This is a genomic window from Allobosea sp. GW823-FHT02B03 (assembly GCF_058797755.1).
Genome location: NZ_JBXAJY010000006.1, coordinates 1 through 226,144, shown reverse-complemented (window position 1 = coordinate 226,144; position 226,144 = coordinate 1). Strand labels below are relative to the sequence as shown.

The window sequence follows — 226,144 nt, the reverse complement described above, 5'->3', positions numbered from 1 at the left end:
CTGGTGCCTTGCGGCAGCGGGACACGGCGAAACGGCTTCACGCTGGGGTTCGTCATGGTCGGGCTTGTCCCGACCATCCACGTCTTTCGGGGAACGACTGGCCGCGGCCTTCATCGCGGAGAGCACGCCATCAGCGTCGCAAGACGTGGATGCTCGGCACAAGGCCGAGCATGACGCTGGGAGGCTTTGGAACCTCGACCCTGCCTTCTCCCGGATGGGAGAAGGTGGCGCGGAGCGCCGGACGAGGGCCTGCCCTTGCCGCGGAGGGCCGCGGCGGATCCGTCGCGTCCAGAAGATCAGCGAAGCTTCGATGAAACGCTGGTACAGAGCCGGAAGGGCCGCATCACTATGGCGCACCATCTGGGCTGGAACGAGCCGCGCGACGAGGTGAGGTGAATGCGCCCTAAAAATACTTCGGATTCCGCTTGGTACGGTCAATCACCTCAGCTGCGGCAGCGGGCTCTATTGAGATACGCTTATTTTAAAGCCTTTAGCATGTCCGATAAGGCGCTATTATAATCTGTCCTAAAATCAGCATACTTTCTATTGGTAAGGAATGATGGTACTTCGCAGTCTTCAATTAGTGCAGGAAGTATAAATTTTTTCCTTTGAGTAACTTCTTGCCAGAATTTTGACACCCACTCAACCTCCACCCATTTTGAGATAGTTGCATTTGGCGATAGAAAAACTATAATGAAGTCCGCTTCATCCAGCGCCAGCTGCAACGAAACCGGGATCGAATCACCGATTTCAATCTCGTTCTCGTCAAGCCAGGGGCTGTGCCCTAAGCGCTTAAGATCATCATGAACCTGTCTTACAAGCGGCTTGTCTAATGAGCTGTGCGCAAGATAAATTTTCTTTCCTGAATTTGTTTTCATGAATCGACCTTCAAACATCCTATCGGATAGAATTCCATCTATATAATTCAATTCTGCACAAAAACTATACATATCGTCATAATCGATATTCATATCCCTTTTTATTCCATTTATTCTCCCAAACAGTCTTGATCTAATTGCCTCTCGGCGGCTAAGCAAATCTCTCACCGTTGGGTACTTGAAATATCTTCTCTGTATCAAATAGCATTCGTTTGATATAAAATAATCCCCAAAATAAACATATCCGCTTTTCAATTCGTCGTCGTCATAATAACCTATCCTACCTTTATGACGCCCAGCTGATATATATACCGGGCCGTACTCTCCATTATTCACAAAATCGATGGAAATTTCGTCAATTAGAACGTCGTTTTCGCTTTTCTCGAATTTTCGCATGGCGCTGATCGCTAAATTAACTCCGCCCTAAATTGTGCGCATTAAAACGATCCAAGGCACTCCTATCAAGGCGCGCAATCGACGAGCTAGCCGGCTACCTCCGCCCGCGTCTCTCTCCCGCCCCCTTAGGCCGCGACTCCGGCACCGGGCCCATCTCGTCGAGCCCGGGCTTGCGCGGACGCGCCACGCGCGCGAGCGGCTTGGCTTCACCCCCGCCCCAGTTGTGCGGCCCCATATCCGCATCCGTCGGCTTGCGGGCGCGGGTCGGGAGATTGGCCGAGGCGCCATAGCTGCGCTCGCCCTGGTATTTGCCGGCGCTGCCCTCGACATCGCTCTGGCGGGCGAGCGGGTCGTCGGCGATGGCGAGCTCGGTCGCCTGGAGGCGCTTGATCTCGTCGCGCAGGCGCGCGGCGGTCTCGAATTCGAGGTCGGCGGCGGCCTCGCGCATGCGCTTTTCGAGATCGGCGATCGCGGCTTTCAGGTTGTGGCCGGCCACCGGCGCCTCGACCAGCCCGCGATCGACGGTGACATGGTCGCGCTCATAGACCGAGCCCAGAATGTCGCCGATGTTCTTCTTCACCGTCTGCGGCGTGATGCCGTGCTCTTCATTGTAGGCGAGCTGCTTCTCGCGGCGGCGATTGGTCTCGGCCATCGCCCGCTCCATCGAGCCGGTGATGTGGTCGGCATAGAGCACGACCTTGCCGTCGACGTTTCGGGCGGCGCGGCCGATGGTCTGGATCAGCGAGGTCTCCGAGCGCAGGAAGCCTTCCTTATCGGCGTCGAGAATGGCGACGAAGCCGCATTCGGGAATGTCGAGGCCCTCGCGCAGCAGGTTGATGCCGACGAGCACGTCGAACGTGCCGAGGCGCAGATCACGCAGGATCTCGATGCGCTCGATCGTGTCGATGTCGGAGTGCATGTAGCGCACGCGCACGCCGTTCTCGTGCAGGTATTCGGTGAGGTCCTCGGCCATGCGCTTGGTCAGCACGGTGACGAGGGTGCGGTAGCCCTTTTCGGTGACCTCCTTGACCTCGTCGAGCAGGTCGGCGACCTGGTGCTTGGCGGGCCTGATCTCGACCGGCGGATCGATCAGCCCGGTCGGGCGGATGACCTGCTCGGTGAAGACGCCGCCGGTCTGCTCCATCTCCCATGAGCCGGGCGTCGCCGAGACATGCACCGAGGCGGGGCGCATCGCGTCCCATTCCTCGAAGCGCAGCGGCCGGTTGTCCATGCAGGAGGGCAGGCGGAAGCCGTATTCGGCGAGCGTCGCCTTGCGGCGGAAGTCGCCCTTGTACATCGCGCCGATCTGCGGGACCGTGACATGGCTTTCGTCGGTGAAGACGAGGGCGTTGTCGGGCAGGTACTCGAACAGGGTCGGCGGCGGCTCACCCGGCTTGCGGCCGGTGAGATAGCGCGAATAGTTCTCGATGCCGTTGCAGGAACCGGTGGCCTCGATCATCTCGATGTCGAAGGTGCAACGCTGGTCGAGCCGCTGCGCCTCGAGATAGCGCCCCATGCGGTTGAGCTCGTCGAGGCGGCCCTTGAGCTCCTCCTTGATCGACTTCACCGCCTGGTTCAGCGTCGGCCGCGGCGTGGTGTAGTGCGAATTGCCGTAGACCTTGATGAATTCGAGCTCGCCGGTCTTCTGCCCGGTGAGCGGATCGAATTCCGAGATGCTCTCGATCTCGTCGCCGAACAGGCCGATACGCCAGGCGCGGTCCTCATAGTGGGCCGGGTAGAGCTCCACGGTGTCGCCCCGCACGCGAAAAGTGCCGCGCGCAAAATCATGCTGGACGCGCTTGTACTGCAGCGCCACGAGGTCGGCGATCAGTTGACGCTGCTCGATGCGCTCGCCGAGCTTCAGCGAGAAGGTCATCGCCGTATAGGTCTCGACCGAGCCGATACCGTAGATGCAGGAGACCGAGGCGACGATGATCACGTCGTCGCGTTCGAGCAGCGAGCGCGTCGCGGAATGGCGCATCCGGTCGATCTGCTCGTTGATCGAGGATTCCTTCTCGATATAGGTGTCCGAGCGCGGCACATAGGCCTCGGGCTGGTAGTAGTCGTAATAGGAGACGAAGTACTCGACCGCGTTGTCGGGGAAGAAGCTCTTGAACTCGCCGTAGAGCTGGGCCGCCAGCGTCTTGTTCGGCGCGAGGATCAGCGCCGGGCGCTGCGTCTCCTCGATCACCTTGGCCATGGTGAAGGTCTTTCCGGAGCCGGTAACGCCGAGCAGCACCTGGTCGCGCTCCTGCCGGCTGATACCGTCGACGAGATCGGCGATCGCGGTCGGCTGGTCGCCCGACGGAGAGAAATCGCTCTTCATCTGAAAACGCACGCCGCCTTCCGATTTCTCGGGGCGCTCCGGCCGGTGCGGCGTCCAGGGCTTGCCTGGTTCGATGAACGGGCTGCCGGTCTCCAGCAGTGTCTGCAGCGACTGCGCCGTCAGCGAGGCCGCGGTCTCGCCATCCGAGCCGGCGAAGGCGGCGTCGGCCTTCTTGGAGAGCTTGCGCTTCTTGGTCTCGCCGGCATCGCCCGGCCGCGCCTCGTAGCCGGCCTGCGGCGTGTCCTTGAAGCCGGAGGCGCCGCCCGGCACCGCCGTGCCGCGGTTGATCGCCGGGTTGAGCAGATCGGCGAGATAGCCCTCCAGCGGCTTCAGATCAGGCTTGGTCGCCTTGGAATTCGGCGTGCGGGCGCTCGCCGGCTTTTTGGCGGGCTTGGCCTTGGCGGCGGGGCGTTCCGCCTCGGGCGAGACGGTGTCGGAGCTGGCATCGGGGCGCTTTGGCATGGCCGCAATATGGGCGCAGATCGCCGCCGATGCGAGAGGGCAGGGACGCGCTCCCTCTCGATTGATGACAGGAGTTGACAGGAGACGATCTACTCGCATTAGTTGTAATAATAGGTGATGCAATCAATGGGAGCGGCCATGCCGGGGGGCGGGGCTGGGACCGATGTGGCGGCCGTCGACGCCTTCATCGCGAAATGGCGTGTCTCGGAGGGCGCGGAGCGCGCCGCCTACGCGCAGTTCCTGACCGAGTTCTGCCGATTGATCGGCGCCGAGACGCCGCTTCCGCCGACCAGCGATGCCGAGGCGGTGACCTATCGCTTCGAATATCCGGTGGCGTTCCACGATGACGCCGGTACGGCCGGCACCGGCCGCATCGACCTCTACAAGAAGTCCTGCTTCGTGCTCGAAGCCAAGCAGAGCCGCCTGAAGGGCCAGCGCAAGGAGATCCTGCTGGCCGGGGACGGGGCGGACGAGCCTTCGGTCGCGCCGCGCGGTCGCCGCGGCGCCGACCGCTCGCTCGACGTCATGATGTTGCACGCCAAGCGCCAGGCCGAGCATTATGCCCGGGCTCTGCCGGCCTCGCATGGCTGGCCGCCCTTCGTCATCCTCTGCGATGTCGGGCACTGCTTCGAGTTCTATGCCGACTTTTCCGGCCAGGGGAAGAACTACGCCCAGTTCCCCGACCGGCACCGTTTCCGCGTCTATCTCGACGATCTCCGCGACCCGGCGATCCGGGCCCGGATCGCAGGGATCTGGTCCGATCCCGCATCGCTCGACCCCGCCCGCCATGCGGCGCTCGCGACGCGCCAGATCGCACTGCGGCTTGCCGCCGTCTCGAAGGCGCTGGAGCGTCGCTACGATGCCGAGGATGTCGCGCTCTTCCTGATGCGCTGCCTTTTCACCATGTTCGCCGAGGATGTTCGCCTGATCCCGGCCGACAGCTTCAAGCAGCTGCTGCGGGAGTGTCTGGATTCGCCGCGGAGCTTCAAGCCGCTGGTCGAGGACCTCTGGCGGGCGATGGATGGCGGCGGCTATTCCTCCGCCATCCGCGCCGACCTCAAGCATTTCAACGGCCGGATGTTCGCCGAGCCGCAGGTCTTCGCGCTCGGCCGGGACGGCATCGCTGAATTGCTTGCGGCGGCCGAGCACGACTGGAGCCTGGTCGAGCCGGCGATCTTCGGCGCCTTGCTCGAACAGGCGCTGGAGCCGGCCGAGCGGGCAAGGCTCGGCGCGCATTACACGCCGCGTGCCTATGTCGAGCGTCTGGTCGTCGAGACCGTGATCGCGCCGCTGCGCGACGACTGGCGAGCCGTGCTCGGCGCGGCCCAGCAGGCGCGCGATGGCGGCAGCGCGCGGGCGGCGCTGGCGCTGGTCGAGGCCTTTCACACGCGGCTCTGCAAGACGCGCGTGCTCGACCCCGCCTGCGGCACCGGCAATTTCCTGCATGTCGCGCAGGATCTGATGAAGCGGCTCGAGGGCGAGGTACTCGAGACCGCCGCCGAGCTCGGCGCCGTCGAGCATCTCGGCGGCTTCGCCGAACGCGGCGTCGGGCCGGGGCAGTTCTTCGGCATCGACGCCAATCGCCGGGCGGTGGCGATCGCCGATCTGATGCTCTGGATCGGCTATCTGCAATGGCATCTGCGGACCCGGGCCTACGCGCCGCGCGAGCCGATCCTGCGGAAGCTGGCGCAGATCGCGCCGGGCGATGCGCTGCTGACCTGGGACGACTGGCCGGTGCCTTCCGTGGAAGCCGGTCGCGAGGTCGCCCCGGCCAATCCGCGTCCGCCACCCTGGCCGGAGGCGGAGTTCATCGTCGGCAACCCGCCTTTCATCGGCGGCAAGGACCTGCGCGGCCGGCTCGGTGACGGCTATGTCGCGGCGCTGCGGCTCGCCTGGCCCCAGATGAACGAGAGCGCCGACCTCGTCATGTACTGGTGGGACCGCGCCGCAGCGCTGCTCACAGAGCCGGGCACGGTCCTCCGACGCTTCGGCTTCGTCACCACCAATTCGATCACGCAGCTCTTCCAGCGCCGCACCGTCGAGCGGCATCTGGATACGCAAAACCCGGTTTCGTTGCTGCTGGCGGTCGCCGACCATCCCTGGACCAAGGCCGGCAAGGACGCCGCCGCGGTGCGCATCGCCATGACGGTGGCCGCTGCCGGCCCACATGAGGGGCGCCTGCTCGAAGTCATCTCGGAAACGGGCCTCGACAGCGATCAGCCGCAGATCGGCTTTGCGGAGCGAACGGGCCGGATCAATGCCGACCTCACCATCGGCGCCGACGCTTCGCGTGCCCAGCCATTGCGCGGCAATGAGGCGATGTGCTCGCCCGGCGTCAAGTTGCACGGGGCGGGCTTCATCGTCTCGCCGGCAGAGGCGGCGGGGCTCGGCCTCGGCCGGCGTCCCGGGCTCGAAGCCCATATCCGATCTTATCGGAACGGGCGCGATCTCGCCGCCCGCCCGCGCGGCGCCCTCGTCATCGACCTGTTCGGGCTCGACGCCGGAGAGGTCCGCGAGCGCTTCCCGGAGGTCTACCAGCACATCAAGCTGACGGTGAAGGAGGTGAAGGACGCGACCGGTAGGCTGATCGGGCGCGACGCCAACAACCGGCAGTCCTATCGCGATCTCTGGTGGGTTTTTGGCGAGCCGCGTCGCGAATTACGACCGGCGCTCGCGGGCCTGCAGCGCTACATCGCTACGGTGGAAACGGCCAAGCATCGCGTCTTCCAGTTTCTCGACCAGTCGATCTTGCCGGACAACATGGTGATCGCTGTCGCGCTCTCGGACGCCTTCCATCTCGGCGTGCTGTCCTCACGCATCCATCAGCTCTGGGCGTTGCGCGCCGGTGGCTGGCTCGGCATCGGCAATGATCCCCGCTATTCCAAATCGCGGTGCTTCGATCCTTTTCCCTTCCCCGAGGCCACGGAGAGTCAGAAAGAGGCGATCCGCGAGCCGGCCGAGGCGCTCGACGCCTTGCGCAAGCAGGTGCTCGCGGCGCATCCCGGGTTGACGCTGACCGGGCTCTACAATGTCCATGAGAAGATCCGGGCGGGCCTGCCGCTGACGCCCGGCGACGAGGATGTCCGTGATCGCGGCCTCGTCCTGATCCTCGGCGAGCATCACGACGCCATCGATGCCGCGGTGGCCGCGGCCTATGGCTGGCCGGTCGATGCCGGTGTGGAGGAGGTGCTTTCCCGTCTGATCGCCCTCAACCGCGAGCGGCGCGGCGAGGAGGCGCGCGGCGCGGTGCGCTGGCTCCGGCCGGACTATCAGCGCCCGCGCTTCGGGGAGGGCGGGGGCATGGGCGAGCAGGTCGAGGCCGCAGAACTCCTGTCGCTTCCTTCGGCCGCGGCCGGCAGGCCGGTCTTCCCCACCCAGCCGGTCGAACGGGTTGCCGCCGTGCTCGCCATCCTGGCCAAGGGCGGTGCGCCGCTCGATGCCGAGGCGATCGCCTTGCAGTTCCGGCAGGGGCTCAAGGTCCGCCCGGCCATTCGCGCCGTCCTCGTTTCGCTGGCGCGGGTCGGCGAAGTCTCGACGGCCGATGGCGGCAGGCGCTTCGGCCGCCGGTTCGCCGCGCTCGGCTGAGGACTGTCGCGCAAGCGTCACGTGGCTGTCGCGCGGCTGCAAACTCCGGGCGCGAAGCGGGGCCTTCCGCCCTTCCCAAACCCGGAGTCCTCCATGCGTCTGCGCCTCGCTGCCGCCCTGCTTCTCTCGTCCACCATGCTCGCCGGCGCGCAGGATGCGCAAAAGGAGTTCCCGGCCAAGCTGGTCGGTCACGCCTTGCTGCCGGCCAACACCATCATCCCGGCTCCGGCCGATGCGCCGGCCGATCTCAAGGTCTCCGGCAAGTTCATCACGCCCGGCAAGCGCGTCGAGCAGGTCGGCACGGTGATGGGCACCTCGGTCGGGCGCCCGACCGGGCTTTCGACCCCCTTCGCCGGCCAGCCCGTGCAGGGCTTCTCCGGCATCCGCTCGCTGGGCAATGGCGAGTTCCTGGTGCTGACCGACAACGGCTTCGGCGCCAAGGCGAACTCGCCGGACGCGATGCTGTTCTTCCACCGCCTCAAGGCCGATTTCGAGGGCGGCAAGATCGAGCGGCTGGCGACCACCTTCCTGCACGATTCCGACAAGAAGGTGCCGTTCCGCATCGCCAATGAGGGCACCGAGAAGCGCTACCTGACCGGCGCCGATTTCGACCCGGAATCGATCCAGCCGATCGGCGGCAAGATCTGGATCGCCGAGGAGTTCGGTCCCTACCTCATCCGTGTAGACGCCAACGGCAAGGTCGAGGCGGTGTTCGAGACCCTGGTCGACGGCAAGCCGGCCCGCTCGCCCGACCATTATGCCGTGACCACGCCGGGCGCGCCCAACCTGCCGGTCGAGTTCAATGTCCGCCGCTCCAAGGGCTATGAGGGCATGGCGCAGTCGCCGGACGGCCGCTTCCTTTACCCGCTGCTCGAAGGCCCGCTCTGGAATGCCGAGACCAAGGGCAATGAGGAGGTCGACGGCAAGGAAGTGCTGCGCATCCTCGAATTCGACGTCCAGAACGAGAAGTGGACCGGCCGCTCCTGGTTCTTCCCGCTCGCGCAGAAGGGCCTCGCCATCGGCGACTTCAACATGATCGACGCCACCACGGCGCTGATCATCGAGCGCGATAATGGCGAAGGCACCGCCGACAAGGCCTGCGCTGTCGGCCAGAAGGGTCCGGACTGCTTCCACGACCTCGCCAAGCACAAGCGCATCATCAAGATCGAGATGAACGACGCCAATGTCGGCAAACTGGTGCGCCGCATCGGCCATGTCGACCTGATGAAGATCGCCGATCCCGACAAGAAGGCGAAGCAGGGCGCGATCGACGGCGTGCTGCCCTTCCCCTTCTTCACCATCGAGAACGTCGACGTCGTCGATCTCGCCAACGGCATCATCGTCGTCGGCAACGACAACAACCTGCCGTTCTCTTCGTCGCGCGACCCGAAGAAGGCCGACGACAACGAGTTGGTGCTGCTTCAGGTCAAGGAGCTGCTCGCCGCCAAATGAGGCGCTGAGCGAACTTTAGCGTCGTCGCCGGGCTGCTCAGCCGATCAGCCCGGCCATGGCGACCACGACCGGCCCCATCAGGGGCAGCAGCACGTTCGAGATCGCATAGGTCACGGTGTAGCCGATCACCGGGATCGAATTGCCGGCAAGCGAGACCAGGGCGCTGATCGAGGGCGTGCTGCAATGCTGGCCGGCGATCGCGCCGAGCAGGATCGGCCCCTCGATCTTGAGCAGATAGCGGCCGATATAGAGCGAAGCCAGCGCCGGCAGGGCCGAGACCAGGACCGAAAGCACCGGCAGGACGAGGCCGTACTGCTTGAGCAGCGCGAAGGCATCCGGCCCGACCGAAAGCCCAACCGCGGCGATGAAGGTCGCCAGCCCGAAATCCTTCATGAAGGCCGCGGCCTCGGACGGGATCGCGCCGCCCTGCGGCCGGTGCATGTGTAGCCAGCCGAAGACCAGGCCGGAGACCAGCGCCCCGCCGCCCGTGCCGAGTGTGAGGTTGAGCGCCCCGATCTTCAGGCTGAGCTCGCCGAGCAGCAGGCCGGCGACGATGCCGAGGCCAAGCATGACGAAATCGGTCGCCGCGTTCGGTGAGAGCAGATGGCCGAGTTCCGGGCCGGCGCGGGTGATCGCGTCATCCGTGCCGTAGAGGGTCAGGATGTCGCCCTGCTCCAGGATGGTGCCGGGCAAGGCGGGAATGCTCTGGCCGAGCCGGCGTATCCGGGAGATGAAGACGCCGCGCCGCTGCTCGGCACTGGCGAGCCGGCGCAGGTCGCGGATCCTGCGGCCGCGGACCTCGCGCCGGGTCAGCACCACCTCGCGCTCGACCAGTGGGACATTGGCGCCGACCGGCAGCGGTACCTCGGCGCCGAGCCGCTCACTGATCGCGATGACGGCACGCCGGCGGCCGATCACCAGCACGATGTCGTCGGCCTCGAGCATCGTTTCGGTTGTCGCCTTCTCGAAATTGCCGCCGCGCCCGACCAGCGTGACGGTCACGGCGCCGCTGACGCTGTTCTCGAAGGCGCCGACGCTGCTGCCGCCGATCGCGCCGGCGCGGAAGCCGCGCGAGACGATCTGCGGTACGCCGTTCTCCTTGGCCGTGTCGTCCTCGGCCCCGAGCTCGCGGGCGAGCGCTGCCGAGGCCTCGCGGACGTCGATGCCGAGCAGGAGCGGGCCGATCTGCGTGGTGAAGACGACGATTGCGACGAGGCCGAATAGATAGGTGATGCTGTAGGCGGTCGCCATGTTGCCTTGCAGGCGGGTGATCTCGGCTGCGGGCAAGGCGAGGCGCGTCATCGCCTCGGAGGCGGTGCCGAGCACCGCGGATTCGGTGGCCGAGCCGGCAAAGAGCCCGGACGCCGTGCCGGCATCGAGCCCGAACAGGATGATCGCCGCGGCGAGCAGCAGCAGCACCGTGATGACCTCGACGAAGGACAGGATGCCGTAGCGCCAGCCGCCGCGGATGTTGTTGAAGAATTGCGGTCCCGCGGTGAAGCCGAGTGCGTAGATGAACAGCGCGAAGGCGACGTTCTTCAGGTCCGGGCTGATGGTGACGCCGAGCTGGCCGATCGCCAATGCCACGAACAGCGTGCCGCAGACACCGCCGACCGCGACCGAGCCGATCCTGATCCTGCCGATCAGATGGCCGAGCGCCAGAGAAACGAACAGGGCGACAACCGGTTGCGCGATGAACGACACGATGAAGCCCCGCCATGCTGCCAGCAGCGAGGCTGACTATCGGCGGCGTTCCGCGCGCAGGCAAGATGGCCGGGAGAACAATGATCGCAGGCCGGGGGCCGGCGGTGTCGTCCCTCGCAGCCGCTCAGCAGACCGCGGCGCGCAGCGCCGGCGCCAGCAGCAGCTCCGAGGCGGAGCCGGTCTGGATCCAGCTCTTGGCCGAGGCGTCGTCCTCGCGCGGGTCGATCCGCAGGACGATCTGCTCGAGGTCGCCGAGGCGGCAGAGCTGCTCGCGCGCGATCTCGGTGGTCATCGGCCCTTCCGGCTGCGAACTGTCCTCGTTGCTGGCGACGATCGGCGCGGCGCCCGGCAGGCCGATCGTGACCGTGCGCAGCCGCGTCGCGATCGGGGCATTGCCGGAGAGCAGCCGCATCCGCAGGCCGACCTCGCCGGGCTGGCTGCCCTCGCGGACGGCGAGCTCGAGCCGGATCTCGCGGCCGCGATGCTGGCCGAAGCCGATATTGCCGAGGATCGCCGGGGCGATGCGGCGGTCGGCCGGGGCGGGCGCGGCCTCCGAGCGCTGTTCGGAGAAGATCGCGGCTGCCGGCGAAAGCTGCGTCGCGATCGTCGTTGCACGCATCTCCTCGGGCCGCAGATAGCGCATCGTGTCGGCCGGGGTCGACACGGTCAGCTTCAGGAAGGAGCGGTCGAGCCCCATCGCGTCGAGATGGCGGGCGATCTTGGCGTCGATCTCGCCCGTCGCCTGCTCCTGCTTGACGGTGCGGGTTTCCTTGCGCTCGTTGACCAGCTCGCGCCGCTCGACCATGCGGTCGCCCTCGCGCCGGCGCACGATCTGGTAGTCGCGCACCGTCGTCGTCTCGGTCTCCAGGATGGTCTGCTGGTGCACGCCGATGCGTGATTGCGGCGGGATGATGCGCCTGACGCCGCCGGCGAGCACGAAGGTGCAGGCCGAGGAGCAGAGCGGGCTGCGCTCGTCGATGGTGCCGAGATTGGGGTCGCGCTGGGTCAGCACGGTGCGCGCCACCGCGATGTCGAGCCCCTGCTGGCGGATCAACTCGCCCATCGCGATCGCGACCTCGACCGTGCCACCGGTCGAATAGATCAGGATCGGCAGCTTGCGCCCGCCAAGCCCGGCAAGGGCGCGGCGCAGCTCCTCCAGCGTGTCGTTGGTGATCGCGCCCTGGGCCGAGAGCCACTCCCGGCAATGCGGCTCGCATCCGGGCTCGGCGCTGCGCACCGTGGCGATCCGCATCGGCTCCGGAGTCGGCGCAGGCTTGTCCTGCGCCGCTGCCGGCAAGGCGAGCAGCGAGAGGGCGAGCGCCAGGCGGGAGGCGATGCGCGACACGATACCGGGAAACTCCATGAAGAGGGCGCGCAAGGGAACCTCAGGCGCGCCGATTTGACAACCGTTTCCGGCGCCCGAGCGTTCGCGGCGCCGTTGCGGCTTCGGCGACAGGGCCGATGCTTCACACCGCCGGTTGGGCGGCTTTGAGGCGTTCTCGCGACCGACTAATGGCCTGCGCTCAGGCCGTTATCTTGTCGATCTCCGCCAGTTCCTCGGCGCTCAGGGCCCATTCCGCCGCCTTCACATTGGCGGCGACCTGCTCCGGCCGGGTCGCGCCGGCGATGACGCTCGAGACGACGGGCTGTGCTGCGAGCCAGGAGAAGGCGAGCTCGACCAGCGTCTTGCCGCGGGCTTCGGCGAAGGCGGTGAGCTTCTCGATCCGCGTCCAGTTGGCGTCGCTGAAGATCTCGCCGGCGCGCTGCGGCAGTTTGGTCAGCCTCGCGCCCTCGGGCATCGGCGCATTGCGCTTGTACTTGCCGGTCAGCGCGCCGTTGGCGAGCGGGAAATAGGGCAGGAGCCCCATGCCGTAATGCCGGGCGGCCGGGATCAGCTCGCGCTCGGCGCCGCGCACCAGCAGGCTGTACTCGTCCTGGCAGGAGGCGAAGCCGGCGACGTTGAGGTCGCGCGCCGCCCAGGCCGCGTCGGCCATCTGCCAGGGCGCGAAATTGGAGCAGCCGATATAGCGGACCTTGCCCTGGCGGGTCAGGTCCTCGAGGGCGCGCAGCGTCTCGTCGATCGGCGTCAGCGGGTCGAAGCGGTGGATCTGGTAGAGGTCGAGCCAGTCGGTCCTGAGCCGGCGCAGCGAGTCCTCGACGGCGTTCATGATATAGGCGCGCGAGCCGCCCTTCTTGATGCCCTCATCGTCCATGTTCATGCCGAACTTGCTCGCCAGCACGATCTGCTTGCGGCGCGCGCCCAAGACCTCGCCGAGAGCCGTCTCGGAGCCGCCGCGCTCGCCATAGATGTCGGCGGTGTCGAACAGGGTGATGCCGTGCTCTATCGCGGCGTCGACGACCTTGCGGGTCGCGTCCAGGTCGATCCGGCCGCCGAAATTATTGCAGCCGAGGCCGACGAGCGAGACGCGCAGGCCCGAGCGGCCGAGATTGCGGGTGAGCATGGTTTTCTCCTCCTCCGAGAGCCGCACACAGGACCAGAGCCGCGGCGGGCCGGCAAGCGCGCTCTTCGCGACCCGCGGGCTGCGCCGGGCGCAGGGCGGCCGCGTTCACCATGCTCGCGGGGCGGATGGCGCACGACGCGGCGACGATTGACCGAACGCAAAGCAGCGGCAGAATGATCGGGTAGAGTTGCTCCAGGAACCCATGAAACAGCCGGAGAACCCATGGCCCCGATGATCAAGAGCGTCTTCACCGCTTACACGGAAGAAGGCGAGGGCGAGCGCGACTCGGCGCTCGGCTATGCCCTTTCGCTCGCGCAGCAGGCCGGCGCGCATCTGACCGTGCAGGCCGCCGCGATGCGCTACAACATCCCGGGCACGCTGATCGGCGATTTCGGTGTCGCCTTCGTCGCGACCGAGAACCGCCGCATCACCTCGCTGGCGAAGCGCTTCGGCGAGCTGGCGCGGACGAGCGCCGCGCTCGCCGGCGTCAATGCCACGGTCGAGACGCCGGAGCTGATCTATGCCGAGCTCGGCGGCTGGCTGGTCAGCCAAGCCCGCGTGCACGATCTCAGCGTGCTCGATCTCGAGAAGGACGCCGCCCAGCGCGATCGCGGCCTGATCGAGGCCGCCCTGTTCGACTCGGGCCGGCCGGTGATCATCGTGCCGCCGGGCGTCGAGACCTTTGCCGCCAAGCGCATCCTGATCGCCTGGGACGGCAGCGCGACCGCCGCCCGCGCCGTGGCCGAGGTGCGGCCCTTCCTGGCGGGCGCCGAGGTCGAGATCCTCTCCGTCACCGGCGAGAAGGACCTGTCGAAATTCGTCGCAGGCGCCGAGCTCGCGCCGCATTTGTCGCGGCATGGCGCCGCGGTCAGCGTGCGCAATGTCGCCCTCTCGACCGGTCAGGACGTGGCGGAGGCGATCCGGATGGCGGCGGCCGAATTCGGCGCCGACCTCGTCGTCTGCGGCGCCTACAAGCATTCGCGCCTGCGCGAATGGATTCTCGGCGGCGTCACCCAATCGCTGCTGAAGGCGAGCCCGCGGCCGCTGCTGATGAGCCGCTGACCCGGCAGGGCGGGTGGCCGCTCAGCCGGCTCTCGCCCAGCCGATTCGATCGAGGATCTCGCGCGCCAGCTCCTGCGGCGCGCGGCCATCGGTCTCGACGACGAGGACGTCCGCAATGTCCTCGTCGACCAGACGCTTCGCCTGTTTCAGGCTGCGCTCGATCTGGGCGTCGCGGCCTGCTCCGGCTTCGCGCCGGTCGAGGCGCTGCCGCAGGCTGTCGTCGCCGGCACGCAGCCGCACCACCGTGATCCGCGCATCCGGTATCGCGGCGAGGATCCAGCGTTTGTCGAAAGCGACGTGGATCATCACGCCCGACATGATCAGTCTGCTGTGGCCGAGCGCGCGATAGGTCGTCCAGAGCGCGGCGAGGTTGAGCTGGCTGACATCGCGGGCGCCCGGTGCCAGGGCCGATAGGGCGGCGGCGTCGGGCTTGGGAAAGACCCGGTCGAGTTCGTCGCTCTCGATCGCGGCATGAGCGACCCCGGCCTCGGCGAGCAGGCCGCCCAGCTCCCAGCACAAGGTCGACTTGCCGACCCCGGCCGGGCCGGTGATCAGCAGGATCTCGACGCGGGATACGGACATGGCTGCACCGGTCATAGTGCGCCGGCCGGAGCCTGCTCCTGCTGTGCCAGCTGGCGCGCGGCATCGGCCGACAGCAATGGCGAGGCGCTCTGGCCTTCCCGGATGCCGGAGGCGAGCAGCGCGGCATCGCCCGCCGAGCCCGCGATGCCGTCCGCGCTGACCGCCACGCCGAGCCCTTGCCCCAGGCCCGCGAGCGCCCGCACCATGCTGGCTGCCTCCGCGTCCTGCATGTTGGAGATCAGGCGGCGATCGATCTTGACCTTGTCGAAGCCGAATTCCCGGATGTGGTAGAGGTTCGAGTAGCCCGTCCCGAAATTGTCGAGCGCGACACGCACGCCCGCCTGCCGCAGGGCGCCGAGGGCTGTCTTCGCGGCATGCAGATCATGCACGATCGCGCTTTCCGAGATGTCGACCTCCAGCCGCGACGGCGGCAGACCCGCCGTGCGGATGGTCGCAAGGACGCCGTCGCTCAGCGCGCGGTTCTTGAGCTGGGCCGGCAGGATGTCGACCGACAGGACGATCTCGTCGGGCCATTCGCGCGCCGCCTGGCAGGCGATGGCGAGGACACGCCCGGCCAGCTGGTGGATCAGCCCGGTCTCTTCGGCGACGGGCAGGAAGCGTTCAGGCGGAAAGCGCTCGCTCCCCTCGACGACCCAGCTCGGCACCGCTTCGAACCCGGTCACCCTACCGCTGGCGAGATCGATCGACGGGCGGAAGCGTGGGCGGATCTGATCCTGCTGCAGCGCCTCGCGCAGTTCGCGTTCGATCTGCTGACGCTGGCGGACCAGGCGGTCCATGTCTTCCTCGAAGAAGCGGAAGGCGGAGCGGCGCTCGGCCTTGGCCCGATACAGGGCGAGATCGGCCTTGCGCAGCACCTCGGGCGCCGTCTGCGCGTCATCGGGCAGGAAAGCGATGCCGATGCCGGTCGCGACGCGGTGCTCGACCCTGCCGATCACGATCGGCTCGGCCAGGCTGTCGATGACGCGCATCGCGATGTTGGCGCTGGCCTCCAGCCCCATCAGGTGCTGGGCCAGCAGCACGAACTCGTCGCCACCGAGACGCGCCACCAGGTCTCCCTCCCGGACGGAACGCAGCAGGCGCTCCGCCACGATCAGCAGCACCTCGTCCCCGGTGCCGTGGCCGTAGGTGTCGTTGATCTGCTTGAAGCCGTTGAGGTCGAGCAGGTAGACCGCGTGTACCTGCCCTTGCGCCGGCGGCGAGGCGGCTGCCATCGCCAGGGCCTCCTCGAACTGACGACGGTTGGCGAGGCCGGTGAGCGGATCCTGATAGGCGAGCTCGCGGGCCCGGCCTTCGGCCGCGATGCGCCGGGCCATTTCACGCTTCTGCTCGATATAGCGGCGCGCCGCGAAGATCAGCAGGCCGACGGCCAGCACCGCGCCGATGAGCAGCGCCTCGTCGAGCTCGATCGCCTTCTGCGCCGCCGGTACGCTGCCTTGCGTCACGAAGATGTCGACCGCGTAGGCGACGTAGGTGACGACGAGCACCACGGCCAGGACCATGCTGAGATCCTGGAGGCTGGTACGGTGCTTAGCGATGACGTTCCAGACTCTCGACAAGCAAGCCTCCCGACCCCGCGAGACGACGCTCACCTCGCTCCGGTCGGCCGCCTAGTACCCTTGCCGGATGCTCGTTACCAGCAATCCGGAGATGATCGCGGCAATTCGCTAGGAGAGCAACTCTGTCTCGGCCGGCCCCGTGCCGGTGGCGCTCCGGTGCGACCGGCTCGGGTGGAGGCCGGAGCGGCAGATAAAAAAACGGCCCGGGCGATTGCCCGGGCCGTGCATGGATTGAGTTAGGCCAGAGCCTCTCAGGCCACTTCGGCCTTCTGCTTCTGCGAGCGCTTGCGCTCGTTCGGGTCGAGGATCGACTTGCGCAGGCGGATCGACTTCGGCGTGACCTCGACGAGCTCGTCATCGTCGATCCAGGCCAGCGAGCGCTCCAGCGTCATCCGGATCGGCGGCGTCAGGCGCACCGCCTCGTCCTTCGAGGTCGTGCGGATGTTGGTGAGCTTCTTGCCCTTGAGCACGTTCACTTCGAGATCGTTCTCGCGGGTGTGCTCGCCGACGATCATGCCCTGGTAGACCTTCCAGCCGGGCTCGATCATCATCGGGCCGCGATCCTCGAGGTTCCACAGCGCGTAGGCAACGGCCTCGCCGGTCTCCATCGCGATCAGCACGCCGTTGCGGCGCCCGCCGATCTCGCCCTTATAGGGCAGATAATCGTGGAACAGCCGGTTCATGATCGCGGTGCCGCGGGTGTCGGTCAGCAGCTCGCCCTGATAGCCGATCAGGCCGCGGGTCGGAGCGTGGAAGACGAGGCGCAGGCGATTGCCGCCGGAGGGGCGCATCTCCAGCATGTCGGCCTTACGCTCGGACATCTTCTGCACGACGACGCCGGAATGCTCCTCGTCGACGTCGATCACGACCTCTTCGATCGGCTCGAGCAGCTGGCCGCTCTCGTCGCGCTTCAGCACGACGCGCGGGCGCGAGACGCCGAGCTCGAAGCCCTCGCGGCGCATGGTCTCGATCAGGATCGCGAGCTGGAGTTCGCCGCGGCCGGAGACGATGTAGCTGTCCTTGTCGGTCGCTTCCTCGACCTTCAGCGCAACATTGCCCTCGGCCTCCTTCAGCAGGCGGTCGCGGATGACGCGCGTCGTGACCTTGTCGCCCTCGGTGCCGGCGAGCGGGGAATCGTTGACCATGAAGGTCATCGACACGGTCGGCGGGTCGATCGGCTGGGCGGCGATCGGGGTCTCGACCGACGGGTCGCAGAAGGTGTCGGCGACCGAGCCCTTGACCAGACCCGCGATCGAAACGATGTCGCCGGCGATGGCCTCCTCGATCGGCTGGCGCTCGAGCCCGCGGAAAGCGAGGATCTTCGAGATGCGCCCGGTCTCGACGACCGTGCCGTCGCCGGAGAGCACCTTGATGGTCTGGTTCGGCTTGGCCGTGCCCGAGGTAACGCGGCCGGTGATGATGCGGCCGAGATAGGGGTTGGCCTCGAGCAGCGTGCCGATCATCCGGAACGGGCCTTCCTCGACGGTCGGCTCCGGGACGTGGCTGAGGATGAGGTCGTACATCGGGGCGAGGCCCTGATCCTGCGGGCCGGCGGGGTCATGCGCCATCCAGCCCTGCTTGCCCGAGCCGTAGAGGATCGGGAAGTCGAGCTGCTCGTCATTGGCGTCGAGCGCCGCGAACAGGTCGAAGACCTCGTTGATGACTTCCTGGACGCGGGCGTCGGGCTTGTCGACCTTGTTGATCGCGACGATGGGCTTCAGGCCGAGCTTCAGCGCCTTCGAGACCACGAACTTGGTCTGCGGCATCGGGCCTTCCGCGGCGTCGACCAGCACGATGGCCGAGTCGACCATGTTCAGGATGCGCTCGACCTCGCCGCCGAAATCGGCGTGGCCGGGGGTGTCGACGATGTTGATGCGGGTATCCTTCCAGACGACCGAGGTCGCCTTGGCCAGGATCGTGATGCCGCGTTCCTTCTCCAGGTCGTTGGAGTCCATCACGCGCTCGACGATGCGCTGGTTCTCGCGATAGGTGCCGGACTGCTGGAGCAGCTTGTCGACGAGCGTGGTCTTGCCGTGGTCGACGTGGGCGATGATGGCGATGTTGCGCATGGACATGCGGAAAGCGGCCTCGGTTGACGACCGCGAGCCGGCGGGGACATCCCGGCCGGCGCAGCCTGAGCGTGAATGGACAATGAGGTTAGTTGCGCTGCACATAAACGCTGGAGGGCGTTAGGGCAACCTGCAAGGCTGCTTCAGCTGCGCGCGACCCGTCGCGAGAGCCAATAGGAATAGCCGGTGCTGCCGGCGAAGAGCAGCGCGAGCCCGCCGAGACAGGCGCTCGCCAGCACGAGCGGCGGCGCCCCGGCGAGTGCGAGCGCGACGAGGCCGACGCCGAGCCCGACGGAGGCCCGGCCGTAGAAGCGCTGCGTCTTTTCCCAGACAGTCCGGTGGGCGAGGGTCCAGGGCGTGCGGACACCGAGCAGCAGCATCGGCCGCGCCTTGCCCGCGACATTGCCGGTGGCGATCAGGAAGAGCCCGAGCAGCGCGCTCGTCAGGCGCGGCACGTCGGGGGCAAGACCGAGCGCGTTGCCGACCAGCAGGGCATGGCAGGCGGCGAGCACCAGGATCAGCGCCTGCCAGGTGGTCACATAGGCCTTGCCCGAGCGGGCGAGATTGGCGGCGCGGGGCTCCAGTCTCGGCAGGAAGGCAAAGAGCATGGTCGCCGCCAGGGCAATGCCGGGCATGAGCAGGAAGGCGATCCAGGCGTCGGCGAACCCGTCCGGGCGGCCGTTCAGGTCGAAATGCACCGCGATGCGCGCATCCGCCGGCATCTGGCCGAGTGCGAAGGCCGAGGCGGCGAGCATGACCCCGATCAGGCCGAGACTTGCGAGGAGCGGATGGCGGATCATGGCTTATCCTTCTGGAGCCTAGACGGAAGGGGCCGGGATTCCAGGACGAGCCCGAAATGGTCGAGGAACAGGCACATCGCTTCTTCGAGGACGGAGAGGTTCAGATGGTAGGTGACGGTGGTGCCGCTTTTTTCGCTCTGGATCAGGTCGGCCTCGCGCAGCACCGCGAAATGGCCGGACAGGGTCGGCTTGGCGAGGTCGAAGCGGGCTGCGATCTCGCCGGCCGTCAGATCCTTCTCCCGCAGCAGGCGCAGAATCTCGCGCCGTGTCGGGTCGGAAAGGGCTTTGAATACCAGGCTCATGTTTGTTATTTAGGAAAATACCGAAATAAGCGCAAGCGCTTTTCGGCACCTGTCCGGGAATGTCGGTCCTCCTGCCGAGGGCGCGCCGCCTATTTCCGGCAGGCGAAGGGCATGAAGGTGCTCGACAGGCCGGCATTCATCCCGGCCATCACCATGATGTTGGCGAGGTTGAGCTCTTCGGTGCTGCGGGGGCAGACATCCGGCGGCGTCTGGCAGCCGGAGGCCATGAAGGCGTCGTGCCGGGCGAGGAACTCCGGGCCGAGCCCCTTGGTGCCGAAGCGGCGGGTCGCCTCCTCATAGGCCGTGCGATAGCGCTCGCATTTCACCGCCGGCCAGTTCTCGCCGCCGCGCGGCTGCGGCTGCGGCTGCGCCAGCGCGGCGGGGCCGGCGAGCAAGAGGTCGAGGGCAAGGGCGGCTGCAAGGGCGGCTGCAAGCAGTATGACGAGGCGCGCGAGCGGCTTGGATCCGGGCATGTTTTTTGTTTCCGTGCTGGTGCCGGCTCAGCTGGCCGGGCCTTGCTCGCTCAGGGCGAACCTTCGCTCGACGATGGCGCGGCCGAGTTGATCCATGGCGAGGCGATAGGCGCTGACGCCGCCGGAATCGATGTCGCCCCGCGAATAGCTCGCCACCACTTCGGCGAGAACGGCGTCGGCCCGCCGCTCCAGTCCGGCGAGCGCCGTCTCGTCGGGCGCGGCGCGGACCGCGCCGAGCAGCTCGACCATTTGTCCGAGCCCCGCCATCGCCCGCTTGCGCCGGGATGCGCTTTCGATGCCGAGCAGGCCGGCGGCGCCGGAGCCGAGCAGCGAGAGCGCCATGACGCCGAGATAGAACCAGTCGCCATAGAGCTCGAAGAAGGTCTCCTGCTCGCCATCGATGAAGGCGGCGGCACCGCTATGGACCGCGAGCGGCGCGTCCTTGTCGGTCGCAGGCGTCTCCAGCCCCTGGATCGCCGGCAGTTCGGTGGCGAGCGCGACGCGCAGCGACAGGACCGCGCTGACCAGATCGGCGACGCGGCTGTCGTCGAGCGACTGCGCCGCCATCAGCCGCGAGGTGATCGAGATCGTCGGCAGGTTCTCGGCCGGCAAGGGCGGGTCGCCGCCGAGCGCGCCGCGCACGATCTCGCCGGCTTCGACCGCCCGGTTGCGGGCTGCGAGCGCGTCGGCTTCGCGGATCGGGATGATGCCGGGCTCGTCGCCGAAGGCGGCGCGCAGGCGCTGGGCGGCGTCATTGGCGGTGCGGGCGCTGATCGCGCCGACGGCGAAGAAAGCGTCGATCCGCCCCTCGCGGGCGGCGGCGATCACCATGTCGCGCGTCAGCCCGACGATCTCGACCTCCTCGGGCTGGACGCCATATTGCGACAGCACCAGCTTCAACAGGTCGATATTCTCGGCGGGATTGCGGATCACGCCGATGCGCTTGCCGCGCAGCCCGGAGACGCGGTCGATCGGCAAGGTCTTCGCCGTGATGAAGAACGGAAAGGAGCGGCGCGTGATCAGGGCGGTGTCGGCTTTGGCCGGCAGTGCGATATCGGGCCGGACGATGGCAAGGTCGACCTCGCCGGCATCGATCTTCCGGGCACTCTCGGCCGACCCTTCGGTCAGGATGAGGCGCAGGCGGATCGGCTTCTTCTCGCGGCTGAGGCCCTGGACGAAGGCGGCGGCCATGCGCGCATCGTCGGAGCCGAGCGGTCCTACGGCGAGCTTCAGCGTCTTCGGCTGGCTCCAGAGATAGACCCCGAGCGCGACGAGACCGGCCGTCAGCAGCAGGCCCGCCAGAACCGAAAATCCGCGCCGCCCCATGCCTCGCCCGCTCTCGCCCCGTTCGCCGATCGCTCTCGGCAGTCATCATGTCACAAGTGCGGCGGCGAGGGAGCAGCGACGAGGGTGGCCGAGAGTTCGCGAGCAGAGGTCGCAAGAAATGGGCGGCGGCCGCAGCGGCAAGGGTGGGGGTGCGTGCGCGTTTATGCTACAGCGCGACGATGACGCGCGCCGAAGCCAGCTTCCCGATCAAGATCTGCGGCCTCTCCACCCCGGAGACGCTCGAAGCGGCGCTTGCCGCCGGCGCCGACATGATCGGCCTCGTCTTTCACCCGAAGAGCCCGCGCTTCGTCATGCCGGACCTGGCCTCTCGGCTTGCGGCGCAAGCACGCGGCAAGGCCGAGATCGTGGCACTGACGGTCGATATCGAGCCTGCCAAGGCGGCCGAGCTCGCGCAGCTCCTGCAACCCGACTGGCTGCAGCTCCATGGCAGCGAGACGCCCGACGCCGTCAGGGCGATCAAGGCTGCGACCGGACTGCCGGCTTTGAAGGCGCTGGGTATCGCGGCCGCTGCCGATCTTCAGCGCATCGAGCCCTATGCCGGCAGCGCCGACATGATCCTGCTCGATGCCAAGCCGCCCAAGGACGCCGCCTATCCCGGCGGCCATGGCCGGCCCTTCGACTGGGCGCTGCTTGCCGGCCTCGACCCGGCTTTCGGCTTCATGCTATCGGGCGGGCTCGATCCGGCGAATGTCGCAGAGGCGATCCGCATCGCGAGGCCGGCCGGCGTCGACGTCTCCTCCGGGGTCGAGAGCGCGCCGGGCGTCAAGGATGTCGACCGGATCGCGGAATTCGTGAAGGCCGCCCGCGCGGCGGCCCAAGCACTGAACGACGACAGGCTGAACGACGACATGTTGAAGAAGGCAGGCAAGGCATGAACGCGCCGCACGCACCGAACAGCTTCCGCAACGGCCCGGACGAGAACGGCCGGTTCGGCCAGTTCGGCGGCCGCTTCGTCGCCGAGACGCTGATGCCGCTGATCCTCGAGCTGGAGGCGGCCTACACCGCCGCCAAGGCCGATCCGGCCTATCACGCCGAGATGACGAACGGCCTGAAGCACTATGTCGGCCGGCCCTCGCCGCTCTATCTCGCCGAGCGCCTCACCGAGCATTTCGGCGGCGCCAAGATCTACCTGAAGCGCGAGGAGCTGAACCACACCGGCTCCCACAAGGTGAACAACGTGCTCGGCCAGATCCTGCTGGCGCGGCGCATGGGCAAGAAGCGCATCATCGCCGAGACCGGCGCCGGGCAGCACGGCGTCGCGACGGCGACGCTCTGCGCCCGCTACGGCCTCGAATGCATCGTCTATATGGGCGCGGTCGACGTCGCCCGGCAGGCGCCGAACGTCTTCCGCATGCAGATGCTGGGCGCCACCGTCGTGCCGGTCGAGTCCGGCACCAAGACGCTGAAGGACGCGATGAACGAGGCGCTGCGCGACTGGGTGACCAATGTCGCGTCGACCTTCTACTGCATCGGCACCGTCGCCGGCCCGCACCCCTATCCGGCCATGGTGCGCGACTTCCAGTCGATCATCGGCAAGGAGACGCGCGAGCAGATGCTGGAACTGGAGGGCCGCCTGCCGGATTCGCTGATCGCCTGCATCGGCGGCGGCTCGAATGCGATGGGCCTGTTCCACCCCTTCCTCGACGACAAGAGCGTCGAGATCTACGGCGTCGAGGCGGCCGGCCACGGCATCCCGTCCGGCCTGCATGCGGCCTCGCTCACCGGCGGGCGCCCCGGCGTGCTGCACGGCAACCGCACCTACCTGCTGATGAACGAGGACGGGCAGATCAACGACGCCCATTCGATCTCGGCCGGGCTCGACTATCCCGGCATCGGCCCGGAGCATTCCTGGCTGCACGAGACCGGCCGCGCCACCTATCTCTCGGCGACGGACGAGGAGGCGCTCGAGGCCTTCCAGCTGATCTCCAAGCTCGAGGGTATCATCCCGGCGCTGGAATCGGCGCATGCGCTGGCGCGCGTCGCCGAGCTCGCCCCGAGGAAGCCGAAGGACCATCTGATGGTCGTCAACCTCTCCGGCCGTGGCGACAAGGATATCCCGCAGGTGGCGGAGATTCTGGCGGCGCGGTGAGCTGAGCATTTTCGAGCGAAGTGGACACCGGTTCGCGTGAAGAAAATGCGATAAAACAAAGAGCTAGAGCATTTCGCGATTCGGAGAAGCGCGGAAATGCCTTGCATCGTCCTGATGCTGCCCCATTAGGTTGCGCATGGTCTGGGCGCAGAAGCGGTGCCGCTTCTGCGGACCATGCCAGCGAAGGACGATCATGTCGAAGACCAAGAAGGCCCTGCTCATCGCCGCGCTCGCGGCGCTTTCCGCCCCCGTTCAGGCCCAGACTGCCGGCCCGCTGGCTCCGGCCGAAGGCATCGTCATCCGCACCGAGGGCGAAGTCAGGGTGAAGCCGGATCTCGCGACGATCCAGGCCGGGATCGTCAGCGAGGGCAAGACCGCTGCCGAGGCGCTGGCGAAGAACACCCCCGCGCTGGCGAAGCTCGTCGAGGCCGTGAAGGCGGCCGGCATCGCCGCGGGCGACGTCAGGACCTCGCAGGTGGCGCTGGTGCCGCGCATGACGCAGCCCTCCGCCTCCTCCTCGCCGCAGCCGCGCGCGCCGAAGATCGACGGCTACGAGGCCCGCACCGGGCTGACCGTCATCGTGCGCGACATCGCCAAGGCCGGGCCGCTGATCGACGCGCTCGCCACAGCCGGCGCCAACGAGATGTCGGGGATCATGTTCGGCCTCGCCAACGAGGACACCGCCAAGGACGCGGCGCGCCAGAAGGCGGCCGAGGCGGCGCGGGCCCGTGCCTCGCTCTATGCCGACAAGCTTGGCGTCAAGGTCGGCGAGCTTGTCTCGATCGTCGAGGCCGAGGCCGAGCCGCCCGCCCGCCCGATGGGCGATGTCCGGGCCTATCGCATGGCGGCCGCCGGGGCGCCGATGGCGGTCGAGCCCGGCGAGATCACGGTCAGCGCGGCGCTGCGCACGGTCTGGCGCATCGAGAAGTAGCCGAGCGGAGGCGCGCCGGCGCTCCTGCCATGCGATGAGACGGTGGCCGCGCTACGCAACCCGTACCGCGGCCATCCTTGCTTCGTGCCAGGCATGCCGCCATGACGGGTCATGAGCAATTCTGCCCGGCTGATTGAAAGGACGAGCCCGTGAGTGTCCGTATCGTTCGGCTGGGAACGGCGCGCGAAGCCGGCGAAGGCACGCGCATCGGCACGGTTCGGCGCGTGCCGCGCGGCGTGCCGAAGGAACGCTATGCCAGCGAGAACTGGTTCGATGTCTGGTTCCCGGTGCTGTCGCCGACGCCGGAGCTGATGGCGCAGGCCAAGGCGGCCGAGACGGAGAAGGACTGGGCCGGCTTCACCCGCGCCTTCAAGGCCGAGATGGCCGAGCCGGCGCCGCGCCATGCGCTCGACCTGCTGGCGACCCTGTCGCATGACAGCGACTTTTCGGTCGGCTGCTATTGCGAGGTCGAGGCGCATTGCCACCGCTCGGTGCTGCGGGCCCTGCTGGCGGAGCGCGGCGCCAAGTTCGCCTGACGCCGGCCGGCGTGAGGAGCGACGCCAAGCGCTCGGCCGGGATCGCGTCGCCCCTGCAGGGCGGGGCTGAGCCCGCGCCCTCTCGCCAGCCGGGCCCGGCCATGCTAACCGCAGCGCCATGACACAGACCGGCCAGACCCGTATCGAGAACCGCTTTGCCGCCTGCGCCACGGAAGGCCGGGCCGCGCTCGTGACGTTCGTCACGGCCGGCGATCCGGATTTCGACACGGCGAGCGCGATCCTGCATGCCCTTCCGGCAGCGGGCGCCGACATCATCGAGCTCGGTGTGCCCTTCACCGACCCGATGGCGGACGGCATTCCGGTCCAGCTCGCCGGCCAGCGCGCTCTCAAGGGCGGGCAGACCCTGAAGAAGACGCTCGCCATGGTCGAGGGCTTCCGCAAGGCCGGCCACGACACGCCGATCGTGCTGATGGGCTACTACAATCCGATCTGGGCCTATGGCGTCGAGCGCTTCCTCACCGATGCGCGCGCCGCCGGCGTCGACGGGCTGATCGTCGTCGACCTGCCGCCGGAAGAAGATGCCGAGCTCTGCCTGCCGGCGCTGGCCGCCGGCCTCAGCTTCATCCGCCTGGCAACGCCGACCACCGATGACAAGCGCCTGCCGCGCGTGCTGCAGAACACCTCGGGCTTCGTCTATTACGTCTCGATGACCGGCGTTACCGGCGGCACCATCGCCAATTACGACGCGGTCGGCGAGGCGGTGGCGCGGATCAAGCAGCACACCGCCCTGCCGGTTGCGGTCGGCTTCGGCGTCAAGACCGCGGCCGATGCGGCGGCGATCGCACGCGGTGCCGATGGCGTCGTCGTCGGCTCGTCGCTGGTCGAGCGCGTCCGCCTCTCGCTCGATGGCGAGGGCAAGGCCACGGAAAAGACGGTTTCGGCTGTCACCTCGCTGGTCGCCGAGCTCGCTGCCGGCGTCCGTTCGGTCGCAAAAGCTGCGGCCTGAGCCGCTAGCTGCTCCCGCTGAATTCGAGGATGGTCCAATGAACTGGATTTCCGAAGTCGTTCGCCCGCGTATCAAGACGCTGTTCAAGCGCGAGAGCCCGGAGAATCTCTGGATCAAGTGCCCCGATTCCGGGCAGATGGTCTTCCACAAGGATGTCGAGGCCAATGGCTTCGTCATTCCCGGCTCGGACCATCATCTCCGCGTCAAGGCACCGGACCGCCTGCGCCTGACCTTCGACGAGGGCAAATGGCTCGACGTGGCGCTGCCTGAGGCTGCCGTCGACCCGCTGAAGTTCCGGGACGAGAAGCGCTATGTCGACCGGCTGAAGGATGCCCGCGCCAAGACCGGCGCTGCGGACGCCTTCAAGGTCGGCTATGGCCGGGTCCAGGGCCTGCCGATGACCGTCGCGGTACAGGACTTCCACTTCATGGGCGGCTCGCTCGGCATGGCGGCGGGCGAGGCTTTCATCAAGGGCGCCGAGACCGCGCTCGAGAAGAAGACCCCCTATGTCGTCTTCGCCGCCTCGGGCGGCGCGCGCATGCAGGAGGGCATCCTCTCGCTGATGCAGCTGCCGCGCACCACGGTCGCGATCCGGCGTCTGCAGAAGGCCGGCCTGCCCTATTTCGTCGTCCTGACCAATCCGACCACCGGCGGCGTCACCGCCTCCTATGCGATGCTCGGTGACATCCACATCGCCGAGCCCGGCGCGCTGATCGGCTTCGCCGGCCCGCGCGTCATCGAGCAGACCATCCGCGAGAAGCTGCCGGAGGGTTTCCAGCGCTCGGAATATCTTAGGGATCACGGCATGGTCGACATGGTCGTCCACCGCCACGACATCCCGGCGACGCTGGCAAGGCTCGCCCGCTTCCTGACCAAGCAGCCGGCCCCGGGAGCGAATGCGACCGCGGAAGCCGAGCCGCTTCACGAGGCCAACTGAACTTTCCCACGACGCATCGGGGATCGCCGGCAGCCGCTCAGCACCGGCGCGATGCTTTCGCCGGCCGGGGGGCCGGAGCCGCATGAGCACATCCGACCTGCTGCTGGCGCGCTTCCTGGCGCTGCATCCCAAGCTGATCGACCTCTCGCTCGGCCGCATATTGCGCCTGCTCGAGCGCCTCGGCGATCCGCAGAAGCGCCTGCCGCCGGTGATCCATGTCGCCGGCACCAATGGCAAGGGCTCGACCATCGCCTTCATGCGGGCGATCCTCGAGGCCGCTGGCCTCAGCGTCCACGTCTATACCTCGCCGCATCTGGTGCGCTTCCATGAGCGGATCCGGCTCGGCCGGCCGGGCGGCGGGCGCTTCGTCGACGAGGACGTGCTGGTCGAGGCATTGGAGCGCTGCGAGCGCGCCAATGCCGGCGATTCCATCACCTTCTTCGAAATCACCACCTCGGCGGCGCTGCTGCTGTTTTCCGAGCACAAGGCCGATGTCGTGTTGCTCGAGGTCGGGCTCGGCGGGCGCTACGACACCACAAATGTCATCGACCATCCGGCCTGCACGGTGGTCACCCCGGTCTCGCTCGACCATTCCGAATATCTCGGCGACACCGTGACCAAGATCGCCGGCGAGAAGGCCGGCATCTTCAAGCGCGGCGCACCCGCCGTGATCGCGCCGCAGGAGCCGGAGCCGACCGCCGTGCTCGAAGCCGCCGCCGAGCGTGCCGGCGCTGCGAAGATCCTGATCGGAGCGCAAGACTTCAACGTCCATGAGGATGGCGGAAGGCTGGTCTACGAGGATGGCGATGGCCTGCTCGATCTGCCGCTGCCGCGTCTCGCCGGGCGCCACCAGCACATCAATGCCGGCACCGCGATCGCGGCGCTGCGCGCCGCCGGCTATGGCGGCCTGCCGGCGGCGGCCTTCGAGCGCGGCATGACCGAGGCCGAATGGCCGGCACGGCTGCAGCGGCTGGCGCGCGGCCACCTTGCCGAGTTGGTGCCCGCCGGCGCCGAGCTCTGGCTCGATGGCGGCCATAATCCCGATGGCGGGCGCGTGCTCGCCCAGGCCATGGCCGATCTCGAGGAGAAGAACCCGGCGCCGCTGGTGATGATCACCGGGCTGCTCTCGACCAAGGACGGCCGCGCCACGCTCGGCCATTTCAAGGGCCTGGCGCATGCGCTCTTCGCCGTGCCGATGCAGAACCAGCTCGCGGCCCGCCCGGCCGAGGAGGTGGCGGAGCTCGCCCGCGCCGCTGGGCTCAGGGCGGAAGCCACGGGCTCCGTCGAGCAGGCGCTGCGCGAGATCGCCGCGCGCCATTGGCCCGTGCCGCCGCGTATTCTGATCTGCGGCTCGCTCTATCTCGCCGGCGAGGTGCTCCAGGCCAACGGCACCCCGCCGGTTTGAGGTCGGCCCGAGCCTCTCTATTGTCCGAACCCGCCTGTCGCCGCGCCGAGGAGAACCATGCCAGTTGCCGGATTGACCACCCTCGGCATCGTCCTCCTGTGCGGCATGCTCGGCGGCTGCGTGACCTCCGGCGATGCGCCTAGCCAGGCCACCGACGGCATCGACCGCGTCCGCGCCGGCGAGCCGACCTTCCTGCAGCAGACCTACATGACCATGGACAAGCGCTGCCGGCAGGTGAAGCGGCCGACCGCCGTGCTGACCCGCGACCCCGAGCACGGCAAGGTCAGGATGGCGACGCGCAAGGCCGAAGCGGTCTACGGCCCCGGTCCCTATGCCCATTGCGATGGGCGGGTCGGCAACTCGCTCGCCTTCGAATACACCTCGCGGCCGGATTATCGCGGGCGCGATAGCTTCGAGGTCAAGGTACGCTACGCCGATGGCGAGGTCCGCGACGGCCGCTTCGAGATCGAGGTCCGCTGAACCCAGAGCCTCGGACCGAAAAGTGGAATCCACTTTTCGGACGAATCCGATGCTCCAACAGGGAATGAGATCGCCAGAGCGTATCCGATAGGATGCCCGGCGATCGAAGGGAGCTGAGTCTATGGAGAGAGCTTTCGGACAGGGCGGCCAGCGGGTTTCCGTGATCGGCCAGGGTAGCTGGAACATCGAGCTCTCCGAGCGCAAGGCGGCGGTCGCGGCGCTGCGGCGTGGGATCGACCTCGGCCTGACCCATATCGATACCGCCGAGATGTATGGCGACGGCCGTTCCGAGGAGATCGTCGGCGAGGCGATCTCGGGCCGGCGCGACGCGGTATTCCTGGTTTCCAAGGTCCTGCCGCACAATGCCTCGCGTGCCGGCACGCGCGCCGCCTGCGAGCGCTCGCTGCAGCGGCTTGGCACCGACCGGCTCGACTGCTACCTGCTGCACTGGCGCGGCTCCTACCCGCTGGAAGAGACCTTCGCCGCCTTCGAGGCGTTGCGGGAAGAGGGCAAGATCCGCTCCTGGGGCGTCAGCAATTTCGACGTCGACGACCTCGACGAGGCGCTGGAGCTGGTCGGGCCGGGCAGGATCGCCTGCAATCAGGTGCTCTACCATCTGCGCGAGCGCGCGATCGAGCATGCCGTCATCCCCTGGTGCGAGAAGAACGGCGTCGCGGTCACCGCCTATAGCCCGTTCGGGCAGGACGATTTTCCCGAGCCCGGCTCGGCGCAGGGGCGGGTGCTGGCGCAGATCGCGGCGAAGCATGGCGCGAGCCCGCGCCAGGTCGCGCTCGTCTTCCTGACCCGGCGCCATCAGGTGTTCGCGATCCCGAAGGCGGCGAGGGCTGCTCATGCCGAGGACAATGCCGGGGCGCTGGCGCTGCGCCTCGACGAAGCCGATATCGCCGCTATCGACGCCGCTTTCCCGCTCGGGCGCAGGCCGCGCTCGCTGCCGATGCTGTAGCAACCCCTTGGATAATCGCGCTGTCGTCCCGGGCGACCGGAGGGAGACCCGGGACCCATGCCGGAACCCTTATCGGCAAGGCTCAGGAATGGATCCCGGCTCTCCGCTGCGCTCCGGCCGGGATGACCCGCGTCAATTGAACTACGCCACCAGCGTCTTGGGCAGCATGCAGTGGATGCCCTTGTTGCCGTTGACCGTCTGGGTGACGCGCAGATCGGCGGCGAGGCTGCACAGCATATAGGCCTCCTCGCGGGTGAGCTTCGTTCGCTCGGTGATGAGCCCGATCATCTCGCGCAGCGCGTTCTTGGCGCAGATGTCGAGATCGGGATCGATCCCCATGGTGATGTGGTGGGTCCGGGTCTCGGCGCGCGGCATGGCGAAGGAGAGGTCCTCGCGCAGGTGGAATTCGAAGGTGCCCTCCAGCGCCGTCTCGATCGCGGTGATGCAGACCTCGCCGTCGCCCTGCGCGCCATGGCCATCGCCGCAGGAGAACAGCGCGCCCTCGACGAAGACGGGCAGATAGAGCGTCGCGCCGGCGACGAGCTCCTTGTTGTCGATATTGCCGCCGAAGGCGCGCGGGATCAGCGAGCTCACCCGCCCCCAATGCGCCGGCGGCGCGGTGCCCATCACCCCGAAGAAGGGCGCGAGCGGCAGTTCCATGCCCCAGGGCAGGTTCGCGATGTTCCGCTCGCGGTCGAGATGGATGTAGCGCAGGGCGTGGCAGTCGAATTCCTCCGGCAGCGTGCCGCCGAGCGGGCGGATCATCGTGTAGCCGAAATCGGTGCGCGGCTTCACGCTCCGGATCTGGACCTCGAGCACCTGTCCGGGCCTGGCGCCTTTCACCGCGATCGGGCCGGTAAGGATGTGGCCGGGCACCATGCGCTCGGCCTTCTCGTGGATCTCGTGGATCTCCGGCGGGATCGTCTGATTGCCGTCCGGTAGATGGGCAGGCCCGCCGGTCACCGTGCGGATGGTGACGCGGTCGCCGCTCTCGATCTCCAGCACCGGCTTCAGCTGCGCGTCGAAATAGCCCCAATGGCAGGTGGCGAGGCTGGAATCGAGCTGGTGATGGGTCATGGCATGGCCTCGTTGGGCGGTACGCGCGATCGTCAGGCTGGGGGCGCGAGTCCGGCTTCGGCCCGGCTGCGGGCATTGCGGCGGATCGTATACAGCGTCGCGCCGATGACGATGGCCGAGCCGATGAAGGTCGAGAGCGACGGGATCTCGGCGAAGAAGACGAAGCCGGTGAAGCTCGCCAGCAGCAACCTGCTGAAATCGAGCGGCGCGAGCGCAGCCGCCTCGCCGACCTGGTAGGCCTTGGTGATCAGCCACTGTCCGGCGGTGCCGAACAGGCTGAGCAGCACGAGCGCGAGCCATTGTTCGGCTGTGGGCCAGACCCAGTAGGCCCAGGCCGGCCAGGCGAGAACGACGATCAGCACGAGGCCCTGATAGATCAGGATCGTCTCGGTGCGCTCCGACGTGCCGAGCATGCGCACGCTGACGGTGATGCAGGCGCCGAACACCGCGCCGCCGACCGACATCAGCGCCCAGAAATTCAACCCCTCGGTCGAGGGGTTCAGCATGATCAGGATGCCGACAAAGCCGATGACCGTCGCGGCCCAGCGCCGGCCGTCGACCTTCTCCTTGAGCACCAGCACCGCCGCGATGGTGACGAACAGGACCTGGCTGAAGCTGATCGAGGTCGCCTGCGCCAGCGGGATGTGGATCAGCGCACTGAAGCCGCAGAGCATCGAGGCCAGCGTCACCACCCCGCGGAAGATCTGCAGGCCGGGATGGCGGGTGCGCAGCATCGAGGGCAGCGCTCGGCCGACGACGAGCACGATGACGAGGCTCATGATCAGCTGGCGGATCATGAGCGTCTCGACCAGCGGGATCGAGCTGCCGAGATGCTTGAACAGCCCGACCATCACCGCATAGACCAGCAGCGCCGACAGCATGTAGACCGAGCCGCGCAGGTTCGGGCTGGCGCCGCGCCACCACAGGCCGGCGCGCGAGCGCCGCCTGGCGAGCCAGCTGCCGCCAGCGGGGGCGATGGCGGGGGCAAGCAGAACTTCGGGGAGCGCGGCACTGCCGCCCGGACAGTGGTCCTCGTCGGATGCCGAGGGGGCGGGCTCGCCGATCCCAGCGCTCTCGCTGCCGCGGGCCTCCTGATCCGAAAGACGGTCGTCGCTCATGGCAGCCCGGAGCCGGGCTCAGCGCCAGCGGCCTATTATTGGTCTCGTTCGAGAACTCTCGCCGATTTGCCGGTTTCGGAGCAGAGGGCCTGCGCACATGGCAGGGTTGTTCTGGCGTCCGGCCGCCCCGCCTTCAGGGCAGGGGCGTCATTCGACTGGGCGGCTGCCTGCGCCGCCATTGTGGCGTATAGCAGCGCGGATCGCGCATTCGGGCGGCGATCGGACAAGGTGACGCGGGACGATGCGGGATCTGCTGGCCGACATGGCGAACGGCGTGCGCGAATTGTCGCCGCGGCGCTTTCCCTGGCGGCGCTTCCTGCTCGCGCTTTCGCTCGGCATCCTCGGCGGCTGGCTGTTCGCCTATCTGCGCCTGCCCTTGCCCTGGATGCTCGGCTCGATGGTGTTCTGCACCGCCGCCGCGATCTCGCGTGCGCCGGTCGCGGCCCCGCCGGTGATCCGCCCGCCCATGTCGGCGGTGATCGGCGTCATGCTCGGCTCCGGCTTTCGGCCCGACCTGATCGCGCAATTGCCGAACTGGCTGCCGACGCTCGCCGGGCTCGTGCTCTTCATGGCCGCCTGCGCCTTCTTCTGCGTCGGCTATTTTCGCCGCGTCGCCGGTTATGACCCGGTTACCGCCTTCTTCGCCGGCATGCCCGGCGGTCTCGTCGAGATGGTGATCACCGGCGAGGAGAAGGGCGGCGATGCGCGCACCATCGCACTGATCCACTCCGCCCGCATCCTGCTCGTGGTGATGACGCTGCCCTTCATCGTGCAATGGCTCGAGGGCGTCTCGCTCGGCATCAACCGCACTTCCGGCCCCTCGATGATGCAGACCTCGGCACTCGGCTGGTTCTGGCTGGTCGCCTGCGGCGTGCTCGGCGTCATGCTCGCCCATGCCTTGCGCCTGCCGGCCAAGCAGCTGCTCGGGCCGATGCTGGTCTCCGCCGCGGTGCATGTCGCCGGCCTCAGCGACTCCGTCCCGCCCTTCGAGATCGTCAACCTCGCCCAGCTGATCCTCGGCGTCACCATCGGCTGCCGCTTCGTCGGGACGCCGCCGCAGGCGATCCTGCGCATCCTGGTGATCTCGGCCGGGTCGACGCTGATCCTGCTCGCGCTGACGCTGGCCTTCGCCTTCGCGGTGGCGCAGGTCTCGCGCTACCAGCCGGTGCCCTTGATCTTGGCCTATTCGCCGGGCGGGCTCGCCGAGATGAGCCTGATCGCGCTCGCTCTGCACACCGAGGTCGCCTTCGTCGCCGCCCACCACATCATCCGGGTCTTTCTGGTGATGATCGGCGCCGGGCCCCTCTTCGGTGTGCTCGGCGGCAAGCCCAAAAGCGCGGGCAAGCCGAAATAGTCAGCGCCCGACCGCGGCCGCGAGGCCGCGCGCCAGGGCCGAGGCCAGCGCCGCCCGCTGGCGTGCCATGAAGGCAGCACCGTCGAGCCGCAGGTTCGCGCCGGCCCGCGCCGCCGTGACCAGCTCGATCAGCGCCGCGGCGAAGGCGCGCGGTTCGTCCGCAACCCGGAAGTTCGCGGGTATTTCGGTGAAGCCGCGGCAGGAGAGCGGCGTCGCCGCGGCGGGGGCGCCGAGCTGCATCGCCTCGATCGTCTTCAGTTGCACGCCGGTGCCGGCCCGGCTCGCCAGGGCCAGGGCCCGGCAGGAGAGCAGGAATTCGCGCGCATCCGGCACACGCCCGACCAGCTTCACCTGCTCCGGCGCGGGCGGCATGTCGGGCGGCAGGCGCCCTGCGACCGCGATCTCGAAATCGGCCGGCAGAAGCGGGCAGACCTCGCGCAGGAACCAGTCGAGCCCGGTGAAGTTCGGCACCCAGGTCCAGGTGCCGATCAGGCCGACATCATGGGCCGCCGCGACCGGCTGGATGCTCGAGGGCTCGATCTCTGCGCCCGAAACCAGCGGCAGCACCGCCGATTTTCCGGCCAGCTCCGGGCCGAGCGCGGCGCGATCCTCCTCGGCCAGCGTCCAGACGAAGCGGGCCTCCTGCCAGAGCCGGCGCTCGACCTTTTCGAGCAGATGCGCCTCGCGCGCGAACAGCGCCCGCATCAGCGGGCTGCGGGCGTGGTCGGCATTCTGCTGTGCCGAGACATGCTCGATATTGTGCTCGACGAGCACGCAGGGGCCGAGCCCGGTCAGCTCCGGAAAGGCTCCCGGCAGCATCACGGAATTGAGCACGATGGCGTCGAACGGGCCGCGCGCCTTGACCGCCTCGACGAAGCGTCCGCGCCCCGCCAGCCTGAGCTTGGCGCAGGCGACCGGCAGCGAGGCGGCGATCGCGCTGCCCAGCCATTGCAGCTTGCGCCCCTTCGAGACGACGGCGTTCTCGACATCGACCGCATCGATCACCACGGCGCCGTCAGGATCGGCCGGCACTTCGCCCGGCCGCACGAAGCCGAAGGCGGTGACCTCATGGCCGGCGGCGCGCAGCGCATCGAGAATGGCGGCATTGGCGATCTCGAAGCCGGTATCGGGCCGTGCGACGGGGATCAGCGTGGTGAGGAAGGCAAGGCGCACGGGTTTCCGCATCCTGGGGTCGTGGCCGAGAAGAGGGGCAGGCCGGCGGCCGGGTCAAGTCCGCCAGAGCCGGATCCGATCAGATTGAATCAATCTGATCGGTGAATCCGTCTCTCACTTTGCTCCAGCCGGTAACCTCAACGGCATGTGATCGACGAGGCGAGGCTGATCGGTGCCGCGCATACGGAACCTTAAAGCGAATCGGCTGCGATGCCCTGACGACAATGGAAGTCCCGGGAGCCGTTCGTCGGTTCTTGCCGGGGCGAGGAAGATCGCATGATGCAGCAGGCACTGGCGGAGCGGCCGGGTTTAGGCCCGCCCGAAACCTTCGAGATCGTGGCGCAGTCGGCGCCCGAGATCCTGGCCCATGTCGAGACCGTGGTCTGCGTTCCGACGTTTCGGCGGCCCGACATGCTGGAGCGCACCTTGCGCTCGCTGGCGGCGCAGCGCGGCGCCGGCCCGTTCGCAGTGATCGTCGTCGAGAACGAGGGCGGAGAGCGCGCCGGCGCCGAGCGGGCCTGTGAGCTGTTCGCCGAGGGGCTGTTCGAGGGGCTGGTCATCGTCGAGCCGCGCCAGGGCAACTGCAAGGCCTACAACGCCGCCTGGCGCTGCGCGCTGACGCGGCTGCCGGCGCTGCGCCATATCGCCGGCATCGACGACGACGAAGAGGCCGAGCCCGGCTGGCTCGCCGCCTTCCTGCAGGCCGCAGCGAGTGCGCCGGCGGAACTTTTCGGAGGGTCGGTGACGCCGCGCTTCGAGGATCCGACCCGCGCCTGGCTGGGGGCCCACCCGGTCTTCCGCTCGCACTACACCGCATCGGGGCCGGTCCCGATGCTCTATTCGAGCGCCAACTACCTGATCCGGCGCGAGGTGCTCGACACCCTCGGCTTCCCCTATCTCGACGAGAGCTTCGACTTTACCGGCGGCGGCGACAGCGACTTCTTCAGGAGGGCGATGGCTGCCGGCTTCCGCTTCTGGTGGGTGCAGGAGGCGGCGCAGCGCGAGACCATGCCGGCACGGCGCACCGAAGCCGACTGGATCAGGGCGCGTGGCTATCGCAACGGCGCGATCTCGGCGCGGATCGAGCGGCGCAGCCAGCCCGGCAGGGCGGGGCGCGTGCGGGTGCTCGCCAAGAGCCTGATGCTGCTCGCCGCCTCGCCGCTGCGCGGGCTGATGCTCGGGCTCGACACCCGCTCGCTGACCATCGGCCTCTATCACGCCCAGGTCGCGCTCGGCCGGCTCGGCACCGAATTCGGCGTCCAGGACGAGCAGTACCGCGTGCCTGACAAGAACTGAGGGCTGTCGACCGGCCGCTCCTCAGGCCTGATTGACGACGAAGCCGCGGATCTTGCCGGCCTGGGCCCCGAGCGCCTCTGCCGCACGCTCGATGTCGCCGCGGCCGACCTCGCCCTCGCGCAGCACCAGCACGATGTCGTCGACGGCCTCGGCGAAGTGCAGGGTCAGCTCGTCGCTGCCGAGAGCGGCCCCGTCGACGATGATCGGCCCGAAGCGCCGCGCGGCGCCGAAGAACTCCCGGCTGATCTTCGCCCCGGTGATCGCGGTGGTCGGGCCGCGGCGCGGCAGGAAGAACAGGCCTGTCCCTTCATCCTGCAGGGCGGCGCGCACCACGCCGGCGGTGCCCGAGACGATGTCGGCGAGGCCCGTCTGCGCATCCCTCGCAAAGGTCGTGGTCAGATTGGCGGCGCCGACTCCGGCATCGACCAGGATCGCCGCCTTGCCGGTGAGCGCCGCATCGAGGGCGAGATTCAGCGCCAGCGTCGAGGCGCCGGCGCCGGGGCGCATGCCGACGATCAGGATGCGGCGGCCGTCATTGCCGCCGGCGGAAGCCTGAAGGGCTTCGCGTACCTGGCCTACAGCCCGCGCGAAGCTCGCCTGCGGCTTGTCGAGCACGTCGACGAGCGGACCCTTGCCCTGGAACACCGAGCGGGTCTCGTTCGGCTCGCGTCGCCAACGCCGATGACGCACGGCCGGCAGGGTCGCGAGCAACGGGGCGGCCGTCGTCGCCAGCACTTCGGGCAGGCGCTTGCCGCCCGGCAGCGACGTCAGGCGGCGCCAGCCGGCCTTGGCGGGGCTCGCGGCGGCCTGACTATCCTTGGCGGGCGTATCCTTGGCGGGCGCATCGCCGGTCGGCTCGGGATCGACCGGCCTCACGACGGGCACCTGGGCAGCGGGCACTTGGGTAGCACGCATCTGCGCAGCAGCCGTCCGGGCGGCCGGAGTGGCGGCTGCCGGTGTCGCGGCCTGCGGCCGGTCGCCTTGCGCTGGCGGCTCGGCTTGTGCTGGGGCGGGCGCAGGGGCCGCGCCTGACTGTGCCGGCCGTATCGTGCCGAGGAAGGCGAGCGCCAAGGCCAGCAGTGCGCCGACGCCCGAACCGCCGATACCGCCAAGCAGGGCGATGGTCCGGCGCGACATGCCGGATTTCTGCAGCGGCGGCATGGCCTGCGAGATGATGCGGGCATTGGTGGTGTCGATGCCCGAAAGCTCGCCGGTCTCGCGGGCACGCTTCAGGAAGCCCTCATAGATGACGCGCGAGGATTCGACCTCGCGCTCGAGCTCGCGCAGTTCGACGCCGGCGCGCCCGGCGGCGAACTGGCCGGATTTCAGCTCGTCGACGCGGGCCGCGGTCTGGCGCTCGGCGGCAAGCGCGCGATCGTACTCGCTCCTGGCGGCGCGGGCGATCCGTCCGAGCTCCTCGGCGATCTGGCGGCGGGCGTCGCGCACCTGCGACTGCGCCGCGAACAGCGAGGGGTGCCTGGCGCCGAGCGAGGCGGTGAGGTCGGCCTCGCGACTCAGCGCCGCGCCGAGCTGGGCCCGCAGCGCCGTCATCGTGTTCGAGGCGAGCGCCTCGGGAATGGCGCCGGCCTCGAGCGACGAGGCGCGGGTCCGCGCGATCTCGTCGTACTTCGCCTTGGCCTCTGTCACCCGGGTCCGTGCCGCGACGAGCTGGGCGTTGCTGAGCGCGAGCTGCTCCTCGCTGATCGACCGGCCGCCGGCGGCGACGAGGTTGTTGGCTTCCTTGAAGCGCTCGGCCTTGTTCTCGGCATCGCGCAGCCGCGAGCGCAACTCCTCGAGACGGCCGGTCAGCGACTCGGTTGCGCGCTTGGCGGCCGCGTCGCGCACCGCCGCCTGGTTTTCGAGATAGGCGTTGGCGAGGGCATTGGCGAGGCGGGCGGCCTTTTCGGGGTCACGCGAGGTCACCGAGATGTCGATCACGAAGGTGCGCTCGCCGCGTCGCACGGAGACCCGGCGGTCGAGCTCGGCAAGCGCGTAGAGCATGCCGTCGCGCTTGCTGGGCGCGCCGCCGAACAGGCGCGAGAGCAGGCCGGGGCTGGCTGAGCCGCCGAATTCCGGATCGCTGTCGAGATGCTCGCTCTCGACGACGCGCGCCTTGATGCTGTCGGAGGCGATGATCCGCGCCTGGCTTTCGAGATAGGCGGTGATCGAGGTCGGGTCGCTGCCGACCATGGTCGGCGAGACCTCGTTCTGGAGCACGCGCAGATCGCGCGGATCGATGAAAAGCTGGGCGGTCGAGACGTATTTCGGCGTGATCAGCAGGCTCGCCAGCGAGGCCAGCACGAGGCCCGCCAGCCCGCAGAGCAGGATCAGGCCCTTGCGGCGCCAGAGCGTGCCGAGCACCCAGAGCGGATTGGCGAGCACCGAAAGCGACGGCCGACCGGCATCGGCCGGAGCCGCGCTCGCCGCCTGAGGCGGCGGCGTCGCGGCCCGGTCGCTGTCGCCCGGTGCGTTCTCGGTGGTGAACATTGCGCTCTGCTTCACTCGCTCTGCATCGTCCTCTACGTCCCGTCCGGCCTGGCCGGGACGTCTCGTCATTCGGTCAGGCCCGGCCGCTTCGGTAGCGTTCGAGCACCTGCATCATCGGTTTGGGGCGGTAGTCCTCGTCGAGCGGCAAGGGCCTCGCCTTGGCCGAATCCTTGCGCGGGAAGGTCTCGTGCACCCAGCTGTAGCGGTCGGTCAGCCCCCAGGTGACGATCGCCTTGGGCTGCCCGCCCGCCACCACCGCCTCGAGATAGGTCGCGACCAGCTTGGCGGCGGCCCGGTCGCGCACGCCGGTATCGGGCGGCAGCTTCCAGTCGATCACGTCGAGCTCGGTGACCTCGACCCCGACGCCGAGCTTGCCGAGATCGGCGACGAAGCCCTGCACGCCCGCGCTGTCGATCGCATTCTCGGCATAGAGATGCGCCTGCATGCCGACGCCGTGGATCGGGATGCCCTTGTCCTGGAGGCGGCGCACGGTATCGAGCGCGATCCTGCGGCGGGCCACTATGCCCGCTCCCGCTTCCTCGAAATTGAAGTCGTTGAGCACCAGGCGCGCCTTCGGATCGACCCGCGCTGCCGTGCGGAAGGCGATCTCGATATGGCCGGGTCCGAGCAGGCGTTGCCAGATCGTGTCGCGATAGGGCTCGCCGGGCTTGGGATCGAAAGCGATCACCTCGTTGACCACGTCCCAGGTCGCGATCCTGCCCTTGTAGCGATCGACCACGACCTCGATATGCCGCGTCAGCTCGCGCTCCGCCTCGGCCCGGCTCGACATCTCCTTGGCCCAGGGCGGCAGCGCCATGCCCCAGAGCAGCGCGTGGCCGCGCAGCGCCTTGCCGTTCTTCAGCGCGAAATCGACCAGCTCGTCCGCCCCGGAAAAGTCGAAGCGGGCGCGGTCATGGCGCAGCGCTTCCCATTTCAGGTCGTTCATCGGCACGATCACGTCGCAATACCGCTTCAGCGCCTCGCGGTAGCGCGCATCGGCGCGAAAGGTCTCGATCTGTGCCGCCGAGCCATAGGGGATCGGCGCCCGGCCTGGGGCCGCGGCGGCGCCGTCGCCGGCGAGGGCAGCCGCGGCGAAGCCGGCAGCCCCGCCCAGCGCATCCCTGCGCGAAATGGCTTTCATGTCGCGATCCCCGGCAGTTGCGTTTCGCGGCCGGACATGGCCCCGTTTCGTTTAGGGTCGCTCAACGCGTATGCGCTAGACACGAGGCGATCTCCGCCCTGCCTGAGGCACGGAACGGGCCAGCCGATCTGTCGAAACGGACTTCATGTCGCCCGACCGCGCCTCCATCGCCGCCTACCTCACCATCCTGAGCGGCTCCGCCGGCCGGCTCGTCATCTCCCTTGTCTACTTCCTCATCGTTGCGAATACGTTGACCCTGGGCGAGTTCGGCATTTTCGCCACCGCCTCGGCGACGGGCGTCATTCTCTCGCGCCTGCTCGCCTTCGGCTTCGTCTCGCCGGTCTACCGCGTCGCCACCGTCAAGCCGCGCCTGCTCGGCGCCTATCTCGCCGGCTTCGCCGGGCTCGGCCTCGCTTCGCTGCCGCTGATCCTGCTCGCCGGCTGGGTGGCCTACGCGCTGCTCTTCGCCGGCAAGGTCGCGCTCCTGCCCTTTGCGCTGATCATCCTCGCCGAGGTGCTGGGCTGGCGCCTGGTCGAGCTCGTCGCGATCATCAACAACGGCATGCGCCGCTTTCGCGAGGCGGCCCTTCTCGTCATCATCGGCTCGGCCTTGCGGACCCTCGCGGCGCTGTTGTTCTACGCCCAGGGACAGACGACGCTGACCGTCTGGGCCTTCGCCTATCTCGGCGCGACCCTGCTCTCGGCGCTGCTCGCCTTCCTCGTCTTCATGCCGAAAGTGCGCCTTGCCTTCGTGCCGGCGCTCTATCCGCGCCGCATGGCCGATGCGATCTCGGCCGGCGCCGCCGATATCCTGTTCTATCTGCAGGCCGAGCTCGACAAGCTCCTGATGCTGGCCTTCGCCGGGGACCGCGTCGCCGGGCTCTACGCCATCGCGATGCGCGTCATCGACCTCACCGCCATGCCGGTGCGCAGCTTCAACCAGATGCTGGTGCAGAAGATCATGCAGGATCGCGGCCTGCGCGGTGGCGCCGGGCGCCAGGTCCTGGTCGAACTTTCCATCGCGGCGGTCTCGATCGCCGGGCTCGTCGCGATCATCCTGCTGCTGGCGTTGTTCCCGCGGGCGCTCGGCAAGAATGTCGCCCTCGCCTCCTATCTCTTCCTGCCGATGCTGTTGGTGCCGGCCTTCCGCAATCTCGTCGAGTATCAGGCCGAGCTGCTCTATGCCCGCGAGCGCACCGGCTCGCGCGTGCTGCTGCTCTGCGGGATCGCGGCGCTCAAGGCGGCGCTGATCTCCTGGGTGATGACGCAGCACGGCGCCGATGGCAGCTGGCCGCTCTGGCTCAACGGCGTCTTCGGGGCGCTCTATCTGCTTTCGACGGCCTTCACCTATCGGCTGCTGGGCAAGGCAGGCTGACCGGAACCGTACCGCGCTACTGCGCCTCGAACAGGGCCCAGAGCCGGTCGAGCGGGACCTGGGTGAAGGACTGCACGCCGACCGCGATCTGGCCCGGCCCGAGCACCTCCTCGAAGGAGCGCAGGCCGGCAAGTCCGGTCACGTCCTCGTCGAACCAGTAGACCTTGCAGAGTTCATGTGCATCGGCCCAGTGCCCGGCATCGGCGAGGCTGCGCAGACGTTCGACGAAATAGCCGTAGAACATGTACTCCGAGAACTGCCGGTTGGCGGCGATGGCCGAGACCCAGTCGCGCCCGGCGATCTGCTCGATCCGGGCGATCATCGCGACGACATTGTCGCGGCGCCAGCTCACCAGATTGTTGATGTAGTCGGCGCTCGGGAAGGCCGGTTCCGGCAGGCCGAGCAGCCGGCTCGCAACCTCGCACCAGCCACGATGGCGCTCCATCTCCTGGGTGATGCCGCCGGGCTTGCGATAGAGCCGCACCCCGTCTGCCCTGGACAGGCTGGCGACGTCGAAGGGCCGCAGGAAGATCATGTCGGAATCGGCGAAGAGCATGATCTCCTCGCTGGCCTTCAGCGGCAAGGCGAGCTTGCGCAGTTGCTGGGCATGCCAGCCGCGCAGCGGCGGGATGCCGCGCAGGAGCGCGCCGGGGCCGGTCCAGACCCGCCGGCGCCCGAGGCTGAGCGGGTCGGGCCAGGAAGAGAGCCAGCGCGGCAGCAGCGCCGATTCCGGGATCACCTGTCGGCGCGGCCCGGCCAGGGGCGCGAACAGCTCGAGGTCGCGGTCCTCGACCAGCAGGTAATGCATGGCGTGACCGCTGACGAAGCGGTCGATGCTGGCGCAGAGCAGGCGGCAACGTTCGAAATCGCCGGAATAGCTCGGGGTCGCGATCGCGACGCTGAGGCTGCTCACGTCGGGTTGCGTCCCGCGAGACGTTGCCGCAGCACGCGCATCAGGAAGACCGGATTGCCGACGACATAGCGCCGCCACAGCCGGGCGGGCTCGAGCCAGAGCCGGTAGAGCCACTCCATCCGCAGGCGACGGATCCACAGTGGGGCCCGCGCGACCTCGCCGGCCAGGAAATCGAAGAAGGCGCCGATCCCGGCGGCGACGCTGCAATGGCGCGCATTCAGCTTCTCGGCGATCCAGCGCTCCTGGCGCGGGTTACCGAAGGCGACGAGCAGGAGATCGGGGCGCTCGCGCTCGAGGCGGGCCAGCAGCGCCGGCTCCTCCTCCGGCGAGAAATAGCCGTGCCCGAGGACCTCGAAATCGTGCCGGGGATGCTCGGCCTGCAGCCGCGCGGCTGCGCGTTCGGCGACGCCCGGCTTGCCGCCCAGCAGCATCACCCGCAGCGGCGTGCGCCGGGCCGCCAGCAGAGCCGGCGTGAAATCGGTGCCGTTGAGATTGGCCGGGAAATGGCTGCCGTGGAGCAGCTGCGAGGCGACGTCGACGCCGATCCCGTCGGGCAGAACGAGGAAGCCGCCGAGAGCGGCGCGCAGGGCCGGATCGTTAGCCGCGACATTGGCGAGATGGGCATTGCAATAGGCCAGCCGCAGATGACGCTTCTGGTCGAAGGCGCGCTCGATCAGCGCCAGGGCCTGATCGCGCGTCAGGGCCGCGACGGCCACGCCGACAATGTCTCGCCGCGGCGCCTCGATGGCGGGCATGCGCCCGACCAGGGGCTGCGCATAGGGAGCGGAGAAGGCGTTCATCGCGGTTTCGGCTCGGGCAAGCATGCGTCGCCATGGTGACGGCAGCGCCGCATGTCTTGGGGCATTTGCAAGGTCGGTCAAGGCGAACCCGTTCCCAAAGTAAATCGAATCTTCAATCGACCGGGGACCTGCCCCGTTCCGGTTCGGGGCTGGGGTGTTCAAAAATGACACGCCGCTCCCCGGCTTCCTGATCGGTCATGCCGGATTCGTGCCGTAACGGCAGGTTTTCGGGGCCTCTTTGACGTCAGGAGGTCGGCATCGCGCTTGCCACCCTTGCCGGCAGAGCAGCGCTGGTCGGGAGACTTGTCCCGATCCGGGCCGCTCGGGAGCGAGCTGCCGGATGATGACTGTCAACGACCTGAACTATGCCGCCACGTCTGCCGCGGATGAACGCGCCAACTCACTGCGCCACTGGATCGGCCTGATCACGGCGGTCGTCGACCTCGTCATGGTGGTCGGGATCGTCGTCGGCACCTCCTTCGCCTATCACCTCTATGCCTATGGCGATTTCGGCAACGACAAGATCACGCTCAAGCTCGCCTCTATGATCGCCGCGATCTTCGTCTTCATCAACGCGCTGCGCGGCCGCTACCAGCTCGCCAATTACCTCTCGACCAAGGGCCAGATCGCTTCGGCCTTCACCGTCTGGAACATGGCGATGGTCGCCTTCATCGCCTTCGTCTTCCTCGCCAAGATCGTCGACCAGTATTCGCGCGCTGTGGTGATCGCGACCTATTTCGCCGGCATCCCCCTCGTCGCCCTCGCCCGCTCGGCGATCGTGCGGGCGGTGTCGATGGCGAGCAAGACCGGCCGGATCACCTCGGAAAGGGTGTTCCTGATCGGCCGCGAGAGCGAGGTGATGTCCTTCGTCTCGCGCCATCAGCCCTGGAATATCGGCTTCTCCATCGTCGACGTCGCCTTCCTGCGCAGCAACGATGCACGCCGCATCAACGATCCCGCGGCGGCTCTGGCGGCCGACCTCGCCACCGCCTCGGCACGGGCGCGCGACCTCAAGCCGGATGCGGTCTTCATCGCGCTGCCCTGGTCCGATCAGGAGACGATCGATGCCTGCGTCGACGCCTTCATGAACCTGCCGGTCGCCATCCACATGACGCCCGAGCGCATCATGGACCGCTTCGAGAACCCGCACATCGTGCGCGTCGGCTCGCTCGCCTCGCTGCGCCTGACGCGGCCGGCGCTGACCTTCGCCCAGGTCACGTTCAAGCGCATCTTCGATATCTGCGCCGCCAGCGCCATCCTGGTCGCGAGCCTGCCGCTGCTGCTCCTGATCGCGCTGGCCGTCAGGCTCGATTCGAAGGGGCCGGTGCTGTTCCTGCAGCGGCGCTTCGGCTTCAACCAGGAGCCGTTCCGGATCTTCAAGTTCCGGACGATGACCACCACCGACGACGGCGCCGTGATCCGCCAGGCGACGCGCGGCGATCCGCGCATCACCCGGGTCGGCCGCTTCCTGCGCCGCTACAATCTCGACGAGCTGCCGCAGCTGATCAACGTCATCGCCGGGCAGATGTCGCTGGTCGGCCCGCGCCCGCACGCGCTCGCCCATGACCGCGAATACCAGCGCAAGATCGCGCTCTATGCCCGCCGCCACAACGTCAAGCCGGGCATCACCGGCTGGGCGCAGGTCAACGGCCTGCGCGGCGAGACCGACACGGACGAGAAGATGGCGCGCCGCATCGCCTACGATCATTGGTACATCGACAACTGGTCGTTCTGGCTCGACCTCGGCATCCTCCTGCGCACGCTGTTCAGCCCGGCTGCCTTCCGCAATGCCGGCTGAGCCGCCGGCATTGCGCGACTGCAACCCTCTCCCCTTGAAAACAGGCCTTCGCGCCCGCCGGCTTTGCGTTAGATTGCCCCGGCTTCATCAGGGAGGGGCGTTGTTTTCATGAATCAAATCGATTTGAACGGCCGGGTTGCCATCGTCACCGGCGGCGCGCAGGGCATTGGCCGCGCCGTCGCCGAGCGTTTCGCCAAGAGCGGCGCCAAGGTCGCGATCTGGGATCTGGACGGCAAGCTCGCCAAGGAGGCGGCAGCCGCGATCGGTGGTGAAGCCAGCGGGCTCGGCATCGACGTCACCGACGCTGCGGCGGTGAACGAGGCCGCCGCCGAGCTCGAGAAGCGGCTCGGCAGCGTCGACATCCTCGTCACCAGCGCCGGCATCGCCGGTCCCAACCGCAAGACCTGGGAATACCCGCTCGACGAATGGGCCAAGGTGATGCGGCTCAATGTCGATGGCACGCTGCATTGCTGCCAGGCCGTGGTCCCCGGCATGATCAAGCGCAATTACGGCCGGCTGGTGCTGGTCGCCTCGATCGCCGGCAAGGAAGGCAATCCGACTGCCTCCGCCTATTCCGCCTCGAAGGCAGCGGTGATCGCACTGACCAAGTCGCTCGGCAAGGAGCTGGCGACGCAGGACATCGCGGTGAACTGCATCACCCCCGCCGCGGCCAAGACCCGCATCTTCGACCAGATCACCCAGGAGCATATCGACTACATGCTCTCGAAGATCCCGCGCGGTCGCTTCCTCCAGGTTGACGAGGTCGCCGCCATGGTCGCCTTCCTCGCTTCGGCCGAGAACAGCTTCACCACCGGCGGCGTCTTCGACCTCTCCGGTGGCCGCGCCACCTACTGAGTTGGGTCTCGGCCGCACCTCCTTCCGCAGTGCAAACGGCGCTGGCCACCCGGCCGGCGCCCCTCTTAGTATGGCCCCATGACCGCGACCCTTCCTTCCGCCGCCGTGCTCGGCGCACGCGCCTTCGCGGCGCTCGCCGGCCTCAACCGCTTCACCGACGAGCCGGGCAAGCTGACCCGGCTCTATCTGTCGCCGGCGCATCGTCAGGCGGCGGAGTGGACCAAGGGCGCGATGGAGGTCGCGGGCCTCACCGCCTTCATCGACGCCGCCGGCTCGGTGCAGGGCCGGCGCGAAGGCGCGACGCCCGGCCTGCCGGCGGTGCTGATCGGCTCGCATATCGACACGGTCAAGGATGGCGGCCGCTTCGATGGCAATCTCGGCGTCGTCGCCGGCATCCTGGCGGCACAGGCCCTGCGCGATGCCGGCATCGTCTTGCCCTTCGCGCTGGAGGTCGTCGCCTTCGGCGATGAGGAGACCGTGCGGTTCCCGACCGATCTTTCGACCTCGCACGCCCTGATCGGCGAGTACCGGCCGGACTGGCTCGAAGGCACCGACGCCGACGGCGTCAAGCTGCGCGATGCCCTCGTAAAGTTCGGCGGCGACCCGGCCGGCATTGCCGGCCTCGCCCGCAAGCCGAGTTCGCTCAAAGCCTATCTCGAGGTCCATATCGAGCAGGGGCCGGTGCTGGAGGCGTCCGGCGAGGCGGTCGGCATCGTCACCGCCATCGCCGCGCAGAAGCGCGCCCGCGTCCGGGTCACCGGCGAGGCCGGCCATGCCGGCACCGTGCCGATGGCGCTGCGCAAGGATGCGCTCGCCGCCGCCGCCGAGATGGCGCTGGCGCTGGAGGAGATCGCCCGCGGCCATGACCAGGCGCTCGGCACCGTCGGCGTCTTCCGGCCTAACCCCGGCGCGACCAATGTCGTGCCCGGTGCTGTCGATTTCACCATCGATTTCCGCGCTCCGGCCAACCAGACCGTTGCGAGCATGGACGCCGCCATTCAGACGCGTTTCGGCGAGATTGCCGCGCGCCGCGGCGTTCGCCTCGAGATCACGCCTTATTCCCAGTCGAAAGCCGTGCCGATGGACGAGGGCCTGCAGGAGGCTTTTGCCACCGGCATCGCCCGGACCGGCTCGAACCTCTCGGCGCGGCGCCTGCCTTCCGGCGCCGGCCATGATGCGATGGCGATCGCGGCCTTCTGCCCGGCGGCGATGCTGTTCGTGCGCTGCGAGAAGGGCATCAGCCATTCGCCGCTGGAGAACATGACCGAGCTCGACGCCGGCATCGCCATCCGCGTCCTGCTCGAGACGCTGTTGGAACTGGCCCGCCGCGAGGGCTGAAGCGTCAGCCCGGCGCGGCCGTGGAAACGGGCTGCGCGGGACGACGCTCGCGCCGCGCCGGCCGCTGCGCGGGCTTGCGCCAGAGATGCAGCAGCGCCAGGCAAAGGCCGACGAGCGCAACCCAATGGCCGGGGCGCAGCGCCGTCCAGTCCTGGTAGACGATGATGTCGGCATTGGCCTGGAAGATCAGCCAGGCCGAGGCGCCGGTCGCGAAGGCGTACCAGGCGGTCTCGGCGAGCGCGGTCGCGAGACCCGTCCCGAGCGCGGTCAGGGCGAGCGAGGCGAAGCTCAGCGGAATGCCCAGGCGATTCAGGCCGCGATAGGCCATCAGCAGTGCGAAGAGCCCGGCGAGCAGCACCGGTTGGGTCACGTCGATCTTCGACTGCAAGGCGAAATGGAACAGACCGAGCATGGCGATCGGATAGACCAGGCTGTGCAACTGCTGCCAGCGCACCGAGCCGAGCCGGCGGATCATGCCGTCGGTCGAGGTCGACCCGAGCGCGACGAGGCCGATCAGCGCCGTGATGCCGACGATAAGATAGAAGCGCTTGACGATCTCGGAGGCGATCAGCCCCCAGTCGAAGCCGAGATCGATGCAGTAGAGCATCAGATGCCCGAGCGCGTAGGCGAGGGCCGAGAGGCCGAGCATGCGGCGGATGCCGATCAGCCGGTTCCAGTCGAGGATGCGCCGCAGCGGCGTCACCGCGAGGGTGATGACGAGGATGCGCAGGCTCCAGGTGCCGGTATCGTGCACTGCCTGCGTCCAGGGCTTCGAGCCGAGCTGATGGGCGAAGGCCTGATAGGCGAGGTAAGCAGCCGGCATCAGCAGCAGCGCGAAGCAGCCGGCGCGGAGCGCGTCGAAACGCCCCTTGCGGTCGGTCCACGGCCAGTAGCTTGCGTCCACCAAAGCCATCCTCGCTCCCTTCGTCCCGGTCGCCACCCCGGATACGCCAGATTCGCCTTGGGCGTCATGCACCTTGGCGCACAAGCACGTGAGCCGGCGTGAGGACGGGCAGCCCGTGGCGCGCGGATTCGGCTTCCCTAACGCCGTGCTTTGCGATTCGATCCGGGCGCAAGGCTGCGGCGGCGAATCGCCGGTGCCGGATCGGAGGAGCTCGATGTCGCGCAGTCCCATAGTGGTTTTCGATGTCGGCAACGTCCTGCTGCGCTGGGATCCGTTCCATCTCTACCGCGACCTGATACCGGACGACGCCAGGCGCGACTGGTTCCTGCAGAATGTCTGCACCGCCGCCTGGAACATCGAGCAGGATCGCGGCCGGTCCTGGACGGATGCCGTCGCCCTCCTCGTCGCCGAGCATCCGGAATGGGAGCGCGAGATCAGGGCCTTCGACGAGCGCTGGCACGAGACCGTGCCGGGCGTGATCGACGACAGCGTCGCGGTGCTCGAAGAACTCAAGAGCAAGGGCGAGCAGGTCTACGCGATCACCAATTTCTCGCGCGAGAAATGGGCGGAATGCCTGGTCCGCTTCCCCTTCCTGCGCAGCTTCGATGGCGCGATCGTCTCCGCCCATGAACGGCTGCTCAAGCCCGATCCCGCGATCTACCGCGTGCTGACCGAGCGCTACGGGCTCGACGCTTCGGACTGCATCTTCATCGACGACAGCGAGAAGAACGTGCTGGGCGCCCGTTCGGTCGGCATGCGGGCGGTGCATTTCCGCGAGCCGATCGATCTTCGGGGCGAATTGCGCGCGCTCGGCGCTGCGCTCTGAGACATAGGCAGCTTATGCCGCGCAGGACCGGCTCCTGCGCGGCGCGAACGCTCAGCCTCGGATCGGCCGGCTACCAGTAGTAGCGCGGGCCCCAATAGCGCCGATAAGGCCGATAGCCATAGGGCCGGTAATAGGGATAGGGCCGGTAGTAGCGCGGGCCGTAATAATAGCGTGGCCCGTAGAAGCGCGGTCCGTAATACGGCCGACGCCAATAGCGCCGCCGCGGCCCATAGTAATAGTACTGGGCGTAGTCGGCATCGGCCTTGTCGAGGGCCTTCGTGTCGACTTCGGGCGCGCCTTCAGGGCGGCGGCGATCGGCCGGAGGTGTCCCCCGCGGCTGTGCCGCCAGGGCTGCCGAGGCGAATCCGCCTGCCGAGGCGAGGCTCGCCGCTGCCAGGCCGCCGATCAGGCTCGCGAGGAAAGAACGTCTGTCCACGATGCTGTCCTCCCTTTCCAAAGGGCCGGAATCAACGTCGTGGGGCGGTGATGGTTCCAGGCCGCGCTGGTGCGCGACCCGAAAGCTCAGCTGTCCATCTTCAGGGCGGCGATGAAGGCTTCCTGCGGAATTTCGACCTTGCCGAACTGCCGCATCTTCTTCTTGCCTTCCTTCTGCTTGTCGAGGAGCTTGCGCTTGCGCGAGGCGTCGCCGCCATAGCACTTCGCGGTCACGTCCTTGCGCAGCGCCCGGATCGTCTCGCGGGCGATGATCTTGCCCCCGATCGCGGCCTGGACCGGAATCTGGAACATGTGCGGCGGGATCAGCTCCTTGAGCTTCTCGCACATGGCGCGGCCGCGGGCTTCGGCGCGGGTGCGGTGCACCAGCATCGAGAGCGCGTCGACCGGCTCGGCATTGACGAGGATCGACATGCGCACGAGGTCGCCCTCGCGGTAATCGGTGATGGCGTAGTCGAAGGAGGCGTAGCCCTTCGAGATCGACTTCAGCCGGTCGTAGAAATCGAACACCACCTCGTTCAGCGGCAGGTCGTAGACCACCTTGGCGCGGGTGCCGACATAGCCGAGGTCGATCTGCAGGCCACGCCGATCCTGGCAGAGCTTCAGCACCGAGCCGAGATATTCGTCCGGGGTGAAGATCGTCGCCCGGATCCAGGGCTCCTCGATCGCCTCGATCTTCATCACGTCCGGCATGTCGGCCGGGTTGTGCAGCTCGATCGTCGTGCCGTCGCGCAGCTTGAGATGGTAGACGACCGAAGGCGCGGTCGAGATCAGGTTGAGGTTGAACTCGCGCTCGAGCCGCTCCTGGATGATCTCCAGGTGCAGGAGCCCAAGGAAGCCGCAGCGGAAGCCGAAGCCGAGCGCCGCCGAGGTCTCCATCTCATAGGAGAACGAGGCATCGTTGAGGCGCAGCTTCGCCATGGCGCCGCGCAGCACTTCGAAATCGGCGGCGTCGACCGGGAAGATGCCGCAGAACACCACCGGCTGCACCGGCTTGAAGCCCGGCAGCGGCTCGGCGATCGGCTTCTTGTCGTCGGTGATGGTGTCGCCGACCGCGGTGTCGGCGACTTCCTTGATCGAGGCGGTGAAGAAGCCGACCTCGCCGGGGCCGAGCTCCTTGACCTCGGTCATCTTCGGCTTGAACACGCCGACGCGGTCGACGCCATAGGAGGCGTTCGCCCGCATCATGCGGATCGTCATGTTCTTCTTGAGCACGCCGTCGATGATGCGCACCAGCACGACGACGCCGAGATAGGCATCGTACCAGCTGTCGACCAGCATCGCCTTGAGCGGCGCTTCGAGGTCGCCCTTCGGCGCCGGAAGCTTCTGGACGATGGCTTCGAGCACGCCCTCGATGTTGAGGCCGGTCTTGGCCGAGATCGGCACCGCCTCGGAAGCGTCGAGGCCGATCACGTCCTCGATCTGCTGCTTGATCCGCTCGGGCTCGGCCGCCGGCAGGTCGATCTTGTTGAGGACGGTGACGATCTCATGATTGGCGTCGAGCGCCTGATAGACGTTCGCCAGCGTCTGCGCCTCGACGCCCTGCGAGGCGTCGACGACGAGGAGCGAGCCCTCGCAGGCCGCCAGCGAACGCGAGACCTCATAGGCGAAGTCGACGTGGCCGGGCGTGTCCATCAGGTTCAGGATGTAGTCTTTACCGTCCTTGGCCCGGTAATCGAGCCGCACGGTCTGCGCCTTGATGGTGATGCCGCGCTCCTTCTCGATATCCATCGTATCGAGAATCTGCTCGCTCATATCGCGTGCAGCGACCGTGCCGGTCTGCTGAATCAGCCGGTCGGCAAGGGTCGACTTGCCGTGGTCGATATGGGCCACGATCGAGAAGTTGCGGATGTTGTCGAAGCTGCGGGTGCTCATCGGCCGCAGATAGCAGCGTAAGCCCTTGGCGCCAAGGGTTTGCGCAAGGGATTGCAGCGGCCACGCCATGATGACCTTGCAGGCAAGGCTAGGGCCGGTCCCGCCGGCGCCGCGCACGTTGCCGCCTCGCCGGCAAAGGCGCTTTGCAATGGCGCTTGTCCATTATAGTGGAATAAATCTTGCTTGGTGGATTTCGTGCCGTTCGGGCATGGCTGCCGGAGGAAACGATGTCGGAAGAACGCGGAATTGCGATCGAGAGGCTGGACGGTGCGGGGACCGAAGCGGCGGTGCCGGCGCTGATCGAGATCCTGCGGGATGCGGTCGCCAATGGCGCCTCGGTCGGCTTCATGGATTTCAACACATCGACTGATTTCGAGCGCTTCTGGCAGGGCATCGCCGAGCAGGTCCGGGCCGGCGATGTCGTGCTCTTCGCCGCGCGGGGCCCCGAGGGCATCGTCGGCACGGCGCAACTGCATCCGGTCGGCAAGCCGAACCAGCCGCACCGGGCCGAGATCGCCAAGGTGCTGGTGCATTCGCGGGCCCGCCGCCGCGGCATCGGCGAGGCACTGATGCGCGCGGCCGAGGCGGCGGCGCTCGCCATCGGCCGCGATCTTCTGGTGCTCGATACCGACGAGGCCGGTGCGGCGCGGCGCCTCTACAACCGGCTGGGCTGGACCGAGATCGGCACCATTCCGCGTTACGCCCTGATGCCGGACGGCCGGGATTGCGGCTCGACCTTCTTCTACAAGTCGCTGGGCTGATCGAGCTCGGCGGTCCGCGACAGCGCTCCGACGACACGGCGCAAGCCGGCCAGAAAGGCGTCGCGCTCGGCCTCGGAGAAACCGGCGAGCGCCCGCGCATTGACGGATCTGGCCGCGGCGAGAGCCGGCTCCTCCAGCGAACGGGCCCGCGCCGTGAGCTGGATGCGGCGGGCCCGGGCGTCGGACTGGTCGGGTCGGCGCTCGATCAGCCCGTCGCGCTCCATCCGTGCCAGCGTCGCCGCCATCGTCGCCTGCTCGACATCGAGCCGCGCGACCAGATCCTTCTGGGTCAGGCCGTCCTGCCGCCAGAGCTCGAGCAGCGTCATGAACTGGGCCGGGGCGAGGCCGAGCGGGCGCACCGCCTCGGCGAGTTCACGTGCGAACAGCCGGGCGACATGATTGGCGAGGTAGCCGGCGGATCTGGTCTTGAAGGAGGTCATCGGGCGGCCATTGCAGGCTCAGAATGGAATTGAACAGCATGCTATGCAATGATATATAGCATGCTGTTCATTGGAGTGACGGCGATGGCACAGACGCTTTCCCCCGCCCATGCAGACAGCTCCTCAATCGGCACTGCCGACCTTTCGGCCCTGGTATTGGCGACATTGTTCGCGGGAACGGCCGTCTACATCCTGGTCGCCGAGCAGCCGGCGCGGCTCATGCTCGACGATGCGCCGCTGCTGCGGCACTGGCAGGAGAGCTATCCGCGCGCGGCGCGGATGCAGGCGAGCCTTGCGGTGCTGGCGGCGGTCGCGGGAGGCTTGGCCTTCTGGCGGCGCCGCGACCCGCTCTGGCTGATTGGCGCGGCGCTTATGCTCGCCAACCTGCCCTTCACGCTGATCGTGATCGCGCCCGTCAACGAGGCGCTGCTGGCGTCCTCGCTCGATCAGGCGGGCGTGGTGAGCCGGGGCCTGATCGAGCGCTGGGGGGCGCTGCATGCCTGGCGCGCCGGCTTTGCGGTGCTGGCGCTGGCGGCTTTCGCCGGCGCCCTAGTGCGTGCGCGCTGAGGCCGTGGCCTACTCGGCCTTGCGGAAATAGGGCTCGACCTCGCCCTTGAGCTTGACCGTCATCGGGTTGCCGTGGCGGTCCTTGGCGTTGCCGGCGGTGAGGCGCACCCAGCCCTCGCTGATGCAGTATTCCTCGACATTGTTCTTCTCGACGCCCTTGAAGCGCACGCCGATGTCGCGCGCGAGCAGCTCCTCGTTGTAGTAGGGGCTGTTCGGGTTGGAGGAGAGCCGGTCGGGCAGGGTGTCGGTCATCGTGTCGGGCCTTCGTCTGGGTCTTTGCAAGATCGTCCGGCACCGTTCTTGTGCCTGGTCCCGCCTCCCATACCCTCAGATCGCGCGCTCAACAAATCCGCGTGGCGGCGCACCCGCTCGCCGTCACGATGCCGGAAGATGCGGCTTGATGATCGTCAGCATGCGTTCCGCCGAGGTGTTGGGCGGAAAGAAGCCGAGATAGCGCCCATCGCGATCCATCAGATAGACATAGGCGCTGTGGTCGACGGTGTAGCCGCCATCGGTCGCGACCTTCTCGTAGAAGACCTTGTAGGCATCCGCCGCCTGCCGGATCTCCCCGGCACTGCCGGTCAGCCCGACCAGCCGCGGATGGAAGAGCTCGACATAGCCGGCGAGGTGCTCTGCCGTGTCGCGCTCGGGATCGAGCGTGATGAACACCGGCTGGATCGCCTCGCCCTGGCGGCCGAGCAGGGTGATCGCCCGCGAGATCTCCTGCAGATCGGTCGGGCAGATGTCGGGGCAATAGCTGAAGCCGAAATAGACCAGCGCCAGCTTGCCGCGAAAATCGGCGTCGCTTCGTCGCGCGCCGGTGTGGTCGGTGAGCGAGAACGCGCCACCGACCGGCTCGCGATTCCACATCAGCACGTCCATCAGCTCGGCCGCCGAGCGGCGCTGGGCGCCTGCCTCCGCCCTCAGCGTACCGGCCCAGATCACGGCCGACAGGAAGGCGAAGGCGGCCAGCATGGCCGCCAGAAAAGCCAGCCGCACCAGTTGCCGCTGCGCCGGAAAGGCCGTGCCTGCCATCTGGTCAGGCTCCGAAGGTCAGCCGGCTGCCGGTCGTCGGCACGATGACGTTCTCCGGCATTTGCGCCTGCGCCTCGAGGGCGAAGTTGAGGCCGCTGCAATGCATGGGGATGACGACATCCGGCTGCAATTTGCGGATCTCGGCCACGACCTGCTGGAGATAGTCCTTCGGCGCCGGGCCGAGATGGAAGCCGCCGACGACGGCATGGACCTTCTCGACGCCGGAGACCTCCTGAGCCTGGCGCACCGAATTGACGATGCCGACATGGCCGCAGGAACTGATCACCACCAGCCCCTTGCCCTTGATGTTGAAGCAGGTCGCGTGCTCGTGGACATGCTCGTCGGGGATCGGCTTGCCCGCGAGCTCGGCGGCGATGTAATGGCCGGCATCGCAGCCGAGGCCGTCCTTGATGCCGCGCTCGACGAAGGTGTTGGGCAGGATGCGCTCGATCGAACGGCGCTTGATCTGTCCGGTGGTGAAGGCGTGGCCGGCGACGACGGTCGGCGTCTCGCAGAGCACGGTCGCGACCTTCTGTGCCGCCAGCTCGCGCCGGTCGAGCTGGCCGAAATCGGTGAACTGCCCCTGCGTTCCCGTCGGGCTGACGCGATGGCAGAAATTATCCTCGCCGCCGGCATAGAGCTTGAGATCGGGGGCGAGGGCACTGCGATACTTCGTGAGAAAGCCGTTGAGGCCGCCATAATGGTCGTGATGGCCATGGCTGACGATCAGGGCGTCGACCTTGCTGGGATCGACCTTGAGGATGCCGATATTGTTGAGCAGGGCATCCGGGCTGTAGCCGAAATCGAGCAGGATGGTGCGCGCCTCGGCCTCGCGCTGCGATTCCAGGAAGAGCGAGAGCCCCCACTGATTGTGCAGGACCTGCCGGTAATCGGCGCCGCGCCCGGAGCCGGGCGGCTGGTGCAGCACGCCCTGCACGGTCGCAGGCTTGAGGAACTGGTCATGAGCGGAATCGATCAGCACCCGCATGACGAGCTTGTCGACGGTCGGCACCTCGATCGGGGCGGCGCTGGCGATCTCGACGCAGGCGAAGCCGCCGACGGCACTCGCCGCCAGCGCGGCTGTGCCTTTCAGGAAGCCTCGGCGGCCAATGCCCTGCACAATCTCGTCCTGCGCCATCGCAAAAATCCCCCGGCAACGCGACCATCTGGTCGCGCGCCGAGGATAGCCGAGGCGCCGGAGCGGTATTTTCCTTAGTTTCCTGCGCTTCCAGCAGGAATTGTCACGGCGCCGCAGGCCCGCGAAAGGACATCATCGCGCCGTGGACCAGCTCCAGCGGAGTGTCCACGGCGCGGTGGTTCAGAATGCCGCTGCTGGTCCGTAAGGCAAAAAGAGAGAATACAAAACAAAATAAAACCAATACCTTAGGCCGATTCTGGTTTTCCAAAAAACGAGCCTGTGAAAACCAATAAAATGGACTGAGGGCAGTTGGTGCACCAAAAAAGGAGACCGCAGTCTCACGGGCATTCTTTGCGTGCTGGCTAGCTCATTCTGAGCGCTAAAGCGTTCGTCAACTCAGCCATTGCGTGCCAGCTTCTCGATATCCGATCGCTGCCAAACTGAGGAGATTCCTCGCTTGGAGTCAGGCTCGATTACGGGCCTGAAGCCAGCCACTTTAAGTCTCGCAATTGCATGACGCGAACTTGAGCGCAGAGATCGAGCGACCTCTCGGCCGAGCGCATATCGCCTTCTAAAGGCAGCGACGGATGCCGTCGAAATCCTACCTCGACTCCAAGCTGATCCTGCAGGAGAAGTCGAGATCAACCCCCGCCCGGTAAGCGCGGTAACCATGCGCGGGTTCACGCCAAGGCGGCGTGCAGCAGCATGAACATCAATTGTCCCGCAATTGCCGCCGAAAAACACCGAGCTGAACGAAAAATCCAATACGTTCTGCGGGGCGCCGCGATCGGTGTTTCGATAGATTGGAATGTCCCCGCTGACAATCTTGGCCATTGTGCCGCAAGCCTGCGGTGAATGCCTGGAGAATAGTTTGGCCAGGGGCACAGCGTTCTGTGTCCGCTGTACGGACTTCTGGTCGAGCGCTTTTATGAATTCCTTGAGGTCATGTTCCGACAGAACGACACACGAAGATTTCTCGCCAAAAGGCGGAATTACCTTCTGTTGTACGAGAAATTTCAGTACCGCTGCGGGCATCCGCAAACGCTTGGATGCCGACCTCAAATTATAGAAGGGGCCGAATTGATCGAGCAGGCGCGTCACCGAAAGTCGGCTCAAAGTCCAATACCGACGTCCGTGCGAGACCCTGCACTCTCCGTCGAGGATGTTTCGAGCGACCAGATGTCTGACCATGCGTCGTGTAAGTCCGAGCGCACGAGCAGCTTCATCCAACCGGATGTATCCCGCCTCCACGTTGATCCGCGGGTAGATGAAGGACCATGTTTTAACGAAGGGGCTCTCGGCTGACATCATCACGTACGCGCGTATTTGTTCGAGCACGGTCTCTGCGCCGTCGGTCGGTACCGCGGAGCGCAGACGGTGAAAAAGGCTGCCAAAAGCTGCGGAGGCAGATGCTTGCTCGGGCTTCTCAGCGCGCCTGCGGCTCAACCATTGGTGCAGCCCGTGCGGCCAATCAAAGAATGCCTCTGCTCCCTCCAAGATAGCGATCGCGCTTCCGAGAATATGGGGCTTCGACATGTAGAACCCCCGCCACGAGGGGTTACTGGATCCCCATGATGAGAAAAATTTGAGGAACGAGAGTCCTGTCTCCAAATTGGTCGCAGGCAGGATCCCCTTGTTGAGCCGCTGACCGTCTCGAAGCTGCTTCAGAACGTTCGCGACTTCGATGAGAAGGAATGGCGGGTCCGCGGTAGGAATGTCGAACAATGCGCCGCATTGGCAGCGCACGATCCCTGGACGCTGCCAATCCGCCAAACTCCCGCAGGCTGCACAGCGTTCTGTCAAAAAGCACTGATGAAGGGGGCAGCAGATGTACCCGAACAAGTCCCACAAATCTTGGTAGTCGCGGCCGTCGTTCAGGCACAGGCAGCAGAAACGCGACTTCGACACGGCCATAAATCGTCTGGGCACCTCGCTGGGTCCGATTCGAAATGTCCCGGGTCGCGTGCAACCGCTCCAAAGAGCGATCTGCTCAAAAAGCAAAGGATCGCAGCCACACATCCGTGCCAAGTGTGAAAAATCACACGGCTCCGTCGCGCAGGAACTGGGAATTGCGGCGGAGCGCAGAAGGCCGCGAATGTTCGGATAGCAGTTGATCTCTGCCAGCCGCAGCAAGCCTGCCAACAGCGGCTCAGTCTGCTTCGGAGGCAACCGGATTACGAATCTGGCCATCACGCCGCTTTCGTCAATGCTCCCATCGCCTTGTGCCGGCGCTCTTTCCGGGTCCCGCTCCTGCCGCTTCCCGAAGGGCGTTCGAGCAGCCGGGTGTGGTCCGGGAGCGGAGGCGGCATACGGGCATCCCAATGCCGGACAAAGGGATCACCGGCGATGGAGGGGTTGAACTCCGCATTGATGAAGGCTTCCGCGAGAGCCTGGCTGAGAACTTGGTAACTTATAGAGCTGAGCTGCTTGTACGCAGCGATTTTGGTTGCCGAGATGAGAAGCTTTTTCAGGTAACCAATCACACCACGTGTGACAAAATAAAATCGTTGAGCCGTTTCCACTTGGCTAATGTCGATGGCGTTGTCCAACGGAATCGGAAGTTCATCTGCATAAGCTCTTAAAACTGCCATGAATGAAAGAGCTTCCTCCGAGCCTCGGCAAGGCTCATTAGGATCAGCCCATTGGTATGGAGAGAGTCGTATTTCGTTGTTCCAGCGACGCGAAAACTGTTCATCGTCAAACAAGAACTTCGTTCGGCCCAGGCCAAAAAGGCAGATGCTCACATGGGCTTGCTCATGGAGATCTTTCAACAGCTCGGCAATGTCGTGCCTTCTAACGACGCCGTCGCGGTCGACAGCGCGTTGCGCTTCATCAATGAGGATTACGCGAGAGCCGCAATGTCGGAGATAGGTGGCTGCGCGGTCGGTGAGTTCGTCCCCCTTTCCGCGCTTAGCACGCGGGTCGCCCAGAGCGCCGAGCAGAAGACGTGCTACCGAGTTGGCAGTCGGCTGCTTGGGAAGCGAGATGGAGATAGCCGGAATTTCATCGCAGACGCCGTGCAGACCATTGCCAAGCTCCACCCGGCGGGCATCGGCGCTGCGGGGGTGTTGGCTCGCCAGATACTTGCGCAGCGTTGTTTTTCCAACGCCGCTAGGCCCGGTTATCAGGAAATTTGGCGGCTCTAATAGCTGCCTGGCAAACTCAAGCTCAAATTCTATCCGATCGACAACCTCAACAAAAGAAGGGTGTAAAATAAACAGCCCATCAAGCTGACCAATCTGCGGAATGTGCCTCTTGGTCGTCATGCCGGCGCCTCGCTAATGGGGCAAACGCGCAGTATCCAGCCGCGGAATAACGACTGGTTTCGGCTCGCGCTCGACGGCTCGCTCCGGCGGTGCCAGTGCAATGGGGTTCGCGTTGCGGGAAGAAGGCTCAGCTTCCAGCCTTGCCGAGTTATGAGTGCCAATTCCGCAGGCGCGAGCCACAAGTGAATTGATCCCTATGCCGAGATCTTCGCGCTTCCATCCCGCAAGGTCATTTTCGAAACTGAGCCTAGCTTGCAGATACGTCTCCCTGGAGATTTTCGTGCCATACAACTCCCTCTCCCTCTTCTGGATGAGAGTGTGAAAGTGCAAATTAAGCCCATACGTGGTTGCAGGATCTAGCGAAAAACATTTGATCCACAATCGCCTATCAACATCCAAAACATAAATTATCGAAAGATCGGACGGGTTCACCTTAATTTTCACGGGTAATTTGGCGCCTTTCCGGAGTCGGAGGTCCTGAAGCTGTTCGCTAAAATAGAACAGGTTCCTGTATCTGACTCCGCGATGGTCGAGATTCCCATCTCGGAGGATTCCGAACACTGCCTCGAGGTCCATGCCAGCTCGCGGATAGGTCGGAGCGATGATCTTTGTTCCTTCATCCCAGCGCTCGTTGGGAGAGATGGGCGACAGAGATCCCGGTATTGGGCGGCTATGTCGTTCGGCCACCCAGCGATGAACGATGTACAGTAATCGTTCAAACGAGATCAGGCCGTTTTTCTTTGGATCGTAATCCGATATCTGCCGACCAAGTGGCGGCGCATACCCAGGGGTGTCGTTCAGAAGGGTTCGATTCAAGGTACTGAAGGCACTCTCGACGTCGGGTTTCGTATAAGGCTCTCGAGGGCGGCAAAACGTCCACCCGATATCGAGATCGCCATAGATCCCTTCAATCGTTCGCGAATGTGCACTGAGAGAATTATCGAATGTTGTGAAGCGTGGAATTCCCGCCAATTGCAGTGGAGGATCAATATCAGGGTATGATTCCAGCATATAGGCTTTGGGCAAGCAGCAATGTCTCAGCACTGCTGAAAAAACTACATCCCCTGGTGGTTCAAAGCCGAGATAGAAACCCAGTATACCTCCGCTATAAATGTCTACCATCCACGAAAACCACGGCTTGCCCAGCGGGATGCCTCTTGATTCAAGATAGCAATATACGTCGAAACGAGTCTCATCATACTGCGTTTCAGAGAGACAAGCCTGCGGTCTCGAATGGCCGAACGGTCTGCGCATCTCGAGTTTCGCGTGCGTTATCCCTTTCTTCGCAGCGAGCACACGGAATTGATCAAATTGAAGTATAGCTTTACAAACGGTTGTTTTCGATGGGATTTTCAACCGTGATTCCAATAGTGGGTGGGCAACTCGTAATTGCTGAATCTTTTCTAAAAGACGAGTTTGGACCTTGATGGAGTTAAAGGTGGGCGAGCGAGCAGTGCCATGACGATGGCTCGCCTCTTCGAGCCGCTCTTCGATTGCCTCGTTCATTGCTCGTTTCACCAGCGGGTGCAGCTGGTTGCGATTTCCCCTGGAGGGATAGTCCGGTATGAGCTCGGGGAGTCCCCCGGCATCGTAGCGCTTTTTCATCTTATAGTATTGCGATACGCTTACACTCTTAGGTTTCCCGAAAAACTTGTTTCCCATTTCAACGCCAAGCTCATCCACGATGCGTGCGAGGTCTGATTTGCTCAGCGTCTTGCGAGAGGTGCGAATTGTGCTAGCTCCGTATGTAACAGAAGCTTTCGCAACACCATCAATGATCGCACGCCAGAAATAAATGTAGCTTTGCGTTTTAGCATCCTGCTGTGAAGGCGGCAGTCTTTTGTGGGCCGGAGCCGGTCTTGGCTGTCCCGAGCTATCCTGTTCGACATCAAATTCCAGCGAACCGTTTGCCAGACGGGTTTCCAATTGAAAGAGATCGAAACACTCGACGATAGGCTGGGGGCCGGCGCCGATCAGACAAGCTTGCCAGTGGCGCCGTCCACCGATCTCGATAGCGCTCAGCAGCCGGTAACGCTTGCCTTCGATGAGAATCCTGGCCCCTTGATCAAAGGAGTACTTCTGCATGGAACATCTCCTTTCGCAAGATGTCTGTTTTGGGGCGGTATCCTCGTGAAAAGGCGGAGCTCTCGTCTATGATTTCTGAAATGTCGACGGCGGCAAACCCGTGCCGAACCAGCCCGAGCAGAGACGAAAACCCTAGCTCTGGGAATTGATGTCTGAGATCGGCGATTGTGACCTTCCCAAAGCGGCTCAAGAAAGCACAGAGCTCAATCCTCCGCTCTTGAGGCGGCAGTGGCGCCATGCGATGACCAAAAACGACCGCGACGTTGTGTCGATTGGTTGTGTTTCTTATTGCCAGGTTGGTTACAACTTCAAAGTCGAAGCCAGCTCGGTTCAGAGCGTTCGCAATGTGCGGCCATCGTTCAACATTTTCCTGACTGGCTGCGTCCGCCTCATCCTTGACCTCTTGCACAACTCTGCGCTGCGAGCGCATCACGAATAAATCGGGAGTGTAAGTCCGCGAACGACCCGATTGCTCGTATTGGATTGAGAAGGGGTGCGCCACGATCTGCGTGATTTCTGGGTCAATTTCACAAAAGAGGGCGTGGTCCATTTCCAATGAGGAGTCGAGCCGAAGGGTGTGCTGCGCCTTCCAGCTATAGAAGCGACAACGACGCCCGCGACTCCAAGTGCGCTGGGACGGCAGGATTTTGAACGCCTCAACAGTCGGGAGAATATTCTCCATTGCTGGGTGGCGCTTGCGAATAGCTCCCGGTGAAACAGGCTGATCCTGATCGCGTCGCCAATATCGACGAATTGCAATCGGTTCCCTGCAGCGCCGAGTTGGTAGCGGCAAGCTGAGTTGCTGCTTGAACCAGTTTTCAAGGTCTGCAACGGCATCGAATTCAGCGCGCATGAATTCACCTGCCTCCCGGTAGGAAGAAGTGAGGAACGGCGTCACGAATTAGGCTACTTGCAGATAGAGGACGAAACGCGTTGCTTATCCAACTGATAAGCGCGCCAGCGAAGTCGTGCAGCGGGAAAGCGTCAGTATCCTTTTATGGTGGACTGATTCGCCTATTCGATCAACTTTGCTCCCACAACCGTTCGATATCCGAGGTGTCGTTCGATCCCTCGTTTTGAGAAATCCGCTTTAGGCATTGACGTTGTAGTGCTCGCCACATGACAGAGGTAAGCGCCCGCCACGGATCCGCTCGAGCCAGACGCTTATCGAATGCCGCGCGGGCATCAAGATTGCGAAGAGTTGCCCTATGCGCACGCCTCCATCCCATATGTTGCAGAAGCCGCCGAGCCGATCGGCGGCAGGCGATCCCGCCCATAAGCCTGGGCGATTGAACTACGCTACTAATATAAAAATCTTTCACCTCGGTGAGTCAACCCCCGTTGCGATTTCCGAGCTCAGCCTCGCTCCGCTACCGCCCAGCGTACCCATTGAAGGCTTTCAATGCCGTGCAGCCCGCGAGGTTTCGGGGATCACTCAAGCGCAGCTGTGGCGCGAGGCGAATGTCTCACGTAAGACCATAAATGATTTCGAAAATGGGTTTCTTATACCAAAGCCCGCGCTGATTGGCCGATTGCGGCAAGCGCTTGAGCGGGCAGGGGTCTCGTTTGTGGCGGGCCCCAGCTTTGTCGGCGTCGTATGCTATTTGAAGCTCTCGGAGCCTGCCCTCGCCAAGGCAGTTTCCGAGAGGTAATTTTATAGCTTGGATATAATTAGAGGTGGTGGTAGGCTGCCCGTATTGTCTCGTAGGCGTTGTGGGGTGCGTCTCATGTGGTTCCGGAGCTCTCGGCCCATTGCCGCGCTAAGCAAGTTCAGGCGGCCTGCAAACCTTGTTTGGCAGCAGGCAAATCGGATGCCTCTCTGGTGCCGGTTACTTTTCAAGGAAATGACCGGGTGGCGCCGATGCTCCAGAGAGCGCGTCGCACCGTTGAAAGCTGCGGGTCCCGTAGGGCCTAGACGCTACTTCCAACCAGAAAATGTCTCCGCGCTTCCGCCTGGCTTCGATCGCTCAAGGCGTCGGTCGTTGCCTGCGAGCCGATTTCGGAGACCCCCCAGCCAGCTGTGACGGCAACTCGCATAGCCGTGCTCCTAGAGGGCATTTCCGGCTGAAGGCGTCGTAAGTCGTGTTGGAGGCGGCCATCATGAGCGAGATACAAGCCGTTTGCTTCGATGGATTTGGCGTCCTCGTTGAAATGCCCGTCTCGGACTATCGCGCGATCGGTCGCGCTCGGAACGGTGAGAAAGCCAAACAAGGCGATGGGGTGTTACCTGTCCGAACTGAAACGCGCCCGGGAATTGACTTGGTCTGGGCGGCGCTCCGACGCCTCGGAATCAGTATCGGAATTCATGTAAATGCGCCGATCCGATACGAGTCGGCTCTATTATCCTGCGTGCCCGGGATTCCGGATGCATACTTCTCGCGTGAAAATTTCGACAAATCTCGAGCGGGAAATTTGGCCGATGTCATTTGCTCGAAAATGGGTTGCCGCGTTGATCAAGCTCTATTGATCGCTAGAGAATGGGACGCTGGGGCACGCATCGCCTGCACGTTTTTTCCGGTGATTGTTGTTCGTGATTTCCTCGACGCTCTGTCCTCACGAGATGTGAAGGCGGGGAGACGCGAACTGCCGACGGCGGTCTTGAATCTTATCGAGCAGCTAAAGGCGGTGAACGAAGGTCCGTTTCACTTTGCCGTCGATCTAGAAGAACGGGGGGCGATCGGCTCGCAATCGCGACGACCTTCGATACCCATTCGCGGAGGCGATAGGCGCGGTGTGGTCGTCGCTCCGCGACTCTCGCGGCCTGAGCCAATGAAGAAAATAGGCGGCCGGCGAACCAAGATGGCGCGGGGCAAAGACTAAGAAGGGCTAGATGACGGTGTCGGTTCGGCGACGCGGGCGACTGGCTATGTGTGGTGCGGCAGACAAGTCGCGGCACATCTTTTCATGATGCAGAGGCCCCGCGCTCCGCCATCGATTGGAGGTGGAAGCTGCGAGGCAGCCGTTTCTTGAGCGAGGCACAAATGTCAGGTCCGAGTCTCGATGAGCGGGCTCGTGTGAGCGCGCCCGGACTGCGAACATTTCTGAATATCGCGGATCGCTGGCATCTGTCGCAGCGCGTGCAACGGGAGCTTTTACAGTGTGCCCCGGGTGACTTTGATAATTGGACGAATGCCGCTCGATCGAATGGTCCGCTCATTCTCGAAACTGCGGTGTTGATGCGGATTTCCGCTCTGCTCGGCGTATTCGCCAAGCTGCAGCAGATACTTACATCCGTCGATCAAGAACGGCACTGGCTGACCGACGGTCACAATGGATCACCTTTTGATGGGAGAGCGCCAATTGATCTCCTATGTGGCACGCTTGACGATCAGATTGCTGTCCGCCGCTATGTCGAGAGTTTGAGGCCCGGCGTGATGCCGCCGAACGAAATCGACCGGTACCCTGCCCCCTGCACGCTGGTCTGGCATGACGCGCGCCCTCAGATTCGGGCGGTATGTTTCGACGGATTCGGAACCCTCGTTGAAATACGTGATAAGCGGCGACCGTTCAGGGCACTTCTGTCGGGGGCGCCGTCATCCGGTGCGACCAAGGCACTGACCACTCCAACCACCCTGCGGGACATTGCTGGCAATCTCGCCAATTCCACCGCCGGGACTAGGTTGAGTGAGCTCGAAGCCGATCTGGCGGCAGAATGCGCTTCGACGCAGCTGCGAGCCGGAGTGGACAAGGCTTGGGAGGCCTTGCGTCGGCTCGGACTGAAGATCGGTGTCTGCTCAAACCTGGCCGCGCCCTACAAGCACGCACTGCTCGGCTGCCTGCCTCGCGTTCCGGATGCGCTCGTTCTGTCCTTCGAGATTGGGCTGATGAAGCCGCAGCCAGAGATCTATCGACTGGTTTGCGCGCGACTCGATCTGAAGCCGGAGCAGATCCTATTCGTCGGCGATAGCCTCGAAGCTGATATCCTCGGTCCGCAACGAGCCGGGCTATGCGCGATCCATATCAGTGAATTCGAGGCCGCATTATTCGCTCAGCAGACGGCAACAGCCGCCCCGGCGCCCGTGGCAGAGCTGTTCGAGTGGATCGGCGAACTGGGTCGGAGCGCCCTTGTTCCCCTCATCCACACGCCGGAGCAGGCGCTTGATGCGGGACTGGTGCACCTCAACTTTCACATGGGACTGAATTACACGCGGGCACAGCTGCTGCAGACCCTGCGCACTCCCTGCGCGGTCATGACAGGTGACGATCCAGCTCTGAAGCTGCTGCTCAGCGCCTTTATCGACGACACCGATGAAGCGCTTCTAATCAGAATTGCTGAGGGATTAGAAGTTTCCTGGGGCGAGCTATCACAGGCAGCGCAAATCGGCCTGCCCGCCGGAGCCCTCAAGGTCGATTGGATCAAAGCGCGAGCTCTTCAGTCTCAAGCGCAGAGCCGCTGACGCGTCCCCCTCATCGCTATCAATCACCATAGAACCGAAGGGAGAAGGACATCATGCGCCTGCTCGTCATTTCCGACGTGCATCTCGAGTTCGGACCATTCGCGTTTCCGGAGCCGATGCCGGATTTCGATGTCGCGGTATTGGCGGGAGATATGCACCGGCCGATCGTCGCCGCGCTTGAGTGGTTGGTGGGCCAGCGCGAGGCAGGGCCGCTCCGAGGCCGAGAGATCGTCTACGTCGCAGGCAATCACGAGTTCTACAAGAGCGAGATGAAAGGCAATCTAGCCGCAGCAATCCAGCCGGCTGCGGATGCCGGCATTCATTTGTTGCATCGCCGAACGGTGATCATCCAGCACGTCCGCTTTATCGGCTGCACGCTTTGGACGGACTATCGCCTTCTCCAGCACCCCAAGGCGTCGATGGTCTATGCCGGGCAGGAATTGAACGACCACCGCCTCATCCGATTCCGGGAGGACAGCGGACATGTCAGCCGGTTCATGCCATGGCATGCGGCGGCCGAGCACCGGCTCGGCCTTGCCTTCATCCGCCGTGAGCTTGGCAAGCCGCATGGGGGGCCGACTGTCGTGGTGACCCACCATGCGCCGCACCCGCACTCTATCCAGCCGAGGCACCTTGGAAGCCCGCTTTCGCCGGCCTTCGTCTCGGATCTCAGCGGGGTGATCGAGGAATACCAGCCCGAGCTCTGGATTCACGGTCATGATCACGGATCGCACGACTACAAGGTTGGGCGCACGCGCATCCTGGCCAATCAGGCCGGCTATCCAAATCTCCATGGAGATCGAGAAAATCCGGGCTTCGATCCGCACTGTGTCGTCGAGGTCTGACAGCACAAGCAGCATGGCAGAAGCGGCGCAGAATGCTTATTTCGAATATTCCGAAAATATCGATTGACTCGGCCAAAGGCGTGCCGCATGCTCGTTTTCATGATGATCACGTCCGACGCAGCTGCCAAGCTCGAAGCACTGGGCAACCCGACCCGGCTCTCACTCTATCGCCTGCTGGTGAGGGCGGGCCATGCCGGCCTGTCCGTGGGGCAGTGCCAGCAGCGTCTCGAGATTGCGGCTTCGACGCTCTCGCATCACCTCAAGACCCTGATCATCGTCGGCCTTGTCAGCCAGGAGCGCGACGGCACGACGCTCATTTGCCGGGCCAACTTCGACCGCATGAACGAGCTGGTTCAGTTCCTCGTCGCTGAGTGCTGCGCCGATGCCGGATGCGCCTCAACGCAAAGTGCAGCGTGATTTTTTTGGACTGAATATTTCGGTATTTCCGGTTTTATGGGAGGAAGCGAAATGACAATCAAGACGATCGCCATCATCGGCGCCGGACCGGTCGGCCTCGCCGCAGCAGCTCAAGCTCTCGAACGTGGCCTTTCTCCGATCGTCCTCGAGCGGGGACCTGCTGCAGGACACGCCATCCGGCAATGGGCGCATGTTCCGATGTTCTCGCCCTGGGCGTTCAACATCGATGGTGCAGCGGAGCGTCTTCTCGCGAAGGTTGGCTGGACACGGCCTGACGCGGATCGCTATCCGACCGGCGGCGAACTCGTCTCCCGCTACGTCGCTCCGCTCGCAGAAATGACCGCTCTCCGCGAGCTGGTCCGATACGACGCCGAGGTGATCTCAGTGTCGCGGGTCGGCTTCGACAAGGTGAAGAGCGCCGGGCGCGAGGCCGCGCAATTTCTGCTGCGGTATCGGGACGGCGAAACGGTTTCGAAGCTCACGGCCGACGCCGTTATCGATACGTCCGGCACCTGGTTCTCGCCGAACCCGGCTGGCTCAGGTGGCGTGCCGGCTATCGGCGAGAGCGAGGCTGCAAAGCGCATCAGCTACGGCATGCCCGACGTTCTTGGCGAAGCCAGGCCACGCTATGCTGGCAAGCGCATAGCCGTGCTCGGTGGCGGTCACTCGGCGATCGGCACGTTGATCGCGCTCGCTGAACTGCAGGCGGCCTCGCCCTCAACCGAGATCACCTGGCTCTATCGGGGGGCCGTGTTGTCGAAGGCCTTTGGCGGTGGCGCAGCAGACCAGCTCTCGGCGCGCGGCGAACTCGGCCTGCAGATCGCCGATCTCGTCGAGCAGGGCCGCATCCGTGCTTTCACCGGCTTCCGGCTGGACCGGATCGAAGCCGGCGAAGCGGAAATGCGCCTCGTTTCGGACGACGAGCGCAACCCGACGGTCATGGCGGACGAGCTTGTCGTCGCAACTGGCTTCCGCCCGGATTTGAGCCTCCTACGTGAATTGCGCGTCGAACTCGACCCCGCCTTGGAGTGCACACCGACCCTGGGGCCGCTGATCGATCCCAACATCCACTCTTGCGGCACCGTTCGTCCGCATGGAGCGGTAGAGCTCGCTCATCCCGAGCCAGGTTTCTATATCGCCGGCATGAAGGCCTATGGCCGCGCGCCGACCTTCCTTCTCGCGACGGGACATGAGCAGGTTCGCTCGATTGTGGCCGAGGTTGCCGGCGATCACGTGGCAGCACGTCGCGTCGAACTGGTTCTGCCAGAGACCGGTGTGTGCAGCTCCACACCTGGCGGCCCGAGCCAGGCTAAGACCAGTTGCTGCGGTGGTCTTGCTCCGGTCGAGGTCGATGCCTGTTGCGCCGACGACGCAAAGGCGAAGGCGGCCGGTAAAGCAGGCTGTGGTTGCGGCACCGCTCAACGTGAAACCCGCGAAACGGTTGAGGTCTGATGTCGAGCCTGTCCATGCCTCTATCCGCGCCCTCCGGCGGGCGCGGATCTGCGCTGATCGTCGCCCTCGGCGTCACCCAGGTCGTCGGCTATGGCTGTCTCTATTATGCGTTCGCCGTGCTCGCGCCAGGCATCACTGCGAGCCTCGGCTGGGCGCCGGAATGGACTTATGGGGGGTTTGCGATCGGCTTGCTGATCGGCGGCCTGGTCGCTCCCCTCGCGGGACGTCTCATCGACCAGTACGGCACTCGCGTGGTGATGACGATCGGCTCTTCGCTGGCTGGCCTCTCGCTGCTGGCTTTGGCCGAAGCACGCGGCCCGGTGAGCTATATCGGCGCGATGATCGCGCTCGAGGTCGTCTCGGCGTTGGTGCTTTATGACGCTGCGTTCACCGCGCTGACGCAGGCACATGGCCCGGGAGCGAGGCGAGCCATCAGTCAGCTCACTCTGATCGGGGGATTCGCATCCACCCTGTTCTGGCCGCTGACCACGGCATTGTTGAACACCTTCGACTGGCGCGAGATCTATCGGATCTATGCGGTCTTGCAATTCGCGCTGTGCATTCCGCTGCACTGGCTGCTGCTTCCCGGGCCGGTGAGATCTGGCCCTAAGGACGCAAAGGCCACCGACAGCTTTGCTCCTGCAGCCGCCGGCTATCTGGAGGGCGAAGCTCGCCGCAATGCCTTTGTGCTGCTGGCGTTGGCCTTCTCGTTGCAAGGCTTCGTTGTCTCGGCGATGTCGGTGCACATGCTGACCATGCTGCAAGGCCTGGGGCTGAGCGCAGCTGTTGCCGTCGGCATTGGGGCGATGGTCGGGCCCTCGCAGGTCGCGGGGCGCTTGGCCGAAATGCTCTTTGGAACCTCGCTCGATCCCGTCACCACAGCCTGGACCTCGGCCGCGCTCATGCCGATCGGCTTCGCCTTGCTGATGGTCGGCGGTGTGACCGCGACGCTCGCTGGGCTCTTCGCGATCTCCTATGGCATCAGCATGGGCCTGAGCTCAATCGTGCGCGGCACAGTGCCCTTGAAGCTCTTCGGGCCAGCTGGCTACGGGGCGATGCTGGGCAAGCTCTCGGCGCCGGGGCTTATCGTAAAGGCGGCCGCACCGCTTCTGTTCGCGGTGCTGATCGAGCGAGCCGGGTTGATGACGAGCACGATGCTGCTTGTTGTACTCTCGGCATTGGCGGCGATCGCCCTCTTCCTGCTGGCACGCAAAGTCCGCTGAGCCAGCAATCTTGAAGTGCTTACAGGAGAATTCTCATGCCATTGCGTGAGCTGCCCGATCCATTCACCTTTCCGGCGCTCAAGCCGGAGTACGTCCAAGCCGAGCCGGCCGAGAATCTGCCTAACCTACTTGGCCATCCGCCACGGATCCTCCTGCTCTACGGCTCCTTGCGCGAGCGTTCGTTCTCGCGCCTCGCCGTCGAGGAAGCGGCACGCCTACTGACCTTGTTCGGAGCCGAGACGCGCATATTCGATCCGTCTGCTCTGCCCCTGCCTGATCAGGTCAAGGGCGACGACCATCCTGCTGTGCGCGAATTGCGGGAGCATTCTCTTTGGTCTGAGGGGCAGGTCTGGTGCAGCCCGGAACGCCATGGCCAGATCACGGGCGTCATGAAGGCGCAGATCGACCATCTGCCGCTCGAGATGGGCGGGATGCGTCCGACCCAGGGGCGGACGCTCGCGGTCATGCAGGTATCTGGCGGCTCGCAGTCCTTCAACGCAGTTAATACGCTGCGGCTGCTGGGGCGCTGGATGCGGATGGTCACGATCCCCAACCAGTCCAGTGTCGCGATGGCCTACAAGGAGTTCGACGAAGCGGGGCGGATGAAGCCATCCTCCTATTACGATCGGATCGTGGACGTGATGGAGGAGCTGGTCCGCTTCACCATCCTGCTTCGACCTCATACGACGACGCTGGTCGACCGCTACTCGGAGCGCAAGCAGAAGCACGTCGTCATCGACCCGGCGGCAGACCTGTCAGCTATCGCGACCGCACATCAGCGCCTTCAATCAGCCTGACGCCGCTTTCAGCCGCCGCCCAAAATGGTCATTCAAGTGCGCGCCAGCGGAATCCAGAGCTGCATGAGCTTGTAGTTCGTCCATATTTCTACTAGTCTCGATATATGGAATCAGAAGCAGCCATCCTTGCCCTCGCCGCGTTGGCGCAGCAGACCCGTCTCGATGTTTTCCGTTTGCTGGTGAAGCACGAGCCCGCGGGCCTGCCCTCGGGAGAAGTGGCCCGACAACTTGCGGTGCCGCAGAACACCATGTCGACGCATCTCCGCATCCTGACACAGGCCGGTCTCGTGCGGAGCGAGCGTCAGAGCCGATCCATCATCTATCGCGCCGACCTGAAAACAGCGCAGCGCCTGGTCACCTTCCTTTTGAATGATTGCTGCGCCGGGCGGCCGGAAATCTGTGTGCTCGTCCTGGAGGCGATCTCAGGCTGCTGCTCTCCATCCTCGGCTTCACCAGACCCAAGGAACGCGCGCCCGTCATAATTCGATCGACGCCCGGCCTTTACGGACATCTATCCAACCTCCTGCTGCCTGGCGGGAGCCTGACTTCTTCATGCCGGAGCCTTCTGATGGATGTCGACTGTGCCATCGCGCCGGATGATCCGCGAGCTGGTCGATCGCGCCGGCCTGACGCTGCGCGAAGCGCTGCGGGAAAAAGGGACACCTTTCGCGGAGCTCGGCTTGGGTGACCCCTCACTCAGCGACGAGGGCTTGCTCGACGCGATCAGCGTGCACCCAATTCTTCTGAACCGGCCATTCGTCGTAACGCCGAACGGAGTGCGGCTGTGCCGCCCGTCCGAGCGTGTGCTCGAACTGCTGCCGCCGCAACGGGGCGAGTTTCGCAAGGAGGACGGTGAGCTCGTCGTCGATGCGTCCGGCCTTGTCGTCGTAGGAGTCTAAGAGCCATGTCGACCTTCGAACGTTACCTCACCCTCTGGGTCGCGCTGTGCATCGTGGCGGGCATAGCGCTCGGCCATGTCGCACCCGGCCTCTTCCAGGCGATCGGCGGGGCTGAGATCGCCAAGGTGAACCTGCCGGTAGCGGTGCTGATCTGGCTGATGATCATACCCATGCTGCTGAAGATCGACTTCGCGGCGCTTAGTGAGGTCGGACGCCACTGGCGCGGCATTGGTGTCACGCTCTTCATCAACTGGGCGGTCAAGCCTTTTTCGATGGCCGCCCTTGGCTGGTTCTTCATCTCCTATCTGTTCCGGCCCTACCTCCCGGCGGATCAGATCAACAGCTACATTGCGGGGCTGATCATCCTCGCGGCAGCACCCTGCACGGCGATGGTTTTCGTCTGGTCGAACCTGACCCGCGGTGAGCCCTTGTTCACACTCAGCCAGGTCGCACTCAACGATGCGATCATGATCATCGCCTTCGCGCCGATCGTGGCCTTTCTGCTTGGTCTCTCGGCCATTACCGTACCCTGGGACACGCTGCTGCTCTCGGTCGCGCTCTACATCGTCACCCCGGTCATCGTAGCCCAGTTCATCAGACGCCAGCTGCTGGCCAATGGCGGCCCGGCGGCGCTGGAGCGCACGCTCGGCGTCCTCGCACCGATCTCGCTGGTCGCCTTGCTCGCCACACTGGTGCTGCTCTTCGGCTTTCAGGGCGAACAGATCCTGGCCCAGCCGCTGGTCATTGCGATGCTCGCCGTGCCGATCCTGATCCAAGTCTATTTCAACTCGGGCCTGGCCTATCTGCTCAACCGCATGACCGGCGAAGCGCATTGTGTGGCCGGGCCTTCGGCACTGATCGGCGCGAGCAATTTCTTCGAGCTCGCCGTCGCAGCCGCAATCAGCCTGTTCGGCTTCAACTCCGGTGCAGCGCTCGCAACCGTGGTCGGCGTGCTGATCGAAGTGCCGGTCATGCTGTCGGTGGTCGCGATCGTCAACCGAAGCAAAGGTTGGTATGAGCGCCACCCGGCGGTCATACGCGGAGCGACAAAGCGCGACGCCTCTGCTTCGGCCTGAACTGCTAGGCGGCTTCCAGAGATCTGGGAGTCGCCCCATCCATCCGGCCAATGGCAGCAAGAGTGGGCTCGAGCTCTGCCAAAGGCATTTTTTCAAATGGCAAATTGACGAATGCGGTGACGCGTGCCGTCAATTCGCGATAGCTGCGACGAAAAGCGGCGCGCCGCGCCTCGACGGGGCCTTCGACCTGAGCCGGATCGTCTAGTCCCCAATGCACCCGCATCGGCACCCCCGGGAAAGCTGGACAAGCCTCATCACCCGCAGAGTCACAAACTGTGATGACGAGATCAAGCTGCGGTGCCTCCGGCCCCAGGAACTCGTCCCAGGACTTGGAGCGGAAGCTCTCGGTCTCGTAGCCGAGTTCGTTGAGCAGGCCAATGGCGAGCTGATGTGGCGCCTCGTGCGGACGGCTACCAGCCGAAAAGGCCTGAATGCGACCGAGTCCTTCACGATTCAATACCGCCTCCGCCATGATCGAGCGGGCGGAATTACCTGTGCAGACCACCAGAACACGCAACGGCGTGTCGGTGACAAGCACCTCCTTCCGGGAGGGGTAGGACAATTCGGTGGAAATCTCACACATGGTCGGCCGCTCAGCGCAGCAGGCATCCGACAGGAAGCTGAGCAATGCATCTGCGCGATCAGGCGCCGCAGCGAAGATAATGTGGCGCCCCTCGCGGCGCGATGCCAAGAGACCGACATGCTCCAGCATCGCAAGATGGGTCGAGAGCGTGTTGTGCTGGACGGCAAGCAGCCTACCGATATCGCCGGCAGCGAGCCCGTGCGGTCGATACCGCATCAACAAGCGGAAAATCTCCAACCTCGTCGGCTGGGCCAGAGCGCCCAACAGGTCGACTGCGGTGCCAGCCTCAAGGCGTGTGATCAAGCTGCGTCGTCCTTCTTGCCCAAATCGGTTCCGATCGCGTCAAGACGGTGCTGTAGCGCGACGCGCTCAAGCGATGCCAGAGGCAGGCTAGAGAAGATCGAAATGCGGTGGTTGAGCATGCGGTAGGTGTCAGCGAAGGCAAGCGCCTTTTGGACGTCCTCGCCGACGAACGCCGCGGGGTCGGGTAGTCCCCAATGTGCGCTCATCGGCTGGCCGGGCCAATACGGACATTGCTCGTTGGCGGCGTCATCGCAAAGTGTGAACACGAAATCGAGCGGAGGCGCGTCGGGCTTTGCGAACTCTTCCCAGTTCTTCGGCCGAAATTGCGAGACATCGTAGTTCAGCGACTTGAGCAGACGAGCGGCGAAGGGATTGACCTCCCCCTTAGGATCGCTGCCGGCACTGTAACCCTTGAACTTTCCGGGCGCGACACGGCCGATAATCGCCTCAGCCAAGATCGAGCGGGCCGAGTTTCCGGTGCAGACGAAGAGCACATTGAGGGGAGCGCGAGTCATAGCATCATCTCGTTATATCGACAGGTCTCGACATGATTGACTCTCTCGTCATTTCGATGTCAAGCGACATATCGAATAATGATCCCAGCGGACAATGGCAGAGGGCAGAATGAGAGTCGGCATCAATGGTATGGGTCGCATGGGCCGGCTGGCCTTGCGCGCCGCGCTGGGCGCGGCCCAGCGTTTGAAGGACGATCCGCGCGCCAACAACCGCCTAGACGTCGTCCATCTCAACGAGATCAAGGGTGGAGCTCCGGCGACCGCGCATCTGCTTGAATTTGACAGCACACAGGGGCGCTGGTGGGCGGATTTCGCAGTTGAAGGCGAAGCCGCGATCCGCATCGACGATCGCCAGTTGAGCTTTTCGTCGCACGCCGCCCCTGACGAGATTCCCTGGGGTGATCTCGGCGTCGATCTCGTGCTCGAGGCCACCGGCAAGTTTCTGACGCCGGCACTGCTGGAAGGGCATCTCAAGCGCGGCGCCAAGCGCGTCATCGTTGCGGCGCCGGTCAAGGACCCATCCGTCCTCAACGTCGTCGTCGGCATCAACGATCACCTCTACGATCCGGCGAAGCACGCTATCGTCACGGCGGCGTCCTGCACGACGAACTGCCTCGCCCCGGTGGTTAAGGTGGTCCACGAGAATCTTGGCATCCGGCACGGCCAGATCACGACGATCCACGACCCGACCAACACGAATGTCGTCGTCGACGCTCCGCACAAGGACCTGCGCCGAGCCCGCTCGGCGATGCTTTCGCTGCAGCCGACGACGACTGGCAGCGCGACTGCGATCGCGCTGATCTACCCGGAGCTCAAGGGCAAGCTCGACGGCCATGCCGTGCGCGCCCCGGTGCTCAACGCTTCGCTGACAGATTGCGTCTTCGAACTGCAGCGGCCGACTACGGCTGGCGAGGTCAACGAGCTCTTCAAGACCGCTGCAAAGGGTCCGCTCGCCGGCATTCTCGGCTTCGAAGCCCGCCCACTCGTCTCGATCGATTACCAGCGCGATACCCGCTCCAGCATCGTCGATGGCCCCTCCACGCTCGTCACCGACGGCACCCTGCTCAAGGTCTACGCCTGGTACGACAACGAGATGGGCTATGCCTGCCGCATGGTCGATCTCGCTTGCCACCTCGGGACGGTCGGGATTTGAAGTCATGAACGAGGGCACGCGCAACTACGCCATCGTGACCGCCGCCTATTGGGGCTTCACGCTCACGGACGGCGCCTTGCGCATGCTCGTGCTGCTGCACTTCTTCCGGCTCGGCTACTCGCCCTTCACACTCGCTTTCCTCTTCCTGCTCTACGAGGCGGCGGGCGTGCTGGCGAATTTCATCGGCGGCTGGCTTGCGGCGCGCTACGGTATCACCCGGATGCTGACGGTCGGCCTGACAACACAGGTCACCGGCTTCCTCGTTCTTTCGGCGCTTTCTCCTGATTGGTCAGCCGCCGCTTCGGTTGTCTGGGTCGTGCTCGGCCAAGGCATTTGCGGCGTCGCCAAGGACCTCACCAAGACGGCCTCAAAATCGGCCATCAAGATCGCCGAGACGGCGGCCAAGGCGGAGGATTCCGAAGGCCGACTCTTCCGCTGGGTCGCCTGGTTCACGGGCTCCAAAAACGCGATGAAGGGCTTCGGCTTCTTCCTCGGCGGCCTGCTGCTTGAGTTGCTCGGTTTCCGCGGCGCGCTCTTGGCGATGGCTGCCGCGCTCGGCCTGGTACTGCTCGGGGTCGTGCTGTCGCTTCCGCCCATGCTCGGAAAGGCCAAGGCGAGCAAGAGCGCGCGCGAGCTCTTCGGCAAGAACCGCGGCGTCAATCTCCTGGCGATGGCGCGTGTCGTGCTGTTCGGCGCCCGCGACGTCTGGTTCGTCGTCGGCGTCCCGGTCTTCCTCTACGCCGCCGGCTGGACCTTCACCATGGTCGGCACCTTCGTCGCGCTTTGGACGATCGGCTATGGGCTCATCCAGGCCGCCGCCCCGGCGATGGTCAAACGCAGCCCCGATGGGTTGACGCAAGAAGTAAGAGCAGCGCGGCTCTGGTCCTTCGGCCTCGCCGTCATTCCCGCCGCGATCGCGGCGATCCTGGCGAACAATTCGGGGCTGAGGCCGGATCTGGTCCTCGTCATAGGGCTCGGCCTGTTCGGCTTCGCCTTCGCTGTCAATTCTTCGGTGCACTCCTATCTGATCCTGGCCTATGCCGGATCGGAGAAAGCGGCCGAGGATGTCGGCTTCTACTATGCCGCCAATGCGCTGGGACGCTTCGCCGGCACCTTGCTGTCGGGCGTGCTCTATCAATGGGGCGGCATCTACGCTTGCCTGATCGGCTCCAGCCTGATGCTGGTTGCCTGCTTCCTGGCCACGCTCGCGTTGCCGGGGCGTGATGCGCTGGTCTCGGCACGAGGCTGAAATCCAGATCGCGGCGACGGAAGTCTTCGGTTCCGCCAGCAGGCTGATGGAGCAATCGGAGCGGTTTGAGGCCGAGCTGCGAACTTTCCTGGCTACGTTGCGAAAGATGTAAGGAGCGTGAGCCCAACAGGAATGCCGGTTTCCCATCGCAAATCAGTCACCCGGGTGGCCTTAGCCGCAAGGCCGCAGAGCGCCACAACCGGACTCTGGCTCTTTGCCGGAAGGCGGACATTGACACAGCTCGATAGTACTGGCTCGCTCTTTGACGCCCTTCGCATGGGGAGCTCTTGCTTCTTGCATGCGCGCAGGGCCATCAATGCTGACGAGTCATTTGGAGTTCAAAGACGCCGCGGCAGATGTCGACAGAGGACGGCACCGGCCAGCAGCGTCACGCCCGCGACCAGGAACACCGACGGCAATGGCAAGGCGAGCAGCAACAGGGCGAAGGCGCCGGCGACCACGATCTGCGAGACGTCGCGATAGGTCGTGAAGATCGGGGTCATCCTCGTCCGCTGGTGAGCACGGACAGCGCGCAGAAACGTCACGTTGCCCATCCCATCGATGGCGCTCATCGCCAATGCGGAGGCCAGCAGCATCGCCGCCGCCGCATGAGCGCTGTGGAAAACAAGCCCGGTGGCGAGGATCGAGAAACTGCCGCAGATCGTGTAGCTGGCCATGAGCACCTGCCGCGTCCCGACACGGCGGGCCACGCGCCCCCACAGGGGCGAGAGCAGCAGAAACGCCGAGCCGAGCGAGACCAGCGCACCTCCGGCGCTGGCACCGAGATCGTAGCGGATCGCGAAGATGGGGACATAGACCATGTACATCGCCCACCAGCCCGCGCGGATCGCCGTCAGCAGCCAGGCGAGGCGTAGCCGCGGTTGTCTCCAGAAGGCGACGATGTCCTTGGCCTTGGTCACGACGGCCTCGGTCGGCTCGAGACCGGGCGGGCGCGCCTGCCCCCTCAGAAGCAGCGGCGCCGAGAGGGCGGCCGCGGCGCTGATGGCCAGGGGAAGAACCGGCGCAAAGCTCTGTGCCAGCGCGATGCCGAGCCATGGCCCGGCGGCGTAGCTCAGCCCGGCGAGGAAGATCCGCAATGGCTCGAATGTCGCGAGCGCGCGCCGTGGCACGCGCTGCATCACGTAGAGGCTCATCACGTTCTCGAAGGCGAGGACCATGACGACGTGGAGGATCAGGCCGAACAGCAGCCCGGGAGCGGAATCGGACGACAGAACGAGCGCCGATGCGGCGCCGCTCAGCGCCGCGCCGATCAAGACCGTCTCGCGCCCCAACCGCGTCAGCAGCCCCGGCAACGCGACGCTTAGGGCGACGCCGAAGAGGCTGGCGACGAAGTAGAGCTCGCTGACCTGCTGCGCGCTGCCGAGGGCCTGATAGGCGATCACGGGGATAAGCGTGATCACCATAGTGCGCGCCAGCACCGTTGTCGCGTAGATCGCGGCGAGACCCCATTCCGTTGTCGATCGGGAGCTCGCCGTTTCCATGGCCTCGGTTCAGCCTTCCTCGTCGTCGTGATGGAGCCCTGCGTTCGCTTCAGGCCGCGAGGCGGAAGGCCGGCAGCGGGTAGCGACGCGCCTCGTCGGGCGGCAGCAATTCGAGTCTGGCCCCAGTCCTGATCGTCGTCGCATCGGCTCCGATGATGCGCCCGAGCAGGCTCGCGCCTTCGTCCAGCGCGATCTCGGCGAGAATGATCGGCACCTCTTCATTGAAGGAGGGGTGGTTGGGCCGGGTGATCAGCGAGAACGAGACGATCTGCCCGCGGCCGGACACTTCCGTCCAGATCAGGTCGGCGGACCCGGTATAGGGGCAAATCGGGCGGGGATAGAAGAATAGCGGACCGCCGTCGCGGCTCTGCTGGAGCAGCAGCTTGCCCTCGCGCCAGCCGGCCAGGAAAGGGGCGTTGTCCTCGTCTTCGTGAGGCTGCGGATAGGCAATCTCGGCGCTCATTGAACGGACTCCAGAACGATGCTGCTGGCGGAAAGCCCATGGCCGTACCCGACCATGCCGTAACCGGCGACGAGGCCGCGCCTGGCATTGGCGACCTGGCGGTCGCCGGCCTCGCCGCGCAATTGCCGCACCGCCTCGGTGACGCTGAGCAGGCCGCCGGCGATGCCCGCCTGGCCGATGGAGAGCTGGCCGCCGCCGGTGTTGAGCGGCAGGCTGCCGTCCCATGAGAAGCTGTTGGCGGCAAGGAATGCGCTGACCTCGCCCTTCTTGCAGAAGCCGAGATCTTCGAGCTGGATCGCGACCATGATCGGGTAGTCGTCGTAGAGCTGGACGAAGTCCATGTCCTTCGGCCCGAAGCCTGCCTTGTCGTAGAGCTTGCCGGCGAAGGTCTCCCAGCCGCCGCGCAGCGGGGCGATCTCCATCGGCGGATGGTTGTGGCGCTCGAAGCCCGACAGGATGCGCACGGCCTTGCCCGCCGGAGCCCGGTCGAGCGTGGTGACGACCACCGCCTCGGCGCCGGCGCAGGGCAGCACGCAGTCGTAGAGGCAGATCGGATCGGCGATGACGCGCGCGTTCATGTAGTCGTCGATCGTCATCGGCCCGCGCAGCAGGGCCTGTTCGTTGCGCTGGGCGCTGCGGCGCTGGTCGACCGAGATTCGGCCCAGATCCTCGCGCCGCGTGCCGTAGGTCTCCATATGCTTGCGCTGGATGATGCCGAACAGGCCGTTGGCGCCGCCGAAGCCGAGCGGCGTGCCGTAATTGCGCAGGCCGCGGCTGAAATTGTCCATCAGCTTGAAATGGCCGCCGACATCGTAGTTGTCGCCGGCGATGCAGAGCACGGTGGTGGCCTGGCCGCTTTCGATCGCGTGCTTGGCATTGATGATGCTGGCGACGGGGCCGGCGCTGCCGGCGGTGCCGAGATAGGCCCAGGAGACCGAGATGCCGAGCTGCTCGGCCGCCGTGACGGTGTTGTCCGGCGGCAGCTCGAACGAGCAGATCGCCAGCCCGTCGACATCGGCGAAGGTCAGGCCAGCGGAGTCGAGCGCCTTGCGCCCGGCCTCGGCGAGAAACGAGAACAGCGAACGCGTGGTCCGCTTCTCATAGGCTGCGTGGCCGTAGCCGGAGATTCCGATGCTGCTTGTCATGACCGCCTCAGATGATGTGGTTGCGCCGCAGCTCTTCGATCTCGCCCGGGGAGAGCCCGAGCCAGTTGCCGAAGACCTCGTCGTTCGATGCGCCGGGATCGCGACCCGCCCAGCGTATTTTGCCGGGCGTCTCGCTCAGCTGCGGCACGGGAGCGGGCATGCGCATCGGGCCGAGCGTCTCGTCGACGAGCGTCCGCACGGCTTGGCGCGCTGCGACATGGGCGTCGCCAAGCACGTCGGCGATGTCGTTGATCTTGCCCGCCACGACCTTGTTGGCGACGAGCTTGTCGAGGGCGAGCGCCGTCGGCTGGGTCTTGAGCCAGGCCGCGACCTCGCCGTCGATCACGTCGCGATGCTCGACGCGGGCCGCCATCGTCGCAAAACGGGGATCGGCCTTGAGGTCAGGCCGTCCCATCGCGTTGACGAGGCCTTCGTAGATGCGCTGCGAGCCGCAGCTGATCGCGATCGCGCCGCCATCGGCGGTAGCATAGACGTTGCGCGGAACGTCCTCCTCCATCTGGTTGCCGAGCAAGGGCTTCTTCTGACCGGTCTGGTCGTAGCGGACGATGACGGACTCGATGATGCGCAGCAGCGGCTCATAGAGCGCAACATCGACGACCTGGCCGCGACCGGTGCTCTCGCGCCGATGGATCGCCGCCAGAGCGCCGAAGGCGCCGAAGATTCCGGCGAGATAGTCGCCCATCGGAAAGGCCGAGACGGTCGGTCCCTTGTCGGCATGGCCGGTGAAGGAGGCGAGGCCCGAGAAGGCCTCCGCGATCGTGGCATATCCGCCCTGTTCGCGATTGGGGCCGGTCTGGCCCCAGCCGCTGACCCGGACCCAGACGATCCTCGGGAACTGCTTCGAGAGCTCTGCGGGATCGAAACCCCAGCGTTCCAGCGTGCCCGGCCGGAAGTTCTCGATCACGATGTCGCTCTCGCCGATCAGTTTCAGCGCGAGGTCGCGTGCCTCGGGGCGCGAGATGTCGAGCGTGATGACGTGCTTGTTGCGCGCCATCGTCTTCCACCAGAGCGCGACGTCGTCCTTGTGCGGCGGCCATTCGCGCAGCGCGTCGGGCTTGCCGGGCTTCTCGACCTTGATGACGCGGGCGCCGAAATCGCCCAGCATCGAGCCGACGAACGGGCCGGCCAGCATCGAGCCGAGTTCGAGCACCTTGAGGTCGGACAGGGCTCCTTCAGGCGTAGTTCGGGCATGCGTTTCCATGACGGCTCGCTTGTCGTAGGGGAAGGGGTGCGGCTTCCGCCGCCTATTTCGAGGGTGTCGCGACCCGGTCTATTCCGACGAAGATGTCGAGCAGGACTACCGCTACGATCGCGACATAGATCGTCGCAGCCGAGATCGCAGCGACCATCGGGTCGATGGCGTACTGGACATAGTTGAAGAGCTTCACGGGGATCGGCATCAGCGACGCCGTGGCGTTGAAGATGCTGAGTTCGACATTGATCCAGGAGATGATCAAGGCGAACAGGGCGCCCGCGACCAGCCCGGGCTTTATGATCGGCAGTGTCACCAGGAAGAAGGTCGAGAAGGCGGAGGCGCCGAGATCGAGGCTCGCTTCTTCCAGCGTCTGGTCGAAGCGGGCGAGCGAGGCCAGCACCGTGCGCAGGATATAGGGCACGACGATCACGACATGGCCGACCAGCAGCGCCGTATAGCTCCGGGCGAAACCCACCATGCTGGCATATTGAAGCAGGGCGGCGCCGATCACGATGGTCGGTAGGATCAGAGGCGCGAGGAAGATCGTGTTGACGATCTTCATGCCGGGCAGAGCGCTGCGCGTGATGGCGAGCGCGGTCGGGATGCCGATCAGGATTGCGATGGCGGTCGAGCCGAAGGCGATCGAGGCGCTGAGCCCGATCGACTCCAGATACGAGGTGTCGGCGAGAAACTGCTGGTACCAGCGCCAGGTGAAGCCGACCGGCGGGAATGTCAGGTACTCCGTCTCGGTAAAGGACACCGCGACGATGATGGCGAGCGGCAGCGTCAGGAAGGCGAGGCCGGCCCAGACCGAGGCCAGCAGCGCCCAACGGCCGAGACGTTCTGGAAACGTCATCATCAGCGCACCGCCTGGCGGCCCGCGGGCTGCCGCTCGATGAAGAAGAGATACAATGCGATAAGGACGAGCGTGACGACCAGCAGCCCGACCGCGAGTGCGGCGCCGAAGTTGAAGTCGAAGAGCGAGCCGTATTGCTCGAAGATCGACATCGCCATCACCACGGTGCGACCGCCGCTCATGATGCTCGGCACCACATAGGCGCTCACCGCCAGGGTGAAGACGATCAGCGAGCCGGCGACCACGCCCGGCAGGCTGAGCGGGAACGTGACCTTGGCGAAGGTGACGAAGCGGCTCGCACCGAGGTCGAGCGAGGCCTCGACCAGGGACTTGTCGATGGTCTGGAGCACGCCGGCGATGGTCAGGACCATGAACGGCACCAGGATGTAGGTGAGACCGATGATGATGCTGAGCTCGGTGAATAGGATCGGGACCGGCCGGTCGGTCAAGCCGAGCGCCATCAGCGTTGTGTTCACGAGCCCCTGCCGGCCGAGCAGGATCATCCAGCCGAAGGAGCGGACGATGTTGCTGGTGAACAGCGGCATGATCACGAGGATGTAGCAGATGCGCCGAATGGCGCGGCTCTGCGCCACGTTCACGATGTAATATGCGATCGGATAGCCGATCAGGAAGGAGACCAGCGTCGCCAGCAGCGACAGCTTGAAGGTCGCGTAGAGGATGCCCGGATAGTAGCTGTCTCCGAGGATGCGGGCATAGTTCGCCAGGCTCCACGCGCCTTCCTTGGTCTGGAAGCTCGCCACCACGACCACGAAGAACGGCACAAGGAAGAATGCCGCCATGAAGGCGAGCGGCACGCCCAGCAGCACCGCGGCCCAGAGGTTGCGGATCCTCATCGCGCGGCCTCCCGCGCTATGCGACTGGCCGGGGCGCTCATCGGGTCAGCACCCGGCCGGTGTCGCGATGCCAAGCGAGCACCACCTCGTCGCCGACGCCGATCGGGGCCTCGCCGGAAAGCGCGGTCTGCTGTGCGACGATCTCGCGGCCGTCGGCCGCGGTCGCGTAAATCCTGAGGATGCCGCCGGCGAAGACGATGTCCTTGACCCGGGCGGCGACGGACACATGGTCCTCAGGAACCTCCGGCCCGCGCCGCACGGAAACCGCCTCCGGTCGCAGCAGATAGGTCACCGCGGCATCGGGAGCGGACTGATGGCTGGCCTGGATCGACAGCGTGCCGACGACGAGGGAGCCATCCTTGGCGACCGTGGCCTCGAGCAGATTGGCGTCGCCGATGAAGTCGGCGACATAGCGCTCGGTCGGGGCGTGATAGATGTCGCGGCCCGAGCCGATCTGGGCGATGCGGCCGGCATCCATCACTGCGATCCGGTCGGCCATGACCAGGGCCTCCTCCTGATCGTGGGTGACGAAGATGAAGGTGATGCCGAGCTTCTGCTGCAGGGCCTTGAGCTCGATCTGCATCTGCTTGCGCAGCTTGAGATCGAGGGCTCCCAGCGGCTCGTCGAGCAGCAGCACCTTGGGCCGGTTGGCGATGGCCCGCGCCAGGGCGACGCGCTGCTGCTGGCCACCTGACAACTGCGAGGGAAAGCGCTCGGCGAACTGTGCCATGCCCACGGTCGCGAGGCATTCCTCGACGATCGAGGTCACCAAGCGGGCCGGCCTGCCGGCGCGGCGCGGGCCGAACGCGACGTTCTGCGCGACGGTCAGATGCGGGAACAACGCGTAGTTCTGGAAGACGGTATTGACCGGCCGGCGGTTGGGCGGCAGCCGCTTCATCGAGCGGCCGTCGATCAGGATGTCGCCCTCGCTGAACTCGACGAAGCCGGCGATGGCCCGCAGCAAGGTTGTCTTGCCGCAGCCGCTGGGACCGAGCAAAGCCAGGAACTCGCCTTCGGCGACATCCAGCGAGATGTCGTTCAGCACGACGTGGTCACCGTAGCGCTTCCGGAGGTGTTCGACCCTGATATAGCCGCTGTTCATGGGATGTCCGGGCCGTTGCTCTGTGTCGTCAGGAGACTGGGATGGACATGTTCATCAGCGGCACGTGCTGCTGGCAGCCATACATGTCGCCTTCGCCGGAGGAGCCCTGGGCGCGGGGCCGCTTGATGGTGATCTTGATGGCGTTGGCCATGTCGATCTCGAAGAAGGACGAGATCTCCGAGACCGAAAGCCCGTAGGCCTTCGCGACCGACTCGGGCGTGATCGCGCCGGACGAGCGGATCAGCTCGTAGTTCTTCTTCTCCTTGCACAGGATGTCGAAGGTGATCCGGTAGGGGCCGGCATTCTTGCTGCGGACGATGTCCGCGATCTCGCGCAGGTGACGGGCGGCCATCTCAGAGATCCTCGAGGGTGATGGGGAAGAGTTCGGTCGGCGAATTCACCTTCATCAGGTGATACGCACTGAACTCGTAGACGGGGCCGACGTCGAGATCGGAGGGCGAATAGGGGAAGGCGAGATTGCCCGAGGGATTGATGATGCCCTCGTAGTGATGGTGCAGCATGGCCCCGCTGATCTGGTGGCAGGCGGCATGGGCCATTTCCTGCGACGCGGCCGTTACCTCGATCACGAGCCCCACCTCGCGCTGCAGGCCCTTGTCCTGCTCCAGCTCCTTCATGACGCCGTCGCGGCCATAGACGTGGAAGCGAACCGAGATCGGCTCCGGCGCGAAATAGGCGAGCGCCTTGGCCTCGAGCTGCTCCAGGATACTGTCGAGCGCTGCGATAGTCGTGGGGCAGCGAATGCCGGCGATCGAGATCGAGCGATAGCCGGCAAGCCGCGCGCCCTCGAGCTTGACGTAGTAGTCCTCGGTCTCGGTCAGCTTGGCGCCCCGAACGCGGACCTGCCGATCGCCGAGCTGCTCGAAGGAGCAGCCCGTCAGATCGATCTCGTGGCCCGGCCCGCCCTGCTTAAACGGATTTTCGCGCTCGTACAGCGAATGGGCCGAGACCGATTTCACCGAGGCACGCCGCTTGCTGCTGCCGGGCTCGAGGACGAAGCTGTCCTCGTGCACGGTGCCTAGCATCACGTCCATCGCGAAGGGCTCGGCCGAAAAGGCGCCGCATTCGAGGATCTTGCCCATGTGGATGGCGAGCGCCGGATCGGCCCCCTTCCAGATCGGGAAGGCGGCGATCACCGAGTCGTCGCAGGCACGGCCGGCGATGATGACATCGGCGCCCGCTTCGAGCGCCTCGCAGATCGGCTCGTGACCCATCTGGGCGACGAGCGTCACGGTCTGGTCGAGCGCCTCCTGCGTCAGCTCGTGGCCGGATTCGAAGTCCACGACCTCATTTGCGGCGACGGCGCGCTTGGCCCGCTCGACGGGAATGTCGGAGCGGATGGTGGCGAGCTTGAGCTTGAGCCCGGTCTCGCTGGCGATCTGGCGGACGAGCGCCGCCGTCCGGTCGACCTGCACGCCCGAGCCCGCGCCGCCGACGCTGCCGACGATGACCGGGATGCCGGCCTCGCGCCCGGCCTTGATCAGGGCGGTGAGCTCACGCTTGATGCTGACATCGGAGACGAGCGGCTTGCCCGAGCCGAGGTAATGAGGGCCGGGATCCGTCGAGCCGGCATCGACCGCGATCACCGCCGGCTTGAGCGACATGCCGCGTGCCAGGGCTTCGTCGCCGAAGCCGTATCCCAGCGTTCCGGTCGGTGTGAGCACGGTGATGGCAGTCATCTGACCCTCTTTGGATCGACCTCGGCGCGGCGGCTGTGCCGGCGGCGCGATGGGTCGTTCTTTCGCCAGTTATAGAGGCGGAAGCAGCCGGCGAGGGTCAAATCGCTTCTGTCGCGTCAGCGATAACCTGCAGATATGACCTTGCGAAACACTCCGCTATGCGCCCGGTCAGGCCTCGTCGCCGATCGCCCGGGCCATGCTCGCCAGCTTGTCGACAAGGCTGCCGCGGGCGTGTTCGATCAGGGCCTTTGTGCCCAGCGACGGCTCGCGGAAACTCGGCGTGATCACCCAGATGTTGAAGTCCACCACGGGGCGAAACGGACGCACGACCAGCTGGTCGCTGTGGAAGCCCTCGGTGCTGAACGGATCGACGATCGAGACCCCAACCCCCGAGGCGGCGAAGGAACAGCAGGCCTCGGTGAGTTGGACCTTGATGACGATGTTGCGTTCCGATCGCGTCTCCGCGAAGACCTGGTCGATCTGGAGCTGGGCGCGATCCTCGTCGACCATACCGACAAAGCGTTCGCCATGGAGATCCGAGGCATGGATGACCTCGCGCGAGGCGAGAGGATGGTTTGGCGCCATCACGCACACCGCCCTCATCGAGCAGAGCTTGTCGAAGCGGACACCCGCGCGGTCCGGTGCGAACATGCCGAAGCCGACATCGAAACCCTGCGTCGCGACAGCTTCGACCAGCAGCCAGGAGTTGCGGCTCGACATCTCGATGCGCAGGCCGGGCTTGTTGCTCAGGAAGCCGGCCAGCACCGGCGGAAGGACGCGGGTGCCGAGCGAAGGATAGGAGACGAGATTGATCTCGCCATAGTCGAAGTCGCGGATGGCGCGCGCCCGGGCGGCAACCGAATCGACGCTGAGGAACACCCGCTCGACCTCGGCATGCAGCATCTGGCCCTCGGCCGTCGGCACGACGCCGTTCTTCTGCCGATGGAAGAGGGAGAAGCCGCAGCGCCGCTCCAACAGGAAGATCATCTTGCTGACCGCTGGCTGCGACAGGCCGAGCTTTTCGGCAGCGCGAGTGAAGCTGCCGAGCTCCATGATAGTCTTGAACGCTTCAAGTTGTCGGATGTTCATAGCCAAAAGTTATCTCAGTGCTCCCGATTTCAATTTGATGGCGCGCGCCCGCCGCTGCCTCAATAGCGGGTCAGGGGAAATATTAAAAATTGGAAGGACATCTCATGCCAATCCTCAAGCGCAAGCTGCTCGCCGGCGCAGGGCTTCTGGCGGTGCTCGCAGGCACGCCGGCGATCTCGCAGGCCCAGGAGTCGATCACCGTCGCGACCTATGGCGGCGAATGGGGCGCGGCGATGCAGGCCTGCATCATCGACCCGTTCACCAAGGAGACCGGCATCCGCGTCGTGCCTGAGCCGGGCGTGTCCGGCGTCACGCTGAACAAGCTGCGCCAGCAGAAGGACGCGCCGACGCTCGACGCGGTCTGGATCGACGGCGGCGTTTCCGAAATCACGGCGGCCGACGGATTGCTCGCGCCGATCGATCCCGCGAAGGTTCCGGCTGTCTCGGGCATGATCCCGGAGGGCGTCTACAAGGGCGCGGACGGCAAGATCTTCGCGCTGAGCACCGGCTTCTATTCGCTGGGGCTGGCCTACAACACGCGTGACATCAAGCAGGCGCCCGTCTCCTGGCTCGACCTGTGGAAGCCGGAATTCGCCGGCGCCGTGACCTTCCCGAGCCCGTCCAACGCGATGGGCGTGCCGTTCATCGTGCATCTCGCAGGTCTCGCAGGCGGCAGCGTCGACAACGTTACCCCCGCTTTCGAGCGGCTGAAGCAGCTCAAGGTCTCGGCCTATTTCGACACTGCGGGCGCGGGCACCAACCTCTTCCAGAGCGGCGAGGTCATCGTCGGCGCGCATTACGCCAGCTCGGCCTACGCGATGCGCGACCAGAAGCTGCCGATCGGTTTCGTCGTGCCGAAGGAGGGCGCCATCGGCGGCGACATCCGCCTGCACCTCGTGGCCAACGGCAAGAAGCTGGCCACCGCCGAGAAGTTCGCGAACTATGCCGTCGGCACGGGGCCCGCGAAATGCATGGCGGAGCGGATCTATGTCGGCCCCGCGACCAGCGGCGTCGAGCTTTCCGACAATGCCAAGCAGCGCATGCCCTGGGGCGTCGATGGCTCGATCAAGAGCCTCGCCCTGCCGGACTGGAACAAGATCAACGCCAATCGCGCGGCCATCATCGAGGCCTTCAACAAGACCGTCGTAGCAAAAAAATAAGCGCTCGCTTCTCTCTCCCAGCTACCGCTCGGCCGAAATTTCGAAGCGAAGCGGTAGCTGGGATTTAGTGACCCATGAGTTCGGTTCGCGCCAGGAGCCGACTCTAGGCGATTACCCGGAAGCGGACATTCAGGGGCACGCATTGACGGTGCGGCGTTGCCCCTTGAAGCGGTCGTAGCCTGCGGCGCTCGCACCGCATGTTCATCTAGACCTTGTATCGTTCAACCATCGTGACGATCCGTTGGGCGGCATCCAGTGCTGCGCCCCGGTCCTGCGAATAGTTCAGGCGGATGCTATGCGGATGCGGGCCGAACTCCGTTCCCGGTGTCACGATCACGTTCGCCTGCTGGCGAAGCAGCCGAACGAAATCGAGCGGCGCGACGCGCAGCGCTGGCAGCGTCGGGAAGACGTAGCTGCCGGCCTGCGGGCACCGTGTCGGGAAGCCGGCCTCGGCGAAGATCGCCAGCAGATCGTCGCGGATGCGGTGATGGTCGCTGACCCGCTGCTCCATCCAGCCTGCAGGCTCGGCGAACCACGACCGTAGCACCGCCTGGTTGTAGCCGGCAGCCCTGAGCGAGACGATCGCTTGCAGCTTCTCCATTCGGTCGACGATCGCCGGCGCGCCGAAGGCGACGCCGAGGCGGTAGCCGCTCAGTGACTCGGTTTTGGACGGCCCCATGATCGTCACGCACTGCTCGTCGGGAAGGCCGCTGGCGCGGATATGCGTATAGCTTTCGCCAGCATAGCGCAGGCGGGAGTAGAGCTGGTCGGCGACGACCATGGCGCCGTAATGCTTCGCCAGGCCCGTGATCCGCCCGATCTCGTGCGGCGAGTAGACCGCGCCGGTCGGGTTGTTGGGGTTGGAGAAGACGAAGACCTTCGCGCCCGCCGCGAAGGCCGCTTCCAGCGCCGACAGGTCGAGGCCCGCCCCTTCGCCGCCGCCGAGATAGTCCATCGCGATCGGCATGACCTCGCCGCCGAAGAATTGTACCAGCTTCCGATTGGCGAAATAGTCCGGCTGGACGATCGCGACCTTGTCGCCTGCGGCGACGGTCGCGGCCAGCGCCAGGAACAGCGCGCCCTGCGTGCCCGGTGTGACGATGATGCCAGCATCGGTCGAGACCGGCGCCCCGGTGAAGGCTTCGAGCTTGGCGGCCAGTTCCGCACGAATATCCGCCGAGCCGCGATACTCGGTGTAGGCTTGGCGCCCGCCGATCTGCACCGCCTTTGCGAAACGCTCCATGGCGTCCGGCGGCGGCGGGAAGGCGTCGACGTCGCCATGCGAGAAGTCGACCGCACGGCCGGGCAGCGCCTCTCCGATCATCAGGGCCCGGATGTCGGCATCCGAGCGCCGCACCTCCTGTCCAGGCGCGTTGTCGGTCGAGAGGGCTAAGAATTTGTTGGCGAGCGAAGACATGGCGTTTCCTGTTGACGGGTTGATGAGCGAGGCTTGGTGTTCGGTCGGTGAGGCCGAGCGGCGCTCAGCGTGGCTCGAGTGCTCTGCGGAATACGTCCGGCTCGACATTGCCGCCCGAGAGCAGCACCACGGCGCGCCGCCGGCGCAACGCTTCGGGCCGCGCCAGCAGCGCCGCGAGCGCGACCGCTCCGCCGGGTTCAAGAACGAGGCGCAGATGCTCGAAGGCGAAGCGGATGGCTGCGAGTACCTCCTCATCCGAGGCCGTCAGCACCCGAGACAGTTTGTGGCGATTGAAGGCGAAGGGCAGTTCGGCCGGGGTCGGCGCCAGCAGCGCGTCGCAGAGCGAGCCAGAGAGACGTTCGTTGACCTCGCGCCGACCGCTTTCGAGCGAGCGCCTGGTGTCGTCGAAGCCCTCGGGCTCAGCCGCCCAAAGTTCGGCCCGGCTGGCGACGGCCTCCATGGCGAGGCCGGTCCCGGCCGCGAGCCCGCCGCCGCCGCAAGGCACGACGACGAGATCGACCGCGCCCTCGGCCTGCGCGGCGGCTTCGAGCAAGGCGGTGCCCTGGCCGGCGATGACGAAGGGATCGTCACCCGGCGGCACGACCGCGACCGGCGAGTGCGCGGCGATCTGCGCCGCGATCTCCTCGCGCGATTGCTTGCCGCGTTCGTAGAGCACGACCTCGCCTTCGTTCTCGCGCACCTTGGCGATCTTGTTGGCGGGCGCGTCGCTCGGCATGACGATGGTGGCGCGGATGTCGAGCATGCGGCCGACCGTCGCTATCGCCTGGCCGTGGTTGCCGGTGGAATAGGCGACGACGCCACCCGGGAAGGCCGCGCGGTCGAGACGGTGCAGCCGGTTGTAGGCGCCGCGGAATTTGAAGGCACCGGAGCGCTGCAGATTCTCGCATTTCAACAGGATCTCGCCGCCGGTCAGCCGGTCGAGCGCGGGCGAGCGCAGCAGCGGCGTGCGGACCGCGACGGGCTGCAGGACGCGGGCGGCGTCGAGGACGTCGTCGGGGCTCGGCAGGGGCATGTCGGTCATGTCAGTGGGCCAGGATACGCGAGAGGAAGAGGCGGGCGCGTTCCGAGGCCGGCTCGGCGAAGAAGCGCGCGGTTTCGGCGACCTCGACGATCTCGCCTTGGTCCATGAAGACGACCCGGTCGGCCGCCGCCTTGGCGAAGCCCATCTCATGGGTAACGACGACCATGGTCATGCCCTCGCGGGCGAGTTCCAGCATCACCGCCAGCACCTCGCCGATCATCTCGGGATCCAGGGCGGAGGTCGGCTCGTCGAAGAGCATGGCGACCGGGTCCATGGCCAGCGCCCGGACGATGGCGATGCGCTGCTGCTGACCGCCCGAGAGCTGCGACGGGTAGGCGGCCTCCTTGTCGGCGAGGCCGACGCGGCGGAGCAAGCCGCGCGCCTTCTCATGCGCCTCGTCGCGGCTGCGCTTAAGCACGTGGATCTGCGCCAGGCAGATGTTCTCCAGCACGGTGAGATGCGGGTAGAGCTCGAAATGCTGGAACACCATGCCGACCCGGGCGCGTATCCGCGCGGCGGCGGCCGGCTTCGAGGGCAGATCCTCGCCATCGATCGCGATGCGTCCGGCCTGCACCAGCTCGATGCCGTTGATACATTTGACGAAGGTGCTCTTGCCGGAGCCCGAGGGCCCGCAGATCACCACGACCTCACCGCGCGCCACCTCGAGGCTGCAGTCGCGCAGAACCGGGACGTCGCCATAGCTCTTGGACAATCCTTCGATCCGTATCATCTCGACCATGTCGTTCACGCTGTCCCGCGGGTTGCAGGGGAGGGGATTACCGGCGGCGCTAATGCGCACGCTGCCGGTCGCTGCTCAGGCGCTGCGCCAGGGTGCTGCCCGCGGTGCAGAGGGCGAAGTAGACGAGCGCGGCGAACACATAGAGCTCGACGATGCGGTTCTGGGTGTTCGCGACGATGCTGGCCGAGGTCATGAAGTCGTGCAGGGACACGACATAGACCAGCGACGTATCCTGGAAGAGCACGACGCCCTGCGTGACCATCAGCGGCGCCATCTTGCGTAGCGCCTGCGGCAACACCACCAGGCGGATCGCCTGGAGATAGCTCATGCCGGAGGCCTGCGCGGCCTGCCATTGCCCCGGCCGGACGCTCTTCAGGCCGGCCCGGATGATCTCGGAATAATAGGCCCCCTCGAACATGACGAAGGCGATCAGCACCGAGTAGAGCGCGCCGACCGGCCGGCCGAGCAGGAGCGGCACCAGGAAATAGAACCAGAAGATCACGAGGATCAGCGGGACGGCCCGGAAGCCATTCACATAGAGCGCGGCGAGCGTCGCCAGGACGCGGAAGCGCGAGAGGCGGACGATGGCGATGACCAAGCCGAGTGCCAGGCCGCCGATCATGGCGATGGCGGTCAGCCCGAGGCTGAGGCCGAGCCCCTTTGCCAGGAAGGGCAGAGCGCCCAGAATGACGGAGACGTCGAAGCCGGACATTGCTCATCCCCTCGCTGTCGGGCCGGGGATCGAGGTCTTGCGCTCGATGATCGCCATCAGCGTCGTCACCATCAGGGCGATCGTCATGTAGACGACGGTCGCGGCGGTGAAGGCCTCGAAGCCCTGATAGGTGAAGCTCTGGATCTGCTGGGTCTGCGCCGTCAGCTCGTAGACGCCGATGGTCAGCGCGATCGAGGAGTTCTTGAAGATCGTCAGGAACTCTGAGGTCAGCGGCGGAACGACGATCCTGAAGGCCTGCGGCAGCAGGACGAGCCGATAGGCCTGTACCGTGGAGAACCCCGAGGCGCGCGCCGCCATCGACTGGCCGCGGGGCACGGAGGCGATGCCGGCGGCGACCTGGACCGCGACGCGCGAAGCTGTGAACAATCCCAGCGCCACGATCGCCGTCACGACTTCGGGATGGGGCAGATCCCGCTTCAGCCATGTCCCGGCGGCCTTCGGCAGCAGCTCGGGCACGACGAAGAACCAGAGGAACATCTGCAGGAGCAGCGGCACGTTCCGGAACAGATTCATGTACGAGCCGGTGGCGAAGCGCACCATGCCGGAGGCGCCGCTGTGGACGATGCCGATCAGCGTCCCCAGGCCGAGCGCTATGATCCAGGCGGCGATCGAGACCGCCAGCGTCATGGCGATGCCCTGGCCGAGCCACTCCAGATAGGGGGACTGGACGAGGACGCCCCAGTTCCATGCATAGTTCATGGCGTGCTCTTCCCCGACCTGCCCCCGAAGCTTCCGATCCGCCTCACTCGGGAATCCCGATGATCTGGAAGGTCGTCGCCAGCGGCGCCGAGAGCGGCACGCCCAGTGGCTCGAACCAGGTCTGGTAGACCTGCTGAAGCTCGCCTTCGCGCGCCAGCCGGGCGAGTGTCGCATTCACCAGCGACAGGAAGACCGTGCTGTTCTTCTGAACGAGGAAGCCGTAGCTGTCGTAGGAGAGCGGCTTGCCGACGACCTCGTAGTTGGCCGGCGACGCTGCCTTGCTGCGCAGCCCGAACAGCAGGATGTCGTCGGTCGAGAACGCGTCGACGCGATCGGTCGACAGGGCAAGGAAGCCCTCCGAATTGTCCCGCACCGGCACGATCCGGATGTTCAGCTTGTCGCGCTCGATGATGGATTTGATCAGGCGCTCGGGGACCGAGTTGATCGGCAGGGCGATCGACTTGCCCTTGAGGTCGGCGAGTTCGGCGACGCCGGACTTCGACTTCACCAGGAGCCGCGTCGAGGAGACGAAGAAGGGGCTCGAGAAATCGACCTGGGCCTGGCGCCCGATCGTGTTGACCGCCGACTCGCAGGAGATGTCGACGGTGCCGTTGGCGACCAGCGGGATGCGGTTCTGCAGATTGACCGGCACCCATTTGATCTCGAGATCCGCCAGGCCGAGCGCCGTTTTCACGGTCGCCGCGACCCGGACGCAGAGATCGGTCGAATAGCCGGTCGGCTTCCCCTGCGCGTCGATATAGGAGAACGGGATCGAAGCTTCTCGATAGCCGATCGAGATCGACTTCTTCGCCTTGATCCGGTCGATCACGGCATCGCTCGCTTGCGCTCGCGCCGCCGACGCCACTCCCAGTGTCAGGCTGACGCCGATGGCGGCCAGCCCCAAGATCCTGCCCTTCATGTCCCGCTCCTTTATTGTTGTCGGTTGATCGCAAGCTTCAGGCGATGGCTTCGAGCAGCTCTGCGAGGCTCGATACCGTCAGGTCCGGCCTGGCCTCGGCCGCACCTTCGCCGGACAGTCCGAGCAGGCGGTCCGGCCGGTTGATCCAGGCTGATTTCAATCCCAGCCTGTTGGCGGGCGTGATGTCGGCGCGAAGGCTCTGGCCGACATGGAGGACGCGCTGCCGCGGGATCCCGGCTGCGTCGAGATCGGCGAGTGCCGTGGCGAAGTGCTCGTCGCTGGGCTTGTAGGCGCCGACGCGCTCGGCCGTGACGACGATGTCGAAGCGGATGTTCATCTTGGCGCAGGATGAAGTGAGCGAAGCGTTGTCGATGTTCGACAGCGCGCCGATCCTGGCGCGCGCCTGCAACGCCTTCAGTCCGGCCTCGGTGTCAGCGTAGGCCGGCCAGACGTGCGGAGTCCGCGAGAAGGCCTCGCGCCGGGCGGGATCGACCGCGACGCCGTAATCGGCCGAGATCCTGTCGAAGCAGCGGCACAGCACCTCGGGATAGAGATGAGCCGGGCGCTCCTTCTGGATCGCGGCGCGAGCCCGATCGAAGGACATGATCAGCTCGTCACCGGTCGCGGTGACGCGCTGCTCCTGCGCCCAGGCCTGAAGGAAGGCCACGATCGACGGCTCCCAGTCGATCAGGGTGCCGTAGACGTCGAAGGTGACGGCGTCGAAATCTGACAAGCGAAGCATTGGAAATCCGTTCCCATTCAGGCTGGAATAAATTAGCGATAATCGCTAAAATTCGGATCGTCAACTCCCGGATGAGTCCGGTTTGAGATTGGGGAGGTCAGGGCGAACCATCCTTCTTGCGCCGATTGACTTCTGAAGGTGGCTCACTCAAAGGTGACTCGTTGACGCCTTCAAATCGCTAATCTCGCACAGGGCGGACGTCATTTGGACCATGTGAACATCGTTGATCCGGCACCGCGCCGGGACAACCGGTCGGCCGCGGCGGTCGTCGCCGACGATTTGCGCGCCGCAATCCTCCGCAATCGACTGTCGGGTGGCGAGCGGCTGCGGCAGGACGCGATCGCCACGCAGTTCGGCGTGAGCCAGATGATCGTTCGCGAGGCCTTCAAGCAGCTCGTCGGCGAGGGCTTCCTCACGGCCGAGCCGCGCCGAGGTGTCGCTGTCGCCGTCATGAGCCGCGACGAAGCCTGGGAGATCAGCCAGCTTCGTGCGCTGCTGGAATGCCAGGCGCTGCGCTGGGCGATCCCCAACATGGTCCGCGTGGACTTCGTCGGCGCCGCCAAGGTGCTGGACGAGCTCGACACTGCCACGGCTGTCGACGCCAAGATCCTGCTGAACGGCCGCTTCCACCAGATCCTCTACGCGCCGGCCAGGCGGCCGCGGACCCTGGAGATGATCGAGACGCTACGGATGAACTTCGAGCGCTATCTTCGCTACACTTGGGAGCAGACGCATCACCTCGAGCAGTCCCAGGCCGAGCATCGCAACATTCTGACGCTCTGCGAGATGCGCGATGTCGAGCGGGCCTGCGACCTCCTGCGGAAGCATGTTCTCGCGACGGGCGATCTCCTCGTCGACAGCCTCACGCCGAAAGCGTAGCGCGCCTGCCGAGGAAGCGCCCGCTGCGAGCGCCCCATGCTTGGCATTATTATCGTTAATCGCTAGAATCGGAGCGGCGCTCGCCACGCCGCTCCGTTGGATCCGGGACAGGGAAGAGGCGGATGAACTACCAGCGAGTCGGCATCATCGGAGCCGGCGTCATCGGACAGGCGATCTTCGACACCATCGTCGCCCAAAATCTCGCCGCAGTGGACTACGTGCTGGTCGACGAGCGCTTCGTGCCGCCTGCTGACGCGACGCGTCTGCGCGAACACCTCACCACCGATGTCCGGCGCGCGCTCGCCGCCTCCACGGAGCTGGTCATCGAGGCGGCGCATCCCGATGTCGTCGCCCGGCTCGGCGCGGAGCTGCTCGCGAAGGGCGATCTCTGTGCCTTCAGCTCGTCGGCGCTGGCCGATGAGTCGATCGAGACCGCCGTCAGGCGGGCCGCCGCGGCTGCCGGGACCCGCCTCCTGATCCCGCATGGAGCGGTTCTCGCGCTCGATGGGCTCAGCGACGGCCGTGATGCGATCGACCAGGTGATCGTGACCACGACGAAGAACGGGGCGAGCCTGGGCTCTGACGCCGGTGCCCAGGGCGTGCTCTTCGAGGGCTCGACGCGGGAAGCCTGCACCCGGTTTCCGCGCAATGTGAATGTGCATGCGGCCCTCGCAATTGCCGGGATCGGCTTCGACCGCACGCGCAGCATCGTCGTAGCCAATCCCGAGACGAGGCAGATGCGCCACCGGGTCCAGGTGTTCGGTCAGGGCTTCGAATGGGACATCTCGGTCAGCTCACCCACACTCGGCGGCGTTTCCGGGGCCTATACGCCAAAATCGGCAGTCGGATCGATCCACCGCATCTTCGGCTTCCACCCTGTCGCAGCTTGCTGAGACTAGGCGGAGCCAACCACTGCCAAGCGCCAATAGCGGACTCTGGGGCTCCAGCCGAAAGCCGACAGTCAGGCCAAGTGCCGAAGCCAGTTCGCCAGACTGCCATCACCCGCTTCGAGCGATGGCGACGGGTGCAGATGCGCGGCGTCGCGCGGCGCGATGCCGAACTGAGCCTTGAAGGCGCGCGAGAAGGCATCGTCGCTCGAAAAGCCGAACTGGCGCGCGATCTTCCCGATGCCGCCCCTTCCGCGCGCCGAAGCATTGAGTGCCAGGCGGGCTCGCGCCAATCGGCGCTGACGAATATAGTCCGAAATGCCGCCGATCGGGGCGAAGAGACGGTAAAGCGCCGAGCGCGACAGGCCGAATGCACTGCAGAGCATTCGAGCGTCCAGGGCGGGATCGCCGATCCGGCGATCGATGAAGCGGCAGATCATCGCCACGCTCGCCGTCAGCGTTGCAGGGGCTTCGCGGTCGCGCAGCAGCGCTGGCGATAGGCAGGCCGAGAGCAATTGCCCACTTGCCCTTGCAATATCGGGGGTTGCCGTCGCTTCCAGCGTGGGCGCCGCCTTCAGCAGGCCGCGTAAATGGTCGCCCGCCAACGAGCCGAGCGGGCTCGCCCCGGCAAGAACGGTACCATGCACGCGGTCCAGACCACCGGCGTCGAGCGCAAGCAGGCTGCGCGGCAACACCAGGCTGACCGCCCGCATGTCAGTGGCATACGACCGCACCGGACGGGACAGGTCGAAAATCACGACGTCGCCCGGGCCGGCATCGACTTCCTGCCCATCCAGGTCGAGCGTCGTATGGCCTGCCTCGTACCGCTGGATCAGCAGATGATCGACGCCGACCGCACCGATCAGGCTTTCCGAACGTTCGTAATGCTGAGCGCTCGTCGCCACCTGCCCGACCAGCGCGGTGCTCAGGTGATGCCGGTCGAGCTCGGCATGAAATCCGGCATCCCAGTCGCCGGCGAGCGGCCGGACATCGAAGATCGGCGCGATGGCCTCGCGCCAGTTCCCGAACAGCTGCCGCGCATGATCGCCTTCCCTGCTCATGGCCCAGCCCGTCCATCCTCTCGCAGCGCAACCCGTTACCTGGCATCCGCGGCGCTTTTCTAGCCACAGGAGAGCTGCGATAACGTAAAGGGGCCTGCAAATGACCCCTGGTACATCCTTCCGGATGATTGGGACGCAGCGTCGCCTCTCCGCCGTCTCCTTGGCTTTCGTTCCATGTTACTCGCCGAACGGCCAGTCCATGCCTGCTGGACGACGTTGACGAGACTTGCCTATGCCGACCATCGCCGCGCGCCGTTCCGTGCTTCGTTCCGCCCTCCTCAACACGACCGCGGCCACGCTTCTCGCATCTCTCTTGCCGGCGATGGCTTCGGCATCCGATCTGTCTCTGCTGCCGGATGCGTTCCACGGCCGCCCGGCTCGCAGTCTGCCGCAAGCCGTCATGACGCAGGCTCCGGCGCATTTTGTGACGCCCGAATACAAGGCGAACTACGGCCTGCCGCAGATCAATGCCGCCGACGCCTATGCGCTCGGGCTCAGCGGCAAGGGCGTGCTGGTGGCGGTGGTCGACAGCGGCATCGAGCCGGAGCACTCGGAATTCGCCGGCAGGCTCTCGCCGCTATCACGCAATTTCGGCTTCGACCTGCCGGATCCGAACGACATCCTCGACCGGGACAGGACATCGCACGGGACCCACGTCGCCGGGACGATCGCCGCCGCAAGAGACGGCAACGGCATGCATGGCGTCGCCTACAATGCCGAGATTCTGGCCCTGCGCGCGATCGTCCCGGGCGGCGGTGACGTCGCCGCCGCCATCCGCTATGCCAGCGAGAAGGGCGCGAAGGTCCTGAACGGCAGCTACGGCCCTTCCTATCCCTCCCCGACGCTGGATGACGGCAGTCCCAACTCGGACTACAGCGTTTTTCCGATCCAGCCCTATCGCGTCGACGGCACTTCTGGCGAAGTCTCGGCCATTCGGCGGGCCGGCGCCGCGGACATGGTCATGGTCTTCGCCGCCGGCAACGAGCGCGAGGACCAGCCGGTAGTCGCGCGAAATCCGACGGGCGCGGCCTTCTATCCCGCGATCCGCCCGGAGAATGCCGGCAAGGATCTCTATGTCTTCCTCGACGGCAATGGCGACGAAGTCAGCGCGAGCGGCTTCAACTACTCGGATCTCCAGCCCTACACGATCGCCGTCGTCGCGGTGGATCGCGATCGCAAGATCGCATCGTTCAGCAATCTCTGCGGCATCGCGGCCGCCTGGTGCCTCGCCGCCCCCGGTGTCGACATCCTCTCGACCGTGACCCCGGCCAACGGAAGCTCTCCGACCCGGCCCTATAACTTGTCGAGTGGAACCTCGATGGCCGCCCCGCATGTGGCGGGCGCGGCGGCTCTCGTCCGCGAAGCGTTTCCGTTCATGACGGCGCCGCAAGTGGTCCAGTCCATCCTCACCACCGCGACCGATCTCGGCTCGCCCGAGGTCTACGGCTGGGGGCTGCTCAATGTCGGTAAGGCGGTGCGCGGCCCCGGCCAGTTCGTCCAGACCTTCGACGTCGACACGCAGGGTCATTCGGCGACTTTCGGCAACGACATCGCCGGAGCTGGCGGGCTGGTCAAGCGCGGCGAAGGCCGGCTCGAACTGAGCGGCCGCAACACCTATGCCGGCAGCACCTCCGTCGTCGGGGGGACGCTTGCCCTGAACGGCTCGGTTGCCTCCGCGGTCTCCGTCGGCCAGCTGGGCACCTTGCGCGGCACGGGTTCGATCGAAGCCGGCCTGTTCAGCGCCGGCACGGTCATGCCCGGCAATTCCCCGGGAACGCTGTTCGTCAAGGGGCCGGTGAGTTTCGGCGGCACGAACCGCTTCGTCCTCGATATCGACGGAACCGGCACGGGCAATGGGACGGGGAACTATTCCCGCCTGGTCGCACAGACCGCGTCGGGACATGTCATCGTGGATGGACGGATCGCTCCCGTGCTGCGCGGCATTGCCGGCGATGCGAGCAACAGTTTCGTGCCTGTGACTGGAACCGCCTTCCGTGTGTTGGTCGCCGAGGGAGGCCTGAGCGGTAGCTTCAGCGGGCTGGACCAGCCAGCTAATGGCCTGCCTGCGAATGCCCGCTTCGACGCCCTCTACAGCGCCACCGGGCTGTCGCTGGTCGTGACGCCGGGCTCCTATGCCGCGCTCGCGGGCCTGAACGGCAATGGTGCCTCGGTCGCAAGGGCGCTCGACTCCGTGCGGCCGGCCGCGGGCACACGTCCCGATGCGGCCCGGCAGGAGGTGTTCGACGCGCTCTACACGACCGGGTCAGGCACACTTCCCGGCGCGCTCAGCTCGCTCTCCGGGCAGAGCTATGCCGATGCCCGCATGGCGATGATGAGCGCCCAGCGGACGGTGAGCGCGGCACTCGATCAGCGCCTGACGGCCGGCTGGTCCTCCCGATACGGCCAGTTGAGTGGGTTGGGAGCGGCGAGCTATGCCAGCCTTGGCAACGCTCCGGCCGAGTCCAGGGGCGTGCAGCCGGTCCGGGACGGCGCGCTCTGGGGGCAGGCTCTCTACAGTTTCGGGCGTGCGGGAGGCGACGCCAACGCAACGGGCTCAAGCTTCGGCCTCGCCGGCGCATTGATCGGCGCAGAAACGACCGCCTTCCGGACCGGGACGATCGGCGCCGCTCTGGGATATTCGCGCACGAACGGAGACCCGAAGGCCGATGCGGGGGGCCGCGCCACGCTCGACAGCTACAGCCTGGCCACTTATGGCCGCGCCGCTTTCGGCGACCTGACCCTGCGCGGCTCGGTCGGCGCCAGCCATGGCAAGACAGAAGTTCGCAGGACGATCCAGCTTGGCAACGTCCAGCGGGTCGCGCACGGCGAGGGGAGCGGCTACGGCCTCTTCGGCAATGTCATCGCCGGATATCGCCTCGCTTCCCTGGTCGGCCTCGACCTGTCGCCTGAAGCCGGCATCAGCCTGAACTACTTCCGACAGGGCGGCCTGACCGAGACCCAGGCCGGCGCTTTCGCCCTGACCCTGCGCGGTCAAAGCCAGATCTCCGCGCGTTCCCTGGCCGGCGCACGACTATCGACGCCCCTGGACAGCGACGCGAAGCTGCGCCTCGATCTCAAGGCCTACTGGTCACACGAGTTCGCCGACAACGTCGCGGTTCTGCAGGCCGGCCTGCTGGGTGCGAGCGTCGTGACGCGAAGCCCGAAGGCGGCCCGAGACGGAGCGGTGATCGGCGCGAGCCTGTCCGGCTTCGTCACCCCGCAGATCGAGGTTGCCGGCACCTACGACGGCGATCTGCGCCTGGGGGCTACGACCCACCGCTTCTCCATCCAGGCGATGACCCGCTGGTAGGCCGACCGGAGATGCCCATGCTGTCGCCCAGCGGATGAGCAGTTCGCGAATGTCATCGATCTGCGGCCCCGGACGCATGCCTGGCGCTCCGTGCGGCGCCGCGATGGTCCGAAGCGCCGCGCTATGGCGTCCTTCGGTCCATGGAGTGTGACTGCGTGCGGCCCAGTGCTGTCCGTGGCTTGCTGACGAATGGAAACTCACGTTAAGACCTGTCCAGCCCGACAGCGCGCAACCGTGCGACCGCTGACCTGAAAGGGCGGCTCCCAAAAAGGTTCTTCCGAACCTCATCCGTGGGCTAAGTTGGGCTGCTCGACTGCTACCCCGCGCAGACTGCCCGGGAGCTGACGTTTCAGACGCCGGCTATCGACCACAAACATCTGTCGCTCGTCTGGGCGTCGCGCGGTCCGGCGCGTGGGCTGCACCGCGAGCTGCAGCACCTCCTGGACATTCGGCCGGAGTTCCAGCCGATGACGCAGAAACTGCGGGGTGGAGGGGAGCGCATCTGGAACCCTGACGCCTCAGCTCTTCACGCCGAGGCGAGCGCTGGCGGTATCACCGAATACTGCCTGCAAGCCGGGGTATGGCTCTCCGGCCTGTTCGACCGCATCGGCGCGGGCGGTGTGCGCGGCTTCGATCCGACGCGCGACCAGGTCGACGGTTCCGGCGCCGGCGGCGGGGCCGAATCCTCGGTGGACGCGCTCAAGATCGAGACCATAGTGAAGGAGCATGTCCTCGCGGCGTTTCGACCCGACGGGACAGCGGAATGGAGGTGGCTGGTGCTGGACCATGTCGTGCGGCTGGACCGGTCGCTCGCCGCGCTCGATCTTCCTGCCGCATTCGGCTCGCCGGTGCGCTTCCTCAATGAGGCGCTGGAGGAGGTCGCGATCTGCCGGAACATGGCGCCGGCCGGGATCAGGTCGCGCCGGCCGGGCGGCGAGATAGATCTCGCCTACGTCAACGCGTCGCGCTTAGAGAGCGAGGCCGTACGAAGCCACTATGTTATGCGCGCCGGCGAGAGACGCCGGCTTCGGTAAACGTCGGCGGGCCGGCTGCCCAATGATTGAAGCTGCCTTGGCCCCGCACCATCTCGAAATATTAGAGAGGGAGTCTGCTATGGCGAACGGATGGGCCCCAGACGGGGCGGTTCAAGATCAGATCGACGACTCGATCAACGATGCGGTCAGGCTTGCACGCGCCAAGCTGCCCAGTGGCCCTGGGGAACTCTACTGCCAAGCCTGTGGTGAGGAAATTCCGGAAGCGCGCCGCTTGGCCATGCCCGGTGCGCGGACCTGCGTCGCCTGCCAATCCGGCCTCGATCGGCGCTCGGTCATCAGCGGGGGCATCAATCGGCGCGGCAGCAAGGATAGTCAGCTCAAGTAGCCAAAGTGACCCAACGCGCCACAACCGGACTCTGGCTCTTTGCCGGAAAGCGGACTTTGGGAGCGCGGCAGCTGGACGACCGAAGTCGACCGGTAGCCGACGGACTTGAAACAGCCGAGATCGAGCGCTTGTAGACCCTCAGGCGCACGCGATTTCGTATTCGGTTGCTTGCGGCGCTGATCGCCTGCCTAGCAGTCGAGATCGAATTCTGCCGCGGCTTGCCCCGCTGGAGCATTCTATCCCTGACTTTCCGACGCACGAATACCAGCAGGCCGTGCAGGATATGGCCGAGACGACCGGGAAATCAGCCGCGCACTGGACGCTGCGGAATGACGCAAGGTTGGCGCAAATGAGTGGTCTTGCTGCCGGATTGCTGCTTTGCCGCAGAGGCGGAATTCACCAAGCTCGCCGAATGGCCAGGGGCGGACATGCAAGCAGGGCTGGTTCGACCGTTCCTGGCATTGTCGTTCATCACCGAGATAGCGTAGCGTCACCTGCGACCTACGCGTGCTTAACCACAAGTTGCGAACCGGAAGGAAGTGTTCAGATGCTGACGAAACGCGATCTGCTTGGCTCCGCTGCGGTGGCCGCATTCGCCGCAGCGACGGCAAAGTCCACGCCGGTATTTGCGCAGAACAAAGCCGAATGGCCCAACATGTTTGAAGCCAAGGACATCGCCGAGGCAGGGTTCATCTACGGCCTGCCTATCGTGATGAACTATGCCGTCATGCATGAATATGCGATCGATCGCAGTTCCGGGCAATTCAAGGCTCCATTCAATCAGATCAAGAATGAACCTAACGTCTTTACATACAAAGATACGGCAATCGTCACGCCGAACAGCGACACGCCCTATTCCTTCGTGTGGATGGATTTGCGGGCGGAGCCGGTGGTGCTCTCGGTGCCGGCGATCGATTCGAAGCGCTACTACTCGGTCATGCTCTGCGACGGCAATACCTACAATTACGGCTATATCGGTACCCGTGCCACAGGGAGCGAGGCCGGCGATTACATGGTGGTCGGGCCCGACTGGAAGGGTGACACCCCGGCGGGCATCAAGCAGGTGTTTCGTTCGAGCACACAGTTTGCCCTAGCGGGCTATCGCACCCAGCTTTTCGGCCCGGATGATCTCGACAACGTCAAGAAGGTGCAGGCTGGCTACAAGGTGCAGATGCTCTCGGCCTATCTGAAGCAGACGCCGCCGCCGGCTGCGCCAACCATCGATTTCCCCAAGATCGACAAGGAACTCGTGAAGTCCAACTTCTTCGAGTATCTCGACTTCGCGCTGCAATTCGCGCCGGCGCAGGACAACGAGAAGGAGATTCGCGCCAAGCTGGCACGCATCGGCGTTGGGCCCGGCAAGACCTTCAACTTCAAGAATCTCTCTCTGGAGCATAAGCTGGAGATCGGCCTTGGCATGAAGGAAGGCCAGCGGAAGGTCGACGAGGCCGTCGCCAGTGTCGGCAAGGCGATCAACGGCTGGCGGCTTAGCGGTCTTCCCGGCGATAGCGTCCACTATAATGGCGACTGGTTGAAACGTGCCGTCGCCGCGCAGGCCGGCATCTATGGGAATGATCCGGAGGAAGCGACCTATCCGTTCACGCGCGTCGACAGCGATGGCCAGACGCTCGACGGCAGCAAGCACAACTACACGCTGACCTTCCCGGCCGGACAATTGCCGCCGGTGAGTTCGTTCTGGTCGCTGACGATGTATGACGGCAAGTCCCAACTCTTGATCGAAAATCCGCTCAACCGTTATCTGATCAACTCACCCATGCTGCCCGCCATGAAGACCAACGCGGATGGATCGCTGACGCTCTACATCCAGAACAAGTCTCCGGGCGCCAACAAGGAAGCCAACTGGCTGCCTGCTCCGAACGGGCCGATCTACTTGGTGATGCGGCTCTACTGGCCGAAGACAACGCCGCCTTCGGTCCTGCCAGCGGGCGAAGGGACTTGGCAGCCGCCCGGACTGAAGCGCGTCTCGTAACCCCACAAGGGGATACGGTGCCGAGGCCGGAGGCGCCCGAAAGCGCCTCAATGCCTTGGCTCGGGCGAACTTCCGCTTGCCATCCCTGCTCAGACCATGGCGAGGTCCGCTTTGCGGCAAGCTCGCCAGTGTCAGCTTTCGGGCGAGCACCTAATCACCGGTTTCGACCCAATGACGCCGTTGGCTGAATGGCGAAAGTGGCACGGCGGATGCCCGCCGTGCTCGTGGTCAGAGGTCGGTTTGCTCCGAAAGGAGAAGCGCATCGTCAACCTCGATGCCGAGATACCGCACGGTGCTTTCCAGCTTTGTATGGCCCAAGAGGAGCTGACAGGCGCGCAGATTGCCAGTCCGTTTATAGATCAGCGCTACCTTCGTGCGGCGGAGACTGTGAGTTCCGTAGAGCGCTGGATCCAATCCGATCAGAGCAACCCAATTGTCGAGGAGACGGCCGTACTGGCGCGTTGTGATGTGATCGCCAGGCCGGCTACGGCTCGGGAAGAGCCAACCCTCTTCACAAGGATTTCTTTTTCTGAGCCACGCGGTGAGCGCCTCGCGGGCGGAATCGGTTAGTTCAAGCTGAAGCCGCGTGCGTATCGCCCAGATATGCTTTGGCTTCAGAGGTGGTTTCGGTCCGATGATGCGCCCGAGATTCCACGCTTGATGAGGCAGTTGGTTTTGCGCTTGGATATCCATGGCAGATCCCCCTCTTGGGAGGCCGCATCCGGGTTATTCTATCATAAGCTGTCGCGCTCGCCTCGTGCCAATTCCCGACCTTGGAGTTCCGCCTAAAGCCAGACGCTCAGGTTTGACCCTGCCTTCCTCAAACAACGACGTCAGTCGCTCTTGGCTGGCGGACACCCTTGACATCCGGCTGTAACTCCTCCGCGCGACACCTTTCATCACTTGGGTGAGCCGGTCGAGCGGCCGCGCCGCCAGGCTGGTCCGATGTGTCGCCTTCCTTCAGCATGTGCAACAGCATGTCGGCGATCGTGCGCCTCGTGACGGCGGGCGCGGGGATCGGGATCATGCCGGCAAAGCTGGTCGACGAAGCGCTCGCCGCAGGGCGATTGCACCATCTCAACCACCTCCCGCTGGTGACGCCGCAGGAGATTTTCATCGCTCTGCCGCTCAGCGTGCTCGACTTGGCCGTTCCCGTCACGACGGATGCAATTAGAGCCGTGGTGCGCGGTCACAGTCCAGATTCCTCATAGCAACTTGGCGCCATTTCGGCGATGGTGACTGCTTCAGCAGAGGTGCGGCAGATGCTCGGCCCTTTTGCGATCGAGCCTTCGCCCATTGCCGCCTATGGCGCGCCGCGAATGCACGCAGCGAACCAGCGCGCGACAGGCGGAGGCCCTGATAGCCCTCCGTATAGTTCACTGCGTCGCAAGCTTTGGCCGACCCCAACGTCTTTGCATGAATGGGAAGAGGAGAGTTTCGCATGCGCTTCCATCGGCACCTTCTGCAAACGAGCAGCTTCGCAATTCTTCTCAGCCTGGCCGCACCATGCGGGTCCGCAAATTCTCAGGTACTGACCGGCACGCCGGGGACACCAGGCTCCACGACCACGATCCCGGGAAAACAGATCCCACCCGTGCCGCCAGAATTCGGCGGGGTGATCAAGGAGAAGTCCTCGGAGTCAAAGCCCTGGTGGGCGCCGCGCGTCGTGCCGCCGAAAGGTGCGCCCAACGTCCTGGTGATCATGACCGACGATGCCGGCTTTGGCGCACCCGGCACCTTTGGTGGAGTCATTCCGACGCCGGCGCTCGACCGCATCGCCGCGCAAGGGCTGCGCTACACTAATTTCCACTCCACCGCACTCTGCTCGCCGACGCGGGCGGCTTTGATCACGGGACGCAACCACCATTCGGTCGGTGTCGGCGTCGTGGGCGAGATATCGACAGGCTACCCGGGCTACGACTCGATCATCCCCGCCGACAAAGGCACGATCGGCACGATCCTAAAGGCGAACGGCTACGCGACCTCGTGGTACGGCAAGAACCACAACACCCCCTCGTACCAGTCGAGCCAGGCCGGGCCGTTCGAGCAATGGCCCAACGGCATGGGCTTCGAATACTTCTACGGCTTCGTCGGCGGTGATGCGAGCCAGTGGCAACCTAACCTCTATCGCAACACGACGGCGATCTATCCCTTCGAGGGCAACCCTGGCTGGAACCTCACCACGGCGATGGCGGATGAGGCCATCCAGCAGATGAGGCAGCTCAAGGAGATCGCGCCCGACAAGCCATTCTTTATCTACTACGTGCCGGGCGGCACCCATGCGCCGCATCATCCGACGCTGGAATGGGTCGAGAAGATCGGCAATATGCATCTGTTCGACGAGGGCTGGAACAAGCTGAGGGAGACGATATTCGCCAACCAGAAACGCTTGGGCATCATGCCCGAGCATGCCAAGCTGACGCCCTGGCCCAAGGAGCTTCCCGAGTGGGATTCCCTCGGCGTCCTCGAGAAGAAGCTCTTCATCAAACAGGCCGACGTCTACGGGGCCTATCTCGCGTATACCGACCACGAGATCGGCCGCGTCATCCAGGCCGTCGAGGACCAAGGTCAACTCGACAATACCCTGATCATCTATATCAGTGGCGACAACGGCGCCAGCGCGGAGGGCATGCTCAACGGCACGCCGAACGAGTTCACCACCTTCAACGGCGTTCCCGTGCCGGTGAACGCCCAATACCTCTGGTATCCGTTCTGGGGCTCGGACAAGACCTTCCCGCATTTCGCGGCGCCCTGGGCCTGGGCGATGAGCACGCCGTTCAAATGGGTGAAGCAGGTGCCGTCGCATTTCGGCGGGACCAAGCAGGGCATGGCGATCTCCTGGCCCGGCCATATCAATGATGTCGGCGGCATCCGCCGCCAGTTCCACCACGTCATCGACATCGTCCCGACCATCCTCGAGGCGACCGGCATTCCCCAGCCCGAGATGGTCAACGGCATCAAGCAGAGCCCCATCGAGGGGGTGAGCATGATGTACACATGGGACAAGGCTAGCGCCGAGGCTCCGACCCGACACGCGACGCAATATTTCGAGATGCTCGGCAATCGCGCGATCTACAGCGACGGCTGGATCGCGTCCACGACGCCGGTGACCCGGCCTTGGGAGCTGAGCACTGCTCCGCCGCCGGATATCGATGCCTATCAGTGGGAACTCTACGATCTGAAGGCGGACCCGACCCAGTTCAACGACCTAGCCGCCGCGATGCCGGACAAGGTCAGGGCGTTGCGGGCGATCTTCGATTCCGAGGCGAAGAAGTACAACGTCCTCCCGCTCGACAACACGACACTGCTGCGCTGGAACACGCCGCGCCCCAACCTTACGGCCGGGCGAACCGTCTTCACCTATTCGGGGGAACTGACCGGCGTGCCGCCCAGCGCGGCGCCGAGCGTCCTGAACAAGTCCTACACCATCACTGCCGACGTCGACATTCCCGAGGGCGGCGGCGAAGGCATGATCGTCACCGAAGGCGGGCGCTTCGGCGGCTACGGCCTCTTCCTCAGCAAGGGCGTCGCCGGCATTCGCAGCGGCAAGCCGGTCTTCCTCTACAATCTGCTTAATCTCAAGCGGACGGTCTGGTCGGGGCCGGAGCTGAGCCCCGGCAAGCACACCATCACCTTCGACTTCAAGTCGGACGGACCAGGCCTGGGCAAGGGCGGAACCGGCGTGCTTTCCGTCGATGGCAAGGAGGTCGATCGGAAATCGATGCCCCACTCCATGCCAGTTACCTTCCCGGAGGACGAAAGCTTCGACGTCGGGCGCGACACCCGCACCGGGGTGGCGCTGCTGGAGTATCGCTACGATCCGCCGTTCAAGTTCAACGGCAAGATCAACAAGCTGACGTTCAAGCTTGAGCCGCAGGTCGCGGCCGTCGCGGTATCGAAGGCGGAACTGGGGCCGACGCAAGCCCCGGATCCCGACCCGATTGAAGAACCGAAGCCGTAGCTCGGCTTGCTCGACATGCTCGCGTCTCAGCACAGCAGCGGAAGGCCATTGCTCGCCGTCACGGGCCTATTGGAGGCTGTCACAGGGCTGGGGCTGCTGGTAGCACCTTCCGAGGTGGTCGAGCTGCTGGTCGGGGCGGCACTGGGCTCCCCCGCTGGAGCGACACTCGGTCGTGTGACCGGTGTTGCACTGCTCGCTCTTGGCGCAGCCTGTTGGCTCTGCCGAAATGAGGCTCCCCGAGTGACGAAGGGGTTGCTCACAGCGCTGCTGCTCTACAACCTCGGCGTTGTCGTGGTGCTCGTTGCTGCCTGGGCGGGCTTGACGCCCGTTGGCATCGCATTTTGGCCAGTGGTCCTGGCTCACACAGCGCTAATGGCTTGGTGCGTCGCGAGCCTGACGATGTGCACGTAGCTGCTCTGGCTGAGTGCTGTGCGCAAGGAGAGATCTGGCGCTGAACATCTGCGCCGTCGCGCATTACGTTGGGGGTCAACCATATTGCGCCATGTGTGGACGGCTCTCCTTTGGCAAGGGGTTTCGAACGCTTTTGCAGGTCTGGTCGGTGCGGCCATGTGTTCGACCTGTTGGTGCGGCGCGCATGGCAGCTGGCCATAATGCCTTCCGCGAGGACGGGTCCCGACCAAAAGCACGCGCTTGAAGGCGCTGTGGCGCAAATGGGTTTTCCCGCTCTTCGGTTCGACCGGCTGGCTGCGTTACGTTCGCGTTGCCCTTCCCAAGCTCTTCGGCGTGGCTCGCCTGATTTCTAGATCGCCAGCGGGACCGGCTCGCGATAGGCCTCACCGGTGGTCATGATCGCCCAGACCATTCCGGGCGGTCTTGTTGGCCAAGGCGACGGTCGCGATCTTGGTCGTTCGCCGCGCCAGCAGTTGCACCAGCCATGGCCGGCGTGTTCCGTTCCGTTGCGCATAGCGCACGACTGCCAGAGCGCCGACGACAAGCAGTTGGCGCAGGTATCGGTCGCCCTGTTTGGTGATGCCGCCGAGGCGCTCCTTCCCGCCGCTGGAGTTCTGCCGCGGCACAAGACCGATCCACGCTGCAAGGTTCCGGCCTGAGCGGAACGCCTTTGGTTCAGGGATGCTGGCGACGAGCGCGCTCGCGAGGAGCGGGCCGACACCCGGTACATCCATCAGCCTGCGCCCGGTCTCGGTCGCGCGGGCGCTGGTTCTGATCCGACGGTCCGCTTCCAAGATCTGATCGTTGATCAGGGCGAGTTGGGCAACCAACATTGCAAGACATGTCCGCGCCTCGGCCGGAACCTGCTCGTCGCCTTCCGAGATCAGGCTAATGAGAGTGCCCAGCCCCTGTCTCCCGATCGGCGCCGCCAGCCCGAACTCCGCCATGTGGCCTCGGATCGCGTTCGAGAGCTGGATGGCGCATGAGCGTCAGCCGGGCCCGGTGAAGGACCATAACGCTCTGCTGCTCGACGCTCTTCACCTCGACGAACCGCATGGTCGGACGGGTGACAGCTTCACAAATCGCCTCGGCGTCGGCTGCGTCGTTCTTCTGCCGCTTCACATAGCTCGGCGGCATCAGCCGGACCTGGTGGCCAAGCTTCGTCAACTCGCGGGCCCAGTGATGCGCCGTGGCGCAGGCCTCGATCCCGATCAGGCAGGCTGGCAGCCTCGCGAACAACGGAAGCAGCTGGGCTCGCCGAACCTGCCGACGGAGCACGACTATCCCGCTCTCATCGACACCGTGAACCTGCAACACCGACTTCGCGATATCCAATCCAATCGTGGCTGCCTGGTCCATGCTCTCCTCCATTTCTGCGAGAGCCTATGCTCCCGCGGGGCTGGAGAGCCGTCCACGCATCAGGAGCGGACATTTGCTCATTGCCCGGAAGCGGACGTTCCCACCCGGGTGGGCGTATCACCCTTTGCACGCTTCCTTGGGGCCCAACGCGAGGGCGACGGCGGCAAACAAGGCGGCGTTTGTCAATGGCTTCGAAAGCACGGCGATGACATCCGCAGCATGTGTCATTTCTCGAGCCTTGATTTCACTGTGAGCGGTGATCACGATCGTCGGGATATGAATCCCGGCTGTGGCCAGCGACTTGCGAGGAGCTGCGCGTCGAGGGCTAACGACGCTACTAATTCTCGGTACTCTGCAATCATTGCGCTATTGGACGTGTTGTCCGCTTTGGTCCAGTGCTCAAGCGCGCGACTAGCCAATTCGTACGCTTCGCAGGTCTCGAGAAAGGACAGGCTGAAGGCGAGATCAAAACGATCTCGCCAAACTGGGAAGCGTAGTTTGAGACGTGCACGCCCGCGTTCCTGGATCGGAGTCATGACTCGGATATCCAAAGGTCAGGGCGTGCCGCTTTTGATCGGTGCCCTCCTCATCGCCGCTCCTCAATTATGCGCGTGGTGCCCAGTATTCTCTATTGGTCCCGAGGACATGCGAAGCGCTTCCTGAGCGATTACTCCGCCGGTAAGACCGAGATTGCGCTGAAGGCTGTATGAGCGCACGATGGGTACGAGGTTGATCAGCTGCCGGAGCAACTCACCAATGGTGCGATCACCGAAATCCGTCAGTGAATCGGATGCCTGTGCCCGTTCCGAGATCTCTGAAGATGCTATTCGCGACGGATTGCGCCGCCTTTTAGCAAGCGCCGACTTTGATGTGCCTGAACGTGTGCGTCGATTTCTTTCTTATGTCGTTGAAGAGACCATCGCTGGGCGGTCCAGCGGAATCAAGGCGTATACAATCGCTATCGAAGTCTTTGGCAGGGGAACAGATTTTGACATTGTGAACGATCCCGTCGTTCGTATCGAGGCGGGACGGCTCCGGCGCGGATTGGAGCGGTACTATCTGCTCGATGGCAGGACGGCGCCTCTTCTGATCGATTTGGCAAAGGGCCGGTATGTGCCCAGCTTTCGATGGCGGGTGAGCGATCAAAGTGACCCAGAGCCGATCTCGACTTCCATTCTCCAGCCGAGCGTCCAAGCGCCACGAATGATAGATGGGCTGAAAAGCCACTGGCTTGTCAGCTCCGCCGGAGCGCTGGTGATCGGCTTGTTTGTCGCCGTTATAGCGCTGGTTGCCTCGCTGCCACCGGCAGTACCAATGGGCCAAGCACGTCCGTCACTTCTCGTGAAGCCCTTTGTCAACCTGACAGGAAGGGCCGAAGTGCAGATGTTCGCGGCAGAACTTGACGACGAAATCGTCACGCAGCTTGCCCCAAATGAGGAGATAATGATCTCTCGGAGCGAGCCTTCAGCAGCCTTCGCAGTTTCCACCGCTTCGGCCCGCAGCCAATCTCGCCGGCGCCTCCTCGAGGGCACGATCCGCGCTAGCGAGGGCAAGCTCAGAGTCACTAGCCGCCTCATAGACAGCGAAACGGCCGCGATCATCTGGTCGGGCATCTATGAGGCCGATCTGAGGGTGAGCCGCGGCTTCGATATGGAGACGGAGCTTGCGGCGAGGATCGTCTCCGACGTGCGGCTCCGCTTACGACCAGCAATGGTCAGGCAATAGTTGGCACGAGATGTCCAGCAAACATCATCCTCGCCGGGTCGTGATAGTTTGATGTCCAAGCTGCGCTTGCTGTTTTGATTGGCTGTCGACAGGTGCAAGGCAGCGCGACAACCACGCTCCTTGAACTTGAGCCGAAGATGGGCCGTACCATCTCCGGCCCCTCTGCCGCCCGATGCGGGTCAAAACGACAGAGAAATGATCTGTAGCACAGTGCCGAACGAGAGTCGCAGTTTATCACTAAGCCCCTGTCCACGAGCCATATACGCCTAACGCTACCAGTGTGTGTTCTGGCGGATCATGGCTTGGCGAGGGCTTCGATGGCGGCGGCTGCCTTTTCCAGCAGATCTGCCGTATAGGGACCGCCTATTTCCTGTTCCGCCAAGGCCATTCGGCGCACCGCATCCACCGCTTCTCTAAGAGCTTGGTTGTAGCCGGCGGCGAACGCTGCGGTTGCGGCAGGCCGAACTAGGTCGAGAATCTGAGCGCGATATTCCTCGGACGAGGACTTCCATCGCAGATAGCGCTCGTCACGCATTACGTCGTGGAAGGCTTTTGCAGCGACTTTTACCGCTTCCTTGATCTGGAAAAACTTTCCCATAGCTTCCCCTATGTGCAAGCGCCTTTTTTGGGGTCAAGATAAGCGCAAAGTTGGCACATCGGATAAATCCGCTTAGCTTTGCCCGAGGCATGCGAAATCACCGGCCTCGTCCACCTCATTTTTGATGTCTGCGGGCGGCAGGTCGCTCATCCTTGCGCGTGGTCGGAGGCGCGGGGAGAGGGCCCCAGCGCCGGGGATGCCACCACCGGCCAGCGCGTCTGTTGATCACGACATTGCCGAATAGGCATTGCGACGAGCAGCCGTGATGACCGCGTCAACGTGCAACGATGGTTTCCATGCCGCCGCAGATACCTGTCTGATCAGTGCTGTTGATGTTGCCCCCTGAAGCGCCCTCGGTTTGAATTGGACTCCGTCGGAAGGAGACGGAGATGAAGAAGAGCCGGTTCAGCGAAGAGCAGATCATTGCGGTGCTGAAGGAGCACCAGACTGGGGTTCCGGTTGCGGATATCTGCCGGAAGTACGGGATCAGCGATGCGACGCTCTACAATTGGCGCAATCGCTATTGCGGGATGGAGGTCTCCGACGCGCGCCGCCTGAAGACGCTCGAGGACGAGAACCGCAAGCTGAAGAAGCTCTTGGCGGAGTCGATGCTCGACGTCGCCACGCTGCGCGAGGCAATCGGAAAAAACTTCTGAAGCCCGGATCGCGGAGAGCGTTCGTGACCTGGGCGATCGAAGAGAAGAGCTACTCGCAGCGACGGGCCTGCGGTCTGATCGAGCTTGATCCGAAGACCTATCGCTATGCCTCGCGGCGATCCGACGATGTGGAGATCCGGGAACGCCTGAAGATCCTGGCAGGTCGGCGTCGGCGGTTCGGCTACCGGCGCCTGCACATTCTTTTGCGGCGGGAGGGCTTCGCGCTGAACCACAAGAAGCTGTTCCGGCTCTATCGGGAGGAGCGACTGACGGTGCGCCGGCGTGGCGGGCGCAAGCGCGCGCTCGGGACACGGGCGCCGATGACCATGCCACAAGGGCCGAACCAGCGCTGGAGCCTCGACTTTGTCGCCGACCAGTTCGTCGATGGGCGGCGCTTCCGCGTCCTCGTCGTGGTCGACGACTTCACCAGGGAGTGCCTGGCGCTGGTCGTGGACACCTCGCTCTCCGGCCAGCGGGTCGCCCGCGAACTCGATGCGATCATTGCCCTTCGCGGCCGGCCGCTCATGGTGGTCAGCGAGAACGGCACCGAGTTGACCTCGCGTGCGATCCTGCAATGGCAGGAAGATCGTCAGGTCGAGTGGCACTACATTGCGCCGGGCAAGCCGATGCAGAACAGCTTCGTCGAGAGCCTGAACGGTCGCTTCCGCGACGAGTGCCTCAACGAGCACATGTTCCGCAACCTGCCGAGCGCCCGGCGGCTGATCGAGGAATGGAGAAACGACTACAACACCCACCGGCCACATACGAGCCTCGGTGGCCTCACCCCGAATGAGTTTGCAACCCGGTTCAGGACGGACCACATCGAGAGCAGAGTCCAGTTATGAACGAGGGCAAATAGGGGGCAGCATCACCGCCACTCGATTTCCTGATCTGCTACCCTGCCAACGCTGTTGACGCTATCAGTCAGCATTGAACCAAGGAGCCCCAGTCTTGGGCTCAACATTTTTGCGACCGACGCGGATCAATGCGATACGATGGCGGAAGCGAGTGCCATCGCTGCAATGAGACCGCCATAAGCGAGCCAGATCGGGTATCGGCTCAAAAGCCAGATTCTGTATAAATTCCAGTGTGAGATGACGCTTGTCATTGTGATCTCCGAAGTCCTGTTAGCGGGGAATTTCCAGTATTCCCGAACTGCCGGCTCGAAGTCAGTGTTTGGCGGATTCTCGGCTGACGATGCATTCCGCAAGGTCCGCCGAGCGGCTCCCGACAATGGTTGCCAGCCGCGATGCGAAGCCGATTGACGCAGAACCAGTCTCAGAGGCTTTCGACCATGCGACCGGCAAATGTCAGATGGTCCGCGCCGATCGAAGTGATCCTGATATGGCACCGCCCACCGTCGTCGGTCTCCAGCATCAGAACGCCTTGAAGGTCGGCAAGAGCCAATATGTTGGGGTCGCAGATGAGCTTGCCAGATCTCTCTTTCGACATGTCACAGACCATCTCCGCACGCTGTCCTGTCTTCGTGATTAGACGAGCCATGGCTCAAAATCCTTCTGCGCGAGGGCTGAAAGCCGCGTGGGCATCGGAATGATGAGCTGCCAGCTCCGGCAGGTCCCTAGACGGCCTACGCGGGCGTCGAGACTTCAATATGGCTACTTAAAGCACGATCGGTAGAGCGCGGCAGAATTAAAATCAGCAAGATACCCGAAAAAATAAAATAATAATCCATGATATCAGCGTTTTAAACCGATTCATGATAAGAAAAAATTCTAGAATAACAATTCTCGGCGGGAGTTTTGAAACAAATCTTACTTGATGTCTTGTTTCAGGCTGAATTTGTCCCATATCCAGATCACGATTCCACGGCAATGAAATCGCTGATTGCGAGCGACGGGCGGCTGCCTGGAGGGCCTTACCGTGTTGTCAGAAATCTCAGACGCTTCAGGGGCGCACCTTAGGAAGGAAGCCGTCGTGACCAGTCGCACCACGCAGATCTGCGTACATTTTTCGTTCCCGTTTCTGCTGCCCGGTTTCGAGGCACCTCTGCCCGCCGGGGAGTACCGGGTCGACTACGACGAGGAAACAATCGAGAGCGCTTTCAGGCTCGCCTGGCGACGTGTCGGCGGCTTTGTCCATTTGCCGGCTATCGGAGCGGCCGGGTCTTTCCATCAGATGGTTCCGGTCGAGCCGGCTCACCTCGCAGCGGCCCTTGAAACAGACCGGCAGCTGTCTTGACCGTCAGGACCTGAGTGCCGCGGGCAGGAGCCCGGCCGCTCTCGGGGAGGCAAGGCCGCTACCGGCGCTGCCTTCGACGACATCCATGCCTCGACGGCCCCGCCGCAGCAGCGTTCGACAACCCGGTCGAACTGTCGAAGCCCGGCGACTTTGGAGTTTGCCATGGCTCTTGAACTGGTTCGCTTGCAGGCCGTCCCAAAGCCTTGGGGCTCACGTGATCTCCAGCCCTGGAGTGGGGTCGATCATCATGGCGCCGCCATCGGCGAAATCTGGTTGCAGCGCCTCGATCCTGCTCTTGATCCCGCCTTGCTATTCAAGCTGCTGTTCACGAGCGAAGCTCTCTCGATCCAGGTGCATCCCGATGACGACGCTGCCCACGCGATGGGGCTTGCACGCGGCAAGACGGAAGCCTGGTACGTGCTCGCAGCCGAGCCCGGCGCCACGGTGGCAGTCGGCCTGAAGTCGTCACTCTCACGGGCACAGCTGCGAGCCGCAATCGAGGACGGTTCAATCTGTCAACGCCTGTCCTGGCGAACCGCTGTTGCGGGGGATGTCATCTTCGTACCGGCAGGGACTATACACGCGATCGGCCCGGGCCTCGTGCTCGCCGAGATTCAGCAGCGCAGCGACACGACCTTCCGCCTGTTCGATCACGGTCGCCAACGCCAGCTTCATATCGAGCCCGGTGTTGCTGTCGCCCATGTCGGACCGGCCGCAAGACAGGCGCCGACGCGGCGTTTGAGTGATGCCAGGACGCTGCTCCTGACGACCGCGTTCTTCAGCTTCGAGCGCTTCGAGCTTGCGCCCCAGTCGCTATGGGAACTCCGCGCGCAGGCCGAGACTTGGCTGCTGGTAATCGCTGGAGATGGCCGGATCGGGCCGTGGCGCGCGCAGATGGGCGAAGGCTGCTTCGTGCAGGCTGAGACCACGCATCTCGCCGCCGGGCGAACGGGCCTGACCTGCCTCGTCGCCTATGATGCCGCCTTGCCCAGCCATGACCTTCTTCGGCCGATTGCAGTCCGAAATGCGACCGCCCCGGCCGTCAGCACGATTCACCGGCCTCTGCTGCTCGCCGCGAGGGCGAATACGCAGATTCCAACCACAGAGGCACGAACATGACCGCACTTCACCGGATCGCCTTCATCGGCAACTCGCTGCCACGCCGCTGCGGCATCGCGACCTTTACCACCGATCTGCAGCAGGCGCTGGCCGCATCGGCCCCCGATTTGGTGACATCGATCGTAGCGATGAACGATAGCGACGGGTACGACTATCCGAGTTCCGTCGGGTTCCAGATCCGCGATGACCGAATAGAGGACTATGCGCGCGCTGCCGATTTCCTGAACGAGGGCCGGTTCGACGTCGTCTCGCTGCAGCACGAATTTGGCATCTTCGGCGGCGAGGCGGGCGCGCATGTCGCCGGATTGCTCTCACGCCTGACGATGCCGGTCGTCACCACGCTCCATACCGTCTTGTCAAAGCCGAGTCCGGCGCAGCGCGGCGTCATGGAGCGGATCGTCGACGCCTCGTCCCGTGTGGTCGTCATGGCGGAAAAAGGGCGCGACATGCTGCGCACCATCTATCGGCTTCCCGCCGACAAGATCGAGGTGATCGCGCACGGCATCCCCGATTTTGCTTTCGTCGAGCCGGACGAGGCCAAGGCCAGGCTCGGCTTCGCCGGCCGCTCGGTGATCCTGACCTTCGGGTTGCTCTCGCCCAATAAGGGCATCGAGGTGATGATCGATGCGATGCCGTCGATTCTGAGACGCCGGCCCGACGCCATCTATGTCGTCCTGGGGGCCACCCACCCTCATCTCGTCCGCGAGCAGGGCGAAGCCTATCGCATTGGCCTGCAGAAGCGCGTCCACGAGCTCGGCATCGAGGATCATGTCGTCTTCCTTGACCAGTTCGTCGATCGCGAGACGCTGCTCGGCTTCATCGCGATGTGCGACGTCTACGTGACGCCTTATCTCAACGAGGCGCAGATGACCTCGGGCACTCTGGCCTACAGCTTCGGGCTCGGAAAAGCGGTCGTCTCGACGCCGTATTGGCATGCTCAGGAACTGCTCGCCGATGGCCGCGGCGTGCTGGTGCCGTTCAGCGACGTCGTCGCGACCGGCGACGAAATCGCAGGATTGCTGACCGACACGATCAGGCGACAGGCCATGCGCCGGCGCGCCTATGCCAGCAGCCGGTCCATGACCTGGGAGCAGACTGCAAAGCGCTATCTCGCCACATTCGAGTCGGCGCGGCGTACCCGTTTGCTGAACGTGATTGCCGGGACAGCGCAGATAAGACCACCCCTTCAGCCATCCGCACCACCGGAGCTGCGGACGGACCATCTCCATTGCATGTGCGACGACACTGGCCTCTTCCAGCACGCCGTCCACTCTGTGCCGGACCGCGCGCATGGCTACTGCGTCGACGACAACGCCCGCGCGCTGCTTCTGTCCTGCCTTCTCGGCAGCGCCGGCGAGCAGCACCTGTCCGAGCCTCTGACAGCGCGGTTCGCCTCCTTCGTCCAGCATGCCTGGAATCCGCAGGCGCAGCGCTTCCGCAACTTCATGAGCTTCGATCGACGCTGGCTCGAGGAGGTCGGTTCGGAGGACAGCCATGGCCGGACGCTCTGGGCTCTCGGCGAATGCGCCCGCAGCGACATCAGCCCGACACGGCGGCGCTGGGCCGCCGCGTTGTTCGCCGAGGCCCTCCCCACGGTCGATAGCTTCCGCTCGCCCCGTGCCTGGGGATTCGCCCTGCTCGGCCTGGACGCCTACTGCACCGTGGTCGCGGCGCCGTCCTCCACCGTCCGGCTGCGCTCCTTGCTGGCTGACCGTCTGCTCGCTCTGCTGTCGACGGTCGAGACGCCGGACTGGGTCTGGTTCGAGGAAGTCCTCTCTTATGACAATGCCCGATTGCCGCAGGCCTTGATCGCCACCGGGCGTTCGATGCAGGTTCCCGCCTATGTCGAGGCCGGCCTGCGCTCGCTGCGCTGGCTGGTCGAGGTGCAGAGCACGCCCGCAGGTCAGTTTCGGCCAGTGGGCTCGGAGAGCTTCGGCGACAGGCTCAGCCCGCCCAAAGCGTTCGACCAGCAGCCCCTGGAGGCCACGGCGACCATCTCAGCTTGTCTTGCTGCCTGGCGCGCCGATGGCGACACGCAATGGCGGGCGGAGGCGATGCGCGCTTTCGCCTGGTTCATGGGCGACAATGATCTGTCGACCCCGCTGGTCGATCTGGAAACCGGCGCCTGCCGCGACGGCCTGCACCGTGACCGGCCGAATGAGAACCGCGGCGGGGAATCCGTGGTATCCTACCTTCTCAGCCTCGCCGAAATTCGCCAACTCTCCCGCATGACCGGGGACCGCCCGAAACTGGCGCCGCTTCGGGTCCTGCACGCGTGAGCCTTTGGCGATCCGCCCAAACTCAATTGAGGCCGCCTTGCCGCTAGCCAGCTTCCTGAACCGGCAGGCCTTGCACCTGCACCCTGATCCCGCCCGGGTCGTAGTGCGCCGCTTCGGACCTTCGCCCGATCCACGCGACATGAACCCCAGAGACAAACTCCGGGCGAACCACATCGTCGCGCGTGTGATGGGACTTGGCCAAGCGGCGGCGGCCAGCCAGCTCGCCGAGGTGTTGGAGAACTTCAACGGCCGGCACCGGAACCTGCTCGAACGCTTCGAGGCACGCGCCGACGAAATGGAGGAGGTGTTCACGGCGCATGGCGAGTTCACCAGCACGCAACGCCAGCTGATCGGATCCTATTTCCTGCACGAGTATTCGTTCGAAGCCGCGGCGCTTTTCAACCCGAGCATCGTCTCGCATCCCGACCAGTCCGGCGCGCCGCCTGGTGGACGTCGCTTCATTCTAAGCGTACGCGCCGTCGGCGAGGGGCATATCTCGTCCCTGACCTTCCGCTCCGGCACGATCGCCGCCGACGGTAGCTTGAGCGTCGATCCGACCTCGCGTCTCGCGACGATTGCGACCTTCCGCAACCGCATGGTCCGTCTCGATGGCGACGACGTCGAAGTGGTCTTCGCCTCAGACGGCGACATCAGCGAGCGGGTGATCTTCCCGATCACGGCGTCGCAGTCGAACGGGATCGAGGATGCCCGCTTCGTCGAATTCGACGAGGACGGGCGAACCGTGTTCCGCGCGACCTACACGGCCTATGATGGCAGGGGGATACGCTCCGAGCTGATCGAGACCACCGATTTCCTGTCGTTCCGGATGTCGCCGCTGCGAGGCAGTGCGGCGGTGAACAAGGGTATGGCGCTGTTCCCTCGCAGGATCGACGGCCGCTACGCCATGATTGCGCGGCAGGACAACGAGAACCTCTATCTCGTCTATTCGGACGACTTGATGAACTGGGACGGCGGCGTCGCTATCCTGAGACCGCAATACCCCTGGGAGTTCATTCAGATCGGGACCTGCGGCTCGCCGATCGAGCTCGACGAGGGCTGGCTGCTGTTTACCCATGGCGTAGGACCGGTGCGACGCTATGCGATCGGCGCGGTTCTCCTCGATAAGCGTGACCCGTCGAAAGTGCTTGCGCGCTCACGCGAGCCCCTGGTCCGGCCGGCACCGTCCGAGCGCGAGGGCTACGTCCCCAACGTCGTCTACACCTGCGGAGCGATGCGCCATCGGGACCAGATCGTCCTGCCTTATGCGGTCTCCGATACCTACTGCAACTTTGCGACGATCAGGATCGAGGCACTGCTGCAGGCCCTGAGCCCCATCACCGCGGATGAGACGCACGATTTGCGGCAGGACGCCCCTCCCTGAAAGGAACATAAAAATGACCCAGCATGAATCAGTGACCCAACGCTCGATCGAGCCGGGGGACGTGGTCCGGCTCTTCTTCGGCTTCGCCGATCGATCCGGTGCCGGCGAGTATGAGGTTGTTCGGATCATGCCGACGCGCGCCAACGGCGAGCGCGAGTACCGCGTTCGCGGAGCCGACGGCCATGAACGGGCTATCGGGCATGATCAAATCGTTTCGGACAGCTTCGGGGCCGTGCTCAGCCCTGTCGGGCGACGAGCGCTACAGTATTGATTTCATTCCGCAAGCCGACACCCTCCGGAGAAGGCAGATGGTCAAAAACTCGAGATCCCGCGCGGCTGCAGAGGCCGCGTTCCTGAGGACACAAACCCAATCCTTGTCGCGCAATCGCGTAGTTTCTGAAACGGAGAGCATCAACGATGCGCGCGACGCCAACACAGCCCGCTTGAAAGCGCTGCGACTGCAGAAGGAAGCGGCCGAGCGTGCCGCTGCAGAATCAACGTCGCCTATGATCAAGCGCAATCGGATTGTTTGACTGGCGCTACGTCGATTTGGGAGCACGCGACCAAAAGACCATGGACTGGCTAAAGCCTGCACCTTGAGCCTGTGGGATCGCGGGCATCGACCGATGGAGTTCGCTTGGACATCGACGTCACACAAAATCCGAATGGAACGGACTGGTTGCTGACCGATCTGCTCGGTCGTGACATGGGCTATGTCGAGGACAGCGGGGCGGGCCAGTTTACGGTCCATCCGGCAGGCCACGCACTGAAAACAATGGAGAACATGCGGCGGGGCCCCTTCAACTCCCTCGATGAAGCGCTGGCCGAGATCGAACACTTTACGCGGGGGACCTGCCGGCGATTGTGTGCAGATGAAAGATCTGGTCGGAGTGACTGAGCAAGGCCAATCGGCCCGGCTTGGCCGCGGATCAAACCGACCTCGCGCCAGCCCCCCTTACGCGTCGCTTGAGCGGCGTGCCATCCGGAAGGTCGATCAACGTTGCTTTTCGCGAAGCCTTGACCTGATCGGAGATCGGAAGCCCCGAAAGCGCTTCATCAATATGGCGCCCTGCCACCGAACGCGCCTGCCGCTGTTGCCGCTTCCTGACGATGTTGCTCGGCGCGTCTACGGGGAGCGACAGCTCCATGTCATGGTCTACGTGCGAGCCGTCCGCGGCCTCGGACTGATTGGCAGGCAGTGTCGGTGGAATGGTCCGGGAACTGATCATGACGAGCCAACCATTGCCCGAGTCGTTTTGTTCCGACCTGCGGCAATAGGCCCAGAGTCGGGCTCGTTCCGGGATAAGGGACGGGCGTTTCAAGTTCCTACCGCCGGCTCTCCTGCATCGAGCCGGCATGGGGGGACGCAGCAATGACCGCACCCTGGTGGCAGAGCGGCGTGATCTACCAGATCTATCCGCGCTCGTTCCAGGACAGCAACGGCGATGGGATCGGCGACCTCCCGGGTATCACGCGGCGGCTGGGCTATCTCGCCGAGCTCGGCGTCGATGCGATCTGGGTTGCGCCGATCTATCCCTCGCCGATGGCCGATTTCGGCTACGATGTTTCCGACTATTGCGACGTCGATCTGCGCTTCGGCACCCGCACCGATTTCGAGGACTTGCTTGCGCAGGCCCATGCGCGTGGGCTCAAGGTCCTGCTCGATTTCGTGCCGAACCATACTTCCGACCAGCATCCCTGGTTTGTCGAAAGCCGCTCCTCGCGCCGCAATCCGAAACGGGACTGGTATCTCTGGCGCGATCCGGCCCCCGGAGGCGGACCGCCCAATAATTGGATCAGCGATTTCGGCGGATCGGCCTGGGAATGGGACGAGGCCAGCGGCCAGTACTACTACCATGCGTTCCTGAAGCAGCAGCCGGACCTGAACTGGCGCAACCCGGGCGTGCAGGCGGCAATGCACGGCATCATGCGCTTCTGGCTCGATCGCGGCGTCGATGGCTTCCGAATCGACGTGCTCTGGCACCTGATCAAGGCGGCCGATTTCCCGGACAATCCGCCGAACCCGGCCTACACATCGGCGCTCGGCGAGATGGATCGCCTGCTCCAGCTGCATTCGACCGACCAGCCCGAGGTCCATGACATCGCAGCCGGCCTGCGTGCCTGTGCGGATGAGTATCGGCGCGTGGGACAGGGCGAACGCCTGCTGATCGGGGAAATCTATCTGCCGGTCGAGCGGTTGATGCGCTATTACGGCGAGGGTCGGCCCGGTGTGCATCTGCCCGGTAATTTCCAGTTGATCGCGGCACCCAGGCAGGCACGGGCGCTGGCCGCGCTCATCGCCGCCTACGAGGCGGCTCTGCCGCCCGGCGCGTGGCCGAACTGGGTGCTCGGCAATCATGACCGCCCGCGCGTCGCGACCAGGCTTGGGGAAAACCAGGCGCGGGTGGCTGCGATGTTGCTACTGACCCTGCGCGGCACGCCTACCCTCTATTACGGCGACGAACTCGGCCTGAGCGATGTGCCGATCCCGGCCGATCGGGTCCAGGATCCGCGCGAGCTGCGCCAGTACGGCAAGGGCCTGGGGCGCGATCCGGTCCGCACGCCGATGCCTTGGGACGACAGCGCGCATGCCGGCTTCAGCACCGCGCCCCCCTGGCTGCCGCTCAACGCCGACTGGCCAGCCCGGAACGTGGAGCGCCAATCGGCCGAGCCTGGCTCGATGCTGGCGCTGCATCGCCGATTGCTCGCAGCTCGGCGCACCCACCCTGCACTGACCATCGGTGATTTCGCGCTGCTCGATGCCGAGGGCGACATACTCGCCTACGAGCGTCGGCATGGTGCAGAGCGGCTGATCGTGGCGCTCAATCTCGGGGCGCAGCCGCAGCGCCTGGAGTTGCCGGACTGGGCGCATGATTGCCGCTCCCTTCTGTCCACGCTTGCTGATCTGACGCCCGTGCGGGACGGCGCTTTGCTCCTGCGGCCGAACGAGGGCGTGATCCTGACGCTCGTCGACTGATCAGAGGTAGGAACGAACGGATGCGTATCGCTATGCTGGCGCCGATCTCCTGGCGCACGCCGCCGCGCCATTATGGCCCCTGGGAGCTGGTGACGAGCCTGCTGACCGAGGCGTTGGTGGCACGCGGCGTCGACGTCACCCTCTTCGCCACACAGGATAGCCGCACGGCCGGGACCTTGGCCGGCATCTGCCCGGCGCCATATTCCGAAGACCCGACGATCGACGCCAAGGTTTGGGAGCTGCTGCACGTTGCGCATGTTTTCGAGCGCGCCGGCGAGTTCGACCTGATCCACAACCAGGCCGATTTCGTGCCGCTCGCCTTCTCGCGCCTGGTCGAGACACCCCTGGTGACGACGATCCACGGCTTCTCCTCGGAGCGCATCCTGCCGACCTTCAAGGCCTATGAGGACCGGGTCCACTATGTCGCGATCAGCGCCGCCGACCGGCATCGAGATCTACGCTATGCTGCGACGATCCATCACGGCATCCAGATCGAGGAATTCCCGTTCGATCCGGTCGGGAGCGACGACCTGCTCTTCTTCGGCCGCATCCACCCCGACAAGGGCGCGGCCGAAGCGATCGCCGCCGCGCGCGCAGCCGGGCGGCGGCTGGTCATGGCCGGCATCGTCCAAGACCGCGGTTACCACGAAGCGCAGGTCGCCCCCGCGCTCGAAAGCGAGAGCGTGGTCTATCTCGGGCCAGTTGGCGGCGCCGCTCGCACGCATGCGCTCGGCTCGGCCAAGGCGCTGCTGCACCTGATCAACTTTGAGGAACCGTTCGGCTTGTCGGTCATCGAGGCGTTGGCCTGCGGCACGCCCGTCATCGCCTTCCGCCGCGGCTCGATGCCTGAACTGATCGAACACGGCGTGACCGGCTTCCTGGTCGATAGCATTGAGGAAGCAGTGGCTGCGATTGGCCGTCTCTCCGAGATCGAGCGCGCCGCCTGCCGGGCAGCTGTCGCAGCGCGCTTCACCGTAGACCACATGGCCGATCGCTATCTCGAACTGTATCGCGCCATCCTGGGATGAACCACATGCGCTCCCGGCTGACGGAAGCGCACGGGTCCTGAGGGATCGCCGCGAAGAAACAACGTGCGCTTTCCCCAGCCCTGGCCTAGGCTGCAACCCTGCTTCGACATGACTTGCCTGGATCCCTCCCCAGGTAGCCGCAGCAGCTAGCCGGCCGCGCTGCACCGAGCACTTGCTCGCTTCTCCTGAATGACATCCGCGCCTGCAATTTCGCATGCGTATTTCGATGGGCGACTGCCTGCGAGACGCCCAGCTCCGGCCGGTACGACCCGAGAGATCGCGACCCGCAATCTCCGAACGAGGACGAGAACGGCATGTCAAAAGGCGAACGACGTGGGAACCGCGAGGCCAAGAAGCCAAAGCAGGACAAGCCGAAGCTTGCAGCTCCCGCCCCCAATAGTCTTGCCGCTGCAGTCGTGAAGGCCGCAGTCTCGAAGAGGAATTAGCGCTCTGAGCTCTTGGGCGGCAGTCCCTTGGGACCGAGTTCATGCGAGCGTCAGCCAACCACAGGACAGTCATGATCCGTTTCAGGACGATCGAGCCGAAGCCGGCTGCAAACACCAATAAGCCGACAATCGCTCCGACAGCCGCACCTTCCCCATCCACGCCAGCTGTTGGTGCCGCAAAGGCCACGCCGCAGCGGCCAGAAGACCGCGAGAAGCCTGTCGGCCGGCCGCTAAGGGCGAATCCCGAGTCAGACTAGAAGTCGGAAGCCGTCAGGCGATGGCAGCTCTTGCGCTTGCGGGAATAGGCTGCCCCGGCGGCCTCCCGGATGGTAGCGAGATGCCCATCGTACGCCCGCAGCATCGACGCTTCGCCCGGGCCAGCCGAAGAGTCGATGCTGCGCAACGCTGCGAGCTCGACCTCGAATGCGATCTCCAGGGCAGAATCAGAGCCCCAGAAGCATATGCAGTCCCGCGTGGTGTCATATCGTCGGATTGGATTGGGGAATTGGAGGCTCATCGGATCATCCTCGAGGATTGGCCAGTTCAGGCGTATCGTGGGTCCGCTGGGGCAGTTGTCGCGCGACGCTGAAAAGGCGCGCCGCGCGGCAAGACGCAGGTTGGGGTGCCCGCAACGGGCGACCGAAAGATCTCAGCTTTTTGTAGTGCCGAGGGCTACCGCACAGGCCTTGGCCACATCAGAATCGGGCGAGGAGCTGCCGGGCATCGTCGCCCACCCTCCTTTTGCGATGAAATCACCCTGTTGCCAGGAGCTGATTTTCTTGAACTCGGCGAGCTGCTCGGTCGCATTGGCCTGCTGCTGGAACTTCGCCACGCAGATCGGCGAGAGAGCTGCCACAAGGGCCGTGCTCGAACGCGTCCTGGCCTCTCGCTCCGCCGTGCTCTGTGTCACCCAGCCGCCCCAGGTAAAACCGATGATCGCAAGGGCAATAGCGCCGCCGACGGCGCCCCAGGCGGCCGGCTTCAGTTCTGCTGCAATTTTCATGATGACGGGCTTTCCGAACCGGAAGAAAATCTTCCGTGAAATATCCTACCACGTTTTGGGTTCGGCTGATTAACTTTTAATATGAAATCTTTAATCCCCCGTTGACATCCGAATTAAGAACGAACGAGCCGTATTCGACTTTTTGCTTTGTCGCCAGATACTCCGGAAAACTCACTCGCGTTCCTAGGGCGTATCACCGCTCATCCTGATCTTGCTCGTGTGCGAAGATCGCGATGCGAGATCGATCAAGGCGGCATTCGCACGGGTATCGCAGGTTATCTGCTGAATGGCGCTTCGAGCGACCGTCTGCTGCAAGCGTTAGCGGCCGTTCGAGGCAGCGGGCTGTACTTGGATGGGGCCCTGGAAGCTTCACTGCCCCTCGGAACCTTATTGGATCGAAGCGGCGCTGGTGATGATCTAAGAGAACGCGAAATGCAGTTTCTCCAGCCCGTCGTCTCGTGCAATTCGAACAAAAGCATCGCGCGTCAGACCGGGCTGAGTGCCAGATCGGTTGAAACCTATCGCTTCCGCGCGTGCAGGAAACTGGCCTGTCTTCACGAGGAGACATCATGCATTATGGCTCCGATCGTGGATGGACTTTTTTTGAAGTCCTGATGCCCTTGGGGGCTAAATGCCGTCCTTTCCGACAGCTTATTCTATTGTGCGCCGGACCGCGCGACGACCTCGATGGCGAGATCTTCCGCACCTTTGTCGGGGTGAAGATTGCCGTCGAGCTGGCGGCGCCACTCAACACGCTGCGCCTGCACGGTTTGCTCGGATACAAGCGCTCCCGCGTCGGAAGTCTTCATCGCCGCCATCACCGGGGCGGCTGCGCAAGCCAGACCAGCCACACCGCCTGACGAGAAGTCCTACGGAACTTTCAGCCGGAACGTCCGTTATTTTGCGCTCTCGGCATTGGTGATGAGGCCTTGAAGCGGTCGGAAGGAGATTTCCTTAGATTCCTGTGGGCCATAGGTCATGTCGGCTGATGCAATTGAGAGAATGCAGGGGGCTTTACTGAGGTCTTCTGCTTATGCCTTCTCGCGAAAGCGATCGATCGAGCGCCGCGCGAGATCATCCTCGTCGAGAGCCAGAGGAACCAGAGAAGCCACGATATAGGCGAGGTCGTTCCGTTCCTGTTCGTCCGAGCCCGCCGCAAGCGACGGCCGGAGGTCCGCCCATGCCTTTTCAAGGGCAGCCTGCGCGCGAGCTAGATCGACGGGATCGGTCAGCGATGAAAAGGGCATGGCTATCCCTCGGCATGTCTGGAGATCGGCCTTGGGAGAGGGCGCCGCGAGGCCGCGGCGCCCTCCATGCTCAATAATCCATGCCGCCGGCCGGCATCACCGGAGCCGCTTCCTTCTTCGGCAGCTCGGCGATCATCGCCTCGGTGGTGATCAGCAGGCCCGCGACCGACGCCGCATCCTGGAGCGCCGTGCGCACGACCTTGGTCGGGTCGATGATGCCGGCCTTGACCAGATCGCCATATTCACCGGTCTGGGCATCGTAGCCCCAGGCATAATCGGAAGACTCCAGCAGCTTGCCGACCACGACCGCGCCGTCACCGCCGGCATTCTCGACGATCTGGCGCGCAGGCGCCGTGATTGCCTTGCGGACGATCTCGACGCCGGTCTTCTGGTCGTCATTGGCCGGCTTCAGGCCTTCCAGCGCCTTGACCGCTCGCAGAAGGGCGATTCCGCCGCCCGGCAGGATGCCTTCCTCCACTGCAGCGCGGGTGGCGTTCAGGGCGTCGTCGACGCGGTCCTTCTTCTCCTTGACCTCGACCTCGGTCGCGCCGCCGACGCGGATCACCGCGACGCCGCCGGCGAGCTTGGCCAGACGCTCCTGGAGCTTCTCACGGTCGTAGTCCGAGGTGGTCTCCTCGATCTGCGCCTTGATCTGCGCGGCACGGCCCTCGATCTCGATCTTGGAGCCGGCGCCGTCCACAATCGTGGTAGCCTCTTTCTCGATCCGGACCTTCTTGGCGCGGCCGAGCAGGTCGAGCGTGACGTTCTCCAGCTTGATGCCGAGATCCTCGCTCACGGCGGTGCCGCCGGTCAGGATGGCGATGTCCTCGAGCATGGCCTTGCGGCGATCGCCGAAGCCCGGCGCCCTGACGGCGGCGATCTTCAGGCCGCCGCGGAGCTTGTTGACGACGAGGGTGGCGAGAGCCTCGCCCTCGACATCCTCCGCCACGATCAGCAGCGGCTTGCCGGTCTGCACGACGGCTTCCAGCAGCGGAAGCATCGTCTGGAGACCAGAGAGCTTCTTCTCGTGGATCAGGATGTACGGGTCCTCGAGCTCCGCGACCATCTTCTCGGTGTTGGTGACGAAATAGGGCGAGAGATAGCCGCGGTCGAACTGCATGCCCTCGACGACGTCGAGCTCGGTCTCGGCGGTCTTAGCCTCCTCGACCGTGATGACCCCCTCGTTACCGACCTTCTTCATCGCCTCGGCTATCATCGCGCCAATCGTGCGGTCGCCATTGGCGGAGATGGTGCCGACCTGCGCGACCTCCTCCGAGCCGGTGATCGCCTTGGAATGCTCGCCGAGCGACTTCGTCACCGCCTCGACGGCGAGATCGATGCCGCGCTTCAGGTCCATCGGATTGATGCCGGCAGCTACCGCCTTGGCGCCTTCGCGGACGATCGCCTGGGCGAGCACGGTCGCGGTCGTCGTGCCGTCACCGGCCGCGTCGTTCTGCTTCGACGCCACCTCGCGGACCATCTGGGCGCCCATGTTCTCGAACTTGTCGGAAAGCTCGATCTCCTTGGCGACGGTGACGCCGTCCTTGGTGATGCGCGGAGCGCCGAACGACTTCTCGATCACGACATTGCGGCCTTTCGGGCCCAGCGTGACCTTCACCGCATTGGCAAGCGTGTCGACGCCGCGCAGCATCCGCTCGCGCGCGTCCTGCGAAAACTTCACGTCCTTCGCAGCCATGATTCCTCACTCCTTCAGACTTGAGGTTTCAGGTTGATGAGATGGGATGAAGGCCCCGTCAGGCCGCCTTCTTCAGAGTTACCGTCGCCTCGACGACGCCCATGATGTCGGACTCCTTCATGATCAGGAGATCCTCGCCATCGATCTTGACCTCGGTGCCGCTCCATTTGCCGAAGAGCACGCGGTCGCCGACCTTCACGTCGGGCGGCACGAGCTTGCCGATCTCGTCGCGGGCGCCGGGCCCGATGGCGACAACCTCGCCCTCCTGCGGCTTTTCCTTGGCGGTGTCGGGGATGAGGATCCCGCCCTTGGTCTTCTCCTCGGCGTCGATGCGCTTCACGACGACCCGGTCATGCAGTGGCCGAAACTTCATGAGTTCCTCCAATTTTCATGTCGGTCACGTGTCAAAGCGGGCCGGCCCTATGCGGGTCTCGCGGCGAGGTTCCGCGCGCCCCGAGGCGCCGTGCCCGCGCGATGATCTAGGTTGCCCCATTTTTGCCTTCAAGAGGCTGGCAGCACTTTTTTCGGACGAGTGCTAACAGCCTGAAAAGGCAGCGCAAACGCAACCTTCGGGCTTGCCAGGGCGTTGGAAATCCGCTGCCATCGGCGCAGTGAAACAAGGGAGCTGAAAGGAATGGCTTCGACGGACTTCGCCCGCCAGATCGCCGGCTACGGATTGACCACCGCCGGGATCCTCTACCGCTTGCCCGACCACCCTTCGATCCTGCAGGAATATATCTGGCAGGACTACGATCTCGCCCCGCGCTTTCCCGAGCTCAACAAGTTCCTCGCCTTCTGGCGGGCCAAGCTTGATGGCAAGCTGTTCCGCATTACCGTCGCTCACAAGGACCTCATCGGCCCGGCCGATCTCAGCGCGGTGAGCGGCGAATTCCACCTGCAATAACATCGATGCGTCGACGGGCTTGATCCGAAGAGAATACATCCCAAAATCATGGCAGCCGCCGAAAGCCACGGTGCGCTCGACGCGGCGATCAACCAAACCGGATCCATGTTGCTTCGAGGAGAATATGGCTATGGCAACGTTGGCAATCGCTCCCAGCCGAGGGAGGACTGCATGATGACATCAGACGACTTCGAAAGGCCGGTCGTGATCCTGACCGGGCTCGGGCACCCGGCGGCGATCGGGACTGCCATGGAGGCCTACATGTTCCTGGCCGATTGGCCGGTGAACAAACGCGATGCGGTCCACGGCTTCGCGCTGAAGGCTTGCCTGGCGGCGATGCGCGGAGAGATCGAAGCGGATACGGCGCGCGGCTTGTTCGCGTCATGGGCGGAAAAGCATGATCTTCTCGCGCCCGACGTCGCTGCATTCGCTGGAGGTCGCAGGGAAGGCTCGCGCGGCCACGCCTGACAAACGAACCCGGCGTCGGAAAGCGGCGCCGGGCGACATCTGAGGCGAAGGCGCAGTTTAACGCTGAATGTTCCGTAGCGCGAGATTATCGTGGTTTCGAATTCCGCGTATCCGCTTGAATGTCAGCGCATGCGACGAAAGAACCATGCGGGCGCTCGCGCAGAATACTCCTGACGGGACAGTCCGAGTAGCCAAGACCCTGGGATGGGCTTGCGATGCCCGAGCGCTATTGGCTGGGGGCGCAATCTTCTAGCTCGCCTCGCCACCCGGGAAACGCCGAACCGCTCTCCGGTATCTCGCCGTTTTCACAAACGACCACGGCTCTCCGTCACGCGATCAAACGATTTATCGATCAGCAACGACCAGATCGCCTCATCCAAACCAGAAAAAACATGCTCTGGTTGATCGGGCGAGCGATGCCTTTCCATACGGGCACGCGATGCATGCCGGCGCCTTGGCGTCGTTTCTAACCGGTTCTGAGACCGGTTCGCTGCCATGGCTGTGGAGCGCTTTGGAGCTTTGGCAATGACGCGTGTCGCTGCCCTGGCTCATTGGCCTTCAGGAGTCACGGCGGGATTTGCGGCCGGGGTCGGGGTCGAAAGATTGTGGCGTCGCATTCGCCCTCTGCGATGAGCGTCCGCCCCGAGCCCATCCTTGTAATGAGCGGCCGATGAAAAATAAAAATGGCAGTGATTTTCTCATTCGAGGTTGCCACAAAAGAATTTTCTTGCATTTTTGAAAGTCATAATTTAAGTATAAGTGCATCGAGATTGCTTGGTTGGTTTTTGTTTTACCGCGCTCTTGGCGTGGCATCGATGACCCCCCCTTTCAAAATCGTTCTGAACTCGCCTGACATGCTGTCGGGGAGCGACAGAGTTTGCCAGAAGGAGGGTTTTCATGACCACCGGCACTGTGAAATGGTTCAACTCCACCAAGGGCTTCGGCTTCATCCAGCCCGACGATGGCGGTCAGGATGTGTTCGTCCACGTCTCCGCCGTCGAGCGGGCCGGTATGCGGGAGCTCCGCGAGGGCCAGAAGATCGGGTTTGAGGTCGCTCGCGACAACAAGTCCGGCAAGATGGCCGCGGAGCAGCTCCAGGCTGCGTAATCAGGCCATGTGTCATCGGCGACCACGGATGTACTGGCGCCTTGACCATAGCCATAGGAAAGGCCGGGCTCATGCTCGGCCTTTTTTGCTTTTGAGGTCGCCCGCGATCAGCGACCCGGACCGGGCTGACACGATGGGGCCGGCCGATGCGCATAGTATCCGCTCACGCCAGCTCTTGAATAAATCAAGGAGAAATACATGCTTCAACAATCCAAGCAGCGGCTGACTGCCGACAATCAATTTCTCAAGCTCCAGACCAAATCGCTGGCGAGAGGGCGAGCGAACTCGGAGATGGATAGCATTATCCAGCAGCGTGCCGATAACACCGCCCGCCTGCGGGGGCTTCGGCTTGCCAAAGAGGCGCAAGATCAGGCCCTGGCTCTCGCATCGCCGCCACTCAAGACGAAGCGCCATAAGGTGTCTAAAATCTCGGCATAGCCTCCCGGAACCGGGCTTGGCGGTCGCGTGTTGCGGTCTCACCCGTTCAGGTGAGAAGGCATCCATGGACATTCGCGTCGGCTATCGGATCGAGATCGGCACAATCCAGGCAGTTCCGGTCATCCTGCTCCTCGATCCGCATCGGAGCCGACAGGCGGACTTCGTGAGTGAGCCAAATCCGCGAGCCGTGTCGATCGCTGACGGTAGCGAGGTGCCCGTCGAAGAGTATACGGACGGCTTCGGCAATCTCTGCCGCAGGCTCGTCATTCCCGCGGGCGGCGCGATCTTCACCAACGACATGGTGGTGCGGGATTCCGGCCTGCCCGATCAGTTCGACCAGACTGCAGCGGAGATATCGCCTCCCGATCTGCCGCCCGATGTGATCGAATACATGCTGCCGAGCCGATATTGCGAGGTCGACGAGCTGTCGGCCACGGCCTGGGGTCTGTTCGGGAGTTTCGCACCGGGCTGGAACAGGGTTCAGCAGATCTGCAATTACGTGAACGCACAGATCCGCTTCGACTATCAGTGCGCGCGCAGCACGCGGACAGCTGCCCAGGCCATGAACGAGGGGGTCGGCGTCTGCCGAGACTTCACGCATCTAGCCATCGCATTGTGCCGGGCGATGAACATTCCGGCGCGCTACTGCAACGGGTTTCTCGGCGACATCGGCGTTCCTCCCGATCCGGCACCCATGGATTACAACGCCTGGTTCGAGGCTTATCTCGGCGGGACGTGGTGGACCTTCGACGCGCGACATAACGTGCCGCGCATCGGTCGCATTCTCGTGGCCCGCGGGCGCGACGCAGCCGACATCCCGATGGTCCACACCTTCGGCCCGCACATGCTGAACCGTTTCGAGGTGATAACCGAAGAGGTCGCCCCAAAGGTCGCCTAGGGCTACGGATCGTCGTTTCGAGGGCACATTGCCATGTCACCACTCATATATCGTGGCTGACCAACTAGAGGCGACTGTAAACCGCCGCGCATCCGTTTGCGTTATCTCTCACGTCTTGCTGTGTATGCGGTTCAAGGCATCGGTAATCGGATTATGGTCGCTTTTTCGGCGCCCGAACGAACTGGTCTTCCCACGCGTTCGCGGTCATCGCTTCCCTTCACGCGATACTGGGGTTCGCCGTTCATGCGCGTGGGCAGAAGCCGGGTTATGGCATAGGTGCCGTTGGCGCCCTGGTCGTGAAAGCCGAATGCGAGGCTGACTCGGTCCCCGGCCTTGAAATGATGCGACATATCTCGCTCCTTGGTTTGATGCCCTCTGGAGCCGAGAGCGAGCTGAATATCCTTCCGACGCGCCGATGCGGGACCTCAGCCCATCAATGGATGGTCGGAAAGTAGAGAAGTGTGCCCGCAATCAAGTTGCGTAAGCCAGGCCTGGCAATCTGAGCGGTGAACTCGGCCAAGGCGGCTTCATCGGTCGCAAATTCAGTGAGCCATATGGTCCAGCCGCCATCGGCATGGACAAGCTCAAGGGTCCATCCGTCAGACCAAGCCAGCTGATAGATCTCGACCTGGACCGTGACGCCATCTCGATGGAAACTTTGGCTAAGCGAAGATCGCCTCGTTTCCTTCTCGTCGAGCTGCATCACAGGTTCGGTACCCTTCGATGCTGATGCTGCAAACGCTCATTGGGGCTAATGTCGATCAAGCCGCCGTGTCGAGCACGGGCAACGGCCGTCCGACGACGGCCATATCGGTTAGTCCAGTTGGTTACAGCGCGTTCGATCGTTGCACCCTGGCCGCACTGGAAAAGGACCTCGCAGTAAACTTCGCCGGGGTCGGTATGCGCTGTTTCGATCATCAGCTGGCCCATGGGAGGGGCCGTGCCGTCGCGCGGGATAAACCTGCCGTGGCCGGGTTGCATGATGGTCTCGATTATGACTGCCGGCCGAAATGCTCGGGCGGGAGGAAAGCGCGCAATGGCAGCATTGCTTACAGGAAGCGTCTTATTCGGGCGGATAGCAAGAAATACCTGATTGATCGCGCTCTGCGCGCATAGCGGTGTGTTCGTCGTCAAGCCGTACGGAGCGCGAATGCCGTATTCCTGTCGTGCCGATGTGAACTCACCGGGGAGATCACAACAGGGCAGCGCTATTCCGAGAGCGGCTGGGCGCCTTTACTCCAATCTCAGATCTGTTCGGGAGCCGCCGCTCCATGCGTTGACGCGACGTTGCGCCAGAAGCCGAGTTCAGCGCCCTCCTGTGAACGGGCATACGCATTCCGGGATGGGCGTCTTCAGTCCCATTCCGCTCGCGTCGGCGGTGCTCGACCACCATCATCGAGATAATTTGAAGCATCAAGTGAGAGAGATTCGATCATTCAATCGATCGTTTGTTCTTGAAACTCAGTGATAGTCGTCAGGATTGGAAAAATATCAAAATAAGATCCTCCTTGCCTTGCGGTATCAAATCGACCATCTTACATAAGAAAAATCTCGAAACGCATCGGGATTTTACTTCACGACATTTGCGCGAAGCGCCCCGATCTGGGCCAAACGGAGCCCGGCCATGTCAAATATTTCCAGCATCTGGTTCATTTATCGCGCTTGGGCCGCAGATCGCCATCTGGTTTGGTTCGCGCATGGCGGCCTCATCGCCGCATTTGCGCTGGCCTTCACGCTCGTCCTGAAATGATGTCTCCCATTAATCCGTATCTGGAAAAGGCTCGGCTTGCAGCAGCCGGCTACGCTCCGGCACCGGAGGCGTCTGCGCTGGTCTATAGATTGATCGGCATGGCGCTCTGCAGCGGCGGCATGTGGGGAGCAGGTCTGTTTTATGATTTGCCTTTGATGCCCCACTTGTCGTTGGTGGCTGCGGGTTCGCTGATCGCGTTTCCGATCGGGATTTTGCTGAGAAATACGCGGAAGAGACGCCATGTCGATGCCTATCAGGTCCAGCTGGCGCGTCTCGGCGGAGGGTGCAGATCATGAGCCTCGACTTTCCCAACGCGATCCGGCGTTACGAACCTGTTCGCGGTTGCGTGAGCTTCTGGGGTTCCGAGGCATCACTGGAAGTCATGTTCCAGATTGAGCTTGATGTTCTGCAGAGTTTGAGCCCCGCTATTATCGACGGAAGCGAGAGTTCGTTCCTCGTCGCATTCGACCTCAATAGATCAGCGATATTGGGGGCCGCTCGCGCCGCCTATTCAAAAAAGCGCGGGAGCTATCATCGGCTGTCGGCCGGCAACTTCAGCTAGCAATGGTCGGAGGTTACCGGCTGCACATAAAGGAGCACCCGCGGCGACAGGTGGCGCTTCGACCTGCTCACATGGCGACTTTGGGTTTGACCGGCCGTCGTCTATCGCAGGAGGACGCAACATCATGAGTGAACGGCGTGAACTATATAGCAGTCCCTCGGGCGACTGCTGGTTTCTGGGGCGGGAGCCGACGAGCGGTGCAGCCTTCGTGATCCATCAACCGAACGGCCCAGGAGGCGGCCAGCTGTCACATATGGAGTTGGGAGCCTTCCTCGTCTCCGGAAAGTCGGACCGTCCCGAGCAAAGGGCCTTGCTCCGTCTCATCGGCACGCTCGTGGACGTTCCTCCTTACGCGGATCGGGCGTGACGTCGTGATCCCGGCCGCCGACCAAGCTCTAGTGCCCGCTCATTGAAGCGTGGGCGATATGTCGGTTTGCCGTGGCAGATTCATTCTGCAAATTGGAGGGTTGCGCTGCCGCCTTCATCGAGGACAGCGTCCGCAGCTTTTCCTTCATACCTGAAACGTGACTTGCAATATGGGTCGCAAGAGCGCTCGGTTAAGCTGCAGTTGTCTCCATCCGCTTCTGGAAATGACCGTCGCGGCGCATTTCACGCCGCCAAACGGAGACACAAGCCATGCTCAATGGAACCGGCTCGGTTGCTTTGCGCAGTGGTCGAAGGCTGCCCGCCAAATATCAGTTCGGCACGCATCAGGAGCATCATTGGGTCGGATATCTGATCTGCGATACGGAATCTGTCGATCCGAGCGAGTTTTCGTACAAAATTCTCCTTCAATATGAAGGAGGCATAGCTGTTGAACTCGCCGTCACCAACTGGACGGCCCGTTATATGGCCGTCGTGGGGTGCCCGTTGCCTGAGTTCAATCAGGTCGCTTGAAAGTAACCCGCTGATCGAACGCTTTCGAACTGCTTCTGGATTGGTCGAAGCGCACTCCAGCTATCGAGGCATGGTTAGGATTGTGACGCTGTCGCGCAACGAGCGGAAGCGACTTCACGGTAGATTCCTCGGCGGAAATGTAGCGCCGCTTGCGCGCTCATCAGCCTTCCTGCGTAGCCGCTGTTCCGTCAGCCGGGCCGTCTTCGCGTCGCGTCCTGTGAGACTCTCGGTATCAGCTGAACATATCGTGCAGGACATTGAAGGCGGATGAAGCCGAGATTTGCTGAAAAGCACGGTGCTCGGCCTGCCGCGGGGGTAGATTCTCAAACGTAACCAAATACTAAGAACAAACTGCGAAATTCTTTACAATCCGACGCAACAAGAGCTGACGTCGGCAGTTGGCTCAGAGTCACTGTCGAAAGCGTATGATGTCGAAGCTGGTCGTCCTGATCGTCGAAGACGAGCCTCTGCTCCGGATGGACGCTGCGGACTTCATCGAGGATGCCGGCTTCGAGGTCGTTGAGGCGACCCATGCCGACGAAGCGATCGACATCCTCAAAGCCCGCGACGACATCGCGATCGTGTTCACCGACATCGAAATGCCTGGCTCGATGGACGGCATGAAGCTGGCGCACGCTGTGCGATCGGGCTGGCCGCCCATCCTCCTCGTTGTAGCGAGTGGGCGCGTCATGCCTCGCGAAGGCGACCTGCCGGAGAATGTTCGTTATCTCAGGAAGCCTTATCGGCCAGCCGAAGTCATTGCAGCCTTCCGGCCGACGATCTGATCAGTCGGCAATGAGTGCATCGATGGGGCCGCGAAGCGAAAAGACCACCCCTGCAGGCTGGTAGTCCACGGCGGTTGCCCCGCTGAAATATCCCGCCAGCGCCCGCTCGATCATGCGCGATCCGAAGCCGCGACGCGTTGGCGGCACGACCAGCGGGCCGCCGCTCTCGCGCCACTCGAATGCGAACTGACCGTCTTCAACCGACCAGGTTATGTCGATCCGACCGCTATCCTGGCTGAGAGCGCCGTATTTTGCGGCATTGGTCGCTAGCTCATGCAACGCAAGCGCCATTGCCAGGGCAGTCTTCGACGAGAGCTCGACCGCCGGACCATTGATCCGGAAACGCGACAGGTCGCTTTGCCCCTTCAATGACTCCTGGACGAGGTAAGCTAGGTTTGCCCTGGCCCAGACTGTCTGGGTCAGGATGTCCTGCGCCGAGGCCATCGTACTCAACCTGGCAGTGAAGGCTTCCTTGATCGCGTCGATCTCGGGGCCGCCACGGACCGTCTGATTGGCGATCGCCTGAATCATGGCGACGGTGTTCTTCATCCGATGCTTGAGTTCAAGCGCGAGCAGACGCTGGCGCTGTTCGGCCTCCTTGATCGCCGTGATGTCTCGCGACACGGACAGGATCGCCTCGGGCTTGCCGTCCGGGCCCAGGATCGGGCCGACTTGGACGTCCCAGAACCGTGGATTGCCGGCGGCCGTATCGGCCGCGCCCTGGAAGCGGTAGCTGCGGCCGGCACGCGCTTCCTCGATCGCGAACCTGGCTTCGGCGTTGCCCTGGTCAGCCCAGAAATCCGGCCAGGGACAGCCCTTGATGGCGTTGAAGTCGCTGACTTCCATGATGCGCTGGCCGCCTTCGCTCATGAAGGAGAGCTTGCCGTCGAGGTCGATGACCTTGATGCAATCGTCCGACGCCGCCAGCAGGCTGCGCATGAAGCGGGAATCGCGAAGTTCCGGCGTGGGCAAAATGTCCCCGATTTCGTTCCCGTCCAGGGAATGTTCCTGGTTATGTCATGTGCTGCCACACGGCCAGACGCCTGTCTCTGTCTTTTGATGCCCAGCCCGGTCAGGCGCCGCGAGCAGCCCTTGATATCCCTGCTGGAACATCCATATACCATCCATATGGATGGTATATGGATCTGCCATGAAAACGCCTGACAGCGAGAAGCTGACGCTCAACCTCGGCTTCGTGGATCTCGGCCGCATCGACCTGCTGGTTCGCGACGGCTTCTATTCCAACCGCTCGGACTTCATCCGCACCGCGATCCGCAGCCAGCTTGCGACCCATTCGGATGTCGCCGCGAAGGCGACGACGCGCCTGGCGCTTGAACTGGGATTGCGGACCTTCACGCGGCGGGATCTCGAAGCCGTGGTTGCAGCCGGAGAGCAGCTCGATATCCGGGTCCTCGGCCTGGCTGTGATCGATGGCGACGTCTCGCCGGAACTGGCGCGTCAGGCCATTGCCTCCCTCACCATCCTCGGGGCGCTGCACGTGTCGCCCGAGATCAAGGCCGCCCTGGCCGATCGATTAACGTGACCCAAAGGACCTTCGCCATGAATCCGCGTTTTCACGCCGCCATCGGCGAAGCCACAAACCGCCTGCGAACATCCGACGTGACGGGCGCAACGGCTGCGATACAGCGCGCTCTCGCCGGACGCGGGTCGATGCCCTCAGCTGCCTCGGATGGCGGCACACGAAGCGGTGACAATCCCGAAGCACCGCCGGCACGCGGTCTCCGGGCGATCCTGCAAAAGCTTCGGCAGGAGCAGGCGAGCTTCGTCCACGCGCCGAGCCATGGCGACACCGTCACGGACGATGCGCGGGACGGTGAAAAAGTCCGGGCACACAGGTTCCAATCGGCCGCAGGCTCCGTGGCCTACAAGCTCTACGTGCCGTCCGATCATGCCAGCCGTGAGCTCGCGCTGGTGATGATGCTCCATGGCTGCACACAAAACCCGAATGATTTTGCGCGCGGCACCCGGATGAACGCATTGGCCGACGAGTTCGGGCTGATCGTCGCTTATCCTTCGCAGCCGAAATCGGCTAACGCGCAGGGTTGCTGGAACTGGTTCGACCCTCGCCATCAGCAGCGTGGCGCAGGTGAACCGGCCGTTCTGGCCGGGCTCGCCCAGGAACTGGCTTCGGAATTCAAGATCGATCGCAAGCGGGTCTTCGTCGCCGGCCTGTCGGCGGGCGGAGCGATGGCCGATGTCCTCGCCTCGACCCATCCCGACGTCTTTTCCGCAGCCGGCATTCATTCCGGCCTGCCTCACGGCGCAGCTCGGGACGTCATGTCCGCATTTGCTGCGATGAAGGGAAATGCGAAAGTGACGGCACAAGGCCGTTCGCCCATCAGGAAGATCATTTTCCACGGAACTGCCGATGCCACGGTTCACCCATCGAACGGCAGGGCCGTTTTCGATCTCGCGGGATCCGCGCAAGGGAAACCAGCAGAGTTTCAGACCGATGCGGTGATCAACGGCAAACGCGTGACCCGGTCGCTGATCGGGTATGGCGATGCTCCTGCACGCGTCGAGCACTGGTTGATCCACGGCGGCGGTCATGCTTGGTCAGGAGGTGACCGCGGCGGAAGCTATACGGATGAGACGGGGCCCGATGCCTCGCGTGAGATGGTCCGCTTTTTCCTCGAGACCTGAGGAGGTCTTGCGAACGCGGAGTTGGTTTCGTCGAGGCGATCAGGAAATGTTTCGGGAAGTTATCGTGTCGCGACACACGAACATGAACGCAGTGAGGCCCTCTCTCCGGCGAGGAGAGAGGGCTCCAGGAAGCGAACGGATCACGCGGGCTTGGCATGCGCGACAGCAGCCGAGTTTGCCGGGCCGCCGAGCTGCGTGAGCAGCTTGTCGGTCTTGGTCTCCTCGGCAAGCGTGGCATCGAGCAGCGCCGCCGCGTCGTTGTGGCCGAGCTGCTTCGCCCATGACTTCAGCGTGCCATAGCGCGTCATCTCGTAATGCTCGACCGCTTGGGCCGAGGCGACGAGACCGGCATCGAGAGCGGGGCTGTCGGCGTAATCTTCTATGACGGCCTTGCCTTCCTCCAGAATGCCGAGGATGGCATCGCAGGTCTTGCCGCGAGGCGCCTTGCCGATCACCTCGAAGACCTCGCCTAAGCGCTCGACATGCCCCTCCGTTTCTTCGCGATGCGTCTCGAAGGCCTTCTTGAGCTCGGGCGACTTGGCCGCCTTCGCCATCTTGGGCAGTGCCTTCAGGATCTGCTTCTCGGCATAGTAGACGTCCTTGAGCATGTCATGGAACATGTCATCGAGGGCCTTTGGTGTATTCGCAGCCATTGGAATTCTCCGGTTGTCGGGGTTGCAGGCGTGGGTCAGGCGTCGACCTTGTCGCGGGCGCGGCCACCGAGCGTCGCGACGTAGCTGGCTGCCAGCGCGCCGATGAGCATCGCGATGAAGGTCGCCAGGGCGAAGGAGGCGGAGGCCTTGCGGGCCATGTCAGCCGTCTCGCGAGCGGTCTGCTCGGCTTTGGCGGCGGCCTCCCTGGTATTCGCGATCGCGTCGGTGACGCGCTTTTCGGCGTCGGGTTGGCGGATGCCGGTCTGTGCGGCGATGACGTTGGCCACATAGGACTTGTCGGCCGGGGACATGTCGCCGTTGCGGATACTCATGGCGATGATACGGCCAACTTCGGCACGGGCCGGAGCCGTGTCTGCCGAGGAGGGAGCCGGTCTCTCGGCGCGAAACAGCGGGTCGGTGACATAAGCCGACGGGTCGAGACTCGACAGGTCGAGGCGACCGGCAGCCTGGCTTGCTGCGCTTGAGACGACAGAGCCGACACCGGATGCCGCGCTCGCACCAAGGCGAGCACTGCCGCCAATAGCCGCGGCCGCGGAGGCGGCCGATGCCAGCAGGACCGTGCTGATGATCGCACCGACGGCCCAGGCCATGAAGCCGTGAGCGGTGTCGCGGAAGGCAACCTCCTCAGTATGAAGACCAACACGCTTGGTGCGGAGACGACCGGCGAAGTATCCTCCGGCACCGGCCGAGAGGAGATGAATGACAGCAAGCCAGATCACGGCGGCGATGCCGAACGTGGCTGCCGTGCCGCCGGCATTCGTCGAGGGCGAGACCGAGAAGAAGCCCAGGCCGGCTCCTGCGGCGAGGAGCATGAGGGCGATACACGCGCTGACCACGGCCCCTCCGAGGACGGCGCCCCAGGATACTGCAGAAGACGCGCGAGCGGTCGCGGCGTCGGGACGCCTCGTAGGGCGGTGTTTGTCATGCGCGATGAACTTTATAGGCGCGGACAAAAGGCCGACGCGTTGCGGACGATACGGTCCGCTCGATCTCACCGAAACAAGGTACGAGGCGATATGTTCCGCGAGCCGAAGCGTTTCAATCTCGCCGGCGGTTGCCCATGCGCTTCGAGAAGGTGCTCGGCTTGGTTTCTGGGATAGTTCGGTGGCGGAAAGCGGACGTTCCAGACGTCAGGGGCCATCTAGCTGACTTTGGCGCATTGCCCAGGAGCAGACGTTGCCAGTGGGGCGGGCCTGAGTTCCGCTCGCGCCTCGTGCCAGACATTGGCGGCGAGTCCGCATTGTGTTTCTGGGTTGCTCTTCGGGACTGGTCTCGGGCCGTTCAATTTGGCGATGGACCGCGCAGCCGAAATTGAGGCCCCTCGGCCGCGGTTGATGGCAGCAAGTTGCCAAGTCGATGTGGTGTGGCCAGCCAGTACCCGCCATGACAGCAAGGAGCTATAATTCGACCGATCTCATAAGGTTCTCTAATTAATGGCGCAGCCAAACTTTAACGACCTTGCCGCCTTCGCCATGGTCGCAAAGGAGCGCAGCTTCACCAAGGCCGGCGCCAAGCTGGGGGTCTCGCAGTCCGCGCTGAGCCAGACCATCAAGGCTCTCGAGGAGCGCCTCAAGCTCAGGCTTCTGACGCGCACGACCCGAAGCGTTGCTCCCACTGAAGCCGGCTTGCGGCTTCTCGAAACCATCGCGCCGCGCTTCGACGAGATCGAGGCGGAGATCGCGGCACTTGGCGAATTGCGGGGCAAGCCGGCCGGGACGATCCGCATCACGGCCGGAGAACATGCCGCGATCTCGGCCCTGCAACCCGCCCTGAAGGGCTTCCTGCCGGATCATCCCGACATCGAGGTCGAGATCATCGTCGACTATGGCCTCGTAGACATCGTGGCGGCTGGGTATGATGCGGGGGTACGCTTGGGCGAGCAGGTCGCAAAGGACATGATCGCCGTCCGGATCGGGCCCGAGATGCGTATGGCCGTGGTCGGATCGCCAGCCTATTTCACGCGCTACGGAATTCCGGAAACGCCACAGGACCTGACCTCCCACAACTGCATCGCGTCTCGTCTGCCCACCTATGGCGGCCTGTTTCCCTGGGGTCTCGAAAAAGACGGTCGCGAGGTCAAGGTGCGTGGCGAGGGGCAACTCGTATTCAACAGCCTCGCGCTCCGCCTGAGTTCGGCGCTCGACGGTCTCGGCCTAGCCTACCTGCCGGAAGACCAAGCGATCCCGCATATCCGCACGGGAAAGCTCATACGGGTGCTCGAGGATTGGTGCCCGCCGTTTCCCGGCTACCACCTCTACTACCCCAGCCGGCGGCATTCCTCCTCGGCTCTCTCCCTGCTGGTCGATGTCCTGCGCTACAGAGGTTGAAGCTGCCAGAAGCGGATAGCCTCTCCGATCCACCCCTCAGCGCTGGTGCCGATGCCCGGACCGAAGCCGTGCGCGACATCCGGATACACCCGGTAGTCGGTCTCGGCGCCCATGCTGCGGAGGATGGCGATCCGCCGCTCCATCGATTCCGGCGGCGCGATGCCATCCCTCGCACCGACCACGGCGAAGGTGGCCGGCTCGACGGTGCCGATGTCCGCGTGGGCCGTATAGGCCATGATGACGGCCGCCGGCCGGGGCACGTCGGGTCCGCCGAAGCGGGCCGCACCATGACTGCCGATGAGCGCCGCCATGCGCGCGCCGGCCGAGCTGCCCCAGAGCGAATATCCGCGGGTTTCGACCTCGAACTCGGCGGCGTTGCGAAACACGAGGCCGATCGCGGCCGCCAGGTCGCGGGTGGCGACCTCTCCGCCCAATCCGACCCGGTATTTCAGGACGAAGGCGTTCAATCCGGCCCGGCTGATTTCTGCGGCATAGGGGAAGCCTTCATGGACGGAGCCGACATAGGCGAAACCGCCTCCAGGGGCGATGATCGCGAACGGCGCGCCGGGCTTGCCACGCAGGAAGAACAGTCCCGCATGCGACTTGCCGGGGTCGGCGCGTCGCGCCTCGTCGTCATAGAGCTCGTAGAAGATCTGCCGGCCGCGACCTGCATCCTCGATCAGTCGGTTCAGCGCGGCGATGGTCGAGGGAACATCGACCTGGGTATGGTAAGGCAGCAGGCTGCCGATCGCGGAAAGCCTGGCGTTCTCGTCGAACGCGCGATCGTCCCAGGGCAGGATCCGGCGACCGAAGCCGGTAAATGCCGGGTGAGAGACCAACTGCCTCAGGGTGCTGTCGGCTGTCAGTGGCTGATGCGCCCCTGAACCGGAGCGCTGCGGAGCCGTCTGGGCCGATGCCTGCGTCGAAGCCGAGCACAGAGCCGCCGCGGCGAGCCATTCGCGCCGTGATAGACGCGTGGTCATGGTGATACGGTCGTCGGAACTGGCTGGGCGTCGCGGCTTGGGCGGCGGCCAGGGCGGGCGAAGTCGATGAGCTTCATCGCGTAATACGTCCCCGATATGACCAGCCCGGCGATAGCGCCGACGTGGATGAAAAAGCCCGCAACCGACTCTTCGAAGTTCCACCAGTCCAGGCTCATCTGCATGGTCAGCTTCATCCCGAGGCCCAGAACGAGACAGCTCCAGATCCCGTAGACCGCCACCGCGCCCGTGAGCGCGCGCAGGATCGAGGTCCTGATCGGACTGGTCCCGCGAAGGCCGAAGGCAACCCGCGCAAGACCGATAAGCATTGGCCAGCGCAGGCCGAGATGCACCGCCACGATCACCAGAACCCAGTAGGCGGCGACCGTATGGATCTGTCGCACGGAGAAACCGCCCCAGGGCGGCAGGAAGGAAGCGAGCGCATTCGAGATGAGGATGCTGGTTACCAGCAGCGCCAGCATGGCGAGCAGGAGCCCCCCGGTGACGAGGACATTGAAGAGGCTGCGCGGCTCGCGCCGCGTCCTCGAGAGATTGCCGTACCAGCGACGATTGAAGACGTTGTGCGCGATCAGGAGAACGAACATCAGCGTGCCCGCAAGCTCGTGCGCGACATTGCCGAGCCACCAGTAGGACAGGCCGAACACGAGCAGGACGGCGGCGAGACCGTCCAGCCAGAGACGAAGGGCGAAAAACCGGCTCATCGTAAAGCCTATTCGACCGGCTTGCCGTTGAAGCGCGGGATCCGATAGGCCGTGTAGAGATAGTCGCTGCTTGCCTGGCTGCTGTGGCAGCTCGCGCAGCGCGCCGTATTCTCAGCGGTGTTGATCTTTCCGTCGGGCCAAAACCACTGGTACTGCCAGTCGCCAGTCCGGCGGCGCTCGTCGTAGTCGGCGCCCCAGGCCTCGCCCTTCTCCATGACGAAGTAGCGGAACAGCTCGCCGTCCCGGTAGTCGACCAGCACGAAATGGGTGCCCGACGGGATGGGCTGGCGGTTCTTGACCGCCTCCAGCGCCTGCGGCGTCGTCATGATGTGCTCGGTGACGTTGCCGCGCCGCACGGTGGTGTAGTGGACGAGCTTGTCGAGATCCGGGAGCGTCGCGCGGGTGGCTTCGGCATGGACCTGCCAGCCGGCAGCGAGAAGGACGCTCATCGCAGCAGCCGCAAGAGCTGCTTGTGTAGCGAATTTCATGGGGGATCCTCAGCGGCCGTATTGCTGGTCTGAGACATGCTCCAGCCAGTCGACGGTCTTCCCGTCCAGGGTCTCGGAGATGGCGATATGGGTCATGCCGGAAGCTGGCGAGGCGCCATGCCAGTGCTTCACGCCCGGTGGAATCCAGACGATGTCGCCGGGCCGGATCTCCTGGATTTCTCCGCCCCAATGCTGCACCCGGCCGACGCCGTCGCTGACGATCAGCGTCTGGCCGAGCGGGTGCGTGTGCCAGGCGGTCCGGGCGCCCGCCTCGAAACTGACCGTGCCGCCACCGATGCGGGCAGGTGACGTGCCTTGGAAACGGCCCGTGACCTCGACCTTGCCGGTGAAGTTCTGCGCCGGGCCGGCTGTGGGCGTCTGCGCGCCGGCGCGTTGGACGACGACCCGGTCGCTTTGAGCGAGCGCAGCGAAAGGCAGCGCCATAGCCGCGAAGATCAGGGCGGGAGCGAGCATGCCAGGGCTCACTTCTGCTTGAACACGTCGCGGGCGACACCGATCGCCGCGATAGCGTTCGGCCAGCCGGCGTAGAAGGCGAGCTGCGTGATCGCCTCGACGATCTCTTCTTCCTTCACGCCATTCGTGCGCGCCAGCGCCATGTGCGAGCGAAGCTGCTCTGGCCGGTTCAGCGCGATCAGGGCGGCAACCGTGATCAGGCTGCGGTCGCGCTTGGCCAGCCCTGGCCGTTCCCAGATGTCGCCGAACAGCACGTTGTCGGTGAGCTCGGCCATCTTCGGAGCGATGTCGCCCATGAGTTGCTGCGCCCGGGACGGTGGCTTCGCCGTCGCTGGCTGGGACGGGGTTTGCGCTTGGGCTGACCCCTCGAACGGTGCCGCGCTGAGCAGCAGGGCGGCAACCGACGCGTTGCGGATGGTTCGCATGACAGACCTCGTTCGGGTTGGAAGGTGGTTCAGGTTCGGCCGGACGGGAGCGTCCGGGCGAAGAACGGGGTCAGCTTGCCCATGGCCGCATCGACGTATTTCGGCACCCAGTAGGTCTCGATATGCGTCGCGCCCTCGATCTCGAACAGCTCCTTGTCCCTGGTGCCGGTCGCCTTCGCGAAGGCGTCCTTGGTCATGCAGAGACTGTCGGCCTTGCTGCCGGCGATCATCAGCAGGGGCTGGTCGATCAGATCGATCTGATCGGTCGCGTCCCAGCGCATCAGGTCCAGCAAGCTGCTGGTCGTGTACCTGAACGTCGCGTTCGGATGGGCGTGGGTCGTCCAGTAATACGCGTAGCCCTGCCGGTACATTTCGAAGGGCAGTTTGGCGATCTGCCCGTCGGTCAGGTTGGCGTCGCCCGAGTAGAGGATCTCGCCACCGGCGACTTCCTGGGCGCGCGCTTGGGAGACTTGCCGCAGGCGGTCCTGGACAGTGTTCAGTTGCGAATCCGCGAAGCCGTTGCGGCGAACGCGCCCGGAATTGAACATGCTGAGCGTTGCGATCGACTTGAACCGCTTGTCGGTCTTGGCTGCCGACAGCGCGTAGCCTCCGCCGCCGCAGATGCCGAGAAGTCCGAGGCGCGCTGCATCGGCGCCTGGATAGCGGGTGATGAAGTCCGCCATGCCGTGAATGTCCTCGATCCGGTTCTGAGGCTTGTCCACGCTGCGGGGCTGGCCACCGCTGGCACCCTGATAGGCGGCGTCGGCAGTGATTGCGATGTAACCCTCGCCCGCCAGCCGTTGGGCATAGAGGCCCGCGACCTGCTCCTTCACGCCGCCATTCGGATGAGCGACGACGATCGCCGGATAGGTCTTGTCGGCGCTGTATCCGGCCGGGGTGTAGACGTTGGCGACAATGTCCAGCCCGCCCAGCTTGTAGGTCACGGGGTGGATATTGACCTTGCCTGGCTCGTTGCTCGTGATCGCATCCCGATAGACGAGGCCGAAGGGGTTCTTGCTGCTATCGGCGGCGCCGGCATCCCCGGCGGTAACGCCAATGGCTGCGGCGGCAGCGGCCGTCTTCAGGACGGTTCGACGCGTCATCATGGTCTTCCTTTCGAATGCAATGCTTTGGAGGCCGGGCGCGAGGCGTCGCCGGCATCAGTCGAGCTTCTTCTCGGCGAGGAACTTCGAGACGAGGTCGGCGATCTCGACATTGTTCAGGTCGGAGAATGGGAAGTGCGTATTGCCGCGGATGCCGATCTCGGGGAGATGGACGAGGCGCGCATCACCGCCATGCCCGTTGACGGCCGCGACCCAGAGCTTCGCCATGGCGAGCCGCACCCGCCAATTGTCCTGCCCGCGCTCCGTAGTTGGCTCGACCGGAAAATTGTCGCCGTAATAGATGACGATCGGGATGCGGGTGAGCTTTTGGAAATCCGCCAACGGCACCGCCTCGGGCGACAAGGTCCCGGCAGCGCTCGGCATGGCCGAGGGCAGTTCGCCCTCCGGGAAGATGAAGCCGCTGCCCGGCTCGAAAGCGACGATCGCCTTGACGTTGGGGTTCTTGATCGCCGTCAGCCAGCCCGGGCCGCCGCCTTGGGAATGGGTGAACAGGATCGCCGGTCCGGTCTTGGCGAACAGCGCCGCCATGGCATTGGAAATGACGCCGGCATCGTAGGGCCCGGTATTCGGCGTGACCGAGCGGAAAAACTGGTCCAGCGTCTCGGGCTTGCGGTCGAACTGGACGTTGTCGAAGTAGTTGGGCCATTTCCCGAGCCGGAACTGATCGAAAAAGAGCTGGTCGTAGGGGGTAGGCTCGATCGTCGTCGCGACCGTGCTGTTGCCGGCACGCCCGCGACGCGGTTGGTCGACGAGATAGACCGGGAAGCCGCGGCGCAGGAACAGGGTCTGGAAGCCCTCGCGCCCATCCGAGGTCGTCTCCCAGCTTCGTGCCGACTGGAAGGCACCGTGCAGCATGACGATCGGCAGCGCCTTGGGATTCTGCGGAACCTGATAGAAGGCGTAGAGATGGTCGCCGTGGAGGCTTTGCCCTTCGGCCGTGGGCTTGTTGTTGCTGTAGGTACCTGGGGTCCTCGCCACCGTCCCGCCGACAGCGAAGCTGCCTTGCTCCTGGATCGTGAACGGCGTGGCCTTGGCTGCCCGCTGAGCGAGCGCCGGTGTCGAGCCCATCAGCCCCAACGCGAAAAGGAACGGCGGAATAAGGAGTTTGGTGTCGATGGAAGGCATTCGTAGCTCGTTCGCTGCTTCAGCTCGCGAGGAACCTAGTCACCTGCCCACTCTTCGATTAGCCATCTGGATTCAATAGGCTTGATAAGGCTTGCTAATTAATATGCTGGCGATCCCGCGGAGCTCGCTGTCCGCTTCCCAGGAGATGGCCAAGTTTTTTGATTGGCGCGCCGAGGCCCCGCGAAGGGGAGTCGGCGACCGTCTCCTCCAACACAGCCGTTGCGATGGGAGTTCCAGCTACTCGTCGGCCCGCGCCAATTGCTGACATTTGAGCGTCGCCGGACAGCGGACGTTCCCGATGTTGAGCCTCCCGCATTTGTCTTTTGATCAGACGATCCACAAGCGCGCTGACGATCTCGTGTGTGCGGCATTTTAGAATGAGAATGAACTAGCCGCCGCTTCGGCCGTTCTCTTTCGCAACGCAGCGGGCTCGGGAGCGAGTTACCGGCTGCGATTTGTCGAAATCGGAGGCGGATATGCCAACTCCCAGCGAACTGGAAATGAACCGGCGTGATCTGATGGTCGTCGCCGGCGCCTGCGCCGCCTTTTCCACGACGGCTGCGGGCGCGCGCGCCCTGCCGGCGCCAGTCGGAAAGCCGGTGCTGAGCGAGGTCTCGTTCACCGTGAACGGGCGCAGCCATAGGCTCGAACTCGATACGCGCACGACCTTGCTGGACGCGCTGCGAGAGCAGCTTCACCTGACCGGCACCAAGAAGGGTTGCGATCATGGTCAGTGCGGCGCCTGCACGGTGCTGGTCGATGGGCAGCGGATCAACTCCTGCCTGACTCTGGCGATCATGAATGCAGGTGCGGAGATCACCACGATCGAAGGGCTCGGCGGCGTCGATAACCTTCACCCGATGCAGGCGGCCTTCGTGAAGCATGACGGCTTTCAGTGCGGTTATTGCACGCCGGGCCAGATCTGCTCCGGCGTCGCCGTCCTCGACGAGATCAAGGCCGGCATCCCGAGCTATGTCAGCGACGACCTGACCGGCGCCATGGCGCCGACCGAGGCCGAGATCCGCGAGCGCATGAGCGGCAACATCTGCCGCTGCGGCGCCTATTCCAACATCGTCGAGGCGATGACCGAGGTGGCGGGGAGGCAGGGATGAAGGCATTCTCCTACGAAAAGGCGGCTTCGCCGGCAGAGGCAGCAGCCGCCGCGGCCAGGAACCCCGACGCGAAGTTCATCGCGGGCGGCACCAACCTGCTCGACCTGATGAAGCTGCAGATCGAGGTGCCGACGCATCTGATCGACGTCAACGGGCTTGGCCTCGACAAGATCGAGCCGTCATCCGATGGCGGGCTGCGTATCGGCGCGCTGGTTCGAAACACCGCGCTCGCCGCGGATGAGCGCGTCCGGCGCGATTATGCGGTGCTCTCGCGGGCGCTGCTGGCGGGGGCATCCGGCCAGTTGCGCAACCGCGCCACCACGGCCGGCAACCTGCTGCAGCGGACGCGTTGCCCGTATTTCTACGACACGGCACAGCCCTGCAACAAGCGCCAGCCCGGCAGCGGCTGCTCGGCGCTCGGCGGCTTCTCGCGCCAGCTGGGAGTGGTCGGCATCAGTGAGGCCTGCATAGCGACGCACCCTTCCGACATGGCGGTGGCGATGCGGGCGCTCGACGCCACGGTCGAGACGGTGAAGCCCGATCGATCGACCCGCTCGATCCCTGTCGCCGAGCTGCATCGGCTGCCGGGCAAGACCCCGCATCTCGAGACCGTGCTGGACAAGGGCGAACTCATCACCGCAGTGACGTTGCCGAAGCCTGTCGGCGGCACGCAGATCTACCGCAAGGTGCGGGACCGCGCGTCCTACGCCTTCGCGCTGATCTCGGTCGCTGCCATCGTGCAGCGCGACGGCAGCGGCGCGATCGCGCTCGGCGGCGTCGCGCCCAAGCCCTGGCGCGTCGAGACGGCGGAGACTGAGCTGCCCCGCGGAGCGAAGACCGCCGCCGAAGCGATTCTCGCCGACGCCAAGCCGACCCATGAGAACGCATTCAAGCTGCCGCTGGTCGAGCGCACGCTCGGCGCGGTGCTGACGCAAGCGAGGGGCTGAGCCATGAAATTCGACAAGCCGGCAACCGACAATCCGATCGACCGCCTGCAGGTGGTCGGACAGCCGCATGATCGCATCGACGGCGCCCGCAAGGTCACCGGCGCGGCCCGCTACGCCTATGAGCAGCACGATGTCGTGGCGAACCAGGCCTATGGCTACGTGCTGGGCGCGGGCATCGCCAAGGGGCGCATCGCCTCGATCGAACTCGACGCCGCGCGCAACGCGCCGGGCGTGCTCGCGGTGGTGACCGCGAAGGAGGCCGGCACCCTGAAGAAGGGCCCGCGCAATACCGCCCGCCTGCTCGCAGGGCCGGAGGTGGAGCATTATCACCAGGCTGTCGCGCTGGTGGTGGCCGAGAGTTTCGAGCAGGCGCGCGCGGCGGCCAGCCTGATCAAGGTGGAGTATGCGGCAGCCGAGGGCGCCTTCGACCTCAAGGCTGCGAAGGACAAGGCGGCGAAGCCCGAGGGCGCCGATCCGAGCCTCGACGACACCCATGTCGGCGATTTCGCGGGCGCCTTCGCGAGCGCGCCGGTCAGCCTCGACGAGACGTATACGACGCCCGACGAAAGCCATGCGATGATGGAACCGCATGCGACGCTGGCCGCCTGGGACGGCGACAGGCTGACGCTCTGGACCGCCAACCAGATGGTCGCCTGGGGCGTCACCGACATGGCGACGACGCTCGGCATCCCCAAGCAGAACATCCGGATCGTCTCGCCCTTCATCGGCGGCGGCTTCGGCGGCAAGCTGTTCCTCCGTGCCGACGTGTTGCTGGCGGCGCTGGGCGCGCGTCTGGCGAAGCGGCCGGTCAAGGTCGCGCTGACGCGCCCGCTGATGATCAACAACACGACGCACAGGCCGGCTACGATCCAGCGCATCCGGCTGGGTGCGACGAAGGAGGGCAAGATCACCGCGATCGGCCATGAGAGCTGGTCGGGCGATCTCAAGGGCGGCGGGCCGGAGGTCGCCGTGCAGCAGACGCGGCTGCTCTATGCCGGCGCCAACCGGATGACGGCGATGCGTCTCGCCGAGCTCGACCTGCCGGAGGGCAACGCCATGCGCGCGCCCGGCGAGGCACCGGGCCTGATGGCGCTGGAAATGGCGATGGACGAAATGGCCGAGAAGCTCGGAATGGACCCGATCGCCTTCCGGCTACTGAACGATACGCAGGTCGACCCGGAGAAGCCCAAGCGCCCGTTCTCGATGCGGCGCTTCGACGAGTGCTTCAGGGTCGGCGCGGAGCGTTTCGGCTGGTCGCGGCGCTCGGCGCAGCCGGGCCGGATGCGCGAGGGCAACTGGCTGATAGGCCTCGGCGTCGCCGCCGCCTTCCGCAACAATCTCGTGATGAAATCGGGGGCGCGCGTCAGCCTCGATGCCAAGGGGATCGTCACCGTCGAGACCGACATGACCGATATCGGCACCGGCAGCTACACCATTATCGGCCAGACAGCCGCCGAGATGCTGGGCGTCGATCTCGACAAGGTGGTGGTGAAGCTGGGCGATTCCGCCTTCCCCGTCTCGGCCGGCTCCGGCGGGCAATGGGGCGGCAACAGCTCGACGGCCGGCGTCTACGCCGCTTGCGTGAAGCTGCGCGAGGCCGTCGCGCAGAAGCTCGGCATCAACTCGACCGAGGCCGTCTTCGCGGGCGGCGAGGTGAAGGCGGGCAACCGCAGCCTTGCGCTGACGAGCGCGACGGAGGCCGGACCGCTGACGGCCGAGGACACCATCGAATATGGCGACCTCGACGAGACGCATCAGCAGTCGACCTTCGGCGCGCATTTCGTGGAGGTCGGCGTCGACTTGGCGACGGCCGAGACGCGTGTCAGGCGCATGCTGGCGGTTTGCGCGGCCGGGCGCATCCTCAACCCGAAGACCGCGCGCAGCCAGGTCATCGGCGCGATGACTATGGGGTTGGGCGCGGCGCTGATGGAGGAACTGGCTGTCGACAAGCGCGGCGGCTTCTTCGTCAACCACGATCTGGCGTCCTACGAGGTGCCGGTGCATGCCGACGTCCCGCATCAGGAGGTGGTTTTCCTCGACGAGACGGACCCAATGTCCTCGCCGATGAAGGCGAAGGGAGTGGGCGAGCTGGGCATCTGCGGGGTCGGCGCTGCCGTAGCCAACGCCGTCTACAACGCGACCGGCGTGCGCGTGCGCGACTATCCGCTCACGCTCGACAAGCTGCTGGCGCGAATGCCGGATGCGGCGTGAGTGGCTTCAGTCATTCCTACACGTCGCCGAGCCAACCGTTGCCTGTAGCGGATGCCGGAGTGAGCAGCGGTAGGCGCCACTTGCAGACACTGGCTTATTGCCCGAAACTGGACGGTCCCCGCTGCGGCGCGCGGGTCCGCTCGCGACTAATCGGAGATGGGTCATCGGCGTTCTTCCAACGACCTCCAGCACTTCCTGGGTCAAGGTTTTGAAGGGTCTGTGACCCGGCTTTCGCCCAGCGCGGTTAGCGGACTGCCCCTTCTTGTATGGCATAGTGACCGGGTGGCCGTCGGGACGGTTGCCGCTGCACCACCGCTGCATTTTGTCATCAGAAGGCAAGATTGCCGTCTACGGCGAAACCGTCAGGTAAAAGCGATCAGTTCTTATGTTGCGCGATGCTTTGAATTACGCGAAAGAAGCCCTTCTCAAACTCCAACATGTCTTCCGGCGAATCGTAATTTAGCGCGACAAGCCGTTGCTTTCCGTCAAGGATGCCCAGGATGGCCTTGATGCCATCCATGTTCGGGAAATAATCGCTAGGCAGCCAGCGAAAATGCCCGCCATCGCGGCCATCATCTTTCCTATGGGGTATCTCGTATCTATTTCCCTGACGGCGGAATGAACTAATGTTCAAGAAAGTATGCAGTGCTTCAAGCAGTTGAAGGTCGGAGGTCAGAAAGACGGGCGTCAGGCCGAAGCGGAAAGGCTGATCGGCAAGCGTCCCGCGTGGCAAGACAAGGGAAGCCGTGGCGCCGGCAAGCAAAGCGCGGCGCGAGGGCTTTCCATGCTGATGAACTGAGCCCGTGAGTCGGCCTGCACCGACCACCACCGCATCTCTCCCAGTTTCATGTTATTTTGATTTCAATCTGACTGCCGAAGAGGGCGCAGTCAAACCTGTCGGCAAGTGTCGACCTGTCGTGAGGAATAGCGATGCTGAGGGCGGTGGTCGAACCGCTCTTTGGGCTCGGGGCATCCATCGTCCCTAGTCGCCATCCACGACGCCTAGCTCGCTCTGAGCAAGACCACACCGATGCAGATCTTCAATTCTGCCTGAGGGGCCAGCGTGCTGCGAGTTCCCCCTCGGGAGATTATAAATAGCTACTCGACAATCGCGGCAGATTTTCGTAAGTGTTTATAACAATTTGTACAAATATTACATTTGCATTTGGAGATAAATTTCCGACAAATTTTAGCAAGGGTCGTTATAGGCTAAAAAAATCCTGCGCCAACTCTGCGCTTCAGGCAATTTTGTGAGCAGATCAGTCCAACTCCAGTATGCAGTGAAGTCGGGGTGCGCTCTTGGTATAATAGGAAATAATTTCAATTCCAAAAATGACTTCTCCAAAGCGTCGCCGCGGGTGTTCAAAATCTTTGAAATAAAAACTGTCGGAACATAGCTGCACTTAAAGCTACGAACGCTCTCAATGCTAAGATATTTGAAGGGGCGAGAGGAATTAAATTCAACCTCTTCTAGAAACCCGCCGTCGATAAGCTCTTTCATCTCCCTTTTTTGCACTCCAATGGAGGCGGCCGCGTGACGCCTCTGTATGCCGCCAAGGCTAGCTCGGTACTGATTGGAGAACTTGAGGATATCGTCTCGGGTGATCCCTATGCTATCAAGCCCTACCTTTTCTGGGTAATGGCTCTTGGGAGTTAACCCAGAACATAAGATCGATTGAATGACTTTGATTAATGGCACATCGAAGCGGCGGCAAACTTTCTTGAGGGTAATGATATCTTTTTCGATCACATTGCTTTCGATTTTGTATTGGCATTTCTCCGCCAGCCTCTGAAATAGATCCTCTACGGATCGCCTGACATAAAGCCCGCCCTCCTGCTGAGGTGATTTGATGATCAGTCCGCAATTCTCGAAATCGCTCAAAAAGCGCGGCAGAATACCAAAAATTTCATACATCTCAATCACGCTCAGATAGAATTCGCGCTTTGAGCGGTGGTAGGCGATATTATCGCGACGTGCTTTCTCTTTTGAAAGATCATCTATATCAATAAAAAGGTATTCATTTCCAGTTTTCCCGATCTTCAGGTGCCCTCCGATCTTCTTTTGGTGAAACAGTTTCCTTACAGTGTGGTGAGTGACATTGAGCAGACGGGCCGCTGCAATCTGAGTTACGAATTTCTGTGGGCTCGTTGCGTGCTTTTGAGCTGAGGCTGATGATGGTCCCCGACTGGGCCCTCGCCCCGCTGCCGAAAAAATTGCGTCCCGGAGAATGCCGGCGTGAGCAGGAGAGATTCGGCCTTGGCTCGCTATCTGGTCAAATACTCGAAATATCTGATTGGACTCCTGGAGATCAGGGGAGCTTGCTAGGCGTTCAACAATGGCACTAAATTCATTTGGCCAGTCTGCCAGCGCATGCTCTGCGTTCTCCAGAATTTTAAGGCGAGAAGTGGATCGACTTTCCTTAGAAAGGGATTTGGCGATAACGCCAACGCAGTGAATAATACTCAAAGTCTCACTCGATGTCGGGTTCTGAAAGATTTCATTCAAATCAGGTTCTATCATAAGAGTTTCATGACTCATTGATTTCGCCACGAAGACAGGCAGTGTCAGCTCACTATTGGACGCCTTAATGGAAGGGCCTTGGCTGAATACGAACGAGCAATTTTTGTTTCCGCAGCGATCCAAATGAGAACGCTTCCATGTTACGGCGTGCCTGCATTGCGGGCATTGCGAAAGCAATTTGACCCCGTGGCATGGGCAGGCATTCCAAAAAACGAAATCCCATTCCGCGGGAATAATTTGCGCCTGCTTCAAGCAAATTTGGCAGACGCGCGCGCTCGAGACGTCCAGAAACCCTTGAGGGACGTCTGTACCCCGAACGCCTAGTCGCACATATCCGCTACCGCGACGCGGAGCGACAAGGGGCTCGAAGTAATCGCGCGTAACTCCTGCGGCTTCGGCGAGATTGGCTATAACTTCCGCTCGAGGCCGAATAGGCGCGAGATATCCGACCATACTGAGAACGGCTGCTGCATTCAGATATCGATTGGCCTCAGCAGCTCGTAACGCCCAACCCCACACTCCCTCGCGCGGGTCCGGGCAGACGCGGACTGGCAATCGCATTTAACTCTCCAGCGTCCTTCCTTGCTCCTACACTCTTGTAAAAGCTCGGCAATCCGCCGTGCTGCGGTGCTGATCGCGCCGGTTTGCGCCCGCGCCCGACCCGGCATCTCAGCCGCAGGCACATACGATTTGATTGGTTTACCAGTCTCGCTTTTTGGTGTCAGATTCTCATTTATTGGTTGCCGGACCAGCTGCCGCGGCTCAGGTATCGACGTTGGCGTTCAGGGCGTTGGTCTGGATGAACTCGCGGCGCGGCTCGACCACGTCGCCCATCAGCTTGACGAAGAGATCGTCGGCCTCGTCGTTCTGGTCGTTCTTGACGCGCAGCAGCGAGCGGACGTCGCGGTCGAGGGTCGTCTCCCAGAGCTGGTCCGGGTTCATCTCGCCGAGACCTTTGTAGCGCTGCAGCGAAACGCCCTTGCGACCGATGGCATTGACCGCGTCGAACAGGTCGCTCGGACCGTTGACGATATGGTCGTCGCCCTTGCGGCTGAGAACGCCCGGCTTGGCATAGGCCTCCTGCAGAGAGGCGCCGGCGGCATCGAGCCGGCGCGCCTCGGCGCTGGCGAGCAGGCCGGCATCGAGCGTCGCGACCTGCTTAACGCCGCGCACCAGCCGCGAGAAGACGAAGCCGCCATCGGCAACCTTGCCTTCCCAGCCACGCTCGATCTCGTCGGACACCGCGTCGAGCCGGCGCGCGACATAGGCTGCGGCCTCGGCCAGCTCGGCCTCGCTCTGGCCGTCCTGCGGGCGCAGAACGCCGGCGATCGCGGTCTGCTCGACGACGCGCCGGTCATAGCGCGAATGCAGTTGCGACAGGGTGTGGCGCACGCTGCGCGCTTCCTCGATCAGGGCGCGCAGGTCGGGGCCGGCGCGCTCGCTGCCGTCGCCGATACGGAAGACGGCGCCGTCGAGCGCGGAGTCGACGAGATAGTCCTCGAGCGCCCGCTCGTCCTTGAGATAGGTCTGCGACTTGCCGCGGGCCGCCTTGTAGAGCGGCGGCTGGGCGATGAAGAGATGGCCGCGCTCGATCACCTCCGGCATCTGCCGGTAGAAGAAGGTCAGCAGCAGCGTGCGGATATGGGCGCCGTCGACGTCGGCGTCCGTCATGATGATGATCTTGTGGTAGCGCAGCTTCTCGATGTTGAACTCCTCGCGGCCGATGCCGGCGCCGAGCGCCGTGATCAGCGTGCCGACCTGGTCGGAGGAGAGCATCTTGTCGAAGCGCGCCCGCTCGACGTTGAGGATCTTGCCGCGCAGCGGCAGGACCGCCTGGTACTCGCGGGCGCGGCCCTGCTTGGCCGAGCCGCCGGCCGAGTCACCCTCGACGATGAAGAGTTCGGACTTGGCGGGGTCCCTCTCTTGGCAATCAGCCAACTTGCCTGGGAGAGACGCGATATCGAGCGCGCCCTTGCGGCGGGTGAGGTCGCGGGCCTTGCGGGCAGCCTCGCGCGCGGCTGCGGCCTCGGCGACCTTGCCGACGATGGTCTTGGCCTCGTTCGGATGCTCCTCCAGCCAGGTCGAGAGCGCCTGGTTGACGACGTTCTCGACGACGGGCCGGACTTCCGAGGAGACCAGCTTGTCCTTGGTCTGCGAGGAGAATTTCGGGTCGGGAACCTTGACCGAGACGATCGCGGTCAGGCCCTCGCGGCAATCGTCGCCGGTGAGCGAGACCTTCTCCTTCTTCGAGATGCCCGAAGTCTCGGCATAGCCGGTGACCTGGCGCGTCAGCGCGGCGCGAAAGCCGGCGAGATGGGTGCCGCCGTCGCGCTGCGGGATGTTGTTGGTGAAGCAGAGCACGTTCTCGTGGTAGCTGTCGTTCCACCAGAGCGCGACGTCGACCGTGATCCCGTCCTTCTCGGAGGAAAGCATGATCGGCTTGTCGATCACCGGCGACTTGGCCCGGTCGAGATAGCGCACGAAGGCCTCGACGCCGCCTTCGTACATCAGCTCCTCGCGGACGACCTCGGCATGGCGCGCATCGGTCAGGACGATGCGCACGCCCGAGTTCAGGAAGGCGAGCTCGCGCAGCCGGTGCTCCAGCGTCTTGTAGTCGAACTCCACCATGGTGAAGGTCTCTTGCGACGGCAGGAAGGTCACCTCCGTGCCGCGCCTGTCGCCGGCCGGGCCGACGACGACGAGCGGCGCCACGGCCTCGCCATGGCGGAACTCGATGAAATGCTCGTTGCCGCCGCGCCAGATCCGCAGCTTCAGCGAGACCGAGAGCGCGTTCACGACGGAGACGCCGACGCCGTGCAGGCCGCCCGAGACCTTGTAGGAGTTCTGGTCGAACTTACCGCCGGCATGGAGCTGGGTCATGATGACCTCGGCCGCCGAGATGCCTTCCTCGCTGTGGATATCGGTCGGGATGCCGCGGCCATTGTCGCTGACCGTGACCGAGCCGTCGGCGTTCAGCGTCACCGTGACGAGGTCGGCATGGCCGGCGAGGGCCTCGTCGATCGCGTTGTCGACGACCTCGTAGACCATGTGGTGCAGGCCCGAGCCGTCATCGGTGTCGCCGATATACATTCCGGGGCGCTTGCGCACTGCATCCAGGCCTTTGAGAACCTTGATGGAATCGGCGCCATAGGCGGCGTCCTCGAGGTCGCGGGCGGCATCGCTCATGTCGGGGTCCTTCAGCGGGCGAGCAGGCGCCCGCGATGATCTTGATTCGTCTGGAGAATATAGGGGTTCAGGATGGCTTTTTCACGTGCGCGTGCGTGCGTACGCGGGACGCGCCGCTTTAGCCAGAAAATGTCGAGATCGCGTCGAGGAAGACCTCGCCATACTGGCTGAGCTTGCGCTCGCCGACGCCCTCGATGCCCCGCATCTCCTCGAGGCCGAGCGGCCGCTCGCGCGCCATCGCGATCAGCGTCCGGTCGGTGAAGATGATGTAGGCGGCGACGCCTTCCTCGCGGGCGAGGGTGAGCCTGAGCTGGCGCAGATGCTCGAACAGCGCGGCGGTGTCGCCGTCGAGCCCGTCGGCCCGGGCCGCCTCGCGCGCGCCGCGTCGCGAGCGCCGCTCGGCATGCGGGTCGACCCTGAGCGCGATCGGCTCGCGCCCGAACAGGATATCCTCGCCCTTCTCGGTCAGGCAGAAGCCGCCATGCTCGACGCTGGCCTCGGCAAGCGCCCCGGCGGCGAAGAGCTTGCGCGTCAGCGCCGTCCAGGCGCTCTTCGGCTTGTCGGCGCCGACGCCGAAGGTCTTCAGCCCGTCATGGTTCTGGCGGCGGATCGCCTCGGTCGCCGTGCCGGTCAGGATGTCGGCGAGATGGGCCGCGCCGAAGCGCTGGCCCGAGCGCGCCACCGCCGAGAGCAGTTTGCGCGAATCGAGCGTGGCGTCGGCGAGCTCCGGTGCTTCCGGGCCGCAGAGATCGCAGCGGAACGGTGCGTTGCTATGGCGGCAGGGCGGCGTCTGCTCGCCGAAATAGGAGAGCAGCGCGCTGCGCCGGCAGAGCGCCGATTCGCACAGATCGATCATCGCATTGAGGCGCTTGTGTTCGATCCGGCGGCGTTCGTCGTCGATCGCCTTCTCGTCGATCTGGCGGCGGCGCAGCGCCATGTCGTCGACGCCGTAGAGCGTCAGCGTGTCGGCCGGGAGCCCATCGCGCCCGGCGCGGCCGATCTCCTGATAATAGCCCTCGATCGAGCCCGGCATGTCGGCATGGACGACGAAGCGGACGTCGGGCTTGTTGATGCCCATGCCGAAGGCGATGGTGGCGCAGACGACGACGCCGTCCTCCTGCAGGAAGATGTCCTGGTTGCGGTTGCGCTCGGCCTGCTCCAGCCCGGCATGGTAGGCATAGGCCTTGTAGCCCTTCTCGCGCAGCCCCTCTGCCAGCCGCTCGGTGCGCCCGCGCGACGAGCAGTAGACGATGCCCGAGCCGCCGCGATGGACCTTGAGGAAATCGGCGATCTGCCGGCGCGGCTGGTCCTTCGGCGCGAAGGCGAGCTTCAGGTTCGGCCGATCGAAGGAATGCACCACCAGATGCGGCGGCTGCGGGAAGAGTTGCTGGGCGATGTCGTCTCGCGTCTGGCGGTCGGCCGTCGCGGTCAGCGCCGTCACCGGGACGTTGCCGAGCGCCTCGCGGACCTTGGAGAGCAGGCGGTATTCGGGGCGGAAATCGTGCCCCCATTGCGAGACGCAATGCGCCTCGTCGATGGCGAGCCGGGTGACGCCGAGCCGGCGCAGGCGTCCGACCAGTCCCTCTCCGGCGAGGCGCTCCGGCGAGACGAAGAGCAGGCGCAGTTCGCCGGCATTGAGCCGGTCCCAGGCCGTTGCCGCTTCTTCCTCGGTGTTCATCGAGTTGAGCGAGGCGGCGGCGACGCCAGCTCGAACCAACTGCCCGACCTGGTCGCGCATCAGCGCGATCAGCGGCGAGACGACCAGGGTCAGCCCGCCTGCGACGAGTGCCGGCAGCTGGTAGCACATCGACTTGCCCGAGCCGGTCGGCATCACCGCGAAGACGTCGCGGCCGGACAGCGCGGCTTCGATCACCTCCCATTGCCCGGGGCGGAAATCGTCATAGCCGAACACCGACTTCAGGATCGCGCGGGCTTTTGATTCGCTGGGCGACGACATGGCCCGGATGTGCCGGATTTGGCGGCCGAAGGCCAGCCATGGCGCGAATTCATCCCCGACCGCGGCAAGGCTCGCTTGATCGCCGGCCGGGCGCGCGCGACGCTGTTGGCCGCTGCGAGCCGTGCCGGGAGAGCCAGCCATGCGCCTTGCCTTCGCCTTGATCCCTTTGCTCGCGGCTGCGGCGGCCCATGCCGGCCCGCTCGAGCGCGAATTGCCGCCGCGCAAGAATGCCTGCTGGGAGCGCAGCTATGACGCGGCCCATCTCGCGATCCATCCGCGCCAGAAGGTCGCAAAGATCCGCCTGCTGCATTCGCCGGAGAATTGGCAGCCGGGAGAGGGTGGCAGCGTCTACGTGATGCTCCACATCAATCTGCGGGAGCGCGTGAAGCCCGGTCAGGCCTTCGACTATCAGCTCGGCGGCTTCTGCCGTGCCGCCGGGCAGGGCCTGCTCTGCCGGCCGGAATGGGACGCCGGCAGCTGGCGGATCGAGCGTGGCCCGAACGGGGCGCTCGACATCCGCAATGCCGGGATCACCGCCAATCCCGATCCCTATGACGCCGAGGAAATCGCCGACGGCGCGGCACGCATTCCGGCGAAGCCCGATGACGGGATCTGGCGGCTGTCACCGGCGGCCGGACCGTGCCGGCTGGAATAGCCCTCTTCGTCCCGCCTCGCGGGTCAGGGATGCATCGCGGCGACCTTGATCAGCCGCGCGACGACCTTGTCGAGGAAGCCGGCGGTGCGCCGGTCGCTGAGCTCGCCATCCTCGCCATAGGCCTTGTCGGCGCCGGCGACGGCGAGCATTTCCGGCACGAGCAACGCGCCGAAGCCGAGCTCGAGCACGGTGCGCAGCTGCGTCAGGCAGCGATAGGTGCCGAGCGAGCCGGCGGAGGCTCCGCCCAGCGCTACGACCTTGCCGCGCAGGCCCGGCCCGCCCGAACGGGCGATGCTGATCCAGTCGAGCGCGTTCTTCAGCGCCGGGGGGTAGCCGGCATTGTATTCCGGGCTGATGATGAAGAGCCCGTCATGCGCCTCGACCAGCGCGGCGAGCGCCTTCGCCTCCGCGGGCGGGTCGTTGTCGAAGGCGCGGGCGTCGATCAGCGGCAGCGGATAGTCGCCGAGCGAGATCTGCGTCACCTCGGCGCCGGCCGCCGCGAGCTTCTTGGCCACCAGGGTCGCGAGCCGCGTGTTCATCGAGCCCGGCCGCCAGGAGCCGGCGAAGACGAGGATTTTTGGCATGACGGGCTCCGGCAGAGGCGAAAGGGCAGGCGCGCAGGACGGCACGGCTGCCGTCAGCTTGCCCTCGCCATGCGATGGAAGGAAGACACAGGGCTCGCGAAGCCTCAGGGCTTGGCGCGGCGATAGACCCAGACGCGCGCTGGCGGGATGTTGCGCAGCACCCAGTCGGAGACCTGCGACTTCAGCCCCGAGCCCTTGCGGGTGATCGGCGAGACCATCGCATAGGTGAACTGGATGAAGGGCGCGCCGGGCTGGAGCACATTGTCGAAAGCGTCGTTGACCAGGGCCGAGCGCTCGGCCGGCGGCCGGTTGAACAGCGGCAGACTCGAGACGACCGCGCTCGCCTTCTCGCCGAGATGGCCTTCCAGCGTCTTCGACAGAGCGTATGCATCGCCCTCGACGATGGTGGCGCGCGGGAAGCGCTGACGCAGCAGTTCGCAGAACTCGGGAGCGAACTCGACCAGCACCAGGCGGGACTCGTCGATGCCGCGGGCGATCAGCGCCTCGGTGACCGGCCCGGTTCCGGGGCCGATCTCGACCACCGGGCCCTCGACCAGCGGATCGACATAGGAGGCCATGCGCTTGGCGAGGAAGGGGCTGGACGGCGCGACCGCGCCGGTGCGCCCAGGCGAATCGATCCAGGATTTCAGGAAGCGGGCATCGTCGCCGAACTTGGCGCGCGCCTCGTCGGCGGCCTTGCGGACGCGGGTCTTCAGCTTGCCGGCGGTGTTGCGGACCTCGTCCTCGACCTTGTAGCGGGCCGCTACCACGCGCAGCCTGGCCTGGGCGACGCTGTCAGCCAGCTCGGCGGCAGTCAGGCGCACCTCATCCTCGAGCCGGGCTGCGACCGAGGACTGGCCGAGCCGCGTGGCAAGGGAAGCGTTGCGCGGCCGCGAGCCGGGAGCGGGGTGGACCATAGGACCTCTGAGCGGCGCGTCGCGACCCGCTGCAGCGGGACAGTGCGACAATGCGGTGACGTTACGCCGCTGTCATATGGGGTCAAGAGCCCTCGAATCCAGAGATTTCTTGACGCGCCGCCGCTCAGATCAGCGGCCGGGGCCGGCGCTCGCCTTCGAAAAGCAGCGCCATGCGCTCGGTCAGGCGCGGGTTCAGCAGCTTGAGGCGGCCGCCTGAAAGCGCGAACAACCCGGCCCGGCGCAGCCGCGACCAGGTCTTGCTGGTGTGGACCAGCGACAGGCCGAGCGCATCGGCGAGATGCTGCTGGGTCAGCGGAAAGGCGAAGCTGTCCTCGCTGACGAGGCCGAGGGCGTCGGCCCGGCGATAGAGCGAGATCAGCAGCGCGGCGATTCGCTCCTGGGCATTGCGCTGCCCGACCGAGGTCAGGTTCTCGTCGATCAACGATTCCTCGCGCGAGCCGAGCCAGGCGAGCTCATAGGCGAGCGCGGGCATGCGGGCGAACAGCTCATAGGTGCGCCGGCGCGGGAAGACGCAGAGCTCGACCTCGGTCAGCGACTCGATGCCGTGCTGCGCAGCGCTGAGCAGCGAGGCCTGCAGGCCGACGAGATCGCCCGGAAGCAGGAAGTTGAGGATCTGGCGGCGCCCGTCCGGCAGTGATTTGTAGCGGAAGGCCCAGCCGGAGAAGAGCGTGTAGAGCTCTGCATCCTCCTGGCCGGGATGGATGATGTCGGCGCCTGCTGGCAACTGACGATGGTCGACTTTCATCGACTGGATGAAGCGGATCTCGTCGTCCGGCTTGTCCTTGAAGGCCGGCTTGAGGCGCAAGGGGCAGGCGAGGCAGGGCACGCCCGTCCGGTTTCGATTGGTCGTCGAGACCATGACCATGCGGTTCGCTTCCCTGCCTTCCAGTCTGCGATCCCATGCGATCTTGCCGGAGCGGCCGATCGCGCTTGTGCATCGCAATATCGTCGGCTTGCGACCGGAACTCTCGCTTCGGCTTCGCGTTTTCCTCTCTGCCGCGAAAGCCCTCTCTTAGCAACGTCATAGGGGTCTGACGGCGGCGATCTGGAGCCCGGCCGCATGAATGACACCTCCACCGTGCCGCGGCGCTCGCGCATGCGGCAGTTCTTTCGCGTGGCATTGCGGTTCTGGACCGGCGAGAGCCGGCTGCGGGCCTGGCTTCTGACCCTCCTCGTGCTGTTCTGCGTCGCTGCGCAACTTGCGGCGGCTGTCGGCGTCAATGCCTGGAACCGCCTGTTCTTCGATGCGCTGGAGAAGCGGGACGTCGCGGCCGTCTGGTCGGTGGTCGGCTGGCTGCCGTTGCTCGTCGCCGGCTCGGCGCTGGCGCTCTCCTGTCTGGTGATCAGCCGCATGCTGCTGCAGGTGCGCTGGCGTGAATGGCTGACGCGCCACATCGCCGGCTGGTGGATCGCCGATCAGCGCTATTACCGGCTGCAATTCGTCGCGCGCGAGCAGTCGGCTCCCGAGTACCGCATCGCCGATGATGTCAGGCTCGCCATCGAGCCCCTGGTCGAGTTCGCCATCGGGCTGATCAGCGCGGCGGTGACGGCTGCGACCTTCGCCGCGATCCTCTGGCACGTCGCCGGCTCGGCGCGCTTCACCTTCGGCGGCTCGGAAATCGTCATTCCCAGCTACATGGCGCTCGCCGCCGTGCTCTATGCGATCATCGCCTCGCTCGCCGCCTATTTCGCCGGCCGGCCCTTGGTGCCGCGCATCGCCGCCAAGAACGAGGCGGAGGCGCAGTTCCGGGCAGAGATGACGCGCCTGCGCGAGAATGCCGAGAGCATCGCCCTGATCAAGGGCGATGCCGACGAGCGCGACTCGGTCGGCGAGAACTATGGCCGTGTCGTCGCAGCCTGGCTCAAGGTCATCCGCCAGCAGGGCGTCATCGCCATCGTGCTCAACACCAATGGCGCGCTCTTCCCGATCGTGCCGCTGCTGCTGGTCGCGCCGAAATTCCTGTCCGGGGAGATCACCCTGGGCGCGGTGATGCAGGTGGTCGCGGCCTTCAGCGCAGTGCAGGCGGCGCTGATCTGGTTCGTCGACAATTTCGTGCGCCTCGCCGAATGGTTCGCCTCGGTCACCCGCGTCGACGAATTGGCCGAAACGCTCGAGGCGCTCGACATCGGCACGATCATGGAGGGTGAGACCCAGATCGCGCTGGGCGAGAGCGGCGACGGCGCCATCCATATCGAGAACCTCTCGCTCGCCCACAGCAATGGCCGCATCGTCATCGCCGATGCCTCGGTGGTGATCGAACTCGGCGAGAAGGTGCTGATCACCGGCGAGAGCGGCACCGGCAAGAGCACCCTGATCCGGGCGCTCGCCGGCCTCTGGCCCTGGGGCTCGGGCTCGATCGAACTGCCGCAAGGCAAGCGCCTCGCCTTCGTGCCGCAGAAGCCCTACATGCCGATGGGGACCTTGCGGGACGTGCTGCTCTATCCCGAGGCCGAGAGCAGGGTCTCCGACGATGTCGTCGTGGCCGCGCTCCAGCGCTGCGGTCTCTCCTATCTCGCCAAGCGGCTCGATGAGGAGGAGCGCTGGGACCAGACGCTGTCCGGCGGCGAGCGCCAGCGCGTCGCCTTCGCGCGCCTGCTGATCCAGAAGCCCGATATCATCATCATGGACGAGGCGACCTCGGCGCTCGACGAGGACAGCCAGAATTCCCTGCTCGGCCTGCTCGAGGAGGATCTTGCCGCAGCCACCGTGATCAGCGTCGGCCACCGGCCGGGTCTGGAGGACTTCCACGACCGCAAGATCACCCTGGAGAAGCGCCAGGCCGGCGCGCATCTGACTTCGAGACGCCTCGGCAAATCGCTCTGGCGGCTGTTCCGGGGGCGCGCGGCGGCCAATGATCCGGCTGCCGAAGAAAAAGTTTAGTTCGCGGCGATTTCGCCCCTGCACGGAACAAAACCCTCCCGAACTGGTTGACAAGCCGAAGCCGCCGCGAGCGGTCCATGCGAATCGGGAGAGCGAAGATGACGACCGCCAGCCTTGCCCCCCTCAAGCGCGCAGCCACCTTCTTCGGCGCCATGGCGCTGGTCGTGACCGCGCTGACCACCGGCGCCGCCCTTCAGAACGGTGTCGGCGAGAGCTCGCAGGCGGTTGCCGAGGCCAAGATCCAGCGCGGCATTCCTTCCGACATGCAGCTCGCCGCCGTGAACCCGGCCGAGACCCGCCGTGACCTCGCCCATCGCGTGGTTCCGACCTCGCAGCAGGAAGCCCGCCTGTCGGGCGGCACCATCCTGCGCTGAGCGGGCTGAGGGAACCACAGCCTCGCTGCCGCGTAGTAGCAGCGAGCGCCGAAGCATGAAGCCGCCGCAAGGCGGCTTTTTCCGTGGCGGCGTGCAGGTAGCTTCGGGGCCGCTATCGTGGCGGCCGGGAGCGTCCTGCCCGGGGGACAGGCATGTATCTTCGCATCCGCCACGCGACGACCTATCGCTATGCCTGCCCGGTATCCTTCGGTCCGCACCGGCTGATGCTGCGCCCGCGTGATTCCTTTGACCTGCGCGTCATCGACGCCGTGATCACGATCTCGCCCGCGGCGAGCCTGCGCTGGATGCACGACGCCTATGGCAACCCGGTCGCCATGGCGAGCTTCACCGGCGAGGCCGAGACGCTCGACATCGTCAGCGAACTCGTCATCCAGCGCTTCGGATCGGCACTCCCGACCGCCGCGCTCGGGCCGGATGTCGAGAGCGGGGCGATCAGTTACAGCCCGGCCGAACGCGCCGTGCTGCAACCCTATCTCGATCTTGCCGCCGCCGATCCGGAGGGGGGGCTCGACGCCTGGCTCGAGACCTTCCGGGCCGGGATCGGGGGAGGGCATCTGCTGCGCGAGCTGGCGCACGCGATCAACAGCAGCCTGAGCTATGCCGTGCGTTTCGACGAAGGCACGCAGCACCCGCTCGACACGCTGGCGGCGCAGGCTGGCTCATGCCGCGACTATGCCTGGCTGTTCATCGAGCTCGCCCGCCGTCTCGGCTTCGCCGCGCGCTTCGTCACCGGCTACATCCATGATCGTTCGCCGGCGGCCGAGACGCTGACCTCGCTGGTGGGGCTGACCCATGCCTGGGCCGATGTCTTCATTCCCGGCGATGGCTGGATCGAGTTCGACCCGACCAATGATCTCGTCGCCGACCGGCAATTGCTGCGCGTCGCCGTCGCGCGGGTGCCCGAGGATGCCTCGCCGGTGGCCGGAAGCTATGTCGGTCCCGCCGGTTCGTTCCTCGGCCTGGCGGTCGGGGTTACGATCACCCCTGCCAGCGCGCCGGAGCCGGCCGCGGTTTGACCGCGGCGCTGCGCCTTCTCGTCAGCTGCTGTGGCGAATGCGCCAGACGCCGAGGCTCGTGCCCTTGGCCGGGCTGACCTCAACCGCCTCGACCTGGGTGAGCAAGCCCGCGAAGAGCCGCGGCGGCGCGATCGGCGGCGTTTCCCGGTCGGCGCTGATCGCGACCTCGATCGTATGCTCGTCGAAATCGCTGACCGCGATGGTAATGCCGATCCCCGGCACGGCGCGGAGAGTGCGCGAGACCACGTCGACGATCAGGAAGCCGAGCGGAATGATACGGTCGATCGGCAGTGCGGCGAGGGTGTCGACCTTGCCGCTGACCCATTGCGAGCGGCTGCGCACCAGGCTCGTGATCATCGCCACGACATCGTCGAGAAACAGGTCGATGCGCACCGGCTGCATCTCGCCATCGGCGAGCGTGAAGCGGTAGGCGGCGGAGAGCACATGGACGCGGCATTCCGCGTCGGAGAGGGCGATCCGCGCCTCGCCCTGATGGTCGCGCTTGGTCAGGCCGATATAGCTCTGCACCACCTGCAGGCTGTTCTTGACGCGGTGGTGCAGCTCGCGGACGAGGAAGCGGTTGTCGTCGAGCGCCGCCTGGAGCTTGCCCTGGCGGACCTCCTGCTCGTCGACCATGGTGTTGAACGCCTCGGCGACGCTGCGAATGTCCCCGGGCATATCATTCGAGACCACGGCGCGGGCGCCGGAGTTCGAACGACGCGCGCGCGCCGCCGACTCGATGCCGCGCAGCCAGCGCACGCAATGCTGGTCGACGGCCTTGAGATAGACGATGCAAAGCAGCCCGAGCGTCAGCAGGGGCGCCAGCAGCAGCGCGTAAAACTGCGTGGTCGCGGCCTGCTCCGCGCGCTGGTCGAAGCTGGCGATGACATAGAGATCGGGCGCCGCGATGAGGCGGGCGGCATAGGAACGCGATTCGCCAGCGCGGCTCGTCCCACGCCAGCGCTGGATCTGCTCGGGAACGAACTCGTCGCGCGGCAGCCAGCTGTCATCGCCCCGGTTGCCGCCGCGCTGGATCACCACGCCGCTGCCGCGGCTGACCATGCCGGCGATCAGGCCGGGATCGGCGGTGCCGAGGTCGAAGACGCTGTTGAGGAGATCGGGGCTGGCCAGCAGCAGGGCCGTCTCGTCCGGCTTGCCCGGCGAGGGGCGCGTGTGGATGGCGAGGAAGCGCTTGCCACGAATTTCGACCTCATCGTAGCGCGCTTCGGCGAGTTCGACGCCGCCCCAGATCGGTACGGCCGGCCGCGTCAGCATCTGCGCGGCAATCCCCGCGAGTTCGGCCTGGCCGATTTCCGGATCGAGCGAGACCGAGCAGGGCGTGCGCCCGGGCGCGGTGAAATGCAGGGCGAGATAGCCGGTGGTGCTGCGCAGCACGCCGTCGAGCGGCGGGCATTCCTGGGTCTGGTCGGGCGAGAGCGCCGTCAGGGTCGCATGTGTCGCCAACAGCGCACGCAGGGCGCCGCGATACCAGATGCGCGCGCGCACGGCGTAGTCGTCCGCCGCACGCGCCTGCGAGGTGTGGATCGCATCCAGCACGGTGCGATAGGTCGAAACCGCTGCCGCCGCCGTCAGTGCGGCGATCGGCAGGGCGATCGCGACCATCAGCGCCAGCAGGCGGCTCCGGACCGTCCTGAACAGCGAGAGAGCCATCTCACCCGCTGACGATTTCCGGCCCCGCTCGCTGCACTGCCGCAGTGATCCGGTGATCCGGGCCGAGATCGTCGACGCCGCCGATCGAGAGAAGCTCGGCGAGCCTGGAGCGAGCCCGATTCACCCGGCTCTTGATCGTGCCGATGGCGACACCGCAGATCTCCGCCGTCTCCTCATAGGAGAGGCCTGTCGCTCCGACCATGATCAGGACTTCGCGCTGTTCCTCCGGCAATTTTGCGAGTGCCTTGCGGAAGTCGGCGAGATCGAGATGGCTTTCCTGATTGCCATGCGTCGCGAGCCGGTCGGCATAGGTGCCGTCGCTGTCCTGCACCTCGCGGCCGCGCTTGCGGTAGAGCGAGTAGTAGGTGTTGCGCAGGATCGTGAAGAGCCAGGCGCGCAGGCTGGTGCCCGGCTGGAACTTCTCGGCATTGCCCCAGGCCTTGAGCAGCGTGTCCTGCACAAGGTCGTCGGCCAGCTGCATCGAACCGGAGAGCGACGCGGCGAAGGCGCGCAGATTCGGGATTTCGGCGATCAGGCCGTCCTTGAAATCATCGGCGCTCATCGGACTCGCCCTCGGTCGGCAGGCGGCGTTCCGTTGCTTCGAGCTGGGCCAGCAGCACCAGGAATTTGTCGGGGATCGGCGCGTTGATGAGGTCGTCGTAATGGGCCTTCAGCGAGCGGCCGATCGATTCCTGCACCTTGGGATCGAGCAGGGCGTCGAATTCGGCGTCGACCTCGTCTCTCTCCGGCAAATCGGAGTTCATGTTGTGCATCGCTTCCTTACTCCTATGGCGCGCCGCCGGCCGCGCCCACACGCTCCGCCCGTGACGCCTCGGTCCACGCGCGGCAGCCCCCGATAAGACACTTATCCGGCCCAATAACGATCCGGAATTGAAAAGGTTCCAAATCTTACGAAAAATAATTTGCTTGTCAGAACAGTGACTTGGGTGCTCTGTTCCGGCAACTTTTTACGGGGGTCGAACCATGTCCATCGCCAAGGAAATCGCACCGCACCTGCCTTATCTGCGCCGCTTCGCCCGCGCCCTCAGCGGGACGCAGGCGAGCGGTGACGCCTATGTCGTGGCGACGCTCGAAGCGCTCGTCGAAGATCCCGGCTCGTTCCCGCGCGATGTCGCGCCCAAGCTCGGGCTCTACCGAATCTTCCTGCAGCTCTGGTCCTCCGTCGGCCTCAACGACAAGGCGACGCCGCAGGACGCAGAGCGTTCCGCCGTCGAGCGCAACCTCGATGCGCTGACGCCGCGCCCGCGCCAGGCTTTCCTGCTGCGGACCGTGGAAGGCTTCCCGATCGAGGAAGTGGGTGAAATCATGATGATTTCGACGGCAGAGGCGGCCGGCCTCGTCCAGTCCGCCGGCCAGGAGATCGCCGAACAGGTCGCGACCGATGTCCTGATCATCGAGGACGAACCGATCATCGCCCTCGACATCGAGACCATGGTCGAGGAGCTCGGCCATCGCGTCACCGGCGTCGCCCGCACCCATCGCGAGGCGATCGCGCTCGTCGGCAAGAAGCGGCCGGGCCTCGTCCTGGCCGATATCCAGCTCGCCGATGGCAGTTCCGGACTGGACGCGGTCAACGAGATCCTCGGCTCGATCGACGTGCCGGTGATCTTCATCACCGCCTATCCGGAGCGCCTCCTCACCGGCGACCGGCCGGAGCCCGCCTTCCTGATCACCAAGCCCTTCCAGCCCGAGGCGGTGAAGGCGGCGATCAGCCAGGCGCTGTTCTTCGATCGCCGCGCGGGCCGCAAGGCGGCTTGAGGGCGCCCGACGCCGGAGCCGGGAACAAGCCGGCTCCGCTTCGCGTTATCCAGGTCCGGACGACGCGAAGGAGAACCGGCATGGTCATGGCCCTGCTCGCCGCGCTGATCGCTGTGGTTTCGCTGGCATCGCTGTTCTACGCGGTGCTCGGCGCGTGAGGGCCCAGCTCGTGCGGCGGACCGGCGTCGCCCTGACGCTGATCGCCGCCACGCCTCTGTTTTTCCCCGGAAACACCATTGCCATAGCCCGCGAGGGCGCTCAGGCGCGCCCCGCCCCGGCTACCTTGCCGCCGCGTCGCCCGGCGAAGCTCCCGGCGCCGGAAGCCGCGCCTGTCGTGCCAAAGCCCTCGCCGCAGGCTTCAATTTCGCCGCCACCTTCATCGGCGCCGGCGGGGGCTCCACTACCATCGGCCGAAGCCGGCTCCTGTCTCACGGCCCTCTCGGGCGTTTCCGGCAACCGGCTGCGCGCCGCGCCTCCCTCTGTCTCGCTTGCCGCGGAAGGGTGCCGGGTCGTCGAGCCCGTGATCGTCGAGGCGCTCGCCGTGCGCCGGCCGGATGGGGCGGGATCGATCAAGCTCGTGCCGCCTCCAACGCTGAGCTGCGACATGGCGCGCGCATTGTCCGTCTGGTTCGATTCGGCCCTGGTGCCGCTGGCGCGCGGAGCACTGGACAAGGAACTGGCCAGTCTGCGTGTCGGGGGCGGTCACGAATGCCGGCGGCGCAACCGCCAGACACAGACGCCGATGAGCGAGCATGCCACCGGCCGGGCCCTCGACATCTTCGCTTTCCAGCTCGGAGAGGAACGTCAGGGCAGGTTGGAGATTTCGGTTGAAAAGCCGGAGGGCCTTGTCCAGACCCGCTTCCTCGACGCGGTCAGGCAATCCGCCTGCGGCGCCTTCATGACGGCGCTGGGTCCGGGCTCGGACGCCGCGCATGCTAATCACCTGCATGTCGACATTCAGCAGCGCCGGACGAATTCATCCCGCTTCTGCCAGTAGGGCGCGGCTATGACGCGATCGTGAAGATGCCCGGTGGCAGGCCCGCAGGTTCGACCTGCACGACCATCTGTGGCATGGGCCGCCCGCTGCTCAGCGCTTCGCGGCGGCGACCGAGTTCCTCGAGCGCGCTGTCGAGGTCGCATCCGGCGCTCAGAAGTTGTTCGAGCTCCCAGAATGGCGGAAGATCGCGCGGCAGATGCGGTATCGGAAAGATCGGTGCCCTGTCGGTCTTGTTATGGTTTGGCATTTGCGCTTCCACTGCTTAGTTCCCATCAACGCAAGCACCGGATTGAGGTTCCGGATTAAGCGGGAACTGTGGAGCGATTGGGGCGTTCTGGCGAAGTTTCGAGGCATGGAGAGAGCGCGAATGGGACAATTGATCGAAGCCGCCGTCGTGCTCGCCGCCATGGCCGGGCTTTCGTTCGCGGCGGCCCCGGCGATGGCGCAGAGCCGCGCTCCGGCAGGGCGGCTGACCTGCTCGATCGGGACAGGCTTGGCGCAGGCCGTCGCGACGCAGCGCCCGCTGGAATGTCGTTTCCGCCCGCGCCGTGGTCCGCTCCAGACCTATGCGGGGGTCATTCGCGGCTTTGCGCTCGACCCCAAAACCGTCGGCCGCAGCCTGATCGCCTGGCACGTCTACGGCCCCTATGCGCGGGCACCGCTCGGTGTGCTCAACGGGCGCTATGCGCGTCCGGCCAATGGCGGTCCCGCCCTGGTCGGCAGCATCGACAATGATGTGCGGCTCGAACCGCGGGCTCTGCCGATGCAGCGCGGTACCAATGTCGCGCTGGGGGTCACCGAGTTCGAGCTCAACCTGACGCGGGCGCCGCGCAAACGCTGAACGGCGCAGAGACTGCTTACCTTTTGCTAACCTTGCGCGCGCAATTTAAGTCTAATTCGATGCGTTTCTGCTCGGAAAACGACTCAAATCGGAACAAGATCGTCCGAGGGGGCGTTCTTCCAGCTCACAGGCAGAAACTGCATGGGAGCTGCGGCGTGAAGTTAGAAGGTAACCTGGAGATCATGTCTGATATCCGGATCCTCATCGTCGAGGACGATCCCTTCATAGCGATGGATCTCGAGACGGCCGTCAGCGAGCAGCTCGGTGACCGTGCGGAACTCGTGGTCGTCGAATCGCTCTCGCAGGCCAAGATCGCCGCCAACAAGCCGGTTTCCTGCGCGCTCCTCGATATCGACGTCGTCGGGGGCAAGACCTTCGGCATCGCCGCCAGCCTGCGCGCCAAGGGAACGCCGCTGGTCTTCGTCTCAGGCTCGGCTCCGAGCGACGTGCCCGCCGAACTGCGCGACGTCCGCTTCGTTCGCAAGCCGTTTTCGACCGGCGAGATCGTCCGCTTCGTCTGCAACGCCCTGAAGGTCGCCTGAGGCGCTAGGCGCGCCTTTGCGTCTGCCTATTCGGGCGTCTCGTCGCCCGCTTCCACCCGCTTCGGAAATGTCAGCGCGATCCGTGTGCCCGGGCGAGCGGCGCCGGCCGTAAGCGGGCCAGATTCCATCGTCGCCCGCATGCTGCGCAGCAGGCTCTTGATTACCGACTTGCCGAGGCCGGCAGTCGCATCCTCGGCCGCCATGCCGACGCCGTCATCCTCCACCGCCAGGACAAGGTTGCCCTCCTCCTCGCCGCTGTTGCTCAGCCGGATCGTGATCTTGCCGGCGATTCCGTCCGGGAAGGCGTGCTTGATGGCGTTGGTGACCAGCTCGTTGATGATCACGACGAAGGAGACCGCATCGCGCCCGGGCAGGCGGATCGGTTCCATGGCGAGCTCGATGGTGATCGGCCGGCCTTCCGCCTGCTTGCCGATCTCGGCCAGTAGGTCCTCCATATAGGGGCGGGCGTCGATCTCGTCGGCCTCGATATCGAGGCGCAGGCGTCGCTGCCCCGCGGCGATCGCCTGGATGCGCGACTGCGCCTGCGCGAGCGCCTGCTTGACCAGTGGCTCGCGCGCCTGGCGGCTCTGGACGCTGAGCAACGCAGAGACCATGGCGAGGTTGTTGCCCACCCGGTGATTGACGTCGCGCAGCAGCGCCTCGATGCGCAGGCGCTCGTTCTCGAGCTGCTGGGTGCGTTCGGCGACCCGCTGCTCCAGTTCGAGATTGGAGCTGGACAGGAAGATGTTGCGCCGGCCGCGGCTGCGGAACTGCAGCCAGGCGACGAAGCTCAGTCCGGCAAGGGCGACGAGGATGCCGATGCTGGCGAAGATGCGTCGGCGCGTCTCGCGGCGGCTGCGCTCGCGCAGCAGGCGGTTCTCTTCGGCCTGGATCGCGCCGGCCGTGTCGCGCAACTCCTGCATCAGGCGATTGCCGTCGCCCTGCCGCAGCGCCGTCAGCGCTTCCTCGCGCTTGCCCTCGCGCACCAGCGCGACGGTGCTGTTCATTTCGGCGAGCTTGCGCTGCGCGAGGTCCCGTGCCTGGCGGATCCGCGTGACCTGGCCCGGATTGTCGGAGACCATCCGCTCGAGCACGTCGAGTTCCGGCAGGACGTTGAAGCGCGATTCGTTATAGGGCGCGAGATAGGCTTCGTCCCCGGTCAGCAGGAAGCCGCGCTGGCCGGTCTCGGCATCGAGCAGATTGCCAAGGAAGTTCTCGCTGCGCTCGCGTACGTCGATCGATTTCGAGACCAGCCGGGAGGCTTCGATCGCCTGGAAGTTGATCCAGGCCGCGATCACCACCGCGATGGCGACGACGCCGATCGCGATCGCAGCCGAAGAGACCCTGCGCAGTTTCGCCGCGAGGGCGGGCCAATCCGGCGTCAGCCAGTGTGGACGGGTAGGCACCTGGGCGTTCATCGAGCCTTGAATAGATGCAAGCGTGTCATAGCCCTATGTAAAAAGACAGGTCGCGTCCATGCGTGGCGGCCGTTTGTGCATGCCGGTCGGCTGCGCACGGGCAAGGAACTCGCGGCTCTCGGGCTATTTTTCCTCTTCGCCCTCCCGGCCCTGCGCCAGTTGCCGGCCGAGCAGGAGGCCGAGCAGGACGACGCCGCCGACGATGCCAGCTTTCCAGCCGATCTTGCCGCTGCCGACGAGGGTTGCCGCGACGGGAGCAGCCGCCATCGCCGCTTCGAGACGCCGGCTCGGGCGGCGGCGGCTTTTGACGTAGGCCCCGACGCCGAAGGCGACCAGCGCAGCCGCCAGAAGTCCGCCGGCGATCCAGAGGCTGGCCGCGATCCTTCCATACTCGATCGCCAGCCAGGTATGGAGCGCGTCCAGGCCGTAGCCGATGGCGCAGACAATCAGCAGCAGCCCGACCAGGTAAAGTCCGTAGACGGTCGCATTGCGGCGTACCGCGCTGCCGACCTCGCTCGTGAGCAGAGCCGTCAACCCCCCAAGCATGGGCTCAGCGTGCCGAAAGGAAGCCGACGAACAGTCCGACCGCAGCCGCCAGGCCGAGCGCGCGCAGCGGCCGCTCCTGGATCTCGCGGATGATCAGCTCCTGCAGGTCGCTGGCCTGCTCACGGGCGACCTCCGTCATCTTGTCGGTATCGACCCCGACGGATTTGAGCTTGCTGCTGACGGTCGCTGCCAGATCCTCGGCGCCACGCGCCAGGCTGTCCTCGATCTCGTTGGCCTCGTCGCGCAGCCGGCGTCCGGTCGCCTTGGCCCGGCCGGCGATCTCCTCGGAGCTTTCGGCGATCTCGTCCTTGGCGCGCCTCACCGAGGCGGTGGCCTGACGCTTGGCGGAAGTGGTGGTGGCGGCCATCAAACAGCTCCTTCGGTGACGGATATTAGTTGCGGCGCCATTCTCACGGCGCAACTCGAATTTTCAACGCGCGAGCGCCGCTGCGGTTCCTGCCGGCCGCACTGCCGTTTCGTTCGACGGCTCTTCCTGCGCGGCCTCGCGGAGGCTGTGACGGTAGCGCACGAATTCCTCGCGCGCCACGAGCGCGACGAGCAGGATCGGCGTCGAGAGCACGGCCCCGATCGGCCCCCAGAGCCAGAGCCAGAAGATGAAGGAGATGAAGACGAGGAAAGGCGAGATCGTCAACCGGCGGCCGACGACGATGGGCGTGACGAGATTGCCCTCGATCAGGTGGACGATGAAGTAGGACGCCGCCGGCCAGGCCGCGACCAGGAGCGAGGAGGGCGAGAGCAACCCTGCAGCGAAGAAGGCGACCGTGACCATGATCGGCCCGATGAAGGCGAGGTAGTTCAGGAAGAAGGCGAGCGCCCCCCAGAACAGCGGGTAGGGCAGGCCGGCGAACCAGGCGATCAGCAGGCTGATCAGCCCCATGCCGAGATTGATCAGCGTCACCAGGCCGAAATAGCGGGCCGCGCGCGCCTCGATCTCGCTGAAGAAGCTGCCGGCCGAGCGGCGCGCATCGCGGCCGAAGCAGAGCCGCAGGAAGCGGGCCTTGAGATGGCGGCGCGTCGCCAGCCAGAAATAGACCGTGGCGACGAAGATCAGCAGGCCGCCTGCCGCCGTGGTCGAGGAGATCGCGATCGAGACCAGCGGGTTGCCGTCGGACACGCTGACCTTGGTGCCGTCGCCGCCGGCGATGTCCCCGGCGATCTGCTTGAATTCCTCCATGAAGGCGAAGACACCGACGAGCTTGAGCTTCAGCGCATGGATCATCTTCGGGAACTGGTCGCTCCAGGCGGCGATCGGTACCGTCAGCGTCGCGACCAGCAGCAGCAGGAGGAGCACGCCGAGCAGCACGACGATCCCGGCGGCGAGATGCTGCGGCAGGCCGCGCCGGACCATGGCATCGACAGGCGGGCCGAGCACCAGGCCGAAGATTACTCCGGCGGTCACCGGCAGCGCGATCACGCGGGTGAGATACAGCGCGGCGGTGGCGAGGATGACGAAGATGCCGACGATGGCATAGCGCAGGACGAGGTCATGCTCCTGCGGCGAGAGCTCGCCGCCGGACGGAGGTTCCTCGGCTTCCGGCTCCGCCATATAGCGCGGAAAGGGCCTCCAGGCGGACAGGTTGAGCATTCTGACGGTCCAGCGCGCAGCGGCGCCCCCCGGCGCACTTCGCGTGCTAAACGCGTCGATGCTCATCGGGGTTCCGGTCAGGCATCCCGCCGGACCCCGACCGGTGCCGACCTAATCCGGGAGATTCCGGCTGAGCTTGACGCCCAGCAGGCGTTCGGCCGAGCTGAGACCGATGTCGATCTGGAGGGCCTCGTCGATTTCCTCGGCGCTCAGGCACCCTTCCAGCCAAAGCCCATCCATGATCGCGTTCAGGGCGATGCTCAGACTGTGCAGCTCATCCGCGGAGGCACGGATACCGTTCGCCACGAGCACGTCTTCGATCAGGCTTCGGCATGCGGCGCGATAGGCGACATATTGCGTCCGGTGAATCTCCCTGAAGCGGTCGTTGATGTGCACCTGGCTGATGAAGGTCGCCCATAGCGAGAGAATCCGGGGCTCGGCGACGGGACCGCTGATGCTGGTGACGAGGAAGCGCCGCAGCTTCTCGGTGGGAGAGCCGTCCTCCGCCGCAACCGCGAGCGGTGGCCCGGTGATGATCGCGATCGTCCGGCTGTAGGCTTCCGCGATCAGGTTCTCCTTGGAGGCGAAGTGATGTCGGATCAGGCCGTTGCTGACCCCGGCCTTGCTCGCGACCGCGCGCACGCTCGTGCCCTGGATGCCCAGCTCGACGATGCAGTCCATCGTGGCTTCGATCAGATCGGTGCGCCTGTCGAAGTCGGGGGCTCGCCTGAAGGAAGTCGTCACGTCGCCTCGTCCGAATTGTACCAAAGCCAGACTATGCACTTGCATAGTCTCTGTACGGTCGCATAGTGCTTGCCGGCCGGCTACCCGGCATCGCCTCTGCCATTCCCGTCACATCAGCGAAACTGCATGCGCGACCCCCGCTACGACATCCTTTTCGAGCCGGTGGCGATCGGCCCCGTCACGACACGCAATCGCTTCTATCAGGTCCCGCACTGCTCCGGCATGGGGCACCGCTACGCCCGCTCGGATGCGCACATGCGAGCGATGAAGGCCGAAGGCGGTTGGGGCGTGGTCTCGACGCAGGAAACCGAGATCCACCCTTCCTCCGACCTCACGCCGTCGAACCAGGGCCGGATCTGGGACGGCGCCGACGTGCGCGTCTTCAGGGAGGCCACGGACCTGATCCATGAGCGCGGCAGCCTGGCGGCCGTCCAACTTGTCCACAATGGCCTGCACACCGCCAATCGGCTCTCGCGCATCGCCCCCTACGCCCCGTCCGACGCCGTCGTCGACCTCGATGATCCCGTCCAGGCGCGCGGCATGGACAAGGCGGATATCCGCGAGTTCAGGCGCTGGCACCGCGAGGCCGCGATCCGGGCACGCGAGGCGGGCTTCGACATCGTCTACGTCTATGCCGGCCACGACATGACGCTGCTGATGCATTTCCTCCTGTCGCGTCACAATCATCGGATCGACGAGTACGGCGGATCGCTTGAGAACCGCCTGCGGCTCTTTCGTGAGGTGCTGGCCGATACCCGCGATGCGATCGGCGATCGCTGCGCGCTGGCGATCCGCTTCGCCGTCGATGAACTGATGGGCTCGGCCGGCATCGAGCGCGACGGCGAAGGGCGGGACATCGTGGCGGCGCTCGCCGAGGAGCCGGACCTCTGGGACGTGAACCTGTCCGACTGGTCCAATGACAGCCAGTCCGCCCGTTTCTCGCAGGAAGGCTATCAGGAGGACTACACCCGCTTCGTCAAGCAGGTCACGACCAAGCCGGTCGTCGGCGTCGGCCGCTACACCTCGCCCGACACGATGGTCCGTGTGATCCGGCAGGGGCATCTCGACCTGATCGGCGCCGCCAGGCCGTCCATTGCCGATCCGTTCCTGCCCCTCAAGATCCGGGAGGGCCGCATCGACGAGATCAGGGAATGCATCGGCTGCAATATCTGCGTCGCGGGCGACAACATCGTGGCGCCGATGCGGTGCACCCAGAACCCGACGATCGGCGAGGAGTGGCGCAAGGGCTGGCATCCCGAGAAGGTTCCGGCGCTGGCCGGTCCGGCGACGGCACTGGTCGTCGGCGGTGGGCCCGCCGGGCTCGAAGCCGCCCGCGCTTTGGCGCAGCGGGGTGCCTCGGTGATCATCGCCGATGCGGGCACCGAGTGGGGCGGGCGCGTCTCCCGCGAGAGTCGGCTTCCGGGGCTCTCCGGCTGGGCGAGGGTGAGAGATTGGCGCCTTGGCCAGCTTCGGACTGCAGCCAATGTCGAGATGTACCTTTCAAGCCCGCTGACGGCCGAAGACATCCTCTCCTATGGGGCCGAGCACGTCGCGATCGCCGTGGGCGCGAGATGGCGGGAGGACGGCGTCGGCCGGGCTCACCGGTTGCCGCTGCCATTCCTGAAAAATGGCAAGACCGCCGGGGTCGATCTGCTCCTGGGCGAGGGAAGCTCTGCCGCCGGGCCGGGGCCCGTGGTGATCTATGACGATGATCGCTACTACATGGGCAGCGCCCTGGCCGAGCAACTGGCGTCCGCGGGCATCGACACGACCTATGTCACGCCGGCACCGCTGGTGGCGGCCTGGACGGTGAACACGCTCGAACAGGCCCGGATTCACCGGCGCTTGCTTGAGCTGGGCGTGAAGATCAGGCTGCTGTCCGCCCTCGCCGATCGCGCCGCCGAGACCGTGACGATCCACTGCGTCTACTCGGAGGCTACCGAGGTCATTCCCTGCGACGTGCTGGTGCCGGTCACCGCGCGTCTCCCCTCAAGCGAGCTGTGGACGGCGCTGCAGGCCCGCCAGGAGGAATGGCTGGACAGCGGGCTGACCCGCGTCGAGAGGATCGGCGACTGCCTGGCACCGGGCACGATCGCCGCGGCCAATTACAGCGGCCACCTCTTCGCCAGGAGCCTGGGGGTGCTGGAGGACGCCGAAAGCGCCGACGCCTTCCGGTGATCCCGTGGCGCCGCGCTTGTGACTTTGCGCACTGGGCTCGAAACCCGATTGGGTTTGGAGCCTAGTGTGCCTCGTCCCAGTTCGTCGCCGCCCGGGCATCGACCACCAGCGGCACCTTGAGCTGCACCGCCGGATGCGGCGCCTCGACCATCACCTTTCGGATCACCGGCAGCGCCGCCTCGACCTGGGCCTCCGGCACCTCGAAGACCAGTTCGTCATGGACCTGCAGCAGCATGCGGGCGTCGAGCTTGGCTTCGGCCAGCGCCCCGTCCATGCGCACCATCGCCCGGCGGATGATGTCGGCGGCCGAGCCCTGGATCGGCGCATTGATCGCCTGGCGCTCGACAAAGGCACGCTCTGACGGGTTCTTCGAGGCGACCGCCGGGAAATGGCAGACGCGGCCGAAGATCGTCGTCACCTGTCCGCTCGCCCGGACCGTGGTCTTGGCCTGGTCCATATAGTCGCGGATGCCGGGGAAGCGCTCGAAATACTTGCGGATATAGGCGCTGGCCTCCTCTCGGGAGATGCCGAGCTGGTTGGCGAGGCCGAAGGCCGAGATGCCGTAGATGATGCCGAAATTGATCGCCTTGGCGCGGCGGCGGACCTCGCTCGGCATGCCTTCGACCGGCACGCCGAACATTTCGGACGCCGTCATCGCATGGATGTCGACGCCGTCGGCGAAGGCCTGCCGCAACTGCGGAATGTCGGCGATATGGGCGAGGATGCGAAGCTCGATCTGGCTGTAGTCGGCCGAGATCAGCTTGTTGCCCTTCTCGGCGACGAAGGCTGTGCGGATCTTGCGGCCGGCCTCGGTGCGGATCGGGATGTTCTGCAGGTTCGGCTCGGAAGATGAGAGCCGGCCGGTGGTGGTCGCAGCCAGGGCGTAGGACGTATGGACCCGGTGGGTCTGTGGATTCACATAGGTCGGCAGCGAGTCGGTATAGGTCGATTTCAGCTTGGCGAGCTGGCGCCAGTCGAGAATCTTCGCCGGCAATTCATGGCCCTGCTCGGCGAGGTCCTCGAGCACGCCGGCGCCGGTCGCCCATTGCCCGGTCGCGGTCTTCTGGGCGCCGGGCAGCCCCATCTTGCCGAACAGGATGTCACCGAGCTGCTTGGGGCTGCCGATGGTGAACTTCTCGCCGGCGAGCGTGTGGATCTCGTCCTCCAGCCGGGCCAGAGACTGGGCGAAATCGCCCGAGAGGCGCGACAGGATCTGGCGGTCGATGGCGATGCCGCGCTGCTCCATCTGGGCGAGAACCTGGACGAGCGGCCGTTCCAGAACCTCGTAGACTGCGGTCTTGCCCTCGGCGGCGAGGCGGGGCTTCAGCGCGCGCCAGAGCCGCAGCGTGATGTCGGCATCCTCGGCGGCATAGGCGGTCGCCTTCTCGATATCGATCCTGTCGAAGGTGACCTGCGCCTTGCCGGTGCCGGCGACCTCCGAATACGGGATCGTCTTGTGGCCGAGATGCAGCTCCGAGAGCCGGTCCATGCCGTGATTGTTCTTCCCGGCATCGAGCGCATAGGAGATCAGCATCGTGTCCTCGATCGGCGCAACGGCAAGGCCGTGGCGGGCGAGCACGAGCAGATCGTATTTCAGGTTCTGGCCGATCTTCAGCACGCCGGGATCGGCGAGCAGCGGCCTCAGCGCCTCGATCGCGTCGGCGAGCGGAATCTGGCCTTCGACCATGCCGCCGCCGAACAGGTCGGCCCCGCCGCGATGCTGCAAGGGCACATAGCACGCCTTGCCGGGCGCGACGGCGAGCGAGAAACCGACGAGGTCGGCCTGCATCGCGTCGAGCGAATTGGTCTCGGTGTCGAGCGCGACCTGGCCCGCCTCATAGGCCCAGCCGATCCAACGTGTCAGATCGGCGATGGTGCGCACGCACTCATAGGCGGTACGGTCGACCTTAAGCTGGATAGCCTCATCCTTGCGGGCGAGCGCGAGGTCCGCCGGCTTCAGCCAGCCATCGGCGGCGGGCGCCGGGCTCGCAGCCGCTGCCGTGGTGGGCGCTGCGCCGCCCGTGCCGGCGACCGGCGGGACGACGGCGTCCGCTCCGGCGTAGAGCGAAAGCAGCTCGGCGGCGCGCGCTCCGCCCGGGGCGAGCGCCGGATCGGCCTCGACAGCGGCGACATCCGCCTCATAGGCCTCGGCGGCGCGCTTGGTGATGGTCGTGAATTCCATCGCCTTGAGGAAGGCGATGAGCTTGCCGGGCTCGGGCTGGGCCAGCGTCAGGTCGCAAAGCGGCGTCTCGACGGCGACGTCGTCGACGAGCGTCACGAGCTTGTGCGAGATGCGGACCTTCTCGACGATCTCGGGATTGGTCAGGGTCTCCCGGCGCTTCGGCTGCTTGATCTCGCCCGCGCGCGCCAGCAGGGTTTCGAGATCGCCATATTCGCCGATCAGCTGGGCGGCGGTCTTGATGCCGATGCCGGGCGCGCCTGGGACATTGTCGGTGGCGTCGCCCGCCAGCGCCTGGACATCGGTGACCTTGTCGGGCGTGACGCCGAAATATTCGACGACCTCGGGCTCGCCGATCCGCCGTTCGGCCCGGAAACCCGCGCCCTTCTTGGCATCGCCCGAGGCGGGATCGTACATGGCGACTCCCGGCCGCACGAGCTGCATCAGGTCCTTGTCGGCCGAGACGATCAGCACGTCGGCGCCGGCTTCGCGGGCCTGTTTCGCGTAGGTCGCGATCAGGTCGTCGGCCTCGTAGACATCCTGCTCGACCGGGATGAGCCCGAAGGCACGGACCGCCTCGCGCATCAGCGGAAATTGCGGGATCAGGTCCGGCGGCGGGTCCGAGCGGTTGCCCTTATAGGCCGGGTAGATCTCCTTGCGGAACGAGTTCTCGCTCTTGTCGAAGACGATGGCGAGATGGGTCGGCCTGACGCCGAGCACACCCTCGCGGACGAACTGGAAAAGCTTCGTCGCGAACAGCCGAACCGCGCCGGAGGGCAGCCCGTCCGAGCGGGCATTGTATTTCCGGTCCTGATTGATCGACTGGAAATAGGCGCGGAAGATGAAGTTCGAGCCGTCGACCAGGAAGAGATGGTCGCCGGGCTTCAGCGAGGGGCTATCGTTCGTCATGCGCGGGACCATAGGGCGATGGGCCGGGATGGTCTATTGTGCAAGCAGGCTCGCCCGCAAGAAGCTGTCAGGAGGAAACCGATGAACGTCTACGCGACCATGCCGCTCGCCTTCGAGGGCTGCCCCGAGGAGGAGATGCAGGCGCGCGCCGACGCTTTCCTGGCGACGATGCGCAAGCGCCGCACGGTGCGCGACTATTCCGACAGGCCGGTGCCGCGCGAGGTGATCGAGGCGGCGGTCGCGACCGCCGGCACGGCGCCTTCCGGCGCCAACCAGCAGCCCTGGACCTTTGTCTGCATTTCCGACCCGGAGCTGAAGCGGAAGATCCGCGAGGGCGCCGAGGAGGAGGAGCGCGCCTTCTATGCCGGCCGCGCCGGCGAGGAATGGCTGGATGCACTCAGCCATCTCGGCACCGACGAGCACAAGCCCTTTCTCGAGACCGCGCCCTGGCTGATCGCGATCTTCGCGCAGCGCTGGGGCTATGACGCGCAGGGGCGCAAGGTGAAGCACTATTACGTGCCGGAATCGGTCGGCATCGCCGCCGGCTTCCTGATCGCCTCGCTGCATCAGGCCGGGCTTGCGACGCTGACCCACACGCCGGCGCCGATGAACTTCCTCAACGAGCTCTGCGGCCGCCCCGACAACGAGAAGGCGGTGATCCTCCTCGTCGTCGGCTATCCCGCCGAGGGCTGCGTCGTCCCCGCCATCGGCAAGAAGCCGCTGGAGGAGATCGCCAGTTTTCTCTGAGGGCGGCTGGTCCGATTGATCGCGGTCAGGCGCGTGCGGGCCGTCATTGCGAGCGTCGCGAAGCAATCCAGGAGTGGCAGCGCTCTGCGTTCCCTGGATTGCTTCGTCGCTTCGCTCCTCGCAATGACGGCGGATGCCGCGCTGCTCAGGCCGGCGCGGCGCCCTGCGTGCCGAGATAGAGCGCGTAGAGCGACTGGCTCGCCGCCATGAACAGCCGGTTCCGCTTCGGCCCGCCAAAGCAGACATTGCCGCAGATCTCCGGCAGGCGGATGCGGCCGATCAGCTTGCCGGTCGGGTTGAAGCAGAGCACGCCGCTGTAGCCGACGGCCCGTCCGGCATTGGACGAGGCCCAGAGATTGCCCTCGACATCGCAGCGCAGCCCGTCCGGCCCGCATTTCACGCCGTCGACCATGCAGTCCGAGAACAGCTTCTGGTTGGAGAGTTTGTTGTCGGGCCCGACATCGAAGACATGGATGTCGCCCTTGCCGCCCGGGCCGGTATCGCCCGGGCCCTTGCCGGTCGAGGCGATGTAGAGCTTCTTGTGGTCGGGCGAGAAGCAGAGCCCGTTCGGGTCGGGCACCTGGCTCTCGTTGACCACGAGGTCGACGCGGCCGCTCGGGTCGATCCGGTAGCAGTTCGTCGGCAGTTCGCGCTTGAAGAAGCCGATCTCGGGCGGCTGGCCGAGGCGCGGGTTGATCTTGCCACTGGCGTTGCTCGGCCCGCCCGCCGCATCGGGAGCGCCTTCGTAGAGCTGGCCGCCATAGGGCGGATCGGTGAACCAGTAGCTGCCGTCGGGATGCTGGACGATGTCGTTGGGCGAGTTCAGCCGCTTGCCGTCGAACTTGTCTGCGAGGATCGTCACCGAGCCGTCGAGCTCGTAGCGCACGACGCGGCGGTTGAGATGCTCGCAGGAGAGCTGCCGGCCCTGATAGTCGAAGCTGTTGCCGTTGCTGTTGCCGGAGGGCGTGCGGAAGACGCTGACCCGGCCATCATCCTCGAGCCAGCGCAGTTGCCGGTTGTTGGGGATGTCGCTCCAGACGAGATAGCGCCCCTGTGCGTTCCAGGCAGGGCCCTCGCTCCAGAGCGCGCCGGTCCAGAGTCGCTGGATCGGGGCATTGGGCTGGGCGAGGCCGTTGAAGGCGGGGTCGACGGCGATGATGTCGGGATCCCAGAAGTAGGTCGTCGGCGCGCCGTTCCGGCTGAAGTCGCGCGGCGGGGTCGTCACCGTGCTCGGCGGCGCCGCCGGCCCGGAAGGAGCCTGTGCGAGGGCTTGCCCCGCGCTCGCGGCGAGCGCGCCGACCCCGGCGACCTGCAGGAGCCTGCGGCGCGAAAGCGCCGGGCGCGATCCATCGTCCATCGACTGCTGATGCATCTTGGCCTCCCTGGATTGGACTGTTCCGTCCTTGCGGGAAGCATCGGGAGCGCCGATTGCGGCGGCGGCGTGGCGCCGATGTGACGCAGCGTCATGGCCGTTGTCGATAGGCCGGGGCTTCCCCTCCGGCTAAATCGGTTTAATGCTCGGGATTCCGCTCTGCCTGCTGTTCAGGCGGCGAGATCGGCAACCAGCGCGTCGAGCAGGAGCGCGCCTTCCGGCGTCGCGGCGAGGCGCCCGCCGGGCTTGCGCATCAGGAAGCCTTCGCCGATCAGGCTGCCGATCCGGTTCGAGTTGAGCGGCCGGCCCGACAGGGCCTCGAACACGGCAAGGTCGATGCCGTCGACGAGCCGCAGGCCCATCAGGAGATATTCGTCGCCCTGCGCTTCGGCGGTGAGCTGCTCGTTCTCGATTAGCGCGTCGCCATCGGTCTCGACCCGCTGCAGCCAGGTCTCCGGATGCTTTTCGGTCGATTGCGCCATCCGGCCGTCGGCCGTCACCAGCCGGCCATGGGCGCCGGGGCCGATGCCGGCATATTCGCCATAGTGCCAGTAGACCAGATTGTGCCGGCATTCGGCGCCCGGCCGCGCATGGTTCGAAATCTCGTAGACCGGCAGGCCGTGCTTCGCCGTGATCTCCTGCGTGATCTCGTAGAGCTCGGCCCCGGCATCGGGATCGGGAATGGCGAGCTTTCCGGCCTGGAACAGCTTGTCGAAGGCGGTGCCGGGTTCGATCGTCAGCTGGTAGAGCGAGAGATGCTCGGCGGCATGGCTGATCGCAAGCTCGAGCTCGGCGCGCCAGAGCGCCGGCGTCTGGCCGGGCGAGCGGGCATAGATCAGGTCGAAGGAGTAGCGCTCGAAATATTTCCGGGCGATCGCGACCGCGTCCAGCGCCTCCTGCGCCGAATGCATCCGCCCGAGGGATTTGAGGTCGGCATCGTTCAGCGCCTGCACGCCGAGCGAGACGCGGTTGACCCCGGCGGCGCGGAAATCGCGGAAGCGTCCGGCCTCGACGCTGGTCGGGTTGGCCTCGAGCGAGACCTCGCAATTGGGATCGACGGCCCAGTGCTCGCCGATCGCGTCGAGGATCGCGCCGACAGTCGCGCCTTCCATCAGCGAGGGCGTGCCGCCGCCGAAGAAGATCGAGGAGACGGTCCGGCCCGGCGCCAGCGCCGCGCGATGGGCGATCTCGCGCCGGAAGGCCGCGATATAGCGGGCCTGGTCCGGCGGTGAATGCCGGACGTGGCTGTTGAAGTCGCAATAGGGGCATTTGGCCAGGCAGAACGGCCAGTGCACATAGACGGCGAAGCCGGCATCCGCGGTCGGATGTGCCGGCACGCTCTGCCGCCCAGCCAAGGCGGCCTTGCCCGTCAAGCGGGCTTCCTCAGGCAGGCGGCGGCCAGCACATGGAAAGCGCGGGCGCGGTGCGACAGGCCGGGCGAGCCATCGGCGGGAATGCCGTGCTTCTCCTCCGCGGTCATCTCGCCGAAGGTCTTGGCATAGCCCGCCGGCTGGAAGATCGGGTCGTAGCCGAAGCCGGATGTGCCGCGCGGCGCATCGACGACCGTGCCGAAGACGCGGCCCTCGAACAGCTCCTGATGCCCGTCCGGCCAGGCGATCACCAGCGCCGAGACGAAATGCGCCTTGCGCTGTTCCGGCGTGGTCGCGCCGCGCTTGGCGAGTTCGGCCTGCACACGGGCCAGAGCCGGGGCGAAGTCCTTGCCCGGCCCGGCCCAGTTGGCAGAGAACAGTCCGGGCGCGCCGTCGAGCGCGTCGATGCAGATGCCGGAATCGTCGGCCAGCGCCGGCAGGCCGGAGGCATTGGCCGCCGCCACCGCCTTGATCGCGGCATTCTCGGCGAACATGTGGCCGTCCTCTTCGGGCTCGGGCAGGCCGAGCTCGCCGGCCGAGACCAGCTCGACGCCATAGGGGGCCATCAGCTCGCGCATCTCGCGCAATTTGCCCTGGTTATGGGTCGCGATCACGACCTTGCCGGACAGGGGGCGGTTTCCGTTCATGGCGTCAGGCCACCGCCGCCTTCTGCAACGCGACGAGCTGGCCGACGCCGCCCTTGGCCAGCCTGAGCAAGGCCATCAGCTCGTCCTCCGAGAACGGCGCGCCCTCGGCCGTACCCTGGACCTCGACGAGGCCGCCCGCGCCGGTGATGACGAAATTCGCATCGGTCTGGGCGCCGGAATCCTCGACATAATCGAGATCGATCACCGGGTTGCCGGCGACGATGCCGCAGGACACCGCCGCGACATGGTCCTTCAGCGGGTTGGTGCCCTTGAGCATGCCCCGCCCTTCCATCCATTTCAGCGCGTCGTGCAGCGCGACCCAGGCGCCGGTGATCGAGGCGGTGCGGGTGCCGCCATCGGCCTGCAGCACGTCGCAGTCGACGACGATCTGGCGCTCGCCGATCGCGGTGAGATCAACGACGGCGCGCAAGCTGCGCCCGACCAGACGCTGGATTTCCTGGGTGCGGCCCGAGGGCTTGCCCGAAGTGACCTCGCGGCGGGTGCGCTCGTGCGTGGCGCGCGGCAGCATCGAGTATTCGGCGGTGACCCAGCCCTTGCCGGTGCCGCGCAGCCAGGGCGGACCCTTTTCCTCGACGGTCGCGGCACAGAGCACCCTGGTCTCGCCGAAGCTCACCATGCAGGAGCCCTCGGCATAGCGGACCACGCCACGCTCGAGCGTGACCTTGCGCATCTCGTCGGCGGCACGCTTGGAGGGTCTCATCGTCATCGTCCTGCTTTTCTGGGATTGGCGGCTTGTAGGCGTTTCAAGATGGGGCGGCAAGGCGAGGCCTTGCAGATGCCGCTTGATCCGCCGCGCCCGCGAAGGGACAATGGAGCATGTACAACAGGCCCCTTGCCGCCAGATGAGCGCCTATACGCGCCCGGAAACGCCGGGCGGCCTGGTCGAGATCGACCAGCGCTCGCGTGAAATCTTCCGCCATATCGTCGATGGCTACCTCGCCACCGGCGAGCCGGTCGGCTCGCGCAACATCGCGCGCCTCCTGCCGATGACGCTGTCGCCGGCGACGGTGCGCAACGTCATGACCGATCTCGAAATGGCCGGGCTGATCTACGCCCCCCACACCTCGGCGGGGCGCCTGCCGACCGAGCGGGGCCTGCGCTTCTTCGTCGATGCGATGATGGAGGTCGGCAACCTCACTTCGGAGGAGCGGACCCGCATCGAGGCGCAGATGCGCGCGGCTGCAAGCGGGCGCACCCTCGACGGCACGCTGACCGAGGCTTCCGCCTTGCTGTCAGGCCTCTCGCGCGGTGCCGGCGTCGTCGTTACAACCAAGGCCAATGCCCGGCTGAAGCATATCGAGTTCGTCCGGCTCGATGCCAATCGCGCCCTCGTCGTGCTCGTCGCCGATGACGGCACGGTCGAGAACAGGTTGCTGGCGCTGCCGCCGGGGCTCCCTGCCTCGGCGCTGGTCGAGGCCGGCAATTTCCTCAACGCCCGCATCGCCGGCAAGACGCTGGCCGAGATCCGCCGCGAGATCGACGACAGCCGTGCCGAGATGGAGCGCGAGCTCGACGGGCTGACGGCGCGTCTCGTCGAAAGCGGCATCGCGACCTCGTCCGGTCCCTCCGGCGACCGGCACCTGATCGTCCGCGGCCAGGCCAATCTGCTCGAGGACCTCAAGGCGCAGGAGGATCTCGAGCGCATCCGCCTGCTCTTCGCCGATCTGGAGACGCAGACCGAGCTGATCGACCTTCTGACCCGGGCCGAGGCCGGCGACGGGGTGCGCATCTTCATCGGCTCCGAGAACAAGCTGTTTTCGATGTCGGGCTCCTCGATCGTCGCCGCCCCGTTCCGCGACGGCGAGCAGCGCATCGTCGGCGTGGTCGGCATCATCGGCCCGACGCGCCTTAACTATGCCCGGATCGTGCCGATGGTCGACTACACCGCGCGGGTGGTCGGGCGGCTGCTCGAAGGTGGACGATGAGACGGACTAGGCGGCTTTTGGCCGGTGTTCTGGCGGGAGCGATGCTGATGACGGGCGCTGGTGCGGCAACTGCGGACCTGCTCTCCGCTGCGTCTTCCGGCAATCTCTCCGAGGTCGGCCGGCTGATCGCTTCCGGCGCCGATCTCGAACAGCGCGACGGGCAGGGCCAGACGCCGCTGCTGCGTGCCGTCGCCGGCAACCATGTCGCGGTCGCCAAGGCCCTGCTCGCGGCCGGTGCCAGCCTCAATGCCCAGGCCGCCAACCAGGACACGCCCTGGCTGCTCGCCGGGGCCGCCGGCCGTAGCGAGATCGTCGCCGCCATGCTGCCGCTGAAGCCCGATCTCTCGCTGCGCAACCGCTATGGCGGCGACGCGCTGATCCCGGCCTGCGAGCGCGCCCATGTCGAGACGGTGAAGCTGCTCCTGACCAGCGGCATCGACGTGAACCACGTCAACAATCTCGGCTGGACCTGCCTTCTGGAGATCGTGATCCTCGGCGATGGCGGGGCGCGCCACCAGCAGGTGGCGAAGCTCGTGCTCGATGCCGGCGCCAATCCCAATCTCGCCGACAAGGACGGCGTCACTCCGCTCCAGCATGCCCGCAAGCGTGGCCAGAGCGAGGTCGCGAAGCTGATCGCCGCAAAGGGCGGGCGCTGAGCTTTATTCCATCCAGTCGGTGACGAAGTGCTCGCTGGCGTGGATGTCGATCGATTCCAGCGTGTCCGGTCCGAGGCTGCGAAATTTGTGCGGCACGCCGGCCGGCACCACCAGGATCTCTCCCGGCCCCGCCTCGATCTCCCGGTCGCCGATCGTGTAGAGCGCCCGGCCGGCGCGGACGATGAAGGTCTCGGGGTAGGGATGGCTGTGCAGTCGTGGCCCCTTGCCCGGCTCGGCCCGGACGAATATCAGCGAGACCTCGCCGCCGAAGCCCTGAACCTCGCCATGCCATTCGCCTGGCGTCTCGGACCAGTCCTCGCGGCGAACGGCGTGGGGACCTGCGTTCGTGCCCGCCATCTCAGCCGCGTGTCGCGATCAACGCCGCGGCGCCGGCCATGACGCCGCCGGTGAACCGGTTGATCCGGCGCATCGTGCGTGGGCTGGAGACCAGCCGGCGGGCGCGGTCGGCCGCATAGGCGTAGCCGAGCAGCGTGGTGTTGATAATCACCATGGTCAGCACCGCGATCTCGACGAAGAGCAGCGGCGTGATCGCGCTGAGATCGACCACCAGCGGCAGGATCGAGACGAAGAACACCATCACCTTGGGGTTGCCGAGCGTCAGCGCGATGCCGCCGAAGAACAGGCGCCAGCCCTCGCCGGGGATGGCCTCGGGCGCCTTGGTGCTATCGACCGGCGTGGTCCAGAGCTTCCAGGCGAGATAGATCAGATAGGCGCAGCCGGCATATTTGATGGCGACGAAGACGCCGTGGAAGCTCTGCATCAGCAGCGACAGGCCGAGCGCCGAAAAGGTCAGCCAGACGAGGTCGCCGGCGGCGATGCCGAGCACGAAGGGCACGGCGCGGCGAAAGCCGGTCGAGAGCGAGCGCGCCACCAGCGCCGCGATGCCCGGCCCCGGCGAGGCGACCGCCAGGAAATAGACCCCGGCAAAGACCATGAATCCAGCGATGTCCATGCGTTCGGTTCTCTGCGGCGTGCAGTCTTGCTGATTGGCGAATTTAGCAGCGCGCGGCGCGGCTGTCCCATCGGCATGCGTGATGTCTGCGATCAGCGAGGGTGAGGCCTGCCGGGTTCAGCGCCCGGATACAGGTGCCTCACGGCAGGGCGGCGACGTTGCCCGGCGTGACCAGGAGGCGCTGGGATTGCGGCGGCAGGTCGCCGAACAGAGCAGGGTCGGCGCCGGTCATCCAGACCTGGCAGCCGAGCTCGCCGAGCCCTGCATAGAGCGCGGCGCGTCGGCGCGGGTCGAGATGGGCGGCGATCTCGTCGAGCAGCACCAGGGGCGGTAGGTCGCTCATGCTCGCCACCAGCCGGGCATGCGCCAGGACGAGCCCGATCAGCAGCGCCTTCTGCTCGCCGGTCGAGCCCTGGCCGGCCGGAATGTCCTTCAAGGCGTGGCGGACCAGAAGGTCGGAGACCTGCGGCCCGGCGAGCGTGCGCCCCGCCGCCTTGTCGCGCGGCCGCATCTGCGCGAGCAGCTCGCGATAGCGGTCCTCCGCGTCGAGCGCCGGCAGGCTCGCGACCAGCGCGTCGATCTCGCCTTCGAGCCGGATCTGCGCATGCGGGAAGGGCGAGCTCTCGTCGCGGTTCTGCTCGATGATCGCCGACAGCCGCGCCACCGTCTCGGCCCGGGCGGCGGCGACCGCGACGCCGAGCTCGGCGATCTCGCGCTCGACCGAGTCGAGCCAGCGCCGCTCGAACGGGCTCTCCTCGAGAATGCGGTTGCGCGAGCGCAGCGCCTTTTCGAGCGCGTTGGAGCGCGTGCCATGGCTGGGGTCGACCGCGAGCACCAGCCGGTCGAGGAAGCGCCGGCGCTCGCCGGCCGAGCCGCGGAACAGGCCGTCGAGATCCGGCGTCAGCCAGACCAGGCGCAGATACTCGCTGAAAGCCGTCGCGGAGCTGGCCGGTGCACCGTCAATGCGCGCGAGGCGGGCGCGGCGGCCTTCGCCATCGGGCGGCTCCAGTCCGATGCCGAGCCTTGCTCCGTCATCGGCGAGCCCGACCGAGACGGCAAAGCCGCCATCGCCCGGCACCCGCACCATATCGGCGAGATCGGCGCGCCGCAGGCCGCGCCCGGGCGCGAACAGCGAGAGTGCCTCGAGCAGATTGGTCTTGCCGGCGCCGTTCTCGCCGCACAGCGCAACGAGCCGGCCCTCGATCGCAAGATCGAGGGCCGGGTAGGAGCGGAAATTCTGCAGGGTGAGGCGGGCGACCGCGGTCAAGGCTGGTCGCGTCAGACCCGCATCGGCATCAGCACATAGAGTGCCGAGGCGCCCTCGCGGTCCTGGATCACCGTCGGCGAGCCGGGATCGGCGAGCTTGAGCAGGGCGGTGTCGCCGTCGAGCTGGGCAGCGATGTCCATCAGATAGCGGGCGTTGAAGCCGATATCGAGCGGGCTCGCATCATAGTCGACCTCGATCTCCTCGGTCGCCGAGCCGGAATCGGGATTGGTCACCGAGAGCGTCATCCGGCCCTCGGCCATGGACAGCTTCACGGCGCGGCCGCGCTCGGACGAGATCGTCGAGACGCGGTCGACCGAGGCGGCGAAATCGCCCTTGTCGACGGTGAGCAGCTTGTCGTTGCCGGAGGGAATGACGCGCTGATAGTCGGGGAAGGTGCCGTCGATCAGCTTGGAGGTCAGCACCACCGCTGCCGTCGCGACGCGGATCTTGCTACCGGACAGCTCGACCTGGACCTCGCTCTCGCCGTCCTCGAGCAGCTTCTGGATCTCGGCCACGGCCTTGCGCGGCACGATCACGCCCGGCATGCCGAGCGCGCCCTGCGGGGCGGCGGTGTCGACGCGCGCGAGGCGGTGGCCGTCGGTCGCGACCGCGCGCAGCACCGGGCGACCCTCGACGTCGATGGCGTGCAGATAGATGCCGTTGAGATAGTAGCGGGTCTCTTCGGTCGAGATCGCGAACTGGGTCTTGTCGATCAGGCGCTTGAGCTCGCCGGCCGGAAGCACGAAGCGATGCGCCATCTCGCCGGCGGTGATGTCCGGGAAATCGCTTTCAGGCAGGGTCTGCAGGGTGAAGCGCGAACGGCCCGAGCGCAGCACCATCTGGCCGCTGTCGCCGGTCGTCTCAAGCGAGACCTGGGCGCCGTCAGGCAGCTTGCGGACGATGTCGTAGAGCGTGTGGGCCGGCACGGTGGTCGCGCCGGGCTCGACGATGTCGGCCGGGACCGTCTCGACCACCTCGATGTCGAGATCGGTCGCTTTCAGCTTCAGCCCGTCCTCGCTGCCGCGCAGCAGCAGGTTGGAGAGGATCGGGATCGTATTGCGGCGTTCCACCACGCGATGGACATGCCCGAGCGACTTCAGGAGCGTGGAGCGTTCGACCGTAACCTTCATGGCGTCTTCTGGCATGTGCTGGCGTCCACCGGACGGCGGGCGACGGAATGGCCCGCGACATTGCCGGAGCGCTTGCGCCGGCGCAAGGGTGCGCGCGCCGGCAACCACAGCTTACCGCCACGCAGTGCCATTTCCGGCCTGCGCAAGCCGGTCCGTCAGGCGTAGCCTCACTCCTGCAGCATGCGCTTCAGCAGATCGACCTCGTCATGCAGCAGCCGGTCCTCGCCGATCGCCTTTTCGATCTTGCGCACCGCATGCAGCACGGTGGTGTGGTCGCGCCCGCCGAAGCGACGGCCGATCTCAGGCAGCGAGCGCGGCGTCAGCGCCTTGGCGAGATACATCGCGATCTGGCGCGGCTTGACTACGGCGGCCGTGCGCCGCTCCGAGAGGATGTCGGCCCGGCTGACATTGTAGCGGGTCGCGACCAGCTTCTGGATCTCCTCGATCTTGACGCGGCGCGGCTCGCGGGTGCGCACCAGGTCGCGGATCGCCGCCTCGGCGGTTTCCATGGTCACCGTCGCCCCGGTCAGGGTCGCATGCGCCAGGATCCGGTTGGCCGCGCCGTCGAGGTCGCGGCCATTGGTGGCGACCGCGCGGGCGACATAGGCGACTACGTCCGGATTGACCTGGAAGGTCGAATGTGCCGCCTGCAGCGCCTCGAGCCGGCTGCCGAGGATCTTGACGCGCAGACCTTCGTCGAGCTCGCCGATCTCGACCGCGAGGCCGCCGGCGAGGCGCGAGCGGATGCGCTCCTCCATCGTCTCGAGATCGCCGGGCAGCCGGTCGGCGGCGACGACGATCTGCTTGCCGGCATCGATCAGCGCGTTGATCGTGTGGCCGAATTCCTGCTGGATCGAGCGGCCCTGGATGAACTGCACGTCGTCGACGATCAGCAGGTCGATGCCGCGCAGCTTCTCCTTGAAGGCGAGGGCGGTCTGCGACTTCAGCGCCGCGACGAAGCCGTACATGAAGCGGTCGGCGGTGAAATAGGCGACGCGCTTGCCGTGCTGGCGCGCGTCCTGGGCGATCGCCTGGATCAGGTGCGTCTTGCCGAGGCCGACGCCGGCATGGATGTAAAGCGGGTTGTACGGCGTCGCGCCGGCCGGGGCACCGGCAATGCGCTCGGCGGCGGCGAAGGCGAGCGCGTTCGACTTGCCGACGACGAAGCTCTGGAAGCTCATGCGGCGGTCGAGCACGGTGCCGCAGGCGTCCACCAGATCCTGCTCGCAGGGCGGCAGGGTTGCAGCGGCGGGGGCGGCCTCGGCATTCGTCGGCGCGGGGACGCGGGCGGCGGTGGTGCGGGCGCGCTGGGCGGGGCCTTCCGCGCGGGGCTCGGCGCCGTCACGCGCCACCTGGCGAACGCTCAGCGAGACGCCATGGGGAGCGTCGAGCTCGGCCATGCAGTGAGCCCGCAGGCGTTCCGCATAATGGGCCTCGAGCCAGCTCTTCAGGAACCGGGTGGGAACGGTGAGATGGGCAACGCCCTCGACCACTGCGCAGATCTCGACACGGGCGAACCAGCTCGAGAACACGTCCTCGCCGAGCTCGGCGCGCAGGCGGCGGCGCACGCGGTCCCAGCTCTCCTTCTCCGCGGCAGCAGCCGCGCCTTTGGCCAAACCCAGTTTCGCAACAGACGGACCCGACGCAACATCGACAAAATCGCCAGTCTCGATCTGCTCCAGCATTTTTCTATCGCCCTGTTCAATCGGTTTCGCGCGGCGTCACCCGACCGGCAAAGCCGGTCGGCCGCACTGATTTTGGTGAAAGCAAAGAATCCACGTCCCCCGGACGGGCCGAAGGCTCGGATCGTGCCAATGTTGGTCGTCGGCTTAGGAGTAGCGGGCTCGTCGCAGGACGAAACCGTTCTTCATCTCAACAAGTATAACGTAGCAAGACAAAGAGCCGCATCCCTCCAACCTCTCTGGTTGTAAGCCAAAACGAGTTTCGATCTTTGGAAATCCCGGTCCGACATCTCTGTCCGCCCGGCGATGAGAGGACCTTATAGGGAGCCCTCGGACGGGGGCAATATCCCCCTCTGCCGGCTATCGGGATTCAGTCGGGAAGCCCCGGCTGCTGCCCCACCGGCAGACCGCCTGCAATAGGTTGGGGAAGTTAAGCTTTTCTTTACAGCTGGGCGGTTGCGAGGGCCGCGAATCTTTTTTTTTCGAGCCCTCGAAAGCCGCCGCGGGAAGCCTCGGGAATCCCTGGCGGCGATTGCTTTGCCTGCTAAGGTGATGAAAAATATGGCCTAATTTTGCGCGGTCAAAAATGCGTTACGAGCGGTTTTTCCGCCCGGAAAACCGCGGTGGAGTCAAGCCCGGAAGGTGATGGAAAGATTGCGGAATCGCCACGGTGGCCGAGATTTTTATCTGCGCCGGCGGGGTCTTGCGGAGGCGTTCCGGCCAAAGAAAAACCCGGCCGAAGGGCCGGGTTGAAACACGCTAAAAACCGCTCTGCGGAACGCGGCTCAGGAAGCCAGCGCGCTCACGCGATGGGCCAGGCGCGAAACCTTGCGCGAAGCGGTGTTCTTGTGGACCACGCCCTTCTGCGCGGCCCGCATGATCTCCGGCTGGGCGGCCTTCAGCGCCTCGGCGGCGGCGCCCTTGTCGCCGGAGGCGATCGCCTCCTCGACCTTGCGCAGGAAGGTGCGCATGCGGCTGCGGCGCGCCTTGTTCACCTCGGTGCGCCGCACGATCTTGCGAGCGGCTTTCTTGGCCGAAGTCGTATTGGCCATCGTTCGTCCTCGTCCTCGTCGCGGCGGACACCGGGCTTCTTGCCAAGTGACGCGGAGCGCGAACCCTTGCATGAAAAACGTGAGCGACGGCCCTGCTGTCGCAGGCCGTCGCGATCCGTGAGCCTATAATCGCTGCCGGCTGCCACGTCAACGCGGAAATGGCGGCGGCGCCGGTCAACCCTCGCCGCGCCGGATTGCGACGGCCTCGATCTCGATCAGATAGCCATAATGCAGCTCCGGAACCGGCACCACGGCCCGTGCCGGACGGTGCTCCCCGAAAACCTCGGCATAGATCGCGTTGAACTCCGGCCAGTGCCCGCCGCCGACCAGATAGGCGGTGACCTTCAGCACGTCGCACGGTCCTGAACCCGCGGCGGCGAGCACTGCCAGCAGGTTCGCCAGCGCCTGGCGCGCCTGCACGGCGAAGGGCTCTGCTGCGGTATGGCTGCCGTCCGGGCGCGGGGCGAGCTGGCCGGAGACGAAGACCAGGTCCTTGTAGGCGACGGCCTGGGAATAATGTCCCGCCGGCGCCGGGACCTCCGGCGAGAGGATGGTCTTTATCTCGCTCACGCGCCCTCGCCGATGAAGCGCGCGAAGCTTGCGAGGTCGACATTGCCGCCGCTGAGGATGATGCCGACGCGCTTGCCTTCGACCGGCACCGCGCCGGTGAAGGCGGCGGCCGCGGCCAGGCAACCGGTCGGCTCGACCACGAGCTTCATGCGCTCGGCGAAGAAGCGCATCGCCGCGACGAGGGCGGCATCCGGCACGGTGACGATGTCCTCGACGAGATCGCGGATGATCGGGAAGGTGTAGTCGCCGAGGAAGGGCGTCTGCGCCCCGTCGGCAATGGTCTTGGGCACGTCGATCTTGACGATCTCGCCCTTGCGCAGGGATTGCTGGCCGTCATTGCCGGCCTCTGGCTCGACGCCGTAGACCCGGCAGCCGGGATTGAGCGCCTTGGCCGCGAGCAGCGCGCCGGCGAGCAGGCCGCCGCCGCCGAGACAGACCAGGATGATGTCGAACTGGCCGGCATCCTCGATCAGCTCCTTGGTCGCCGTGCCCTGGCCGGCGATCACCGCCGGGTGGTCATAGGGCGGGATCAGCGTCAGGCCGCGCTCGCTGGCGAGCTTGCTGCCGAGCGCCAGCCGGTCCTGGCTGTAGCGGTCATAGGAGACGATCTCGGCGCCATAGCCCCGGGTCGCGGCGACCTTCGCCGCCGGCGCGTCCTGCGGCATGATGATCGTGGTCGGCGCGCCGAGCAGCTTGCCGGCATAGGCGATGGCCTGGGCATGGTTGCCGGAGGAATAGGTCAGGACGCCCGCCTTGCGCTGTTCGGCCGAGAGTGCGGCGATGGCGTTGTAGCCGCCGCGGAACTTGAAGGCGCCCATGCGCTGCAGGTTCTCGGCTTTGAAGACGAGATTGGCGCCGGTGCGCTCATTGGCGGTGCGCGAGGTCAGGGCCGGCGTGTGATGCGCGGCGCCGCGGATGCGTTCCGCCGCCGCCTCGACATCGGCATAGGTCGGCAGCGCGATGCCGCTGCTGGAGGGGCTGCTGGCGGCGGTTGTCATGGCAGGGAATCCCGTTGGCTCGAAGTGCGCATCGTGTCCGCCGCAACGGCGCGCTTCAAGTCAAACCATGTCGTGCCGGCCATGCACGGGGCTGATCGGTCGCCCGCCCGGTCTCGTTCCGGGCGGGCGCCGGCTCGCCTCGCGTTCCTGCCTCAGAGGTTCTTGAATTCCGGCTTCCGCTTCTCGGCGAAAGCGGCCATGCCTTCCTTCTGGTCATGCGTCGCGAACAGCGCCGAGAAGACGCGGCGCTCGAAGCGCAGCCCCTCGTGCAGCGTCACCTCGAAGGCGCGGTTCACCGCTTCCTTGGCGGTCAGCACCGAAGGCAGCGACTTCGAGGCGATCTGCTCGGCTGCCTTGAGTGCTTCCGTCATCAGATCGGCGAGCGGCACGATGCGGGCGACGAGTCCGGCACGCTCGGCCTCGTTGACGTCCATCATCCGGCCGGTGAGGCACAGATCCATCGCCTTCGCCTTGCCGATCGCATGGGTCAGGCGTTGGGTGCCGCCGGCGCCGGGGATGACGGCGAGGTTGATCTCGGGCTGGCCGAAGCGGGCATTGTCGGCTGCGATGATGAAATCGGCCATCATGGCCAGCTCGCAGCCGCCGCCGAGGGCAAAGCCCGCGACCGCGGCGATGATCGGCTTGCGGCGCTGGCCGATCCGGTCCCAATCGGCGAACTTGTCGTCGAGATAGGTGCCCGGATAGGTCCGCTCCTGCATCTCCTTGATGTCGGCGCCGGCGGCGAAGGCCTTCTCCGAGCCGGTGATGACCGTGCAGCCGATGCCGGGATCGCGCTCGAAGCCGTCGAGGGCGGCGTTGACCTCGCCGATCAGCTGGCCGTTCAGCGCGTTCAGCGCCTGCGGCCGGTTCAGCGTGATCACGCCGACCTTGCCCTTAACCTCGACGAGAATGGTCTCATAAGCCATGGCGGCCTCCCGGATGCTGCTGTTGCGGCCAGCATTAGCGGGCGGGAGGGGCGCAAGTCCATGCGTGCCGGCGCAAGCCGGGATGGGGCGGGGCGTGCGCAGGCTGAAGCGAAAGGCGATCTCCTGCCGCATTCTCGCATTGTCGCCGTGCTAGCCTCGTTGCCCATCGGGAATGCGTCCATGCTTGGCAGTACCAGAACCGACACGGCTTCGCGGGTGATCAGGGCCTCGCCCGGAGCGATCTACCACGCTTTCGTCGACGCGGCCTCGCTGGCGCGGTGGCTGGCGCCGCAGGGCATGCAGGCGCGGGTCGAGCACTTCGAGCCGCATGCCGGCGGGAGCTACCGCATCGTCCTGACCTATGACGATCCGGCCGGCGCGCCCGGCAAGGCGACGGCGGACAGCGATGTCGCGGAGGGACGGTTCGTCGACCTCGTCCCGTGCGAGCGCATCGTCTGGGAGGTTTCCTTTCCGTCGGACGACCCGGCCTTCGCCGGCACGATGACCATGGCCTGGCAGCTCGTGGGCGTCAGGGACGGGACCGAGGTGACGATCCTCTGCGAGAATGTGCCGGCCGGGATCAGCAAGCAGGATCACGATGTCGGACTGCGCTCGACCCTGGAGAACCTCGCGCATTTCGTCGAGACGGCTTGATCAGGCTGCCGGCGCGGCCTCGGCGAGCAGCCGCTGAAAGGCCGAGGGTGCGGCGCGCGAGCTCCAGGCGGCGATCAGTCTCTCGGCATTGATCTCGGGCGGCACGGCGGAATCGAGCTCCAGATCGTAGAGGCAGTAGCTGTGGATCTGATGGAAGTCGCGCCGGGCATCGCCGACCCGCCGGTCGCCGCGTGCGATCTCGCGCCGCTCCAGCTCTGCGAGATCGCAATGCAGGCCGACGAAGCAGGCGTCCTGTCCAACGAGCAGCCCGGCCAGTCGCAGCAGCCACGCACGGCTTTCCATGATGTGCTCGACGATCAGGTTGTTGCCGCAGCGGACATAGGCCAGCAGCGACTGCTCGAAACCCTCGAAGAAGGCGTCGCGCATCGTGGCCCACTGGAATTCGCCGGCGCGGATGCGCGCCATCGGCAGGACGCCGGAATCGCGCAGATGGTCGATCGAGATGTGCCAGAACGGCTCTTCGATCCGGGCCTGCACGGCGCGCGCCAGCGAGGACTTGCCGCTGCTCGAGGCGCCGTTGAGGAGGACGATCTTGCCCGGCGGGCGCGGCGCGTCGGTCATCTCCGGTCTCAGCCCCGCTTCTGGCAGCTCTCGCAATAGAAGGTCGAGCGGCCGGACTGCACCAGCCGCTGCACGGGCTTGCCGCAGCCCGGCGTGACGCAGGGCTCGCCTTCGCGGTCATAGACCTTGAAGCGATGCTGGAAATAGCCGAGCGAGCCGTCGGCATGGGCGAAGTCGCGCAGGGTCGAGCCGCCGGCGGCGATCGCCTCCTCGAGCACCTCACGGATGATCTGCGCCAGCGCATGCGCCTTCTCGCGCGGCCTACCGGTCGGGGTCGCGATCGTTCCTGCTGGCGCCTCCGGGTGCAGCCCGGCCCGGAACAGCGCCTCGCAGACATAGATGTTGCCGAGGCCGGCGATAAGCCGCTGGTCGAGCAATGCGGCCTTCAGTGGTGCGGCCTTGCCGGCGAACAGATTTGCCAGCAGTTCACCCGAAAGCGCGTTGCCGAGCGGCTCGATGCCCATCCCGGCGAAGTGTTTGCAGGTCTCGAGCTCGCTGCGCGGCAGAAGATCCATGAAGCCGAAGCGGCGGACGTCGTTATAGGTGACCCTCGCCCCGGTCCCGAGATGGAAGACGACGTGGTCGTGGACGAGATGCCGGCCGATCTCGTTGTAATAGGCGCCCGGCTCCGTCGGCTTCGTGCCGGGAGCCTCGACGATGAAGCGCCCGCTCATGCCCATATGCATGATCAGCGCCTCGCCATCGTCGAGATCGGCGATCAGGTACTTCGCGCGCCGCGACAGCGCTTCGACCCGCCGTCCGGTCAGGCGCTCGGCGAAGTTCTCGGGCAGAGGGAAGCGCAGATCCGGCCGCTTCTGCTCGACCCGGGCGAAGCGCTGCCCGAGCATGGCTGGCTCGAGCCCGCGCCTGACGGTTTCGACCTCGGGAAGTTCAGGCATGGCGTTGCGCCCTTCAGCATGCGTCGAGACGGGCCGCGACAAGGCCCGTCGCATTCGCTATTCATCGCCGCAGCGAACCACAAGAGCAGCCCAGCCGTGACAGCAGCTTCCGACTCAACCCATTTCGGCTTCGAGACCGTGCCGCTCGCCGAGAAGCAGGCCAAGGTCGACGACGTCTTCCACAAGGTCGCAGGCCGCTACGACCTGATGAACGACCTGATGTCGGCCGGCCTCCACCGGCTCTGGAAGGAGGCGCTGCTCACCACGCTGAAGCCGCCGCGCGACCGGGCTTTCGCCCATCTCGACGTGGCCGGTGGCACCGGCGACGTCGCCTTCAAGGTGCTGGAGGCCGGTGGGCCGCGGACCGAGGTCACGGTGCTCGACATCAATGCCGAGATGCTCGCCGTCGGCCGCGAGCGCGCCCAAAAGCGCTTTCCCGGCGACGACCGCATCCATTTCGTCCAGGGCAATGCCGAGGAACTCGCCCTGCCGGACAATGCCTTCGACGCCTATACGATCGCGTTCGGCATCCGCAACGTGCCACGCATCGACAAGGCGCTGAGCGAGGCCTATCGGGTCCTGAAGCGCGGCGGACGTTTCCTTTGCCTCGAATTCTCCCATGTCGACGTGCCGTTGCTCGACAAGGTCTACGAGGCCTATTCCTTCAACGTCATCCCGCCCATGGGCAGGATGGTGACCGGCGAGGCGGAGCCCTACCAGTATCTCGTCGAGTCGATCCGCAAATTCCCGCGTCCGCAGGTCTTCGCCGACATGATCGCGGCCGCCGGTTTCCGGCGCGCCTCGTTCACGCCGATGACCGGCGGGGTGGTGGCACTGCATTCCGGCTGGAAGCTGTGACGTTAGTCTCTGACATGATGGGCCTGTCGCCGTCATGGTCGGGCTTGTCCCGACCATCCACCTCTTCCCTTCCTTCACGCCGCAAGGCGTGGATGCTCGGCACAAGGCCGAGCATGACGGGGAAGGCTGATACGTACGCCGCCGCATGATCTCGGCCATCGCCCATCTCGCCCGCTCGGCGCGGGTCGGTTTCGTGCTGGCCCGCGAGGGCGCGCTCGCCCTGGTCGACCCTTCTGTGCTGCCGCCGGCGGCGCGCGGGCTGATCGGCCTCGGCCGGCTGATCGAGCGCAAGGGCGCCGGCTCCTCGGCGACGCGGCTTGCCGCTGCGCTGACGAGGCTCGGCCCGTCCTATGTCAAGTTCGGACAGTTCCTGGCGACGCGCCCGGACGTCGTCGGCATGAAGATCGCCGAGGACCTCTCGGCCCTGCAGGACCGGATGGCGCCCTTCCCGATGGCGCAGGCGCGTGCCGCGATCGAGGCGGCCCATAACAAGCCGGTCGAGGCGATCTTCGCCGAATTCGGCGAGCCGGTCGCCGCAGCCTCGATCGCCCAGGTTCATCGCGCCCGGCTGCGCGACGGCTCCGAGGTCGCGGTCAAGATCCTGAGGCCCGGCATTCGCGACCGCTTCCATCGCGACCTCGCGGCCATGCGCTTCGGCGCGGAACTGGCCGAGCGGCGCTCGCCGGAGGCGCGGCGCCTGCGCTTCGTCGCCATCGTCGAGACGCTTGCGCGCTCCGTCACCATGGAAATGGACCTGCGGCTGGAGGCGGCCGCCCTGTCCGAGTACGCGGAGAACACCAAGGAGGACACGGACTTCCGCGTGCCGGCGCCGGACTGGCAGCTGACCGCCCGTGAAATGCTGGTGGACGAGTGGATCGACGGCATCCGGCTCTCCGATGTCGAGGCCCTGCGCGCCGCCGGCCACGACCTGCCGGCGCTCGGCCGGAATGTCATCCAGTCCTTCCTGCGCCACGCGATCCGCGACGGCTTTTTCCATGCCGACATGCATCCCGGCAACCTGTTCGTCGATGCGCAGGGCCGGCTCGTCGCCGTCGACGGCGGCATCATGGGCCGGCTCGGGCACAAGGAGCGGCGCTTCCTCGCCGAGATCCTGCTCGGCTTCATCACCCGCGACTACCAGCGCGTCGCCGAGGTGCATTTCGAAGCCGGCTACGTCCCCGGCCATCACGCGGTCGCCGACTTCGCCCAGGCGATCCGTGCCGTCGGCGAGCCGATCCACGACAAGCGCGCCGACGAGATCTCGATGGCGAAGGTGCTGACCCTGCTCTTCGAGATCACCGGCCTCTTCGACATGGCGACGCGCACCGAGCTCGTCATGCTGCAGAAGACCATGGTGGTGGTCGAGGGCGTTGCCCGCACGCTCGACCCGCATCTCGACATGTGGACCACGGCCGAGCCGGTGGTGCGCGAATGGATCACCCGCAATCTCGGCCCGCTCGGCAGGATCGAGGATGTTGGGCGCGGCATGCACACGCTTGCCGCGAGCCTTGCGAACCTGCCCGCGACGGTCGGCCGGGCTGAGCGGGTGCTCGGCCAGCTCGAGGACGCCTCCCGTAACGGCTTCTCGCTCGACGAGGCCAGCGTCCAGGCGATCGGCCGGGCGGAAGCCGCGCGCAATCGCTGGGGCAACTGGGCGCTCTGGCTGATCGCTGGGCTGCTCGCCTATGCGGTGCTGGGGTAGCTGACCGGCCGGGCGCGCCGTGTCAGCTCACCGGCGCGTATTTGACGGCGCAGCCATAGGCCTTGGTGGCGGGTTCCGAGACCGGCTTTCCGGCCTTCATCTCGGCCACCGCCTGGCGGACATAGCTCTTGGCGCCGGTCAGGCTCGAGGCGCTGGCGGAGGGCTTGTCGTCGATCGCCCCGGCATAGGCGAGCTTGCCCTTCGGGTCGATGATGTACATGTGCGGCGTGGTCTGGGCGCCATAGGCGCGGGCCATCACGCTCTTCGGATCGAGCAGGATGGTGGCGGGCGCCGCATCGCGGCTCTTCGTCAGCTCCTTGGCCTTGGCTGCATCGACATGGCCCTGCTCGCCGACGGGTGAGGAGATCACCGACAGCCAGACGATGCCGTCCTTGGCCATGTCCTTCTGCAGCGTCTGCATGGTCGCGCTGTTGTAGTGCTTACGGACATAGGGGCAGTCATGGTTGGTCCATTCGAGGATCACCGTCTTGCCGGCATAGTCGGAGAGTTTTTGGGGCTTGCCGTCGACATCGACGATCGAGAAGGCGGGGGCTGGCGCGCCCGGCTTCGCTGCGCCCTGGGCGAGCGCTGCGCCCGAGGCCAGCGAGACTGCGGTGACGGCGAGGCCGGCGATGAAAGTCTGTCTGATCACGGCTTTCATGTCTGTCTCCATCTTCCCGGTTGAAATGCGGTCGCTCCGGATGGCCCTCACGGATTCCTGGCGGTCTGGACCTCCCGGCCTGCGGCACGCTCGGCGGCGCGGATCACGATGTCGGTGGTGAGCAATTGCGGCAGGACCTCGGCCTGCGCGCCCTTGCTGCCAGGATAGACCAGATAGAGCGGCACGCCGGCGCGGCCATGTTCGGCGAGCGCCGCGGCAATCGTGGCGTTGCGATTGGTCCAATCGGCCTTGAGGTAGACGACGCCGAGCGCGGCGAACGCGTCCTTGACGTCCTGCCGCGAGAGGGCGACTCGCTCATTGGCGAGGCAGGTGATGCACCAGGCCGCGGTGAAGTTGACGAAGACCGGCTTGCCCTGCGCCTGCAATTCGGCGACGCGCTCCGGCGACCAGACCTCGCTCGCGCCGGCGCTGGCCGGCAGCTGCTTCGGCGGCACGGCGCTTTCGATGACGAAAGCCGCGGTCGCGGTGACGAACAGGGCCGCGGCGCCGGCCGCGACGACCCGCAGGGCGATGGCGCGGCGGCGGGTGACGCCGAGCAGCCAGACCGCGAAGCCGGCGACCAGGATGGCGATCAGCGCGGCGAGCGCGCCGTTCGCGCCGGTCTGCATGGTCGCGACCCAGACCAGCCAGATCGCGGTCGCGAACATCGGGAAGGCGAAGGCCTGCTTCAGCACGACCATCCACGGCCCGGGCTTGGGCAGCAGCCGCTGCAGGCCGGGCGCGAAGGAGAGAGCCACCACCGGCAGCGCGAAGCCGAGCGCCAGCGCGAGGAAGATCGACAGCGCCGCGGATGGTGGCTGCGTCAGGGCATAGCCCATCGCCGCTCCCATGAAGGGCGCGGTACAGGGCGTCGCCACGACCACGGCGAGCGCTCCGGTCATGAAGGCGCCGACCGGCCCGCTGCGGCTGGCGAGCCCGTCGCCGATACCCTGGACCTTGCCGCCGATCTCGAAGGCACCGAGCAAGTTGAAGCCGATGAGGCTCATCAGCACCGCGAGCAGGATGACGAGCGGCGGCGATTGCAGCTGGAAGCCCCAGCCGGCGCCGAGCGCGATCGCCAGCCCCGCCAGCACCATGAAAGTCCCGACCACGCCGGCGAGGAACAGGAGCCCGTGCACGCGCACCTCGGAGCGGCTCGCCTGTGCCGACTGGGCGAAACCGAGCGCCTTGATGAACAGCACAGGCAGTACACAAGGCATCAGGTTGAGGATCAATCCTCCGGCAAAGGCGAAGGCCAGCGCGACCCAGATCGTCAGGTCCTCGGCCGGCGGGGCCGGCAAGGTCGGCAACGTGACCGCAGCGGGTGGGGCAGGCGGGGCGCTCGCCTGCGCGAGCAGATCGGGCGCGACATCGGCGCTGAGCGCCAGCGCGCGCTTTGTTCCGCCCTGGCTGTAGGTGATGACGCCCTCGACGCTGGGCTCGCTGATCCGGAAGGCGCTGGAGCGTGACAGGGTCAGTGTGCCGCCTTCGCCCGGCTGGGCGGCGGCGTGCTCGATCAGCGTGTCGGAAAGCGGGAAATAGCGGAGGTCGCTGATCCCAGCCGGCAGCTCGGGGATGGCGAGCGTCATCTTGTCCGGCCCGTTCGCGGTCAGCTTTGCGCGGAACGGCGCCTCCTGCGGCAGCCCCGCCAGCGTCCGCTCGATGCGCGCCTGCGCGGCGCTGTCGATGACCGGCTCGGCCGCGATGGGCAAATCGAGGCTCAGCACACCCTCTTCGGGGATGCAGATCTTCTCGCAGACCAGCCATGTCGCCTTGGCGGTGATGGGAAAGCGCTCGCCGGGCTTCGCGTCGGCCGGTACGCTGATCTCGACCGGCAGCAGGACGGTGCCGTCGAAGCCGAAATTGACCAGGGGCTCGAAGGCGATCGCCTTCGGCGCCGGCCATTGGATCGGGCCCGCGCTCGCGCCTTCCGGCAACTGCCAGTCGATCTTGGTCGGCTCGCCGGAATCGCCGGGATTGCGCCAATAGGTGTGCCAGCCAGAGGTGATCTTCTGCGTCAGCGCGAGGTGGAAGCGTTCGCCGGGCGCGACCGCATCGCGGCTCGACAGCAAGGTGGCGACGACGCGCGGGGATGTCACCGCCGTCGACTCCGCCGCCCATGCGGTGGCCGGGGCCAGCAGGGCGATGGCGAGCGCGGCGCGCTTGAGGAGTGAGAACCCGGTTCGGGCAGGCATATCGAGCGTAGACATGGCGGGTTTGATGCCCCCTTTCCCACGTGATTGCCAATGACAAGCCGGTGAGAGCGGCACCACGCCGCAGCCCGGAAGGCGCGGCCGGGCTAGACGAGCGTCAGCATTGCTGCCGCTCGGCCCGCTACTGTCAACGTCCTCTTGCGATCCGCCCGCCGCTCATCGGCTCGGGCACACCCGTGGTGAGCGGGAAGCTGATCGGCAGTCCGGCCTTGGCCCGCATGGCGAGAAAGGCGAATAGCTCGGCTTCTATCGCGTCGCCGCGCCAGCCCACCGACTCGGCGGGAATGGCCTGCGCGCCGCTGCGGGCATTCAGAGCGGCCATGATCGCCGGATTGCGGCGCCCGCCGCCGCAGACGATGAGGCGTTGCGGGCGGATCGGTAGAAGATCGAGCCCGCGCCCGACCGTTCCGGCGGTGAAGGCGGTCAGCGTCGCCGCGCCATCTGCGAAGGAGAGCCCGTCGGCCATCGCGGCGGTGAAATCGTGCCGGTCGAGCGATTTCGGATAGGGCGCGAAGAGATAGGGGTGTTCGAGCAGCCGGGCGAGCCTCGGCTCGTCGACGCTGCCGGCTGCGGCAAAGGCGCCGTCCCGGTCCATCTCGCCCTTGCCGTGTCTGACGATCCAGTCGTTGAGCGGTGCGTTGCCCGGCCCGGTATCGAAGGCGACGATCTGGCCGTCGGCATCGATGGCGCTGAGGTTGCCGACGCCGCCGAGATTGAGCACGGCGGTCTCGCTGCCGGCACCGAGGCCGCGAAGCAGCGCCGCGTGATAGCTCGCCGCCAGAGGTGCGCCCTGTCCGCCGGCGCGGACATCGGCGCTGCGCAGGTCGTAGACAACGTCGATGCCGAGCCGCTGCGCCATCAACGCGCCGTCGCCGAGCTGGCGCGTATCGCCCTTGCGCGCCGATGTCGGCGCACGGTGCAGCACGGTCTGGCCGTGGAAGCCGACCGCGGAAACCTCGCTCGCGGCGATGCCTTCTTCGGCCAGGAACTGCGCGACGGCATCCGACTGGGCCAGGGTCAGGGCGCGCGTCGCCTCGGCGAATATCTGCGGCTCTGGCCCTTCGAAGCGCCAGGACAAAGCAGCCTCGACTGCCCGCGCCAGCAACTCGCGCACCTCGGCGGCATAGGGGGCAAGCCGCCAGGGGCCGAACTCGGTGACCGTCTGACCATCGCTGCGGATCGCGGCGATGTCGATATTGCCGTCGAGGACGGTGCCGGTCATCAATCCGATGGCCCAAAGCGGCTGCATCCGGCCTTCTCCCGCGAATCTGCTCGCCGCGATGGTTCGCATACGGGGCGGGCCTGCGCCAGCGGCGGCGCTTTCCGGCCGGGCCGCGTTGAGATGAGCGGCGGCCCGTACCGTTCGATCGGCCTTCAGCCGACCATCACGGCCGCGTCGAAGGCGTCCTGCAGCATCTGCTGGCACTGCCTTGCCTGCTCGCGGGCGCCTTCATGCAGGATATGCGGGGCGATGTCCTTGAGGTCGCGCAGCGCGAAGTCGATCGCCGACAACAGGTCGAGCGCGTCGCCATCGCTTTCGGCGACGACCGGCTTCAACGGACGGAACTGAAGAACCTGACCCATAACGCTCTCACGGACTGCAACGAATCGCTCGCAACAGTGTCGTCCGGCATGGGTCATGAACTGGTTAACGCCGCGCTCCGGGCCGGTTAACGCGGCGCATATCGGCGCCTCAGTTCTTCTGCACGTTCCAGAACAGCATCACCGGCGCCGCAAGGACGCCAGAGACATTGCCGCGCCTGGCATAGGGCTGGTCGAACTGGCCGAGCACCCGGTAAGGCTGCATCTCGGCGAGCCTCTTGTGCAGCGCCTCGACCGCCACCTTGCGGGCGGCATCGTCGGGCGCATCGACCACGGCACCGCGCAGTTTCTCGGCTTCGGCGTCGCAGGGCCAGCCGGCCCAGGCCTTCTCGCAGGCCATATTGGTGCCGATATTGGTCATCGGCGACTGCATGGTCGCGCCCGAGGCATAGGTCACGAACAGGTTCCAGCCGCCCTGGTCCGGCGGATTCTTGTTCTGCTGGCGGGTGGTGACGGTGCCCCAGTCGGAGAACTGCACCTCGACATTGACGCCGGCCTTCTTCAGCTGCGCGGCGGCGACCTCGGCCATCCGGCCGATCGCGGCGATGTCGTTGCTGGTCGTCAGCACCAGCTTCTCGCCCTTGTAGCCGGCTTCGGCGAGGAGCTGCTTCGCCTTTGCCGGATCCGGCTTGGCGAAGGCGTCCGTGCCGGTTTCGGTCCCGTTCGGGCCGCCACAGATGAAATAGGCATTGCACCGCTTCCACCATTCCTCGTCGCCGAAGCCGCCGGCCAGGAATTCGGCCTGGTCGGTGGCAAAGGCGAGGGCGAGGCGCGCCTTCGGGTTGTCGAAGGGCGGGTGCAGGCTGTTGGGGCGCAGCATCACCTGGTTGGCGAGGTTGGAATAGCGCTCGACCTTGACGTCCTTGGCGCCGGCGACGACCGGGATCAGGTCCTGGCTCGGCTGCTCCCAGATGTCGATCTCGCCGGTCTGCAGGGCCGCGGCCGCCGTAGCAGCGTCCGGCATGATCACCCATTCGACCCGGTCGACCTTGACGACGCGCCCGCCCGCAAGCCCGTCGGCCGGCTCGGAACGCGGCACATAGTCGGGGTTCTTGTCGTAGACGACCTTGGCGCCGCTGCGCCATTCGGCGCGGTTGAACTTGAACGGACCGGAGCCGATCGCCTCGGTCACCGGCTTCATCGGGTCGGTCGCGGCATCGGCCTCGCGCATGATCACCGGGATCTGGCCGACTGCCGAGCCGAGCGCGAAGGGCACCAGCGCCATCGGCTTCTTCAGCTTGAGCACGAAGGTCTTGTCATCCTTCGCCTCCATGCCCTCGGTGTATTCGCCGAGCTTGCCGCCGATCGTGTCGCGCTTCATCCAGCGCGTCAGCGAGGCGATGACGTCGCGCGTCGTCACCGGCTGGCCGTCATGGAATTTGAGGCTAGGGCGCAGCGTGAAGGTCCAGGAGAGGCCGTCCGGCGCGGTCGAGAAACTCTCGACCATTTGCGGCCTCGGCTGGAGATTGGCGTCCCAGGCGAACAGGGTCTCGTAGATCATCAGCCCGTGCATGCGGGTGATCACGATCGAGGCCGCGACCGGGTCGAGCGTCTTGAGGTCAGCATGCGGCGCGACGCGCAGCACGTTCTTGGGCGCCGGCTGGGCCTGTACCGGCGCGGTCAGGAGCAGCGCGGCCGTGCCGATGAGGGCGGCGAGGCGGGAAGCGGTCATGGCGTGGCTCCTTCGGTAACGTGGTCGAAATGCAGGATGCGCGAGCGATGGCCGGCAAGGCGCAAGCTTCCGTCCGGCTGCAGCCAGAGGCAAGGACGGTGCCGCCAGGGGCCGTGCGGCAGATCGGCGAGCGCCCGGCCGCCGGGCAGCGGCGTCAGCTCCGTCTCGATGCCGGAGCCCGCCCAGGGCAGGCGGGCGCTGCCATCGCCGCGGATAAGGATCTCGGTGCCGAGATTCCGGTCGCGCCAGCGCCCCGGGAGGCGCGGATCGAGCGGGACTGCATCGGGCACGCGGATGAGCCGGCGAGCCACGCCGCCGATCAGGCCCTCGACCGCATCCGCGCCGCTGCGCTTCAGCCTGATGTCGAGATAAGCCGGCAGGCTGCGCATCCCGCCGGAGCCGTCGGAGACGAGCTTCTCATAGCCGCCCATGAAGCTGATCGCGCCCGCGCCGAACTCGGCCCAGAACGGTCCTTCCTCCGCCGCGAACAGCCCGTCGGGCATCTCGTCGGCCGGTGGCGGCAGGGATTGCCCGAGCAGGGCGGCGAGCACGCGCAGCGCCGGCCACAGCGCCTCCTCCTCGCGATTGCTCAGAAGGACGACGCCGACGCCCTTTTCCGGCGCCATCAGGACATGGTTGCGATAGCCCGGCAGCGAGCCGCCATGACCGATAAGGGCGACCTCGCCGAGGGAACTCGCGACGAGGCCGAGCCGGTAGACGCTGGCGCTGCCATCGGCGAAGGTCCGCGGCGCCGTCAGTCGCTCGAGCAGGCCGGAGAGCGGCTCGCGTCCGGCAAGCAGGGCGCAGGCCCAGCGCGCCAATGCCGCGGCGCTTCCGGCCATGCCGCCCGAGCCCGAGAAGTTGAAGCCGTAGCGCCCGCGGCGCCAGGCATCGCCCTCGCGCCAGTAACCCGTGGCCAACCCGTCGATGACCTCGCTTTCGTCGCGGGCGAAGCGGATCGGCAGGCCGAGCGCGCCCATCAATCCATCGACCAGCCGGGCGTAGCTTTCGCCGCTGTGCCGCTCCAGCACGGCCTGGGCGAGGCGCCAGCCGGTGTTGGAATAGGCCATCTCGGTGCCAGGCTCGGCGTTCAGCACCGGAAACAGTTGGGCGCGCGCCAGGATCTCGTCGGCGCATAGGCTGGCGGTGAAGGGCACGCCCTGCTGCCAGAAGGCCTCCATCGTGTCCGGCAGGGCGCCGGTCATGTCGAGCGCCCGCATGAGCGGCACGGCGGCCAGGGCCGGGGGCGCTTTGGTCAGCAGTTTGCCGAGCGGCTCATCCAGCGGCACGCCGGCGCGCAGCAGCATTGCCGCGCAGATATGCTTGCTGATCGAGGCGAGCCGGTTCGGCGTGTCCGGCGTGAAGGGCAAACGGTGCTCGATCGCGGCGAAGCCACCGCTCGCGACCTCGCGGATGCCGTCGCGGTCGAACAGCACGATCGCACCGCCCGGTCCGCCCTCGCGCGTCCAGGCCTCGGCGATGCCCGCCGCCTCGTTCCGCGCGCCGCTCCAGTCGAGCATCCCGATCCTCCTGCCGACTCCGGAGCGAAGCCCGCCCGGATTTTCAGCGCAATGACCTCCGGGGCGCAATCGCCCGGCCATGCGTCGGCGGCAAGGCCAGGCGACATTGCCGGGCGTGGCGCTTCGCGTCGAAGGTGTTTGTATGCAAGAATGCGGCGTTGCTTCCTGCTGCGGCCGCCCGCAGCAGACGCGCAGAACAACAGCACGAGGCGGCGGGAGCCGCAGGGGATCGGAGACATCGGGATGAGCGAAGCGGTCGGTTTCATCGGGCTGGGATTGATGGGGGCGGGCTTCTGCAAGCGCCTCGTCGCGAGCGGCCGCAAAGTCGTCGGCTACGACCTCGATCCCAATCGACGCAGCGAGGCACAGGCACTCGGTGTCGAGGTCGTCGGTTCACCGGCCGAAGTCGCGCGCCGGACGCGCCAGATCTGCATTGCCGTCACCACCACCAAGGCGGTCGATGCGGTCATCGCTGGGAACGACGGCGTTCTCGGCGCGGCGCCAGCCGGTGCTGTCGTCATCGACTTCTCGACCACCGAGATCGCCGTGACCAAGAAGCTCGCCGCTGCGCTGGCGGCGAAGGGCATCGCCTTCATCGACGCGCCGGTTTCCGGCGGGCCGCCGGCGGCCGAAGCCGGTACCCTCGCCATCATGGCCGGCGGAACCAGGGACGCGGTCGAGGAGGCGCGGCCGCTGGTCGAGCTCTTCGGGCTCTTCACCCATATGGGCGATGTCGGCGCCGGCCAGGCGACCAAGCTGGTCAACCAGGCGCTCTGCCTGACCAATTACTGCATCGTTGCCGAAGGCCTGCGCCTCGCCGAAGCCTATGGCGTCGATGCCAGCCGCATTCCCGCCGCCCTGGCGCCCGGCCTTGGCAATTCGGCGGTGCTGCAGGTCATGCTGCCTCGGATGATCGCGCAGGATTTTGCGCCGCGCGGCTATGCCCGCCAGGTGCTCAAGGACCTGGAAATGCTGACCGAGGCCGGCCGCGAGCACCATCTCGCCATGCCGATGGTGGCGCAGGCGACGACGCTCTATCGCATGCTGGTCGGCCAGGGCCACAGCGAGCTCGACGCCATCGCCGTGGTCAAGATGCTGCCGGAGGTCGCGCCTCCCGCCGCCTAAGCCGAGGCTTCAGTCGGCGGGTCCGCGATCCGTTCCCGCCGACTGCACCACGGCGAGCCCGTTGGCGAAGTGCTGGCGCATCAGCGCGGCGAGGCTCTCGCCGTCGCGCTTCTGCAGTGCCGCGACCATCGCCTCATGCTCGCGCATCGCGGCGTGCCAGCGTTGGCCGTGGAGATTGGGCAGGTATTTGGCGCGCTCGACCCGCGGCGCCATCCGCTCCCAGACGTCGAGCAGCACGGGGTTGCGTGCCGCCTCGATGATCGCCCGGTGGATCCGTTGGTTCAGCACGAAATACTCTGGCAGCTCGCCGCGCTCATGGTGAGATCGCATCTGCTCGTGCAGCGCAGCGATCTCCGCGACCTCTTCGTCGGAGACCGCCTTGCAGGCAAGGCGCGCGGCGAGCGCCTCCAGCGTCGAGACGACATCGAACAGCGCGGTGATGTCGTCGAGGCTCAAGGCCGCGACCTCGGCCCCGCGATTCTGCGAGAGCGTGACCAGGCCCTGCGCCGCCAGCGTCCGCAGGGCCTCGCGCAGCGGGGTGCGGGAGACGCCGAGCCGGTCGCAGAGCTCCTGCTCGCGTAGTTTCTGCCCGGGCGGCAGCGCGCCGCTCACGATCATCTGGCGCAAGGCCTCGACCGTGGCGACATGAAGCCGGCCCTTGCGGCGCGGTGCCGGCTCAGTCCCCTCGGCGCCTTCCGTAACCGTGACGCTCATCTGCGCGCTCTCCCGGCGGAGCGGATCTTGATCGCCGCTCCTGCTTGACGCTTCGTCAAACTTGTATGCAAAATACCTGCGCTCAACAAGGACCGCGCAAAGCGGCGAAGGGGAGAGAAGCGTCCAGGCCGCCATGCCGCAGCAGATCCGCCGTCGAACGCCGTTATCTCGCGCCGCACCGGGCCAAGCGCCCGCTCGCGCGCCGATATCGGCGGCCAATGGTGGACAGAGCTGCCGGCGCGACGGCCGGGTTTCGCTGCAATCATAACGGCAAAAGCCAAGCGAGAACGGGAGGAGTTGTCATGCTGCGTCGGCGCGAACTCTTAGTGGGCGCGGGTGCGCTCGCAAGTGCCCAATTCGTAGGCCTCGGTGGAGCGTCGGCGCAGCAGGTGAAACTGCGCTACGCCCATGTCGGCTCGGAAGGCGACATCCAGTACTGGTATGGCGACGAGGCCGGCAAGCGCATCCCCAAGGCGACCGGCGACCGCGTCCAGGTCCAGGTCTTCCCGAATTCGCAGCTCGGCGGCGTCCAGGAGCTGATCGACGGCGTGCGCTCCGGCGCGATCTCGATGGGCCATCATGAATTCGCCTCGCTCGCCCGCCTTTCCAAGGACATCGCCGTCTTCAACGCGCCCTTCATCTATCGCGACGGCGCCCATGCGCTGGCGGCGACCGACCCGCAGAAGTCGGAAGTGCTGATCGAGTTTAACGACAAGCTCGCCAAGGATGGCGGCATGCGCATCGTCGGGCGCCTTTTCCGCGGCGCCCGCCAGATGACCGCGAAGATGGCCGTTCGCTCGCCGGCCGATCTGCAGGGCAAGCCCTTCCGCGGCGTGCCTCTGCAGCTCTGGACCACGATGATCAAGGGTTTCGGCGCGATCCCGACCCCGGTCGAGGTCGCCGAGCTGCCGACGGCGCTGATGACGGGCATGGTCGTCGGCCAGGAAAACCCGCTGACCATGATCAACGCCAACAAGCTCTACGAGGTGCAGACCCACGTCATGCTGACCGGCCACATGCAGAATGTGCTGCCGGTCTTCATCAACGAGCGCGTCTGGCAGGGTATGGGCGCCGACGACCGCAAGGCGGTCTACGAGGTCTTCGAGGTCCTGGCGCAGGACACGCTGCAGCAGGCCAACAAGGCCGAGCAGGACCTGATCGGCGAGCTGAAGAAGAAGGGCATGACCTTCGTCACCGAGCAGGACGGGCTCAAGCTCGCCGAGTTCCGCGAGCGGGTGATCGCCGAGGTCAACAAGGACTTCCCGAGCTGGAAGCCCTATATCGAGCGCATCGCCGCGGTGAAGTGACGCTTCGCCAAGCCGCCGGGCGGCCTGCCGCCCGGCTTCCCCGCTCCAGCCGGCGAGTTCCATGACCGATCAGCATGTCCAGCCGCAGGATGTCGGCGCGCCCCTCGCGATCGACCGGCTCCTGCGGCCGCTCCGCAACGCCTTCCGCTACGCCGCCGTCGCGATGTTGGTGCTGATGCTCGCCCTGCCGGCGCTTCAGGTCATGTTGCGGCAGATATTCCAGGCTCCCTTCATCGGTTCGGAGGAGCTGACGCGCTTCATGCTGATCGGCGTCGTCTTCACCGCGCTGCCCTATGTCGTCGCCTCCGGCACCAATATCCGCATGGAGGAGGTGCTCGTGATGCTGTCCGGGCGTGCGCGCCGCGTCTTCGCGGCGGTGATCTCGCTGACCGCCATGCTCGGCTTCGGCATTGCCGGCATGGCGGTGATGGTCGCGACGCTCGCCAATCTCGACAATGCGACGCCGACGCTCGGCATCCCCTACTGGATCTTCTTCTCCGCGGCTCTGTTCGGCTTCGTCCTCGCGGCCATCGAATCTGCCGTCCAGCTCTGGAAGGCGCTGAAGGGCCACCCGCCCTATGTCCGCTTCTCCGACGAGATCAGCGACGAGCCCGAGCCGCATATCGCCTAAAGCCAGGCCGATCGGCTCACCCTTCCCGCGACGCAGGAACGCGACGGCACGATGACGCTTCTCCTTCTCGGCTCCTTCACGCTGCTTTTTCTGTTCGGTTGGCCGGTGGTGCTGGCGGTGATGCTGCCGGCGATCGCCTATGTGCTCTGGAACGGCTTTCCGCTCGAGTTGGTCGGCCAGCGCATGGTCTATGCGCTCGATTCCTTCCCGCTCGTTGCCGTGCCGATCTTCATCTTCGTCGGCAACCTGATGAACCAGGCCGGGATCACCGAGCGCATCTACCACTTCTCCTCGACGCTGGTGGCGCGCATCCATGGCGGGCTGGCGCAGGTCAACATCTTCGCGAGCCTCGTCTTCTCCGGTATGAGCGGCGCCGCGCTGGCCGATGTCGGCGGGCTCGGCCGCATCGAGGTCAAGGCGATGACCAGCCATGGCTTCAAGCGCGAATTCGCGGGAGCGCTGACCTGCGCGTCGGCCATCGTCGGACCGATCTTCCCGCCCAGCATCCCGCTGATCATCTATGGCTCGGTCACCAATGTCTCGATCGTGCAATTGCTGATCGCCGGCATCGTCCCGGCGCTGATCTGCGTCGGCATGCTGATGATCACCGTCGCCATCCTGGCCTGGATCCGCAATTTCCCGCGCGCCGAGCGCTGGCCTACCCTTCGCGAGCTCTGGGACTCCTTCCTGCCGGCCCTTCCGGCACTGCTGACGCCGGTGCTCTTGATCTGCGGCATGCTGGTCGGCTGGTTCACGCCGACCGAGGCGGCCTCGATCACCGTGGTCTATGTCATCTTCATCAGCGCGGTGATCTACCGGACGCTGACCTGGCACCATCTTTTGGTCTCGGCCTATGAGACGCTGAAGAGCACCTCGGCGATCCTGATCATCGTCTCGGCCGCGGCCCTGTTCGGCTGGATCATGGCGATCGAGCAGATCCCACAGACCGTGGCGCGCGAACTGCTCTCGCTCAGCCGCGATCCGCTGATGCTGCTCCTGATCGTCAACCTGCTGCTGCTCGTCGTCGGCATGTTCCTCGACAGTACGACGGCGACGCTTCTGGTGATCCCGATCATCGCCGGTCCGCTGCACATGGCGGGCGTCGATCCCGTCCATCTCGGCATCGTCGCGATCTTCAACCTGATGCTCGGCCTGCTGACCCCGCCCATGGGGCTAGCGCTGTTCCTGATCTCCGACATCGCCAAGGTCTCGATGCGCGCCGTGCTGAAGGAGATGATCCCGTTCTACATCCCGCTCGTCGGCACGCTCGTGATCATCACCCTTTTCCCCGAGCTGACGCTCTGGCTGCCCAAGATGCTGCGCTGATGAAGATGCCGCGCTGAGGAGCCGAGGCGGGGCTGATCAGGAAGCGCGCCGGTATTCGACGAGTTGCGCGTTGGCGATGCTGGAATGGGGCTCGATCGCGGCGCCATTCTGCAGGCGCTCGATCAGCCAGCCGCCGCAGGCCTGCGCCAGTTCCTGGATCGGCATGGCGATCGCGGTCAGCTCGCCCCGCCACCAGGAGAAGGAAGGCTCGTCGCCGAAGCCGACGATCGCAGGCTCGCGCCCGTCGGAAGGCGGGCGGCCGGCAATGGCCTGCAGCACCGCTCCCGTCAGCTGAACAGCGCCGGTGATGATCGCGCTCGGCGGTTCGGTCGCCGCCAGCAGGGCAGCGGCGGCCTCGGCACCGAAGCGCGGATCGGCGGGCGGCCCGAGATGCTCGATCGCTCCCGCCAGATCGAGCCCGGCCTCCGTGAAGGCGCGGCGGAAGCCCGCGAGCCGGTCGGCACCGGTCGAGTAGTCGCCGCTTCCGCCGATATAGGCGATGCGGCGATGGCCGCGGGCGATGAGATGGGCGGTGCCGGCGCGCAGGCACTCCATATCGTCGATGCCGAACCAGGCCGGGCTGAGGCCTGGAACGCGTCGCAGCAGCTGGACATGCGGGATGCGCGCCAGCATCGCGCATGTCTCGGCTTGGGGGGCGGGGGTGGGAACGATGACGATGCCGGCTGCGCGCGCGCTCGCCAGCTGCCGGACATGGCGGGCTTCCGCCTCGGCGCTGTCGGCTATCGAGACGACGAGCTGATAACCGGCGGCGTCGCAGCAGGCCGAGAGCGCATCCGCAATGGTCGCATAGAAGCTGTTGCGGATGTCCGGCAGCATCAGCCCGATCATCCGGCTCGATCCGCCGCGCATCATCTGCGCCGGCAGGTTCTCGACATAGCCGAGCCGCTCGGCCGCCTCGCGCACCGCAAGCTTCATGCGTTGGCTGATGCGCGGATCGTCGGCGAGCGCCCGCCCAACCGTCGACACGGCGACGCCGAGGCTCTCCGCCACTTGCCGCGCCGTCACCATGCCTAGCCCGCTCGCTGCCATCCGCTCAGGCCGCGGTCTCGGGTGCGATCTGGTGCAGCAAGGGCTCGCCGGCCGCCAGGCGCCGGCAATTCTCCAGCGCCACGGCGAGGCTGCGTTCGAATGTCTGTGGCGTCAGCCAGGCGATGTGCGGCGTCGCGATCAGCGTTGCGCAGGCGGCGAGGGGGCCGGGCTCCGTCATCGGCTCGCGCTCGAACACGTCGAGCCCGGCCCCGGCGAGATGGCCGCTCTGCAGGGCCTCGGCGAGGGCGTTCTGGTCGATCAGCTCGCCGCGGGCGGTGTTGATCAGGATCGCGCCCGGTTTCAGTTGAGCGATGCGCGCGCGATCCAACATCTGCCGGGTCTCGGCGTTCAGCGGCACGTGCAGCGAGACGATGTCGCTGGTCGCCAGCAATTCGTCGAGCGGCAAGGCCATCGCCGCCGCGTCCGGCCTCGGGCTCCGGTTCCAGAAGCGGACCTCGGCGCCGAGCGCCTGCAAGGCCGGCGTCAGGCGCTGCGGCACGCCGCCATAGCCGACGAACCCGACCCGGCTGCCGCCGATCTCGCCGAGGCCGATCGCATCCTCGACGCCGATCTGCCAGCCCCGTCCGGTGCGGGTCGCCGCGTCGAAGGCCGCGACTCGGCGCAAGGTCGCGAGCATCAGCGCCAGCGTGTGCTCGGCGACCGCGGCCGTATTGGTTCCCGGCATGTTGGCGACTGCGATGCCGCCCTTCGCCGCGGCGGCGCGGTCGATCGTGTTGACGCCGACGCCGATCTTCTGGATCAGCCGCAGCTTCGGCGCCATCGCGATCATCGCCGCCGTCACCGGCGTCAGCACGTGCAGCAGCACCTCGCAATCGGCAATCTCGCGGGCGAATCCGGCCTCGTCGCGCTGGTCTACGACGGCGATCCGCGGCGAGGCGATCGCTTCCAGCCGCGTCCGCAGAGCCGTGCCCGGTGAGAAATGGAAGAGCGCCTTCATCGGCTCAGCTCCGTTGGGCAGCGAAGGGCAGGGCCTCCCAGCCGGCGAAGCTGGCTTCGCTGCCGAGCTCCTCCTCGATGCGCAGCATCTCGTTCCATTTCGCCATCCGCTCGGAGCGGGTGAAGGAGCCGACCTTGAACTGGCCGGCATCCCAGCCGACCGCAAGATGCGCGATGGTGACGTCCTCGGTCTCGCCGGAGCGGGCCGAGACGATGGTGCCGAAGCCGGCGGTCTTGCCGGCGTCGAGCGCGGCGCGGGTGCCGGTCACGGTGCCGGACTGGTTCGGCTTGATCAGCACGGCGTTCAGCGCCTTGCTGGCCGCCGCAGCCTCGACGCGGGCGGCATTGGTGACGAGGAAATCGTCGCCGATGATCTGGCAACGCTCGCCGTACAGGGTGGTGAAGGCCTTGAAGCCCTCGGCATCATCCTCGGCCAGCGGGTCCTCGATCGAGATGATCGGATAGGTCTCGAGCCAGCGGCCGAGCAGAGCGATCATCCCGGCGGAATCGAGTTCGCGCTGTTCCAGTGCCAGCTTGTAGGAGCCGTTCCGGCCGAATTCCGAGGCGGCGATGTCGAGCGAGATCGCAACCTCGCGGCCCGGCTTGAAGCCGGCGTCCTCGATCGCCCGCATCAGGGTGTCGAGCGCCTCCTCGTTCGAGGCGAAGGCCGGCCAGAACCCGCCCTCATCGGCGACCCCCTGGAGCTTGCCGGCCTGCTTCATCAGCGCGCCGGCGGCGCGGTAGACCTCGGCGGTCCAGTCCAGCGCCTGCGCGAAGGAGCTCGCCGCCGGGCACATCACCATGAAATCCTGGACGTCGACGCGCCGCGCCGCATGGGCGCCACCGCCGAAAATCTGGATCTCCGGCACCGGGATGCGCACCGGGCGGCCCGCCGAGAGGTAGCGCCAGAGCGGCTGGCCGCTCGCATTTGCCGCGGCGTGCAGCACGGCCATCGAGGTCGCGACCACGGCATTGCCGCCGAGCCGGCCGAGATTGTCCGAGCCGTCGAGCGCGATCAGGGCGGCGTCGATGCCGGTCTGGTCGCCGGCGTCGCGCCCGGCGAGCGCAGCGGCGATCTCGCCGTTGACCGCGGCGACCGCGCCGGTGACGTCGAGCCCGCCAAAGGCGGTCCCGCCATCGCGGCGGTCGAGCGCTTCGCCGGTTCCGGTCGAGGCACCGGCCGGGGCGATGGCGCGCCCGCGCTGGCCGCTCTTCAGCAGGACCTCTGCCTCGACGGTCGGCCGTCCCCTGGAATCCCAGACCCGGCGTCCGCGGACGGCAGCGATCGTCGTATCCTTCATCGGGAAATCTCCTCGGCCCAGAGCTGGCGAATGGTCGAAAGGCGCGGCACCGGACTCGCGATCAGCGGACGGGCGACACGCCGGATACGGTCCTTGTCGGCTTCCGCAGTGACATATTCGGCCGGCGACTTGCCATCGACGCGGGCCAGGAACAGGGCGGGCAGCAGCCGCGCGACACGTGCCTCGATGACCTCACGCGGTTCCCAGTCGACCCCGGCGAGGTAATTCTCGGCCAGCGCATCGAAGCAGGCGAGGAAACCGGCGCCGGCGGCGGGCGTCCATAGGCATTTCAGCAGGAGATGATTGAGGCAGAAGGCAAGATCGAAAGCCGGCTCACCATACCAGGCGCATTCGGCATCGAGGATGACCGGACCCTTTGGGCCGACCAGGATGTTCTTCGGGCTGACGTCGCCATGGACCAGCGCCAGCTTCGCTGCGAGCGTCTCCTTGGCGAGGGTCATGAGCGGGACGGCGAGGTCGGCATGGACGCGCGCCGTGGCCTCCAGATAGGGCTCGATGCGGATCGAGTGGAAGGTGTCGTCATTGGCGAAGCGCCGGGCGATCTCCGCCGAGCCCCGGGTGCGGGCATGGATCGCGGCGACGACCTGCCCGAGCTTCCCGGCGAAGCCGGGATCCGCGCGCCCGGCTCGCAGTTCCTGCTTCCAGACGGGATGGTCGGCAGGGTCGAGATAACTCATCGCGAAGATGCCGGCCTTTGCGTCGTCGGCGAGGATCGCGGGCACGGCTTCAGGAACGATCCGGCCGGCCTCCCTCAGCCAGTCGACCTCGCTGGCATTGCGCGAGACCGGCGCGAGCCAGGTCTGGGCGACGCGCAATTGCGCCAGCGCCTTCTTGACGACGAAGACCCGCCCGCCGCTCTCGACCTTCCAGATGTCGGAGGCGACGCCGCCGGTCAGCGGCGTCAGTCGTGCCTGTGCGAGGTCTTCGACCAGCCCCGCGCTGCGCAGGAAGTCGGCGACGATCTCTGCTGCAATCTGCGCCAAGGTGCTCCCTCGTCTTCACGGTGTCGGGCTATGCTAACGATAGCGCAATGACCGGCGCAAGGACCCGATTCAAGGCGCTTCTGTCAAGTTGCTGCCGCGCACAGACCCCATGCTGAGCGGCGCCTTCGGTCCGGGAGCGCCTTGCCGAAGCGCCGGCTGTCGCCGGCCGAGGTTTGCGGAATGGCGCCGGGGACGTCAGATTGCCGCTTCGGCAGGCGCGGCCCGGCGATTCGGGAAGCTCTGGCGATGGGCCGCCGACGGCAAGGCGAAGAGGCTCGCCGCCGCCTTTGCGGCGTCCCCGAAGGAGCTGGGCGGCGATATCCGCGGGCCAGCTGGAAACCACGACTGTGCGAGAGGTGATGATGATGCGCGCTTTCCGTTTTACCGCCGTGGCGGCTCTCGCGGTTCTGGCTGCGGGCTGCGTATCGCAGTCGCGGCAGGTCGCTCCGCAGGTTTCCCCGCAAGCCAAGCGCATCGTCAGCGACGGCGCCGGCGGCTATGTCCTGCCCGACGGCACGCGCGTTCAGGTCGATCCCGCCGGGGGCTTCACCTTGCCCAACGGCGCCTATGTCCGCCGCGATGCCTCGGGCGCCCTGAACCTGCCGAACGGCTCGCGCTGCATTCCTGACAGCCGCAGCAGCTTCGCCTGCCCCTAAAGGCAGGAGCCGCTCTCCTGAGACTTCATCGCTTCGGCTTTCGCCGGGCGATCCAGGGCGCGACGCGAAGTCGCGCCCTAAGCGTGTAAGGCGATAAAACCGACATTATTATGTATATTTGCGCGATCGGCCGTCTCTGCTCCGCTCGCCTTGTCTATACCGGCCTTCCCCGCTGGAAATTCGCTCTGGGGAGGCTGGACAGTGTCGCCTGCCGGTCACATAATCACATTAGAAAAGATATAGTTTGAGGCCCAGTTAGCGAGGCGTATGGCCTGCGATCGGGGAGCTATGGCGATGTCCGAGAATGTCAGTGCTGGAACTGGTGAGACACGGACCCGCCGCGATGAAATCCTGGCATTCATCATCCTTGCCGTCGTGATCTGGCCGCTCATCGCCGTCGGCATCGTCGGCGGCTACGGCTTCCTCGTCTGGATGTCGCAACTGGTCCTCGGACCGCCCGGGCCTCCGGCGTGAGGTACCGGTCATGGCCATCGAAACTCCGGATCTCGGCAGACGCGGCTTCCTGACAGGCCGCCTCGCGCCGTCGCCGGGCGCGGTCCGCCCGCCCTGGACCAGCGCCGGGAGCCTTGCCTCCGCCTGTACCGGTTGCGGCGCCTGCATCGACGCCTGCCCGCAGGCGATCGTCCGGATGGGGCCGGGGCGCTGGCCCCAGATCGATTTCAGCCGCAATGAATGCACCTTCTGCGGCAAATGCGCGGAAGCCTGCCCCGAGCCGGTGTTCGACCGGGCCTTGCCGGCCTTCCCGCATGTCGTCGCGATCGGCGAGGCCTGCTTCGCCGCGCGCGGCGTGGTCTGCCAGAGCTGCGGCGATGCCTGTCCCGAGGGGGCGATCCGCTTCCGCCCCCGGCTCGGCGGGCCGGCGCTGCCCTCGCTCGACGCCGATCGCTGCAACAGCTGCGGCGCCTGCATCGCGACCTGCCCCGCCGGCGCGATCGCCGTCGGCTCATCGGCTGCGGAGGCCGCCCATGTCTGACCCTGTCCCCCGCCGCACCGTGCACATCTCGAGCGCCGTGGTCTCGGCCTTCCCGGAGCGCTGCGACGAGGTCGTGCGCCAGATCAATGCACTGCCGCTTACCGAGGTCCATCGTGTCGAGGGCGGCAAGATCGTCATCGTGATGGAAGGCGCGAGCACCGGCGAGATCGGCGCGCGCCTGGCCGAGATCGGGCTCATGGACGGCGTTCTGTCCGCCAACATGGTCTTCGAACAGATAGCAGAACTCGACGATATCGGAGTGAACTCATGACCCTGTCCCGTCGCGAGATGCTGAAGGCACAGGCGGCCGGCGTCGCCGCTCTCGCTGCCAATATGAGCGTTCCGGCCGAGGCGCAGCCGGTCACCGGCGGCGTCGACAGCCTGCAGATCAAATGGTCGAAGGCGCCCTGCCGCTTCTGCGGCACCGGCTGCGGCGTCATGGTCGGCGTCAAGGAAGGCAAGGTCATCGCCACCCACGGCGATATGAAGGCCGACGTCAACCGCGGCCTCAACTGCATCAAGGGCTATTTCCTCTCGAAGATCATGTATGGCAGCGACCGGCTGACCCAGCCGCTGCTGCGCAAGAAGAACGGCGTCTACGCCAAGGACGGCGAGTTCACGCCGGTGTCCTGGGAAGAGGCGTTCGACACCATGGCCGCCAAGGCCAAGGCGACGCTGAAGGCCAAGGGGCCGACCGCGCTCGGCATGTTCGGCTCCGGCCAGTGGACGATCTTCGAGGGCTATGCCGCGACCAAGCTGATGCGGGCCGGTTTCCGCTCCAACAATCTCGATCCCAACGCCCGCCACTGCATGGCCTCGGCCGCCTATGCCTTCATGCGGACCTTCGGCATGGACGAGCCGATGGGCTGCTACGACGATTTCGAGCACGCCGACGCCTTCGTGCTCTGGGGCTCGAACATGGCGGAGATGCACCCGATCCTCTGGACGCGGGTGACCGACCGCCGGCTCGGCCAGCCGCATGTCAAGGTCGCGGTGCTCTCGACCTTCACCCATCGCAGCTCCGACCTCGCCGACATTCCGATCGTGTTTAAGCCGGGCACGGACCTGGCGATCCTGAACTACATCGCCAACCACATCATCTCGACCGGCCGGGTGAACAAGGAGTTCGTCGAGAAGCACACCACCTTCGTCAAGGGCGCGACCGAGATCGGCTATGGCCTGCGGCCGGACGATCCGCGCGAGGTCAAGGCCAGGAAGGCGGCCGACCCGGCCGCGACCACGCCGAGCGACTTCCAGGCCTATGCCGACTTCGTCAAGGACTACACGCTGGAGAAGGTCTCGGCGCTGACCGGCGTCGAGCCCGGCTTCCTGCAGCAACTCGCCGAGCTCTATGCCGATCCCAAGCGCAAGGTCGTCTCGCTCTGGACCATGGGCTTCAACCAGCATGTGCGCGGCGTCTGGGCCAACCAGCTCGTCTACAACCTGCACCTGCTCACCGGTAAGATCTCCGAGCCCGGCAACAGCCCGTTCTCGCTGACGGGACAGCCCTCGGCCTGCGGCACGGCCCGCGAGGTCGGCACCTTCGCCCACCGCCTGCCGGCCGACATGACGGTGACCAATCCCGAGCATCGCAAGCACACCGAGGAGATCTGGCGCGTTCCGCCCGGCATCATCCCGGAGAAGCCCGGCTACCACGCCGTCGAGCAGGACCGCATGCTCAAGGACGGCAAGCTGAATTTCTACTGGATCCAGGTCAACAACAACCTCCAGGCGGCGCCCAACAGCTCCGGCGAGACCTATCCGGGCTATCGCAATCCCGAGAACTTCATCGTCGTCTCCGACGCCTACCCGACCGTGACCGCGATGGCGGCCGATTTGATCCTGCCGGCGGCGATGTGGGTCGAGAAGGAGGGCGCCTACGGCAATGCCGAGCGGCGCACCCATGTCTGGCACCAGCTCGTCAACGCGCCGGGCCAGGCGCGCTCCGATCTCTGGCAGCTGATGGAGTTCTCCAAGCGCTTCACCACCGACGAGGTCTGGCCGCCGGAGATCCTCGACGCCAATCCGAACTATCGCGGCAAGACCCTGTTCGACGTGCTGTTCCGCAACGGCAATGTCGACAAGTTCGCGCTCTCCGAGACCAGCCCCGAATACGAGAACCAGGAATCCAAGGATTTCGGCTTCTACGTCCACAAGGGCCTGTTCGAGGAATACGCCACCTTCGGCCGTGGCCATGGCCACGATCTCGGCCCCTACGAGCTCTATCACGAGGTCCGCGGCCTGCGCTGGCCGGTGGTCGACGGCAAGGAGACGCTCTGGCGCTATCGCGAGGGGCTCGACCCCTATGTGAAGCCGGGCAAGGGCGTCGAGTTCTACGGCAACAAGGATGGCAAGGCCCGCATCATCGCGGTGCCCTACGAGCCGCCCGCGGAATCGCCGGATGGCGAATACGACCTCTGGCTGGTCACCGGGCGCGTGCTCGAACACTGGCATTCCGGCTCGATGACCATGCGCGTGCCCGAGCTCTACAAGGCCTTCCCCGGGGCGCGCTGCTTCATGCATCCGGAGGATGCCCGCAAGCGCGGGCTCAACCAGGGTGCCGAGATCAGGCTGATCTCGCGGCGCGGCGAGATGCGCACCCGCGTCGAGACGCGCGGGCGCAACCGCATGCCGCCCGGCGTCGTCTTCGTACCCTGGTTCGACGCCAGCCAGCTGATCAACAAGACGACGCTGGACGCCACCGATCCCATCTCCAAGCAGACGGATTTCAAGAAATGCGCGGTCAAGATCGTTCCGGTCACCGCCTGATGCGCGCGCGGACCGTCCTCGGGGCCGCACTGGCGGCCTGCATCGTCCTCGTCTTCGGGGCCGCCTTCTCGCAGGAGGGCGCGCCGGTGAAGATCGTCCCGCGGCTGACCGGCACGGCCCAGCCCATGGAGCTGGACCGGGTCCCGGCCCTCGGCCGGCCGGTCGTCGACGACGTCAGGCGCATGCGCAACTACCCGGAGCAGCCGCCGGTGATCCCGCATTCGATCGACGGCTACCAGCTGACGCTGAACACCAATCGCTGCATGGACTGCCACAAGCGCGAGTTCACCGAGGGCTCCGGCGCCCCGATGATCAGCGTGACGCATTTCCAGGATCGCGATGGCCAGGTGCTCTCGGACGTGACGCCGCGGCGCTATTTCTGCACCGCGTGCCATGTCCAGCAGACCGACGTGCCGCCTTTGGTCCAGAACACCTTCCAGGACGCCAAAGACATTGGCCGCAAGCGATAACGGGGCGGCATGATGGCAAAGCTCAAGGCTCTGTTTCTCTGGTGCTGGAACCGGGTTCTCTGGTTCTGGCGCATCATCAGCCGGCCCAGCGCCTATCTCAGCCTCGGCTTCCTGACGGTCGGCGGCTTCATCTGCGGCGTGCTGTTCTGGGGCGGCTTCAACACCGCGCTCGAGGTCACTAACACCGAGAAGTTCTGCATTTCCTGTCACGAGATGCGCGACAACGTCTATCAGGAGCTGACCCAGACGGTGCACTTCTCCAACCGGTCGGGCGTGCGCGCCAGCTGCCCGGACTGTCATGTCCCGCATAACTGGACCGACAAGATCGCCCGCAAGATGCAGGCCTCGAAGGAGGTCTGGGGCAAGATCTTCGGCACGATCTCGACGCGCGAGAAGTTCCTCAACATGCGCCTCGAGCTCGCCAAGCACGAATGGTCGCGCCTCAAGGCCAACGACTCGCTGGAATGCCGCAACTGCCACTCCTCGGTGGCGATGGACTTCACCAAGCAGACGCGCCGCGCGGCCGACATCCATAGCCGCTTCCTGACCACGGGCGAGAAGACCTGCATCGACTGCCACAAGGGCATCGCGCATCTCCTGCCCGACATGACCGGAGTAGAGCCCGGCTGGAAGGACAAGCCGGAGCTGCAGGGCAAGGGCGCCGCCTGGCATGGGCCCGAGCGGGAGATGCGGGCCTACCTCGCCGATCTGCCCTCAAAGTAAGTGCTGCGTGCTTTCAGCCCGCAGGCCTGAAAGCGAAGACGGCCCCGGTGTATGCCGGGGCCGTCCTCCTTTGTTTCGGCGCGGAGCCAGCGATCAGTTCTTCGGCGCCTGCTGGGCCTTCTTGCGCTCCAGCGCTTCCGCCTCGCGCTTGGCCTCGGCCTCGTAGCTGCGCTTGTTGAACGGCGTGCCGGACTTCTCGGCGACCTCCCGCACCACACCCCATTTCTCCTTGTAGGTGATCGGGACGTAGCGGTCCTCGCCGTTGAACTCCTTCTTCTCCTCGTCGGTGAACTTGTAGCTGAAGAAGCACTCGCGGATCTTCGCGGCGAGCTCCGGCTTCAGGTCATGGGCGTGGACATAGCCGTTCGTCGGGAAGACCTCGCTGGTGTAGAGCACGCGGAAATCGTCGCGCTTGATCGTGCCGCGCTGGACCATCCGCTCGAAGACGTCGTCCGCGATCGCGGCCATGTCGTAGTCGCCATGGTTGACGCCGAGGATCGACTTGTCGTGCCCGCCCGACATCAGCGGCTTGTAGTCATTGTCCGGGGTCAGGCCGAGCGGTGGGAAGAGCACGCGCGGCGCGAGATTGCCGGAGTTCGAGGAAGGCGAGGTATGCGCGACCTTCTTGCCCTTGAGATCGGCCATGCTCTTGTAGGTGCTGTTCGCCTTGACCAGCGCAATCAGCTTGTAGCCGCGCGGCCCGGCCTCCGAGCCGCCGGCTGCGAAGGGCACCGCACCGGCCATGTTGACGGCGAAGGCGGTCGGCCCGGTCGAGAAGCCCGCGACATGCAGGCGGCCCGAACGCATCGCCTCGATCTGCGAGGTGTTCGACTGGACCGAGAAATACACCACCTTGCGGCCGATGCAGGTGTTGAGGTGCGTCACGAACGGCTTGAGCAAATTGGCGTAGATCGCGGGATCCTCGACCGGCGTGTAGGCGAAGACCAGGGTCGAGGGATCTTTCTGCTTGGCGGGGTCGGTCGGCGTGTCGGCGACGAGATCGTTGTTGGCGTCGCAATACTGGTCGTCGAGCTGCCCGCGATTGGGGCAGCTATCTTGCGCGCTCGCACCGAATGCCGAGAAAACGACGGCGGCGATCGAGCCGATGATGGTGGCTTTCGCCGAGTTCGCGATCTTCATTCATTCCTCCCGAAGCGCTTCAGTACTGCTTTGCGCCTCGCCGCTATCGCGGTTCTCATGGTTTGCCGGCGCATCTATCCAGATGTCGTGGACAAATATCTTTCGGTCAACACTTTTGTACAGCATCGAGATGGGCTTCGAGCTGCAGCTACGCACATGCTCTGGCGTGCCGGGTACCCTTTGGACCGCTGTTGTGCCGGGAAGCGATACGCCCCGTGCGGTGATGACAAGGACCGACTGCGCGAAATTCAGCCCGAGAGTTGCGAAAGCGCATGAACAATCGGCGACGGGAGAGCCGGTGCCAATCCTGAAGCGGGCCTCGCCAGGGCCATGTGATCGGGCCTCGCGGCACGGTTCATCGCATGCGCCGTCCCATCGCGGAGTCAGCGGCACCGGTGAAGCTGTGAGCGCCCGGCGGTCGCAACCTGCGCTCGCTCGAGCGCAGGTCGTCTTACGTTCCTATTCGACCTTGGCCTTCGCCGCTTTCAGCAAAGGCGTCCAGCGCTCATATTCCGCCTTCACATGCGCCGCATAATCCTGCGGGCCGAGCGGCGTCGGGACGGCGGATTGCTGGGTGAGCTTGGCGCGCACCGCCGGGTCGGCCAGCGTTGCGAGTGCGGCACGGTGGATCTTCTCGATCAGCACCGGCGGGGTTCTGGCCGGAGCGGCGAGGCCGAGCCAGTTCGCCATCGCGTAGCCGGGAACCGTTTCCGAGATCGCCGGGATATGGGCTGCGAGCGGCGAGCGCTCGGCCGTGGCGACGCCGAGAATGCGCAGCTGCCCGCCCTCGCCGAGCGGCATCAGCACCGGGCCGGTCCCGATCGTCGCATCGATCCGGCCGGCCAGGAAGTCTCCCATCATCGGGCCGCCGCCGCGATAAGGCACATGCACGACATTGATGCCCGTCAGCGATTGCAGCAGCAGCAGGGCGACATGGCTGGGCGAGCCGATGCCGGAGGATGAGAAGGTGATCGCGCCTGGCCTGGCGCGGGCGTCGTCGATCAGCTCCTTGACGGTCGTCCAGGGCCGGTCGGCCGGCACGGCGAGCACGTCGAGAATCGAACAGAGCAGCGCGATCGGCGCAAAGTCCTTGCGGGGATCGAAGGGCAGCTTGTCGTAGACTGTCGGATTGATCGTCTCCGGCCCCGGCGTCGCCAGCATCAGCGTGTAGCCGTCCGGCTCCGCCTGGGCGACGCTGGCAGCGGCGAGGTTGCCGCCGGCGCCGGCCCGGTTCTCGACATAGATCGTCTGGCCGAGACGCTCGCCCAGGCCGGGGCTGATCAGGCGTCCTACGATATCGGACGCGCCACCGGCAGCGAAGCCGACAACGAGGCGGATCGGCTTGCTCGGCCAGGCCTGGCCCTGCGCTCGGCTCGTTCCGCTCCAGCCGATTCCGGCGAGGCCTGCGGCACCTGTCAGGAAGGTTCTGCGGCGCATCGGAAAGCTCCCTCTCATGCTGCGGGCCGCAGCTCGCGCCGGGCGAGCGTCACCCAATAGGCCGAGCCGATGGTCAGAAGCGCGTCGTTGAAGTCGTAATGCGGCGTGTGGACGTGATGGAGCGCGCCGTCGGGTGCGAAGCCATTGCCGATCAGCATGAAGGCGCCGGGCCGCTCGCGCAGCATGAAGGCGAAATCCTCGGCAGCCGTGATCTGCGGGAAGTCGCGGTCGACGGCATCCTCGCCGAACGCCGCCGCGGCGGCGTCTGCGGCGCGGATCGTCTCGTCCCGGCTGTTGACCAAGGGCGGATAATGCGAGTCGATCGTGACCTCGGCCATGCAATTATGGCCGCTGGCGGCGGAAGCCGCGAGCTCGTTCAGGCGCCGCATGACGATCTCGCGCACTTCGGGCCGATAGGTTCTGATGGTTCCGGCGAGCAGGACCTGCGCAGGGATGTTGTTGGGCGCGTCCGCTGTCCCCGCGCCGATATGCCCAACGCTGATCACGGCCGTCTCATGGCCGGGAATGTTGCGACCGATCACGCTCTGGAGCGTCAGCACGAACTGGGCCTGCGCCATCGTCGGATCGGTCGCGCGATGGGGGCGCCCGCCATGGCCGCCTGTGCCGCTGAAGACGACCCGCCAGCTGTCCATGGCCGCGAGCATGGGGCCGCTGCGGATGCCAAACCGTCCGATTTCGAGCCCCGGCTCGTTGTGCAGGCCGTAGATGGCGTCGCAGGGAAAGCGCCGGAACAGGCCCTCCTCGACCATCACCTTGCCGCCGCCGCCGCCTTCTTCCGCCGGCTGGAAGATGAAGTGGATGGTGCCGGCGAAGTCAGGGTTCAGCGCGAGATGGCGCGCTGCGCCGAGCAGCATCGCCGTATGGCCGTCATGGCCGCAGGCATGCATCAGCCCGTCATGGACGGAGGCATAGGGCAGGCCCGTCGCCTCCCGGATCGGCAGCGCGTCCATGTCGGCGCGCAGGCCGATCGCTGCGGTGCCCGGTCGGCGCCCGCGCAAAGTGCCGACTACGCCGGTGCCGGCGAGCCCTTCGCTGACCGCGATTCCCCAGCCGCGCAGCTTCTCGGCGACCAGGGCGGCGGTCCTGAACTCCTTGAATGCGAGCTCGGGATGCCGGTGCAGATCGCGTCGGATCGCGATCATTTCGGCCTCCTGGCCGCGCAGCGTTTCGATCAGGGCTTGGGTCACGGTGATCAGTCTCCTGAGCGGAGGATCACATCGCCGATAGCAGCGATAAAATACATTAAGCTAGCTGGAACATTCAGAAAATGTATGTTTTGGCGATGAAGAACTTCACGCTCAAGCAGCTGCGCTACATCGTGACGGTCGCAGCCGGAGGCTCGATCGCCGAAGCGGCGGAAGCGCATGCGATTTCGGCGTCCTCGATCCGCGAGGCCATCGCCTTCGCCGAGGTCAAGCTCGCTGCCCCCCTTTTTCGCCGCACGCCCGCCCGCGGCGTCGCCTTGACGGCGGAAGGCCAGCATTTCGCAGCGCTCGCCGAGCAGTTCCTCGCAGCCCACGATGCCTTCGAGCACGCGGCCTTGCGCATTCCGCATGAATGGCAGACGGAGATGCGGATCGGCGTCGTCGCCACCGCCGCAGCGGCGATCATCCCGCCCTTGTTGCTCCATCTCGCTTCCCGCGCGCCGCAGGCGCGCTTCCGTCTCGAGGAAATGAGCTCGGAAGAGGTCGCGACGCGGGTGAGGTCCGGCGAGCTGCTCGCCGGCCTCGCCTTCAACGACGCCATGACGGTGGACCTCTCCTTTGTTCCGATCATGCGCGCGCCGATCCACGCCGGGCTGCATCGCGGCCATGGGCTAGCGGGCGCCGCCTCGGTAACCTTGGCCGAGTTGCAGGAGGAGCCATACATCCTGCTCGATTTCCCGGGTGCCCGGGCCTATTACGCCGGCCTGTTCGAGCAGCATGGCCTGAAGCCGGCGCTGCGCTATGTCGTGAATTCGCGGGAGCTCGCGGCCGAACTCGTCGCTGCAGGTCTCGGCTATTCGCTCTTCAACATGCCGCCATCACCACGGATGCGTGCGTCCGAGACGATAGCCCGTGTCCCGCTCGACACGAGCTACTGGTGCCCGAGTTTCGGCTTGTTCTATGCGCGGCAGTACCGGGCGATGCCGATGATCAGGGAGCTGGTCGGCGCGATACGCCGACTGCGCCGTGAGATCGCGGCGCACCCCGACCAGTGATCCGGATCGATCACCGGATCGTTTCCCATGGCGTTCGCCGCGCCGACGTTCCGCGGGTGCGCGGATTTCTGTCGTGCTCGCGTCGGCCGATGCGCCGCGAAGCGCGCCCCCAGCCCCTCAGAACCTGACCTCGAACCTGCCCTTGAGGGCATGGTCCCTGGTGCGCTCGCCGATCGCGGCGGAGTAGGCGATGCCGACCGTGGTCGAAGCGGTGGCGCGCCAGTCGAGCCCGGCCTCGGCGACGAGGGCATTGCGGTC

Annotated in this window: 215 protein-coding genes and 2 pseudogenes; 100 read left to right on the top strand and 117 right to left on the bottom strand. The window is 65.6% G+C overall.

The window, feature by feature from the left end:
* Positions 1-476: 476 nt before the first annotated feature.
* A complete protein-coding gene (locus AC1REK_RS21255; RefSeq protein WP_492270648.1) occupies positions 477-1,274 on the bottom strand; it encodes a toll/interleukin-1 receptor domain-containing protein in 798 nt (265 codons plus the stop codon).
* A gap of 94 nt (positions 1,275-1,368) precedes the next feature.
* Entirely contained in the window at positions 1,369-4,062 is a 2,694-nt protein-coding gene (gene uvrB / locus AC1REK_RS21250; protein WP_492270647.1) for an excinuclease ABC subunit UvrB, read from the bottom strand.
* Positions 4,063-4,200: 138 nt separating this feature from the next.
* Between uvrB and AC1REK_RS21245 the strand changes: the two genes are divergently transcribed.
* Positions 4,201-7,647, top strand: coding sequence for a class I SAM-dependent DNA methyltransferase (locus tag AC1REK_RS21245; RefSeq protein ID WP_492270646.1), 3,447 nt, complete (start codon positions 4,201-4,203; stop codon positions 7,645-7,647).
* Between the two features lie 93 nt (positions 7,648-7,740).
* A complete protein-coding gene (locus tag AC1REK_RS21240) occupies positions 7,741-9,099 on the top strand; it encodes an esterase-like activity of phytase family protein (RefSeq protein ID WP_492270645.1) in 1,359 nt (452 codons plus the stop codon).
* Positions 9,100-9,135: 36 nt separating this feature from the next.
* Here AC1REK_RS21240 and aspT read toward each other — a convergent pair whose 3' ends face one another.
* From aspT to AC1REK_RS21225, 3 genes are all read right to left on the bottom strand, one after another.
* Positions 9,136-10,803 (bottom strand): aspartate-alanine antiporter, encoded by a 1,668-nt coding sequence (gene aspT / locus AC1REK_RS21235; RefSeq protein ID WP_492270644.1) that lies wholly within the window; start codon positions 10,801-10,803, stop codon positions 9,136-9,138.
* 124 nt (positions 10,804-10,927) lie between these two features.
* Complete coding sequence (locus AC1REK_RS21230) at positions 10,928-12,181, bottom strand: COG3904 family protein (RefSeq protein WP_492270643.1); 1,254 nt, start codon at positions 12,179-12,181, stop codon at positions 10,928-10,930.
* Between the two features lie 145 nt (positions 12,182-12,326).
* Positions 12,327-13,265 carry an aldo/keto reductase gene (locus AC1REK_RS21225; protein WP_327521231.1) on the bottom strand — a complete coding sequence of 313 codons (939 nt, stop codon included), beginning with the start codon at positions 13,263-13,265 and terminating at the stop codon, positions 12,327-12,329.
* A 222-nt stretch (positions 13,266-13,487) separates the two neighbouring features.
* Here AC1REK_RS21225 and AC1REK_RS21220 point away from each other — a divergent pair, with 222 nt between their 5' ends.
* Positions 13,488-14,327, top strand: coding sequence for a universal stress protein (locus AC1REK_RS21220; RefSeq protein WP_327521232.1), 840 nt, complete (start codon positions 13,488-13,490; stop codon positions 14,325-14,327).
* Between the two features lie 21 nt (positions 14,328-14,348).
* On the opposite strand, the gene AC1REK_RS21215 is transcribed toward AC1REK_RS21220, so the two are convergent.
* The 7 genes from AC1REK_RS21215 to AC1REK_RS21185 all read right to left on the bottom strand — a co-directional run bounded on the left by AC1REK_RS21215 (position 14,349) and on the right by AC1REK_RS21185 (position 21,456).
* A complete protein-coding gene (locus tag AC1REK_RS21215; protein WP_492270642.1) occupies positions 14,349-14,909 on the bottom strand; it encodes an AAA family ATPase in 561 nt (186 codons plus the stop codon).
* A gap of 11 nt (positions 14,910-14,920) precedes the next feature.
* The gene (locus tag AC1REK_RS21210) at positions 14,921-16,486 is read right to left on the bottom strand and encodes a putative bifunctional diguanylate cyclase/phosphodiesterase (RefSeq protein WP_492270641.1); all 1,566 of its coding nucleotides are present in this window, start codon (positions 16,484-16,486) and stop codon (positions 14,921-14,923) included.
* A gap of 251 nt (positions 16,487-16,737) precedes the next feature.
* Positions 16,738-18,561 carry a translational GTPase TypA gene (typA, locus tag AC1REK_RS21205; RefSeq protein ID WP_327521235.1) on the bottom strand — a complete coding sequence of 608 codons (1,824 nt, stop codon included), beginning with the start codon at positions 18,559-18,561 and terminating at the stop codon, positions 16,738-16,740.
* 137 nt (positions 18,562-18,698) lie between these two features.
* On the bottom strand, positions 18,699-19,355 hold the full coding sequence (locus AC1REK_RS21200; protein WP_492270640.1) for an SdpI family protein: 657 nt from the start codon (positions 19,353-19,355) through the stop codon (positions 18,699-18,701).
* Entirely contained in the window at positions 19,352-19,657 is a 306-nt protein-coding gene (locus AC1REK_RS21195; RefSeq protein ID WP_492270639.1) for an autorepressor SdpR family transcription factor, read from the bottom strand. The genes AC1REK_RS21200 and AC1REK_RS21195 overlap by 4 nt, the downstream gene beginning before the upstream one ends.
* A gap of 89 nt (positions 19,658-19,746) precedes the next feature.
* A complete protein-coding gene (locus tag AC1REK_RS21190; RefSeq protein WP_492270638.1) occupies positions 19,747-20,130 on the bottom strand; it encodes a hypothetical protein in 384 nt (127 codons plus the stop codon).
* A 27-nt stretch (positions 20,131-20,157) separates the two neighbouring features.
* Positions 20,158-21,456 (bottom strand): ABC transporter substrate-binding protein, encoded by a 1,299-nt coding sequence (locus tag AC1REK_RS21185; RefSeq protein ID WP_492270637.1) that lies wholly within the window; start codon positions 21,454-21,456, stop codon positions 20,158-20,160.
* A 179-nt stretch (positions 21,457-21,635) separates the two neighbouring features.
* Here AC1REK_RS21185 and AC1REK_RS21180 point away from each other — a divergent pair, with 179 nt between their 5' ends.
* The 9 genes from AC1REK_RS21180 (at position 21,636) to AC1REK_RS21140 (ending at position 29,786) form a co-directional block, all read left to right on the top strand.
* Positions 21,636-22,352 carry a phosphoribosylanthranilate isomerase gene (locus AC1REK_RS21180; protein ID WP_492270636.1) on the top strand — a complete coding sequence of 239 codons (717 nt, stop codon included), beginning with the start codon at positions 21,636-21,638 and terminating at the stop codon, positions 22,350-22,352.
* Positions 22,349-23,566, top strand: coding sequence for a tryptophan synthase subunit beta (gene trpB / locus AC1REK_RS21175; RefSeq protein WP_492270635.1), 1,218 nt, complete (start codon positions 22,349-22,351; stop codon positions 23,564-23,566). The genes AC1REK_RS21180 and trpB overlap by 4 nt, the downstream gene beginning before the upstream one ends.
* A 193-nt stretch (positions 23,567-23,759) precedes the next feature.
* A complete protein-coding gene (locus AC1REK_RS21170) occupies positions 23,760-24,497 on the top strand; it encodes an SIMPL domain-containing protein (RefSeq protein WP_492270634.1) in 738 nt (245 codons plus the stop codon).
* 149 nt (positions 24,498-24,646) lie between these two features.
* The gene (locus tag AC1REK_RS21165; protein WP_327524399.1) at positions 24,647-25,033 is read left to right on the top strand and encodes a DUF488 domain-containing protein; all 387 of its coding nucleotides are present in this window, start codon (positions 24,647-24,649) and stop codon (positions 25,031-25,033) included.
* 118 nt (positions 25,034-25,151) lie between these two features.
* Positions 25,152-26,000, top strand: coding sequence for a tryptophan synthase subunit alpha (trpA, locus tag AC1REK_RS21160; protein WP_492270633.1), 849 nt, complete (start codon positions 25,152-25,154; stop codon positions 25,998-26,000).
* A 37-nt stretch (positions 26,001-26,037) separates the two neighbouring features.
* Complete coding sequence (accD, locus tag AC1REK_RS21155; protein WP_492270632.1) at positions 26,038-26,937, top strand: acetyl-CoA carboxylase, carboxyltransferase subunit beta; 900 nt, start codon at positions 26,038-26,040, stop codon at positions 26,935-26,937.
* 82 nt (positions 26,938-27,019) lie between these two features.
* Positions 27,020-28,342: a bifunctional folylpolyglutamate synthase/dihydrofolate synthase gene (locus AC1REK_RS21150; protein ID WP_492270631.1), complete on the top strand. Its 1,323-nt coding sequence runs from the start codon at positions 27,020-27,022 to the stop codon at positions 28,340-28,342.
* Positions 28,343-28,399: 57 nt separating this feature from the next.
* Positions 28,400-28,822, top strand: a complete 423-nt coding sequence (locus AC1REK_RS21145) for a hypothetical protein (RefSeq protein ID WP_492270630.1) — start codon at positions 28,400-28,402, stop codon at positions 28,820-28,822.
* A 121-nt stretch (positions 28,823-28,943) separates the two neighbouring features.
* The gene (locus AC1REK_RS21140) at positions 28,944-29,786 is read left to right on the top strand and encodes an aldo/keto reductase (RefSeq protein ID WP_492270629.1); all 843 of its coding nucleotides are present in this window, start codon (positions 28,944-28,946) and stop codon (positions 29,784-29,786) included.
* Between the two features lie 141 nt (positions 29,787-29,927).
* Here the strand turns inward: AC1REK_RS21140 and AC1REK_RS21135 are convergent, their stop codons facing one another.
* Entirely contained in the window at positions 29,928-30,863 is a 936-nt protein-coding gene (locus AC1REK_RS21135) for an acetamidase/formamidase family protein (protein ID WP_492270628.1), read from the bottom strand.
* 32 nt (positions 30,864-30,895) lie between these two features.
* On the bottom strand, positions 30,896-31,981 hold the full coding sequence (locus tag AC1REK_RS21130) for a DMT family transporter (protein WP_492270627.1): 1,086 nt from the start codon (positions 31,979-31,981) through the stop codon (positions 30,896-30,898).
* A 241-nt stretch (positions 31,982-32,222) separates the two neighbouring features.
* Here AC1REK_RS21130 and AC1REK_RS21125 point away from each other — a divergent pair, with 241 nt between their 5' ends.
* Positions 32,223-33,335 carry an AbrB family transcriptional regulator gene (locus AC1REK_RS21125; protein ID WP_492270626.1) on the top strand — a complete coding sequence of 371 codons (1,113 nt, stop codon included), beginning with the start codon at positions 32,223-32,225 and terminating at the stop codon, positions 33,333-33,335.
* Here the strand turns inward: AC1REK_RS21125 and AC1REK_RS21120 are convergent, their stop codons facing one another.
* A complete protein-coding gene (locus AC1REK_RS21120; RefSeq protein ID WP_492270625.1) occupies positions 33,336-34,508 on the bottom strand; it encodes a glycosyltransferase in 1,173 nt (390 codons plus the stop codon).
* Between the two features lie 276 nt (positions 34,509-34,784).
* On the opposite strand from AC1REK_RS21120, the gene AC1REK_RS21115 reads away from it, so the two are divergent.
* Positions 34,785-35,804, top strand: coding sequence for a glycosyltransferase family 2 protein (locus tag AC1REK_RS21115; protein ID WP_492270624.1), 1,020 nt, complete (start codon positions 34,785-34,787; stop codon positions 35,802-35,804).
* Positions 35,805-35,825: 21 nt separating this feature from the next.
* Here the strand turns inward: AC1REK_RS21115 and AC1REK_RS21110 are convergent, their stop codons facing one another.
* A complete protein-coding gene (locus tag AC1REK_RS21110; protein ID WP_492270623.1) occupies positions 35,826-38,306 on the bottom strand; it encodes an exopolysaccharide transport family protein in 2,481 nt (826 codons plus the stop codon).
* 58 nt (positions 38,307-38,364) lie between these two features.
* Positions 38,365-39,432 carry an endo-1,4-beta-xylanase gene (locus AC1REK_RS21105; RefSeq protein ID WP_492270622.1) on the bottom strand — a complete coding sequence of 356 codons (1,068 nt, stop codon included), beginning with the start codon at positions 39,430-39,432 and terminating at the stop codon, positions 38,365-38,367.
* Between the two features lie 145 nt (positions 39,433-39,577).
* On the opposite strand from AC1REK_RS21105, the gene AC1REK_RS21100 reads away from it, so the two are divergent.
* Complete coding sequence (locus tag AC1REK_RS21100) at positions 39,578-40,807, top strand: lipopolysaccharide biosynthesis protein (protein WP_492270621.1); 1,230 nt, start codon at positions 39,578-39,580, stop codon at positions 40,805-40,807.
* Between the two features lie 16 nt (positions 40,808-40,823).
* Here AC1REK_RS21100 and AC1REK_RS21095 read toward each other — a convergent pair whose 3' ends face one another.
* Both AC1REK_RS21095 and AC1REK_RS21090 read right to left on the bottom strand, forming a co-directional pair.
* The gene (locus AC1REK_RS21095) at positions 40,824-41,720 is read right to left on the bottom strand and encodes a DUF6492 family protein (RefSeq protein ID WP_492270620.1); all 897 of its coding nucleotides are present in this window, start codon (positions 41,718-41,720) and stop codon (positions 40,824-40,826) included.
* Complete coding sequence (locus tag AC1REK_RS21090) at positions 41,717-42,520, bottom strand: WecB/TagA/CpsF family glycosyltransferase (RefSeq protein ID WP_492270619.1); 804 nt, start codon at positions 42,518-42,520, stop codon at positions 41,717-41,719. Before AC1REK_RS21090 ends, AC1REK_RS21095 begins: the two co-directional genes overlap by 4 nt.
* Before the next feature lie 340 nt (positions 42,521-42,860).
* Between AC1REK_RS21090 and AC1REK_RS21085 the strand changes: the two genes are divergently transcribed.
* The 3 genes from AC1REK_RS21085 (at position 42,861) to AC1REK_RS21075 (ending at position 46,511) form a co-directional block, all read left to right on the top strand.
* Positions 42,861-44,318, top strand: coding sequence for an undecaprenyl-phosphate glucose phosphotransferase (locus AC1REK_RS21085; RefSeq protein WP_327524413.1), 1,458 nt, complete (start codon positions 42,861-42,863; stop codon positions 44,316-44,318).
* A 108-nt stretch (positions 44,319-44,426) separates the two neighbouring features.
* Entirely contained in the window at positions 44,427-45,173 is a 747-nt protein-coding gene (locus AC1REK_RS21080) for an SDR family NAD(P)-dependent oxidoreductase (RefSeq protein ID WP_316020055.1), read from the top strand.
* Between the two features lie 78 nt (positions 45,174-45,251).
* A complete protein-coding gene (locus tag AC1REK_RS21075; protein WP_492270618.1) occupies positions 45,252-46,511 on the top strand; it encodes an allantoate amidohydrolase in 1,260 nt (419 codons plus the stop codon).
* A gap of 4 nt (positions 46,512-46,515) precedes the next feature.
* On the opposite strand, the gene msrQ is transcribed toward AC1REK_RS21075, so the two are convergent.
* The gene (gene msrQ / locus AC1REK_RS21070; RefSeq protein WP_492270617.1) at positions 46,516-47,424 is read right to left on the bottom strand and encodes a protein-methionine-sulfoxide reductase heme-binding subunit MsrQ; all 909 of its coding nucleotides are present in this window, start codon (positions 47,422-47,424) and stop codon (positions 46,516-46,518) included.
* A gap of 205 nt (positions 47,425-47,629) precedes the next feature.
* Between msrQ and AC1REK_RS21065 the strand changes: the two genes are divergently transcribed.
* Positions 47,630-48,241, top strand: a complete 612-nt coding sequence (locus AC1REK_RS21065) for an HAD family hydrolase (protein WP_492270616.1) — start codon at positions 47,630-47,632, stop codon at positions 48,239-48,241.
* Positions 48,242-48,311: 70 nt separating this feature from the next.
* Here AC1REK_RS21065 and AC1REK_RS21060 read toward each other — a convergent pair whose 3' ends face one another.
* Entirely contained in the window at positions 48,312-48,677 is a 366-nt protein-coding gene (locus AC1REK_RS21060; RefSeq protein WP_492270615.1) for a hypothetical protein, read from the bottom strand.
* Positions 48,678-48,763: 86 nt separating this feature from the next.
* Positions 48,764-50,569 (bottom strand): translation elongation factor 4, encoded by a 1,806-nt coding sequence (gene lepA / locus AC1REK_RS21055; RefSeq protein WP_492270668.1) that lies wholly within the window; start codon positions 50,567-50,569, stop codon positions 48,764-48,766.
* A 227-nt stretch (positions 50,570-50,796) separates the two neighbouring features.
* Between lepA and AC1REK_RS21050 the strand changes: the two genes are divergently transcribed.
* Entirely contained in the window at positions 50,797-51,330 is a 534-nt protein-coding gene (locus tag AC1REK_RS21050) for a GNAT family N-acetyltransferase (RefSeq protein WP_492270614.1), read from the top strand.
* Here AC1REK_RS21050 and AC1REK_RS21045 read toward each other — a convergent pair.
* The gene (locus AC1REK_RS21045) at positions 51,312-51,770 is read right to left on the bottom strand and encodes a MarR family winged helix-turn-helix transcriptional regulator (RefSeq protein WP_492270613.1); all 459 of its coding nucleotides are present in this window, start codon (positions 51,768-51,770) and stop codon (positions 51,312-51,314) included. The two genes, AC1REK_RS21050 and AC1REK_RS21045, sit on opposite strands and share 19 nt — an antisense overlap.
* Before the next feature lie 60 nt (positions 51,771-51,830).
* Here AC1REK_RS21045 and AC1REK_RS21040 point away from each other — a divergent pair, with 60 nt between their 5' ends.
* Positions 51,831-52,337, top strand: a complete 507-nt coding sequence (locus tag AC1REK_RS21040) for an anthrone oxygenase family protein (RefSeq protein WP_492270612.1) — start codon at positions 51,831-51,833, stop codon at positions 52,335-52,337.
* Between the two features lie 9 nt (positions 52,338-52,346).
* Here the strand turns inward: AC1REK_RS21040 and AC1REK_RS21035 are convergent, their stop codons facing one another.
* From AC1REK_RS21035 to AC1REK_RS21005, 7 genes are all read right to left on the bottom strand, one after another.
* A complete protein-coding gene (locus AC1REK_RS21035; RefSeq protein WP_316020063.1) occupies positions 52,347-52,589 on the bottom strand; it encodes a DUF3297 family protein in 243 nt (80 codons plus the stop codon).
* Between the two features lie 123 nt (positions 52,590-52,712).
* Positions 52,713-53,372 carry an SCO family protein gene (locus AC1REK_RS21030; protein ID WP_492270611.1) on the bottom strand — a complete coding sequence of 220 codons (660 nt, stop codon included), beginning with the start codon at positions 53,370-53,372 and terminating at the stop codon, positions 52,713-52,715.
* A 4-nt stretch (positions 53,373-53,376) separates the two neighbouring features.
* A complete protein-coding gene (locus AC1REK_RS21025) occupies positions 53,377-54,510 on the bottom strand; it encodes an MBL fold metallo-hydrolase (protein WP_492270610.1) in 1,134 nt (377 codons plus the stop codon).
* A gap of 396 nt (positions 54,511-54,906) precedes the next feature.
* A complete protein-coding gene (locus tag AC1REK_RS21020) occupies positions 54,907-56,700 on the bottom strand; it encodes a TniQ family protein (protein WP_492270609.1) in 1,794 nt (597 codons plus the stop codon).
* Positions 56,700-57,776 (bottom strand): TniB family NTP-binding protein, encoded by a 1,077-nt coding sequence (locus AC1REK_RS21015; RefSeq protein ID WP_492270608.1) that lies wholly within the window; start codon positions 57,774-57,776, stop codon positions 56,700-56,702. Before AC1REK_RS21015 ends, AC1REK_RS21020 begins: the two co-directional genes overlap by 1 nt.
* Positions 57,777-57,788: 12 nt before the next feature.
* Positions 57,789-59,861, bottom strand: coding sequence for a TnsB C-terminal domain-containing protein (locus tag AC1REK_RS21010; RefSeq protein WP_492270607.1), 2,073 nt, complete (start codon positions 59,859-59,861; stop codon positions 57,789-57,791).
* Positions 59,842-60,759 carry a TnsA endonuclease N-terminal domain-containing protein gene (locus AC1REK_RS21005; RefSeq protein WP_492270606.1) on the bottom strand — a complete coding sequence of 306 codons (918 nt, stop codon included), beginning with the start codon at positions 60,757-60,759 and terminating at the stop codon, positions 59,842-59,844. The genes AC1REK_RS21010 and AC1REK_RS21005 overlap by 20 nt, the downstream gene beginning before the upstream one ends.
* 310 nt (positions 60,760-61,069) lie before the next feature.
* Between AC1REK_RS21005 and AC1REK_RS21000 the strand changes: the two genes are divergently transcribed.
* From AC1REK_RS21000 to arsB, 11 genes and pseudogenes are all read left to right on the top strand, one after another.
* On the top strand, positions 61,070-61,513 hold the full coding sequence (locus AC1REK_RS21000) for a helix-turn-helix domain-containing protein (RefSeq protein WP_492270605.1): 444 nt from the start codon (positions 61,070-61,072) through the stop codon (positions 61,511-61,513).
* Positions 61,514-61,961: 448 nt separating this feature from the next.
* On the top strand, positions 61,962-62,681 hold the full coding sequence (locus AC1REK_RS20995; RefSeq protein ID WP_492270604.1) for a hypothetical protein: 720 nt from the start codon (positions 61,962-61,964) through the stop codon (positions 62,679-62,681).
* A 194-nt stretch (positions 62,682-62,875) separates the two neighbouring features.
* Positions 62,876-64,258: an HAD family hydrolase gene (locus AC1REK_RS20990; protein ID WP_492270603.1), complete on the top strand. Its 1,383-nt coding sequence runs from the start codon at positions 62,876-62,878 to the stop codon at positions 64,256-64,258.
* A 53-nt stretch (positions 64,259-64,311) separates the two neighbouring features.
* Entirely contained in the window at positions 64,312-65,103 is a 792-nt protein-coding gene (locus tag AC1REK_RS20985; RefSeq protein WP_492270602.1) for a metallophosphoesterase, read from the top strand.
* 102 nt (positions 65,104-65,205) lie between these two features.
* Positions 65,206-65,520, top strand: coding sequence for an ArsR/SmtB family transcription factor (locus tag AC1REK_RS20980; RefSeq protein WP_492270667.1), 315 nt, complete (start codon positions 65,206-65,208; stop codon positions 65,518-65,520).
* Positions 65,521-65,571: 51 nt separating this feature from the next.
* A complete protein-coding gene (locus tag AC1REK_RS20975) occupies positions 65,572-66,972 on the top strand; it encodes an NAD(P)-binding domain-containing protein (RefSeq protein WP_492270601.1) in 1,401 nt (466 codons plus the stop codon).
* On the top strand, positions 66,972-68,195 hold the full coding sequence (locus tag AC1REK_RS20970; RefSeq protein WP_492270600.1) for an MFS transporter: 1,224 nt from the start codon (positions 66,972-66,974) through the stop codon (positions 68,193-68,195). Before AC1REK_RS20975 ends, AC1REK_RS20970 begins: the two co-directional genes overlap by 1 nt.
* A gap of 35 nt (positions 68,196-68,230) precedes the next feature.
* On the top strand, positions 68,231-68,992 hold the full coding sequence (arsH, locus tag AC1REK_RS20965) for an arsenical resistance protein ArsH (protein WP_492270599.1): 762 nt from the start codon (positions 68,231-68,233) through the stop codon (positions 68,990-68,992).
* Between the two features lie 104 nt (positions 68,993-69,096).
* Positions 69,097-69,474: an ArsR/SmtB family transcription factor gene (locus tag AC1REK_RS20960; RefSeq protein WP_492270598.1), complete on the top strand. Its 378-nt coding sequence runs from the start codon at positions 69,097-69,099 to the stop codon at positions 69,472-69,474.
* Positions 69,475-69,600: 126 nt separating this feature from the next.
* Positions 69,601-69,891, top strand: a pseudogene (locus tag AC1REK_RS20955) (ArsC/Spx/MgsR family protein); the annotation flags it as partial.
* Positions 69,892-69,896: 5 nt separating this feature from the next.
* The gene (gene arsB, locus AC1REK_RS20950; protein ID WP_492270597.1) at positions 69,897-70,967 is read left to right on the top strand and encodes an ACR3 family arsenite efflux transporter; all 1,071 of its coding nucleotides are present in this window, start codon (positions 69,897-69,899) and stop codon (positions 70,965-70,967) included.
* Positions 70,968-70,971: 4 nt separating this feature from the next.
* On the opposite strand, the gene AC1REK_RS20945 is transcribed toward arsB, so the two are convergent.
* Together AC1REK_RS20945 and AC1REK_RS20940 are read right to left on the bottom strand one after the other, a co-directional pair.
* Entirely contained in the window at positions 70,972-71,853 is an 882-nt protein-coding gene (locus AC1REK_RS20945; protein WP_492270596.1) for a metalloregulator ArsR/SmtB family transcription factor, read from the bottom strand.
* Positions 71,850-72,368: an arsenate reductase ArsC gene (locus AC1REK_RS20940; RefSeq protein WP_492270595.1), complete on the bottom strand. Its 519-nt coding sequence runs from the start codon at positions 72,366-72,368 to the stop codon at positions 71,850-71,852. Before AC1REK_RS20940 ends, AC1REK_RS20945 begins: the two co-directional genes overlap by 4 nt.
* Positions 72,369-72,477: 109 nt before the next feature.
* Between AC1REK_RS20940 and AC1REK_RS20935 the strand changes: the two genes are divergently transcribed.
* Positions 72,478-73,521, top strand: coding sequence for an ArsJ-associated glyceraldehyde-3-phosphate dehydrogenase (locus tag AC1REK_RS20935; protein ID WP_492270594.1), 1,044 nt, complete (start codon positions 72,478-72,480; stop codon positions 73,519-73,521).
* Positions 73,522-73,525: 4 nt separating this feature from the next.
* Complete coding sequence (gene arsJ / locus AC1REK_RS20930; protein ID WP_492270593.1) at positions 73,526-74,770, top strand: organoarsenical effux MFS transporter ArsJ; 1,245 nt, start codon at positions 73,526-73,528, stop codon at positions 74,768-74,770.
* A gap of 338 nt (positions 74,771-75,108) precedes the next feature.
* On the opposite strand, the gene AC1REK_RS20925 is transcribed toward arsJ, so the two are convergent.
* The 10 genes from AC1REK_RS20925 to AC1REK_RS20880 form a co-directional block, all read right to left on the bottom strand.
* Complete coding sequence (locus tag AC1REK_RS20925) at positions 75,109-76,272, bottom strand: MFS transporter (RefSeq protein WP_492270592.1); 1,164 nt, start codon at positions 76,270-76,272, stop codon at positions 75,109-75,111.
* A gap of 49 nt (positions 76,273-76,321) precedes the next feature.
* Positions 76,322-76,735 (bottom strand): Zn-ribbon domain-containing OB-fold protein, encoded by a 414-nt coding sequence (locus AC1REK_RS20920; protein WP_485176049.1) that lies wholly within the window; start codon positions 76,733-76,735, stop codon positions 76,322-76,324.
* Entirely contained in the window at positions 76,732-77,880 is a 1,149-nt protein-coding gene (locus AC1REK_RS20915; RefSeq protein ID WP_492270591.1) for a thiolase family protein, read from the bottom strand. Before AC1REK_RS20915 ends, AC1REK_RS20920 begins: the two co-directional genes overlap by 4 nt.
* A 7-nt stretch (positions 77,881-77,887) precedes the next feature.
* Positions 77,888-79,102, bottom strand: coding sequence for a CaiB/BaiF CoA transferase family protein (locus AC1REK_RS20910; protein ID WP_492270590.1), 1,215 nt, complete (start codon positions 79,100-79,102; stop codon positions 77,888-77,890).
* Between the two features lie 43 nt (positions 79,103-79,145).
* A complete protein-coding gene (locus AC1REK_RS20905) occupies positions 79,146-79,955 on the bottom strand; it encodes an ABC transporter permease (RefSeq protein WP_485176052.1) in 810 nt (269 codons plus the stop codon).
* The gene (locus AC1REK_RS20900) at positions 79,955-80,806 is read right to left on the bottom strand and encodes an ABC transporter permease (RefSeq protein WP_492270589.1); all 852 of its coding nucleotides are present in this window, start codon (positions 80,804-80,806) and stop codon (positions 79,955-79,957) included. The genes AC1REK_RS20905 and AC1REK_RS20900 overlap by 1 nt, the downstream gene beginning before the upstream one ends.
* A 37-nt stretch (positions 80,807-80,843) precedes the next feature.
* Positions 80,844-81,908 (bottom strand): ABC transporter ATP-binding protein, encoded by a 1,065-nt coding sequence (locus AC1REK_RS20895; RefSeq protein WP_492270588.1) that lies wholly within the window; start codon positions 81,906-81,908, stop codon positions 80,844-80,846.
* A gap of 28 nt (positions 81,909-81,936) precedes the next feature.
* Positions 81,937-82,260, bottom strand: a complete 324-nt coding sequence (locus tag AC1REK_RS20890) for a DUF4387 domain-containing protein (RefSeq protein ID WP_492270587.1) — start codon at positions 82,258-82,260, stop codon at positions 81,937-81,939.
* 1 nt (position 82,261) lies between these two features.
* Complete coding sequence (locus AC1REK_RS20885) at positions 82,262-83,605, bottom strand: acyclic terpene utilization AtuA family protein (RefSeq protein WP_492270586.1); 1,344 nt, start codon at positions 83,603-83,605, stop codon at positions 82,262-82,264.
* A 168-nt stretch (positions 83,606-83,773) separates the two neighbouring features.
* Positions 83,774-84,694: a LysR family transcriptional regulator gene (locus AC1REK_RS20880; RefSeq protein WP_492270585.1), complete on the bottom strand. Its 921-nt coding sequence runs from the start codon at positions 84,692-84,694 to the stop codon at positions 83,774-83,776.
* Positions 84,695-84,798: 104 nt separating this feature from the next.
* On the opposite strand from AC1REK_RS20880, the gene AC1REK_RS20875 reads away from it, so the two are divergent.
* Positions 84,799-85,854, top strand: a complete 1,056-nt coding sequence (locus AC1REK_RS20875; RefSeq protein WP_492270584.1) for an ABC transporter substrate-binding protein — start codon at positions 84,799-84,801, stop codon at positions 85,852-85,854.
* A 205-nt stretch (positions 85,855-86,059) separates the two neighbouring features.
* On the opposite strand, the gene AC1REK_RS20870 is transcribed toward AC1REK_RS20875, so the two are convergent.
* The 7 genes from AC1REK_RS20870 to AC1REK_RS20840 all read right to left on the bottom strand — a co-directional run bounded on the left by AC1REK_RS20870 (position 86,060) and on the right by AC1REK_RS20840 (position 92,145).
* Positions 86,060-87,271: a pyridoxal phosphate-dependent aminotransferase gene (locus tag AC1REK_RS20870; RefSeq protein ID WP_492270583.1), complete on the bottom strand. Its 1,212-nt coding sequence runs from the start codon at positions 87,269-87,271 to the stop codon at positions 86,060-86,062.
* A gap of 64 nt (positions 87,272-87,335) precedes the next feature.
* Positions 87,336-88,313: a threonine/serine dehydratase family protein gene (locus AC1REK_RS20865; protein WP_066474705.1), complete on the bottom strand. Its 978-nt coding sequence runs from the start codon at positions 88,311-88,313 to the stop codon at positions 87,336-87,338.
* A 1-nt stretch (position 88,314) separates the two neighbouring features.
* Positions 88,315-89,043, bottom strand: coding sequence for an amino acid ABC transporter ATP-binding protein (locus AC1REK_RS20860; RefSeq protein WP_492270582.1), 729 nt, complete (start codon positions 89,041-89,043; stop codon positions 88,315-88,317).
* Positions 89,044-89,101: 58 nt separating this feature from the next.
* Complete coding sequence (locus tag AC1REK_RS20855; RefSeq protein WP_066474708.1) at positions 89,102-89,764, bottom strand: amino acid ABC transporter permease; 663 nt, start codon at positions 89,762-89,764, stop codon at positions 89,102-89,104.
* A gap of 3 nt (positions 89,765-89,767) precedes the next feature.
* Positions 89,768-90,484 carry an amino acid ABC transporter permease gene (locus tag AC1REK_RS20850; RefSeq protein ID WP_492270581.1) on the bottom strand — a complete coding sequence of 239 codons (717 nt, stop codon included), beginning with the start codon at positions 90,482-90,484 and terminating at the stop codon, positions 89,768-89,770.
* Between the two features lie 43 nt (positions 90,485-90,527).
* Positions 90,528-91,403, bottom strand: coding sequence for an amino acid ABC transporter substrate-binding protein (locus tag AC1REK_RS20845; RefSeq protein WP_492270580.1), 876 nt, complete (start codon positions 91,401-91,403; stop codon positions 90,528-90,530).
* Between the two features lie 37 nt (positions 91,404-91,440).
* Positions 91,441-92,145, bottom strand: a complete 705-nt coding sequence (locus AC1REK_RS20840; protein ID WP_066474715.1) for an HAD-IA family hydrolase — start codon at positions 92,143-92,145, stop codon at positions 91,441-91,443.
* Positions 92,146-92,358: 213 nt separating this feature from the next.
* Between AC1REK_RS20840 and AC1REK_RS20835 the strand changes: the two genes are divergently transcribed.
* Positions 92,359-93,024, top strand: a complete 666-nt coding sequence (locus AC1REK_RS20835) for a GntR family transcriptional regulator (RefSeq protein WP_492270579.1) — start codon at positions 92,359-92,361, stop codon at positions 93,022-93,024.
* 122 nt (positions 93,025-93,146) lie between these two features.
* The gene (locus AC1REK_RS20830) at positions 93,147-93,917 is read left to right on the top strand and encodes an aspartate dehydrogenase domain-containing protein (protein WP_492270578.1); all 771 of its coding nucleotides are present in this window, start codon (positions 93,147-93,149) and stop codon (positions 93,915-93,917) included.
* Between the two features lie 68 nt (positions 93,918-93,985).
* Here AC1REK_RS20830 and AC1REK_RS20825 read toward each other — a convergent pair whose 3' ends face one another.
* Complete coding sequence (locus AC1REK_RS20825; protein ID WP_492270577.1) at positions 93,986-94,972, bottom strand: AraC-like ligand-binding domain-containing protein; 987 nt, start codon at positions 94,970-94,972, stop codon at positions 93,986-93,988.
* Between the two features lie 400 nt (positions 94,973-95,372).
* Between AC1REK_RS20825 and AC1REK_RS20820 the strand changes: the two genes are divergently transcribed.
* The 4 genes from AC1REK_RS20820 (at position 95,373) to AC1REK_RS20805 (ending at position 101,652) form a co-directional block, all read left to right on the top strand.
* Positions 95,373-98,282: a S8 family serine peptidase gene (locus AC1REK_RS20820; RefSeq protein WP_492270576.1), complete on the top strand. Its 2,910-nt coding sequence runs from the start codon at positions 95,373-95,375 to the stop codon at positions 98,280-98,282.
* Positions 98,283-98,749: 467 nt separating this feature from the next.
* Positions 98,750-99,316 (top strand): hypothetical protein, encoded by a 567-nt coding sequence (locus AC1REK_RS20815; RefSeq protein WP_492270575.1) that lies wholly within the window; start codon positions 98,750-98,752, stop codon positions 99,314-99,316.
* A gap of 79 nt (positions 99,317-99,395) precedes the next feature.
* Positions 99,396-99,662, top strand: coding sequence for a DksA/TraR family C4-type zinc finger protein (locus AC1REK_RS20810; protein WP_492270574.1), 267 nt, complete (start codon positions 99,396-99,398; stop codon positions 99,660-99,662).
* 547 nt (positions 99,663-100,209) lie between these two features.
* Positions 100,210-101,652, top strand: a complete 1,443-nt coding sequence (locus AC1REK_RS20805; RefSeq protein ID WP_492270573.1) for a DUF1254 domain-containing protein — start codon at positions 100,210-100,212, stop codon at positions 101,650-101,652.
* A 228-nt stretch (positions 101,653-101,880) separates the two neighbouring features.
* Here the strand turns inward: AC1REK_RS20805 and AC1REK_RS20800 are convergent, their stop codons facing one another.
* Positions 101,881-102,345, bottom strand: a complete 465-nt coding sequence (locus AC1REK_RS20800; RefSeq protein ID WP_492270572.1) for a tyrosine-type recombinase/integrase — start codon at positions 102,343-102,345, stop codon at positions 101,881-101,883.
* 284 nt (positions 102,346-102,629) lie between these two features.
* On the opposite strand from AC1REK_RS20800, the gene AC1REK_RS20795 reads away from it, so the two are divergent.
* Positions 102,630-102,863: a hypothetical protein gene (locus tag AC1REK_RS20795; protein WP_327521675.1), complete on the top strand. Its 234-nt coding sequence runs from the start codon at positions 102,630-102,632 to the stop codon at positions 102,861-102,863.
* Positions 102,864-103,093: 230 nt separating this feature from the next.
* Positions 103,094-105,613: an arylsulfatase gene (locus tag AC1REK_RS20790; RefSeq protein ID WP_492270571.1), complete on the top strand. Its 2,520-nt coding sequence runs from the start codon at positions 103,094-103,096 to the stop codon at positions 105,611-105,613.
* 760 nt (positions 105,614-106,373) lie between these two features.
* Here the strand turns inward: AC1REK_RS20790 and AC1REK_RS20785 are convergent.
* Positions 106,374-107,383: pseudogene (locus AC1REK_RS20785) on the bottom strand (IS110 family RNA-guided transposase).
* Between the two features lie 756 nt (positions 107,384-108,139).
* On the opposite strand from AC1REK_RS20785, the gene AC1REK_RS20780 reads away from it, so the two are divergent.
* Positions 108,140-109,108, top strand: a complete 969-nt coding sequence (locus tag AC1REK_RS20780) for a hypothetical protein (RefSeq protein WP_492270570.1) — start codon at positions 108,140-108,142, stop codon at positions 109,106-109,108.
* A gap of 295 nt (positions 109,109-109,403) precedes the next feature.
* Here AC1REK_RS20780 and AC1REK_RS20775 read toward each other — a convergent pair whose 3' ends face one another.
* On the bottom strand, positions 109,404-109,706 hold the full coding sequence (locus AC1REK_RS20775) for a hypothetical protein (protein WP_327521678.1): 303 nt from the start codon (positions 109,704-109,706) through the stop codon (positions 109,404-109,406).
* A 389-nt stretch (positions 109,707-110,095) separates the two neighbouring features.
* Here AC1REK_RS20775 and AC1REK_RS20770 point away from each other — a divergent pair.
* A protein-coding gene (locus tag AC1REK_RS20770) for an IS3 family transposase (protein ID WP_492270569.1) occupies positions 110,096-111,207 on the top strand; the annotation gives its coding sequence in 2 pieces (ribosomal slippage) (positions 110,096-110,351 and positions 110,351-111,207; 1,113 coding nt in all).
* A 433-nt stretch (positions 111,208-111,640) separates the two neighbouring features.
* On the opposite strand, the gene AC1REK_RS20765 is transcribed toward AC1REK_RS20770, so the two are convergent.
* Positions 111,641-111,865 (bottom strand): hypothetical protein, encoded by a 225-nt coding sequence (locus AC1REK_RS20765; protein ID WP_316019758.1) that lies wholly within the window; start codon positions 111,863-111,865, stop codon positions 111,641-111,643.
* Between the two features lie 432 nt (positions 111,866-112,297).
* Here AC1REK_RS20765 and AC1REK_RS20760 point away from each other — a divergent pair, with 432 nt between their 5' ends.
* The 9 genes from AC1REK_RS20760 to AC1REK_RS20720 all read left to right on the top strand — a co-directional run bounded on the left by AC1REK_RS20760 (position 112,298) and on the right by AC1REK_RS20720 (position 121,345).
* A complete protein-coding gene (locus AC1REK_RS20760) occupies positions 112,298-112,561 on the top strand; it encodes a hypothetical protein (RefSeq protein WP_327520944.1) in 264 nt (87 codons plus the stop codon).
* Positions 112,562-112,723: 162 nt separating this feature from the next.
* Positions 112,724-113,680 carry a class I mannose-6-phosphate isomerase gene (locus AC1REK_RS20755; RefSeq protein WP_327520943.1) on the top strand — a complete coding sequence of 319 codons (957 nt, stop codon included), beginning with the start codon at positions 112,724-112,726 and terminating at the stop codon, positions 113,678-113,680.
* Positions 113,677-115,959 carry a glycosyltransferase family 4 protein gene (locus AC1REK_RS20750; protein WP_327520942.1) on the top strand — a complete coding sequence of 761 codons (2,283 nt, stop codon included), beginning with the start codon at positions 113,677-113,679 and terminating at the stop codon, positions 115,957-115,959. The genes AC1REK_RS20755 and AC1REK_RS20750 overlap by 4 nt, the downstream gene beginning before the upstream one ends.
* Before the next feature lie 37 nt (positions 115,960-115,996).
* Positions 115,997-117,340, top strand: coding sequence for a glycoside hydrolase family 130 protein (locus AC1REK_RS20745; protein WP_327520951.1), 1,344 nt, complete (start codon positions 115,997-115,999; stop codon positions 117,338-117,340).
* 13 nt (positions 117,341-117,353) lie between these two features.
* Entirely contained in the window at positions 117,354-117,611 is a 258-nt protein-coding gene (locus AC1REK_RS20740) for a hypothetical protein (RefSeq protein WP_327520941.1), read from the top strand.
* A gap of 37 nt (positions 117,612-117,648) precedes the next feature.
* Positions 117,649-117,873: a hypothetical protein gene (locus AC1REK_RS20735; protein WP_327520940.1), complete on the top strand. Its 225-nt coding sequence runs from the start codon at positions 117,649-117,651 to the stop codon at positions 117,871-117,873.
* Positions 117,874-117,977: 104 nt separating this feature from the next.
* Complete coding sequence (locus AC1REK_RS20730) at positions 117,978-118,238, top strand: hypothetical protein (RefSeq protein WP_492270568.1); 261 nt, start codon at positions 117,978-117,980, stop codon at positions 118,236-118,238.
* A gap of 474 nt (positions 118,239-118,712) precedes the next feature.
* Entirely contained in the window at positions 118,713-120,317 is a 1,605-nt protein-coding gene (locus AC1REK_RS20725) for an alpha-amylase family glycosyl hydrolase (protein WP_327520938.1), read from the top strand.
* A 20-nt stretch (positions 120,318-120,337) separates the two neighbouring features.
* Positions 120,338-121,345: a glycosyltransferase family 4 protein gene (locus AC1REK_RS20720; RefSeq protein ID WP_316019749.1), complete on the top strand. Its 1,008-nt coding sequence runs from the start codon at positions 120,338-120,340 to the stop codon at positions 121,343-121,345.
* 699 nt (positions 121,346-122,044) lie between these two features.
* On the opposite strand, the gene AC1REK_RS20715 is transcribed toward AC1REK_RS20720, so the two are convergent.
* Both AC1REK_RS20715 and AC1REK_RS20710 read right to left on the bottom strand, forming a co-directional pair.
* The gene (locus AC1REK_RS20715; RefSeq protein WP_327520937.1) at positions 122,045-122,308 is read right to left on the bottom strand and encodes a DUF1488 family protein; all 264 of its coding nucleotides are present in this window, start codon (positions 122,306-122,308) and stop codon (positions 122,045-122,047) included.
* 132 nt (positions 122,309-122,440) lie between these two features.
* The gene (locus tag AC1REK_RS20710) at positions 122,441-122,794 is read right to left on the bottom strand and encodes a hypothetical protein (RefSeq protein WP_316019747.1); all 354 of its coding nucleotides are present in this window, start codon (positions 122,792-122,794) and stop codon (positions 122,441-122,443) included.
* Positions 122,795-123,013: 219 nt separating this feature from the next.
* Between AC1REK_RS20710 and AC1REK_RS20705 the strand changes: the two genes are divergently transcribed.
* Positions 123,014-123,409 carry a LuxR C-terminal-related transcriptional regulator gene (locus AC1REK_RS20705; RefSeq protein WP_414644880.1) on the top strand — a complete coding sequence of 132 codons (396 nt, stop codon included), beginning with the start codon at positions 123,014-123,016 and terminating at the stop codon, positions 123,407-123,409.
* Positions 123,364-123,654 carry a hypothetical protein gene (locus tag AC1REK_RS20700; RefSeq protein WP_327520936.1) on the top strand — a complete coding sequence of 97 codons (291 nt, stop codon included), beginning with the start codon at positions 123,364-123,366 and terminating at the stop codon, positions 123,652-123,654. Before AC1REK_RS20705 ends, AC1REK_RS20700 begins: the two co-directional genes overlap by 46 nt.
* Before the next feature lie 171 nt (positions 123,655-123,825).
* On the opposite strand, the gene AC1REK_RS20695 is transcribed toward AC1REK_RS20700, so the two are convergent.
* The 3 genes from AC1REK_RS20695 to groES form a co-directional block, all read right to left on the bottom strand.
* Complete coding sequence (locus AC1REK_RS20695) at positions 123,826-124,041, bottom strand: hypothetical protein (RefSeq protein ID WP_327520935.1); 216 nt, start codon at positions 124,039-124,041, stop codon at positions 123,826-123,828.
* 70 nt (positions 124,042-124,111) lie between these two features.
* The gene (gene groL, locus AC1REK_RS20690) at positions 124,112-125,737 is read right to left on the bottom strand and encodes a chaperonin GroEL (RefSeq protein ID WP_327520934.1); all 1,626 of its coding nucleotides are present in this window, start codon (positions 125,735-125,737) and stop codon (positions 124,112-124,114) included.
* A 58-nt stretch (positions 125,738-125,795) separates the two neighbouring features.
* Positions 125,796-126,110 carry a co-chaperone GroES gene (gene groES, locus AC1REK_RS20685; RefSeq protein ID WP_327520933.1) on the bottom strand — a complete coding sequence of 105 codons (315 nt, stop codon included), beginning with the start codon at positions 126,108-126,110 and terminating at the stop codon, positions 125,796-125,798.
* A gap of 261 nt (positions 126,111-126,371) precedes the next feature.
* On the opposite strand from groES, the gene AC1REK_RS20680 reads away from it, so the two are divergent.
* From AC1REK_RS20680 to AC1REK_RS20660, 5 genes are all read left to right on the top strand, one after another.
* Positions 126,372-126,641 carry an usg protein gene (locus AC1REK_RS20680; protein ID WP_327520932.1) on the top strand — a complete coding sequence of 90 codons (270 nt, stop codon included), beginning with the start codon at positions 126,372-126,374 and terminating at the stop codon, positions 126,639-126,641.
* A gap of 48 nt (positions 126,642-126,689) precedes the next feature.
* Positions 126,690-127,109 (top strand): DUF982 domain-containing protein, encoded by a 420-nt coding sequence (locus tag AC1REK_RS20675; RefSeq protein WP_414644878.1) that lies wholly within the window; start codon positions 126,690-126,692, stop codon positions 127,107-127,109.
* Between the two features lie 897 nt (positions 127,110-128,006).
* Positions 128,007-128,216 carry a cold-shock protein gene (locus tag AC1REK_RS20670; protein ID WP_291659556.1) on the top strand — a complete coding sequence of 70 codons (210 nt, stop codon included), beginning with the start codon at positions 128,007-128,009 and terminating at the stop codon, positions 128,214-128,216.
* A gap of 198 nt (positions 128,217-128,414) precedes the next feature.
* A complete protein-coding gene (locus tag AC1REK_RS20665; RefSeq protein ID WP_492270567.1) occupies positions 128,415-128,654 on the top strand; it encodes a hypothetical protein in 240 nt (79 codons plus the stop codon).
* Positions 128,655-128,718: 64 nt separating this feature from the next.
* Positions 128,719-129,552, top strand: coding sequence for a transglutaminase-like domain-containing protein (locus AC1REK_RS20660; RefSeq protein ID WP_492270566.1), 834 nt, complete (start codon positions 128,719-128,721; stop codon positions 129,550-129,552).
* 131 nt (positions 129,553-129,683) lie between these two features.
* On the opposite strand, the gene AC1REK_RS20655 is transcribed toward AC1REK_RS20660, so the two are convergent.
* Both AC1REK_RS20655 and AC1REK_RS20650 read right to left on the bottom strand, forming a co-directional pair.
* Positions 129,684-129,902, bottom strand: a complete 219-nt coding sequence (locus AC1REK_RS20655; RefSeq protein ID WP_327520928.1) for a hypothetical protein — start codon at positions 129,900-129,902, stop codon at positions 129,684-129,686.
* An 83-nt stretch (positions 129,903-129,985) separates the two neighbouring features.
* The gene (locus AC1REK_RS20650) at positions 129,986-130,255 is read right to left on the bottom strand and encodes a hypothetical protein (RefSeq protein ID WP_327520927.1); all 270 of its coding nucleotides are present in this window, start codon (positions 130,253-130,255) and stop codon (positions 129,986-129,988) included.
* Between the two features lie 20 nt (positions 130,256-130,275).
* Here AC1REK_RS20650 and AC1REK_RS20645 point away from each other — a divergent pair, with 20 nt between their 5' ends.
* From AC1REK_RS20645 to AC1REK_RS20625, 5 genes are all read left to right on the top strand, one after another.
* Entirely contained in the window at positions 130,276-130,668 is a 393-nt protein-coding gene (locus tag AC1REK_RS20645; RefSeq protein ID WP_327520926.1) for a hypothetical protein, read from the top strand.
* A 508-nt stretch (positions 130,669-131,176) separates the two neighbouring features.
* Positions 131,177-131,302 carry a hypothetical protein gene (locus AC1REK_RS20640; RefSeq protein WP_316019738.1) on the top strand — a complete coding sequence of 42 codons (126 nt, stop codon included), beginning with the start codon at positions 131,177-131,179 and terminating at the stop codon, positions 131,300-131,302.
* Between the two features lie 292 nt (positions 131,303-131,594).
* Positions 131,595-131,864, top strand: coding sequence for a DUF1488 family protein (locus tag AC1REK_RS20635; RefSeq protein WP_327520925.1), 270 nt, complete (start codon positions 131,595-131,597; stop codon positions 131,862-131,864).
* A 636-nt stretch (positions 131,865-132,500) separates the two neighbouring features.
* Complete coding sequence (locus AC1REK_RS20630; protein ID WP_327520924.1) at positions 132,501-132,761, top strand: hypothetical protein; 261 nt, start codon at positions 132,501-132,503, stop codon at positions 132,759-132,761.
* Between the two features lie 425 nt (positions 132,762-133,186).
* Positions 133,187-133,546, top strand: coding sequence for a response regulator (locus AC1REK_RS20625; protein WP_327520923.1), 360 nt, complete (start codon positions 133,187-133,189; stop codon positions 133,544-133,546).
* On the opposite strand, the gene AC1REK_RS20620 is transcribed toward AC1REK_RS20625, so the two are convergent.
* Positions 133,547-134,485, bottom strand: coding sequence for a sensor histidine kinase (locus AC1REK_RS20620; RefSeq protein WP_316019734.1), 939 nt, complete (start codon positions 134,483-134,485; stop codon positions 133,547-133,549). It lies immediately after the preceding gene.
* 211 nt (positions 134,486-134,696) lie between these two features.
* On the opposite strand from AC1REK_RS20620, the gene AC1REK_RS20615 reads away from it, so the two are divergent.
* Together AC1REK_RS20615 and AC1REK_RS20610 are read left to right on the top strand one after the other, a co-directional pair.
* On the top strand, positions 134,697-135,089 hold the full coding sequence (locus AC1REK_RS20615; RefSeq protein ID WP_327520922.1) for a CopG family transcriptional regulator: 393 nt from the start codon (positions 134,697-134,699) through the stop codon (positions 135,087-135,089).
* Positions 135,090-135,106: 17 nt separating this feature from the next.
* Entirely contained in the window at positions 135,107-136,210 is a 1,104-nt protein-coding gene (locus tag AC1REK_RS20610; RefSeq protein WP_327520921.1) for an extracellular catalytic domain type 1 short-chain-length polyhydroxyalkanoate depolymerase, read from the top strand.
* A 140-nt stretch (positions 136,211-136,350) separates the two neighbouring features.
* Here AC1REK_RS20610 and AC1REK_RS20605 read toward each other — a convergent pair whose 3' ends face one another.
* Positions 136,351-136,863: a YciE/YciF ferroxidase family protein gene (locus AC1REK_RS20605; RefSeq protein ID WP_327520920.1), complete on the bottom strand. Its 513-nt coding sequence runs from the start codon at positions 136,861-136,863 to the stop codon at positions 136,351-136,353.
* Between the two features lie 35 nt (positions 136,864-136,898).
* Positions 136,899-137,696: a hypothetical protein gene (locus AC1REK_RS20600; RefSeq protein ID WP_492270565.1), complete on the bottom strand. Its 798-nt coding sequence runs from the start codon at positions 137,694-137,696 to the stop codon at positions 136,899-136,901.
* A 621-nt stretch (positions 137,697-138,317) separates the two neighbouring features.
* Between AC1REK_RS20600 and AC1REK_RS20595 the strand changes: the two genes are divergently transcribed.
* Complete coding sequence (locus AC1REK_RS20595) at positions 138,318-139,211, top strand: LysR family transcriptional regulator (RefSeq protein WP_327520918.1); 894 nt, start codon at positions 138,318-138,320, stop codon at positions 139,209-139,211.
* On the opposite strand, the gene AC1REK_RS20590 is transcribed toward AC1REK_RS20595, so the two are convergent.
* The 7 genes from AC1REK_RS20590 to AC1REK_RS20560 are packed head-to-tail and all read right to left on the bottom strand — an operon-like array spanning position 139,199 to position 144,492.
* Entirely contained in the window at positions 139,199-140,194 is a 996-nt protein-coding gene (locus AC1REK_RS20590) for an alpha/beta hydrolase (protein WP_492270564.1), read from the bottom strand. The genes AC1REK_RS20595 and AC1REK_RS20590 overlap by 13 nt on opposite strands.
* Positions 140,191-140,913 (bottom strand): DUF4405 domain-containing protein, encoded by a 723-nt coding sequence (locus tag AC1REK_RS20585; protein WP_327520916.1) that lies wholly within the window; start codon positions 140,911-140,913, stop codon positions 140,191-140,193. Before AC1REK_RS20585 ends, AC1REK_RS20590 begins: the two co-directional genes overlap by 4 nt.
* Positions 140,914-140,921: 8 nt before the next feature.
* Complete coding sequence (locus tag AC1REK_RS20580) at positions 140,922-141,362, bottom strand: cytochrome P460 family protein (protein WP_414644877.1); 441 nt, start codon at positions 141,360-141,362, stop codon at positions 140,922-140,924.
* A 48-nt stretch (positions 141,363-141,410) separates the two neighbouring features.
* Complete coding sequence (locus AC1REK_RS20575; protein ID WP_327520914.1) at positions 141,411-141,875, bottom strand: (R)-mandelonitrile lyase; 465 nt, start codon at positions 141,873-141,875, stop codon at positions 141,411-141,413.
* 8 nt (positions 141,876-141,883) lie between these two features.
* Positions 141,884-142,300, bottom strand: a complete 417-nt coding sequence (locus tag AC1REK_RS20570) for a carboxymuconolactone decarboxylase family protein (protein WP_327520913.1) — start codon at positions 142,298-142,300, stop codon at positions 141,884-141,886.
* Positions 142,301-142,329: 29 nt separating this feature from the next.
* Positions 142,330-143,406 (bottom strand): alpha/beta hydrolase, encoded by a 1,077-nt coding sequence (locus tag AC1REK_RS20565; RefSeq protein ID WP_327520912.1) that lies wholly within the window; start codon positions 143,404-143,406, stop codon positions 142,330-142,332.
* 54 nt (positions 143,407-143,460) lie between these two features.
* Complete coding sequence (locus AC1REK_RS20560; RefSeq protein WP_327520948.1) at positions 143,461-144,492, bottom strand: alpha/beta hydrolase; 1,032 nt, start codon at positions 144,490-144,492, stop codon at positions 143,461-143,463.
* A gap of 533 nt (positions 144,493-145,025) precedes the next feature.
* On the opposite strand from AC1REK_RS20560, the gene paoA reads away from it, so the two are divergent.
* The 3 genes from paoA to paoC are packed head-to-tail and all read left to right on the top strand — an operon-like array spanning position 145,026 to position 148,819.
* A complete protein-coding gene (paoA, locus tag AC1REK_RS20555; RefSeq protein ID WP_492270562.1) occupies positions 145,026-145,661 on the top strand; it encodes an aldehyde dehydrogenase iron-sulfur subunit PaoA in 636 nt (211 codons plus the stop codon).
* Positions 145,658-146,608, top strand: coding sequence for an FAD binding domain-containing protein (locus AC1REK_RS20550; protein ID WP_492270561.1), 951 nt, complete (start codon positions 145,658-145,660; stop codon positions 146,606-146,608). Before paoA ends, AC1REK_RS20550 begins: the two co-directional genes overlap by 4 nt.
* A 3-nt stretch (positions 146,609-146,611) precedes the next feature.
* Positions 146,612-148,819 (top strand): aldehyde oxidoreductase molybdenum-binding subunit PaoC, encoded by a 2,208-nt coding sequence (gene paoC / locus AC1REK_RS20545; protein ID WP_492270560.1) that lies wholly within the window; start codon positions 146,612-146,614, stop codon positions 148,817-148,819.
* A gap of 376 nt (positions 148,820-149,195) precedes the next feature.
* Here paoC and AC1REK_RS20540 read toward each other — a convergent pair whose 3' ends face one another.
* The 4 genes from AC1REK_RS20540 to recQ form a co-directional block, all read right to left on the bottom strand.
* Positions 149,196-149,648: a hypothetical protein gene (locus tag AC1REK_RS20540; RefSeq protein WP_492270559.1), complete on the bottom strand. Its 453-nt coding sequence runs from the start codon at positions 149,646-149,648 to the stop codon at positions 149,196-149,198.
* A gap of 360 nt (positions 149,649-150,008) precedes the next feature.
* Entirely contained in the window at positions 150,009-151,901 is a 1,893-nt protein-coding gene (locus AC1REK_RS20535) for a TniQ family protein (RefSeq protein WP_492270558.1), read from the bottom strand.
* Positions 151,902-152,102: 201 nt separating this feature from the next.
* On the bottom strand, positions 152,103-154,526 hold the full coding sequence (gene gyrB / locus AC1REK_RS20530) for a DNA topoisomerase (ATP-hydrolyzing) subunit B (RefSeq protein ID WP_492270557.1): 2,424 nt from the start codon (positions 154,524-154,526) through the stop codon (positions 152,103-152,105).
* 118 nt (positions 154,527-154,644) lie between these two features.
* The gene (recQ, locus tag AC1REK_RS20525; RefSeq protein WP_492270556.1) at positions 154,645-156,483 is read right to left on the bottom strand and encodes a DNA helicase RecQ; all 1,839 of its coding nucleotides are present in this window, start codon (positions 156,481-156,483) and stop codon (positions 154,645-154,647) included.
* A gap of 139 nt (positions 156,484-156,622) precedes the next feature.
* Here recQ and AC1REK_RS20520 point away from each other — a divergent pair, with 139 nt between their 5' ends.
* On the top strand, positions 156,623-157,138 hold the full coding sequence (locus AC1REK_RS20520; RefSeq protein ID WP_492270555.1) for a hypothetical protein: 516 nt from the start codon (positions 156,623-156,625) through the stop codon (positions 157,136-157,138).
* Between the two features lie 23 nt (positions 157,139-157,161).
* On the opposite strand, the gene AC1REK_RS20515 is transcribed toward AC1REK_RS20520, so the two are convergent.
* The 3 genes from AC1REK_RS20515 to AC1REK_RS20505 form a co-directional block, all read right to left on the bottom strand.
* A complete protein-coding gene (locus AC1REK_RS20515; protein WP_492270554.1) occupies positions 157,162-157,722 on the bottom strand; it encodes an NADPH-dependent FMN reductase in 561 nt (186 codons plus the stop codon).
* Positions 157,723-157,826: 104 nt separating this feature from the next.
* Complete coding sequence (locus AC1REK_RS20510; RefSeq protein ID WP_492270553.1) at positions 157,827-158,639, bottom strand: class I SAM-dependent methyltransferase; 813 nt, start codon at positions 158,637-158,639, stop codon at positions 157,827-157,829.
* A 124-nt stretch (positions 158,640-158,763) separates the two neighbouring features.
* Positions 158,764-159,525 (bottom strand): Crp/Fnr family transcriptional regulator, encoded by a 762-nt coding sequence (locus tag AC1REK_RS20505; protein WP_492270552.1) that lies wholly within the window; start codon positions 159,523-159,525, stop codon positions 158,764-158,766.
* Between the two features lie 195 nt (positions 159,526-159,720).
* Here AC1REK_RS20505 and AC1REK_RS20500 point away from each other — a divergent pair, with 195 nt between their 5' ends.
* The 3 genes from AC1REK_RS20500 (at position 159,721) to AC1REK_RS20490 (ending at position 162,952) form a co-directional block, all read left to right on the top strand.
* A complete protein-coding gene (locus tag AC1REK_RS20500; protein WP_316020071.1) occupies positions 159,721-161,541 on the top strand; it encodes an ABC transporter ATP-binding protein/permease in 1,821 nt (606 codons plus the stop codon).
* 98 nt (positions 161,542-161,639) lie between these two features.
* Positions 161,640-161,915, top strand: a complete 276-nt coding sequence (locus tag AC1REK_RS20495) for a hypothetical protein (RefSeq protein WP_327524428.1) — start codon at positions 161,640-161,642, stop codon at positions 161,913-161,915.
* A gap of 152 nt (positions 161,916-162,067) precedes the next feature.
* Positions 162,068-162,952 (top strand): transglutaminase family protein, encoded by an 885-nt coding sequence (locus AC1REK_RS20490; RefSeq protein WP_492270551.1) that lies wholly within the window; start codon positions 162,068-162,070, stop codon positions 162,950-162,952.
* A 21-nt stretch (positions 162,953-162,973) separates the two neighbouring features.
* Here AC1REK_RS20490 and AC1REK_RS20485 read toward each other — a convergent pair whose 3' ends face one another.
* From AC1REK_RS20485 to AC1REK_RS20475, 3 genes are read right to left on the bottom strand one after another with little or no spacing between them, the layout of a single operon-like run.
* A complete protein-coding gene (locus AC1REK_RS20485; protein WP_492270550.1) occupies positions 162,974-164,623 on the bottom strand; it encodes a histidine kinase dimerization/phosphoacceptor domain -containing protein in 1,650 nt (549 codons plus the stop codon).
* Between the two features lies 1 nt (position 164,624).
* Complete coding sequence (locus AC1REK_RS20480; protein WP_316020075.1) at positions 164,625-165,185, bottom strand: sigma-70 family RNA polymerase sigma factor; 561 nt, start codon at positions 165,183-165,185, stop codon at positions 164,625-164,627.
* Entirely contained in the window at positions 165,172-165,387 is a 216-nt protein-coding gene (locus AC1REK_RS20475; protein WP_316020076.1) for a NepR family anti-sigma factor, read from the bottom strand. Before AC1REK_RS20475 ends, AC1REK_RS20480 begins: the two co-directional genes overlap by 14 nt.
* Positions 165,388-165,607: 220 nt before the next feature.
* Between AC1REK_RS20475 and AC1REK_RS20470 the strand changes: the two genes are divergently transcribed.
* From AC1REK_RS20470 to AC1REK_RS20460, 3 genes are read left to right on the top strand one after another with little or no spacing between them, the layout of a single operon-like run.
* Positions 165,608-166,402, top strand: a complete 795-nt coding sequence (locus tag AC1REK_RS20470; protein ID WP_316020077.1) for a response regulator — start codon at positions 165,608-165,610, stop codon at positions 166,400-166,402.
* Complete coding sequence (locus AC1REK_RS20465) at positions 166,399-166,560, top strand: hypothetical protein (RefSeq protein ID WP_157089772.1); 162 nt, start codon at positions 166,399-166,401, stop codon at positions 166,558-166,560. Before AC1REK_RS20470 ends, AC1REK_RS20465 begins: the two co-directional genes overlap by 4 nt.
* Positions 166,557-167,399, top strand: a complete 843-nt coding sequence (locus AC1REK_RS20460; RefSeq protein WP_492270549.1) for an extensin-like domain-containing protein — start codon at positions 166,557-166,559, stop codon at positions 167,397-167,399. The genes AC1REK_RS20465 and AC1REK_RS20460 overlap by 4 nt, the downstream gene beginning before the upstream one ends.
* A 7-nt stretch (positions 167,400-167,406) precedes the next feature.
* On the opposite strand, the gene AC1REK_RS20455 is transcribed toward AC1REK_RS20460, so the two are convergent.
* Positions 167,407-167,646 carry a hypothetical protein gene (locus AC1REK_RS20455; protein ID WP_316020078.1) on the bottom strand — a complete coding sequence of 80 codons (240 nt, stop codon included), beginning with the start codon at positions 167,644-167,646 and terminating at the stop codon, positions 167,407-167,409.
* Between the two features lie 120 nt (positions 167,647-167,766).
* On the opposite strand from AC1REK_RS20455, the gene AC1REK_RS20450 reads away from it, so the two are divergent.
* Positions 167,767-168,240 carry a DUF992 domain-containing protein gene (locus AC1REK_RS20450; protein ID WP_492270548.1) on the top strand — a complete coding sequence of 158 codons (474 nt, stop codon included), beginning with the start codon at positions 167,767-167,769 and terminating at the stop codon, positions 168,238-168,240.
* 182 nt (positions 168,241-168,422) lie between these two features.
* On the top strand, positions 168,423-168,782 hold the full coding sequence (locus AC1REK_RS20445; RefSeq protein ID WP_492270547.1) for a response regulator: 360 nt from the start codon (positions 168,423-168,425) through the stop codon (positions 168,780-168,782).
* A 26-nt stretch (positions 168,783-168,808) separates the two neighbouring features.
* Here the strand turns inward: AC1REK_RS20445 and AC1REK_RS20440 are convergent, their stop codons facing one another.
* The 5 genes from AC1REK_RS20440 to AC1REK_RS20420 all read right to left on the bottom strand — a co-directional run bounded on the left by AC1REK_RS20440 (position 168,809) and on the right by AC1REK_RS20420 (position 173,096).
* A complete protein-coding gene (locus AC1REK_RS20440; RefSeq protein ID WP_492270546.1) occupies positions 168,809-170,188 on the bottom strand; it encodes a sensor histidine kinase in 1,380 nt (459 codons plus the stop codon).
* A 135-nt stretch (positions 170,189-170,323) separates the two neighbouring features.
* Entirely contained in the window at positions 170,324-170,734 is a 411-nt protein-coding gene (locus AC1REK_RS20435; protein ID WP_492270545.1) for a hypothetical protein, read from the bottom strand.
* 16 nt (positions 170,735-170,750) lie between these two features.
* Positions 170,751-171,113 (bottom strand): glycine zipper domain-containing protein, encoded by a 363-nt coding sequence (locus AC1REK_RS20430; RefSeq protein WP_316020083.1) that lies wholly within the window; start codon positions 171,111-171,113, stop codon positions 170,751-170,753.
* A 63-nt stretch (positions 171,114-171,176) separates the two neighbouring features.
* Positions 171,177-172,352: an AI-2E family transporter gene (locus AC1REK_RS20425; RefSeq protein ID WP_492270544.1), complete on the bottom strand. Its 1,176-nt coding sequence runs from the start codon at positions 172,350-172,352 to the stop codon at positions 171,177-171,179.
* A 111-nt stretch (positions 172,353-172,463) separates the two neighbouring features.
* The gene (locus tag AC1REK_RS20420) at positions 172,464-173,096 is read right to left on the bottom strand and encodes a TetR/AcrR family transcriptional regulator (protein ID WP_492270543.1); all 633 of its coding nucleotides are present in this window, start codon (positions 173,094-173,096) and stop codon (positions 172,464-172,466) included.
* A 126-nt stretch (positions 173,097-173,222) separates the two neighbouring features.
* Here AC1REK_RS20420 and AC1REK_RS20415 point away from each other — a divergent pair, with 126 nt between their 5' ends.
* On the top strand, positions 173,223-175,274 hold the full coding sequence (locus AC1REK_RS20415; RefSeq protein ID WP_492270542.1) for an oxidoreductase: 2,052 nt from the start codon (positions 173,223-173,225) through the stop codon (positions 175,272-175,274).
* A 61-nt stretch (positions 175,275-175,335) separates the two neighbouring features.
* On the opposite strand, the gene polA is transcribed toward AC1REK_RS20415, so the two are convergent.
* Entirely contained in the window at positions 175,336-178,362 is a 3,027-nt protein-coding gene (gene polA / locus AC1REK_RS20410) for a DNA polymerase I (protein WP_492270541.1), read from the bottom strand.
* Between the two features lie 81 nt (positions 178,363-178,443).
* Here polA and AC1REK_RS20405 point away from each other — a divergent pair, with 81 nt between their 5' ends.
* The gene (locus AC1REK_RS20405) at positions 178,444-179,109 is read left to right on the top strand and encodes a nitroreductase family protein (RefSeq protein WP_492270540.1); all 666 of its coding nucleotides are present in this window, start codon (positions 178,444-178,446) and stop codon (positions 179,107-179,109) included.
* 145 nt (positions 179,110-179,254) lie between these two features.
* Here AC1REK_RS20405 and AC1REK_RS20400 read toward each other — a convergent pair whose 3' ends face one another.
* From AC1REK_RS20400 to rph, 4 genes are all read right to left on the bottom strand, one after another.
* Positions 179,255-180,481 carry an SMP-30/gluconolactonase/LRE family protein gene (locus AC1REK_RS20400; protein WP_492270539.1) on the bottom strand — a complete coding sequence of 409 codons (1,227 nt, stop codon included), beginning with the start codon at positions 180,479-180,481 and terminating at the stop codon, positions 179,255-179,257.
* Between the two features lie 170 nt (positions 180,482-180,651).
* Positions 180,652-181,854, bottom strand: a complete 1,203-nt coding sequence (gene hemW / locus AC1REK_RS20395) for a radical SAM family heme chaperone HemW (protein ID WP_390893472.1) — start codon at positions 181,852-181,854, stop codon at positions 180,652-180,654.
* Complete coding sequence (rdgB, locus tag AC1REK_RS20390; protein WP_492270538.1) at positions 181,851-182,498, bottom strand: RdgB/HAM1 family non-canonical purine NTP pyrophosphatase; 648 nt, start codon at positions 182,496-182,498, stop codon at positions 181,851-181,853. The genes hemW and rdgB overlap by 4 nt, the downstream gene beginning before the upstream one ends.
* Before the next feature lie 4 nt (positions 182,499-182,502).
* Positions 182,503-183,219, bottom strand: coding sequence for a ribonuclease PH (rph, locus tag AC1REK_RS20385; RefSeq protein ID WP_492270537.1), 717 nt, complete (start codon positions 183,217-183,219; stop codon positions 182,503-182,505).
* Between the two features lie 142 nt (positions 183,220-183,361).
* Here rph and hrcA point away from each other — a divergent pair, with 142 nt between their 5' ends.
* Positions 183,362-184,444 (top strand): heat-inducible transcriptional repressor HrcA, encoded by a 1,083-nt coding sequence (hrcA, locus tag AC1REK_RS20380; RefSeq protein WP_316020091.1) that lies wholly within the window; start codon positions 183,362-183,364, stop codon positions 184,442-184,444.
* A 47-nt stretch (positions 184,445-184,491) separates the two neighbouring features.
* Entirely contained in the window at positions 184,492-185,100 is a 609-nt protein-coding gene (locus AC1REK_RS20375; RefSeq protein WP_492270536.1) for an ankyrin repeat domain-containing protein, read from the top strand.
* A 3-nt stretch (positions 185,101-185,103) separates the two neighbouring features.
* On the opposite strand, the gene AC1REK_RS20370 is transcribed toward AC1REK_RS20375, so the two are convergent.
* From AC1REK_RS20370 to AC1REK_RS20330, 9 genes are all read right to left on the bottom strand, one after another.
* Positions 185,104-185,457 carry a cupin domain-containing protein gene (locus tag AC1REK_RS20370; protein WP_492270535.1) on the bottom strand — a complete coding sequence of 118 codons (354 nt, stop codon included), beginning with the start codon at positions 185,455-185,457 and terminating at the stop codon, positions 185,104-185,106.
* A gap of 1 nt (position 185,458) precedes the next feature.
* The gene (locus AC1REK_RS20365; RefSeq protein WP_316020094.1) at positions 185,459-186,073 is read right to left on the bottom strand and encodes a LysE family translocator; all 615 of its coding nucleotides are present in this window, start codon (positions 186,071-186,073) and stop codon (positions 185,459-185,461) included.
* Positions 186,074-186,212: 139 nt separating this feature from the next.
* Positions 186,213-187,340, bottom strand: coding sequence for a DNA replication/repair protein RecF (gene recF / locus AC1REK_RS20360; protein ID WP_492270534.1), 1,128 nt, complete (start codon positions 187,338-187,340; stop codon positions 186,213-186,215).
* An 11-nt stretch (positions 187,341-187,351) separates the two neighbouring features.
* Positions 187,352-188,470, bottom strand: a complete 1,119-nt coding sequence (gene dnaN, locus AC1REK_RS20355) for a DNA polymerase III subunit beta (protein WP_316020102.1) — start codon at positions 188,468-188,470, stop codon at positions 187,352-187,354.
* A 167-nt stretch (positions 188,471-188,637) separates the two neighbouring features.
* Positions 188,638-190,155 carry a chromosomal replication initiator protein DnaA gene (gene dnaA / locus AC1REK_RS20350; RefSeq protein WP_492270533.1) on the bottom strand — a complete coding sequence of 506 codons (1,518 nt, stop codon included), beginning with the start codon at positions 190,153-190,155 and terminating at the stop codon, positions 188,638-188,640.
* A gap of 782 nt (positions 190,156-190,937) precedes the next feature.
* The gene (gene rpsT, locus AC1REK_RS20345) at positions 190,938-191,204 is read right to left on the bottom strand and encodes a 30S ribosomal protein S20 (RefSeq protein ID WP_316019665.1); all 267 of its coding nucleotides are present in this window, start codon (positions 191,202-191,204) and stop codon (positions 190,938-190,940) included.
* 174 nt (positions 191,205-191,378) lie between these two features.
* Positions 191,379-191,774 (bottom strand): RidA family protein, encoded by a 396-nt coding sequence (locus tag AC1REK_RS20340; protein ID WP_492270532.1) that lies wholly within the window; start codon positions 191,772-191,774, stop codon positions 191,379-191,381.
* Positions 191,771-192,772, bottom strand: coding sequence for a threo-3-hydroxy-L-aspartate ammonia-lyase (locus tag AC1REK_RS20335; protein ID WP_492270531.1), 1,002 nt, complete (start codon positions 192,770-192,772; stop codon positions 191,771-191,773). The genes AC1REK_RS20340 and AC1REK_RS20335 overlap by 4 nt, the downstream gene beginning before the upstream one ends.
* Positions 192,773-192,924: 152 nt before the next feature.
* On the bottom strand, positions 192,925-193,698 hold the full coding sequence (locus AC1REK_RS20330; protein ID WP_492270530.1) for an enoyl-CoA hydratase: 774 nt from the start codon (positions 193,696-193,698) through the stop codon (positions 192,925-192,927).
* Between the two features lie 180 nt (positions 193,699-193,878).
* Here AC1REK_RS20330 and AC1REK_RS20325 point away from each other — a divergent pair, with 180 nt between their 5' ends.
* Positions 193,879-194,352, top strand: a complete 474-nt coding sequence (locus AC1REK_RS20325) for an SRPBCC family protein (protein WP_492270529.1) — start codon at positions 193,879-193,881, stop codon at positions 194,350-194,352.
* Here the strand turns inward: AC1REK_RS20325 and AC1REK_RS20320 are convergent, their stop codons facing one another.
* Positions 194,353-194,934: a chloramphenicol phosphotransferase CPT family protein gene (locus AC1REK_RS20320; protein WP_492270528.1), complete on the bottom strand. Its 582-nt coding sequence runs from the start codon at positions 194,932-194,934 to the stop codon at positions 194,353-194,355.
* 8 nt (positions 194,935-194,942) lie between these two features.
* Entirely contained in the window at positions 194,943-195,833 is an 891-nt protein-coding gene (gene mutM / locus AC1REK_RS20315; protein WP_492270527.1) for a bifunctional DNA-formamidopyrimidine glycosylase/DNA-(apurinic or apyrimidinic site) lyase, read from the bottom strand.
* 96 nt (positions 195,834-195,929) lie between these two features.
* Here mutM and ubiE point away from each other — a divergent pair, with 96 nt between their 5' ends.
* On the top strand, positions 195,930-196,691 hold the full coding sequence (gene ubiE / locus AC1REK_RS20310) for a bifunctional demethylmenaquinone methyltransferase/2-methoxy-6-polyprenyl-1,4-benzoquinol methylase UbiE (protein ID WP_316019670.1): 762 nt from the start codon (positions 195,930-195,932) through the stop codon (positions 196,689-196,691).
* Positions 196,692-196,836: 145 nt separating this feature from the next.
* Positions 196,837-198,393, top strand: a complete 1,557-nt coding sequence (ubiB, locus tag AC1REK_RS20305) for a 2-polyprenylphenol 6-hydroxylase (protein ID WP_316019671.1) — start codon at positions 196,837-196,839, stop codon at positions 198,391-198,393.
* Positions 198,394-198,415: 22 nt separating this feature from the next.
* Here ubiB and AC1REK_RS20300 read toward each other — a convergent pair whose 3' ends face one another.
* The 6 genes from AC1REK_RS20300 to AC1REK_RS20275 form a co-directional block, all read right to left on the bottom strand.
* The gene (locus tag AC1REK_RS20300) at positions 198,416-199,054 is read right to left on the bottom strand and encodes a redoxin domain-containing protein (RefSeq protein WP_492270526.1); all 639 of its coding nucleotides are present in this window, start codon (positions 199,052-199,054) and stop codon (positions 198,416-198,418) included.
* A gap of 47 nt (positions 199,055-199,101) precedes the next feature.
* Positions 199,102-201,264: a protein-disulfide reductase DsbD family protein gene (locus AC1REK_RS20295; protein ID WP_492270525.1), complete on the bottom strand. Its 2,163-nt coding sequence runs from the start codon at positions 201,262-201,264 to the stop codon at positions 199,102-199,104.
* Positions 201,265-201,394: 130 nt separating this feature from the next.
* A complete protein-coding gene (locus AC1REK_RS20290) occupies positions 201,395-202,516 on the bottom strand; it encodes an anhydro-N-acetylmuramic acid kinase (RefSeq protein WP_492270524.1) in 1,122 nt (373 codons plus the stop codon).
* A 125-nt stretch (positions 202,517-202,641) separates the two neighbouring features.
* Positions 202,642-202,851 carry a hypothetical protein gene (locus AC1REK_RS20285; RefSeq protein ID WP_492270523.1) on the bottom strand — a complete coding sequence of 70 codons (210 nt, stop codon included), beginning with the start codon at positions 202,849-202,851 and terminating at the stop codon, positions 202,642-202,644.
* 109 nt (positions 202,852-202,960) lie between these two features.
* Positions 202,961-204,541: an ABC transporter substrate-binding protein gene (locus AC1REK_RS20280; RefSeq protein WP_492270522.1), complete on the bottom strand. Its 1,581-nt coding sequence runs from the start codon at positions 204,539-204,541 to the stop codon at positions 202,961-202,963.
* Positions 204,538-206,061 (bottom strand): serine hydrolase domain-containing protein, encoded by a 1,524-nt coding sequence (locus tag AC1REK_RS20275; protein ID WP_492270521.1) that lies wholly within the window; start codon positions 206,059-206,061, stop codon positions 204,538-204,540. The genes AC1REK_RS20280 and AC1REK_RS20275 overlap by 4 nt, the downstream gene beginning before the upstream one ends.
* A 243-nt stretch (positions 206,062-206,304) precedes the next feature.
* On the opposite strand from AC1REK_RS20275, the gene AC1REK_RS20270 reads away from it, so the two are divergent.
* On the top strand, positions 206,305-207,186 hold the full coding sequence (locus tag AC1REK_RS20270) for an NAD(P)-dependent oxidoreductase (protein ID WP_492270520.1): 882 nt from the start codon (positions 206,305-206,307) through the stop codon (positions 207,184-207,186).
* Between the two features lie 9 nt (positions 207,187-207,195).
* On the opposite strand, the gene AC1REK_RS20265 is transcribed toward AC1REK_RS20270, so the two are convergent.
* Entirely contained in the window at positions 207,196-207,900 is a 705-nt protein-coding gene (locus tag AC1REK_RS20265; RefSeq protein WP_492270519.1) for a GntR family transcriptional regulator, read from the bottom strand.
* A gap of 389 nt (positions 207,901-208,289) precedes the next feature.
* Between AC1REK_RS20265 and AC1REK_RS20260 the strand changes: the two genes are divergently transcribed.
* From AC1REK_RS20260 to AC1REK_RS20250, 3 genes are all read left to right on the top strand, one after another.
* A complete protein-coding gene (locus AC1REK_RS20260; RefSeq protein ID WP_492270518.1) occupies positions 208,290-209,207 on the top strand; it encodes a TRAP transporter substrate-binding protein in 918 nt (305 codons plus the stop codon).
* 61 nt (positions 209,208-209,268) lie between these two features.
* Positions 209,269-209,838, top strand: a complete 570-nt coding sequence (locus AC1REK_RS20255) for a TRAP transporter small permease (protein ID WP_492270517.1) — start codon at positions 209,269-209,271, stop codon at positions 209,836-209,838.
* A 51-nt stretch (positions 209,839-209,889) separates the two neighbouring features.
* Positions 209,890-211,164 (top strand): TRAP transporter large permease, encoded by a 1,275-nt coding sequence (locus AC1REK_RS20250; RefSeq protein WP_492270516.1) that lies wholly within the window; start codon positions 209,890-209,892, stop codon positions 211,162-211,164.
* A 36-nt stretch (positions 211,165-211,200) separates the two neighbouring features.
* On the opposite strand, the gene AC1REK_RS20245 is transcribed toward AC1REK_RS20250, so the two are convergent.
* Genes AC1REK_RS20245 through AC1REK_RS20230 form a run of 4 tightly spaced genes read right to left on the bottom strand, consistent with a single transcriptional unit; the run spans position 211,201 to position 215,476 of the window.
* Positions 211,201-212,175 (bottom strand): LacI family DNA-binding transcriptional regulator, encoded by a 975-nt coding sequence (locus tag AC1REK_RS20245; protein WP_492270515.1) that lies wholly within the window; start codon positions 212,173-212,175, stop codon positions 211,201-211,203.
* 43 nt (positions 212,176-212,218) lie between these two features.
* A complete protein-coding gene (locus tag AC1REK_RS20240) occupies positions 212,219-213,172 on the bottom strand; it encodes an NAD(P)-dependent oxidoreductase (protein ID WP_492270514.1) in 954 nt (317 codons plus the stop codon).
* Positions 213,173-213,176: 4 nt separating this feature from the next.
* Positions 213,177-214,472, bottom strand: a complete 1,296-nt coding sequence (gene eno, locus AC1REK_RS20235; RefSeq protein ID WP_492270513.1) for a phosphopyruvate hydratase — start codon at positions 214,470-214,472, stop codon at positions 213,177-213,179.
* Complete coding sequence (locus tag AC1REK_RS20230; protein ID WP_492270512.1) at positions 214,469-215,476, bottom strand: phosphotransferase; 1,008 nt, start codon at positions 215,474-215,476, stop codon at positions 214,469-214,471. The genes eno and AC1REK_RS20230 overlap by 4 nt, the downstream gene beginning before the upstream one ends.
* Positions 215,477-215,835: 359 nt before the next feature.
* Between AC1REK_RS20230 and AC1REK_RS20225 the strand changes: the two genes are divergently transcribed.
* The 7 genes from AC1REK_RS20225 to AC1REK_RS20195 all read left to right on the top strand — a co-directional run bounded on the left by AC1REK_RS20225 (position 215,836) and on the right by AC1REK_RS20195 (position 221,088).
* Complete coding sequence (locus tag AC1REK_RS20225; RefSeq protein ID WP_492273819.1) at positions 215,836-216,132, top strand: hypothetical protein; 297 nt, start codon at positions 215,836-215,838, stop codon at positions 216,130-216,132.
* Between the two features lie 294 nt (positions 216,133-216,426).
* Positions 216,427-216,606, top strand: coding sequence for a periplasmic nitrate reductase, NapE protein (napE, locus tag AC1REK_RS20220; RefSeq protein ID WP_316019687.1), 180 nt, complete (start codon positions 216,427-216,429; stop codon positions 216,604-216,606).
* A 10-nt stretch (positions 216,607-216,616) separates the two neighbouring features.
* The gene (gene napF, locus AC1REK_RS20215) at positions 216,617-217,126 is read left to right on the top strand and encodes a ferredoxin-type protein NapF (protein WP_492270510.1); all 510 of its coding nucleotides are present in this window, start codon (positions 216,617-216,619) and stop codon (positions 217,124-217,126) included.
* Entirely contained in the window at positions 217,119-217,397 is a 279-nt protein-coding gene (locus tag AC1REK_RS20210; protein WP_492270509.1) for a chaperone NapD, read from the top strand. Before napF ends, AC1REK_RS20210 begins: the two co-directional genes overlap by 8 nt.
* A complete protein-coding gene (gene napA, locus AC1REK_RS20205; RefSeq protein ID WP_316019690.1) occupies positions 217,394-219,895 on the top strand; it encodes a periplasmic nitrate reductase subunit alpha in 2,502 nt (833 codons plus the stop codon). Before AC1REK_RS20210 ends, napA begins: the two co-directional genes overlap by 4 nt.
* A complete protein-coding gene (locus tag AC1REK_RS20200) occupies positions 219,862-220,365 on the top strand; it encodes a nitrate reductase cytochrome c-type subunit (RefSeq protein WP_316019691.1) in 504 nt (167 codons plus the stop codon). Before napA ends, AC1REK_RS20200 begins: the two co-directional genes overlap by 34 nt.
* 12 nt (positions 220,366-220,377) lie before the next feature.
* Positions 220,378-221,088 (top strand): cytochrome c3 family protein, encoded by a 711-nt coding sequence (locus AC1REK_RS20195; RefSeq protein WP_492270508.1) that lies wholly within the window; start codon positions 220,378-220,380, stop codon positions 221,086-221,088.
* Between the two features lie 93 nt (positions 221,089-221,181).
* On the opposite strand, the gene phnD is transcribed toward AC1REK_RS20195, so the two are convergent.
* From phnD to AC1REK_RS20180, 3 genes are all read right to left on the bottom strand, one after another.
* Positions 221,182-222,228 (bottom strand): phosphate/phosphite/phosphonate ABC transporter substrate-binding protein, encoded by a 1,047-nt coding sequence (phnD, locus tag AC1REK_RS20190; protein WP_492270507.1) that lies wholly within the window; start codon positions 222,226-222,228, stop codon positions 221,182-221,184.
* 459 nt (positions 222,229-222,687) lie between these two features.
* Positions 222,688-223,665: a Bug family tripartite tricarboxylate transporter substrate binding protein gene (locus AC1REK_RS20185; protein ID WP_492270506.1), complete on the bottom strand. Its 978-nt coding sequence runs from the start codon at positions 223,663-223,665 to the stop codon at positions 222,688-222,690.
* Between the two features lie 14 nt (positions 223,666-223,679).
* Positions 223,680-224,828: a M20 aminoacylase family protein gene (locus AC1REK_RS20180; protein WP_492270666.1), complete on the bottom strand. Its 1,149-nt coding sequence runs from the start codon at positions 224,826-224,828 to the stop codon at positions 223,680-223,682.
* 125 nt (positions 224,829-224,953) lie between these two features.
* Here AC1REK_RS20180 and AC1REK_RS20175 point away from each other — a divergent pair, with 125 nt between their 5' ends.
* The gene (locus AC1REK_RS20175; RefSeq protein WP_492270505.1) at positions 224,954-225,886 is read left to right on the top strand and encodes a LysR substrate-binding domain-containing protein; all 933 of its coding nucleotides are present in this window, start codon (positions 224,954-224,956) and stop codon (positions 225,884-225,886) included.
* Positions 225,887-226,144: the final 258 nt, after the last annotated feature.

Coding starts and splice junctions, on each gene's coding strand:
- AC1REK_RS21255 (WP_492270648.1), bottom strand. CDS start 1,274: ATGCGAAAATTCGAGAAAAGCGAAAACGACGTTCTAATTGACGAAATT.
- uvrB (WP_492270647.1), bottom strand. CDS start 4,062: ATGCCAAAGCGCCCCGATGCCAGCTCCGACACCGTCTCGCCCGAGGCG.
- AC1REK_RS21245 (WP_492270646.1), top strand. CDS start 4,201: ATGCCGGGGGGCGGGGCTGGGACCGATGTGGCGGCCGTCGACGCCTTC.
- AC1REK_RS21240 (WP_492270645.1), top strand. CDS start 7,741: ATGCGTCTGCGCCTCGCTGCCGCCCTGCTTCTCTCGTCCACCATGCTC.
- AC1REK_RS21225 (WP_327521231.1), bottom strand. CDS start 13,265: ATGCTCACCCGCAATCTCGGCCGCTCGGGCCTGCGCGTCTCGCTCGTC.
- AC1REK_RS21220 (WP_327521232.1), top strand. CDS start 13,488: ATGGCCCCGATGATCAAGAGCGTCTTCACCGCTTACACGGAAGAAGGC.
- AC1REK_RS21215 (WP_492270642.1), bottom strand. CDS start 14,909: ATGTCCGTATCCCGCGTCGAGATCCTGCTGATCACCGGCCCGGCCGGG.
- typA (WP_327521235.1), bottom strand. CDS start 18,561: ATGTCCATGCGCAACATCGCCATCATCGCCCACGTCGACCACGGCAAG.
- AC1REK_RS21200 (WP_492270640.1), bottom strand. CDS start 19,355: ATGATCCGCCATCCGCTCCTCGCAAGTCTCGGCCTGATCGGGGTCATG.
- AC1REK_RS21195 (WP_492270639.1), bottom strand. CDS start 19,657: ATGAGCCTGGTATTCAAAGCCCTTTCCGACCCGACACGGCGCGAGATT.
- AC1REK_RS21190 (WP_492270638.1), bottom strand. CDS start 20,130: ATGCCCGGATCCAAGCCGCTCGCGCGCCTCGTCATACTGCTTGCAGCC.
- AC1REK_RS21185 (WP_492270637.1), bottom strand. CDS start 21,456: ATGGGGCGGCGCGGATTTTCGGTTCTGGCGGGCCTGCTGCTGACGGCC.
- AC1REK_RS21180 (WP_492270636.1), top strand. CDS start 21,636: ATGACGCGCGCCGAAGCCAGCTTCCCGATCAAGATCTGCGGCCTCTCC.
- trpB (WP_492270635.1), top strand. CDS start 22,349: ATGAACGCGCCGCACGCACCGAACAGCTTCCGCAACGGCCCGGACGAG.
- AC1REK_RS21170 (WP_492270634.1), top strand. CDS start 23,760: ATGTCGAAGACCAAGAAGGCCCTGCTCATCGCCGCGCTCGCGGCGCTT.
- trpA (WP_492270633.1), top strand. CDS start 25,152: ATGACACAGACCGGCCAGACCCGTATCGAGAACCGCTTTGCCGCCTGC.
- accD (WP_492270632.1), top strand. CDS start 26,038: ATGAACTGGATTTCCGAAGTCGTTCGCCCGCGTATCAAGACGCTGTTC.
- AC1REK_RS21150 (WP_492270631.1), top strand. CDS start 27,020: ATGAGCACATCCGACCTGCTGCTGGCGCGCTTCCTGGCGCTGCATCCC.
- AC1REK_RS21145 (WP_492270630.1), top strand. CDS start 28,400: ATGCCAGTTGCCGGATTGACCACCCTCGGCATCGTCCTCCTGTGCGGC.
- AC1REK_RS21140 (WP_492270629.1), top strand. CDS start 28,944: ATGGAGAGAGCTTTCGGACAGGGCGGCCAGCGGGTTTCCGTGATCGGC.
- AC1REK_RS21135 (WP_492270628.1), bottom strand. CDS start 30,863: ATGACCCATCACCAGCTCGATTCCAGCCTCGCCACCTGCCATTGGGGC.
- AC1REK_RS21130 (WP_492270627.1), bottom strand. CDS start 31,981: ATGAGCGACGACCGTCTTTCGGATCAGGAGGCCCGCGGCAGCGAGAGC.
- AC1REK_RS21125 (WP_492270626.1), top strand. CDS start 32,223: ATGCGGGATCTGCTGGCCGACATGGCGAACGGCGTGCGCGAATTGTCG.
- AC1REK_RS21115 (WP_492270624.1), top strand. CDS start 34,785: ATGATGCAGCAGGCACTGGCGGAGCGGCCGGGTTTAGGCCCGCCCGAA.
- AC1REK_RS21105 (WP_492270622.1), bottom strand. CDS start 39,432: ATGAAAGCCATTTCGCGCAGGGATGCGCTGGGCGGGGCTGCCGGCTTC.
- AC1REK_RS21100 (WP_492270621.1), top strand. CDS start 39,578: ATGTCGCCCGACCGCGCCTCCATCGCCGCCTACCTCACCATCCTGAGC.
- AC1REK_RS21090 (WP_492270619.1), bottom strand. CDS start 42,520: ATGAACGCCTTCTCCGCTCCCTATGCGCAGCCCCTGGTCGGGCGCATG.
- AC1REK_RS21085 (WP_327524413.1), top strand. CDS start 42,861: ATGATGACTGTCAACGACCTGAACTATGCCGCCACGTCTGCCGCGGAT.
- AC1REK_RS21080 (WP_316020055.1), top strand. CDS start 44,427: ATGAATCAAATCGATTTGAACGGCCGGGTTGCCATCGTCACCGGCGGC.
- AC1REK_RS21075 (WP_492270618.1), top strand. CDS start 45,252: ATGACCGCGACCCTTCCTTCCGCCGCCGTGCTCGGCGCACGCGCCTTC.
- msrQ (WP_492270617.1), bottom strand. CDS start 47,424: ATGGCTTTGGTGGACGCAAGCTACTGGCCGTGGACCGACCGCAAGGGG.
- AC1REK_RS21065 (WP_492270616.1), top strand. CDS start 47,630: ATGTCGCGCAGTCCCATAGTGGTTTTCGATGTCGGCAACGTCCTGCTG.
- lepA (WP_492270668.1), bottom strand. CDS start 50,569: ATGAGCACCCGCAGCTTCGACAACATCCGCAACTTCTCGATCGTGGCC.
- AC1REK_RS21050 (WP_492270614.1), top strand. CDS start 50,797: ATGTCGGAAGAACGCGGAATTGCGATCGAGAGGCTGGACGGTGCGGGG.
- AC1REK_RS21045 (WP_492270613.1), bottom strand. CDS start 51,770: ATGACCTCCTTCAAGACCAGATCCGCCGGCTACCTCGCCAATCATGTC.
- AC1REK_RS21040 (WP_492270612.1), top strand. CDS start 51,831: ATGCTGTTCATTGGAGTGACGGCGATGGCACAGACGCTTTCCCCCGCC.
- AC1REK_RS21035 (WP_316020063.1), bottom strand. CDS start 52,589: ATGACCGACACCCTGCCCGACCGGCTCTCCTCCAACCCGAACAGCCCC.
- AC1REK_RS21030 (WP_492270611.1), bottom strand. CDS start 53,372: ATGGCAGGCACGGCCTTTCCGGCGCAGCGGCAACTGGTGCGGCTGGCT.
- AC1REK_RS21025 (WP_492270610.1), bottom strand. CDS start 54,510: ATGGCGCAGGACGAGATTGTGCAGGGCATTGGCCGCCGAGGCTTCCTG.
- AC1REK_RS21020 (WP_492270609.1), bottom strand. CDS start 56,700: ATGGCCAGATTCGTAATCCGGTTGCCTCCGAAGCAGACTGAGCCGCTG.
- AC1REK_RS21015 (WP_492270608.1), bottom strand. CDS start 57,776: ATGACGACCAAGAGGCACATTCCGCAGATTGGTCAGCTTGATGGGCTG.
- AC1REK_RS21010 (WP_492270607.1), bottom strand. CDS start 59,861: ATGCAGAAGTACTCCTTTGATCAAGGGGCCAGGATTCTCATCGAAGGC.
- AC1REK_RS21000 (WP_492270605.1), top strand. CDS start 61,070: ATGCGCACGCCTCCATCCCATATGTTGCAGAAGCCGCCGAGCCGATCG.
- AC1REK_RS20995 (WP_492270604.1), top strand. CDS start 61,962: ATGAGCGAGATACAAGCCGTTTGCTTCGATGGATTTGGCGTCCTCGTT.
- AC1REK_RS20985 (WP_492270602.1), top strand. CDS start 64,312: ATGCGCCTGCTCGTCATTTCCGACGTGCATCTCGAGTTCGGACCATTC.
- AC1REK_RS20980 (WP_492270667.1), top strand. CDS start 65,206: ATGATCACGTCCGACGCAGCTGCCAAGCTCGAAGCACTGGGCAACCCG.
- AC1REK_RS20975 (WP_492270601.1), top strand. CDS start 65,572: ATGACAATCAAGACGATCGCCATCATCGGCGCCGGACCGGTCGGCCTC.
- AC1REK_RS20970 (WP_492270600.1), top strand. CDS start 66,972: ATGTCGAGCCTGTCCATGCCTCTATCCGCGCCCTCCGGCGGGCGCGGA.
- arsH (WP_492270599.1), top strand. CDS start 68,231: ATGCCATTGCGTGAGCTGCCCGATCCATTCACCTTTCCGGCGCTCAAG.
- AC1REK_RS20960 (WP_492270598.1), top strand. CDS start 69,097: ATGGAATCAGAAGCAGCCATCCTTGCCCTCGCCGCGTTGGCGCAGCAG.
- arsB (WP_492270597.1), top strand. CDS start 69,897: ATGTCGACCTTCGAACGTTACCTCACCCTCTGGGTCGCGCTGTGCATC.
- AC1REK_RS20940 (WP_492270595.1), bottom strand. CDS start 72,368: ATGACTCGCGCTCCCCTCAATGTGCTCTTCGTCTGCACCGGAAACTCG.
- AC1REK_RS20935 (WP_492270594.1), top strand. CDS start 72,478: ATGAGAGTCGGCATCAATGGTATGGGTCGCATGGGCCGGCTGGCCTTG.
- arsJ (WP_492270593.1), top strand. CDS start 73,526: ATGAACGAGGGCACGCGCAACTACGCCATCGTGACCGCCGCCTATTGG.
- AC1REK_RS20925 (WP_492270592.1), bottom strand. CDS start 76,272: ATGGAAACGGCGAGCTCCCGATCGACAACGGAATGGGGTCTCGCCGCG.
- AC1REK_RS20920 (WP_485176049.1), bottom strand. CDS start 76,735: ATGAGCGCCGAGATTGCCTATCCGCAGCCTCACGAAGACGAGGACAAC.
- AC1REK_RS20915 (WP_492270591.1), bottom strand. CDS start 77,880: ATGACAAGCAGCATCGGAATCTCCGGCTACGGCCACGCAGCCTATGAG.
- AC1REK_RS20910 (WP_492270590.1), bottom strand. CDS start 79,102: ATGGAAACGCATGCCCGAACTACGCCTGAAGGAGCCCTGTCCGACCTC.
- AC1REK_RS20905 (WP_485176052.1), bottom strand. CDS start 79,955: ATGATGACGTTTCCAGAACGTCTCGGCCGTTGGGCGCTGCTGGCCTCG.
- AC1REK_RS20900 (WP_492270589.1), bottom strand. CDS start 80,806: ATGAGGATCCGCAACCTCTGGGCCGCGGTGCTGCTGGGCGTGCCGCTC.
- AC1REK_RS20895 (WP_492270588.1), bottom strand. CDS start 81,908: ATGAACAGCGGCTATATCAGGGTCGAACACCTCCGGAAGCGCTACGGT.
- AC1REK_RS20890 (WP_492270587.1), bottom strand. CDS start 82,260: ATGGCCGCCCGTCACCTGCGCGAGATCGCGGACATCGTCCGCAGCAAG.
- AC1REK_RS20885 (WP_492270586.1), bottom strand. CDS start 83,605: ATGACTGCCATCACCGTGCTCACACCGACCGGAACGCTGGGATACGGC.
- AC1REK_RS20880 (WP_492270585.1), bottom strand. CDS start 84,694: ATGAACATCCGACAACTTGAAGCGTTCAAGACTATCATGGAGCTCGGC.
- AC1REK_RS20875 (WP_492270584.1), top strand. CDS start 84,799: ATGCCAATCCTCAAGCGCAAGCTGCTCGCCGGCGCAGGGCTTCTGGCG.
- AC1REK_RS20870 (WP_492270583.1), bottom strand. CDS start 87,271: ATGTCTTCGCTCGCCAACAAATTCTTAGCCCTCTCGACCGACAACGCG.
- AC1REK_RS20865 (WP_066474705.1), bottom strand. CDS start 88,313: ATGACCGACATGCCCCTGCCGAGCCCCGACGACGTCCTCGACGCCGCC.
- AC1REK_RS20860 (WP_492270582.1), bottom strand. CDS start 89,043: ATGATACGGATCGAAGGATTGTCCAAGAGCTATGGCGACGTCCCGGTT.
- AC1REK_RS20855 (WP_066474708.1), bottom strand. CDS start 89,764: ATGTCCGGCTTCGACGTCTCCGTCATTCTGGGCGCTCTGCCCTTCCTG.
- AC1REK_RS20850 (WP_492270581.1), bottom strand. CDS start 90,484: ATGAACTATGCATGGAACTGGGGCGTCCTCGTCCAGTCCCCCTATCTG.
- AC1REK_RS20845 (WP_492270580.1), bottom strand. CDS start 91,403: ATGAAGGGCAGGATCTTGGGGCTGGCCGCCATCGGCGTCAGCCTGACA.
- AC1REK_RS20840 (WP_066474715.1), bottom strand. CDS start 92,145: ATGCTTCGCTTGTCAGATTTCGACGCCGTCACCTTCGACGTCTACGGC.
- AC1REK_RS20830 (WP_492270578.1), top strand. CDS start 93,147: ATGAACTACCAGCGAGTCGGCATCATCGGAGCCGGCGTCATCGGACAG.
- AC1REK_RS20825 (WP_492270577.1), bottom strand. CDS start 94,972: ATGAGCAGGGAAGGCGATCATGCGCGGCAGCTGTTCGGGAACTGGCGC.
- AC1REK_RS20820 (WP_492270576.1), top strand. CDS start 95,373: ATGACGCAGGCTCCGGCGCATTTTGTGACGCCCGAATACAAGGCGAAC.
- AC1REK_RS20815 (WP_492270575.1), top strand. CDS start 98,750: ATGACGCAGAAACTGCGGGGTGGAGGGGAGCGCATCTGGAACCCTGAC.
- AC1REK_RS20810 (WP_492270574.1), top strand. CDS start 99,396: ATGGCGAACGGATGGGCCCCAGACGGGGCGGTTCAAGATCAGATCGAC.
- AC1REK_RS20805 (WP_492270573.1), top strand. CDS start 100,210: ATGCTGACGAAACGCGATCTGCTTGGCTCCGCTGCGGTGGCCGCATTC.
- AC1REK_RS20800 (WP_492270572.1), bottom strand. CDS start 102,345: ATGGATATCCAAGCGCAAAACCAACTGCCTCATCAAGCGTGGAATCTC.
- AC1REK_RS20795 (WP_327521675.1), top strand. CDS start 102,630: ATGTCGGCGATCGTGCGCCTCGTGACGGCGGGCGCGGGGATCGGGATC.
- AC1REK_RS20790 (WP_492270571.1), top strand. CDS start 103,094: ATGCGCTTCCATCGGCACCTTCTGCAAACGAGCAGCTTCGCAATTCTT.
- AC1REK_RS20780 (WP_492270570.1), top strand. CDS start 108,140: ATGGTGCGATCACCGAAATCCGTCAGTGAATCGGATGCCTGTGCCCGT.
- AC1REK_RS20775 (WP_327521678.1), bottom strand. CDS start 109,706: ATGGGAAAGTTTTTCCAGATCAAGGAAGCGGTAAAAGTCGCTGCAAAA.
- AC1REK_RS20765 (WP_316019758.1), bottom strand. CDS start 111,865: ATGGCTCGTCTAATCACGAAGACAGGACAGCGTGCGGAGATGGTCTGT.
- AC1REK_RS20755 (WP_327520943.1), top strand. CDS start 112,724: ATGGCTCTTGAACTGGTTCGCTTGCAGGCCGTCCCAAAGCCTTGGGGC.
- AC1REK_RS20750 (WP_327520942.1), top strand. CDS start 113,677: ATGACCGCACTTCACCGGATCGCCTTCATCGGCAACTCGCTGCCACGC.
- AC1REK_RS20740 (WP_327520941.1), top strand. CDS start 117,354: ATGACCCAGCATGAATCAGTGACCCAACGCTCGATCGAGCCGGGGGAC.
- AC1REK_RS20735 (WP_327520940.1), top strand. CDS start 117,649: ATGGTCAAAAACTCGAGATCCCGCGCGGCTGCAGAGGCCGCGTTCCTG.
- AC1REK_RS20725 (WP_327520938.1), top strand. CDS start 118,713: ATGACCGCACCCTGGTGGCAGAGCGGCGTGATCTACCAGATCTATCCG.
- AC1REK_RS20720 (WP_316019749.1), top strand. CDS start 120,338: ATGCGTATCGCTATGCTGGCGCCGATCTCCTGGCGCACGCCGCCGCGC.
- AC1REK_RS20715 (WP_327520937.1), bottom strand. CDS start 122,308: ATGAGCCTCCAATTCCCCAATCCAATCCGACGATATGACACCACGCGG.
- AC1REK_RS20710 (WP_316019747.1), bottom strand. CDS start 122,794: ATGAAAATTGCAGCAGAACTGAAGCCGGCCGCCTGGGGCGCCGTCGGC.
- AC1REK_RS20700 (WP_327520936.1), top strand. CDS start 123,364: ATGCATTATGGCTCCGATCGTGGATGGACTTTTTTTGAAGTCCTGATG.
- AC1REK_RS20695 (WP_327520935.1), bottom strand. CDS start 124,041: ATGCCCTTTTCATCGCTGACCGATCCCGTCGATCTAGCTCGCGCGCAG.
- groL (WP_327520934.1), bottom strand. CDS start 125,737: ATGGCTGCGAAGGACGTGAAGTTTTCGCAGGACGCGCGCGAGCGGATG.
- groES (WP_327520933.1), bottom strand. CDS start 126,110: ATGAAGTTTCGGCCACTGCATGACCGGGTCGTCGTGAAGCGCATCGAC.
- AC1REK_RS20680 (WP_327520932.1), top strand. CDS start 126,372: ATGGCTTCGACGGACTTCGCCCGCCAGATCGCCGGCTACGGATTGACC.
- AC1REK_RS20675 (WP_414644878.1), top strand. CDS start 126,690: ATGGCAGCCGCCGAAAGCCACGGTGCGCTCGACGCGGCGATCAACCAA.
- AC1REK_RS20670 (WP_291659556.1), top strand. CDS start 128,007: ATGACCACCGGCACTGTGAAATGGTTCAACTCCACCAAGGGCTTCGGC.
- AC1REK_RS20665 (WP_492270567.1), top strand. CDS start 128,415: ATGCTTCAACAATCCAAGCAGCGGCTGACTGCCGACAATCAATTTCTC.
- AC1REK_RS20660 (WP_492270566.1), top strand. CDS start 128,719: ATGGACATTCGCGTCGGCTATCGGATCGAGATCGGCACAATCCAGGCA.
- AC1REK_RS20655 (WP_327520928.1), bottom strand. CDS start 129,902: ATGTCGCATCATTTCAAGGCCGGGGACCGAGTCAGCCTCGCATTCGGC.
- AC1REK_RS20650 (WP_327520927.1), bottom strand. CDS start 130,255: ATGCAGCTCGACGAGAAGGAAACGAGGCGATCTTCGCTTAGCCAAAGT.
- AC1REK_RS20645 (WP_327520926.1), top strand. CDS start 130,276: ATGCTGATGCTGCAAACGCTCATTGGGGCTAATGTCGATCAAGCCGCC.
- AC1REK_RS20640 (WP_316019738.1), top strand. CDS start 131,177: ATGTCAAATATTTCCAGCATCTGGTTCATTTATCGCGCTTGGGCCGCA.
- AC1REK_RS20635 (WP_327520925.1), top strand. CDS start 131,595: ATGAGCCTCGACTTTCCCAACGCGATCCGGCGTTACGAACCTGTTCGC.
- AC1REK_RS20630 (WP_327520924.1), top strand. CDS start 132,501: ATGCTCAATGGAACCGGCTCGGTTGCTTTGCGCAGTGGTCGAAGGCTG.
- AC1REK_RS20625 (WP_327520923.1), top strand. CDS start 133,187: ATGATGTCGAAGCTGGTCGTCCTGATCGTCGAAGACGAGCCTCTGCTC.
- AC1REK_RS20620 (WP_316019734.1), bottom strand. CDS start 134,485: ATGCGCAGCCTGCTGGCGGCGTCGGACGATTGCATCAAGGTCATCGAC.
- AC1REK_RS20615 (WP_327520922.1), top strand. CDS start 134,697: ATGAAAACGCCTGACAGCGAGAAGCTGACGCTCAACCTCGGCTTCGTG.
- AC1REK_RS20610 (WP_327520921.1), top strand. CDS start 135,107: ATGAATCCGCGTTTTCACGCCGCCATCGGCGAAGCCACAAACCGCCTG.
- AC1REK_RS20605 (WP_327520920.1), bottom strand. CDS start 136,863: ATGGCTGCGAATACACCAAAGGCCCTCGATGACATGTTCCATGACATG.
- AC1REK_RS20600 (WP_492270565.1), bottom strand. CDS start 137,696: ATGCTCCTCGCCGCAGGAGCCGGCCTGGGCTTCTTCTCGGTCTCGCCC.
- AC1REK_RS20595 (WP_327520918.1), top strand. CDS start 138,318: ATGGCGCAGCCAAACTTTAACGACCTTGCCGCCTTCGCCATGGTCGCA.
- AC1REK_RS20590 (WP_492270564.1), bottom strand. CDS start 140,194: ATGACCACGCGTCTATCACGGCGCGAATGGCTCGCCGCGGCGGCTCTG.
- AC1REK_RS20585 (WP_327520916.1), bottom strand. CDS start 140,913: ATGAGCCGGTTTTTCGCCCTTCGTCTCTGGCTGGACGGTCTCGCCGCC.
- AC1REK_RS20580 (WP_414644877.1), bottom strand. CDS start 141,362: ATGAGCGTCCTTCTCGCTGCCGGCTGGCAGGTCCATGCCGAAGCCACC.
- AC1REK_RS20575 (WP_327520914.1), bottom strand. CDS start 141,875: ATGCTCGCTCCCGCCCTGATCTTCGCGGCTATGGCGCTGCCTTTCGCT.
- AC1REK_RS20570 (WP_327520913.1), bottom strand. CDS start 142,300: ATGCGAACCATCCGCAACGCGTCGGTTGCCGCCCTGCTGCTCAGCGCG.
- AC1REK_RS20565 (WP_327520912.1), bottom strand. CDS start 143,406: ATGATGACGCGTCGAACCGTCCTGAAGACGGCCGCTGCCGCCGCAGCC.
- AC1REK_RS20560 (WP_327520948.1), bottom strand. CDS start 144,492: ATGGGCTCGACACCGGCGCTCGCTCAGCGGGCAGCCAAGGCCACGCCG.
- paoA (WP_492270562.1), top strand. CDS start 145,026: ATGCCAACTCCCAGCGAACTGGAAATGAACCGGCGTGATCTGATGGTC.
- AC1REK_RS20550 (WP_492270561.1), top strand. CDS start 145,658: ATGAAGGCATTCTCCTACGAAAAGGCGGCTTCGCCGGCAGAGGCAGCA.
- paoC (WP_492270560.1), top strand. CDS start 146,612: ATGAAATTCGACAAGCCGGCAACCGACAATCCGATCGACCGCCTGCAG.
- AC1REK_RS20535 (WP_492270558.1), bottom strand. CDS start 151,901: ATGCGATTGCCAGTCCGCGTCTGCCCGGACCCGCGCGAGGGAGTGTGG.
- gyrB (WP_492270557.1), bottom strand. CDS start 154,526: ATGAGCGATGCCGCCCGCGACCTCGAGGACGCCGCCTATGGCGCCGAT.
- recQ (WP_492270556.1), bottom strand. CDS start 156,483: ATGTCGTCGCCCAGCGAATCAAAAGCCCGCGCGATCCTGAAGTCGGTG.
- AC1REK_RS20520 (WP_492270555.1), top strand. CDS start 156,623: ATGCGCCTTGCCTTCGCCTTGATCCCTTTGCTCGCGGCTGCGGCGGCC.
- AC1REK_RS20515 (WP_492270554.1), bottom strand. CDS start 157,722: ATGCCAAAAATCCTCGTCTTCGCCGGCTCCTGGCGGCCGGGCTCGATG.
- AC1REK_RS20510 (WP_492270553.1), bottom strand. CDS start 158,639: ATGGTCCACCCCGCTCCCGGCTCGCGGCCGCGCAACGCTTCCCTTGCC.
- AC1REK_RS20505 (WP_492270552.1), bottom strand. CDS start 159,525: ATGGTCATGGTCTCGACGACCAATCGAAACCGGACGGGCGTGCCCTGC.
- AC1REK_RS20500 (WP_316020071.1), top strand. CDS start 159,721: ATGAATGACACCTCCACCGTGCCGCGGCGCTCGCGCATGCGGCAGTTC.
- AC1REK_RS20495 (WP_327524428.1), top strand. CDS start 161,640: ATGACGACCGCCAGCCTTGCCCCCCTCAAGCGCGCAGCCACCTTCTTC.
- AC1REK_RS20490 (WP_492270551.1), top strand. CDS start 162,068: ATGTATCTTCGCATCCGCCACGCGACGACCTATCGCTATGCCTGCCCG.
- AC1REK_RS20485 (WP_492270550.1), bottom strand. CDS start 164,623: ATGGCTCTCTCGCTGTTCAGGACGGTCCGGAGCCGCCTGCTGGCGCTG.
- AC1REK_RS20480 (WP_316020075.1), bottom strand. CDS start 165,185: ATGAGCGCCGATGATTTCAAGGACGGCCTGATCGCCGAAATCCCGAAT.
- AC1REK_RS20475 (WP_316020076.1), bottom strand. CDS start 165,387: ATGAACTCCGATTTGCCGGAGAGAGACGAGGTCGACGCCGAATTCGAC.
- AC1REK_RS20470 (WP_316020077.1), top strand. CDS start 165,608: ATGTCCATCGCCAAGGAAATCGCACCGCACCTGCCTTATCTGCGCCGC.
- AC1REK_RS20455 (WP_316020078.1), bottom strand. CDS start 167,646: ATGCCAAACCATAACAAGACCGACAGGGCACCGATCTTTCCGATACCG.
- AC1REK_RS20450 (WP_492270548.1), top strand. CDS start 167,767: ATGGGACAATTGATCGAAGCCGCCGTCGTGCTCGCCGCCATGGCCGGG.
- AC1REK_RS20445 (WP_492270547.1), top strand. CDS start 168,423: ATGTCTGATATCCGGATCCTCATCGTCGAGGACGATCCCTTCATAGCG.
- AC1REK_RS20430 (WP_316020083.1), bottom strand. CDS start 171,113: ATGGCCGCCACCACCACTTCCGCCAAGCGTCAGGCCACCGCCTCGGTG.
- AC1REK_RS20425 (WP_492270544.1), bottom strand. CDS start 172,352: ATGCTCAACCTGTCCGCCTGGAGGCCCTTTCCGCGCTATATGGCGGAG.
- AC1REK_RS20415 (WP_492270542.1), top strand. CDS start 173,223: ATGCGCGACCCCCGCTACGACATCCTTTTCGAGCCGGTGGCGATCGGC.
- polA (WP_492270541.1), bottom strand. CDS start 178,362: ATGACGAACGATAGCCCCTCGCTGAAGCCCGGCGACCATCTCTTCCTG.
- AC1REK_RS20405 (WP_492270540.1), top strand. CDS start 178,444: ATGAACGTCTACGCGACCATGCCGCTCGCCTTCGAGGGCTGCCCCGAG.
- AC1REK_RS20400 (WP_492270539.1), bottom strand. CDS start 180,481: ATGCATCAGCAGTCGATGGACGATGGATCGCGCCCGGCGCTTTCGCGC.
- rdgB (WP_492270538.1), bottom strand. CDS start 182,498: ATGAACGGAAACCGCCCCCTGTCCGGCAAGGTCGTGATCGCGACCCAT.
- rph (WP_492270537.1), bottom strand. CDS start 183,219: ATGAGACCCTCCAAGCGTGCCGCCGACGAGATGCGCAAGGTCACGCTC.
- hrcA (WP_316020091.1), top strand. CDS start 183,362: ATGAGCGCCTATACGCGCCCGGAAACGCCGGGCGGCCTGGTCGAGATC.
- AC1REK_RS20375 (WP_492270536.1), top strand. CDS start 184,492: ATGACGGGCGCTGGTGCGGCAACTGCGGACCTGCTCTCCGCTGCGTCT.
- AC1REK_RS20370 (WP_492270535.1), bottom strand. CDS start 185,457: ATGGCGGGCACGAACGCAGGTCCCCACGCCGTTCGCCGCGAGGACTGG.
- AC1REK_RS20365 (WP_316020094.1), bottom strand. CDS start 186,073: ATGGACATCGCTGGATTCATGGTCTTTGCCGGGGTCTATTTCCTGGCG.
- dnaN (WP_316020102.1), bottom strand. CDS start 188,470: ATGAAGGTTACGGTCGAACGCTCCACGCTCCTGAAGTCGCTCGGGCAT.
- dnaA (WP_492270533.1), bottom strand. CDS start 190,155: ATGCTGGAGCAGATCGAGACTGGCGATTTTGTCGATGTTGCGTCGGGT.
- rpsT (WP_316019665.1), bottom strand. CDS start 191,204: ATGGCCAATACGACTTCGGCCAAGAAAGCCGCTCGCAAGATCGTGCGG.
- AC1REK_RS20335 (WP_492270531.1), bottom strand. CDS start 192,772: ATGACAACCGCCGCCAGCAGCCCCTCCAGCAGCGGCATCGCGCTGCCG.
- AC1REK_RS20330 (WP_492270530.1), bottom strand. CDS start 193,698: ATGGCTTATGAGACCATTCTCGTCGAGGTTAAGGGCAAGGTCGGCGTG.
- AC1REK_RS20325 (WP_492270529.1), top strand. CDS start 193,879: ATGCTTGGCAGTACCAGAACCGACACGGCTTCGCGGGTGATCAGGGCC.
- AC1REK_RS20320 (WP_492270528.1), bottom strand. CDS start 194,934: ATGACCGACGCGCCGCGCCCGCCGGGCAAGATCGTCCTCCTCAACGGC.
- mutM (WP_492270527.1), bottom strand. CDS start 195,833: ATGCCTGAACTTCCCGAGGTCGAAACCGTCAGGCGCGGGCTCGAGCCA.
- ubiB (WP_316019671.1), top strand. CDS start 196,837: ATGATCTCGGCCATCGCCCATCTCGCCCGCTCGGCGCGGGTCGGTTTC.
- AC1REK_RS20300 (WP_492270526.1), bottom strand. CDS start 199,054: ATGAAAGCCGTGATCAGACAGACTTTCATCGCCGGCCTCGCCGTCACC.
- AC1REK_RS20295 (WP_492270525.1), bottom strand. CDS start 201,264: ATGTCTACGCTCGATATGCCTGCCCGAACCGGGTTCTCACTCCTCAAG.
- AC1REK_RS20290 (WP_492270524.1), bottom strand. CDS start 202,516: ATGCAGCCGCTTTGGGCCATCGGATTGATGACCGGCACCGTCCTCGAC.
- AC1REK_RS20285 (WP_492270523.1), bottom strand. CDS start 202,851: ATGGGTCAGGTTCTTCAGTTCCGTCCGTTGAAGCCGGTCGTCGCCGAA.
- AC1REK_RS20280 (WP_492270522.1), bottom strand. CDS start 204,541: ATGACCGCTTCCCGCCTCGCCGCCCTCATCGGCACGGCCGCGCTGCTC.
- AC1REK_RS20275 (WP_492270521.1), bottom strand. CDS start 206,061: ATGCTCGACTGGAGCGGCGCGCGGAACGAGGCGGCGGGCATCGCCGAG.
- AC1REK_RS20270 (WP_492270520.1), top strand. CDS start 206,305: ATGAGCGAAGCGGTCGGTTTCATCGGGCTGGGATTGATGGGGGCGGGC.
- AC1REK_RS20265 (WP_492270519.1), bottom strand. CDS start 207,900: ATGAGCGTCACGGTTACGGAAGGCGCCGAGGGGACTGAGCCGGCACCG.
- AC1REK_RS20255 (WP_492270517.1), top strand. CDS start 209,269: ATGACCGATCAGCATGTCCAGCCGCAGGATGTCGGCGCGCCCCTCGCG.
- AC1REK_RS20250 (WP_492270516.1), top strand. CDS start 209,890: ATGACGCTTCTCCTTCTCGGCTCCTTCACGCTGCTTTTTCTGTTCGGT.
- AC1REK_RS20240 (WP_492270514.1), bottom strand. CDS start 213,172: ATGAAGGCGCTCTTCCATTTCTCACCGGGCACGGCTCTGCGGACGCGG.
- eno (WP_492270513.1), bottom strand. CDS start 214,472: ATGAAGGATACGACGATCGCTGCCGTCCGCGGACGCCGGGTCTGGGAT.
- AC1REK_RS20225 (WP_492273819.1), top strand. CDS start 215,836: ATGATGATGCGCGCTTTCCGTTTTACCGCCGTGGCGGCTCTCGCGGTT.
- napE (WP_316019687.1), top strand. CDS start 216,427: ATGTCCGAGAATGTCAGTGCTGGAACTGGTGAGACACGGACCCGCCGC.
- napF (WP_492270510.1), top strand. CDS start 216,617: ATGGCCATCGAAACTCCGGATCTCGGCAGACGCGGCTTCCTGACAGGC.
- AC1REK_RS20210 (WP_492270509.1), top strand. CDS start 217,119: ATGTCTGACCCTGTCCCCCGCCGCACCGTGCACATCTCGAGCGCCGTG.
- napA (WP_316019690.1), top strand. CDS start 217,394: ATGACCCTGTCCCGTCGCGAGATGCTGAAGGCACAGGCGGCCGGCGTC.
- AC1REK_RS20200 (WP_316019691.1), top strand. CDS start 219,862: ATGCGCGGTCAAGATCGTTCCGGTCACCGCCTGATGCGCGCGCGGACC.
- AC1REK_RS20195 (WP_492270508.1), top strand. CDS start 220,378: ATGGCAAAGCTCAAGGCTCTGTTTCTCTGGTGCTGGAACCGGGTTCTC.
- phnD (WP_492270507.1), bottom strand. CDS start 222,228: ATGAAGATCGCGAACTCGGCGAAAGCCACCATCATCGGCTCGATCGCC.
- AC1REK_RS20185 (WP_492270506.1), bottom strand. CDS start 223,665: ATGCGCCGCAGAACCTTCCTGACAGGTGCCGCAGGCCTCGCCGGAATC.
- AC1REK_RS20180 (WP_492270666.1), bottom strand. CDS start 224,828: ATGATCGCGATCCGACGCGATCTGCACCGGCATCCCGAGCTCGCATTC.
- AC1REK_RS20175 (WP_492270505.1), top strand. CDS start 224,954: ATGTATGTTTTGGCGATGAAGAACTTCACGCTCAAGCAGCTGCGCTAC.